At 38.5% G+C, this 177,190-nt stretch carries 167 protein-coding genes, 2 tRNA genes and 1 other annotated feature (1 of these 170 running past the window's edge); of the genes, 52 read left to right on the top strand and 117 right to left on the bottom strand.

Going from position 1 to position 177,190, the window contains the following annotated elements; genetic code table 11:
• The 8 genes from WKH56_RS14225 to WKH56_RS14260 all read right to left on the bottom strand — a co-directional run.
• A protein-coding gene (locus WKH56_RS14225; RefSeq protein WP_028412293.1) for a malonate decarboxylase holo-ACP synthase crosses the window boundary here: on the bottom strand, positions 1-415 show its 5' portion. The gene continues 194 nt to the left of window position 1, outside the view; only the first 415 of its 609 coding nucleotides appear in the window; the start codon lies at positions 413-415; its stop codon lies beyond the left edge, outside the window.
• On the bottom strand, positions 403-2,103 hold the full coding sequence (mdcD, locus tag WKH56_RS14230) for a biotin-independent malonate decarboxylase subunit beta (RefSeq protein ID WP_048020058.1): 1,701 nt from the start codon (positions 2,101-2,103) through the stop codon (positions 403-405). Before mdcD ends, WKH56_RS14225 begins: the two co-directional genes overlap by 13 nt.
• Positions 2,090-2,392 (bottom strand): malonate decarboxylase subunit delta, encoded by a 303-nt coding sequence (locus tag WKH56_RS14235; RefSeq protein WP_028412295.1) that lies wholly within the window; start codon positions 2,390-2,392, stop codon positions 2,090-2,092. The genes mdcD and WKH56_RS14235 overlap by 14 nt, the downstream gene beginning before the upstream one ends.
• A gap of 27 nt (positions 2,393-2,419) precedes the next feature.
• Entirely contained in the window at positions 2,420-3,277 is an 858-nt protein-coding gene (locus WKH56_RS14240; protein ID WP_048020057.1) for a triphosphoribosyl-dephospho-CoA synthase, read from the bottom strand.
• Positions 3,278-3,282: 5 nt separating this feature from the next.
• Positions 3,283-4,935, bottom strand: coding sequence for a malonate decarboxylase subunit alpha (gene mdcA / locus WKH56_RS14245; RefSeq protein ID WP_048020056.1), 1,653 nt, complete (start codon positions 4,933-4,935; stop codon positions 3,283-3,285).
• Positions 4,936-4,972: 37 nt separating this feature from the next.
• Positions 4,973-5,899 carry an ACP S-malonyltransferase gene (locus WKH56_RS14250; protein WP_221833199.1) on the bottom strand — a complete coding sequence of 309 codons (927 nt, stop codon included), beginning with the start codon at positions 5,897-5,899 and terminating at the stop codon, positions 4,973-4,975.
• A 262-nt stretch (positions 5,900-6,161) separates the two neighbouring features.
• Positions 6,162-7,118, bottom strand: coding sequence for an LLM class oxidoreductase (locus WKH56_RS14255; RefSeq protein ID WP_310884205.1), 957 nt, complete (start codon positions 7,116-7,118; stop codon positions 6,162-6,164).
• 56 nt (positions 7,119-7,174) lie between these two features.
• Positions 7,175-8,374 carry an MFS transporter gene (locus WKH56_RS14260; RefSeq protein ID WP_063248126.1) on the bottom strand — a complete coding sequence of 400 codons (1,200 nt, stop codon included), beginning with the start codon at positions 8,372-8,374 and terminating at the stop codon, positions 7,175-7,177.
• A gap of 328 nt (positions 8,375-8,702) precedes the next feature.
• Here WKH56_RS14260 and WKH56_RS14265 point away from each other — a divergent pair, with 328 nt between their 5' ends.
• From WKH56_RS14265 to WKH56_RS14295, 7 genes are all read left to right on the top strand, one after another.
• Positions 8,703-9,071, top strand: a complete 369-nt coding sequence (locus tag WKH56_RS14265) for a winged helix-turn-helix transcriptional regulator (RefSeq protein ID WP_013055500.1) — start codon at positions 8,703-8,705, stop codon at positions 9,069-9,071.
• 84 nt (positions 9,072-9,155) lie between these two features.
• Positions 9,156-9,335 carry a hypothetical protein gene (locus WKH56_RS14270; RefSeq protein ID WP_028412301.1) on the top strand — a complete coding sequence of 60 codons (180 nt, stop codon included), beginning with the start codon at positions 9,156-9,158 and terminating at the stop codon, positions 9,333-9,335.
• The gene (locus tag WKH56_RS14275; RefSeq protein ID WP_013055498.1) at positions 9,335-9,532 is read left to right on the top strand and encodes a YwbE family protein; all 198 of its coding nucleotides are present in this window, start codon (positions 9,335-9,337) and stop codon (positions 9,530-9,532) included. Before WKH56_RS14270 ends, WKH56_RS14275 begins: the two co-directional genes overlap by 1 nt.
• 863 nt (positions 9,533-10,395) lie before the next feature.
• A complete protein-coding gene (locus tag WKH56_RS14280; RefSeq protein WP_080754377.1) occupies positions 10,396-10,560 on the top strand; it encodes an aspartyl-phosphate phosphatase Spo0E family protein in 165 nt (54 codons plus the stop codon).
• A gap of 227 nt (positions 10,561-10,787) precedes the next feature.
• On the top strand, positions 10,788-12,467 hold the full coding sequence (gene alsS / locus WKH56_RS14285) for an acetolactate synthase AlsS (protein ID WP_080968628.1): 1,680 nt from the start codon (positions 10,788-10,790) through the stop codon (positions 12,465-12,467).
• A 16-nt stretch (positions 12,468-12,483) separates the two neighbouring features.
• Entirely contained in the window at positions 12,484-13,197 is a 714-nt protein-coding gene (gene budA, locus WKH56_RS14290; protein ID WP_028412303.1) for an acetolactate decarboxylase, read from the top strand.
• 237 nt (positions 13,198-13,434) lie between these two features.
• The gene (locus WKH56_RS14295) at positions 13,435-14,616 is read left to right on the top strand and encodes an MFS transporter (RefSeq protein WP_048020054.1); all 1,182 of its coding nucleotides are present in this window, start codon (positions 13,435-13,437) and stop codon (positions 14,614-14,616) included.
• Positions 14,617-14,665: 49 nt separating this feature from the next.
• On the opposite strand, the gene nasC is transcribed toward WKH56_RS14295, so the two are convergent.
• Entirely contained in the window at positions 14,666-16,816 is a 2,151-nt protein-coding gene (gene nasC / locus WKH56_RS14300) for an assimilatory nitrate reductase catalytic subunit NasC (protein WP_048020053.1), read from the bottom strand.
• Positions 16,817-16,835: 19 nt separating this feature from the next.
• On the bottom strand, positions 16,836-19,181 hold the full coding sequence (gene nirB / locus WKH56_RS14305; RefSeq protein WP_255899272.1) for a nitrite reductase large subunit NirB: 2,346 nt from the start codon (positions 19,179-19,181) through the stop codon (positions 16,836-16,838).
• 337 nt (positions 19,182-19,518) lie between these two features.
• Here nirB and WKH56_RS14310 point away from each other — a divergent pair, with 337 nt between their 5' ends.
• Positions 19,519-19,953 carry a hypothetical protein gene (locus tag WKH56_RS14310; RefSeq protein ID WP_033578088.1) on the top strand — a complete coding sequence of 145 codons (435 nt, stop codon included), beginning with the start codon at positions 19,519-19,521 and terminating at the stop codon, positions 19,951-19,953.
• Between the two features lie 55 nt (positions 19,954-20,008).
• Here the strand turns inward: WKH56_RS14310 and lrgB are convergent, their stop codons facing one another.
• The 12 genes from lrgB to WKH56_RS14370 all read right to left on the bottom strand — a co-directional run bounded on the left by lrgB (position 20,009) and on the right by WKH56_RS14370 (position 31,575).
• Positions 20,009-20,689: an antiholin-like protein LrgB gene (lrgB, locus tag WKH56_RS14315; RefSeq protein ID WP_305120023.1), complete on the bottom strand. Its 681-nt coding sequence runs from the start codon at positions 20,687-20,689 to the stop codon at positions 20,009-20,011.
• A gap of 33 nt (positions 20,690-20,722) precedes the next feature.
• Positions 20,723-21,157: an antiholin-like murein hydrolase modulator LrgA gene (gene lrgA, locus WKH56_RS14320; protein ID WP_028412310.1), complete on the bottom strand. Its 435-nt coding sequence runs from the start codon at positions 21,155-21,157 to the stop codon at positions 20,723-20,725.
• A gap of 162 nt (positions 21,158-21,319) precedes the next feature.
• Positions 21,320-22,060: a LytR/AlgR family response regulator transcription factor gene (locus WKH56_RS14325; RefSeq protein ID WP_310884204.1), complete on the bottom strand. Its 741-nt coding sequence runs from the start codon at positions 22,058-22,060 to the stop codon at positions 21,320-21,322.
• 1 nt (position 22,061) lies between these two features.
• Positions 22,062-23,813, bottom strand: a complete 1,752-nt coding sequence (locus tag WKH56_RS14330) for a sensor histidine kinase (RefSeq protein WP_310884203.1) — start codon at positions 23,811-23,813, stop codon at positions 22,062-22,064.
• 120 nt (positions 23,814-23,933) lie between these two features.
• Positions 23,934-25,262, bottom strand: coding sequence for a 6-phospho-beta-glucosidase (locus WKH56_RS14335; protein ID WP_310884202.1), 1,329 nt, complete (start codon positions 25,260-25,262; stop codon positions 23,934-23,936).
• Complete coding sequence (locus tag WKH56_RS14340; protein ID WP_028412316.1) at positions 25,259-25,588, bottom strand: PTS lactose/cellobiose transporter subunit IIA; 330 nt, start codon at positions 25,586-25,588, stop codon at positions 25,259-25,261. Before WKH56_RS14340 ends, WKH56_RS14335 begins: the two co-directional genes overlap by 4 nt.
• Before the next feature lie 13 nt (positions 25,589-25,601).
• Positions 25,602-26,960, bottom strand: coding sequence for a PTS cellobiose transporter subunit IIC (gene celB / locus WKH56_RS14345; protein WP_048020047.1), 1,359 nt, complete (start codon positions 26,958-26,960; stop codon positions 25,602-25,604).
• A gap of 13 nt (positions 26,961-26,973) precedes the next feature.
• Positions 26,974-27,279, bottom strand: a complete 306-nt coding sequence (locus WKH56_RS14350; RefSeq protein WP_028412318.1) for a PTS sugar transporter subunit IIB — start codon at positions 27,277-27,279, stop codon at positions 26,974-26,976.
• A gap of 159 nt (positions 27,280-27,438) precedes the next feature.
• Entirely contained in the window at positions 27,439-29,388 is a 1,950-nt protein-coding gene (locus tag WKH56_RS14355; protein ID WP_310884201.1) for a BglG family transcription antiterminator, read from the bottom strand.
• Between the two features lie 259 nt (positions 29,389-29,647).
• Positions 29,648-30,226, bottom strand: coding sequence for a TetR/AcrR family transcriptional regulator (locus WKH56_RS14360; protein WP_033578081.1), 579 nt, complete (start codon positions 30,224-30,226; stop codon positions 29,648-29,650).
• A gap of 4 nt (positions 30,227-30,230) precedes the next feature.
• Entirely contained in the window at positions 30,231-30,953 is a 723-nt protein-coding gene (locus tag WKH56_RS14365; protein ID WP_028412321.1) for an MBL fold metallo-hydrolase, read from the bottom strand.
• Positions 30,954-31,236: 283 nt separating this feature from the next.
• Positions 31,237-31,575: a YflT domain-containing protein gene (locus tag WKH56_RS14370; RefSeq protein WP_048020044.1), complete on the bottom strand. Its 339-nt coding sequence runs from the start codon at positions 31,573-31,575 to the stop codon at positions 31,237-31,239.
• Between the two features lie 446 nt (positions 31,576-32,021).
• Here WKH56_RS14370 and WKH56_RS14375 point away from each other — a divergent pair, with 446 nt between their 5' ends.
• The gene (locus WKH56_RS14375; protein WP_048020043.1) at positions 32,022-33,413 is read left to right on the top strand and encodes an amino acid permease; all 1,392 of its coding nucleotides are present in this window, start codon (positions 32,022-32,024) and stop codon (positions 33,411-33,413) included.
• 250 nt (positions 33,414-33,663) lie between these two features.
• On the opposite strand, the gene WKH56_RS14380 is transcribed toward WKH56_RS14375, so the two are convergent.
• The 3 genes from WKH56_RS14380 to WKH56_RS14390 form a co-directional block, all read right to left on the bottom strand.
• The gene (locus WKH56_RS14380; RefSeq protein ID WP_033578077.1) at positions 33,664-34,293 is read right to left on the bottom strand and encodes a copper homeostasis protein CutC; all 630 of its coding nucleotides are present in this window, start codon (positions 34,291-34,293) and stop codon (positions 33,664-33,666) included.
• Between the two features lie 64 nt (positions 34,294-34,357).
• On the bottom strand, positions 34,358-35,803 hold the full coding sequence (locus tag WKH56_RS14385; RefSeq protein ID WP_033578076.1) for a DEAD/DEAH box helicase: 1,446 nt from the start codon (positions 35,801-35,803) through the stop codon (positions 34,358-34,360).
• 168 nt (positions 35,804-35,971) lie between these two features.
• Positions 35,972-36,043: transfer RNA gene (locus WKH56_RS14390), tRNA-Val, on the bottom strand.
• Positions 36,044-36,377: 334 nt separating this feature from the next.
• Here WKH56_RS14390 and WKH56_RS14395 point away from each other — a divergent pair.
• Positions 36,378-37,133 (top strand): arylamine N-acetyltransferase family protein, encoded by a 756-nt coding sequence (locus WKH56_RS14395; RefSeq protein ID WP_063248130.1) that lies wholly within the window; start codon positions 36,378-36,380, stop codon positions 37,131-37,133.
• Positions 37,134-37,160: 27 nt separating this feature from the next.
• Here the strand turns inward: WKH56_RS14395 and WKH56_RS14400 are convergent, their stop codons facing one another.
• Positions 37,161-37,610, bottom strand: coding sequence for an Lrp/AsnC family transcriptional regulator (locus tag WKH56_RS14400; protein ID WP_034269385.1), 450 nt, complete (start codon positions 37,608-37,610; stop codon positions 37,161-37,163).
• 172 nt (positions 37,611-37,782) lie between these two features.
• On the opposite strand from WKH56_RS14400, the gene WKH56_RS14405 reads away from it, so the two are divergent.
• Positions 37,783-38,403 (top strand): YitT family protein, encoded by a 621-nt coding sequence (locus WKH56_RS14405; RefSeq protein ID WP_063248131.1) that lies wholly within the window; start codon positions 37,783-37,785, stop codon positions 38,401-38,403.
• Positions 38,404-38,441: 38 nt separating this feature from the next.
• Here the strand turns inward: WKH56_RS14405 and WKH56_RS14410 are convergent, their stop codons facing one another.
• From WKH56_RS14410 to gnd, 5 genes are all read right to left on the bottom strand, one after another.
• Positions 38,442-39,053 (bottom strand): DUF1349 domain-containing protein, encoded by a 612-nt coding sequence (locus WKH56_RS14410; protein WP_063248132.1) that lies wholly within the window; start codon positions 39,051-39,053, stop codon positions 38,442-38,444.
• Between the two features lie 154 nt (positions 39,054-39,207).
• A complete protein-coding gene (locus WKH56_RS14415) occupies positions 39,208-40,536 on the bottom strand; it encodes a GntT/GntP/DsdX family permease (RefSeq protein WP_047751641.1) in 1,329 nt (442 codons plus the stop codon).
• Between the two features lie 269 nt (positions 40,537-40,805).
• Complete coding sequence (locus WKH56_RS14420) at positions 40,806-42,332, bottom strand: NCS1 family nucleobase:cation symporter-1 (protein WP_033578068.1); 1,527 nt, start codon at positions 42,330-42,332, stop codon at positions 40,806-40,808.
• 278 nt (positions 42,333-42,610) lie between these two features.
• Positions 42,611-44,152, bottom strand: coding sequence for a gluconokinase (gntK, locus tag WKH56_RS14425; RefSeq protein ID WP_310884200.1), 1,542 nt, complete (start codon positions 44,150-44,152; stop codon positions 42,611-42,613).
• A gap of 25 nt (positions 44,153-44,177) precedes the next feature.
• Positions 44,178-45,077, bottom strand: a complete 900-nt coding sequence (gene gnd / locus WKH56_RS14430; protein ID WP_034269374.1) for a phosphogluconate dehydrogenase (NAD(+)-dependent, decarboxylating) — start codon at positions 45,075-45,077, stop codon at positions 44,178-44,180.
• A gap of 150 nt (positions 45,078-45,227) precedes the next feature.
• On the opposite strand from gnd, the gene WKH56_RS14435 reads away from it, so the two are divergent.
• Both WKH56_RS14435 and WKH56_RS14440 read left to right on the top strand, forming a co-directional pair.
• Positions 45,228-46,073, top strand: coding sequence for a MurR/RpiR family transcriptional regulator (locus tag WKH56_RS14435; RefSeq protein WP_014461544.1), 846 nt, complete (start codon positions 45,228-45,230; stop codon positions 46,071-46,073).
• 169 nt (positions 46,074-46,242) lie between these two features.
• Positions 46,243-46,722 carry a GNAT family N-acetyltransferase gene (locus WKH56_RS14440; RefSeq protein ID WP_028412334.1) on the top strand — a complete coding sequence of 160 codons (480 nt, stop codon included), beginning with the start codon at positions 46,243-46,245 and terminating at the stop codon, positions 46,720-46,722.
• Between the two features lie 125 nt (positions 46,723-46,847).
• Here WKH56_RS14440 and WKH56_RS14445 read toward each other — a convergent pair whose 3' ends face one another.
• Entirely contained in the window at positions 46,848-47,384 is a 537-nt protein-coding gene (locus tag WKH56_RS14445; protein ID WP_028412335.1) for a phosphatidylglycerophosphatase A family protein, read from the bottom strand.
• Between the two features lie 172 nt (positions 47,385-47,556).
• Between WKH56_RS14445 and WKH56_RS14450 the strand changes: the two genes are divergently transcribed.
• The 6 genes from WKH56_RS14450 (at position 47,557) to WKH56_RS14475 (ending at position 50,903) form a co-directional block, all read left to right on the top strand.
• A complete protein-coding gene (locus tag WKH56_RS14450; protein ID WP_048020037.1) occupies positions 47,557-47,943 on the top strand; it encodes a hypothetical protein in 387 nt (128 codons plus the stop codon).
• Positions 47,944-48,037: 94 nt separating this feature from the next.
• Positions 48,038-48,304 (top strand): hypothetical protein, encoded by a 267-nt coding sequence (locus WKH56_RS14455; protein WP_080968680.1) that lies wholly within the window; start codon positions 48,038-48,040, stop codon positions 48,302-48,304.
• Positions 48,305-48,375: 71 nt separating this feature from the next.
• Positions 48,376-49,101, top strand: a complete 726-nt coding sequence (locus tag WKH56_RS14460; protein ID WP_028412337.1) for an alpha/beta hydrolase — start codon at positions 48,376-48,378, stop codon at positions 49,099-49,101.
• Between the two features lie 82 nt (positions 49,102-49,183).
• On the top strand, positions 49,184-49,696 hold the full coding sequence (locus WKH56_RS14465; protein ID WP_013055455.1) for a YjcG family protein: 513 nt from the start codon (positions 49,184-49,186) through the stop codon (positions 49,694-49,696).
• Between the two features lie 5 nt (positions 49,697-49,701).
• Positions 49,702-50,136 carry a GNAT family N-acetyltransferase gene (locus tag WKH56_RS14470; protein WP_048022004.1) on the top strand — a complete coding sequence of 145 codons (435 nt, stop codon included), beginning with the start codon at positions 49,702-49,704 and terminating at the stop codon, positions 50,134-50,136.
• An 89-nt stretch (positions 50,137-50,225) separates the two neighbouring features.
• Positions 50,226-50,903 carry a DUF421 domain-containing protein gene (locus WKH56_RS14475; protein WP_028412339.1) on the top strand — a complete coding sequence of 226 codons (678 nt, stop codon included), beginning with the start codon at positions 50,226-50,228 and terminating at the stop codon, positions 50,901-50,903.
• Between the two features lie 75 nt (positions 50,904-50,978).
• Here WKH56_RS14475 and WKH56_RS14480 read toward each other — a convergent pair whose 3' ends face one another.
• Positions 50,979-51,230 carry a hypothetical protein gene (locus WKH56_RS14480; RefSeq protein ID WP_033578061.1) on the bottom strand — a complete coding sequence of 84 codons (252 nt, stop codon included), beginning with the start codon at positions 51,228-51,230 and terminating at the stop codon, positions 50,979-50,981.
• Between the two features lie 377 nt (positions 51,231-51,607).
• Here WKH56_RS14480 and WKH56_RS14485 point away from each other — a divergent pair, with 377 nt between their 5' ends.
• Both WKH56_RS14485 and WKH56_RS14490 read left to right on the top strand, forming a co-directional pair.
• Positions 51,608-53,926 carry an ATP-dependent helicase gene (locus tag WKH56_RS14485; protein ID WP_048022002.1) on the top strand — a complete coding sequence of 773 codons (2,319 nt, stop codon included), beginning with the start codon at positions 51,608-51,610 and terminating at the stop codon, positions 53,924-53,926.
• A 265-nt stretch (positions 53,927-54,191) separates the two neighbouring features.
• A complete protein-coding gene (locus WKH56_RS14490; protein WP_310884198.1) occupies positions 54,192-54,980 on the top strand; it encodes a M48 family metallopeptidase in 789 nt (262 codons plus the stop codon).
• Between the two features lie 47 nt (positions 54,981-55,027).
• Here the strand turns inward: WKH56_RS14490 and spoVIF are convergent, their stop codons facing one another.
• From spoVIF to WKH56_RS14510, 4 genes are all read right to left on the bottom strand, one after another.
• Positions 55,028-55,285, bottom strand: coding sequence for a sporulation-specific transcription regulator SpoVIF (gene spoVIF, locus WKH56_RS14495; protein ID WP_013055449.1), 258 nt, complete (start codon positions 55,283-55,285; stop codon positions 55,028-55,030).
• Positions 55,286-55,418: 133 nt separating this feature from the next.
• Positions 55,419-55,541 carry a YjcZ family sporulation protein gene (locus WKH56_RS14500; RefSeq protein ID WP_013055448.1) on the bottom strand — a complete coding sequence of 41 codons (123 nt, stop codon included), beginning with the start codon at positions 55,539-55,541 and terminating at the stop codon, positions 55,419-55,421.
• 87 nt (positions 55,542-55,628) lie between these two features.
• Positions 55,629-55,808, bottom strand: coding sequence for a hypothetical protein (locus WKH56_RS14505; RefSeq protein ID WP_014461555.1), 180 nt, complete (start codon positions 55,806-55,808; stop codon positions 55,629-55,631).
• Positions 55,809-56,113: 305 nt separating this feature from the next.
• Positions 56,114-56,500 carry a hypothetical protein gene (locus WKH56_RS14510; protein ID WP_028412343.1) on the bottom strand — a complete coding sequence of 129 codons (387 nt, stop codon included), beginning with the start codon at positions 56,498-56,500 and terminating at the stop codon, positions 56,114-56,116.
• Between the two features lie 261 nt (positions 56,501-56,761).
• Between WKH56_RS14510 and WKH56_RS14515 the strand changes: the two genes are divergently transcribed.
• Together WKH56_RS14515 and WKH56_RS14520 are read left to right on the top strand one after the other, a co-directional pair.
• Positions 56,762-57,499 carry a BMQ_0737 family morphogenetic spore coat protein gene (locus tag WKH56_RS14515; protein ID WP_028412344.1) on the top strand — a complete coding sequence of 246 codons (738 nt, stop codon included), beginning with the start codon at positions 56,762-56,764 and terminating at the stop codon, positions 57,497-57,499.
• 139 nt (positions 57,500-57,638) lie between these two features.
• Positions 57,639-58,472, top strand: a complete 834-nt coding sequence (locus WKH56_RS14520; protein WP_033578058.1) for a hypothetical protein — start codon at positions 57,639-57,641, stop codon at positions 58,470-58,472.
• A gap of 47 nt (positions 58,473-58,519) precedes the next feature.
• Here WKH56_RS14520 and WKH56_RS14525 read toward each other — a convergent pair whose 3' ends face one another.
• From WKH56_RS14525 to mgtE, 5 genes are all read right to left on the bottom strand, one after another.
• Positions 58,520-58,855, bottom strand: a complete 336-nt coding sequence (locus tag WKH56_RS14525; protein WP_048022000.1) for a DUF1360 domain-containing protein — start codon at positions 58,853-58,855, stop codon at positions 58,520-58,522.
• Positions 58,856-58,932: 77 nt separating this feature from the next.
• On the bottom strand, positions 58,933-59,445 hold the full coding sequence (locus tag WKH56_RS14530; RefSeq protein ID WP_033578056.1) for a CotO family spore coat protein: 513 nt from the start codon (positions 59,443-59,445) through the stop codon (positions 58,933-58,935).
• 214 nt (positions 59,446-59,659) lie between these two features.
• The gene (locus WKH56_RS14535; protein WP_260505786.1) at positions 59,660-59,794 is read right to left on the bottom strand and encodes a hypothetical protein; all 135 of its coding nucleotides are present in this window, start codon (positions 59,792-59,794) and stop codon (positions 59,660-59,662) included.
• Positions 59,795-59,965: 171 nt separating this feature from the next.
• Complete coding sequence (locus WKH56_RS14540) at positions 59,966-61,825, bottom strand: monovalent cation:proton antiporter family protein (protein ID WP_028412348.1); 1,860 nt, start codon at positions 61,823-61,825, stop codon at positions 59,966-59,968.
• A gap of 158 nt (positions 61,826-61,983) precedes the next feature.
• Positions 61,984-63,360, bottom strand: a complete 1,377-nt coding sequence (gene mgtE, locus WKH56_RS14545) for a magnesium transporter (RefSeq protein WP_014461563.1) — start codon at positions 63,358-63,360, stop codon at positions 61,984-61,986.
• A gap of 177 nt (positions 63,361-63,537) precedes the next feature.
• On the opposite strand from mgtE, the gene prpE reads away from it, so the two are divergent.
• Entirely contained in the window at positions 63,538-64,278 is a 741-nt protein-coding gene (gene prpE, locus WKH56_RS14550; RefSeq protein ID WP_047751646.1) for a bis(5'-nucleosyl)-tetraphosphatase PrpE, read from the top strand.
• Between the two features lie 33 nt (positions 64,279-64,311).
• Here prpE and WKH56_RS14555 read toward each other — a convergent pair whose 3' ends face one another.
• From WKH56_RS14555 to WKH56_RS14570, 4 genes are all read right to left on the bottom strand, one after another.
• Entirely contained in the window at positions 64,312-65,205 is an 894-nt protein-coding gene (locus WKH56_RS14555; protein ID WP_028412351.1) for an RluA family pseudouridine synthase, read from the bottom strand.
• Between the two features lie 14 nt (positions 65,206-65,219).
• Positions 65,220-66,017, bottom strand: coding sequence for an NAD kinase (locus tag WKH56_RS14560; protein WP_025749877.1), 798 nt, complete (start codon positions 66,015-66,017; stop codon positions 65,220-65,222).
• A 61-nt stretch (positions 66,018-66,078) separates the two neighbouring features.
• Complete coding sequence (gene yjbM / locus WKH56_RS14565) at positions 66,079-66,714, bottom strand: GTP diphosphokinase (RefSeq protein ID WP_014461566.1); 636 nt, start codon at positions 66,712-66,714, stop codon at positions 66,079-66,081.
• A 27-nt stretch (positions 66,715-66,741) separates the two neighbouring features.
• Positions 66,742-67,128 carry a UPF0738 family protein gene (locus WKH56_RS14570; RefSeq protein WP_014461567.1) on the bottom strand — a complete coding sequence of 129 codons (387 nt, stop codon included), beginning with the start codon at positions 67,126-67,128 and terminating at the stop codon, positions 66,742-66,744.
• Between the two features lie 216 nt (positions 67,129-67,344).
• Here WKH56_RS14570 and WKH56_RS14575 point away from each other — a divergent pair, with 216 nt between their 5' ends.
• The 4 genes from WKH56_RS14575 to WKH56_RS14590 all read left to right on the top strand — a co-directional run bounded on the left by WKH56_RS14575 (position 67,345) and on the right by WKH56_RS14590 (position 70,204).
• Positions 67,345-67,935: a CYTH domain-containing protein gene (locus WKH56_RS14575; RefSeq protein WP_047751647.1), complete on the top strand. Its 591-nt coding sequence runs from the start codon at positions 67,345-67,347 to the stop codon at positions 67,933-67,935.
• 4 nt (positions 67,936-67,939) lie between these two features.
• Complete coding sequence (locus WKH56_RS14580; protein ID WP_063248136.1) at positions 67,940-68,629, top strand: lytic transglycosylase domain-containing protein; 690 nt, start codon at positions 67,940-67,942, stop codon at positions 68,627-68,629.
• A gap of 286 nt (positions 68,630-68,915) precedes the next feature.
• Positions 68,916-69,326: a globin domain-containing protein gene (locus WKH56_RS14585; protein ID WP_013055433.1), complete on the top strand. Its 411-nt coding sequence runs from the start codon at positions 68,916-68,918 to the stop codon at positions 69,324-69,326.
• 26 nt (positions 69,327-69,352) lie between these two features.
• Positions 69,353-70,204: a ClpXP adapter SpxH family protein gene (locus WKH56_RS14590; RefSeq protein ID WP_028412354.1), complete on the top strand. Its 852-nt coding sequence runs from the start codon at positions 69,353-69,355 to the stop codon at positions 70,202-70,204.
• A 506-nt stretch (positions 70,205-70,710) separates the two neighbouring features.
• Here the strand turns inward: WKH56_RS14590 and pepF are convergent.
• The 4 genes from pepF to mecA all read right to left on the bottom strand — a co-directional run bounded on the left by pepF (position 70,711) and on the right by mecA (position 76,405).
• Positions 70,711-72,528, bottom strand: a complete 1,818-nt coding sequence (gene pepF / locus WKH56_RS14595; protein WP_048021990.1) for an oligoendopeptidase F — start codon at positions 72,526-72,528, stop codon at positions 70,711-70,713.
• A 163-nt stretch (positions 72,529-72,691) separates the two neighbouring features.
• On the bottom strand, positions 72,692-73,873 hold the full coding sequence (locus WKH56_RS14600; RefSeq protein WP_221833209.1) for a competence protein CoiA: 1,182 nt from the start codon (positions 73,871-73,873) through the stop codon (positions 72,692-72,694).
• Positions 73,874-73,992: 119 nt separating this feature from the next.
• The gene (cls, locus tag WKH56_RS14605; protein ID WP_025749882.1) at positions 73,993-75,510 is read right to left on the bottom strand and encodes a cardiolipin synthase; all 1,518 of its coding nucleotides are present in this window, start codon (positions 75,508-75,510) and stop codon (positions 73,993-73,995) included.
• 214 nt (positions 75,511-75,724) lie between these two features.
• Positions 75,725-76,405 (bottom strand): adaptor protein MecA, encoded by a 681-nt coding sequence (gene mecA, locus WKH56_RS14610; protein WP_013055427.1) that lies wholly within the window; start codon positions 76,403-76,405, stop codon positions 75,725-75,727.
• A 360-nt stretch (positions 76,406-76,765) separates the two neighbouring features.
• Between mecA and WKH56_RS14615 the strand changes: the two genes are divergently transcribed.
• Positions 76,766-77,431 carry a TerC family protein gene (locus tag WKH56_RS14615; protein WP_221833211.1) on the top strand — a complete coding sequence of 222 codons (666 nt, stop codon included), beginning with the start codon at positions 76,766-76,768 and terminating at the stop codon, positions 77,429-77,431.
• A gap of 96 nt (positions 77,432-77,527) precedes the next feature.
• On the opposite strand, the gene madM is transcribed toward WKH56_RS14615, so the two are convergent.
• From madM to WKH56_RS14645, 6 genes are all read right to left on the bottom strand, one after another.
• Positions 77,528-78,289 (bottom strand): malonate transporter subunit MadM, encoded by a 762-nt coding sequence (madM, locus tag WKH56_RS14620; protein WP_028412358.1) that lies wholly within the window; start codon positions 78,287-78,289, stop codon positions 77,528-77,530.
• Positions 78,286-78,699, bottom strand: coding sequence for a malonate transporter subunit MadL (gene madL / locus WKH56_RS14625; protein ID WP_028412359.1), 414 nt, complete (start codon positions 78,697-78,699; stop codon positions 78,286-78,288). The genes madM and madL overlap by 4 nt, the downstream gene beginning before the upstream one ends.
• Positions 78,700-78,894: 195 nt before the next feature.
• Complete coding sequence (locus WKH56_RS14630) at positions 78,895-79,791, bottom strand: LysR family transcriptional regulator (RefSeq protein WP_048021985.1); 897 nt, start codon at positions 79,789-79,791, stop codon at positions 78,895-78,897.
• Positions 79,792-79,992: 201 nt separating this feature from the next.
• Positions 79,993-80,391 (bottom strand): transcriptional regulator SpxA, encoded by a 399-nt coding sequence (spxA, locus tag WKH56_RS14635; RefSeq protein ID WP_013055422.1) that lies wholly within the window; start codon positions 80,389-80,391, stop codon positions 79,993-79,995.
• A gap of 420 nt (positions 80,392-80,811) precedes the next feature.
• Positions 80,812-82,215, bottom strand: coding sequence for an amino acid permease (locus WKH56_RS14640; protein WP_047751651.1), 1,404 nt, complete (start codon positions 82,213-82,215; stop codon positions 80,812-80,814).
• Between the two features lie 487 nt (positions 82,216-82,702).
• Positions 82,703-84,067: an amino acid permease gene (locus tag WKH56_RS14645; RefSeq protein ID WP_028412362.1), complete on the bottom strand. Its 1,365-nt coding sequence runs from the start codon at positions 84,065-84,067 to the stop codon at positions 82,703-82,705.
• Between the two features lie 431 nt (positions 84,068-84,498).
• Here WKH56_RS14645 and WKH56_RS14650 point away from each other — a divergent pair, with 431 nt between their 5' ends.
• A complete protein-coding gene (locus tag WKH56_RS14650) occupies positions 84,499-85,074 on the top strand; it encodes a GNAT family N-acetyltransferase (protein ID WP_310884197.1) in 576 nt (191 codons plus the stop codon).
• Positions 85,075-85,353: 279 nt separating this feature from the next.
• Here WKH56_RS14650 and WKH56_RS14655 read toward each other — a convergent pair whose 3' ends face one another.
• From WKH56_RS14655 to WKH56_RS14680, 6 genes are all read right to left on the bottom strand, one after another.
• The gene (locus WKH56_RS14655) at positions 85,354-86,271 is read right to left on the bottom strand and encodes an ABC transporter ATP-binding protein (RefSeq protein WP_310884196.1); all 918 of its coding nucleotides are present in this window, start codon (positions 86,269-86,271) and stop codon (positions 85,354-85,356) included.
• Between the two features lies 1 nt (position 86,272).
• Positions 86,273-87,343, bottom strand: coding sequence for an ABC transporter ATP-binding protein (locus WKH56_RS14660; protein ID WP_028407470.1), 1,071 nt, complete (start codon positions 87,341-87,343; stop codon positions 86,273-86,275).
• Positions 87,344-87,357: 14 nt separating this feature from the next.
• Positions 87,358-88,284: an ABC transporter permease gene (locus tag WKH56_RS14665; RefSeq protein ID WP_014461585.1), complete on the bottom strand. Its 927-nt coding sequence runs from the start codon at positions 88,282-88,284 to the stop codon at positions 87,358-87,360.
• Between the two features lie 2 nt (positions 88,285-88,286).
• Positions 88,287-89,222 carry an ABC transporter permease gene (locus WKH56_RS14670; RefSeq protein WP_013055415.1) on the bottom strand — a complete coding sequence of 312 codons (936 nt, stop codon included), beginning with the start codon at positions 89,220-89,222 and terminating at the stop codon, positions 88,287-88,289.
• A gap of 97 nt (positions 89,223-89,319) precedes the next feature.
• Positions 89,320-90,966: a peptide ABC transporter substrate-binding protein gene (locus tag WKH56_RS14675; protein ID WP_048021975.1), complete on the bottom strand. Its 1,647-nt coding sequence runs from the start codon at positions 90,964-90,966 to the stop codon at positions 89,320-89,322.
• Positions 90,967-91,434: 468 nt separating this feature from the next.
• Positions 91,435-91,671 carry a hypothetical protein gene (locus WKH56_RS14680; protein ID WP_232217002.1) on the bottom strand — a complete coding sequence of 79 codons (237 nt, stop codon included), beginning with the start codon at positions 91,669-91,671 and terminating at the stop codon, positions 91,435-91,437.
• Positions 91,633-91,837 (top strand) — a binding site (T-box leader). (Overlaps the previous gene by 39 nt.)
• A 76-nt stretch (positions 91,838-91,913) precedes the next feature.
• Here WKH56_RS14680 and trpS point away from each other — a divergent pair.
• Positions 91,914-92,903, top strand: coding sequence for a tryptophan--tRNA ligase (trpS, locus tag WKH56_RS14685; protein ID WP_028412367.1), 990 nt, complete (start codon positions 91,914-91,916; stop codon positions 92,901-92,903).
• Positions 92,904-92,932: 29 nt separating this feature from the next.
• Here trpS and WKH56_RS14690 read toward each other — a convergent pair whose 3' ends face one another.
• From WKH56_RS14690 to WKH56_RS14735, 10 genes are all read right to left on the bottom strand, one after another.
• Positions 92,933-93,682: a YjbA family protein gene (locus tag WKH56_RS14690; RefSeq protein ID WP_028412368.1), complete on the bottom strand. Its 750-nt coding sequence runs from the start codon at positions 93,680-93,682 to the stop codon at positions 92,933-92,935.
• A 28-nt stretch (positions 93,683-93,710) separates the two neighbouring features.
• The gene (locus tag WKH56_RS14695; protein ID WP_155017005.1) at positions 93,711-93,869 is read right to left on the bottom strand and encodes a hypothetical protein; all 159 of its coding nucleotides are present in this window, start codon (positions 93,867-93,869) and stop codon (positions 93,711-93,713) included.
• A 112-nt stretch (positions 93,870-93,981) separates the two neighbouring features.
• Positions 93,982-94,896 (bottom strand): oligopeptide ABC transporter permease, encoded by a 915-nt coding sequence (gene opp4C, locus WKH56_RS14700; RefSeq protein ID WP_013081753.1) that lies wholly within the window; start codon positions 94,894-94,896, stop codon positions 93,982-93,984.
• Positions 94,897-94,907: 11 nt separating this feature from the next.
• Entirely contained in the window at positions 94,908-95,873 is a 966-nt protein-coding gene (gene opp4B / locus WKH56_RS14705; RefSeq protein WP_063248141.1) for an oligopeptide ABC transporter permease, read from the bottom strand.
• A 28-nt stretch (positions 95,874-95,901) separates the two neighbouring features.
• Entirely contained in the window at positions 95,902-97,641 is a 1,740-nt protein-coding gene (opp4A, locus tag WKH56_RS14710; protein WP_034267675.1) for an oligopeptide ABC transporter substrate-binding protein, read from the bottom strand.
• Between the two features lie 43 nt (positions 97,642-97,684).
• On the bottom strand, positions 97,685-98,668 hold the full coding sequence (locus tag WKH56_RS14715) for an ABC transporter ATP-binding protein (RefSeq protein WP_028412371.1): 984 nt from the start codon (positions 98,666-98,668) through the stop codon (positions 97,685-97,687).
• On the bottom strand, positions 98,668-99,690 hold the full coding sequence (locus WKH56_RS14720) for an ABC transporter ATP-binding protein (protein WP_048021969.1): 1,023 nt from the start codon (positions 99,688-99,690) through the stop codon (positions 98,668-98,670). Before WKH56_RS14720 ends, WKH56_RS14715 begins: the two co-directional genes overlap by 1 nt.
• A gap of 226 nt (positions 99,691-99,916) precedes the next feature.
• Positions 99,917-100,690 carry a DUF2268 domain-containing putative Zn-dependent protease gene (locus WKH56_RS14725; RefSeq protein WP_016763040.1) on the bottom strand — a complete coding sequence of 258 codons (774 nt, stop codon included), beginning with the start codon at positions 100,688-100,690 and terminating at the stop codon, positions 99,917-99,919.
• Positions 100,691-100,796: 106 nt separating this feature from the next.
• Positions 100,797-102,038 carry a beta-ketoacyl-ACP synthase II gene (fabF, locus tag WKH56_RS14730; protein ID WP_028412374.1) on the bottom strand — a complete coding sequence of 414 codons (1,242 nt, stop codon included), beginning with the start codon at positions 102,036-102,038 and terminating at the stop codon, positions 100,797-100,799.
• Positions 102,039-102,077: 39 nt separating this feature from the next.
• Complete coding sequence (locus WKH56_RS14735; protein ID WP_013081747.1) at positions 102,078-103,016, bottom strand: beta-ketoacyl-ACP synthase III; 939 nt, start codon at positions 103,014-103,016, stop codon at positions 102,078-102,080.
• 256 nt (positions 103,017-103,272) lie between these two features.
• Here WKH56_RS14735 and WKH56_RS14740 point away from each other — a divergent pair, with 256 nt between their 5' ends.
• Positions 103,273-103,473, top strand: a complete 201-nt coding sequence (locus WKH56_RS14740) for a hypothetical protein (RefSeq protein ID WP_028412375.1) — start codon at positions 103,273-103,275, stop codon at positions 103,471-103,473.
• Positions 103,474-103,501: 28 nt separating this feature from the next.
• On the opposite strand, the gene WKH56_RS14745 is transcribed toward WKH56_RS14740, so the two are convergent.
• The 3 genes from WKH56_RS14745 to WKH56_RS14755 form a co-directional block, all read right to left on the bottom strand.
• A complete protein-coding gene (locus tag WKH56_RS14745) occupies positions 103,502-103,696 on the bottom strand; it encodes a ComZ family protein (protein WP_013081746.1) in 195 nt (64 codons plus the stop codon).
• A 76-nt stretch (positions 103,697-103,772) separates the two neighbouring features.
• Positions 103,773-104,657, bottom strand: a complete 885-nt coding sequence (locus WKH56_RS14750; protein ID WP_275211619.1) for an NAD-dependent epimerase/dehydratase family protein — start codon at positions 104,655-104,657, stop codon at positions 103,773-103,775.
• Positions 104,658-104,838: 181 nt separating this feature from the next.
• Complete coding sequence (locus WKH56_RS14755; RefSeq protein WP_225519197.1) at positions 104,839-105,612, bottom strand: alpha/beta hydrolase; 774 nt, start codon at positions 105,610-105,612, stop codon at positions 104,839-104,841.
• A gap of 176 nt (positions 105,613-105,788) precedes the next feature.
• Here WKH56_RS14755 and WKH56_RS14760 point away from each other — a divergent pair, with 176 nt between their 5' ends.
• Positions 105,789-105,977 carry a YjzD family protein gene (locus WKH56_RS14760; protein WP_028412377.1) on the top strand — a complete coding sequence of 63 codons (189 nt, stop codon included), beginning with the start codon at positions 105,789-105,791 and terminating at the stop codon, positions 105,975-105,977.
• A gap of 203 nt (positions 105,978-106,180) precedes the next feature.
• Positions 106,181-107,065, top strand: a complete 885-nt coding sequence (locus WKH56_RS14765; protein ID WP_033578041.1) for an NAD(P)-dependent oxidoreductase — start codon at positions 106,181-106,183, stop codon at positions 107,063-107,065.
• Between the two features lie 42 nt (positions 107,066-107,107).
• Here the strand turns inward: WKH56_RS14765 and galT are convergent, their stop codons facing one another.
• Both galT and WKH56_RS14775 read right to left on the bottom strand, forming a co-directional pair.
• Positions 107,108-108,631, bottom strand: a complete 1,524-nt coding sequence (gene galT, locus WKH56_RS14770) for a UDP-glucose--hexose-1-phosphate uridylyltransferase (protein ID WP_310884195.1) — start codon at positions 108,629-108,631, stop codon at positions 107,108-107,110.
• Positions 108,632-108,661: 30 nt separating this feature from the next.
• Entirely contained in the window at positions 108,662-109,840 is a 1,179-nt protein-coding gene (locus WKH56_RS14775) for a galactokinase (protein WP_310884194.1), read from the bottom strand.
• A gap of 338 nt (positions 109,841-110,178) precedes the next feature.
• On the opposite strand from WKH56_RS14775, the gene WKH56_RS14780 reads away from it, so the two are divergent.
• Entirely contained in the window at positions 110,179-111,072 is an 894-nt protein-coding gene (locus WKH56_RS14780) for a helix-turn-helix domain-containing protein (RefSeq protein ID WP_013081740.1), read from the top strand.
• A 28-nt stretch (positions 111,073-111,100) separates the two neighbouring features.
• On the opposite strand, the gene WKH56_RS14785 is transcribed toward WKH56_RS14780, so the two are convergent.
• The 11 genes from WKH56_RS14785 to argC form a co-directional block, all read right to left on the bottom strand.
• Positions 111,101-111,352 carry a hypothetical protein gene (locus WKH56_RS14785; protein WP_014461601.1) on the bottom strand — a complete coding sequence of 84 codons (252 nt, stop codon included), beginning with the start codon at positions 111,350-111,352 and terminating at the stop codon, positions 111,101-111,103.
• Between the two features lie 188 nt (positions 111,353-111,540).
• Entirely contained in the window at positions 111,541-114,144 is a 2,604-nt protein-coding gene (gene clpB, locus WKH56_RS14790) for an ATP-dependent chaperone ClpB (RefSeq protein WP_275211623.1), read from the bottom strand.
• A gap of 115 nt (positions 114,145-114,259) precedes the next feature.
• Positions 114,260-114,439 carry a YjzC family protein gene (locus WKH56_RS14795; protein WP_013055394.1) on the bottom strand — a complete coding sequence of 60 codons (180 nt, stop codon included), beginning with the start codon at positions 114,437-114,439 and terminating at the stop codon, positions 114,260-114,262.
• 133 nt (positions 114,440-114,572) lie between these two features.
• Positions 114,573-115,217 carry an SDR family oxidoreductase gene (locus WKH56_RS14800; RefSeq protein ID WP_028412382.1) on the bottom strand — a complete coding sequence of 215 codons (645 nt, stop codon included), beginning with the start codon at positions 115,215-115,217 and terminating at the stop codon, positions 114,573-114,575.
• Between the two features lie 102 nt (positions 115,218-115,319).
• Positions 115,320-116,270, bottom strand: coding sequence for an ornithine carbamoyltransferase (gene argF / locus WKH56_RS14805; RefSeq protein WP_028412383.1), 951 nt, complete (start codon positions 116,268-116,270; stop codon positions 115,320-115,322).
• Positions 116,267-119,377: a carbamoyl phosphate synthase large subunit gene (locus WKH56_RS14810; RefSeq protein WP_310884193.1), complete on the bottom strand. Its 3,111-nt coding sequence runs from the start codon at positions 119,375-119,377 to the stop codon at positions 116,267-116,269. The genes argF and WKH56_RS14810 overlap by 4 nt, the downstream gene beginning before the upstream one ends.
• Positions 119,370-120,443, bottom strand: coding sequence for a carbamoyl phosphate synthase small subunit (locus tag WKH56_RS14815; RefSeq protein WP_028412385.1), 1,074 nt, complete (start codon positions 120,441-120,443; stop codon positions 119,370-119,372). Before WKH56_RS14815 ends, WKH56_RS14810 begins: the two co-directional genes overlap by 8 nt.
• Positions 120,444-120,513: 70 nt before the next feature.
• Entirely contained in the window at positions 120,514-121,668 is a 1,155-nt protein-coding gene (locus tag WKH56_RS14820; RefSeq protein WP_310884192.1) for an acetylornithine transaminase, read from the bottom strand.
• Positions 121,634-122,458, bottom strand: a complete 825-nt coding sequence (argB, locus tag WKH56_RS14825) for an acetylglutamate kinase (protein ID WP_034267696.1) — start codon at positions 122,456-122,458, stop codon at positions 121,634-121,636. The genes WKH56_RS14820 and argB overlap by 35 nt, the downstream gene beginning before the upstream one ends.
• 12 nt (positions 122,459-122,470) lie before the next feature.
• Positions 122,471-123,703: a bifunctional ornithine acetyltransferase/N-acetylglutamate synthase gene (argJ, locus tag WKH56_RS14830; RefSeq protein ID WP_375166603.1), complete on the bottom strand. Its 1,233-nt coding sequence runs from the start codon at positions 123,701-123,703 to the stop codon at positions 122,471-122,473.
• A gap of 48 nt (positions 123,704-123,751) precedes the next feature.
• Positions 123,752-124,795 (bottom strand): N-acetyl-gamma-glutamyl-phosphate reductase, encoded by a 1,044-nt coding sequence (gene argC, locus WKH56_RS14835; RefSeq protein ID WP_048021955.1) that lies wholly within the window; start codon positions 124,793-124,795, stop codon positions 123,752-123,754.
• 352 nt (positions 124,796-125,147) lie between these two features.
• On the opposite strand from argC, the gene WKH56_RS14840 reads away from it, so the two are divergent.
• Entirely contained in the window at positions 125,148-125,846 is a 699-nt protein-coding gene (locus WKH56_RS14840) for a Crp/Fnr family transcriptional regulator (protein ID WP_028412390.1), read from the top strand.
• Positions 125,847-125,877: 31 nt separating this feature from the next.
• On the opposite strand, the gene WKH56_RS14845 is transcribed toward WKH56_RS14840, so the two are convergent.
• Positions 125,878-126,186, bottom strand: a complete 309-nt coding sequence (locus tag WKH56_RS14845; RefSeq protein WP_013055384.1) for a metal-sulfur cluster assembly factor — start codon at positions 126,184-126,186, stop codon at positions 125,878-125,880.
• 235 nt (positions 126,187-126,421) lie between these two features.
• Here WKH56_RS14845 and WKH56_RS14850 point away from each other — a divergent pair, with 235 nt between their 5' ends.
• From WKH56_RS14850 to WKH56_RS14860, 3 genes are all read left to right on the top strand, one after another.
• Entirely contained in the window at positions 126,422-127,234 is an 813-nt protein-coding gene (locus WKH56_RS14850) for a Cof-type HAD-IIB family hydrolase (RefSeq protein ID WP_028412391.1), read from the top strand.
• 121 nt (positions 127,235-127,355) lie between these two features.
• Positions 127,356-127,505, top strand: a complete 150-nt coding sequence (locus tag WKH56_RS14855; protein WP_162200718.1) for a hypothetical protein — start codon at positions 127,356-127,358, stop codon at positions 127,503-127,505.
• A 3-nt stretch (positions 127,506-127,508) separates the two neighbouring features.
• On the top strand, positions 127,509-128,135 hold the full coding sequence (locus WKH56_RS14860; protein ID WP_099330621.1) for a DUF3813 family protein: 627 nt from the start codon (positions 127,509-127,511) through the stop codon (positions 128,133-128,135).
• A 37-nt stretch (positions 128,136-128,172) separates the two neighbouring features.
• On the opposite strand, the gene WKH56_RS14865 is transcribed toward WKH56_RS14860, so the two are convergent.
• Positions 128,173-129,012: a YitT family protein gene (locus WKH56_RS14865; protein WP_025749916.1), complete on the bottom strand. Its 840-nt coding sequence runs from the start codon at positions 129,010-129,012 to the stop codon at positions 128,173-128,175.
• A 230-nt stretch (positions 129,013-129,242) separates the two neighbouring features.
• On the opposite strand from WKH56_RS14865, the gene WKH56_RS14870 reads away from it, so the two are divergent.
• A complete protein-coding gene (locus WKH56_RS14870) occupies positions 129,243-130,103 on the top strand; it encodes a DegV family protein (protein WP_028412393.1) in 861 nt (286 codons plus the stop codon).
• Between the two features lie 52 nt (positions 130,104-130,155).
• Positions 130,156-130,287, top strand: a complete 132-nt coding sequence (locus WKH56_RS14875) for a DUF3941 domain-containing protein (protein ID WP_013055378.1) — start codon at positions 130,156-130,158, stop codon at positions 130,285-130,287.
• Positions 130,288-130,321: 34 nt separating this feature from the next.
• Here WKH56_RS14875 and WKH56_RS14880 read toward each other — a convergent pair whose 3' ends face one another.
• A complete protein-coding gene (locus WKH56_RS14880; RefSeq protein ID WP_310884190.1) occupies positions 130,322-131,185 on the bottom strand; it encodes a CvfB family protein in 864 nt (287 codons plus the stop codon).
• A 255-nt stretch (positions 131,186-131,440) separates the two neighbouring features.
• Here WKH56_RS14880 and WKH56_RS14885 point away from each other — a divergent pair, with 255 nt between their 5' ends.
• The 3 genes from WKH56_RS14885 (at position 131,441) to WKH56_RS14895 (ending at position 134,451) form a co-directional block, all read left to right on the top strand.
• A complete protein-coding gene (locus WKH56_RS14885; RefSeq protein WP_014461618.1) occupies positions 131,441-131,932 on the top strand; it encodes a YajQ family cyclic di-GMP-binding protein in 492 nt (163 codons plus the stop codon).
• 138 nt (positions 131,933-132,070) lie between these two features.
• Complete coding sequence (locus WKH56_RS14890) at positions 132,071-132,934, top strand: SDR family oxidoreductase (protein WP_028412395.1); 864 nt, start codon at positions 132,071-132,073, stop codon at positions 132,932-132,934.
• Between the two features lie 104 nt (positions 132,935-133,038).
• Positions 133,039-134,451: a sigma-54 interaction domain-containing protein gene (locus WKH56_RS14895; RefSeq protein ID WP_034267719.1), complete on the top strand. Its 1,413-nt coding sequence runs from the start codon at positions 133,039-133,041 to the stop codon at positions 134,449-134,451.
• Between the two features lie 27 nt (positions 134,452-134,478).
• On the opposite strand, the gene WKH56_RS14900 is transcribed toward WKH56_RS14895, so the two are convergent.
• The 12 genes from WKH56_RS14900 to asnB form a co-directional block, all read right to left on the bottom strand.
• Positions 134,479-135,897 carry an amino acid permease gene (locus tag WKH56_RS14900; protein ID WP_028412397.1) on the bottom strand — a complete coding sequence of 473 codons (1,419 nt, stop codon included), beginning with the start codon at positions 135,895-135,897 and terminating at the stop codon, positions 134,479-134,481.
• A 23-nt stretch (positions 135,898-135,920) separates the two neighbouring features.
• Positions 135,921-137,600 (bottom strand): M20/M25/M40 family metallo-hydrolase, encoded by a 1,680-nt coding sequence (locus tag WKH56_RS14905; RefSeq protein WP_310884189.1) that lies wholly within the window; start codon positions 137,598-137,600, stop codon positions 135,921-135,923.
• A gap of 103 nt (positions 137,601-137,703) precedes the next feature.
• Positions 137,704-138,909 (bottom strand): ornithine--oxo-acid transaminase, encoded by a 1,206-nt coding sequence (locus tag WKH56_RS14910; RefSeq protein ID WP_028412399.1) that lies wholly within the window; start codon positions 138,907-138,909, stop codon positions 137,704-137,706.
• A 23-nt stretch (positions 138,910-138,932) separates the two neighbouring features.
• Positions 138,933-140,480, bottom strand: a complete 1,548-nt coding sequence (gene pruA, locus WKH56_RS14915) for an L-glutamate gamma-semialdehyde dehydrogenase (RefSeq protein WP_310884188.1) — start codon at positions 140,478-140,480, stop codon at positions 138,933-138,935.
• Between the two features lie 345 nt (positions 140,481-140,825).
• Positions 140,826-141,860, bottom strand: a complete 1,035-nt coding sequence (locus WKH56_RS14920; RefSeq protein ID WP_028412401.1) for a LacI family DNA-binding transcriptional regulator — start codon at positions 141,858-141,860, stop codon at positions 140,826-140,828.
• 57 nt (positions 141,861-141,917) lie between these two features.
• Positions 141,918-143,432: an alpha-amylase family glycosyl hydrolase gene (locus tag WKH56_RS14925; protein ID WP_310884187.1), complete on the bottom strand. Its 1,515-nt coding sequence runs from the start codon at positions 143,430-143,432 to the stop codon at positions 141,918-141,920.
• A gap of 149 nt (positions 143,433-143,581) precedes the next feature.
• Positions 143,582-144,982 carry an ammonium transporter gene (locus tag WKH56_RS14930; protein ID WP_310884186.1) on the bottom strand — a complete coding sequence of 467 codons (1,401 nt, stop codon included), beginning with the start codon at positions 144,980-144,982 and terminating at the stop codon, positions 143,582-143,584.
• Positions 144,983-145,019: 37 nt separating this feature from the next.
• On the bottom strand, positions 145,020-145,361 hold the full coding sequence (locus WKH56_RS14935) for a P-II family nitrogen regulator (protein WP_310884185.1): 342 nt from the start codon (positions 145,359-145,361) through the stop codon (positions 145,020-145,022).
• Positions 145,362-145,546: 185 nt separating this feature from the next.
• Positions 145,547-146,395, bottom strand: a complete 849-nt coding sequence (locus WKH56_RS14940) for a phytoene/squalene synthase family protein (protein WP_034267741.1) — start codon at positions 146,393-146,395, stop codon at positions 145,547-145,549.
• 59 nt (positions 146,396-146,454) lie between these two features.
• Positions 146,455-147,912 carry a phytoene desaturase family protein gene (locus tag WKH56_RS14945; protein WP_028412406.1) on the bottom strand — a complete coding sequence of 486 codons (1,458 nt, stop codon included), beginning with the start codon at positions 147,910-147,912 and terminating at the stop codon, positions 146,455-146,457.
• Positions 147,909-149,441: a phytoene desaturase family protein gene (locus WKH56_RS14950; protein ID WP_310884184.1), complete on the bottom strand. Its 1,533-nt coding sequence runs from the start codon at positions 149,439-149,441 to the stop codon at positions 147,909-147,911. The genes WKH56_RS14945 and WKH56_RS14950 overlap by 4 nt, the downstream gene beginning before the upstream one ends.
• Before the next feature lie 314 nt (positions 149,442-149,755).
• A complete protein-coding gene (gene asnB / locus WKH56_RS14955) occupies positions 149,756-151,603 on the bottom strand; it encodes an asparagine synthase (glutamine-hydrolyzing) (RefSeq protein ID WP_028412408.1) in 1,848 nt (615 codons plus the stop codon).
• Between the two features lie 171 nt (positions 151,604-151,774).
• Between asnB and WKH56_RS14960 the strand changes: the two genes are divergently transcribed.
• On the top strand, positions 151,775-152,335 hold the full coding sequence (locus tag WKH56_RS14960; RefSeq protein WP_033578020.1) for a DUF2777 domain-containing protein: 561 nt from the start codon (positions 151,775-151,777) through the stop codon (positions 152,333-152,335).
• A gap of 85 nt (positions 152,336-152,420) precedes the next feature.
• Here WKH56_RS14960 and WKH56_RS14965 read toward each other — a convergent pair whose 3' ends face one another.
• The 3 genes from WKH56_RS14965 to WKH56_RS14975 form a co-directional block, all read right to left on the bottom strand.
• The gene (locus WKH56_RS14965; protein WP_255293414.1) at positions 152,421-152,555 is read right to left on the bottom strand and encodes a hypothetical protein; all 135 of its coding nucleotides are present in this window, start codon (positions 152,553-152,555) and stop codon (positions 152,421-152,423) included.
• Positions 152,556-152,689: 134 nt separating this feature from the next.
• Positions 152,690-153,037 (bottom strand): DUF1516 family protein, encoded by a 348-nt coding sequence (locus WKH56_RS14970; protein ID WP_013055360.1) that lies wholly within the window; start codon positions 153,035-153,037, stop codon positions 152,690-152,692.
• 78 nt (positions 153,038-153,115) lie between these two features.
• Positions 153,116-154,288 carry a DUF418 domain-containing protein gene (locus WKH56_RS14975; RefSeq protein WP_310884183.1) on the bottom strand — a complete coding sequence of 391 codons (1,173 nt, stop codon included), beginning with the start codon at positions 154,286-154,288 and terminating at the stop codon, positions 153,116-153,118.
• Between the two features lie 198 nt (positions 154,289-154,486).
• On the opposite strand from WKH56_RS14975, the gene WKH56_RS14980 reads away from it, so the two are divergent.
• From WKH56_RS14980 to WKH56_RS15005, 6 genes are all read left to right on the top strand, one after another.
• The gene (locus WKH56_RS14980; RefSeq protein ID WP_013055358.1) at positions 154,487-154,708 is read left to right on the top strand and encodes a spore germination protein; all 222 of its coding nucleotides are present in this window, start codon (positions 154,487-154,489) and stop codon (positions 154,706-154,708) included.
• A 30-nt stretch (positions 154,709-154,738) separates the two neighbouring features.
• Positions 154,739-155,014 carry a spore germination protein GerPB gene (locus WKH56_RS14985; RefSeq protein WP_029324687.1) on the top strand — a complete coding sequence of 92 codons (276 nt, stop codon included), beginning with the start codon at positions 154,739-154,741 and terminating at the stop codon, positions 155,012-155,014.
• Between the two features lie 89 nt (positions 155,015-155,103).
• Entirely contained in the window at positions 155,104-155,820 is a 717-nt protein-coding gene (gerPC, locus tag WKH56_RS14990; RefSeq protein WP_048021936.1) for a spore germination protein GerPC, read from the top strand.
• Positions 155,817-155,993: a hypothetical protein gene (locus WKH56_RS14995; RefSeq protein ID WP_013055355.1), complete on the top strand. Its 177-nt coding sequence runs from the start codon at positions 155,817-155,819 to the stop codon at positions 155,991-155,993. The genes gerPC and WKH56_RS14995 overlap by 4 nt, the downstream gene beginning before the upstream one ends.
• 12 nt (positions 155,994-156,005) lie before the next feature.
• Positions 156,006-156,437 carry a spore germination protein GerPE gene (locus WKH56_RS15000; protein WP_048021934.1) on the top strand — a complete coding sequence of 144 codons (432 nt, stop codon included), beginning with the start codon at positions 156,006-156,008 and terminating at the stop codon, positions 156,435-156,437.
• 60 nt (positions 156,438-156,497) lie between these two features.
• Entirely contained in the window at positions 156,498-156,716 is a 219-nt protein-coding gene (locus WKH56_RS15005) for a spore germination protein (protein ID WP_013055353.1), read from the top strand.
• Positions 156,717-156,763: 47 nt separating this feature from the next.
• Here WKH56_RS15005 and WKH56_RS15010 read toward each other — a convergent pair whose 3' ends face one another.
• The 8 genes from WKH56_RS15010 to WKH56_RS15045 form a co-directional block, all read right to left on the bottom strand.
• Positions 156,764-157,069, bottom strand: coding sequence for an HNH endonuclease (locus WKH56_RS15010; RefSeq protein WP_033578017.1), 306 nt, complete (start codon positions 157,067-157,069; stop codon positions 156,764-156,766).
• Between the two features lie 14 nt (positions 157,070-157,083).
• A complete protein-coding gene (locus WKH56_RS15015; RefSeq protein ID WP_168760343.1) occupies positions 157,084-160,476 on the bottom strand; it encodes an AAA family ATPase in 3,393 nt (1,130 codons plus the stop codon).
• On the bottom strand, positions 160,473-161,657 hold the full coding sequence (locus WKH56_RS15020; RefSeq protein ID WP_048021930.1) for an exonuclease SbcCD subunit D: 1,185 nt from the start codon (positions 161,655-161,657) through the stop codon (positions 160,473-160,475). The genes WKH56_RS15015 and WKH56_RS15020 overlap by 4 nt, the downstream gene beginning before the upstream one ends.
• A gap of 53 nt (positions 161,658-161,710) precedes the next feature.
• A complete protein-coding gene (gene addA / locus WKH56_RS15025; protein WP_310884182.1) occupies positions 161,711-165,448 on the bottom strand; it encodes a helicase-exonuclease AddAB subunit AddA in 3,738 nt (1,245 codons plus the stop codon).
• Positions 165,441-168,941: a helicase-exonuclease AddAB subunit AddB gene (addB, locus tag WKH56_RS15030; protein WP_168760341.1), complete on the bottom strand. Its 3,501-nt coding sequence runs from the start codon at positions 168,939-168,941 to the stop codon at positions 165,441-165,443. Before addB ends, addA begins: the two co-directional genes overlap by 8 nt.
• A gap of 263 nt (positions 168,942-169,204) precedes the next feature.
• Positions 169,205-169,945 carry a 3-oxoacyl-ACP reductase FabG gene (gene fabG, locus WKH56_RS15035; RefSeq protein WP_014461644.1) on the bottom strand — a complete coding sequence of 247 codons (741 nt, stop codon included), beginning with the start codon at positions 169,943-169,945 and terminating at the stop codon, positions 169,205-169,207.
• A 580-nt stretch (positions 169,946-170,525) separates the two neighbouring features.
• Positions 170,526-171,143 carry a TVP38/TMEM64 family protein gene (locus tag WKH56_RS15040; RefSeq protein ID WP_310884180.1) on the bottom strand — a complete coding sequence of 206 codons (618 nt, stop codon included), beginning with the start codon at positions 171,141-171,143 and terminating at the stop codon, positions 170,526-170,528.
• Positions 171,144-171,307: 164 nt separating this feature from the next.
• Positions 171,308-173,287: a S9 family peptidase gene (locus WKH56_RS15045; RefSeq protein WP_342836054.1), complete on the bottom strand. Its 1,980-nt coding sequence runs from the start codon at positions 173,285-173,287 to the stop codon at positions 171,308-171,310.
• Positions 173,288-173,463: 176 nt separating this feature from the next.
• Here WKH56_RS15045 and WKH56_RS15050 point away from each other — a divergent pair, with 176 nt between their 5' ends.
• Complete coding sequence (locus WKH56_RS15050; RefSeq protein ID WP_028412421.1) at positions 173,464-173,700, top strand: IDEAL domain-containing protein; 237 nt, start codon at positions 173,464-173,466, stop codon at positions 173,698-173,700.
• A 195-nt stretch (positions 173,701-173,895) separates the two neighbouring features.
• Here WKH56_RS15050 and aceA read toward each other — a convergent pair whose 3' ends face one another.
• The 3 genes from aceA to WKH56_RS15065 form a co-directional block, all read right to left on the bottom strand.
• On the bottom strand, positions 173,896-175,179 hold the full coding sequence (gene aceA / locus WKH56_RS15055) for an isocitrate lyase (protein ID WP_028412422.1): 1,284 nt from the start codon (positions 175,177-175,179) through the stop codon (positions 173,896-173,898).
• A gap of 392 nt (positions 175,180-175,571) precedes the next feature.
• Positions 175,572-176,831 (bottom strand): M48 family metallopeptidase, encoded by a 1,260-nt coding sequence (locus tag WKH56_RS15060; RefSeq protein ID WP_033578011.1) that lies wholly within the window; start codon positions 176,829-176,831, stop codon positions 175,572-175,574.
• A 209-nt stretch (positions 176,832-177,040) separates the two neighbouring features.
• Positions 177,041-177,112: transfer RNA gene (locus WKH56_RS15065), tRNA-Glu, on the bottom strand.
• Positions 177,113-177,190 lie beyond the last annotated feature (78 nt).

Raw genomic sequence — 177,190 nt, forward strand, 5'->3', positions numbered from 1 at the left:
GGCGAATAAGTACATCTAAATCACTGGTTGTCGTGACAACTTCTTCACCGCTTGCAAGCTCGAACCCTACACTGCCGGTTGGTCCCCACGCAAATTTTTCAAAAATAATAGCCACCTCTTCCAAAGCGCGTATAGCTGGCATGTTTCTAGACTGGGCGTTTTGAAAAAATGAAACGAGATTTTCCGGCCTAATTGTTTGTTTAATGGCCTCCTCAGATAAAAAAGCACCAAAACGCTGATTCCTTCGTTCTCCTCTTACTCCAATAGGTATCAGTTTATCTCGGTGAACAGCACGCCTTACCACTACAAATGGAGCCTTGGCTAATGAATATTCCACCCACTCGGGGATAGGTGTATAACTGATAAGCTTTGCTTCCTCTTTTAACTGAAGCAAATCATGAGCTATATATTCCATTGTTTTTCCAACTCACCTCTTACCCATAAAGAAGCTTTTCGCCCTTCCTTTCTTGCTTGCTCACTGTGCAGCCGGCTGCTTAAATCGTATACACCTTCACAGCGAACATCTTCTACTGCTCCAATTAAAATATCTTGAATCATTTGAACGTCGCGCTCTGTGGGCTGCTCTGCTTGAATACCGCTAACCAGCTCATATAAAGCGCCAAGTGAAGCAAATGATTTAATATCATAAGCCATGGACGGGACTTTCTTTGAAGCTTCCTCAAGTTCTTTTATACTTCTTTTAGTAATGCGCGCTGCCGACTGTTTGGACATGGCGTGAACATTCACTCCTTCGTCTTTTAAAGCCAAAATTCGATTCGATTGGTATCCATGAGCCAAAAATGCTCCTGAAATTGCTTTTCCGACAATTAACGTAATAACCGGATGACCTGCTAAGCGCGCTGCTGTATAAGCATCAGCTGCAGCAGCGCAAGCATAGTGAATACCTAGAAGTTCTTCATGATAGCCATACGCTTGACTCGGTACGTCCACAATGGCAATTATAGGGCGCGGAGATTGATTTCGATCTTCTTGTATTACTTCACGAACGTGCTTAGCAATTGCCCATCCTTCATCTAGTCCTACTTCCCCTTTTCGTGCACGTAAGAAACGATTATAAGGATTAGGTACAACCGATATATATCGGACCTTTTCTCTTCCTAGCAGTGCGTCTTTATAAAGAACGGAAGGAATTTCAAAATCTGCTTCTTCATCATTTATTAAAGCGTTAATCCACACGCGACCGCGGCTGTTAGGCATGCTACCTGGAACTTCGTTCAACGAGTAAGAGACTGCTGAAGGGATATGTTCATTTTTTGTTGCTTTATACAATTCTTGAAATTGATAAGGAGCCATTTTTTCTGAAGGATCAACCTTGCTAAGCAAATGCCTATAAAAATCTACTTGTTCTGTTTTACTAGCTACTTTTTCTTTTTTTTGAAACGTCTCTTGAACCGCTCGTTGAATAGCAGTAACATCATCCTGTGCTAATGTATCTGCAAACCCCGTTTCATAGCGTTGAATACCGCCAATCGTTTTCCAGATTAAGCTTCGGTCTCTTGCATCAAACTCTTCAACCCCCGCTTCTTGTTCGATCACTTCCGGGCCGTTAAGACCAAACCTTGCTTCTTTTGTCATAATGAGATAACTAAAGAGTGAAGCAGTGATAGACATTCCTCCAAAGCAGCCTACATTTCCTGAAATAACTCCGACAACAGGTGTATGCTCACGCAGAGCAACTACCGCTGAGCCAATTTCAGATATCGACAAAAGTCCATAATTCGCTTCTTGCAGCCTTACCCCTCCTGTATCGAATAGAAAAACAGGTCTAACAGGAACACCTTTTTTGTGATTATTAAGAGCTAATTCTAAAGCTCCTGCAATTTTAGCTCCCGATACTTCACCAATGCCTCCCCCTTGAAATCCTCCTTCTATTGAAATGACAACTGCTGGCTCCCCTGCTATTAGCCCACTTGCTATGATGACACCATCATCGCTTTGAGGAACAATATTTTGCTTAGGTAAATGAGGCGACTCGATCCCGTCAAAAGGGCCGAGCAGCTCACGAAATGTACCTTGATCTAAGATTGCCTGCGCTCGTTCTCTTCCATTTAACTCAATAAAGCTTTGATTATTCACTCCCATTTTCACTCACCTCCAAAGCTTGTGCAAGACGCAAAGCGACTACACCGGGCGTAGCACCGAAATCATTAATTACAATTTTCGCTTGAATCATATGAGCACTAAAAAACCGATCTAATACGGCTTTCCAGGTTTCACTAAACCCTTCACTTCCTGTTCGTACTGATACGTGAGCATGTTCTTCATCAGAAGGAACCATTAAGATTTCTAAATCCCCTGAACCAACAACGCCTACATGTGCGCGCTGAGTTAACTTTCGATCGGCTTTGTATTTAAACACTAACGTTTCCATTAGCCACTCACTCCTCCCTGCAGACGTTTATGATTCTTTAAAAAGAGATATTCGATCTAAAAATAATACAGCAGCCAGCAAATCTGCACTTCCACCTGGAGAAGCGTTAGATGATAGAAGAATGTGATCTAACGCTTCCAGCCGCTGTTTTCCTATTGATGTAGATACCCCTCCAACTTCTAACACATTGGATGCCGCCATTTTAACCTCCTCTAACACAACTGGACCAGCACGATGCAAAATACACGTATCATCAAGATTGGCTATTAGTGTTACTAAAGTATCAATCCGCGCTGATGTTTCATGTATGCCTAGCTTGCGAGCCTTATGTAAAGCAGGCAAGCCTATATGAATCACGTGAGGAAATCCTTGCTTCGCCTCTCCAGCCGCTCCTTTTGCTCCATACTTTTTTTTCACACGAAGTCCATTAGATGAATGCAGAGTACAAAAGCGATCTGCATAACGAGCAATTTTCCCTGCAGCTTCTGTGATGGATGCAGGTGATGCTTGAATACCGCAAACCGCTGTTGCAGAAGCAAGGAGACCTAATGCCCAAATAGCTCCCTTGTGTGTATTGACACCATCCGTAGCCGCGTACATAATTTGTTCACCTTCGCGTCCAATTCGAGCAATTTCTTCCCTTAGCATCTGACTTGGCTGCTTTCCTTGACTATATAATGCAATCTGTGAGAAGGTCGGTTGTAAAGCATAAGCAGAGGCTAGCAGCGTCTCAATATTCATATCTTGATGAGATCCAGTTGTTGCTGCATCTACAAGCCCCGGCTTAGGTGTAAGTACCGCTTCATCAACCAAAGCGGTAACTGCCATTTTAGCTATCAGGCATGAAGAAAACACAGTTGTTTTTGGCTCTTCTTGAATACGCATATTTTTTACCAGCTCCTAAATTTAGCAGGCGGATTATATAAACCATCTGACCATTCTACTAAATCTTCTACACTTTTCGCCGCTAACAGCGAACGCTTTGCTTCCGTACGGCGAATCTGTAAATCTTCCGGAAATGCCACTAAGCCATCTCTGCGCATTCTTTCCACTTTATTTTGGTTGTGCCGTAACCCTATAGGCGTTACCCCCGCTACTGCTTCAAGCGCTGCTTTTCTTTCTTCCAAGCTTTGTGCTTTATATAAATAAGCAATTCCTTCTTCAGTCACGACATGTGTCACATCATCCCCGTAAATCATGACAGGAGCAGTAGCTAAGTTTGCTTGTTTAGCTACATTTACCGCATCCAAAGACTCAACGAAAACAGGCTCATTTCCTGATTGAAAGGTTTCAACCATTTGTACAACTAGCTTTCTGCCTCTTGCTAATTCATGCTTATCGTTCATCATATCCAACCAAGCAGGCGTAGAATGCCGTCGGCCTCTAGGGTCATGCCCCATGTTAGGCGCTCCGCCAAACCCTGATAAACGTCCAGATGTGACGGTAGAAGAATTTCCTTCTCCATCTATTTGCAAAGTTGATCCCACGAAAGCATCTACCGCATATTGACCAGCCACTTGACACATCGCACGGTTTGAGCGCAGGCTGCCGTCGCGTCCTGTAAAAAATACATCTGGACGGGCTGCTGTGTATTGTTCCATTCCTACTTCTCCGCCAAAGCAGTGTACGCTCTCAATCCATCCGCTTTCAATAGCCGGAATTAACGTAGGGTGAGGGTTCAGAGCCCAGTTCTTGCATATTTTACCTTTCAGCCCTAACTTTTCTCCATAGGTAGGCAGCAAAAGCTCAATTGCAGCTGTATTAAAGCCAATGCCATGATTTAATGATTGTACGCTGTGGCGCTCATAGATACCTCGAATCGTCATCATAGCCATTAGAATTTGGAGCTCTGTAATATGACGAGGATCTCGGGTAAATAAAGCTTCCAATTGATAAGGCTGATTGGCCACGACGATACAATCAATCCAAGAAGCCGGAATATCAACTCGCGGAAGTTCTTCAACAAGTTCATTTACCTGCACAATGACAATTCCGTCCTTAAACGCTGTTGCTTCGATAATCGTCGGCGTTTCTTCCGTATTTGCTCCTGTATATAAGTTACCTTGTGCATCCGCTTTATCGGCAGCCACTAATGCAATATTGGGAATTAAATCAATGAAAAGGCGTCCGTAAAGCTCTAGATATGTATGAATTTCTCCCATTTTCAACGTGCCATCTTCAATCATTTGAGATACGCGAAGACTTTGAGCACCAGCGTACGAAAAATCAATTTTTTCAGCAATTCCTTTCTCAAATATGTCGAGGTGTTCCGGGCGTGAAATACTAGACATAATCATATGAAGACCGTTTATTTTATCAGCGCTTACTTCATTCAGCGCCTTTGATAAAAAAGATGCTTGCTTTTGATTGTCTCCTTCAAGCACTACTTTATCTCCGGGTGATATAAGCAATTCTAACGCTTCAATAATGTGTTCATTATCCAATAACTTTCCTTTAAGAAGTTGGTCTATTTTCGCAAGGCGAGCTGCTTTTTGATCTCGGCGGGTTGTCCATGATTTTGAAGTTTTTTTTATTCCACTCATGTTCTAGCTCCTTTCTTCTACTCCTAAATTAATGCGCTTACATTTTTTCTTTCTCCATTAAAATTAACACAGATTTCATAGTAGATTCGGCTGCAGAAATAGCCCTTGCTTCCGGAAAGCTCTTAGCAGTCAAATCTGTTAGTACTCTTCCTGGAGCCATTTCAATATATAATCTTGTACCCATTTCATACATAACTTCCGTCATATCATGCCAACGGACGGGCAGGGCAACACTCGCTGCCAGATCTTCCTTAATATCAGCAGCTTTCCATAATTTCCGAGCTTTACAATTACCTATAAAAGGAACGATCGGGTCTTTTCCTTTCACTTCCGTTATTATTTTTCGTAATTCGCTCGAAACTCCTTCCATAAGAGGACAGTGAGAAGGCACCGTTACGTGAAGCATTTTGGTTTTCCTAGCCCCTTTTTTAGATGCTTTTTCAAGAACTTTCTCAATTGCTTTTAAGGTGCCAGAAAGCGTTATTTGATCAGGAGTATTTAGATTCGCTACGTAAACAGGAGCTGCATCGGTGGATATTTCATGTACAATAGAGAGAAGCTGATGTTCGCGCAGTCCCATTACAACCCCCATACCATAACCATCAGGATAGGCATTTTCCATCAGTTCCCCTCTTTTTTCCACAAGAAAAAGAGCTTCTTTAAAAGATAACACTTCAGATATAACTGCTGCTCCAAACGCCCCTATTGAATGCCCTCCTACCACGTCTGGGGAGTAACCTTTGTTTTTAAACGACCTAGCCGTAGCCACTCCTGCAATAAAAAGACATATCTGAACATTTTTATTATATTTTAATTTTTCTGACGAATCTAACGATAATACGTCTTGATTTAAAGCCTCACTTGCTTCTTCAAACGTAGTCGTTAATCCCCATTTATTTTTTATATCATGAAGCATACCAGCATATTGTGCACCTTGTCCTGGAAATAGAAATGCAACACTCATCGTGTTTCCCCTTTCGACTTTATATCACCCAAGGAGATAATGGATACTTTTATTATAAAGAACATAGAATCAATAACTCTAATACATATTTCTTATATATCCTATAACTTGAAATCTATATAAAAAGAGCGTTAGACATAACGAAATCAATGGAATCTGGAATCTAAAGATGAGCGAATTGGATAAATGAAAAAATCCGAACGATTCATTGTTCGGATTTTCCTTTAAGTAAACCGCTTTTGTCTCAGCCTCTTTTTGTTTGCTACATATGAGACGGGAAATGCGGAAGCACTTCTTCACCAAGCTCATTTATGACTTCTTCAGCCGGACGCTTACTATCAAAAAGAGCAAAAAAGAGATGGTTAACTCCTATTTCTTTATAAATAGAAAGAAGCTCAATTAATGTATTACGCCCTGCTCGAAATCCTAAACGAATTGGCGTTGGCATTTCATTTGGATCTTCTGCCAAATCTAGATGCATAGGTTGTGTAAAAGGTTTAAAAACGCCTGGATGATAGATATCAACCAGTTCTCTCCACTGTTTAATGGCTTTTGCTTGAAAATGCGGATGACGAGGATAATACATCCAGCCGTCTCCATGCTGTGCAAACCACTCCATATTTTGCTGGCTGTATCCCGTGATCATCGTTGGAATACGTTTCGTTGGCTTAGGAACAACATTTGCTCCTTGAATGGACCCCAAAGCAGACTGGATAGATGGAAATTCTTTATTTAACGCTTCTTCTAAATAATGAAAAGCCTCTGCAAATCGCTTTCCTCTTTCTTCATGAGGAATACCTAACCCTCGAAAATCTGCTTGACGGTCTCCAGAGGATACGCCCATAATCAAACGCTCAGGAAAAAGCTGATCAATGGTTGCCATTTCTTTAGCTACACGAAGCGGATGACGTAAAGGCAGCACAATAGCAGATGTACTGAGAGCAATTTCTTTTGTTTGACTGGCAAGGTAAGTCAAATAAATAAGCATATCATAAATTTGACCCGTGGCTGGATCGCCAAATGATGGATCTTGAAGAAGGACATCACGGAACCATAAGCTTGTAAATCCATATTGTTCTGCAAGCTGCGTGAGCTCTACTTGTTTCTCCATCGTAGGCGTGGCATACTGATAATTTTCAAGCGGCATATGCAAACCTAACGTTAACTCATTCTCCTTGTACATACGACGATACGCCTTATGATGTTGAAATGCAGTCATTTGCTTCCTCTCCTTTTATAGCTAAGAGATCATCGCAAAAGGCGATGATCTCTGTTTTATTTTACTTTTGCTTCTATTGAGCGGCTCCATGCGGTTAATAAGACCGCTCCTAAAACCATCACTCCTCCAATCCAAGGAGTATGAACAAGACCAATGGAATCAACAATCAGGCCGCCTACAAAAGAACCAATAGCAATTCCAACGTTAAATGCAGCAATATTCAGCGCAGAGGCTACGTTTACTGCTGAAGGAACATACTTTTCAGCTAAGTTCACGACCAGCACTTGCAGTCCAGGTACGTTCATAAATGCCAATAAGCCCATGGCAAAAATCGTAATTGTTCCCGCTACTTTAAACGATGCAGTAAACGATAAAATAACTAAGATAACGGCTTGAATTAAAAACATCCAAAATAATGCTTTTAACGGATTTTTATTCGCAGCTTTTCCTCCAATCGTATTTCCGATGGCTACTGCTACGCCGTATACTAATAGCAAGATACTAACTGCGCTTGGTGCGTATCCTGTTAATTTTTCAAGAATAGGTGCTAAATACGTATAAGCTACAAACGTTCCGCCATAACCTAAAGCAGTAATAGCAAACGATAGTAAAAGCGGCCCGTTTTTCAAAATTTTTAATTGATCACTAAACTTTGCCGGCGGCGCTTCTTTTAAGTTTTTAGGCACTAAAAGAGCACTGGCAATAATGGCAATAACGCCAAGTAACGCTACTCCCCAAAATGTTGCTCTCCAGCCGAAAGCTTGTCCGATAAATGTACCAAGTGGAACACCTGTAACAGTTGCAACTGTCAAACCTGTAAACATTAAAGCAATGGCACTTGCCCGCTTATCTTCCGGCACCAAATCAGCAGCGATAGTCGCACCGATAGAAAAGAAAATCCCGTGTGAAAATGCAGTAATAATTCGTGCTATAAGCAGCAGCCCAAAGCTTGTTGATAAAGCTGCTACTGAGTTTCCTACGATAAAAATAACCATTAATAGCATCAGCAATGATTTTCTGCTCATTTTACTTGTTAATGCTGTTAATACGGGCGCTCCAAATGCAACTCCCATTGCGTACCCTGAAATTAATAACCCTGCTAGTGTAATGGAAATATTTAAATCATCTGCAAGCGATGATAATAAACCTACTGGAACAAACTCTGTTGTCCCGATTCCAAAGGCGCTAATAGCTAGCGCTAATAGCGGCAAAGCACCGCTTTTTTTACTTTGTTGTGTTTGTGAAAGTGTATTCACTTCTTAACGCCTCCTGTTCGTTATAATAACTTTTTATAATAGCTTCTCTTACAGCTGATTAGCTTAGGTACCCTTCATATATTCGCTAACCGGCCATCAACAATTGTTATTATGAGCGATGTAAAACCAAAGAAAAAGTACGCACTTTCAAGTGATATAGGTACCTGGAGGTTACAATAAGCGTAAATACTAAAGTCACGAACTATTGGGTATTCTAAAAAAATGCTTACACCTAGAAAATTCTGCGCTATAGTGGTATGATAAACATCAGAAAAAATGCGAAACCATGCATTTAACCGTTATCTCTAGAACAAGGAGAGTTGTTAACGTGAAAAAATATAATATTCCAGTGGAAGCGGCATTAGAAGTCATTGGAGGCAAGTGGAAAGTCGTTATTCTTTGCCACTTAATTAAAGGGACAAAACGCCCTGGAGAATTAAAAAGAATTATGCCGCGCGTTACACAAAAAGTATTAACGCAGCAGCTTCGTGAGCTTGAAGCAGACGGCATCATTGTTAGAAAAATGTACAATGAAATGCCGCCTCGAGTAGAATATTCTTTAACAGATTACGGATGGTCTTTAAAAAGCATTCTTGATTCACTATGCTCTTGGGGAGAACATCATATTGAAAAAACGTACCCTGATAAAGAAGCTGTACTTATGCAGCCTGTAGAAGAAGTCACTGTTTCTAATTAAAAAAAGCTGACTAGATAGTCAGCTTTTTCATTCCCTTACTTTCTTTGTTTTTTCAGACGATGTACGTATTCAGGAGGAACCTTTATGACAGAACAACTTAAAAAGAAAATTAGCCTTCAAGATGCTATCAAACAGCAGCTTGCTAATAAGAAAAATCAATCTTCAAGTAAAGCTAAGAACGGCAGTACCAATCAAGCAACCAAAAAGCTGACGAGTCAACAAACCAAAAAAACGAATAATCAGCGAAAGAGAACAGGTGTATAATGAACGGACAAAATAGAAAAGACGTAGCCCCTGGAATTGAAGTCGACATTGTTTTAAAAGCAGATCAGCGTTCTGGAAAACTTACACACGGAACGGTCAAAGACATTCTGACCAATTCAAGCTTTCACCCGCACGGTATCAAAGTTCGTTTAACAGATGGACAAGTCGGACGCATAAAAGAAATTTACCCAAATTAAAAAAGCATGTATTTTACATGCTTTTTTAATTTACACTTCAAATAAATCTACTTATCATTTCCTACTTTTGTTAAAATAAAGAAGCACTGTCGTCCCCTTTCTTTCCCTTGGGAACTCACGCAAGGAAAAAAAAGGTGGTGGATAGTCTGAGACGAATCCTCAAGTCATTTTTCCTAGATGCTGAGAATGTTCAGCTCCTAACGGCTTACGTGGAGCTTTTAGGAGCCATAGTCGCTCTTATTTTGCTATTTTTCCAGTAGTAAAATAAGTAATCACCGATAAGTATCGTCTAAAGGGTTCTTCATCCATAAGGCTCGTGTGCTGATTGTCTTTAGGGAATGGTGTTTGGCGGCACTTCCCTATAGTAAAAAGACAGCTTCCTTGCAGAAATGGACAAGGTGTAATCAACTACGGCCGATTATGGGTGCAGGACCTTTTTCTTTATTAGTCTATGTCTTTTTTTTACTTCCCATACACAAAAATAAAAAAACCTCCGAGTTGGCGGTCTCGAAGGTTTTTTCTAGTGAATCGTTTTCGACAAATCTTCATCCGGGCTAACAAGGTTCAGATCTAATAAGATTATGTGATGAATTTCTTCACCTTACAAGTTAAACTTGTCAAAGCTAAGAATTCATTCGCTTGTTAAGAATAACTGAACGTGCGCTCCGGATTGTCATTTTTCCTAGCCTTAGTATATCATATATGTTGAAAATAGGTAAAAAAAGTGTTCGACAAAGCTTGTCAGCAGCTCTTTACCTATTTCATATTTTTCAAAACAAAAAACATTTTACAAATATGAAGGAATTTCATACTATTAGATAAAAGATAGAAGATAGAAGTATTCTGACTTGGAGAGGATTTCAATGAAGCAACCACAGTTAGAAAAAGAAATTCGAGCCTTACAATCAGATATTTACCAATTAGCTAAGAAAACAAGCAGCTATTCTCACGGTGAGATCTTAAAATTAAGTCAAAAGCTAGATCAAAAAATTGTTCGTTACCAAAAGCTTTTTAACCATACCAAATAAGAGCCGCGTAGGACTTTCACTTGCTATCCCCCAAGTACCATAAACCTACAGATAAAACAGATGTGTTTTATTCGCAATAGGTACATCTCTGCTTCCCTAATTAATTAGGGAAGTTTTTTATTTAGAAAATAAAAACCTTCTCCTTTCCTTTGGTTAGTTGTCATACAAATTGGGTATTCAATCAGTAGGCCTTAAAACTTATTTAAGAAACTTAAAGGAGAGAATGCATGATGAGTAATGCTGATACTACCGAAACAAAAAAAGGCGCCGATTTACTAGTAGAAAGTTTAGCAAGTCAGAATGTGCCTTATATTTTTGGCATTCCAGGAGCCAAAATTGATGGCGTATTTGATGTTTTGAAAGAAAAAGGACCGGAAGTAATTGTTTGCCGCCACGAACAAAATGCTGCGTTTATGGCAGCTGCTATGGGAAGATTGACAGGTACGCCGGGCGTTTGCCTTGTCACATCAGGTCCAGGTGCCGCTAATTTAGCCACTGGCCTTGTCACTGCTACTTCTGAAGGTGATCCAGTGGTAGCCCTAGCAGGAGCCGTTCCAAGAGCAGATCGATTAAAAAAGACGCATCAATCAATGGACAATGAAGGACTATTTAAATCTATCGCCAAATTCAGCGTTGAGGTAGAAGATGCTGCAAACGTTCCAGAAGTGATAACAGACGCCTTTCGTGAAGCTGTTTCTTCTCCTTCAGGAGCATCTTTTGTCAGCTTGCCGCAGGATGTAATGGATGGCGAAACATCAGCTTCCACTCTATCCTTTCTAAAAACTCCTACGATTGGCGCTGCTAATTTAGACGCTGTTGCCCAAGCTATACACACTATTCGCACAGCAAAACTACCTGTTTTACTTTTAGGTATGAGAGCAAGTGAATCTAAAGCAGTGGAATCAATCCGTCAACTCGTAGCAGAACATGACCTTCCTGTCGTAGAAACGTTCCAAGGTGCGGGAGCTGTTTCACGAGAGCTTGAAACTCACTTTTTTGGACGAGTAGGTCTTTTTCGCAATCAGCCTGGAGACGTCTTATTGAAGCATGCTGACGTCGTCTTAACAATCGGATATGACCCAATTGAATACCCTCCTTCTCTTTGGAACTCAGAAAGTCAAAGAAGCATTATTCATTTAGATGATGTACAAGCACAAGCTGACCACCATTATCAGCCGGAAATTGAGTTAGTAGGGGATATCCCAAGCACCATCGACATATTAGCGGATAAACTCCCACATTTAATACGTTCAAAAGAAAGTGCTTCTTTTTTAAAAACGCTAAAAAGCAAACTTGAACAACCTGACGATCAGTACGAGTTTTCTAATGACACTCACCTTCATCCCCTACAGTTAATTGAAGCTCTGCAGGACTTTGTTGAAGATGATACTACCATCACATGTGACGTTGGTTCGCATTACATATGGATGGCTCGTTATTTTCGTTCCTATGAACCTCAGCATTTACTATTCAGCAACGGCATGCAAACGTTAGGTGTTGCTTTGCCTTGGGCTATTTCAGCTGCACTCGTTCGCCCCCATAAAAAAGTTCTGTCCATGTCTGGAGACGGCGGGTTTTTATTTTCAGCTATGGAGCTCGAGACAGCCGTTCGGTTAAACTTACCAATTGTTCACATTATCTGGAACGATCAAACCTACGATATGGTTGGCTTTCAACAGCAGATTAAATATGGCCGAAAATCTGCGGTAGAGTTCGGAAGTGTAGACTTTGTTACGCTTGCTGAAAGTTTTGGTGCCAAAGGATTTAGAGTGAACTCACCAGAAGAATTTTCGGACACTCTAGCAAGCGCTTTTCGTGAACAAGGCCCCGTTATCATCGATGTGCCTGTGGATTATAAAGATAATGAAAAATTAAATACACAGCTACTGCCAGATCAAATTAACTGAAAGGACTGAGTAAAGAATGAGCAATAAAGAAAAATTAACGATTCACCAAACTTCCACTATGATTGCTTTATTGGACGGAGTATTTGACGGTGTTGTCACATACAGGGATTTAGCTAAGAAAGGTGATTTCGGCATCGGCACGTTTAATCAGCTGGATGGTGAAATGATTGCCTTTGACGGAGAATTTTATCACATTGCTGATGGGAAAGCCGCACCTATTAGTGAAGATGCAAAAACACCTTTTGCCATTATGACAACCTTTTATGAAGATATCTCTTATCGTGTAGAAGAGGAAATGAACCGTGAACAACTAGAAACCTTAATGAACGAGCTTATTCCCAGTCCGAATTTATTCTATGCAGTTCGCATTGACGGGAAGTTTAAAGAAGTAAAAACTCGCACTGTTGCAAAGCAAGAGAAACCCTATCCTTCCATGGTAGATGCAGCTGCTGATCAGCCTACATTTACATCTTCAGATGTAAATGGAACACTAGCAGGTTTTTACACGCCAGAATATTCTTCAGGCATCGGTGTTCCCGGGTATCACCTGCACTTTATTGATGAATATAAAAAAGAAGGTGGACATGTTTTAGACGTCTCCGTTCAGGATGTTACCATTCAAATTTGCAAAAAAACGAAATTAAATCTCAATTTATCGGAAACAAGTGAATTTCTAAATGCTAATTTAGAAGACCATGATGTAGAAGAAGAAATTGCGACGGCTGAATAAGAAACGATACTTTTACTGATAAAAAAACTCTCATCGCTGCGCATGACGATGAGAGTTTTTTTATGAACACTTCGTGTATCTTTAAGTTTCCTCCCATTTCTATTAGTAATATAGGTCTCCCATAAAACCACGGAAGAAAGCCTAACACAGAATGATACATAAGAAAGAAAGCGTAGTATCATAATTACCATATTGCAACAGCTTTACGCTGTATATAAAAAAGGAGGTTTTTAAGCAATGTTTTCTAAACGGCCCTTATCTGTACTTCTTATCTCGACTTTATCTATGATTATTGCTTTTTCAGTATGGTCTGTCTTCGCGCCTATCGCCGCAGATATTCAAGTGATGTATTCATTAACCAATGCTGAAAAAAGTATCTTAATTGCCACTCCCGTCTTATTAGGTTCACTCATGCGGATTCCGATGGGAATTTTAACAGATCGCTTCGGCGGAAGAAAAGTGTATTCGTTAACAATGCTTGCTCTTTTACTCCCTACCATTTGTGCAGGCTTTACTCATTCTTACTCCATGCTGCTCTTTTGGGCATTTTTTATCGGCATGGCTGGAACAACATTTGCTATTTCCATTACATATGTCTCTAAATGGTATTCACCTCAAAAGCAAGGTTTTATTTTAGGAATTGCCGGGATGGGCAACTTAGGATCAGCGGTAGCAAGCTTTAGTATTCCACTTATCTTTTCTTCTTTTGGCTTGCCTTGGGTATTTTGGAGTTTAGCAATTGCGGTAGCTTTAATGGCTCTTTTATTATGGTTAGGAACTTCAGACCACCCTTCTGCTGCTTCCCCCAAAACGCTGCAGGAATCTCTATCGGTATTAAAATTTAAAGAAACGTGGTTTTTATCTGTTTTCTATTTTTTAACATTTGGTGGATTTGTCACGTTCAGTATCTATCTCCCTACCATTTTGCATGATCAATTTAATGCTTCAACTGTAGACAGCGGGCTGAAAACAGCTATTTTTGTTGTATTAGCAACGTTTGTACGGCCTCTTGGAGGATATTTATCGGATGTATTCGGAGCAAAAAAAGTACTCACCTTTGTCTTTACCGGAATGCTGCTAATAGGATTATTTATCGCCTTTACCATCAGCTCCTTCGCGCTATTCAGCGCAGGTTGCTTACTTGCAGCCATTACCCTTGGTATCGGAAATGGAGCTGTTTTTAAAATGGTTCCATCTGTTTCAACAGGAAATATTGGAGCTGTTACGGGGATCGTAGGAGCATTCGGAGGAGTAGGCGGCTTTTTCCCTCCTATTGTGCTAGGCTTTATAAAAGATACAAGCGGAGATTACGTTGTCGGTTTTTCCTTACTAGCGCTTTTTGCTCTATTCTGTCTCTTACTGAATTATTCTGGATTCAAAAAACAAGATGTACGTATTAAACAAAAGCACCTTGCCTGATTCCACGTAAAAAGCCTCTTTTTGCAAGAGGCTTTTTGCATCAGCATTTTTAATAACTGCTTCTTTTTACAGAAGGGCTAATATTCACGGCACTTACTTTAAAGCCAGGCATCTTACAGGCGGGATCTAATTTCTCAGAAACAAGGTTATTAACATTTTGAGAATCCGCCCAGTGAAAAGGAACAAATACGGTATCTGGCCGAATGCCCTCTGAAAATTTGCTTCTTACCACAATCTTTCCATATGAAGATTCAATTTGTACTAATTCTTGATTCGATATTTCATATTTTTTCGCTGTTGAAGGGTGGATTTCCATAAAAGATTCGAAATTTCTAGCAGATAAAGATGCACTTTTTCGCGTTTGTACACCCGTTAAATAGTGTGACACCACTCTCCCTGTTGTTAAATAGAGAGGATATTTTTTCGTTATTTTTGCTTTAGGAACAATAGCTTGATTCGAGACAGGGACCATCATCGCCTTTCCATCACTATGAGCAAAACGTGTTTCAAACAGGCGCTCGGTTCCTTTATCTGTTAAGCTTCTGCATGGCCATAAAATTCCTTTTTCCGCTCGTAATCGTTCGTACGTAATACCGGAGTAATCCGCGATTCCTCCTTTACTTGCTATTCGCAGTTCATTAAATATTTCTTCAGCTGATGAAAACGAAAAATATTCCTCTTTCCCTAAAACTTTAGCAATTTCACATAGTATTTCCCAGTCGTGTTTGATTTCGCCACGGCGCGGAAAGCTAGCTTCGCGCAATGTAACTCTTCCCTCTACATTTGTCATCGTTCCTTCATCTTCCAAATAAGAGGATGCTGGTAAAATTAAGTTTGCTAATTTTGCCGTTTCTGATTCAAACATATCTGCTACCACTAGAAATTCAAGCTTTTCAAAAGCCTTCTTAACAAAATTAGCGTTTGGATTTGAAACGGTTGGATTTGAACATACCAGAAACAGCCCTTTAATTTCACCGTCATGAATTTTTTCAATCATTTCATATGCAGAAACACCTTTTCTAGGAAGATCTTTCTCCTCTATGTTCCAAACATCTGCTATATACATCCGATGCTCGTGATTTTCGATTGAACGGTAGCCTGGAAGCTGATCTGCTTTTTGACCGTGTTCTCGGGCTCCTTGCCCATTTCCTTGACCAGTAATGGCTCCATATCCGCAGCGGGGTTTACCGATTTTCCCGACAGAAAGTAGAATATTCAAAAAGTTCTGCACAGCAGCACTCCCGTCTGTTTGCTGCTCTACCCCTCTAGCAGTAAAAATCATTCCTGTTTCTCTTTGACCAAACATACGGGCAGCTTGATACATTTTCTCAAGCGGCACTCCCGTTATTTCTTCAATGACACTAAATTCTAGAGACACCACATATTGCATTACCTCTTCAAATCCATTAACACGTTCTTGTAGAAATCGTTCATCTAGATAATTTTCTTCGATAATGACCTTCAAGATTCCATTGGCTAATGCCGCGTCGCTCCCCGGTTTAAGCTTCAGGTGTAAATCAGCTATTTTAGTTGTACCTGTCTCTCTTGGATCAATAGCAATAATAAAAGCTCCGTTTTCTTTTGCTTTTTCAAAATAAGGCATAATCGTTGGCTGGCATTCCGCAATATTTGTTCCAGCTAACATAATACATTCAGTAAACGGAATCTCTTGTAAGCTATTCGTAAATCCTCGGTCCATGCCAAATGTTTTACTAGCAGCAGAAGCAGCAGCTGACATACATAAGCGTCCATTGTAATCAATATACTTTGTTTTTAACGCAACTCGAGCAAATTTCCCTAATAAATAAGCTTCTTCATTTGTAATAGAGGCACTTCCATAAACACCTAGCGCATCTGCTCCATTCTTCTCTTGAATCTCTGTAACGTGCTCTTTAATATAGTCAAGAGCTTCCCTCCAAGAAATCTTTACAAACTCTCCGTTTACTTTTAACAAAGGATATTGAATCCGATCTTTATGCAAAGGATGCTGGTGCGCATTCATTCCTTTAATACATAATCTTCCTTGAGAAGTAGGGTTGTCTCTTCCAATTGTTTTATACGTTTTTCTTTTTACATGTGTTTGTTCAACTAACTGCATTTTGCACTGCATGCTGCAGTAAGGACACTGTGTATTATAGATACGCTCGGTTTCAACTTGCTTTTGCTGCTCACGAAAATATTTCAACAGCATCTCAGTCATCGTAGGTCAACCTTCTTTCCTATAATAAATATGTGATTGCACGAGAGCGTTCTGAGCTGAGCTGCTTCATTAAATACTCTCGATTGTCTGCCTCAAACAAAACTTCTCTGACATGAACAATTCCTACTCGCTCGATCCAGCTGCCGACAGCTTCTAAATAGTTCCCCGTTTCACGGTAATATTGAATCAAAGAACAGCTGATTTCTATCGCTTCTTCGTTCGTTTCGGCCACATAAAACAGCTCCCCGCTTCTGGCTTCTGTGCTGCTTCCGCCAGCATATATTTCCCAACCTCTGTCTATTCTTCTTAATCCTATATCACTTGTTGTGACATCCTCTGTAATGTGAAAACAAGAAGCAATACTGATTTTGATATCGCATGGGGTCTTTACGTATTCAAGCTGTTTGTCTAATTCATTTGATAAAGCAAGAGCAGGTTCATACTGACAAATACACGTTCCTTTTCCTATATAAACAGATACATTTTTAACTGTACGTTCATATAGCTGCTGAAGTCCTCTATCTATTTCCTCACTTATCAACGAAAGATATTCTTTTTTCACTCCAATAAGTTGAATGCGCTGATCACTTGTTAAACGAATATTCGAGATGTTGTACCTTTCAGCTACATTTGCTATGTTCCTTAATTCCTGTACATTTGTCAGACCACCGTGAATTTGCGGTACCACTGCATAAGTACCGTCATGAAGCAAAACGGCCTGTTCATTCTCCGTAGTAAATAAAGAATGTCGGTTATTTTCATAATGAGGATTCATCATATTTAAATAGTAATGAAGACCGCCTTCACATAACGAGCAGCCTTTCATGTCTTTAAACTTTAACATTTCTCTTACTTGCTGAACCGTTTCAAATTGATATTGCTGCATTTCTCTTACCAGCTCATCTTCTGATAGATGTGTACAAGCACAAAAGGTTTTTTGTTCAATGTTTTCATCAAATTCATTGCTTTGAATATACGTTAAAAGATCTGTTACAAGGGGCTTGCATCCTCCGCATGAATCAGAAGCTTTCGTGCAATTTTTTATTTCATCTACTGTCGTTAAATCATTTTTCTGTACTGCTTCAATAATAGCTCCCTTGGTTACACCGTTACAGTTACATACGATACCTGTAAGTGGCATAGAAGCTGCTGCATTTTCCTTTTCATATTGAGAAGGAAATAATTGTACTTTTTCCGCTTGCGACAAATCCTTTTTTTCACTAATCATTTGTGATAGCTTTATAGCCTCACTGGTATCCCCAAAAAGAACGGCTCCCACTATTCTCCCTTCGCGAAAAACTACTTTTTTGTATATACCATCTAACATATTCGAAATCGTAATAGCTTTTGCACCTTGATTTTCCTTAAACTCTCCGACCGAGTAAACGTCTATTCCTGATATTTTTAACTGAGTGGAAAGAACGGACCCGCCATAACCCTCGTTTTTTATTTGGCAAAGGTGTCGCGCTAAGACTTTTCCTTGTTCGTAAAGAGGAGCAACGAGGCCGTATGTCATCCCCCGATGTTCAGCGCATTCACCTACTGCATAGATATCCGGAATGCTCGTTTCTAAATAATCATTTACGATAATTGCTCTATTTGTTGCTATTCCGCTTTTTTTAGCGAGATTCACATTTGGCCTCACTCCTGTAGCCATTACAACTAAATCAGCTGCAACTTTGCTGTTATCGTTAAATCGGACGCCTTCTGCTCGGTTTTCCCCTATAATCTCATCCGTATGTTTGTTTAATAGAAAACTCATGCCTTGCTTTTCCAATTCTTCTCTTAACATAGCAGATGCTGCTCTGTCTAGCTGTCGCTCCATTAAAAAACCCGAATGATGAATAACTTGAACATCCATCCCTAAATTTAATAGTCCTCTAGCAGCTTCCAGCCCTAACAGACCTCCTCCAATAACCGCTGCTTTTTTATACCGTTTAGAAATTCCAATCATTTTTTGACAGTCTTCAATGGTACGAAAACCGAGGACACCTTCTTTTTCAGCACCTTTAACGGGGAGCATATACGGGCTCGAACCAGTAGCAATAATAAGCTTGTCGTACATCGTCTCTCTGTTTTTATCTGTTTTTATTATTTTTCTCTTGGTGTCTATGTGCGTAACACTTTCTCCTTTAAATAAAGTGATATTATTTTCGTTATACCATGCAAACGAATGAATGTTAATATCTTCAAGCTTTGTACTGCCTTGTAAAACGGTTGATAATAAAATTCGATTATAGTTAACGTGAGGCTCACTTCCAAAAACAGTAATATCAAAACAATCTGGAGAATGAATAAGAATTTCTTCAATACAGCGCATTCCGGCCATTCCGTTTCCGATTACTATCAGCTTTTGTTTCGTCATATAAAAACCTCCAACACATAGATTCAGACCGTAAAATATACATTTTTTATTATTTCATAAACTTCTCTAAAAGAAATGAACCTTGTTATAACTTCTAACATTAAAATCTGTTTAAAGCGTATGAATACGCCGATACCTTTCGCTGAAAGCAGGCTTTTATATAGAAGATTAATCTGCTTTAAAAAGGGGTAGAAAAAAGGATGTTGTGCTTGCATTACCTTTCTCTACGCTTTATAAGTACTCTATATAAAATTTTGTTATCTTCTTTTTGCCTACTATTTATTTATTTTGAAATCAATTATGATAAAAGAAAGAGTCTGAATTGGAGGTTTAAAACATGTCAATAACCGTTCACGCCACTCAGTGGATTCATTTTCAAATTAAATTGTATAACCTTCATTCCAAAACGAGATCGCTTAAAGATCAAAAACTAGAATTACCTCTACCAGAATTCCATCAAAACCTGATCATATTTACATCAGCAGCACGTCATGGCCTTACGTTTGGATATCAAGCCATTCAATGGGATACACCCTATACTTCTTCTCCGATTTACATAGAGCATCAGTCTATTCCGTGGTCCACTTTAGAACAACGTTCCCATAAGCGTATAACCGAACATATTACAGCTATTTTCTTAGAGACAATGTTTTATAGACAAAGTCAATTCAAACAATGTCAATTTTGTTTTGAATTTATCATTCCTGAGAGTCTTTTTGACCATACAACCTGCCAAAACTGCGCATCACGACATTTTGGAGTGGTGTATTAATTAACAAACAAAAGCCTGAAGAAGTCAGAGGTTCTCTGACTTCTTCAGGCTTTTGTTACATAACTAGATGAACAAAAAGTGGAATAACGGCAACTGTAACGACGCCTACAATAACAACGGCAATACTTGCCATGGCTGCCTCTACTTCTCCCATTTCAATCCCTATGGCTACCCCTAATGCATGTCCAGAAGTTCCAAGAGCTAACCCTTTCGAAATTGGATTTTTCACCTTGAATACTTTTAAAAATAAAGCGCCAAGCGCATATACGATGACTGCATTAAAAATAACAGCAAAGGATGTAATAGCAGGAATCCCTCCAATATCTTGAGACAACGGAAGCGCAATCGCTGTTGTAGCTGCTTGTGGAAGCATTGATTTCATCACGACTTCGTCCATATGAATACCTTTAGCAATAGCAAAAATAATGGCTACCGAACAAACTGATCCTACTGCAATAGAAGAAAGAATTTGCCACCAGTACTTTTTTAATTTATCGGCTTGCTTATATAAAGGGATGGCAAAAGCAATTGTTGCCGGTTCTAAAAAGAAGCTGATAATTTTTCCGCCGCTACTGTACTCCTCATAAGAAAAGTGACCAAGTTTCAAAAAAGCAATCCCGAGCACCATTGCCACAAATAAAGGAGTAAATAAGAAAAACCCTTTTGACTTTTTAAACAAATACGTTCCAATACCGTACGCAGCTAAAGAAACCACGATTCCAAAATACGGATTCATCTTTCCAACCACCTTGTCTCTTTATAATTGATATTACGCAATGCCCTGTTTTTTTGTTTTTTCACTCATATCTACATCTTTTATTTCTTCTTTTGCTTTATTATCTTTTGTCATGCCAAGTATAAGCTGTGAAAATAAGCCTGTAACGCCTAACAAAATAATCGTTGCCACGATGATAACTAAACAAATTTGAATGCCGTACTGCTGCATAACACCTAATGAATTCATAACAGAAATACCTGCTGGTACAAATAAAAATCCGATCAAAGAAGTTAAAGCCGTTCCCAGTGATTCAACTTGCTCTAGTTTAATAATCTTCAAGCAGAGTGCAAGAAATAACAGCACAAGTCCAATAACTGAAGCTGGCATCGGAAAAGGCAAATGCTCTGCAATAAAATCTGAAATCAACATAATTACGGAAAAAATAAATGCTTGTGTTAAAAAGCCATACACTTTTTTAGCACTCATTTCTTTCACCTCTCTCTGTTTGTTGACTTCATTATATAAAATGAAAACAAGTTAGAAAGCGTTTTCAAATCAAAGAGTCGAATATTTGTGCTCACTTACAAAAATCGAGCCTTGAAATGCAAAAAACAGCCTGCTAAAATGCATACGCAAGCTGTTTCTTACTTAAATTCCTAAACGCTTCTTCAATTCTTTAGCATATGTACGGCTGACAGGAACTCGCTTATCGTTTTTCATCACTAAATTATACGTGGAATTAAACCATGGCTGTACTTCGGAAATATGATGTACGTTGACGATATAACCCCGGTGCACACGAATAAACGACTGAGAAGGGAGCTTTTTTTCTAGCATAGCCAGCGTATCAGCAGTATGATAGGATTCTGTTATGGTCTGAACCGTGACTTCTCCTTCTATCAATCCTGCAAATAAAATATCCTCTATATTCACTAACACAATCGAATCATCTACAGAAATCGCTAACTTTCCAGTTTGTGAAGAAGAATCTCCTATCGATTCTTCTTCTTTGACAGGGTGATGAGGAATACGCATTTTTTTATATTTATGAATGGCCTGCACAACTCTTTCTTCATCGAAAGGCTTCAAAATGTAATCAATTGCATCTACTTCAAAGGCTTGTAAAGCGTACTGATCGTACGCAGTTGCAAATATAATAGCAGGCGGGTTTTTCATTTTTTTAAGCCTTTTCGCAATATCAAAACCGCTGTCATCTGACAATTGTATATCTAAGAATAATAAATCCGGTTTTTCATCCATCATTTTATCCAACGCCTCTTCGATACTTTCAGCTTCTTCAATGAAGTCTACTTCTTTCGTTCGGTGCAATAAGTATTTTAATTCATCTCGCGCTAACATTTCATCGTCTACTATTAGTACTCGCAGCATATTACATACCCTCGCTTTTTAATTCAATTGGTATAACAAACGAAACCGCTGTTCCTTCTGTTACGTCAAACTCCAGCGCTGTTTCTTTTCCAAACAATCCATGTAAACGTTGTTTAATATTGTAAAGAGCCGTCCCCGTTCCTTTTTCTGAAAAAACGGGCTGATTGCCAAGCAGTTCCAATCGTTTTGTGTCTATACCTTGTCCATTGTCTTTTACCTTTACGTATACATATTTATCTTTTGTCTCAATATAAACTTCTACGCGACAGTGTTTTTGTTTGCGCGGAAATGCGTGCCGAATGGCATTTTCCACAAGTACTTGAAGAATAAACGGCGGAAGCAAGACATCATCTAGTCCTTCTTCAATATACATCTCAATTTCATATTTATTAGGGAATCTGGCTTGTTCAAGCGATAAGTACGCGTGAACATGATCGAGCTCTTTTGATAACGGAATCAGCAGCTGCCTTGCACCTTGCAAATTGGAACGAAAATAAATGCTTAGCTGCAGTAGCAGCTTTCTGGCTTTTTCTACGTCCTGTCTGCACAGCGCCGATATCGTATTAATGGCATTAAATAAAAAGTGAGGATTCACCTGTGCCTGTAAAGCTTTAATCTCCGCATCTTTTAGCAATTTACTTCGAAGCTCTGCTTCGCCGAGCTCTAGCTGAGTTGAAAAAAGTTTGGCCAATCCTTCTGCCAGCTCTTCCTCCACCCGGCTTAACCCGCTCGCATCTTTAAAGTACATTTTTAGTGTTCCAATGGTAGTACCGTGAGAAGTAAGCGGCATTACAATTGCGGCATGAAGCGGGCAGTCTTTATGCTGACAATCAATTTGTTCTCTCGATTTTGCTTTCATAATTTTTCCCGTCTTCAGCACTTCGTGAGACAGCCCGGTAATTAAACTGTGCGAAGGAACATGGTGATCAATTCCTTCTCCCACATGAGCTAAAATTTTGTGCGTATCCGTTAACGAAACAGCGTCCGTACCTGTGAAGCGATGAATAATATTTGCAACATTTTCACATGATTCACTAGTGAGACCCTGCCGAAAATGCGGAAGAGTTTGATCCGCGATTAATAATACTTTGTGTGTCTGAAGCGCTCTCATTTGTTCTTCTTGCCGTAAAATGGACTGAATAATAGATAAGAAAATATAGCTTCCCGTACCATTTACAATAATCATTGGAATAGCAATAATACTCACTAGCGTCCATGCCGAATCAAACGGTTTAGCAAATAATAAAATAATCAGCATCTGAAGCGTTTCCATCGCTATGCCTACAAGTGCAGCAAAGCGCGGTGTAATCGTTCGATGTTTTTTCCGGTAGGCATAACCGATATATCCAGTTAACACTCCTGCCAAAACGGATGAAACAGCGCAGCTAAACGCCGTACTCCCACCTAACATAAAGCGATGAACGCCGGCAAGTAGTCCTACTCCTAAACCAACAAAAGGACCGCCAAGCAGACCGCCCATTTCCACACCCATAATTCGCGTATTTGCAATCGAGCTTGATGGATCTACTTTTAATAATAAATCTTCATTTCGAATAATCGTTCCTTGAATTTCAATTCCCGTGTAGTTACTAATAATGCTAAAAAGAGAAAAAATAAAAATAAGTACAGCTTTTCCTTTATAACCTTGCTGTTTACGGAGAAATTGCCGAAAAACTTTTGTATGTGCTAGCAAAAAACCTATAATGACAATAACTCCAACTCGTTCTACCATCATAATTAATAAATGAATCATTTCTAGCCACCCTTTGCTGTCTGTTTCTATTTTATATTGTTACATTGATGGTGGCAGAAATCTAGCTGTATAAACAGAAAAAAGCTGTTCGAATACGTACTGTATTCGAACAGCTTGACTTTAAGCTTGAACCGTTTTAAAAAATTGAGGCAAGTAATCTTTATGAACTTCTAACATCTCATCGACAATTTGTTTAGCTAGTTTATCAGAAGCAACAAGAGGATTAATGGTTAATGCTAAAATAGCTTTGTCATAATCTCCTGTCACTGCTGCTTCAGCTGCAATCCGCTCAAATGACTTAATGGTTTGAACAAGACCGCGGACAGGTACGGGAAGATCGCCTACTGAAATTGGCTTTGGACCATCTTTTGTAATGATACAGCTTACTTCTACAGCAGAATCAGCTGGAATGCTTGCAATAGCGCCATTATTCACTGTGTTTACAGGTTGAATATCGCCTTTATCCGTATAAATGGATGTAATCAATCGAACCGCTGCATCACTATAATAAGCACCTCCGCGCTGTTCTAATTGAGGCGGTTTAATGTCTAGGTTAGGATCTTTGTACAGTTCAAACAGCTCTTTTTCCAACTGTTTCACGACTTCTGCTCTGGTTTCACCTTTTTCATAATTAACAAGCTCTTTTTCTACCATTTCACGCGTTTTGTAATAGTACATGTGATATGGACACGTTAACGCATTTAGCGCTTTTGTGAATTCTGGCTCCCATCCAAGTCCTGCTACATTTTTCACAAAGCTGCTGTTAGTTGGATCACTCAATAAATCAATAACTTGATCTTTGACACTTACCCCATCTACATATACATCTAATCCGTAGACCATGTGATTTAAACCAGCAAAATCAATTCGAATGCGAGAGTGGTCTACATCAAGCAGCTTAGCAATCCCCATTTCCATTCCGATTGGCACATTACAAAGTCCTACAATCTTTTTAATGTTACTATAGCGAAGCACAGCTTCTGTTACCATGCCCGCAGGATTTGTGAAGTTAATCAGCCAAGCTTCTGGACATAACTCTTCAATGTCACGGCAGATATCTAAAATAACGGGAATGGTGCGAAGTCCTTTAAATAATCCTCCCGGTCCGTTTGTTTCTTGACCGAGCACCCCGTATTTAAGCGGGATTCTTTCATCTTTCGCTCGTGCATCTAACAAGCCAACGCGAAATTGAGTTGTTACGAAATCCGCATCTTTTAGTGCTTCTCTTCGATTTAGCGTTAAATGAACCTCGATTGGCAAACCTGATTTTTTCACCATTCTCTTCGCTAAATTTCCAACAATCTCTAATTTTTCTTTTCCTTCTTCCACGTCTACTAGCCACAGTTCTCGAACTGGAAGTTCATCATACCGTTTAATAAACCCTTCTATTAGTTCAGGCGTATAACTTGAACCTCCGCCAATCGTTACAATTTTAATACCTTTTGTCATAATGTAATCCCCCCAGAAATTTTGATTGCTTCATATAAATCTACAAATTCAGTAGCCATTTCTTTTACCGTCATCGCATTCATTAAATGATCTTGAGCATGAATCATGAGCAGAGAAATTTCTGTGCTATCCCCTCTAATTTCTCCTTGAATTAACGACGTTTGGATATGATGAGCAGCATTTAATTCTTCCCCAGCTTGCGTAAGCTTTTCACGCGCTTCTGAAAAATCTCCCTTTTTGGCAGCCGCTATCGCTTCCATTGCTGAACTTCTGCCGTTTCCACCGTGTAAGATTAATTTAAAAATATATTCTTGAACGCTTTCCATTCTTTATCCCTCCTCACACAATATCTTTCTGTGTATCACTTGGTACCCCTTCAACTGCAGGCTGTATACCATGTTCTTCAGTGAATTTTTGTTTATCCCACATTCTAAAGAAAGGATAATAAATGCAAACAGAAATGCCGATGTTAATAGCTTGCATAACTGCACCCGATAATTTTCCTCCTGTGGCCAAATAGCCAGAAATAATCGGAGGCATGGTCCAAGGAACCGCAATACCTGCTGGTTTTGCTACCAGTCCTGTCGACATGGCAATATAGGTTGCTACTACCGTCACAAGAGGGGTAATAATAAACGGAATAAGCATCATTGGATTCATCACCATCGGAAGTCCAAAGATAATCGGCTCATTGATATTAAAAAGAGCTGGCCCTATTCCTAATTTACCAAGCTGCTTCATTTGTTGACTGCGCGCTTTTAAAATCATGGCAACGACTAGAGCTAGTGTCGCTCCGCTGCCTCCGATATTAATCCAAATGTCAAAGAACTGCTGTGTGAAAATATTGGGTAATGCTTCATGGTTAGCAAATGCAACTCTGTTTTCATCCATAGCTCCATACCAAATTGGAGCCATAATTCCACCGACAATATTCGCTCCATGAAGTCCACAAGACCACATGAGCATAATAACAAGCTCGGCAACTAGCGTACCGCCTAAACTGCCGCCTAACACACCTAAAGGCTTTCCAAGCAATTCTCCAACGATATTATGCAGACTTCCAAAATGCGTTTGTTCTACTAACAAACGTAAAATCCAAATAAATGCTATTACCGTGAAGCCAGGAATAAGAGCGGCAAACGATTTTCCAACAGCGGGTGGAACTCCATCAGGCATCTTGATGACAATATCTTTTTGAATAAACCATCTGTAAATTTCCGTAGAGAGAATCGCGACAATCATTGCTACGAAAAGTCCTTTACTTCCCATTAAAGCGGTTGGAATTCCGCCGTCTACTAAAATAGCTTCTTTAGCGCCGCTTGGGAGAAACGACACTTTATACGGAGTAGCAAGTAAAAAGGCAGCAAGTGAAATAGCACCTGCGGACAAAGCATCCACCCCGTATTTTTCAGCTAATCGATAGGCTATTCCGAAACAAGCAAGCAGCGCCATAATATCGAATGTAGCTCCAACTGGATACGCCATTTTTGTGGCCCATTCTTTTCCGAAAATCCCTGCCATAAAGTCGTTGTAACCTGGTATCGGTAAATTCGATAGTATTAAAAATACGGAACCGATAATAATGAGCGGCATTGTTAGAACAATACCGTCTCGAAGTGCTTGTAAATGACGTTGACCTGCCATTTTTCCGGCGATAGGCATTACTTTGCTTTCAAGCATACTATTAAATTTGCTCATGTAGTCCACACTCCTATTTTGAAACTAGTTGAGCTGCAAATTTTAACACTTGTTCTCCATTACACGTTCCGTAGTGAACAGGATTTATAACGTCAACTGGCACTCCTTTTTCTTCACCTAGCTTCTTAAGCTGCGGCAGCAAGTAGCGCACTTGAGGTCCTAATAACAGTACATCTGCTTGATCAATATGGTTGCGAACAGAGTCACCAGGAACTGCCCAAATTTTATACTCCGTGCTTTGGTCCTGAGCACTTTTTTCCATTTTTGTTACTAGTAAACTTGTAGACATTCCAGCTGCACAACATAATAGAATATTCATCTGTCATTCCCCCGTTTTTTTATTTTGCTATCTGTTTTGTTGATAGTTTTATCTTAAAATAAAAGCGCTTACATTTATACACAACCTTTTTCCGTTAGTAACGGAAAAATTATGTTTGAACATTCAGATAAAAGAAGAAGCCCCTCTCTTGGACTTCTTTTATCTAATATTTTTCATAAATACCTCTATAAACTCCTCATAATCCTTGCACTTTACTAAGCGCTGCACGACCTGCTTGTCATCCACAACGCGAACCAACAAACTGTACATCTTCTGCAAATCGCCTTGATTATTCGCTTTTACACTTAAAAGACAAATAAATTGCACAAGATTCCCTTCCCACATAATCGGTTTTTTTAACGTGCAAATGGCCCAAAACGTCGTATCGGTTTGAGGAACCATAGGATGCGGAATCGCAACGAGATTGCCAAAACTTGTTGGGGATGCAGCTTCTCTTTCAAAAACAGATTCTATAAATTGAAAAGGAACTAGTCCTAGATGAGTTAATTTCTCTCCTAAAAAATGAAGCACTTCTTCTCTTGTTTGAAATTCTTGCTGTAAATATACTAATTCTTTTTTCGTGTATTCTAACGAAGACTGCGGTTTATTCTTCATTAAACATTCAATTTTTTTAAAATCATTGTTTCCTAGAATTGTACTTACTTGTACTACAGGAACAGGAAGATCCTCTGGAATTGGAATGGTACTAACAATAAAATCTAAAGAGTGCAGCGACATTTGGTGAAGCTTATAATACTGAGTTGTTCCTAAAATAGTAAGATTTAATCCAAACGTAGCCTGCAGCTTATATGATAATAGCTTGGCACTCCCTACTCCCGATGCGCATACAATCAAACAGCGCTTAGGCTGATTGATAATTTTCCGACGTTCAATGGCCCCTCCAATATGTAAAGCTAAATAGCCAATTTCCGTTTCATGCATGTCAATTTCAAGGCGATTTTTTAAAACCTTCCCGGCAATAATTCCAGCTTCAAAAGCAAGAGGGTAATGACTCTTAATTCCTTCAAGCATCGGGTTTCGCAGATTCATTCCATATTTATAGCGGTTGATAGCCGGTTTCAAATGCAAACTCATGCCAAGAATCAGCTCTGAATCTTCACTAATTCCTAAATGAAGCTCTTTTTCAATTGCTTCTAATATAGCCGCTGTTAATTCATAAATATTTGCAGCAATAAACTGCTTCACTTCTTTGTCTTCATGATTGCTACTGTTGAGCATTTTTGTACCTAGCAAATGAATGGCGATATACGCTGTTTCTGATTTCGGAAAACGAATCTTGAATGCCTTTTCAATTTCCCTCACAATTTCAGCTGCTACTTCATATTCTTTATGCTCCATAATTTCAAGCAAGTCTTCTGAATACAAAGAGATAAAATTTTCTTCTTGTATTCGCTTACAAGCTATTGCTAAATGAATGATTAAATTATTTAATCCAATATCTGAAACCATAATATTGTATCGTTTTATTTGATTTAAAATGTGGGCTTTAATCGTTAAGATTGATTCTTGGGGCAGGATGGATATTTCATTGTATACCATATCTACTTCTTTATCTTTTCGGTTAAATATGTACTCAGATATACAAAATCTCATTTTCATTTCGTCCCCTTTAGCTTTCAAGCCATAGTTAGGACGTTTTTCTAAAAGAATATCATACTTACACAGCTGTTTTTTAACATCTCTTAAATCGTTTTGAACCGTTGATTTGCTAATATATAACTCGTCTGCTAAATCTTCGAGCTTCAAATATTCGTCTGCTAGCAGCAGTCTTTTAATTAAATAATGCACGCGGTCATCAGGAACGGTTGGAATAGAAGTTGAATCAAATAATTGATTAGCCGAAAGTTCTTTTAATAGCTGATGAAATTGTTTTTCATCTAAAACGCTAAGTTCATATCCCGTCCCTCGAGCTGATTTAATTTTGGCCCCGTACTGAGACAAAATGTCATCTAACTGTTTTATATCCGTTCGAATAGTTCGAGAAGATACCTGATTTACTGTTGCTAAATATTCGCTCGTAACGGTTGATAATGTAGACTGTACGGACATTAGTTCTCTTAATATGACGATTATTCTTGAATTAAGCATGTTTGTTTCTCTCCATTCTCAGAAGATTTCCCCTTTATAAAATAAATTAAAAGAGCTGGTTATTTTAAACAAAAGCAAAAAATACCTAAACAGCAACAAACAGAAACTACCTTTTCTGTCCTTGCAGCTTAGGTTTTGCCTGCTTCATCAGTAACAACCCTAAAACAATAGGAATAAATGTCTTTATTTGTAATCTATCATTCTTTCTGTTTTTTTTCAATTTCCATTAAAGCGTTAGGCTTAGTGCCATTAATGAAATTTATGGGGTCTGTTCATACCGGTGTAGCCCCAATACAAACGTACGAATTAAAAAATCTAGTGTCTCATCAGTACTCAACGGCATTCCAAATCCCCCTTTTTGCTCCAAAGAAGAAAATCCATGTAAAATGCTGCGGAGACTTCTAACAGCATGAAGGGCTTCACTTTCTGGAAGATGATACGGTTTTAACACCTCCAGCACTAAAAATACGATGTTATCAGATGCTTTTTGTACTTCTTCATCCTGTATCGTTGGTGCCACCGTTGCCGTTGCTTCGTATATTCCGGGAGACTTTCTTACAAATGAAACGTACGCTTTACTTAGCTGATAAACAGCGTCTTCTGCAGAAGCATGTTCAACAGCACTTTTTAGAAGATAGTGTAGCTGCTGCAGTCCGCTTAAAGCCAGTTCTTTGCGCAGCTCTTCTAACCCTTTTATATGATTATACAAAGACGGAGGGCGAACATCTAATTCTTTGGCTAATGAAGCAATTGTAACAGCATAAAACCCTTCACGATTAGCCAAATTTCCACCTGTTTGAATAACTTTTTTGAAATCTAGTCCTTGTCGTGGCGACATCCTTTCATCTCCTCTTTTCTATTTTCACTTTTGCTTGTTGTATTGCTTTTTCCATCATTTTTAGCGGTTGAGAAAGCATTCTTCCGTGTCCAACAGCAAGAAGTGACGGGTTTAATTCATATAGCTTTTCTGCACTTTTAAGCGCTAGCTCTTTGCTCCACGTTCCAAAAGCAGGAAACGGAAACAGCGGTTTTAACTGACCTGATACGGCAACTCCTCCCCGCACTTGGAAAGAATCTCCCGCAATTAATGCGTTTGTTCTCTGGTCTAAAAAAGACATAGACCCAGGTGTATGTCCAGGTGTAAAAATAGGAGCAAGTGAGCCTATATAAGACTCTTCTTCGATGAAATGATCAATTTTAGTTGAAATCTTTCCTAGTTTTGGTATTCCTCCACGGATTGGGTTTTGAGGTTCTTCAGAATTGAGTGTGAAGTCTCCTGAAAATAATCGATAATCTCTTTGCGACATGTAAACAGAAGCATTCGGCAAACTTTTCTTCACATTATCAATCGCTCCGATGTGATCTTCATGAGTATGAGTAAAAACAATTCGAGTAATCGGTTTTCCAATTTGATCTGCAGCTTTTAAAATACCTGACGCGCTGTAAGGAAGAGCCGCATCAATTAACGTAAGACTGTCTTTCTCTTCGACTAAATAACAATTCACTGGAAAAAATCGAGGCAAAAACGTCAATTGATACAACATTTTCTCACGAACTATTCTCATTTCCTCATCCCCTATTATCAAAATAAAAACTAATGGTATTAGTTTTTATTTTAACTAATACCATTAGTTTTATCAATCATATATTGGAAAAAACAAAAAAAGTGTGAGACATAACGAAATCGAGTGAATTTAAAGACGAACAAATGGAATAAAGAAGCTCGTATAGATCACATGTTACACCGTCCCCACAAAAAAATCCGAACGCGGCTGATTCTTGATAGAGAATCAACCGCGTTCGGATCTTACTTTAACTAAACTACTTTTGCCCTAGCCTCTATTAAAATTAAACGTCTTTTCTTTCTCCCGTAGCAGCCACTACAATCGCACTGCCTTTCTTTAACTCTTCTTCATATTTTTTTGTTTCGTCTTTTGATAAACCTAGCGCAGCCATTTTTGTTCGAAGCTCATCTTCTCTTGTTAAAAATAAACTCGCTGCTGAATGTAAAGGACCTTCTTCAGATAGTCGAATAATATTTGTGTCCGTTACTTCTGTTAAATTTTTAGAATTTTCCTTGTCATAGGTAAACACGTATACTTCATTTTTCTCAAAACCTTTATCTGCAAATTGATTAACTGCTTCGTTAATATTCGCTCCGTTTTCTACTACTTCAACATGTTTCATTATTTATAACCTCCTGTTTCTATCGCACATCTTTCTTTTATACTTAGCAAAAGAATGAACTTCTTACTACTATATATACCCGTTTTCAGAAAGGAAAACCCGCATTTAGCGCTTTACGGAGAGTTTGAATATCATTCCATATTATCCTTTAATCGGATGTATATCTCTTTTGATTAACGTATCTAAAACAATCATTCAGCTTATTTTCAGCTACCATTCATAAAAAATTCATCTGCATTGCTTATTATAATAAAGAAAAAAGGCGCTAATCAGGTACTTTCTACGCATAATGAATGTCTGTGTCAGAGTAAGCCGGATATGAATGCAACCATTCATATCCGGTTTTTTATATGAAAGAACTTCTAACAACATCCTGTCCTTGCACCTTATAACATAATATAATTCTCCATATTAACTAAAAATTCAGATTATATAGGAGGTTACAAATGAACAGCCATCCACACCCACAGTTAAAAAAAGAGTTAAAGATCCGGCATATCACCATGATTTCTCTCGGAGGAATTATTGGCGCTGGATTGTTTATTGGAAGCGGATCACTCATTAACACCGCTGGACCCGGCTCTATTTTTTCGTACGCATTTGCTGGTTTACTCGTTATTTTAGTCATGCGAATGCTTGGAGAAATGTCTACTGCAAATCCTTCCAGCGGTTCGTTTTCCACTTATGCAAAAGAGGCATTAGGCCCTTGGGCCGGCTACACAATTGGCTGGCTCTACTGGTTTTTCTGGGTTATCGTTATTGCTGTTGAAGCCATTGCAGGTGCAAATATTATTCAATACTGGTTCCCGTCTTTACCGTCTTGGGGAGTCAGTCTGGCTCTTACTTTTTTATTAACGATGACCAACCTGTACTCTGTTAAATCTTTCGGAGAATTTGAATATTGGTTTTCTCTCATTAAAGTTGTCAGTATCGTTCTTTTTTTACTTTTAGGTATTGCTATTATTTGTGGATTCATTCCAGGAATTGATTCTCCCGGCACTTCCAATCTTTTGCATAAAGGCGGCTTTTTACCGAATGGAATTAGCTCTGTATTTTTAGGAATCGCCCTTGTCATGTTCTCCTTTATGGGAACAGAAATTGTTGCAACCGCGGCAGGTGAATCTTCTCAACCTGAAAAAGCCATTACCATTGCGACCAATACCGTTATTTATCGTATTTTATTTTTCTATTTAGGATCTATTTTTATTTTAGTAACCGTTCTTCCGTGGAATTCATCAAGCCTAATGAAAAGCCCATTTGTCTCTATTCTTGAATTAGTAAACATACCGGCAGCCGCTCAAATTATGAACTTTATTATTTTAACAGCTGTCCTTTCTTGTCTGAATTCTGGTTTGTATACAAGCTCTCGTATGCTGTTTTCCATGTCTCAAAATGGTAATGCGCCAAAAAGCTTTTCAAAATTAAATAAAAAAGGCGTACCGGTTAGCGCGATATTAGCATGTACAGTTATTTCGTACATCAGCGTCATCTTTAACTATATTTCGCCAGATAAAATCTTTTTGTTCTTAGTGAATGCATCAGGCGGCGTAGCCCTTCTTGTGTACCTCGTTATTGCATTTTCACAAATTAAAATGAGAAAAAAATATGAAAAAGAAAACCCTGAAGCATTAAAAATTAAAATGTGGTTATTTCCTTACTTAACTTACGCTACAATCCTTGCCATCACTAGTATCTTTATTGCCATGGCATTTATTGATTCATTGCGTTCACAGTTCTTTTTAACTCTTTTAATTGCTTTACTCGTCGTAGGTTCGTTTTTCTTTCAGCGTACCAAAATGACGAGCGGCTTAGCAGCAAAAGAAAACACATCAAAATAAAAGAGGTTGAGACATAACGAAATGAATCCAACCTAAAGATGAACAAGGGAGATAGATGAGCTAGACTGCTTATGACACCGCAGTTGATTTCCGTGCAAGGCTTCGCTTTGCCCTTCAATCACCTGCTAGAAGAAACGAAACACATAAAACTATATTTACCATCACAAAAAAACGAACCACCAATCAAACATGTTGATTAGTGGTTCGTTTTTCACTTTGACTAACATACTTTTGTCCCAGCCTCTTTTATTTAATCCGATAAATCTCCTACAATTTTTGTTCCGTGTAATTCAGTTGCCTGTGTGTCTTTTATAACCCGATCTGCGTTGCCTTCATGAATTCCTCCGCCGGGCAAAATAATAAGACGGTCATTGGCGTATGTGATCAGTTCTCGGATCACCTGCAAGTTTTGCAAAGCAGACCCTTTCCCACCTTTGGTCAAAATGCGGTCTGCTCCCATTTCACTAAGTATATCAATGGCTTTGTATTTATCTTTAATCTCATCAAATGCCATATGAAACGTAACGCTTAAAGGACGAGCTTCTGCTATTAATTCTTTAGTCCGTCCGTGATCGATTTCATTTTTTTCTGTTAATATGCCGAATACTACTCCGTTTACTCCAAGGTCTTTACATGCTTTAACGTCTTTTTTCATAATTTGAAATTCTGCTTCGGAATATAAAAAATCACCGCTTCTTGGGCGAATAATCACGTTGATATCTGTATCAAGATGTTCACTTGCATGTTGAATGGTGCCGTAACTTGGCGTAGTGCCTCCTTGACTGAGATTGTCACATAATTCAATGCGGTCTGCTCCTAGCTTTTCCGCTTTTTTTGCCTGCTCATACCCTTCTACACACGCTTCTTTTATGTACTTCATACTTTCAACTCCTTTATTGGCTGTATAAATAAAGCCCATCTTTAAAAAGATGGACTTTCCTTTATTATTTAATCGCTTTATGAACTTTTAATTTCTTTCCTTTAATTGTTTTGTTTTTCATTGCTTGCAACACTTTGGGACCTTTTCCATTCAGAATCTCTACATACGAGACATTTTCTTGAATGGTAATAATTCCAATATCGTCTGCGGTTACTCCGTCTAATTTTGCGATTGTTCCTACAAAATCGACCGCTCGAATTTTCTTTTTCTTTCCGCCGTTAAAGTACAGCTTCATAATGTCTTTATTTAATGACTCGCTTTTATCTTTTTTAACTTCTGGACGCTCATTAATTTTTTCATTAAAAGCGAATGCTGCCTGCTGTACTTCTTCTTTAGAAGGAGGAGTAGATACTGGAATCGAAAAACCAATATATTCTTCAATTTCCGATAGCATTCTCTCTTCATAAGGCGTTACAAATGTGATAGCCTTCCCTTTTTTACCGGCACGTCCCGTTCTTCCCGTACGGTGAACGTAGCTTTCTTTTTCCAACGGAAGGTCATAGTTAATAACGTGCGTGATATTATCAATATCAATTCCTCTCGCAGCTACATCTGTTGCTACTAAATAGCGGAATTTCCCTTTTTTGAAATCATTCATAACCTCAAAACGGTCTTCTTGCACCATTGCCCCATGAATTTTATCACAAGGATATCCAAGATCATCTAAATCATCTAACAGCGTATTTACCTGCTCTTGCGTGCGGCAAAAAATGATGCAGCTGTCCGGATTTTCTACTGTAGTTACGTCTTTCAGCAGTTCAAATTTACCTTCATTTTGTACTGTTATAACAGAATGGTCAATCGTGCTTGTTGTTAATCCGTTCGCTTTGATTTCAACATCAACCGGCTTCTTCATATATTTGCGAGACAGTTCTTCAATATCTTCCGGAAGCGTAGCCGAGAAAAGCATCGTTACACGCTCACTAGGAAGATGTTGAATAATCGCTTCCACTTGGTCAATAAAACCCATATTGAGCATTTCATCTGCTTCATCAATAACCAAATAACGAATTTTCTCTAATGCCAGCGTTTCTTTTTCTATATGATCAAGCACTCGTCCAGGCGTACCTACAACAATATGTGTTTTTTGCTTTAATTCTACTTTTTGCTTGGCAAACGGTGATTTTCCATAAACAGCTGCTGCTTTAATTCGCTTAAAACGGCCGATATTTGTAATATCTTCTTTTACCTGCGCAGCCAGCTCTCGTGTAGGTGTTAACACTAAGGCTTGGGGCTTATTTTCTTCCCAGTTAACTAATTCACACAGTGGAATGCCGAAGGAAGCCGTTTTTCCACTTCCTGTTTGAGACTTCACGACCACATCTCTTTCTTCTAGCGCAATGGGAAGCACCTTACTTTGTACTTCCGTAGGATGATTGTATTGCAGGCTAGAAAGCGCCTTAGCTACCTTGTCACTAAGACCATATTGACTAAAACTTCTTTGATTCATTTTGTACCCTCATTTATTTTAAATTAGTGATTATCTTTATCATGACCTGATGCACTATGTTTCATTATACTTTAATTCTTGTATGCGCGCTCAAGATTTAATATAGCATTGGTTTGTTAAGCCAAAGAGAAAAGCCGCTCTCTTATTAATAAGAAAACGGCTTTGGTATGAGCGATGAGGGATTCGAACCCCCGACCCCATCCCTGTCAAGGATGTATTCTCCCACTGAACTAATCGCTCGTGATATGTATTGACTATATTATAGAAAGAGTTATCCAATTTTGTCAACTATTTTTCCACAGTCCCCAAGTTGGAAGAACCGTCTTTACTTTTGATAAACTAAAAATATGCCATAAAGGAGCATGACGGGATGAAAGCACACGCTGAATTTTATTTTGATTTTGTCTGTCTACTATGTTTTCTAGCCACTAATCCTTTAAGAGAAGTCAGTAAAGAACAAAAAGCTGAGATTGAAAGAATTTGCTTCCAAAGAAACCATTGAAAAAACGCTGTTACATGAATATTCTGCTAAGCTTAAAGACAAAGAGAAATGATTCACTAAGAGGTGTATTTGATGAATATTAATTATTATTTTAGTCGGTTTTTAGCTAAGAAACCGGATAGTCCAACGTATGAAAACTTAGCTACTTTACAGAACAAGCATATGCTTCATGTTCCGTTTGAGAACTTAGACGTTTTGTCTCAAACTCCTATTATCATTGATTTAGAACGGATCTTTCAAAAAGTAATTGTAAATTTGCGCGGAGGATTTTGCTACGAATTAAACGGTTTATTTGGCTGGCTGTTAAAAGAAAGCGGTTATGAAGTCTCGTACGTTTCAGCTACCGTCAAAAAACCCGATGGCACGTGGACCATTGAAGGAAGTCACGCTACAAACCTTGTAACGGTTGAAAATCAGTCTTATATCGTAGACGTTGGATTTGGAGATTCTGTTCGCAAGCCAATGCCTTTAAATGGCGAAGTAGTAAGAGATGTAAGCGGCTCTTATCGTATGACAAACGTTGCTGAGCATATGTATGATTTGCAGCGATGGGAAGATGATGTATGGAAAACGCTGTACCGTGTGTCTACGCTTCCTAAGAAACTGACAGACTTTACTCCCATGTGTGAGTTCAATCAAACGTCAGCTGATTCTCCGTTTGTACACAAACGCCTTGTTACGATCGCAACACCTACAGGGCGAATTACCCTCTCTGGTGAAACACTAACTGTAACAGACAGCGGAAAAAAGACGAAAAGAAACGTTTCAGAAGAAGAAGTTCCTGATATTTTGCAAAATCATTTTTATATTATCAAAGGGTTTTATTAATATGTCCTTACACAAAAAACCGGCCTCTTATGGGGTCGGTTTTTGTATAGGAGTAATCATCCTGTTTTCTACAGGCGACTTTAAAATAATTGAGGTATTCACATTTCCATAAGGAATCAGTTCATCCACGAGCATTCTAAGTCCATCCATTCCAGACACGGCTGCTTTGATAAAATAAGAAACCGGTCCCGTTACGCGATGACATTCAAGCACATCTTCATTTTGCTCAATAAAGTCTTCAAATTCCTCTGGTTTTCTTTTTAATTCGCTTACTTGAATAAACAGCTGTGTATCTCTCCCTAAAGCTTTCGGAGACACCGTAGCGCTGAAACGCTGTATCACTCCTCGTTCCTGAAGGCGCTGCAGCCTTTCTGATACGCTTGGACGGCTAAGAGCCAGCTTTTTTGATAAATCACTAATCGTCATACGCCCGTCTCTTTGCAAAATAGACAATAATTGTGCATCGATTTGATCCATACAAACCTTTCCTTTCAAAATGAATATAATAAATAAAATCTTTATTCAAGTTGATAACAGAACAAGTATTATTTCCTTCATTTATACATGTGTTTTCTTTATTTAATATCCTATCATTAAAGTAGATAATTGAAAATGAAAATTCCGAAAAAACAAACAAAGGGGTTTATTTATGAAAAAAGTTTTATGGATTATTCTTGGATGTACGATTGCAAGTATTGGTGTTCTTATCTTGCGGCACTCTCACGTAGTGACGGGGGGAACAGCTGGTCTGTCTCTTAGCTTGTCATATGCCCTTCCTTTATCGTTTGCGGTGATTTTTTTTCTCATTAATATTCCTTTTTATCTCTTTTCCTTCTTTCAAATGGGATGGAAATTTACCGTCACAACTATAGGATCAGTGTCTTTGCTATCACTTCTCACTTCACTCGATCACTTGCTTCCTGCTTTTACACTTCCCAGCCTGATGGGTGCTGTTACGGGCGGACTAATTGCCGGTCTTGGCTTATCCATTTTATTTATGAACGGAGCTTCTCTTGGGGGTGCTAATATTCTAGCGTTATTCGCGCAGCGAAAATTCGGTTGGGATCCTGGAAAAGTGAATTTTTCATTTGATTTCCTCGTCGTGCTGTCGAGCATGTATTCAATTGGATTTTCAAAAGGAATTTTCTCTGTTATGTCCATTGCGATTACAGGGTTTGTCATCAGCTATTTCAAACAAAAAATTGCTTTACACAATCAATCGACACCCACTGCTGCCACACACCCTTTAGATAATGTACTCTCTAAATAAAAAACACGATTTAGCTGTGACTAAATCGTGTTTTTCGTTTAAAGCTTTTCTACTTTTATAAAATCAAATTGGGCCTCATATCCTTCTCCTTGAGGACTACAAGCGTAAATCCCAACTTGAACAGGTTCTTTGGATGAGTGCAATAAGTGAGCGATTCGGAGCTGAGTCCAGGAATCTCCATCACTTGAATAACAAACGGTGTAATCATCATTTTTGCGCTGAATTTTAAAATAAAGCGCTGATTTGTTTTGAGTAAAATTTTGACTGGACCAATCTGAGAAGCCCTGGTTGGTTACGACTGCTCCTAATTGGTTAGGGCCATCGGGATTGTATTCAACTGACGTTTTGATCCACGTATCTTTTGATACACGAATCATGAGACCTGCTTGATCGTAGCGATTAACTGGATATGTATGCACCTTTGTCATGATTTCAAAGTCGCCTTCTACTTCACGATAAAGAAAGTGTCCATTGTCCGCTTCAAAGCCATAATGAGTACGCTGCCAAAAATCTGTTTTAGCGTCTGTTTTAATCACTAATCGATTCGTTTCCGTATCAATTTGAAATTGAGCTGGTGGACAATACCAAGAAACGTCTGAATCTAATTTTCCTTCTGAAAAGTTTGTGAAAAATACTAGTTGATTACTCACTCTCTGTCATTCCCTTCTTAGAAGCTATTGTTCTTCTATTTCTATTTTGCCATAATTTAAAGAATAAATAAAATATTTTGATTATTTTTCTAGTAAATTCTTTTCTTTCATAAAAAAATAAGACTCTTTTACATAGAGTAAAAGAGTCTTATTTTTAGATTATTGCATTTAGAATAAGTGCTCCTGCAAAAGCAATAAAGGATAGAAGCGTTTCCAGAACAGTCCATGTTTTGAACGTTTCTTTTACTGTTAATCCTAAATACTCCTTCACCATCCAGAATCCAGCATCATTAACGTGAGAGAACATTAGTGAACCCGCGCCCGTAACAATAACCAGAAGTTCTAAATTAACACCAGACATGTGCTCAATGATCGGTGAAACAATACCCGCCGCTGTTGTTAATGCAACTGTTGCTGAACCTGTAGCGATACGGATTAATCCAGCAATTAAAAATGCAAGTACAAGTGGTGATAGAGATAGATGTTCAGACATTTGACCAATCGTTGTACCTACTCCACTATCGATTAATACTTGTTTGAAGCCACCGCCTGCACCAATAATCAAGACAATAGATCCTACAGGAAGCAAGCATTCTTCCGTTAGTTTTTTAATCACATCTTTTGTCATACCTTGACGTTTTCCAAGCAGGTAAAACGCTGCAAAACAAGAAATTAAAAGTGCAATTAATGGACTTCCTATTAATTCTACAAACTTCACTACGCCGCTTGGCAATCCGTTAATAATAGGCGCTATTGCTGCTAAAACCATTAATAAAACAGGAAGTAAAATAACAAAGAATGAAACGCCTGTACCAGGAAGATTTTTAGATGTTGTCGTGATACGAATTAAATCCGGCTCTCCTTCTGGAATTACTCGTTTGTTAACCCATTTTGCAAAAACTGGTCCAGCGATAACTGCTGCTGGAATTGAAATGATTAACGCGTATAAAAGCACTTTCCCCGTATTTGCTCCGTAAATACTAATAGCTGCCATCGCTCCCGGATGAGGAGGAACGAGACCGTGAACAATTGATAATCCTGCAATAACTGGCAGAGCAATCAATAATATATTTTGTTTTGTTGTTTTATGAATCGAAATAACTAAAGGCAGTAAGATTAAAATTCCTACTTCGAAGAAAACAGGAATACCAATAATGAAACCTGCTACTAGCATTGCCCACGGCAATCTTTTCACACCGAATATTCTTACAAAATAATCTGCTACCTGCATGCCAGCGCCTGAATCAGCCATCAGCTTACCTAAAATTGTTCCCAGTGCTAAAATTCCTACTAAGTGTCCTAAAACACCGCCCACTCCCGTTTCGTAAGCGGCAACAATTTTATCCATTGATAACCCAGAAGCAATTGCTAAAAACAAACTCGCAACCGTTAAACTGATAAACGCATGCCATTTAAAAACTGAAACACCTACAATAACAATAACAATTGCGACAACCGTAATAGCTAATAAGTATGCATCCATCTTGCTTTCCACCTTCCCCTTAAGTAAACGCTTTCTTTATGTAGCAAAAAAGCTCTAAACCTGTTAATTTTTTAAAAAATACGTTTTAATTATCGAAATCGTTTACATTAATTAAATCAGAAAACGATTTCATCTTTTTATTACTTAAATTATATGAAAAAAAAATTCTTAAATCAATAAAAAAACTAAAAAAAATTTTATCAATTTTCTTCCATAGAGTTTCAACTCATAAAAAAAACCAATCATGTTAATGATTGGATTTATCTTATTTATTTAGTGATGGTGGGATCAGCGGTTTGACTGTCGATAATTGGTTTTTCGCTTGTTTTTAACGTTATTTCTTCATATTCTCCCGGCGCTAATACACTTTTATCTCCTCTCATGAGATACGTATAGGCGATGATAGAAATGAATAGACCAAATGTCCAGGCATTATCCCATAAAAAGCGCAGTCCAGGAATCAGTAAGCCTAAAACAGGTATGGCCACGCCAATTACTAATGCATAAATACCGTTTTTATTAAAACCAGTTGAATAACTATAGCGACCGTTTACCTCGTATAAATCCTTTAATGCCATCTGTCTCCTTCTTACAAGCCAGTAGTCAGCAATGGCGATGCCGTCTATAGGACCAAGCAGCGCTCCGTATGTTCCAAGCCATCCAAAGATATAATTCCCGAAATTAGACATGATGTACCATGGCTGAAGCAAAATAGCAAAGATACCGGTTACTAGCGCTCCCATCGCAAACGTGATTTTCTTTGGATTCAGATTCTCAATTGCACGGGCCGGCGCCACAATATTTGCTCCCACATTAATCGTTAAAGAAGAAAGCACGATAACGATTGTTCCTAAGAAAATGATAAACGGAGGGAATTTAGCTACTAACGCCACTGGATCCCAAATAGCTTCTCCGAATATAACGATGGTTGCCGAGGTAACAGCAATTCCAATAAATGAAAAAACACTCATCGTCAACGGCAAGGAGAAGGTTTGCGCAACCATTTGGGATTTCTGGCTTCTAGCATATCGACAAAAATCCGGAATGTTCAAAGCGAGCGTCGCCCAAAATGCAATGACTCCGGTTAAAGCAGGGAAAAATACAGCTAGAAATTCTCCGGTGGATGTAAATTTAGAAGGCGTAGATAAAATGGGTCCCCACCCTCCTGAGTTTGTATAAGCCCATATAAAAAGAATAATAGCTGAAATACCAATAACCGGAGCAGCAATCGCTCCTAACACTTTAATTGCTTGCGGTCCTTTATACGCCACTCCTACATTTAAAAGCCAAAAGAGAGCAAATACAATGGCTGTATGACCAGCTAAACCATTCCAAGATGAAAATGAAGCGCTTAGCAGTGTATCAATTGCTTCCGTTCCAATCCATGTATTAATTCCAAACCATCCAGCAGCCACAATAGCCCTAGCCAGTGCTGGGATATGTGCTCCTTTATCTCCAAACCACAGGCGGGCAAATACCGGATAAGGAATGCCAAACTTGGTTCCAGCGTGAGAATTAAGCAAAATAGGAATAAGAACAATTACATTTCCTAAAAAGATTGTACCAATTGCCTGCCACCAGTTCATTCCAAGCGTCATCATTCCGCTCGCCATTGTGTAAGCTGGAATACACAGACACATCCCAATCCAAAGCGTGGCAAAGTTAACTCCTTTCCAAGAATGTTCTTTCATCGTAGTAGGACGTAAATCTTCATTCCAAAGATCGCTGCCGCTCAGCTGATTGTGCGTCTCATCTGTGAGCGTCACAATTCCATCTTGCTCGATTTGTGTTTTCATCCATAAAACCCCTTTTCATAAAATAAGTTCATTTCAAAAAACAAATTTTATTTGAATTTTCTGAAATATAAAGGCGTTTGTGACGATTCCTTCTAGTATGTGATAAATACTAACGTTATTCCTTATTATATTTAATGCGAAACAGGGATACACTGGACAAATTGTAACATTATTTGAGGGAACTTTTATATATTGTGTAGTGTTAACTCTTTTGGTTGTTAGATAACCTAACACACAAAAAATCATCGCCTGAAAGCTTCAAGCGATGATTTTTGAACTTAATGTACGTATTTTTTTTGAAAAGCCGTAATGCTTTCGTATTCTTCTTTAAATAAACGAGCCAAACGAATATAGATAGTCGTTAACTCTTTATATACTTCACTGTTTTCTTTAATTGGATAATGATGATTAGTCGCTCCAACCATATCGGAAACAACGTTTAATGAGTCGACTTCGCCAAGGCTATATAAGCCAAGAATAACTGCTCCTAGACATGAACTTTCAAAGCTTTCCGGCACGGATACTTCTTGGTTAAAAATATCTGCCATCATTTGGCGCCAAAGTGCGGAACGTGCAAATCCGCCTGTTGCCTGAATTTTTGCAGGTTCTCCAATTAACTCTTCAAGTGCCAATAATACCGTATACAAGTTAAAAATAACGCCTTCTAATACGGCGCGAATCATATGTTCTTTTTTATGATGCAAACCTAGGCCAAAGAACGAACCTTTAGCATTTGCATCCCAAAGCGGCGCACGCTCTCCTGACAGGTATGGATGAAACAATAAGCCGTCTGCTCCAGGTTTCACTAAAGCCGCAATATCCGTTAATACTTCATATGGATCTTTTCCAAGACGTTTAGCTGTTTCGACTTCCGACGCTCCAAATTGATCACGAGCCCATCTAAAAATCATGCCTCCGTTATTTACAGGGCCGCCAATTACCCAGTGGTCTTCTGTCAACGCATAACAGAAAATACGACCTTTAGGATCGACTACTGGCTTGTCAGTGACTGCTCGAATAGCTCCGCTTGTCCCAATTGTTACTGCAACAACGCCTGGTTCAATCGCATTTACACCTAAGTTTGATAATACGCCATCGCTTGCACCTACAATAAAGGGCGTATCCGGCAGTAAGTGCATCTCAACTGCAAGCTCTGTGTTTAGCCCTTTCACTTGATGCATAGTTGAAACAGGAGTGGATAGCTGATCTGTCGTCACACCTGCTACTTTTAATGCTTCTTCATCCCACGCAAGATTTTTCAGATTAAATAAACCTGTTGCTGATGCAATCGAATAGTCGATCACATATTCGTTAAACAACTTAAAGAATACATATTCTTTAATTGAAATAAACTTATGTGTTCCCTTCACTAATTCAGGCTGTTCATTAGAAAGCCATGTTAGCTTGGAAAGTGGCGACATCGGGTGAATAGGCGTGCCTGTACGTAAATAAATCTCATGGCCGTTGTATTCATTTTTAATTTTTTCCGTCCATTCTGCACTTCTATTATCGGCCCACGTAATACATTTTGTCAGCGGCTTTCCCTGCTGATCAACGGCAATAACACTGTGCATAGCTGAGCTGAATGAAACGCATAAAATATCCTCAGGTTTTACATCGCTTGTTTTTACAACCGTTTGAATGGTACGTACAACTGCTTGAAAAATTTCTTCAGGATCTTGCTCAGCCATCGCGGGCGTAGGCGAGTATAGTGGATACTCAATCCCATGGTTAGCAATGACTGTACCGTCTACTGAAAATAATACAGACTTTGTACTCGTTGTTCCGATATCTACACCTATTGCATATTTTTTGCTCATGCTGCTGTCCCCCTACTTTACTACTTTACTTATTTACAACACCGTGACCGCCGAATTCATTTCGAAGTGCTGCTACAACTTTTCCTGTAAATGTATCTTCCTCTAATGAACGATAGCGCATCATTAGCGATAAAGCAATAACAGGAGTTGCCGTTTGAAGATCAAGGGCAGTCTCTACGGTCCATTTCCCTTCACCAGAAGACTGCATGACTCCTTTAATACTATCTAGTTTAGGATCTTTTGAAAACGCATTTTCCGTTAGTTCCATTAACCAAGAGCGAACGACAGATCCGTTATTCCAAACGCGCGCTACGGCTTCATAGTCGAAATCAAACTGACTTTTTTCCAGAACTTCAAATCCTTCAGCAATGGATTGCATCATTCCATATTCTACACCATTATGAACCATTTTTAAAAAGTGACCGCTTCCGCTTTTGCCTGCGTACATAAATCCATTTTCTACGCAAATATCACTAAAAATTGGTTCAATTGTACGGAATGCTTCTGCATCTCCGCCAATCATTGTACATGCTCCGTTTCTTGCACCTTCCATTCCGCCGCTTGTCCCTACATCAAAGAAGTAAATACCTTTTTCCTGAAGATCCTGAGCACGTCGAACAGATTCTTTATAATTAGAGTTTCCTCCATCTATTACAATATCTCCTTCTGACAGAAGTTCTTTTAGTTCTGTAATCACATTTTCCGTTACTTCTCCAGCCGGAACCATAACCCATACAACTTTAGGTGAAGCAGGCAGTTCGTTGACTAACTCTTCAATAGTAAAGGCACCAGCTGCTCCTTCATTTGAAAGTTTTTCTACCGCTTCTTTATTCACATCATAAGCTACAACTTCATGATGATTGTCCATTAAATTTAATGATAAATTATATCCCATTTTTCCTAAACCGATTAATCCAATTTTCATTTTACAAACTCCCTTTGAAAAAAAATTTCACATTACCTCCATTATACGAATTATTTTTCATTTTGCAATCGTTTACAAGAAAATTTTTTTCACACATATTTTTGTGCTATACTCTTTTTACTACTAAATTCGTGGAAAGGAACATCAGTTATGACGCAAAATTGTTTAGGAAAAATTCGTTCTCACTATGCTAGATTCAGTGAAAAAGAGAAAAAAATTGCAAATTATATTTTAGAACAGCCGGAACAAATTATTCACAGTACCATTAACGAAGTAGCAGACGATTTAAATGTAGCTGATGCAACAGTCTTTCGTTTTTGCAAACGAATTGGCTTCAAGGGCTATCAGGCGATGAAAATAGCGCTGGCTGCTGAAATTATGACGCCTATTCAGCAAATTCACGAGGAAATTGCTGAAACGGATAATGAAAAAACGATCGCTGAAAAAATCTTTCGCTCCAACGTGCGAACGCTTGAGAATACATTACAAATACTAGAGGGCAATGCTATTGAAAAAGCCGTCAAACTTTTAATGAAGGCCGATAAAGTTCAATTTTATGGCACGGGAGGCTCTTCAGTCGTGGCTATGGATGCTTTTCATAAATTTGTGCGAACAGGAATTAAAACGTTTGCATTTATCGATTCCCATTTCCAGCTTATGTCCGCTTCTCAATTGACGAAACAAGATGTAGCGGTAGTGATTTCTCATTCTGGAACAAATAAAGACACGATGAACATTTTAAATACAGCAAAAGCGAACGGCGCCAAAACGATCGGGATCACGGGTTTTCCTAAATCTCCATTAAGTCAAAACGTTGACGTTTCTCTTTATACAAGTTCAGAAGAAACCGAATATCGATCTGAAGCTCTCGCCTCGAGAATTGGACAGCTAAGCCTCATTGATGCTTTGTATGTTAATGTAATGATTGCAAATAAAGACACCTCTAAACACTCGCTTGAAAAAGTACGCGATGCTATTGCTGAAACTAGAATTTAATGTTTCGCCCTTATATATTCTTCAACTCCAACATCAAACAGAGCATAAAATATATGCTCTGTTTAGTGCGGTTCTTCACTTAAAATTTTCAGGTTTTCATTCTCATTTAACATTTTCTAAGTTGCTACATATGATAAAGCACAACTTTTAAAAAGTAGGTGAAGTGTGTATGGATATTATCTATCGCACTGCAAAACTAGATGATTATACAGAAGTAAATAAAATATTAGGGGAATCACTAGAACTCCACGCAAATGCGCTTCCTTCTATGTTTGATAATCAAATGGCTGTTTTATCTCCAGAACAATATCAAGCTACCCTTTATTATGCAACCATTGATATTCTTGTAGCTCAATATCGAAATCAAATTATTGGAGCGTCTGTTGTTGAATTAAAATATAACCCTCCCACCACGTTAGCTCCGCTTTCCTACACAGCATACATCCAATATTTTGGTGTAAAAAAAGGCTTTCAAAATTATGGGGTAGGAAAAGGTCTTTTTTCTGCTACGAAACAGTGGGCTGTACAAAAAGGAGCAAATGACCTCCAGCTTACCGTATGGGCATTTAACGAAAAAGCACGTGCTTTTTATGAAAGTCTTGGACTGGAAAACTTAAGCTATCTTATGACTACTTCACTACAGCCATAAATCGTTCCATTAACGGAGGCTAGGCACGTATCTCCTACGTGCCTAGCCTCCGTTATTCAAATAAAAGACTAAATCATTTTAACGCGTTAATTTACGCAGCTTATATACATACTAAAAGAAGTTTATTACGTAGCCGGATTGCCTTCTTGCAGCTGTTCTTGTTCATCACGCTGACGGTGAGCCAAACGACTTGCCGCACTAGAAGCTACGCTCGCTACCAAATCATCTAAAAAGGTATTAACTCCTTTTTCTTTTTTACAGTCCAGCTTTTCAATAATACCTACTTTTACTTTATCTAAATAGCCAAAGGTCGTAACAGCGATACTGCCATAGGTTAAAACGGCACCTAAAGCAATCGTTTCGTCAACGCCAAACAACCCTTCGTCTTGTTCTACAATACTTTGAAGAGGTTCTGATAATTTATTTTGCTCAGCTAACTTATCAAGTTCGATTCCAACTAGAAGGGCATGCTGAATTTCTCGCTTTTGCAGTACTCTCTCTACGCTTTCAGCGCATTCCTGAATGGTTAGAGCTGGATGATAAGGAAGCTGTAAATCATACACAATTTCAGCAATATCCAAAACTGTTACGCCACGCTCTTCCAGCAAATTAAATGTTGCCTTTGCTACTTCTTTGCTCGTTGGGATTTTTTTCGCTGTCATGTCTCTCTCTCCTTTTCAAGTTGTTGTCTCTCTTTATACTAAATTCGATGAGAGCCGCTAAAAACCTTTTTTGTTCATCCGCCTGAGTTCATAAACTCGTCACATATCTCTTTAGGCGCTCATTACATTTACTTGCTATAATAAAATTATCGAATCAGGAGGTTTGTCTACTGTGGAAGAAAAACAAAGTAAATTTAGCAGAGGCTTATTATTATTTTTCATTGGCGCAACAGCCCTTTTCTTTATCATCTTAATCGTTCTGTTTCTCATGTCTACTTTTGGAAAAAGCGAAAAAGAAGCTGTGGCTCTGCTCGCAGGAAATCACTATGCTATCGTTAAAGAAGAGAATTCATATACTCTTTATGATCAAAAAGAAAACAAGCCTATTTTGAAAGATGTAAACGGCTATTTCGGTGCTCGCAATATCCGAAGTTATGTAAAAAATGACACAGAATTGGTTTCGATTGATGAAAAAGAAGAGGAATATACGAAAAAACCGCTAAAAAAAGCCACTCAAGCAGAAAAAGATATGTTTAAAAAGATGAAAAAATTAGATTAACAAAAAAACGAATCATCAATCAAGCTGTTTGATTGATGATTCGTTTTTTTGTTAAAGTGGACGCAGGTTTTATCTGTTTCATTCCTTCTAGCAGTTGATTGGAGGGCAAGTCGAAGACTCCTTCGGAAACAGCGGAACAGGTGAGACCCCGCAGGAGCACAAGCGACGAGGAGGCTCACCGGCCGCCCGCGGAAAGCGGAGTCTTGCACGGAAATCAACTGCGGCCGAGCAAGCTGCCCAGATTATATATCCAGATTGTTCATGTTTGGATGAAATTCATTTCGTTACGTCCCAACCTCTTTTTTTAGCAACGCATGCCTCTTTCTCGTCATTCGCTAAAAAATTCGTTACAATAAAATAAAGAACGATTTTCAGAAAATGTGTTACAATAAAGGTAACGCTTTCATTCAAATGCATAGGAGTCGATTATTCATGTCAGAAAGTAAGCGGAAGTTAGAAGAAATTTCTTTTTATAGTGACGCACTGCAAGAAGATGTCACGTTACTAGTCTATTTGCCGTCAAACTATTCTACGCTCTATAAGTATTCTCTACTTATCGCCCAAGACGGAAAAGATTATGTTATGTACGGACGTACACCTCGTTTAATCGATGATTTAATGAACGAGTCAGAAATCGATCGTACTATTTTTGTTGGAATTCCATATAAAAGCGTGGAAGACAGACGCGATAAGTATCATCCAGAAGGAAAGCAGGTAGATGCTTACATTCGCTTTTTAGCACATGAACTTGTGCCATTTTTGGATAAAACATATCCTACATATCAAATGGGAAAATCTCGTGTTCTAATTGGTGATTCGCTTGCTGCTACAGTTTCACTGCTGACGGCCATTGCGTATCCTCACACGTTCGGGAAAGTAATTATGCATTCTCCTTTCGTGAACGATGCTGTATTACAAACGGTCAACTCATTTGCTTCTCCTTCACTTCTGGATTTGTATCATGTTATTGGAACGGAAGAAACGGATGTCAAAACAACACAAGACGGTATATTGAACTTTATTGAGCCTAACCGCCTGTTGCACGAACAAATGAAGCAGCGTGGATATTCTGTTTTCTACGAAGAATTTAATGGAAATCATACGTGGAAATACTGGCAAAAAGACGTAAAGCGGTCGCTTCAATATATGTTGAAGTAGAAAGATATCATATTTTTTGAAAATTTGTTATAATAAGCTCGCTTTATACATATTTTATGATCTTACTTTGGAGGGATTTTTTATGAAATTTGGCGTTGTACTTTTTCCATCTAAAAAATTGCAAGATGTAGCGAATTCTTATCGAAAGCGCTATGATTCTCACTATTCATTAATTCCGCCTCATCTTACATTAAAAGAAGTCTTTGAAGCTACAGAAGACCAAATTGATGAAATTGCGGCTAATTTGCGTAAAATTGCCGAAGAAACAAATCCATTTACATTAAATGTAACGAAAGTAAGCTCATTTTCACCAGCCAATAACGTTATTTACTTAAAAGTGGAACAAAAGCCAGAACTGACGTCACTTTACAATAAACTTCATGAAGGCAATCTCGAACAGCCAACTGAGTATTCATTTATTCCACATATTACAATTGGTCAACGACTTTCAGATGATGAGCACTTAGATGTGTATAGCCAGTTGAAGCTTGTAGATGTCGCTCATGAAGAAACAGTTGATCGCTTTCATTTAATGTACCAGCTTGAAAATGAAACATGGACTGTGTTTGAAACATTTCGTCTTGGAAAGGGATAAGATACGTGAACATCAAAGTACTAACGAACAAACAAGATCCTTCTGATGCTTACTTCGTACGTCAAAAAGTATTTGTAGAAGAACAGCAGGTTGATGTAGAGCAAGAAATCGATGAATACGATTCCGAAGCCCTGCATTTAGTTGTATACAAAGGAACTACACCAATTGGGGCAGGACGCTTCCGTATGGTAGAGGACTATGGAAAAGCTGAACGAATCTGCGTTCTTTCTTCTTATCGAAAAGACGGTGTAGGAAAGCTTTTGATGGATAAGTTAGAAGAGATCGCAGCAGAGCATGAGATTGAAAAGGTTAAGCTGCATGCTCAAACGCATGCGGAAGGATTTTATAAAAAGCTAGGCTACGTAACGGTTTCAGGTGAATTTATGGATGCTGGAATTCCACATGTAGAGATGGTAAAGAAACTAAGTAAAAAACACTAGGAATTGAACCTGGTGTTTTTGCTTTTTTAAAGGATAAGAACCTTTGCTTTGCTTATACTAATACCTAATCATGTGAATTAGGTGAAAATATGGATGAACTTATCGGAATTGCACTAGAACTCTTTATTGGATTTATCTGCTTGTTTATCTTAACTAAATTTTTAGGCAGAGCGACGATCACTCAGCTTACCACTTTTGATTTTATCTCTGCTCTTGTACTAGGAGAGTTAGTAGGAAATGCGTTATATGACTCAGAAGTAGGCATAGGCAAAATTTTATTTGCTGTTATCTTTTGGGGAGCGCTTATTTATGTCACCGAAGTTATTACTCAAAAAAATATTCGCCTGCGCTTGTTTCTAGAAGGACGGCCATCTATTATTATTCGAAAAGGGAAAATTTCGTACAAAGAACTTAGCAAAAATCGATTAGATATCGATCAACTTCTTCATATGCTGCGTTCAAAAGACATATTTTCCATTCGTGAAGTTGAATATGCGATTTTAGAAACAGATGGCTCGCTAAGCGTATTGCCAAAATCTGATTATGCTAAGCCAACAAGAAGCGATCTGCAGCTGCCTCCTTCTGAACCTGTTTTATCTATCGCCTTCGTCAGTGATGGACGTTTGCTTTTGAAAAACTTAATTCAGTCAGGCTTTGATGAAGACTGGCTAAAGAAACAGTTAAAAAAACAGGGATTTACCGATTATAAACAGGTGCTTTATGCTGAATGGCAGCAGGGCCGTACACTTTTTATTGAATCTTACTAAGGTGTTTTTTACTTGTTCATTGCTTTGTTAAAAATCGTGATCGCATTCATTCTGCTGCGTTCACGATTTTTTCTATTATACCCGTGTATTAATCACTAGGCCCTTATTTGTTAGCTTGCTGTATACACGCTCTGCTGCTTGAAGCTTTTTTCGCTTTTGTACGGAACTTGGCGTCAATTCCAATGAGTGAGAACGCGATTCAAACTCTTCGTCAAAGCTTTTTTTCTGGACAGGCCAAATACGATTTGAAAAAGAAGCATTATTTTTTTGAAGGCGATTTGCATATTGAATAGATTGATAAGGTGTGACGGGCAGTATATATCCCATATGAACCCTCCTCTTTTTCAAGATACCTTCTACTCCCAGACCTCAGTATTTTTCGCAAGAAGTATCGACATTGAAACAGCTCACTTACGCCCTCTTCTAGACTTGTTCAAAACAGATAGCACTTTGTATCTATACCGCCTTTTTTTGAACATATGTGATCTCTTACTCAATATATACCCTTTTTTACATCGTATCCCTCCAAAAATATCCGTACTCTTTTTAAAAAAAGATGATTTTGATATGATAGACTTTGATTATAGAATAAAAACTGTGCGTATATACACATCTATATCGATGTAGAACAAGAGCGGCTTCTTGCTTTAACTCCCTCTTATTTACTATTGATTGTTCATGTTTTACAAAGGAGGCCATGTTTTTTGCAACGTGCACTTTATCAAAAACAGATACTTAATCTTGCTATAACGGCTAGAGACCGATTTCAATATTTATATGAAGCTAGTCTCCGAGGAGAAATAACATGTGCTCACTGCGGAGAACCAGTTAAATTATATCTGGGGATTGAACATTCTCCTTACTTTTATCATGCTCAAGTTCCTCATGAAAGAGAAGAGTGTTCAGACACACTATCAGAAACAACAGCTGTACAACAAATAAAAGAAACTCCGGCTGAATACAGAGAAACCAATGGATTTCGTATTCCTAAAGGACGAGCTATTGGTGAGAAAAATTCAACTGTAAAAGAGAAAGCGACATGGAGGTCTTCCGCGCCTTTTTCAAGTATTCCTGCTTTTCGCTCAAAACCACCTGTTCCTAAACACTCTGACTCTCCTTATTTAAATGAGTTTAAAGAGAGCGGTATTGAATTAGATTCGAACCAATGGAAAGCTGTTACACATTCAGAAGGACCTCTTCTTATTCTAGCCGGTGCAGGAAGCGGAAAAACGCGTGTGTTAACAGCTCGCACCGCATATATGATACAAGAAAAACAAATTGATCCAAAATCCATTATGCTGGTGACTTTCACGGCTAAATCAGCTAAAGAAATGAAAGAACGATTGGCTACATATCCAAAGATGTCCGGCTTACATCTTCGTCAAATGCTAGTTGGAACTTTTCACAGCATTTTCTTACGTATGATTGTTCATCACAACCCTCAAGCGTGGCAAATGGATCGCCTGCTGAAATGGGATTGGCAAAAAGAACAGATCGTGAAAGAAGCAGCAAGAGAGCTCCACGTGGATGAAAAAGATTTCCCGTTTGACCAGGCACTTCAGCAAATCGGCTATTGGAAAAACACGCTTGTTGGCGTGAAAGATGTTCGCCCAAAAGACAAATGGGAACAAGATGTGCACTTTTTATATCGTCGCTATGAAGAAGTCAAAAAGCAAAAACAGCTATTCGATTTTGATGACATGCTGTATGGATGTTATGAAATGCTAAAACAAAATCCCGATTTGCTAACTCGTTATCAAAAAAGATTTCGCTATTTTTTAATTGACGAATTTCAAGATATCAATAAAGTTCAATATAAAATTATGAAAATGCTAAGTGAAGACTCTAAAAACTTGTGTGTCGTAGGAGATGATGATCAATCAATTTACGCTTTCCGCGGAAGCGACCCTTCGTTCATCTTAAACTTTGAAAAAGATTTTGCTCATACAACTGTTATTACGTTAAACCAAAATTATCGTTCAGCTCACGCCATCGTTTCTTCCGCTAATAAAGTGATTGCACGAAATACAGCGCGCCGACAAAAAGAAATGGCTGCCCAGTTTGATAATGAGTTGAGACCTACCTTCTTCTTTCCATACGACGAAGAAGAAGAAGCAACAATGATTGTAACGGATATGAAAGAAAAGATTAAGCAAGGAGCTTCTCCAACTGACTTCGCGGTCTTGTACCGAACTCACGCTTCTTCACGCGCCATCTTTGAACGTTTATCGCAGTCAAACCTGCCATTTTCAATCGAACAAGATGCGGATTCGTTTTATAAAAGAAGAATGGTTCGAAGTTTACTTTCATTTCTACGCTTGAGCGTGAATCCAAATGACGCAAGTTCGCTACAAGATTTAGTGAACGCACTCTTTTTAAAGAAAACAGCAGTCAATGACTTAAAAGCAGCAAGTATTCTTCATGACGGTACATTTATTGATGCGCTTGAATATCTTCAAGATTTAAAACCGTTTCAGCAAAAAAAGCTCAAGAAAGTAATTCCTTTATTCAAGTCGCTAAAATCAATGTCTCCTTCTTTGGCACTTGAGACGATTTCTAAAGATATGGGATTCGATGATTTTGTCAAAAAACGCGGAAATGAAGGAAATATGATGGAAAAAGGTTCGGATGACGTGCGGGATTTAAAAGTTGTAGCACGTAAATTCAAAACCGTACCTGAACTGTTAGAGCATGTGGATCATATGATTGCCATGAACACAGAGATGAAAGCTTTAAGCAAGCAATTTAATGAAAGTATTCAGCTAACCACCATTCACCGAGCAAAGGGTCTTGAATATAAGCATGTATACGTACTGAGCAGCGTAGACGGAGGATTGCCTCATGATTATGCACTCGAAGCTTATCGAGGCGGAGATGATGTGCCGCTTCAAGAAGAACGCCGCCTTTTATATGTAGCCATGACGCGTGCACAGAATTCACTTTACTTATCTGTTCCGCAAACTAGAAGAGGTAAAACCGCTTATCCTTCAAGATTTCTGAAGTCTTTTATAAAAAAAGTATAAAGCAAAAAAGGCTGGGACAAAAGTATTTTAGTCAAATTGAAGTACGAACGGTTAATCAAAATTATTGATTAACCGTTCGTACTTTTTATTGTCATGTACATGTAGAGTTAATATATTTAGTTGCTTCTAGCTGTTGATTGGATTGATTTCGCTATGTTTCAACCTCTATTATTAACCAAACATTCCACTAAGAGGTAGATATTCATAAGTAGATGCGTTACACTACGTTATGTACTGCATTACTATATTTTAGGAGGTTCCATTATTGAACGCAAAGCTTATTCATGAAAATGAAAAGATTTTTTTCATTTTGTGTATGGTTATCAGCTTATTAACCTATTTGTTTTTAATTATTTCACTCGTCGGCATTCTCTACATTGCAATCGGTTTTTTCATTACATTTATGCTACACGGTTTCTCTATTGCTCAAATTCGCAATAATGGAGTTAGATTGACAGAGAAGCAGTTCCCGCACACTTATCATCAGGCAAAACATTTATCTTCAGAGCTGGATTTAGAGCTGCCCGATATTTATATTGTTCAATCAGGCGGCTTATTAAACGCGTTTGCTACACGTTTTTTTGGACGTCACTTTGTCGTTTTATACTCCGACATTGTTGAAATGATTGAAGATAATCAAGAAAAAGAACTTTCTTTTATCATTGCCCACGAATTAGTTCATATCAAACGTAAGCACACACTCTACCACTCACTTATTCTACCTGCTCTTTGGGTTCCTTTTTTAGGAAAAGCTTACTCTAGGGCCTGTGAATATACATGTGATCGCACAGCTTCCGTTGCGATTGGTGATGCAAAAGCTGCCACTCAAGCACTAACTATACTTGCGGTTGGTCATTGTCTAAATAAAAAAGTAAATCAGGAAGAATTTGTTCATACGCACTCACAGGAAAAAGGTTTTTTTATGTGGTTGAATCAAGCTACTTCAACTCACCCTCCTATCGCTCATCGTATTAAAGAAATTAATTACTTAGCACAGCATCCCGAACTGTTTGATCTTGATTCTAACGCATTTCAAACAAATGAAATTGCCTAAATGGAAAAAAGCCCTGACACCTCAGGGCTTTATATAAAAATATTAAATTATTTTTTCTCATTTAGCATTTTAGCGATGGTCGCAAAATCAATGGATTGATTATTGTTTGCAATCGCCTTAACAATTTGTTCTTCTTTTTGTTTTGAAATTGGCTTATTCGCAATTTGTGCTACTCGCTTCACAATATTACGCACCGTTTGCTCATCTTTAAAATTAGCATTTTGTACAGAATTCGCAAGTTCAAAAATATCCTTCATATTAACGCCTGTTTTCTTTTCTATATTTTTAAACATATTATTATCCATTTTGCATGACCTCCTTTATTTATACTTCATCGTATGCACCATGTGCCTAGATGGTGCCCTTTACATTTAATAAAAAAATAAAGTGCGAGTGAAACTTCACCCGCACTTTTCGGTGCCTTATTCATAGAAGGGATTAATTGTAAAAACAAACACAACCAACAATAATTAATAGAATGAATAATACAACGATTAACGCAAAACCACCGCCGTAGCCACCACCGTAACCACAACCACCGTAGCCAAATCCGCAGCCCATAATATTACACCCCCTCTGTTTTACTCTCTATACTGTATGTTCAATAATATGATTTTGTATGGGCTTTTCAACTGTGTACATTAAATTTCATTGTCCAAACGGATCTTCAGCATCTTGCTCATCAAGTCTTTTTACATTTTGCTGCAGTTTCCTCTCTTGCTGTTCCATCTGATTTTCTGCTTTTTCTACTTCTTTCATTCTCTTTCGATGTTCTCCCATCATATGCTGTTCAAAAAACCGTTCAAATTCATCAAAAAAATCTGGCATCTCTACACCTCTCTCCACTCCATGTAAAAAAGCATTGTCCGAGTGACAATGCTTCTATTGCTTATCGCTTTGGTAACTTTGAACCGCAGCCGCAACCACCTTGTTTTGGAGAAGGGTACTGGACTGGCTTAGGAATGGCATGCCCTTTCTTCACCGATTGTTTTGTCATTGGTTGTGGATGATAAGGCAGGGGCTGAGGGTATTGATTAGGATTATAATTATAATGATAATACATCATGTTTCCCTCCTTTTCACAGCATCCTATCTATAACATTATATTCAGGACTAAAGAAAGACGTTCTATCTTATTTGTCCATTTTGCGCTGCAGGGACAAAAATAAATCCGTGCTGTTTTTTTGTTTCCTCACTCTCGGTCTTTCTCCTCCCTTTTGCTCTGTCACTTCACGCAGCCGATTTTGCAGTTCTTGAATTGTCCCTTGAGCTTGATGATTGTACTGTACAATAGACTGTTCGGTTTTTGATTTTTGTTCATTGACGCATGCTTTAAGCCAATCTATTTTTTCCTCTAGCTTCTTTTTTTCTTCTTCATGCTTTTGCTGTAATTCCAATAACTCTTCCTTCATATCTTCATATTCAAATTCTTGGTGCTTGAATTTTTGATATTCTTCTTTATAAAAAGCCAACTCCGACTTCAATGAAGCAATATATTGTTTTGTTTTTTCCTCGCTCATGCCCTTCACTCCTCCATTATAAATAACCCACAGCTTCTAAAAAATCAGTTAAAGATGAATAACACTTTTTATTAACATGAATATGCTGTAATTGAGTTTATTATTTCCTTCATTTTTTATGCTCGCTCCAACTAGGATTTATTCCGATAAATTCCGCTTTTACTAAGGAACATAAAAGCAGGTCATTCATACACTATAGTAGTCCGATACCTAGTAACGAAAAGCGTAAAGGAAGGACAATTAAAATTAGGAGGTTTAAAAATGGCAGAACTTTTTGAATCATTATGTATCCGCGTACCTAAAGTGTACGACTGGGTTAGACGTCAAGTTGTTTTACCACAAATCTTTACGAACGACACTTCATTATTTGAAGAAGAAGCACTTAAAGATTTAGGCCATGACGTAGAAGTGGAAATTGTTTTAACAGATAGTGAAGGTCACCCTGTAGATCCTTCAGATGAAGACGCACTTGATAACGTGATTGAGCTTGTGCCGCACGGTGGTCGCAGACCTAAAAAAATTGTGTTACCAGATGGAGAAGTTGTCGTTCTTCATGAAGTAAAATTATCAATTAGCGGCTTTTACCGAGTTAAGTTAATTGAATTGAATGGACATCACAAACACGATGAGGTTGAATCTAGCGTTATTCCTTGGAAAATACATCAAACATTCTATTTATGCGCCCCGGAAGGAACAGAACCTGTTGTCCACCTTGAATCTTTTGAAGGAACTGACGGTTCTCTCAGATTATCAGATTGTCACTTACAGCAATTAAGCTTTGATCTTATGTTATGCCTAAGTGTTCAAATTGAAAAAGATGTTAAAGTTGAAGTAGAAGGAAGCTTCTGCTACCCTCGCCCTGAAATCATTTCTACAAGCAGCTGCTCACCTATTGAATATCCACCTCAATGTGATGCTATTTTCCCTGGAAGACCACATCACGATGATTTTGATGGAGACGATGTAGAGTCAGGCTTCGACCATCACGAATTTGATTAACAAGATAAAAAGCCAGAGGAGAATATTTCTCCTCTTTTTTCATCCTTTACGCGCTTTCTGCATACATATAAATAAAACTGCTATGGGCAGCTCTAACGACCAGATTAATTTATAGCTCAGCAGGAAAGGAGACTACTAGATGAGTCGTAACTCCCCTTCCCCTAAAGATGATCTAACTCAATTAAAACAAAAGCTCATACACTATAAATCAGAAATTCGAAACGTGCAAAACCAACTGAAAAGCTATGAACGAGCTTTAGAGCGAGAAAAAGAAAATACATCGTTTTGGAAAAAGAAACACGCTGAGACGCTTTCTACATCTGAAAAAGAAGTAGAAATTGAAGAATTAGAAAAAGAACTGGATTTACTGAGAAACGAGCTTTCCGAACAAAAAATTATTGCCGAAGCGTTTCGAGAAAAAGCTTCAAGGAAACAGCCCGTTATTGAAGAAAAAATCGTGGAGAAAGTAATTGAAAAGATTGTAGAAAAACCCATAGAAAGGTTCGAAAAAAGCGATATCCTCTGTTTCTTCCAACATTCCATACTGCTGCCAGAACAAGATGAAAGCGAGCTGATGATGTTCGGCAACGTAATTATTCAAAATCAAACGAGCAGTACTTTATACTCTCCAACACTTTGCTTAAAAATGAAGCCTACTGCTTCTGCTATGTTAAGCGGGAAGATCATTGATGAAAAAGATATTGAAGCTTCTAGTGTCCCCTCTTCTTCTTTAGAATGGCGCTACGCTCATCCAAAATGGAACGAAAAAATTCAAAATGACGGTGAATATTGGATTAAACCCATTAAGCAAACAGTATTAAAGCCCAAAGGCAAATTACTATTTGACTCTTTTCAAGTAGTCATTCCTCTCTCCACTGATACAACTTCATTTATCCTAGAAGGCTTTTTCTATAGTGAAGAGTGGCAGGAAGGTATTCCTTTTTTAAATAAAGTTGTGCTAAATTTCCCTTAATCATTAAAAGACATATTGACGATCAATATGTCTTTTAACTCGTCCATTTATTTCATAAAAGATTCTATAATTCCTGCACACCCTGCAATAGCTAAGATTGTAATAACAGGAATAGCAATGTGCGGGACCGCTACATAACTAAAATAAATTCCTACTGCACACCATATGCCTGTACACCAATAGCAGCTGAGCAGTTCTCCAATCCACCTTTGCAGCCCCTTCCCTTTTATCTCCAGGTACGTTACCGTATTTCCTTGTTCATCTTGATCTTCTACAATTTTGTGAAACGGCTTCCGAATAAAAGCCGTAATTTTATCAAAAACAATTAGACGAGTAAGTCGAAACGTTGCAAAGATAAATAGCGTTAGATAAATCCATGTCATCTTCATTCCTCCGTACATTCACAAACTTATGAAAATAAAAGCTAACGTGCTTTTTCACTGTTAGCTTTTAAAATTACTTAAATTTTAACGATAGATATGGTTTGAATATCATGAAATGTCAATACTGTTTTCTCTTTATTAGGAGGAACGCTTACGTATAAACTTCCTTCTTTTAATTCTAAAATTGTTCCTATATATTTTTGATTTTGGCACGTAATTTCACAAATTGGCTGAGACATATGAGGCGGGAAGCTGCATAGAAATTCAACTTTTTCTTTAATCGTCATAGACTGAAACATTTTATTTGGCTTTTTATTCTCTGATTGCGGTATATCCACGGGAACAATTGAACGCTCTTCCTTTTTTTCATTCTTAATCTCTTCCACTTTTTCTACGTCAGGCTCTTTGACTTCTTGAATAGAAGAAAAGCTGGGCTCTTCTTTTAACACGTGCTCTTTCTCTATTCCTTTATTGTCTTGCTGTTTTGAACTAAAATAATATTGCATAGAACGCTGGTTTTGCGTAGCGTTTGGCTGGACAATGTACATTAGCGGCTCATTTTCTTCTGACTTAGATTTTGAGTTAGTCATGAAGCATACCTCCAATTGCTTGTTATCGTTCTTTTAAAAATGTATGCTTGCACACGGAAAAACTTGTTTATTTTTTTGCGGCAGCCTTTTTAGAAATAAAAGCAGCACTATACTTTTTTATATAATTTAGGAAAATACCACAAAAGAAGTTGAGATATAACTAAATTAATTCAATCTAAAGACGCATAAATAGGATACATGAGCTGAACGCTTGTTACACCGCCGTTGATTTCCGTGCAAGACTTCGCTTTCCGCGGGCGGCCAATGAGCCTCCTCGTCGCTTGCGCTCCTGCGGGGTCTCACCCCTTCCACTTTTCCCCCAGGAGTCTTCGTCTTGCCCTCCAATCAACTGCTAGAAAGAGCTAAACAGATGAAACTTATTTTCAAAACAACAAAAAAAAACGAACCACTAATCAAACATGTTGATCAGTGGTTCGTTTTTCACTTGAGCTAAAATACTTTTGTCTCAGTCTCTTCCTCTCATTCAATCAGGTAGAAAACTAAATCCAGCTAAATACCTTTATCTAATTTTATACTCAAGAAGCATACGCAATTCATTCACATACGAACGAGACCCCGTTACAATCAAACGATCATCAAATTCAAGCTCTGTATCGCCATGAGGTACAATAGAATCTTTACCTCTGAAGATTCGAACAAAAATCACATCTCCTGTAAACGGGAACTTACGAAGCTCTACCCCCTCGTATTTAGGGTTACGCATATTAATTTGATAAAGTGCTGTTTCTTGATTCGTTAAGATATTTAAAATATTTGGCGATTCGATTAAAGCTTTTAGCAATGCCGTTGTAGATAACAGCACAGAAAAAACTTCAATGTTATTTTCTTTCATCTTTTCATCTAAGACAGGACTTTCTACGCGGGCAATAACCCGTTCTGTACCATACTCTTTTGCAAATAGAGCAATGTCGCTATTTCTTTCTTCTTCCCCTGTTGTTACAACTAATACATCCGCATCTAAAATTCCCATACTTCTTAACGTTTCCTTACTATATCCATCGATGTCGACGATATTAAAAATGGAATCCGACGTACGGTTTTCAATTTTGTCCTGAGTAGGATGATAAATCGTCACATCATATAAATCAAGATCCATTTCTCGAATAACCGGGAGTGTAAATTGATTTGCACCAAGCATATTAACCTTCAGCTTTCTATCACTGATTTCTGGCTTTGGAAACAGCTTTCTAAAGATAATAGGTGTAATAATACATGTAATAATCGCCACCAAAATCAGCGCACCGGACATTTGTGAATCAATCACACCAATATTTTCACCAACCGTTGCTGCCGCAATAACGAGTGATAAAGTCGATGTTAAAAGAAAACCCGATGCCAAAACGGTTTTCATATCATACCATTTTCTTAAGATTAACGCTGGAACTAGCTTGGATATTAATAATGCAATGAATAATAAAGGCATTAAAATCAGCACTTTTTTATCACTGAACAATGACCAAACGTCAAGCTTCACTCCTACCATCACAAAAAAGATAGGAATTAAAAAACCGTAGCCAAACGAATCTAATTTATGAACTAAGTTTTTATTAGGCGCAAGAAGAGAAACGAGTGATCCCGCTAAAAAAGCGCCTAAAATGTTTTCAACACCAATTGACTCCGAAAGGCCCACTAGAATGATAATGAGTGCAAATACGGCGCGCGTGTCGATTTGAATTGTACCTTTAGACATTGTCTCAAGAAACGATCGGTTTTTAAACTGCTTCCCTATGAAGTATAAAATCACTCCTACTCCAAATAAAATTAAAATCAACCATGTATTGCTATTTCCTGATTTATCATAGACGGAAGCAAATACGGCTAGTAAAATCATCGTGACTAAGTCCGCAATAACCGCAATCAATAAAATGGTTTGTCCAATTGGCTTTTTCATAATCTGTGCATCTTTTAAAGTCGGCACTACTACTCCTAGTGAAATGGTAGAAATAATAAGCGTCATCAAAAAGGCATTATCAATAAAACCGGTCCATACAAAAACATAGGACAAAAATAGTGAAACCGCAAAGATAGCTGCAAACACTAGTATAGAAATGGAAAAAGCATTTGGCACCTTCGCTCCTGATGCCTTTTTGTCTTTTGAATTTCCTCCAGCAAAAGCAGAAAAATCAATTTCCAAACCACTTAAAAACATCAAAAAGATAAAGCCTAAAGTGGAAAGTGTTTCAAGCCACATATCCTGCTCCACAAGGTCAAAACCACTTTTCCCTATAATTAATCCCATAATAATTTCAGCTACGACTACAGGTATAATGTTGAGTTTAAACCGATGCAAAAGTATAGGCGTTAAAAAGGCCAAACTAATGACGATAACAAGTGATGTAAAGGACGCGTGCTGTTCCATTAGATTCCCCTCCTTTTACCTTCGCTATTTATAAAACGAAGACGTTAGTATTCAAAATTAAAGGTTAATCATAAAAGCTTGAAGGTTCTCTGTCAACTATATGAACTGATAATGAAAATCCGACATGATTACTCATGTCGAATTCCAAAGTCCCTTCATTATTTTAAATAACTCATAAACGTTGTGGCTAGACCGAAGTAAATTAAAATACTGATAAGATCATTGATCGTTGTAATAAATGGTCCTGATGCGACTGCAGGGTCAATTTTGAATCTGTGCATGAGAAGCGGGATAAACGCTCCTGCTAGTGTAGCCACAATCAATGTTGAAAATACAGAGACGCCTACCAAAGCGCCTAAAATCAGATCTCCCTGCCAAATATAAACAATTAATACAACTAAAAGTCCACATGATGCGCCCGTAATCATTCCGGTAGCTGCTTCTCGGATTAACAGCTTAAATTTGCTTTCTTCTTCGATTTCTCCCGTCGCCAGTCCGCGAACCGCAACGGCTAGTGCCTGTGTTCCTGTATTACCAGCCATACCGCCAATTAAAGGTATAAATACAGCTAAAATAGCTACTTGATTCAACGTATCTTCAAAACGTCCAATTAAACTCGCTGTCATCATTCCTAAAAACAGCAAAATGATCAGCCAAGGCAGCCTCTTTTTGGCCGCTACTAAGGGATTGTGGTCAATCGTATCATCTACATCACTAATACCGGCTAATTTAGAATAGTCATCCGATGCCTCTTCATCAAGAACATCCATCACATCATCAACCGTAATAATCCCTAGAAGATGCTGCTGAAAATCAACAACTGGAAGCGCAAGAAAGTTGTAATCGCGCATAATGCGCGCAACTTCTTCTTGGTCTTCTGCTACTGACACGGATACAACTCGTTCATTCATAACTTCGCTTATCATCGTATCTTCATCTGCTATAATTAAATCACGAAGAGAAATAACACCTGCTAGATGCTTTTGTTCATCAATAACAAATACATAATAAATCGTTTCCGCTTCTGGAGCTTCCCTGCGTAGAATGTGCATAGCTGAATGTACGGTTTGATTTTCACGAATGGCCACAAACTCAGTCGTCATAATACTTCCAGCGGTATATTCCTCGTAATGAAGCAGCTCTTTAATTTCATCGGCTGCTTCTTCATCCATAATCGTTAAATAGCTCGCCACTTGTTCTTTATCCAATTCATTTAATACGTCAACGGCATCATCCGCCGACATTTCCGACAGCATGTCTGCTGCAAAATTGGGATGCATTTCTGAGAGAATTTCTTGATAATCTTCTTCTCGTATCTCTACATTTTCAAAGATATCCGCCATTTCTTCCGGAGATAACATCTCGTACAGCGCAAACCTAGAAGGCTCATCTAATTCTTCAAAAAATTGAGCTTGGTCATACGTATGCATATGTAAAAATTCTTCACGAAATGCATCGATTTCATTTTTTTCTAGAAGTGATAATAAATGTTCGGCGAACCATGCTTTTTCTTCTTTTTCAATTGAATCTGTCATGTCTTCAACCTCCCTGTCGCACAAAACTCATTTAACTTTATGATGAATTTTGTTTTTTTTCAACTCATAGCTCTTTACTCTTTTCCCAATAATATATAAGTTCTACACATAGTTTGCTCCATATAAGGGTAATTTTATATCGTCAAAGGAAAAACCTTTTAAGGATGTGGATAAAAGATGAAAGTAGATATAATAGGCGATATCCATGGATGTTATAATGAATTAAAAGCGTTAACAGAAAAACTTGGGTATGAGTGGCAAGACGGGATTCCTATCCACTCTGACGGACGGCGCCTTGGATTTGTAGGTGATTTAACAGACCGAGGACCTCATTCACTAAAAGTGATTGAGCTCGTATGGTCACTTGTAATCAAGCATCAGCAAGCTTACTACTGTCCAGGCAATCACTGTAATAAGCTATATCGCTTCTTTTGCGGTAACAAAGTGGAAATTACTCATGGGTTAGAAACGACCGTTGCTGAGTACGAAGCCTTGCCTTCAAGAGAGCAGAAATTCATTAAGAAAAAGTTTATTGAGCTTTATGAGCAATCACCTCTATATGTGCAGCTTGATCAAAATCAATTAATTATTGCTCACGCCGGCCTTAAAGCTGAATACATCGGCAGAACAGATAAAAAAGTTAAAACCTTTGTGCTATACGGAGACATTACGGGTGAAAAACATCTAAACGGTATGCCTGTCCGACGGGATTGGGCCCAACATTATAATGGAAAACCTTTTATCGTGTATGGGCATACACCCGTAGTAAAAGCCAGAAAAATTCATAATACCATTAATATTGATACGGGCGCAGTTTTTGGAGGGGCTTTAACGGCGTTTCAGTATCCTGAAGGGAATATTATATCGGTGCCTTCATCTATGCCTTATGTAGAGGAAAAATTTAATCACTTCGTGTAAAAAGAAAGTCGCTTTTCATTTAAAAAGCGACTTTTATCTTACGATTTGAAGTTTCTGCATATCTGGCGGCAAAGGTGCTGTAAAAGACAACGTTTTTTGTAAAAAAGGATGAAAAAAAGTGAGCTCATAGCTGTGGAGAGCTTGACGAGAAATAAGATGATTCGTTCCGCCATATAGGGTATCTCCAAGCAGTGGATATCCTTTATAAGCCATATGAACACGAATTTGGTGAGTTCTCCCCGTCTCAAGCGAAAGAGCAACTTCTGTAAAAGAAGAATACGGACGAAGCGCCGTATAGTGTGTAATAGCAAACTGCCCATCTTCTCTTACTTCCCGTTCGATGATACTTGACTCTTTTCGGCCAATCGGTGCCTCTATCGTTTCCTTGCCAACAAGCTTACCATGAACAAAAGCTCGGTACACGCGTTTAATTTCATGTTCTTTTTGTGCTTTAGAGAATAAGTAATGAACGTGCCTATGCTTAGCTACAATAAGCAGCCCAGATGTGTCTCGGTCTAACCTGTTCACAAGATGAACAGTCGAGTTAATGTTATTTTTCTCATAATAATAGAGCACAGCATTACTTAGTGACCACGTTAGATGTTCTCGAGAAGGTATACTTGGCATGTTTGGCTGCTTATTCAAAACTAATATATACTCATCTTCGTATACAATATCCAAAGGTATAGCTTTAGGAAGAAGACTTTCACTTGCTTTTTCTGGTGGAAACGCCACCTTGATTTCGTCACCTTTTTGCAGAATATATCGAACCGTTGCATGCTTTCCATTTACTTCAATCGCTCCTCCTCTGAACTTAATGTCCGTCAGCGAAGCTTTGGAAATATCATGTTCTTTTAAAAATTCACGAACCGCTACACCCTCGAAAGAATGATCTACGGTCCAACTCAACGTAAAAACTTGTTTCATTCTCTTCCCTGCCTTTAATCATCACATACAAAAGAGTCTCTGACACGCTGCCAGAAAGGAAACGCGCGAAAGCGAGCAAATCGAATTTTTTCGCTTGCTACCCGAAATTGAATCGACTTTACATCTTTATGTAAAAGAGTTAAATGATCAATGGTAATTTGAAAGTCTGCGTCGTTAACAGGCTTTAACAGCGCTGTATGATGTCCAGGAAGAACCAATGGAGAACCTATCGTACGGAATACTCGATTGTTAATAGAAGCCATTTCAGCAATTTGAATAGCTTGAAGCGAAGGATGTAAAATCGCGCCTCCAAGGGATTTGTTATAAGCTGTACTTCCCGAGGGAGTGGATACGCAAAGGCCGTCTCCTCGGAATGTCTCAAATCGCTGCCCTTTAATTTCCACATCCATTACTAAAGAGCCTTCTACACTTTTCACCGTACATTCATTTAGAGCTAAATATCGAGCTTCGCGTCCACCGTTCGTATAGCGGATAATCACTTCGAGCAGTGGATACTCTACAGTCTGATAGGGTGTCTTTGCAATAGCAATCACCAGCTTCTCAATCTCATCAGGTGTCCAATCTGCGTAAAAGCCTAAATGACCGGTATGAACCCCAATAAAAGCCGTCTTGTCAAGTCGGTTTCGATAGCGGTGAAACGCGTAGAGAAGCGTTCCATCCCCCCCTACTGACACTACAATATCAGGCTGGTTTTCATCATATTCTAAATGAAAATCTAATAAATACGTTTTCATTTTTTGCATAAGCGTATTTGATATTTGGTTGCCTTTTGATGTAATAGCAAATTTTATTTTCTCCACCTAATTCTCTCCCCCTATCCATCCAGTGTACAAAGCTGTTGCTGAGTAATACCTAAGATTCTTCCGCCGATTCTTTTTTTCGTGAGAAAATAGCCTGGGCTTCTTGAATCTCACCTCGTATTTGAGACATTTCTTCATCGAGCTGAGTAGCCGCTTCAGAAGCACGCTGAAGTCGCTTTTTGATATTCTCAGGAAATTTCCCGCTGTACTTATAATTTAAAGAATGCTCAATTGTAGCCCAAAAATTCATAGCCAGTGTACGAATTTGAATTTCCACTAAAATTTTCTTTTCACCTTTAATTGTCTGAACAGGATAACATACGACCACATGATATGAACGATAGCCGCTTTCTTTTTTATGAAGAATATAATCTCTTTCTTCAATCAATTCAAAGTCTGTGCGCTGACGAAGGAGCTCTACGACCGCTTTAATATCGTCCGTAAATTGACACATCATACGGAGTCCTGCAATGTCCTGCATCTCTTCCTCTAAGCGATCGAGAGAAATTCCTTTTCGAGTCGCTTTATCCAAAATACTGGCGATAGGCTTTACTCGTCCCGTCACGAATTCAATAGGTGAATGCGTAGACTTCATATCATACTGTGAACGAATTCCTTTTAATTTCACCTTAAGTTCTTCAACGGCTTGTTTATACGGTGCTAAAAATAAATCCCAATGCCTGATCATTAATAACACCCCCCTTTTTTCTCTCTGTTACTTATTTTCTTTATCTAAAAAAACTTCCTCTACTCTTGCTACCATCTCGTCTCCATAATTCACATTTCCTTCGATGTTACTGATGAGATAAGACAGCTCTTCTTTAACGGCTGATAGCTCAATTACTTCCTTATTAATTTCTAAAAATACTTTCATATCTTTATGTAAGACGTGCTTTAAATTCGCCCAAATATTATCACTAAGGCCAACATACATAAATTGATCATTAATATCTACAACATATACAAATGACATGTTATCTGAGTCAACAAGCATTTGTTTTGTATCTTCCAATTGTTCAATTTCCGTCTCAATAGGGTCTGCTTTTAAATGTAATTCATTTGATTTCATCACACAGGTAGTGATGTCAATTCGATTGTGCATAAATAAACTCCTTCCAACTATACAATTCGTTACTATTTTAACACATTCCAGGAACGTTTAATAAAGGTAAAACCTAAACAATCCGTATTTCTTCATTTTCCAAGTTCCCCATATGGATATTCCTGTTAGGAAATGTAGTTTTACTGTCTCAAAAAGTGTGATAAATTAAGATGGAAAGTGCCTTACCAAAAGACCTAAATTAAAAGGATGATTTCATTGAAACAAGAAATTGAAATTGAATTTAAAAATATAGTAACGAAAGAAGAGTTTGATCGTCTCCGCTCACATTTTCAATTAACTGAAAATCAGTTTATTTCTCAAGAAAACCACTATTTTGATACACCTGCTTTCTCATTGAAAGACTGCGGAGCTGCCCTGCGAATTCGAAGCAAAAAAAATAAATCCGTTCTCACGCTAAAACAGCCTCATCAAGAGGGCCTTTTAGAAACACATGAAGCATTAACAAATGAACAAGCTAAAGAATTGCTAGATGGCAGCGCCAAGATTCCGTCAACAATTCAACAGCTTATTACTGATTTACAAGTCGATAGCCATGCGCTAACTTATTTTGGCACTTTGCGTACAAGTCGAGCAGAAATTCCATATAAGAACGGGTTACTTGTACTCGATCATAGCTTTTATCTAGGTGCTGAGGACTATGAACTCGAATACGAAGTAACCGATGCCAATGAAGGGGCAAAATATTTTGAGCAATTGCTTACGGAGCTTGATATTAAAAAGAAACCAACGGAAAACAAAATTCGACGGTTTTACAAGCGAAAGTATACGTTAATGGATGGAGAATAAATTCATGAGCATGAATATTAACCATTACATGTCTTCCGTTCAATTTCCTGGAACTCAGCCATTTTCAGTTAACAACCAGCTGCCAACAGCTAACGTGATGCTTGGTACAACTTTACTCTCTGTATTTGCTCAGCTTTTTCAAGACTACGTCAATCAAGAGCCTCAAATGAGTGCCAACCTTTACTTGGAGGCAGCGCAGATGTTTCCAGCTACAGCGGTTCAAACGCAATCCCAGCCATCTGTTTCTTCTTCAGATAAGGCAGCCGCTTCAACTGCTGCCTTACCTGCACAAAAAAACGAAACGGCAAAGGCCAGTTCTCATGATGTACAAACGATAATTAATGAAGCAGCTGCACGCTACCAGCTGGATCCTAAACTTATTCGTTCTGTTATTAAACAAGAGTCCAATTTTAATCCCTCTGCCAAAAGTTCTGTCGGAGCGGCTGGGCTTATGCAGCTAATGCCAGCAACCGCTAAAGCTCTTGGTGTAGAAGATCCGTATGACTCCAAGCAAAATGTATTTGGAGGAGCCAAATATCTTCGACAAATGTTAGATAAATACGACGGAAACGTGAAATTAGCGTTGGCAGCCTACAATGCTGGACCAGGTAATGTCGATAAATACGGCGGAGTACCTCCTTTTCAAGAAACGCAAAAATATGTAAATAAAATTATGTCTTCTTATCTCGTGTAAAAGAGTCCAATCATTCGCGACTCGACCATGGAATGACTGTAGTTTGTCGAGGTTACACTATATAAATAGAAGGAAACGTTTGTGAAAGGATTCCTTTGTTTCTCATACTAAGTGATTCGCCACAGCATCATAGACTTTTCTTATGTAAAATTCCACTTTATCTCTTTTCCAGTAGAAGAAGTAAGCGGATAGTTTGAGTTAACGAAATGACACTGCTAAAATTAAGGAAAGTAAAAAACACCAAAGAGTTAAGACGTATATTTCTTATAACAAAGGAGTTATCAACATGAGAGAAAAAATCCACTCCCCTTACGAATTATTAGGCGGTGAACATACGATTTCAAAACTTGTTGATGCTTTTTATACACGCGTTGGACAACATCCTGAGCTCGCGCCAATTTTTCCTGATGATTTAACAGAAACAGCACGAAAGCAAAAGCAATTTCTGACACAATATTTAGGAGGGCCTTCGCTATACACTGAAGAGCATGGTCATCCTATGCTGAGAGCTAGGCATCTTCCTTTTGAAATTACACCGTCAAGAGCCAAAGCCTGGCTGACGTGTATGCATGAAGCAATGGACGAAATTAATTTAGAAGGCCCTGAGAGAGATGAACTTTATCATCGTCTTATTTTAACTGCCCAACACATGATTAATTCACCGGAACAGACAGATGAGAAAGGATTTTCACATTGAGTAATCTAAACAGCCAATACCCATCCTTGCATCAGCTTTGTCAAGGTTCAAATAAAAAACCGCTTGAAATCTATGTATTTGTTGACCCTCTTTGTCCAGAGTGCTGGGCACTCGAGCCTATTCTAAAGAAGTTACAAATAGAATATGGTCAGCTGTTATCCCTCAAGCATGTGCTTGGCGGAAACTTGCAGCAATTAAATATTGGAGCACAGCAGAGATTTGAACATATTGCAAAATCGTGGGAGAAAACTGGAAGCCGCTCCGGCATGTCATGTGACGGCAACCTGTGGCTTGAAAACCCCATCGATACTCCTTACGCTGCATCAATTGCAATTAAAGCGGCCGGGCTGCAAGGAAAGAAACAGGGCATTCGCTTTTTGAGAAGACTTCAAGAAGTAGTATTTTTAGAAAAACAAAATGTTACAGAAGAATCTGTCTTAATACAATGTGCAAAACATGTGGGGCTAGATGTTAATGAATTTGTAAAAGATTTGCATTCAGATTACGCTGCGAAGGCTTTTCAATGTGATTTAAAAATCACATCGGAAATGGATGTCGATGAGATTCCAACTCTTGTGTTCTTTAACGAAAAAGTTGAAGAAGAAGGCATTAAGATATCAGGATACTATTCGTACGAAACATATGTACACATCATTAAAGAGATGTTAGAAATTGACCCAGATCCAGCTTGTCTTCCGCCTCTTCGTTCATTTTTAAGCTATTTTCAATTTGTTGCTTCAAAAGAAGTTGCAGTTGTGTATGGTTTATCATTAGAAGAGGCTGAAAAAGAATTGAAAAAACTTCAGCTTCAGCAGGTTGTTGAAAGAGTTCCTGTCAAATATGGAACCTTTTGGAGAAGTACTGAAAAGAGCTGTTAATTATTAAATGTTGATGCTTATCCTAAGCATCAACTACACAAAAAAGACTTGGCTTTCGCCAAGTCTTTTCGTTTGTCTTAAGACAACAAGGGGATGGGAGAAATTTTTCACGGTCAAACAAAGGGGTATATGTTTGTTTTGTGATAAACTTCACGATTAATACTATAGCAAATTATGTCGACTTTTGGCAACCCCTTTTTTCAATTTTATTCACTTTTTTATAAAAAAACTTCATAAACAGCCAGATTCACTCATATAGTACAACCAATTATGCTTTTAATAGAGGTGTTAACTATGAAAATTGCTGGAATTACTCTAGGGGTTGTGATTCTTTTGTTTTCTTTTTTATTCTATATTTTATCTCTTATGCAGCTTGTTCCTCTCATTATCGCAGGCCCTCTCTTATTTTTAGCTATTCTTATTATTTTTACATTGCTTAACAATCACAACAAATTTCGGGGATTTAAAAAATGAAGCAGGATACAGCTCCTGCTTCATTTTAATTTTTATTGATTTAATAAACGTTCCATTTCCGTTAATTTCTCTTCAAATACGGCTAGCGCTTCTTCGATAGGCTGAGATGTTGTCATGTCCACTCCTGCTTTTTTCAACACTTCAATTGGATAATCAGAGCTTCCTGACTTTAAGAAACCTACATAGCGCTCAACAGCTGCATCTCCTTCTTCAAGGATTTGCTTGCTTAATGCCGCTGCTGCACTGAATCCTGTAGCATATTGATAAACGTAGTAATTGTAGTAGAAATGCGGAATACGAGCCCATTCTAACCCAATCTCTTCGTCAATTACTAAGTTGTCTCCAAAATATTTTTTATTTAAGTCATAATATAATTTTGTTAATAATTCAGGTGTAAGCGGCTCTCCGTTTTGAGCACGCACGTGCACATCGTGCTCAAATTCAGCAAACATCGTTTGACGGAATACCGTACCGCGAAACCCTTCTAAATAATGGTTAAGCAAGTACAAACGCTGCTTTTCATCATCAATCGTTTTTAGTAAATAATCGTTTAGAAGCGCTTCATTACACGTGGAAGCTACTTCTGCCACAAAGATTGAATAATCTCCATAAGGATATGGCTGCGTTTTTCTTGTGTAATAACTGTGTACAGAATGGCCAAATTCATGGGCTAGTGTAAACAAGTTATTTACATTATCCTGCCAGTTCATTAAGATATAAGGATTGGTGCCGTACGTTCCTGAAGAATAAGCACCGCTTCGCTTGCCTTTGTTCTCATGAACATCTACCCAACGATTTTCAAATCCTTCTTTTAACACATTAAGGTAGCCTTCACCTAGTGGTTTCAGACCTTTTAAAATATAATCTTTTGCTTCTTCATACGTTACTTCCATTTTTACGTCTTTTACTAAAGGCGTATAGAGATCATACATATGAAGCTCTTCAATTCCCAATACTTTCTTACGTAAATCAATATATCGATGCAATAAATGCAAATTATCGTTCACTGTTTTAACTAAGTTATCGTATACTTCTTCTGGGATATTATTTGTGCTAAGAGCTGAGTGACGAGCTGAATTATAGTGACGAACGCGGGCGCTAAAATTATCTTTCTTCACCGTGCCGCTTAATGTACTTGCAAACGTATTTTTAAACTTACCGTACGTTTCGTACACCGCTTTAAACGCTTCTTCTCGTACGCGGCGATCGCTGCTTTCTAAAAAACGAATATATCGTCCGTGCGTAATTTCTACTTCTTCTCCATTTTCGTCTTTAATAGAAGGAAATTCTAAGTCCGCGTTGTTTAACATTCCAAACGTGTTGCTTGAAGATCCTAATACTTCAGAAGCCTGAGCGAGAAGCGCTTCTTCGCTTTCTGATAAAATGTGCGGACGCTCGCGAGTAATTTCATCTAATGCATGAGCATATAACTTTAGCTCTTTATGTTCCGCCATGTATTGTTTAATTTTTGATTCTTCAATAGACAAAATTTCTGGTGTTACATAAGATAGTGCACTTGCAATTTGAGTATAAAGTGTTTTGATACGATCATTTAATCCTTGATAAAAAGAATTAGTGGTATCTTGATCGTAGCGCATATGAGCATATGTATAAAGTTTACTAACGCGCATTGTGAGCTCATCTTGCTCTTGAAGAGCGTCGTATAAAGTTTGAGCGGACTCTCCAAGTTTCCCTTTGAATTTTTCCATTTTTGGAATAAGAGCTTTTACTTCTTCAAATTCTTTTTCCCATGCGTCATCTGAAGCAAAAATATCCTCTAGTTTCCACGTATCTTCTACTTTTATCTCGCTTCTACTTGGTAACTTTTTTACTTTTGATTGTTCACTCATGGTCATCCCTCCATCTTTTTCTACCTGTCTATAACTGTTCGCTTTTTCTAAGGCGAATCCTTTTTATTTCTTTCGTTATTGTATGTTGTTTTAAAAGAATTAATCAAAAGTCAGTACGCTTTTGAAAAAAGGATTCTTTCTTAAGCGTACTGATTTTCAGTGGTTATGTCACTTCTTTTGCTTGATTTAACCACTTTTTCATCATCTGTCCATCTTCTAAAAAAGCATCGGATGTTTGCTTTGGAATCGTATAAGGTCTTCTGATTTTGTATAACCCAGAAGTTATAGACGTTAGTATCCCTAACCGGCATAATACCTCTATATACTCAAACAAGGGCTGTTCCACAACAACAGGGGCCATCGGCAAAGACCGAAACACAATATGCCTCTGATGAATTCTGTAGAGCCATAGCCTGCATAACTCTTTTTCTGTAACTAAATCCCCTAGCTGCTTCTGCTGCATTAAATCAAGAAGCAGCCACGTTTGCCATATAGTAGCAGACGTTTCAATCATGTATAAAGAAGGCAGCGGCATGCCCGCTTCTGCTGGAATATGAGAAGGAGGAATATTGTTTTCATAAAGAGCGTGTAAAAAAGGCTGAAGCTTCTGATTAGGATAGAGGATATAATGCGTTCTCCATGCCTTCTTTTTCTTTACCCATGAAGAGAAAAATTGAGGCTGTGTATGTGTAGAAAAAAGATCATGAAAGGTATGCTCGTGAGGAGAGAGCACGACAAGCTGTGCATAACAAATTTGAGATGAAAAAGGCATAAGATGTTCAAGTTTCAACAGCTGATTAGTAGAAGGTGAAAAATAAAGAAGTGTGGGCGTATAATCGGAAAGAGTGAGAAACTGCCACTCTTGAAAAGAAAGTTGATACATATAAGTGGATAAGCGTTTCATTCTTTTTGCCCCCATAATCCAAAGAGGCATATAATTTCCTTTCTCATAATGAATAGAACGTTTGGTTAGCACTGAGGAAGATAAGGACGCACATTGAAATTCGATTGCATATTTTTGCGAAGGGGTATCTATAAGAAGATCTGGACGCTGCATAATGTCAGGAAGGTAACTTTCTAACTCGACTTCAAGATGAGAACTAAACCAGTGAAACAGCTTTCGCTTTCCGTCAAGATGATAATCTGTTTCACCTTCATGCTGAGCGACGCACGTTTTTTTCAGGTGAGCAAAATGAGGGATTTTTTTTGTACCTACCTTTAACTGTACAGGGGATTGACAAGAGGGACAGTAGAACTGCTTTTCTTTTTTCCACAGCTTAAGCTGTTCAAGCGAAAAGCGCTGAGCTAGTGAAATGAGGCCTTCTTCTGTTCGGGCAACTAACAATCGTACATTTCTCCTTCCTATAGTAGCGAGCTATATCCTTGTATTCGACACCTTTCTACTAAACCCTTTTCTTTCAGAAAAAAACCACATTGCAGCATACGCAATGTGGTTTACAGCGATTATAATAGCGGTGAAAGCAAACGAGCTGTTGATTCAAACAGCCGCTGTATAAATGGCCGCTTTTCAAAGTCTTTAAAGTGAAGCTCACTCGTTTCTTCTAAATCTTGCATATATTCATATACGAGCTTTTGGGTACTAGCTGTGCGATATAAAAAAGCATTTACTTCAAAATTCAGATGAAAGCTTCTCATATCCATGTTAGCTGTTCCAATAGAGGCAATTTCTCTATCAACAATCACAATCTTGCTGTGCATAAATCCTTTTTTATACTCGTAAATTTTCACACCTGCTTCTAGCAGCTCAGGAAAATAAGAGCGTGATGCATGAAAAACAATTTTTTTATCGGGCTTCTGAGGTACAAGAAGCCTTACATCTATACCGCTTAAAGCAGCTACTTTGAGAGAAGTAAAAATATCTTCATCAGGTATGAAGTAAGGAGAAGCAATCCAAATGGACTCTTTCGCAGACGTAATCATCGAAAAAAATAAGTGTTTAATAATTTCCCACTCACGGTCTGGTCCGCCGGCAATCATTTGAACACCGCCGCACTTTTCCATATCAATGTCAATTAAATCCGGCGATAGATACGTTTGAGTAAGCATCGTCTGTCCTGTCATATAATACCAGTCTTGCAAGAAAATAAGCTGTAATGAACGGACTGCCTCACCCTTCACCATCAAATGAGTATCTCTCCAAAAGCCAAAATGCCGACTTTTTCCGAGATATTCATCACCAATGTTCAAACCTCCTACAAATCCAATTGTTCCATCAATGACTACAATTTTACGATGATTACGGAAGTTGATTTTATTATTGAGAAATGGAAGTCTCACCGGCAAAAACGGAATCATTTCTACGCCCGCGTTTCTTAACTCATGAATATAATGCGGTGAAAGCTGAAAACTGCCCACGGCATCATACAAGAAACGTACATAAACTCCTTCTTGTACTTTCTGAATTAAAATATCTTTAATTTGTTCTCCTAAGTGATCATGTCGTACGATGTAATACTCTAAATGGATATGATGCCTTGCATGCTTTAAAGATTCCATAATTTCGTGAAATGTCTCTTTTCCATTCGTCAATGCGCGCGTATCTGAAGAAAAAGAAATGGGACTCTTGCCAAGCCTCACGGCTAGTTTCAGCATTTGCTTCCTACTGGTGCCCAACTGTTCAAAGTGATTTTCTAATATACCAGAATCTCTTTCCATCTTTAAAAGCACCTGTTCATCCAGCTTTGCTTTTTTAGCAAATAAACGCCGTTTTCGCGTATTGCGTCCAAATAACAAATAAAAAAAGAACCCTATTACTGGAAAACCGCCTAATACTACGAGCCACGTTAGCGTTTGAGTTGGATGACGGTTTTCTAATGAAATAACAAGACCGATGAAAACAACACTAATCGTAATTAAGATACTTAGCACGCCAATAAATTTACCGTCCCAATACCCTTTTGTAAAATAAAGCAAGGCAATAATACCAACAACAAAAATTAAAAGCTGTAATCTATTTTTCAACTTGTTTTCACCTATCCTAAAACCAATCTTTCATCATTCATAACAGGTCTCTATACTGTTATTATCCTCAAACTTGGTATTTTAACACTACACTTTCCCGTGTAGGAACCAGCCGCCTGCTTTTTCTACCTATACTGTTCGATATGAGCGGAGAGCTTTTCCAAAAAAGAGGACAAAACAAAGACCGATTTCATATACATGAAATCGGCTGCTATTATCGTAAAGGAAAATACTGTTTTACTTGTTCAAGTGCATTTTCACTGATTAATTCTTTTCCATATTCCATTAAACGATGAACTGTTACATTTGATTCATTTGCATATTCTAAAATGATACTTAAAATGTTATCAATTTCAGCTACAAAGTCTTCATCATCTGTAAACTCAACGTATAAATAATATTTCCCTTCAAACACGTACATGCTGTTGATGATATCATCTAACTCTAAATGGTGACTTAAGGAAATTAAATGTTCTAAGTCTTGAAAGCGTGCGACGAACTGTAGCCCTTCGTCTTCTATAATTTCTTCTTCAAAATCAGCTTTTTTATTTTGATTCGCTTGATGATCAAGCAACGCTTCAATTTTTCCATCTACAGGGATATCGATTTTATCATTTTCACCAACAGGTACTTCGAACTTTTGACCGTCTTTTGAAACTTGTGCTCTTGTTACGATAACCTCTAGCCCCTTCTCAAGCGCATGTACTTGAATCCAAAGAGGACCTTCTGCTACAAACTCTTCTTCTTGATGAATTTCGTCCATCATCTCCCAGAATAGCTCTTCACTGCGCTCACGGCTAAACCAAATTTCATTGCGATCAAATCCACGTTCTTCAATATCTACGTAAGTGACAAAGAATTTTACTGTGTTTTCATTAATGCGTTCGATTTCCATTATCATCTCTCCCTTCGGAAAAATCAGTGAAGGTAATCCGGCCATTTCGAACATTACCCCTAAACGATGAAGGGACTATTTTACCCCCGTGTTAAAGCAATATTACATGTACTTTCTCACTTTGTAAAGCATTCTAACTTGGGATATACAAGCATACACTATTTGAGTGAACCTTGTATATCTATTTTATGACAAAATGCGAAAGAAAGGAAATAAAAAATACTCTGACAACTCATAGCCACCTTACACCTTACTTTGTTATATACATAATCTCTTTACCCTATGAACGCTTTTTGTTAAAAATGAACACAGATAAAGCAATATGAGCTACTTATCCTTACATATTGGGAGGGAAGACTATTGGATTTAGAATTAATAACCTCCATTCTTCTTATTATCGGTATCGATATTGTATTAGGTGGAGACAACGCTATTGTTATTGCCTTAGCAAGCCGCAATTTACCTGAACATCAACGAAATAAAGCTATTTTTTTAGGGACTGGCTTAGCTGTGATCGTTCGCATTGTACTTACTATTTTAGCTGTTTATTTACTAACTATTCCTTACTTGCAGCTCATCGGCGGTTTTTTATTAGTGATCATTGCCTTTAAGCTTCTTGTATCAGAAGGTGACGATGCATCTTCAATTCGTGCAGGTTTGACGTTAGGCGCCGCTGTGAGAACAATTGTATTTGCTGATATTGTAATGGGACTAGATAATGTAATAGCTGTGGCAGGCGCAGCTCATGGAAATATTATCTTGGTTGTCACGGGACTACTCGTATCCGTCCCTATTATTGTTTGGGGAAGCAAGCTCATTTTGTATTTGATGGAACGGTTTCCCCTGCTTGTTTACGGCGGAGCAGCTATTTTAGCTTATACTGCTGGAAATATGATTGGACATGAAAAAAACTTACATTCATTCTTTGCAGACCATACATCTCTAGGAACATTTATTCCGTTTATAACAATTGCTGTTGTGCTGATAAGCGGCATGGCTGTTAATAGCTTTCGTTCAACTAAATGATAAAGAAAAGGCCATACTAAACATTTTTATTTAGTATGGCCTTTTCTTTAGTTTAATGAGCACAGCAGTCTTTTATTCATAAAACACTTTGTACACTTAAAAAATAATCTCTGTGAGTAAAAAAAGAATAGATGGTACGAGCAAGCAACCAAGACCTGTATAAAATGTAGCTGTCATGGCTCCGTAAGGTACAAGTTTTACATCTGTCGCCGCTAAACCAGCTGCCACACCGCTCGTCGTCCCCATAACTCCTCCATAGATCATTGCTGTACGAGGGTTGTTTAATTTGATTTTCTTAGCAAATACCGGTGTCAAAATCATAACTGAAATGGATTTAATTAATCCTACAGCTATACTTAACGCGATAATATCAGAAGAGGCTCCAATCGCAGTTCCAGAAACCGGTCCCACAATATAGGTCACAGCCCCTCCTCCGATTGTAGTCAAAGCAACGGGATCTCTATACCCAAAACAAAGAGCAATAATTACACCTAGTACAAAGGAATAGAAAACTCCAAAAAACAAAGCCGTAATCCCGCTGATTCCCGTTTTTTTGACTTCGCTAAAATTGGCGCCGAACGCCGTAGCAATAATGGCAAAATCTCGCAGCATCCCCCCGCCCATTAAACCAATTCCTGAAAATAACTGTATATCAGAAATCCCTTTTTCTCCTCCTGTATTCACTCCACCGATATAAGCAAGAATTAATCCAAACATAATAGCAATAGCAGATCCGTGAACTCTTCCTTTTGTTAATTTATCTGATAAAAAATAAGCAATATACATGACAATTCCAATAATAGCAAATGCCGTAATCAGTCCGTTATTTTCTAATCCTTCTTTAATCATATTCATCATTTTATCTGCTCCTTAGGTAAAATAGAAAGCTCTATTTCTTGTTCCTTCACCTTCGCTTTCTCTCCTATTCTGCTGATAAATGGTATGGATAAAAAGCCTACTACGACTACTACCACCCCTGCAAGAATCGCCATGCCTCCTCCATCAAGAGCAGCTACAACATTTTGCTGTGCAGACATCGCTACCACGATAGGAATATAAATTCCTCCCCAAAAAGCAATGCCTTCTTCGGATTTTACTTGGAGCTTATTTTTCTTCTTTAAATAATCCACCGCTAGTACAAGAAGAAGCATGGATACCCCTACTCCTCCAACGTTGGCTTCTACTCCCATCAGCCCTCCTAATGCGTCCCCTACAATTACCCCTATCAACATGCAAATAGACAGCAGCGCTACACCGAAGATTATCATATTAATTCCTCCCCAACCCATTATTGAAAGCGTTTACTTTATGGTTTAAAAATAGTGTAAAGGAAAAAAGTTGAATAACCTATGCATTTTTAGTTATATACTTATATCAAAAATGACATAATGCAGTTTTTCTCTACTGTTCATTTTAGATTTATTCGAAAAAGAAATAAAAATCATGACATTTAGTCATGATTCTTATATGTATTCATGAGGCATATCGGAGGGTAAATGTTTAAAATAATCAATCACAAACTGTCTGAAGATTTGTTGTAAATCCGTCACGTAGCCTCCATTGTTCCAAGCTAAAAAGATTGTACGTTCAAATGTTTCTTCTTCAATTTTTAGCAGTTTTACATCTTTTCCTGTAGAACCTCCCCACGTCACTTCAGGAATAAAACCTATTCCTTGCTTTGCTCTAATCAAACCTCTCACTGTTGCTGGATCATCGCTTTCAAACGTAATTTGAGGTACAAAATTCTGTTCCTTACAAATCGCATCCGTTATTTTTCTTAGCTCTTTCCCTTTCTTTAGCACAATGAATTTTTCATTTTTAAGTTCATTTAACTTTACACGTGATTGCTTGGCTAAATGATGATCAAGAGGGACTGCAAGCAAAATCGATTCACGAAGTAAAGGAGTATGTTCGATATGACGGGTTGTTAATGGAAAAGCTGAAATACATAAATCAAAATCAGGCTGTGAATAGCTATTAGTCAAATGCTGCATTAGCCGAAAACGCACCTGAGGATATTGCTCACGAAACCTGCTTAATAGCTCTGGAAGTAAATGTGAACTAGCTAACACAACAAGACGAATTTCTTCACATGGATCGTTCGACATATCCTTTAGCTCATGCTTTGCGTCTTCTAATGTTTTTAAAGCACGTTCTACTTTGGAACAGAACGCTTTACCGTACCGATTTAATTTAATGTATTTACCGTTTCGATCAAACAAACGAATGCCTAGCTCTTTTTCCAACTGTGAAATCGTTTTGCTGAGCGCAGGCTGAGATACGTATAGCTCTTCAGCCGCTTTGCTGATATGTTCTAGTCTAGCAACTACTTGGAAATATTTTAGCTGTAAAAGCTCCAATCCGTTCACCACCACTTTTATATGCTTAATTACTCTCTTTCTTTATTAATTACATATATACTTCATTTTCCCTGCTATTTCGACAAAAAATAAGCAGCAGAGGCCATTTGGCTCCCTGCTGCTTATTTTCTATATACCAACTTCAAGCAAACGTTACTTGGTTGGTTTCGTATTTAAATCTTAAACAGACAAATATAAAAATTAACCATTCACAAGTCTTTGAGCTTCGCGAAGTTGGAAAGTACGCACTTTACGTGGTAAGAAACGACGGATCTCGTCTTCATTATAACCAACTTGTAGACGTTTTTCATCAATGATAATCGGACGGCGCAATAAGCCAGGATTTTGCTGAATTAATTCATACAAATCTTGTAAAGGCATAGCGTCTACCTGAACGTCTAGTTTTTGGAAAGTTTTCGAACGTGTTGAAATGATTTCATCTGTTCCATCTTCTGTCATACGTAAAATTTCTTTAATCTCATCGATTGATAACGGCTCTGAAAAGATATTACGCTCTGTATATCCAATATCATTTTCCTCTAACCAAGCTTTCGCTTTACGACAAGATGTACAACTTGGTGATGTATATAATGTAACCATTTACTCCTTCACTCCTTCTATCATAATCGGTCATAACATTCAAAACATGAACTGTAAATCATGTTGTTTTATACAAACTTCAACGAGTGTAAATATTTAATGACTGATAATGAAAATCGATACTACTTTATAATTACTTTTAAAAAATAATATCTATTTGCATTATACTATAAACTTCATCGGAATGATATACTTTTTAAAGTGAACTAGTACATTAGTTCGTTCCTTCACTGTCATTATTTTCATTACCGATTTTCTTCATTATTTATTTACCACACTACTATTACGAATAAACCTGTAGATTAGTTTCATTTTTTTTTATTATTTTTTTCTTTCACAAATTCCTCGAACTTTTCAGTCACTAAAAAAGCCTTGCAGAAGAAATGACGTTTCTGCAAAGCTTTTGAGATAATCTCTTATTTATTTAATAGCTGATGTGCTTTTTCCTCGTCTCATTAAGATAGGATACAGTAAAAGCCCGATTACAAATAAGCCAATACCTAGGAAAAATGTTTTTAAATCAGCTGTCCCTGTCTTAATCACCCATAGCGAATAAATAAGTGCTAACGAAGCAATAATTCCGTCTTTTACTCGCGATCCTTTAATCGTGTCGTACGTCTCACCCGTCACAATAAGCTTTAATTGATAAACTGTCGTCACGAAATAAGGAACTAAATAGGCAAGAGTAGCTACAACGATAGCGAAATTATAGGCTTGCGAAACTGTGCCTGAAATAGTCGCAAACAAAAACAACTGTGTTAAGCCATTTGTTAATGTTAGTGAGCGGGCTGGACTATTGTTCTGATTCGTTTTAGCAAACCACTGTGGAAACAACCCTGATTTTGCTGCTTGATAAGGAACTTCTGCACTAACAACAATCCATCCAACAGTAGAACCTAATAAAGATATAAGTGCTAAAATGGCCATTACGTAAGCACCTTTATGTCCAATAACCATTTCTAACGTATCTACCAAAGGCTTTTGAGACTGCTGAAGCTGAGCTGTCGAAAGAATCCCCATAGCTAGAAGCGTAATCCCCACATAGATAACCATTGAGATTAATAATCCAAGCAGCGTTGCTTTCTTTACTACTTTTTGTGATTTTGCACGATTAGATAACAGTACAGCTGATTCAATTCCGATAAATGCCCACAGCGTAGCAATGGCTGCTCCATTGACCTGACTTCCTAATCCTACATTTATACCCTTTGAATTAACAAATTCTGTACTGACGAGGTTGGATGCGCTAAATAGCGATAGCGCCACAACAATAAATAAACCGAATCCAATAATTTTAGCTGCCGTTGTGATAAAGTTAATATTACCGGCGCTATTGATATCTCGCTGCAAAATAGCTTGAATTCCCCATAATACAACAGAACATACTAAAAACGTAATAAATTTCCCAGCTTCTAATTGAAAATCTCCGACTGAAAATAAAATATCCTTACTCTCCATTACTGGAAAGAACGTTGTTAAATATCCCGCAAACGATATGATGACAGATGCTGTTGCAGCCCAGTTTGCTGCCCAATAACCCCAAGCCATGCTATACCCAGCTACTTTACCTGCTTTAGGCGATGAAAAAAGGTTCGCTGCATAACTTTGAGGCCCTCCTTTTAATTCAGGCTTTCTCATAACTAAGTTCCCGAACACAAGAGCAATCATGAACACGCCAAGACCTGTTGCAATCCAAGCAAGTGTTGAACCAATTGGACTTGATACGTTTGCTAAATTAGAAGGAAGCATAAATACTCCGCCGCCTACCATATTACCAACTACAAAGGCTGTTAAAAACCAAAGTCCCCATTTTTTGTCTTTCATTTGCTGTGTCTCCTTTTGCCTTCTAAAAGCTTAAACTTTTGACATAGAAAGCTCGATGCTAATCTATTAAAACATAGAAATTATTTATTTCTTCATTTGTTTAACAATATAATATATTAGCACACTAAAGCGAAAAGTGAAATAATAAATCCTTCATTTTCTTTTGGAAAAAAATGCGGCTGAGACATAACTCCATTCATCTATAGATGAACAGAAGGGATATATGAGCTCGTGTGGATTGCGCTTGTGACACCGCTGTTCATTTCCATGCAAGACTTCGCTTTCCGCGGGCGGCCGGTGAGCCTGTCTCGCTTTTCCCGCAGAAGTCTTCGCCTTGTCCTCCAATCAACAGCTAGAAGCCCCTACATACAGTAAACCTACGTTCACCCTACAAATAAAAAAATCCGAACGCGTTAGATTCTTAATCAAGAATTCAACGCGTTCGGATTTCCCTTCAACAAAAATAAGTTTGTCTCAGCCTTATTTTTTATCTTTTATGAAAACCTTTTGAATAGTAAATAATAACCAACAAAATAAACCATATCGGACCTACAATAAGGGCTATTCTTGTATCAGAGGAGAAACCCATCACCACTACTACCCCCGCTAAGAAAGCAAGAGCGAGATACGACGTATACGGGAAAAACGGAAGCTTATATTTTAAATCACTTACCTGCTGATCGCTTAATCCTCTGCGGAAGCGAATTTGAGAAAGTAAAATAATGCCCCATGTCCAAATCGCTCCAATAGTCGCGATACTTGTCACCCACGTGAACACCTTATCAGGAACAACATAGTTTAAGCCAACTCCGAGTAGCAGTACAACAGCTGAAGCAATAACCGCTGCACCAGGCACGCCGCCTTTTGTTAAATTGGCATAGCGTTTTGGTGCTTCCCCGTGCTGAGCTAAATTAAATAACATACGGCCTGTACTAAAAATCCCACTGTTACAAGAAGATAAAGCCGCTGTTAACACTACAAAGTTTATAATCCCTGCTGCAGCGGGAATTCCAGCTTTATCAAATGTTAAAACAAATGGGCTTCCTTGTGTTCCGATCTCTGGCCAAGGATAAATAGACATAATAACAAACAAAGCTCCGATGTAAAAAATCAAAATTCTCCACAGTACATTATCAATTGCTTTTGTTAACGTCTTTTCCGGATTTTTCACCTCTCCTGCTGTTACCCCAATCATTTCAATACCAAGGTAAGCAAACATAACCATTTGAAGTGATAGAAGAACACCTTTCATACCATTCGGGAAAAAGCCACCGTGATTCCATAAATTACTGATTCCTGTTGCAATGCCGCCATTTCCAATTCCAAAAATAATCATGCCTAGACCAAGCACAATCATAAGGATAATCGTTACTACTTTAATAAGAGAAAACCAAAACTCTAGTTCACCATATGCTTTTACAGCTAAAAAGTTAACGCCTGTCATGATAACGAGCGCTGCAAGTGCCCATATCCACTGGGGCACACCCGGGAACCAAAAATCCATATATACTCCAACGGCTGTAATTTCAGCCATACATGTAATAATCCACATAAACCAGTAGTTCCAGCCTGTTAAATAACCAGCTAGTGGTCCCAAATAATCGTTAGCATACTTACTAAAAGAACCGGCTACTGGATTTTGTACTGCCATTTCACCTAACGCTCTCATAATAAAAAACATAATAAGACCACTGATTCCATACATGATAAGAATACCAGGACCTGCTAACCGAATAGCGGATGCAGAACCTAAAAACAGTCCAACTCCGATAGCTGCGCCTAAAGACATTAAGCTAATATGTCTTTCCTCAAGTCCACGGCTTAATTCTTTTTCTTGCGTGTTCCCTTGCATAATTCTCTCTCCTAACATGTCCATTTCATTTAATAGCGGCTAATTAACTTATTTTTCAAACAAATAATTCTAGGCAGTGTATGTACTAAAAATCTGATAATGCAAGTTCCACACCTGCATTTTTACCGCTATCACATCTATAAAATACAATATTAAAAAAACTTCACTTTGTTCATTTTATCAAAAATCACAAAAAATGCGATAGTTTTTTGTGATTTTCACAAATAAACTTACAATAAAAATATAATAAAAACCATTTTTCACATTATATGTTCTTATTCTGCTATAATTTTCTAAATATTAAGAATAATAAATCTATTATTTTTCCTTATTTTCAATTATAGATGCTTACTTTTCCCTAAAAAGGGTAAAGATAAGATAACTAAACACTATTATGAACATCATCATGAAAAGATCAGTAGGAGGGTGCTATGAATTGGTATCAAAAACTAAGTCAATATTTTCCCATTGAAGAAATGAAATCAAAGAAGCATATCGAAACGCTTTTACAAGAACGCAGCGATATTTATCATAAGAATGAAGGACCTCATCACGTATTAATGTACGTGGAAACAGACCAATTTATCTTTGTTGATTACCTCTTTGTTTCAAAAGACGCTAGAGGTCAAGGGCTTGGCGGTAAATTAATTGATGAGTTAAAACAACATAACAAACCAATTATCCTAGAAGTAGAGCCTATAGACTATAAAGATTCAGACTCAGCAAAAAGACTGCATTTTTATAAACGTGCAGACTTTAAGCATGCTCAAACAATCGGCTATAACCGCCGCTCATTAGCTACAAATGAAGTTAATCAGATGGAAATTCTATACTGGTCTCCTACCTCTGAAACAGAGGAAAGCATTTTAAATAAAATGAAAAAAACGTACGAGTTAATTCATACTTACAAAGACAAAGAAATATATGGTGCGTCTTATCAGCCGGCAGATCAAGTATTAAAAATTGACAAAAATCGTAAAGACGGCGATATCTTAGCAGATTTATAAAAAGAAGGTAGGCATACGTCTACCTTCTTTTATATTTTTGAATTATTATTCAACACACAACATTATTAATCACTTATATTCCTTTAGTTATAAGGTTTTAACATAGATATTTTGTCTTAAATATAAAATTCTGAAAATTTTAATAGTATTTTCTAATCCTGTATTGTATAATACCTGTAAAGCGCTAATGTCACTTGTTCTTACATGTTTTTTCCAATTTAAAGTTTAGCGTTCTTTGATAACTAAATAAAAAACGACCTCGTTGTGAGATCGTTTTTGTTAGGTTGTATATGCGGCAAACTCTGCTTGAGAACAAGACACGTAGTGACCTGGAGATACTTCTCTAAGCTCCGGTTCTTCACCGTTATAATCATGGATACTTGGATCATAAATTTTGCGCTGACGCGTTTTTTCACTGTCAGGATCGGGAAGCGGAATAGCTGAAAGCAACGCTTTTGTATATGGATGAACAGGGTTTCGATAAAGTTCATCACTTGGTGCAAGCTCTACAATCTTACCTCTGTACATAACGCCGATGCGGTCACTAATGTATTTTACCATTGACAAATCATGGGCGATAAATAAATAGGTTAGTCCACGTTCACGCTGTAACTTCTTCATTAAGTTAACAACTTGAGCTTGTATAGATACATCCAAAGCTGAGATTGGTTCATCTGCGATGATAAAATCAGGTTCTACTGCCAGTGCTCTTGCGATACCGATACGCTGACGCTGGCCGCCACTAAACTCATGTGGATAGCGATTTGCATGTTCTTTGTTGAGCCCCACTGTTTCAAGAAGCTCGTGAACCTTTGCCATACGCTCTTTTCTCGTCTTAGCTAAACCATGGATGTCAATGCCTTCTGCTATGATATCTGCTACGGTCATACGAGGGTTAAGTGACGCATATGGATCTTGGAAAATCATTTGCATTTTACGATTGAATTTTTTAAGCTCCGAGCGAGATTTGCGACCATGTACATTTTCGCCATCAAATAGCACTTCACCGCTAGTAGCGTCATATAAACGAATAATCGTTCTGCCTGTCGTTGACTTTCCGCAACCAGATTCACCTACAAGACCTAACGTCTCTCCGCGGAAGATGTCAAACGACAGACCATCAACCGCTTTAATTGTTCCTTTACTTGTGAAAAAATGTTGCTTTAAGCCTTTAATCTCTAATAATTTATCTGTCATGTTATTCACCATCCTTCGCTACGAGTACAGGTGTACTGTATACATTATCAACTTTACGCATGCGGCGCTGAACTGAAGCAGGCGGCTCTACTTTTGGTGCATCCGGATGTAAGAGCCATGTTTTTGCATAGTGCGTATCCGATATTTTGAACATTGGAGGTTCTTGCTCAAAATCAATTTTCATTGCGTACGGATTTCGCGCTGCAAATGCATCTCCCTTTGGAGGATTCGTTAAATCTGGCGGCGTTCCAGGAATAGCAGCCAGCTCTTCTTCCGCCTCGTTATCTAAGCTTGGCATAGAAGCTAAAAGTCCCCACGTATACGGATGTTTTGGGTCGTAAAACACTTCATCCACTGTGCCCGTTTCAACAATTTGACCAGCGTACATAACGGCTACTCGATCTGCTACATTTGCTACTACACCAAGATCATGGGTGATAAAGATAATAGATGTATCCGTTTTTTTCTGAATGTCTTTCATCAACTCTAAAATTTGAGCTTGAATTGTTACATCAAGCGCCGTTGTTGGTTCATCAGCAATCAGTAATTTCGGATTAGAAGCAAGAGCCATCGCAATGACAACACGCTGTCTCATCCCTCCGCTGAATTCATGCGGATATTGATTCACACGCTGTTCTGGAAAAGGAATGCCTACAAGCGTTAATAACTCGACTGCACGTTTTTTCGCTTCCGCTTTAGATACTTTGGAATGCTTGATTACGACTTCACCAATTTGAGCTCCAACCTTCATTGTTGGATTTAAAGAAGTCATCGGATCTTGGAAAATCATACCGATATCCTTACCGCGAATAGCTTCCATTTCTTTATCCGTTTTCTTTGCTAAATCAATGCCGTCAAACAGCATTTCACCGCTTTTAATTCGGCCAGGAGGCATCGGGATAAGGCGCATGATTGTTTGTGAAGTTACACTTTTACCAGATCCTGACTCACCAACAATTGCTAGCGTTTCACCTTTATTTAAGTGGAAGTTAACGCCGCGAACAGCTTGAACTTCTCCGCCATATGTTTTAAATGATACAGCTAAATTTTTTACTTCTAATAAACGTGACATATGAGTTCACTTCCTTACTTACGTAGTTTTGGATCTAACGCATCTCGTAATCCATCACCAATTACGTTGAACGCTAAGATTGTTAAACAGATAAACAAACCTGGGAAAAATAAGCGCCAAGGATAGTATTCCAAAGCAGGTAAGCCTTCTGAAGCCATTGTTCCCCAGCTTGCAAGCGGTGCCGGAACGCCTAGTCCCAAGTAGCTTAAAAATGCTTCTGTAAAGATTGCTGAAGGAATCGTTAGTGTCATTGTTACTAAAATTGGACCTGTTGCATTCGGAATAAGATGTTTAAATAAAATACGCTTTGTTGTTGCTCCTAATGTTTGTGAAGCCATTACGTACTCTTGGTTTTTCAACTGCAATACTTGTCCACGTACAATACGAGCCATGTTAATCCAGCCGGTAATGGTCATCGCCAAGATCATCGTACCTAACCCTTGGCCAAGCATAACCATTAAAATAATAACCAGTAAAAGGTAAGGAACACCATATAAGATATCCGCAACACGCATCATTGTTTCATCCGTACGGCCGCCGCGGTATCCAGAGATGCTTCCCCAAACTACGCCGATGAATAAATCAATTAAAGCTGCTGCTAACCCGATAAATAATGAAATACGAGCGCCTTCCCACGTACGAGCAAAAACATCACGCCCTAATTCATCTGTACCGAACCAGTGCTCAGAAGATGGAGCCTGATTAGCATTCAGCAAATCATTGGTTGCATAATCATATTTCACCATCAATGGACCAAATATAGCCATAAAAACAAGGAGAACCATTAGTACTACACCAAACATAGCAAGCTTATTTTTGCGAAAACGAATAAAAACATCTTGCCAGAATGAAAGACTCGGTTTTTCAATCTTTTCTGCCTGAGCGTGGTCAATCCCTGCTGTTTCAAACATTTCTTTAGGAATTTTCGGAAGTTGCTGCATAGTTACTCTCCTTTCTTAGCACCTGTAAGTTTAATTCGAGGGTCAATGAAGCCGTATGCAATATCTACAAGCAAGATACAAAAAAGTAGTAAAATACTGTAGAACACCGTTACGCCCATAATCGTTGTATAATCTCGGTTTGAGATACTGAGTACAAAGTGTGAACCTAATCCCGGGATACCAAATATTTTTTCAATAACAAAGCTACCCGTTAAAATCCCTGCTACTAAAGGTCCCATATAGGATACGACTGGAAGCATCGCATTTCGCATGGCGTGCTTAACTGTAATAACGCCTCTGCTTAAACCTTTTGCTTTCGCTGTACGAATATAATCATTGCTTAATACTTCAAGCATACTCGACCGAGTTAATCGTGCGATAAACGCCATAGGGGTTGAAGCAAGCGCGAGAGCTGGTAACACCGTGTGTGCCCAAGATTCCCAGCGTGCAACCGGAAAAATTTGTAGTTTCATAGCCAGAACGTATTGTAATACCGCTGCCATGATAAAACTTGGAACTGAGATTCCTAGAACTGCAATAACCATCGCCGTGTAATCTTGCCACTTATTATGTTTTAAAGCAGCAATAACGCCTAGTACTACGCCAATAGCAATCGCTATTAAAATAGCTTCCATCCCTAGCATGAATGAAACAGGGAATCCGCCGTTAATCAAATCATTTACCGTTTGGCCTTTATATTTGAAAGATGGACCAAAATCCCACTTTAAAATTGATGTTAAGTAATCAAAGTACTGATGGTACCAAGGCTGATCTAAACCGTAATACTGATTTAGATTTTTTTGAATTTCAGGGGGAAGCTGCTTTTCTGATGTGAATGGACCTCCTGGAACAGCACGCATTAAGAAAAAGGTCGCTGTTACGATCAGCCATAATGATAGAAACATATAAATAAGTCGTTTTCCTATATATTTGAACACCCTGACACACCTCCATATTTTTACAAAATTCGCGCACAAGAAAGAAAAGTATATGGAGCACCAGGCCCCATATACCCTTTGTCATAATTGATGTTACTTACTCAAAATGAGCCCACTTAATCTGAATGTCTCCAAGACCAGACATCACAACATCTTTCAGCTGCTTGTCTTGTACCCAAGCATTTGTGTAGAAGTAGATTGGTGCCACTGGCATTTCATCCATGAAGATACCTTCTGCTTTTTTCAACATTGCCTGACGTTTTTTAGGGTCTGTTTCTTTTTGAGAGTCAATTAATAACTTTTTATATTCTGGATTTTCCCAGTTTGTATCATTGTTTCCGCCTTTTTTGTCACGGAATAACTCTAGGAAGTTGATTGGATCGTTAAAGTCTCCTAACCAGCCCATACGCCCAACTTGATAATCTCCTTGGTGTAACTTTTCAATGTAAACAGCCCACTCAGAGTTGTCTAACTGTACTTTAATACCAAGGTTTTTCTTCCACATATCTTGAACAGCTTGTGCAATTTTTGCATGTTTTTCATCCGTGTTGTATGAAACCTTAATTGCTGGTAGTTCTGAAGCATCTTTAAGGCCCATTTCTTTCAAGCCTTTTTCTAAATATTCTTTTGCTTTTTTCACATCATTGTCTTTGAAGTAGCCTTTTTTGTTATCTTCAAACATTGTTGGTGGTACAGCCGCCATCGCTGGAACTGAACCGTCTTTTGTAATTTGTTCTGTAATACCTTTACGATCAATTGCATAAGCTAATGCTTTACGAATATTCACATTGTCTAAAGGTTTTTGTTCTGTATTAAACTTGTACCAGTAAGTACCTGCAATCTCTTGAATGTTTAATGAACCGTCTTTCTTTAATTCAGGAAGTGCATCAGCTGGTAATTGACCGGTAGGCATACCCGCCCAGTCTAATTCACCGTTTTTGAACATTGAAAGCTCAGTGTTGTTATCATTGATCATGTACATTTCAACTTTTTTAAGTTTTACAGCATCTTTATCCCAATAGTTTTCATTAGGAACTAACTCAATTTTGTCATTATGTTTCCAAGCTTTAAGCTTGAAAGGACCGTTTGACGTATAGTTTTCGCCTGCATTTGTGTACCATTTTTCATTTGATTCAGCAATTTTCGTATTCACTGGGAAGTACGTATAGAAAGCTGTTAATTCTAAGAAATATGGCGTTGGGTTTTCTAATGTTACCTCAAGCGTTTTATCATCTGTTGCTTTAACCGCAACGTCATCTAATGAACCTTTTCCTTCATTAGCAGCCTGTGCATTTTTAACATAGTATAATTGATATGCATATTGAGATTCGTTTTTAGGATCTAACGCCCATTTCCATGCATATTCGAAATCTTTTGCTGTTACAGGGTCACCGTTTGACCATTTTGCATCGTCGCGAATCGTAAACGTATATTTAGTTTGATCATCGCTGACCTTTACATCTTTCGCCATGGCATTTTCAGGTTTTCCATCTTTACCAATACGAGTTAAACCTTCAAATGTTTGTAATAATACGTTTGATGACGTTGAATCATTAGCTAAGCCTGGGTTCAGTGAGAAAGGCTCAGTTTTAATGTTTACGCGAAGCTCTTGCTCTTTTTTCTTGTCGCCGCCATCACTGCTAGCATTTTCACTGCCACCAGATTCTTTGTTAAATCCACATGCAGCTAAAAACAAGCTCATGACAAGCAGCAAACTGAAAAGAATTGACAACCTTTTCTTCATTGCGTGTTACCCCCTATTAAATTTTGTTTGTGTGGCAACCATATTTTTTTGATATACACTAATTTCTTAATCCTCTTTCAATACAAAATAATCAGTTATTTTTTCACGTAGTAGAGCGTTAAAGACCTCACTGCAAAATTATTCTTCTACCCTATGAAACTGTCATCAATTGTTTACATGCTGTAAATCCAATGTATGCGCTTAATATGTAGAAGACTCATTCATTACAAAATTCGCTAATTGAAACAAAACATTGGCTATTTTGTTTTTTCTGAAAAATTAAGAAATTGTAATACCTTTGTAAAAAATATGTTTGTTACGCCTATTATAAATATTTTAAAAATTTATTGCAATACTATTATTTAATGGTATTTTTTTGTTATGAGGGAAAAAACCTTATCTTATAAGGATTGTGCCTACTTGTCAGACGTCTAAAATCTTTTTTGTAGTATAGGTATTACAATAGTATTACAAAGGCATTAGAAATACTAAATAAAAGATTTTTACCAAATCCTCCACCAAATTTTCATCAAGAAATGCTTTAATTAAAAGGTTCTTGTCTTTTTTTGCCGAAGAAAAATTCCAGTAAATTGTCTTATAAAACTTTTTAGCGATAAGATGTTTAAATTCCTGCTTTTTCGCGTTATAATAACGAATAACTATATAATTAAAGCTGTGAAAAAGAGTAGTATGCAGAATTTTCATTTTTAGAGAGTTTGTGGCTGGTGAGAACAAACATTGAAACCTGCAGAATGGACTTTGGAGCTTTCAAGTGCAAAGCTTGAACGTTGATCTCAACGTTACATGAATAAAGATAGTTCACAATAATGTGTGCTAATTAGGGTGGCAACGCGGTCCATTCGCCCCTAGCTTATGCTAGGAGCGGATGGGCCTTTTTATGTTGTATACGTAAACTAGCATCATATATGTGCAGATGAAAGGAAGATTTGATGAAAACAATTTTTTCAGGTATTCAACCAAGCGGTACAATCACTTTAGGTAACTACATTGGAGCGATGAAGCAATTTGTTGAACTTCAACATGACTATAACTGTCATTTTTGTATTGTAGATCAGCATGCAATTACAGCGCCTCAAGACCGTTTAGCACTTCGTAAAAACATTCGCAGCCTTGCTGCTCTGTATGTAGCAGTAGGAATTGATCCAGCAAAATCAACTTTATTTATTCAATCAGAAGTGCCCGCCCACACGGAAGCAGGATGGATGTTACAGTGCGTAGCGTATATCGGTGAACTTGAGCGTATGACTCAGTTTAAAGATAAGTCCGCTGGAAAAGAAGCAGTATCAGCAGGATTATTAACTTATCCTCCACTAATGGCAGCTGATATTCTTTTATACAACACCGATTTGGTTCCAGTTGGTGAAGATCAAAAGCAGCATTTAGAATTAACGCGTGACTTAGCTGAGCGCTTTAACAAAAAATACAATGATATCTTCACTATTCCTGAAGTACGTATTCCAAAAGTGGGCGCACGCGTCATGTCTCTTCAAGATCCTACGAAAAAAATGAGCAAGTCCGATCCAAACCAAAAAGCTTTTATTACGCTCTTGGATGACGCTAAAACGATTGAAAAGAAAATCAAAAGTGCCGTAACGGATTCAGAAGGTATTGTTCGCTACGATAAAGAAAATAAGCCAGGTATTTCAAACTTATTAAGCATTTATTCAATCCTAGCAAATAAATCAATCGAAGACATTGAAGCAATGTACGAAGGCAAAGGTTATGGTGACTTTAAAGCTGACACAGCTAAAGTAGTAGCTGAAGCACTTGCTCCAATTCAAGAAAGATATTATGAATTAGTTGATTCTAGCGAGTTAGATGATATTTTAGATCAAGGTGCCGATAAAGCAAATGCAACGGCTAATAAAATGCTTCGCAAAATGCGAAACGCAATGGGAATTGGCCGTAAACGTTAAAAAAAAACGACTGCTATGCAGTCGTTTTTTTAATTCACTTTTGGCTCTTGTTCAATTTCCCAAAGTTTTTCAAAGAAAGGTTGTCCTTTTACTAAGCGCTCGCATAATAATTTATGTTTCGGTGACCACCCTGACTTCGTTTCATCGTATAGCTGATTCCATACGTCTTGAAACGGCATCTCTTGAATGTCTTCGTATTTCGTTGGATTCCACTCTGTGTACCAGTAGCGGATTTGAGCTGTATTTTTTGTTGTATGTAGCTGATCAAGTGCCATAAATAACAGCTGTTTTAGCTGACGTTCTTTACGTGTTAGCCCTCTCATCGTTTCAGGAGACGGCGAAAGAATATGATGCTCTTTTTTAGTTAGCTCGTCTTCACTGAACTTATATTCTAGCTCTTCTTGATCCGCAATCATCTCATAAACTAACTGTTCTTGTCTTGGAATTAAGCGGCTTTTTCGAATTGGGATATGATAGCCCATCGTATCAATTGCTAAAATATTCGTTCCATCTGTAACAATAAAACAATATTCAACCTGCGTGCGCTCATGATTTTTCCGAATGTATGCTTTCTGATAGACATCTTGTAGTAGTTGTTGAGGTAGCTCGGAAAGATCATTTTCAATGTAATGAAATAAAAGCGGATTTACTTTTAATAACGGTGCTTGATCGAGCAGTTCTACACAATCGTCTTTTCTCCACTCATGGAAATGACACACATTATAACCGTTTTCTTCGCCTTCAAACCAATTAACCCATACATCATGAAGATATAGCATAATTTACCCCTCACTTACTATCTGTTTGTTATCCATCAGTATAGGCAGAGAAAGGAATTTTTATTCCAAATGATGTTATTTTTCTAAAAATTAATTGTAAAATACCTTCGTTTTTGGTTATTATGCAAATGCACTTATTTCGAAGCTCAGACATAACGCCAGTGCTAATGATTGCTACAGGCTTCATGAACTATATCCACCCCTATAAGCAGAAAAAATCCGAGTTTCTTCTATAATAATAGGTTTGTCAGGAGGTCTGACAAACCTAAAAAAATCTATCACACTTTTGTGATAGATTTTTAACGAAGAGATTTTGGATTTAAAGCATCTTTTAATCCTTCACCAATGAAGTTGATAGCCAGGATCGTAAATGTAATAGCTAAACCTGGCGGAACCCACATCCAAGGCTTATTCTGCAGCACATCTGATTCCCTTGCTTCTGTCAGCATATTCCCCCAGCTCGGCGTATCAGCCGGCACGCCAAAACCGATAAAGCTAATCGCTGACTCAAACACGATAAGGATGGCCATCTGCAAACTGGCTTGAACCACAATCGTTGAAAACACATTTGGCAGCAAATGTTTGAAGATGATTTTAAACGGGCTGCACCCAATGGAAACAGCTGAAAGCACATATTCATTTTCTTTTTCAGCCAAGACTTTGCTTCGCACCAGCCGGGCCGTACTTCCCCAGCTTAGGAAACTAACAACTAGGATGAGCGTCCAAACGCCTGAGATTTTTCCAATTAGAATTGTATTTAACACTACAACAAAAACAATGAGCGGAAAGTTTAAGACAAAGTCTGTAAAACGCATTAAGAATTGGTCCACTTTGCCTCCGTAATAACCCGCAATCGAACCAATAAGAGTTCCGATTAAAATAACGAGTGTTGTACAAGCAACTCCAATCAGTAACGAAGTTCTTCCTCCATACAATGTACGTGCAAATACGTCTCGACCATTTGTATCCGTTCCAAACCAATGCTCACTGGAAGGCGCTGCATTCATCGCCATATAGTCGATACGTGTAATATCTGCTTTTGTAAGCAGAGGTGCAAAAATAGCAAGAAGCGTAATCACAATCATGAAAGCCAAACTTATCATGGCTAGTTTATTTTTTACAAACTTCTTTCGCGCAATCGCCCATGGAGAAAGGTTTTTAGGAGCTTTCATATTCACTTCTGGCTGTACATCTTTTTTCGTTACAATTTCCATACTTTCTCCTCCTAATCCAAACGAATACGCGGATCTGCTACGCCGTATAACAAATCAGCAACCAGATTCCCAACTAGTGTTAAAATTGAAAACAGCATTGTAAGCGACATCATAACTGAGTAGTCACGAGTTGCTACAGAGTCAACAAACAACTTTCCGATTCCTGGATACGTAAAGATTGTCTCTGTAATGATAGAACCGCTAATGATTGTTACAAGATCAAACCCTAAAAACGTAATAAGCGGAATCATTGAGTTGCGTAAGATATGAACATTATAAATTTTAGATTCTTTTGTTCCTTTTGCTCTAGCTGTGCGCACAAAATCTTTGCGACTGTTTTCAATAATATCATTGCGCAAAAATTGGGTATACTGCGCGGTCGACATCAAGCCAAGAATCAGTGCAGGTAATATAACGTGATGAATTCTACTTTGAATAAATTCCCATGATCCCTCTTTTAATCCTACTTCAACAGAACCGCTAAACGGAAACCAGCCTAACTGAAAGGAAAATAAATAAATGCCTACGATCCCTGCGATAAACGATGGAACCGCTAATGCAAAGTAATTATATCCTGCAATAAAGTTATCTGCTAAGGTATACGGTTTTCTTCCTGCATACATACCTAAAATAAATGCAAACACATACGTAATCAAAAGCGAAGTCAAAGCTAAAAAGATCGTATTAGGCATACGCTCTAAAATAATATCTAATGTCGGTAACTTATGAGTTGTTGACTTTCCTAAATCTCCTTGTGCCACTCCCTTTACCCAGTTCCAATATTGAACGTAGATAGGATCGTTATATCCTAGCTTATCACGCATTGCCTCAATGTATTTTGGATCTGTATTACTGGGGTTGATTTCTCCCCCAAAAGGGTCCCCTGGCATCATTTTTGCCAGGGAAAACACAACAAAGGAGATCAGAATCAACATTGGAATCATCCCTAAAATACGTCTTAGTGAGTATTGCAGCATCGTTGACTCTCCTTTACATGTAAAATACTTATTCCGTTACAGACCATTTCTCCGGATCTACAACTACCGTTGATGGATCTAGAGTTACGTTTTTCACACGCTTATTCACAGCATAAATATTGATATTTTCCCATAAAGGAAGTGCTGGCAGCTGCTCGTTAAAGAATTTTTGCCATTTTACATATACATCTTTACGGTGTTTATCATCAAATGATTTTTCACTCAAACCGTCTTTAAGCATTTCATCAGATTCCTTATTTACCCAACGGCCATAGTTCCATTCAGCATTAGAGCTCCATAATCCTGTAGGATCTGGATCTGAACCAGTGTCCCAAGAACCGAAGAACGCTTCTAACGCCTTATCGTCGTTATCTTTCATTTCATTGTACAAGTTAAATTCAACAAGTGAACCCGTTGCTAATTTTGTTTTAATACCAATATCATTCCATGCTTGCATAATAGCCTTCGCACGACCCTCGAAGTTGGCTGGACCAGCATAGTGACCAAATGAGATCGTAAATGGTTTTCCGTTTGGATCTTCTACAAAACCGTCATTATTCTTATCTTTATAACCAGCTTCAGCTAACAATTTCTTAGCTTTTTCTGGACTATACTTGTACTTTGTTAAATCTTTTTGGTCAGCAGCAATCCAGAATACAGACGGAATAACTGTGTTAGAAACAACCGCTTTGTCGTTCATAAATGCTTTTACCATTGCTTTTCTATCTATTGCGTAAAGCAATGCTTGACGAAGTTTTAGATCTTTGAACTTATCATAATCATCTACGTTTTTACCAGCGTTTTTATCACGATGTCCAAATCGTAGACCAATATACGAATAACTAGTTGATTTCCCTTCCAAAAAGTCTAAGTTTTCTGCTTTTTCAACTTGCCCTAAATCAGCTGGGCGAACATCCATAATGTCGACATCGCCTTTTTTCAATGCTCCGGCGGAAACAGATGGATCCAGTACTTTTACAACAACGCCATCAAGATGAGGCTTACCTTTCCAATAGTCATCATTGCGTTCCATCTGAACATATTCACTTGCTACCACTTTTTTCACTTTAAATGGTCCAACACCAATAGGCTCTTTACGAACTTGTTTGGACTCTGCAAGATCTTTTACAGCAATTCCTTCATAGTACTTTTTCGGCATTGGATACGGCCATAGATTGTCTAAGTTATTTACACGAACTTCTTTAAACGTTACTTTAAATGTTTGCGGATCTACCACTTCAACTCCGGAAATAGAATCCGCTTTGCCGTCATGATATTCTTGAGCGCCTTTAATATGCTCAACGTTTACATAGCGTGGACCTGTATAGTCTTTATCAGCAATCGTTTCATACGTATATTTAAAATCATCTGCAGTTAATGGATCTCCGTTATGCCACTTAATCCCCTTTTTTAATTTAAACGTGTAAGTTAGTTTATCACCACTCACGTCCCAAGTAGCTAAGTCAGATTTAATTTTTAATTTCTTATCATAAGTAAAAAGACCTTCATTGATAAATTCTAAGATTTGGCTATCATACGCACTACCATACAATGCGTACTCAAAAAGCCCTTCCGGCGCTCCGTCAATCCCATACGTAATCGTTCCGCCATCTTTTGGCTTGTCTGTTTTTGCACCTTCAGTTTTTGCTTCTCCGCCTTCTTTATTACTAGAAGATGAAGAACTGCTTCCACCGCTGCATGCCGCTAGAAAAAGCGATAGCACAAGCAAAATGGAAACAAGTGATAAAAACGATTTCTTTTTCATCATGACGTTCCCCCTATTTAACTAATAATCTGTTCGTATGTAGCTTTTACGAGTTATATAAATGGCAAGCTACTTGATGGCCAGGTCTCACCTCCTTTAAGGCAGGTTTCGTTTGGCTGCACTCTGCCATGGCATGTATACAGCGAGGATGAAACGCACAGCCTTTTGGCGGATCAATTGGACTTGGCACATCTCCCTGTAAAATAATACGCTGTTTTTTCTTCCGTGGATCTGGTTCAGGTATAGCCGATACAAGCGCTTGCGTATAAGGGTGCAATGGCTCTGCGTATAGGCTTTTCTTATCAGCAATTTCCACTAAACCGCCTAGGTACATAACACCGATACGGTCACTCATATGTTTAACAACACTCAAATCATGGGCAATAAATAAAAAGGTTAGGTCGAATTCTTGTTGAAGTTCTTTAAGAAGGTTTAAAACTTGTGATTGGACAGAAACGTCAAGTGCCGACACCGGTTCATCAGCAATAATAAGTTTTGGACGAAGTGCAAGTGCACGTGCAATTCCAATACGCTGACGCTGTCCACCGGAAAATTCGTGAGGATATTTATAGTATGCATCTTCCGGTAACCCTACTTTTGTAAGTAGATTCATAACTTCTGATTTTAATTGATTGGTTGATTTTCCTGTAAAATTCCGAATTGGTTCAGAAATAACATCTCCAACCATTTGCATTGGATTGAGGGAAGCATAGGGATCTTGAAAAACCATTTGGAAATCTTGTCTAATTTTACGGAGAGAAGTTCCTCTTGCTTCTGTGATATCTTTACCATCGAAAATAATTTTTCCGCTAGTTGGTTCCAACAGTCTTAGAATCGTCCTTCCTGCCGTGGATTTTCCACAGCCAGATTCTCCTACCAGACCGAGCGTTTCTCCTTTTCGAATCGCAAAGGAAATACCGTCAACTGCTTTTACATCACCAATTTTCTTTCGAAAAAATCCCCCGTGAATAGGATAGTAGGTTTTTAAATGCTGAACTTCTAGCAATACATCTTTCACTGCTTTAGTCATTAGCTTGTCTTCACTCCTTTTGACGGATAGCTGTTTTCATACAGCAGACATGCGACGTCATGCCCCTGTGAATCCTCGCGAAGAACAGGCGTAACGGAACTGCAGTCTTCCATTGCATGAGGACATCGGTTAACGAAACGACAGCCTGTCCTCGGCATGTTTACAAGAGAAGGCACAATTCCTTTGATCGTATTTAATACTTCTACATCATCTTCCATGCGTGGAATTGAGTGAAGAAGAGCTTTCGTGTACGGATGTTTTGGGGCATAAAATAACGTATCAACATCTGTATGCTCAACAATTTTCCCGCCATACATGACAATCACTTCATCACACATCTCAGCAACGACTCCTAAATCATGAGTAATCATAATAATAGACATATCATTGCTTTCTTGAATTTCTTTTAACAATTCTAAAATTTGAGCTTGAACCGTAACATCCAGGGCGGTTGTCGGCTCATCCGCAATTAAAAGTTTAGGCTGACAAGCTACCGCCATGGCAATCATGACGCGCTGTCTCATTCCTCCCGACAGCTGATGCGGATATTCATCGATGAGCTTTTCGGATCTCGAAATACCAACGCTTTTTAAAAGCGCAATGCTTTTTTCACGCGCTTCCGCTTTCGATATATTCATATGGTTAAACAATACTTCCTGCAGCTGATACCCAATGGTTAAAACAGGATTGAGAGATGTCATCGGTTCTTGGAAAATCATTGAGATGTCTTTTCCCCGAACATCATTCATCTCATCTTCTGATAAGTGCGTAAGACTCTTTCCGTTAAATACAACGCTTCCGCTTCTAATTTGACTATTTACTTTAGGTAATAGCCCAATAACGGATAAAGACAATACGCTTTTTCCACAGCCAGATTCTCCTACAACTCCTACAATTCGCTTTCGTCCGACTTGAAACGACACGTCGTCCACAGCATTATGCCAGGAATCATTAATGGAAAAAGCAGTTTGTAAATTTTTCACTTCTAGTAAAGGTGTTGATTCGACAGGCTTTTTATCCATTTATAGTGCACACCTCATTTTTCTAAAAATTGTTATATTTGAATAAGATATTATTACAATTTCATTACAAAATCAATATATTTTGAAAATTAATTATATTTTTTATTTTTAAAATAATGATTTTTGAATATCTCTTCAGCACTTTAACGCATAAACCTCCTAATTTTTTGTTGAAAACAGGATAAAATTTACTATTTTTTGTTTTAGGTATATAGAACTTATTTTTTTACAGTTGGAACGCAGATTTTTTTAAGATAGTATTGGTACTAAGAGGAAGCAGCTGGGTAGTAGTTAAAGTGTGAGGCTTCATACATGAAGTAACAAGATGATAACCGATATTGTAGCCCATCATTTCTGGATACCAATTTTGGCCGAATAACAGTTGATCATATTTTTTTTCGTCAGCGCGCAGATTGTAATAAGGTTTAACATGCTTTTCCCACATTTTTTTAGCTTCTTCAATGGTATAATAATTTGTCCAAGGGGCTAAATATTTTTTACCACAATATTCCTCAACTGCTCTTTCAGCTAACCCTTCCATCATCATAGCGTCTAACAAAGTAATCGTTTCATCAGATTTGTTAATGGCTTTTAGCCTGCAAACGTGATGATATTCATGGGTAAGCACCGCTAACATTTCTTCATCGGATGTATGACTTGTCATAAACACAAATAATTTATCGGTAAAAGCGACACCTGCTCTTCCGTTAAATTCACGCTGCATTTTTCGATTTCGAGGATTGCTTGGAAGCACTAGCACCGCTACATCCGGCCCATTCCATGCTTTTTTAAGCTTTTCATAATGTGCTTTTACTTTCTTCCAAACCTGCCTTTTCTTCATTTCTTCTAATTCTTTTATAAACATTAAAGAAGGCGGACACATTCCATAGTTAAAAAGTAATTCCATATATTCTTTTTCTTTTAATTTCTTAAAATAGCGCGCAAGATAACGGCTTATTTCTTTCGGCTCCGTCCAAGTAGAAGTTGAAACAATCGGCATGTTTTCCCCTCTCTTTCTTCATCCTTTTGCTTCATGATATGTTCACAGCTACTCTTTTGGTTATTAAAAATAAAAAAAATTCTAGGCGTCAGCCTAGAATTTTTCATTATGCTTCGTATTTTTTAAAGATGATTGTTGCATTGTGACCGCCAAATCCAAGTGAGTTGCTTAGCACCGCTTTTACTTCTTGCTTACGCGCTTTGTTTGGAATGTAGTCTAAATCGCACTCTTCATCGGGTGTTTGATAGTTAATTGTTGGAGGAAGAATACCGTCTTGAATTGCTTTCACACTAAAAATAGCTTCTACTCCACCAGCAGCTCCTAGCAAGTGGCCAGTCATTGACTTTGTTGAACTAATTGCTACTTTTTGAGCGTGGTCACCAAATACTTCTTTAATAGCCATCGTTTCAAATTTATCGTTGTACCCTGTACTTGTACCGTGAGCATTGATGTAATCAATATCACTTGGCTGTAGACCTGCATCTTCAATCGCATGACGCATTGCACGAACGCCGCCTTCTCCTCCTGGAGCTGGCGCTGTGATATGATGAGCATCTCCTGTTGAACCATAGCCCACAATTTCAGCATAAATACGTGCGCCGCGTGCTAATGCATGTTCAAGCTCTTCAAGCACAATAACACCCGCACCTTCTCCCATAACGAAGCCGTCGCGGTCTTTATCAAACGGACGAGATGCTGTTGCAGGATCTGGATTTGTAGAAAGTGCTTTATTCGCACAGAAACCAGCAATAGATAAACGCGTGATTGGTGCTTCCGTACCGCCCGTCACCATCACGTCTGCATCTCCGCGTTGAATGACTTTAAATGCATCACCAATAGAGTTTGTACCTGTTGCACACGCCGTTACCGTACAAGAGTTCACGCCTTTCGCCCCTAAAGCAATAGAAACTTGTCCTGTTGCCATATCAGGAATCATCATCGGAATAAAGAATGGACTTACACGGCGGGCACCTTTTTCTAATAACGTTGAATATTGATTTTCAAACGTTTCCATACCGCCAATTCCAGATCCAATCCAAACCCCGACGTTTGGAGCAATCTCTTCCGTAATAGTCAAATTCGCATCTTTAACAGCCGCCAATGCAGCTACCATCGCATATTGAGTAAAGCGATCCATCTTACGAGCCTCTTTGCGGTCAATAAAATCTTCCACGTTAAAATCTTTTACTTCAGCCGCTACTTTAGCAGGAAATTCATCTGCATCTAGTCTTGTTAAAGGACCAACGCCAGACACGCCTGCTACTGCGTTTTTCCAAGCTGTTTCTACGTCATTTCCAATTGGTGTAAGCCCACCAAGTCCTGTTACAACTACACGTTTTTTATTCATCGTACATTCATCTCCTTCAGTTGCTTTAAAAATGTAGTGTTATTTTCCCCATCTAATGGCAATAGCTCCCCATGTTAAGCCGCCTCCGAAGCCAACCATTACAATTAAATCATCGTCTTGAATTTTCCCTGCTTCAAGCTCATGAACAATTGAAATTGGAATCGATGCTGCTGATGTATTGCCGTAGTATTGGATTGTTTTAGACATTTTTTCTTCAGGCAAGTCTAATCGCTGTCTTGCAGCTTCCATAATACGAATATTCGCTTGATGAGGTACAAGAAAATCAACATCCTCTTTTGTTAAACCTGCTTTTTCAATTACATTAACAGCAGATTCCCCCATTTGTCGAACAGCAAACTTAAATACTTCACGTCCGTTCATGACAATATGATCAAGCTCGTTTTGATACAAGTGCTTGCCTCCTGTACCGTCGGATCCTAGTTCAAAGGATAAAATACCTCGTCCTTCTGACACAGGTCCCATTACAACTGCACCTGCTCCGTCTCCGAATAAAACAGCCGTGTTACGGTCGTCCCAATCTGTAATCTTAGAAAGCTTTTCTACACCGACCACTAATATATGCTTGTAAGCATTAGTTTCAATAAATTGCTTAGCTGTAATCATGCCGTACATAAATCCTGCACATGCTGCACTCACATCGTAAGAAGCTGCTTTTTTTGCTCCCAATTTTTCTTGCAGCATACATGATACTGTAGGAAACGGTTGATCTGGCGTTACCGTAGCAACAATGATCATGTCAATATCTTCTGCCTCGACGTTAGCTTTATGTAAAGCTTCAACTGCTGCTTTATAAGCTAAATCAGATGTGTCCTCGTTATCGGCTGCAATTCGGCGCTCTTGAATACCTGTGCGCGTACGAATCCACTCATCTGATGTATCCATTACTTTTTCAAGATCTAAATTTGTTACAACTTTCTCTGGTACATAACGTCCAATTCCTAGAACACCAGCGTTCATATCAACCTCTCCTTTAAATAAAAGGCTTATATTCCTATAAAACCTATATCTGTCATTTCATTTACCGATTATATAATCAATTATTATGAGTTGGTACTAATTTTACTTCATTTTTTATTTTTTGTCTATATGGGTGTTCGTCCTACTCAGGTATCTATCATGCTACATATAGTAATCATACGGGTCCCTCTTACTCTAGTATGGGACATTAGGTAAGAACTTACCCACCATTAAAATAGTGAAAGGAATGAGTATCATGGCAAGAAGACAAAGAAATGAAGCTTTTTCTGATTTTATGTTTGGAGCTGGGCGCAGAAAATCAAGAGAAGAAAGAGAGCGAGAGGAGTGGGAAAGATTATTCAAACAAATCGATGAAATTGTACTCGCCGTTGAAGAACTAGCTCCTCTTCTTAAACAGTTTGCCCCTTTAGTCGATTTATTTTACAAACAAAAATAACAGCTCGGATTCTACCGAGCTGTTTTCTTTAGTTGTTTTCATTTTCAGCTAATGCATCTTGCTTGCCAAGCTCATAGGCGTCGTTCATTACTTTTGTCAGTAATGTCAATACCGGCTGTACGTGTTCCATTGATAACTCAACGCCTGTTTCATCTAAAATCTGCTTTGCTTCTGGCAAGTACTTCATTGCAATTTGCATGAATTGCATATTTTGCTCTTCCATAGTGAAATCTCCTTTATTAAAAACATTTATTCCTCCTTATATTAGCGAATCTATTCTATAAGTACAACTTTCTCCTTTAATGAAGAGGTAAAAAGAATGTTCTCATATGTTTTTTTTGTAGGTAAATGCCTTCTTTAGCCGTTACTTTGGAAGAAAAATGTAGCAGTTCTTTCGCTTTCCTGCTGATTTCATATTTTTCTTGAGCCGCTTCTTCCTTCATCTCCATATGAGTAATGTTTGCTCCAGCGCTCCAAGGCTGTAATTTTTCTTCAACTAAATGAACCACTTCATATGAATATGCACCAGTTTTACAGCGTCTGAGTGCACTGACGGCGTCTTCAATATAAATAATAAAATCCGTGCCTTCCATAATGGTGAAATCTTCCTCGTACCCGGCAATATTTTTAGAATAGCACATTGACAAAGGCTGCCAAGGTCCGTAAAGAGTGGGCGTTCTGACAATCATAATGGGCCATCCATCATCTTTATATTTTTCTATCATTCGCTCAAAATGAACGTATAGCCTTCCTTCACTACTGTCCGGTTCTGGAATCGTTGTTTCTTCAATCTTTCGCTGCTGGTCTCCAAATACGCGCATGGTAGAAACAAACACAAATCGAATGTTGAATTGACGGCATTTATTAAGTGCTTGAATGAGTACTTGCTGCGCTTTTTGCATTTCTTGTCTTAAAAAATCAGGATGATAAAAATCTCCTCCATCGAAATACGTGAAGTAGACAATATCCGTTTCTGATGTAATCATATCTAATGAATCGCCTACTTCAGTCGATACATAATTAGCGTTTCGCCCTAAGAAAAATTTCATCTCTTCCTGCAAATCATCTTCTTCTTTATGAGCAGAATGTGTATATCCTTTTACTTCTGTACCTTCGTCTAAAAAAGTCATACATAAATGAAAACCAATAAAGCGGTTTGCCCCTATTACTACTACATTTCCCATATCGCTTCCTCCAATTCTTCATTCATCATTTATTAAACAAAAGCTTAAAGCCCTATAGTTATAGAGAGTACTCATTCCTTATTTCAAAGTAGTTCATCCGTAAAAACATCATGAACTCTCTTTTTCCTTTTATCTCTTATACAAAAAGCCCCTATGATATGTATAATCATAGAAGCTTTGCTTATAACACTTTTTCATGCTGTTTATAAAATTGGAGAAGGGACCGTTCAAATAAATAGTTTTTTTCAGGCAAATAAAGTGAAAGCATAATCGGAGAGTGAAGTTCTTCACGATGTAGCTCATATTTTTTACTGTGTGCAATTGGATAATGAGTAGAGGCATTAGGCGCGGTCCATATCTTCACGGGCAGCGTTGATTTTAATTCCGTAACGGAAGGGTACTCCTTAATTAGCTTTGATACTTGCTTCCGCTCCACTTTATAAGCTTGAGTCAAGTCCTTCGTGAATTGTTTATAAAAGAATTTATTGTTTTTTTCATGTTCTGCATGCGTATGAAGATCAATACACGGATTTAGTAAACCAGCTGATCGAATGAACGTATTCCCGTCATTTTCCATTAGCTGCAGCGCTAACAGAGCCCCCATTCCTTCAGCTAAAATATGAATTCGTTTATTTAAAATTTCTTGTTTCATTACTAAATGATAAAGTTGTTTTGCAAGGTGATATGCTTCAGGAGACCCCCAATGCCGGCCATATAAATTGGAATAAAATACTGTGTATCCTTCATCTTGTAAACATTGCAACAGCTGTGACCTTCCGCCGTGCTGAATCCATAAGCTAGTTGAACTTTCAACAAAATGATCTTTATCACCCAATACTAACACACCGAAACCATTCGGTCGTTCAGGGACATGTACGACATTCCATTGCGTATCTAAGCTAAAAAAGCGTCGATGTATCATAGCTCTTCCTCCGTAACTTACTAGTTGTTCCATACAGTGTATGATAGAACCATAAAAAAGCGCACTAGAATAATGCCTATTTCTGACTTATTGCTCTTTTGTTTCTAGATGGGAACACGCCCCTTATTTATTCATAAAAAATTCAATTTCTTATTTGACTGCTATATGCTAAAATGAAATCAAACTGTACTGCAAACGAGGTGAATAGAATGCGTGTCGTAATGGCTTTTGTTTGGGGCTTTTTACTAATGAATATGGCAGTGTACGTAATCTCTGCAATGACGGGCGGTACTTACAGTTTCGCAACCGCTTCCATCCTTGGAGTAGTTTTCACGCTAGTTGTAATTTTGATTGGAGAACTGGGTGTACCGAATAAACCAGCAAATAATCAACACTAAAAAGTGTTGGCTGTAAAGCCAGCGCTTTTTTTATTTTTTGGCATAGGTTCTTCTCAGTACTTTCTTTCCTTACCTCGTATTCAAGACATAGGACTGAGAGTGCTTTTCTCTATCTATATATAGTCGGAATCATTGATTATCCCAAACTTTAACTATATAATTTTAGAATAATCAAACTATTAACTTTAGGAGTGAATACTGCTGTGACTAAAGAAAAAATTGGTTTTATCGGAACAGGCGTTATGGGTCAAAGCATGGCCGGGCATTTAATTGACGCAGGATATGAAGTCCTTGTTTATACACGAACAAAAACTCGTGCTCAAGCACTACTTGAAAAAGGGGCCAAATGGAAAGAAACCGTTCAAGAAGTGGCCGAACAATCTGATGTTATTATCACCATGGTGGGCTATCCTCACGATGTAAAAGAGATTTATTTAGGAAAAGACGGCATTATACATAATGCAAAGAAAGGCTGCTATACAATTGATATGACGACATCAAGCCCTATACTTGCTCGTGAGATTTATCAAGCAGCAAAAGAGAAGCACATTCATGCGCTTGACGCTCCTGTTTCAGGAGGAGATATTGGGGCTCAGAAAGCAACCTTAGCGATTATGGTAGGAGGCGATTCTGAAGCATTCTCTGCCGTTACGCCTATTCTTGAAAAAATGGGGACAAATATCGTTCTTCAAGGAAGCGCCGGTGCTGGTCAACATACAAAAATGTGCAATCAAATTGCTATTGCCTCTAATATGATGGGTGTCTGCGAAGCGATACTTTATGCTGAAAAAGCCGGATTAGATCCGAATACCGTTCTAAAAAGTATTGAAACAGGCGCAGCGGGAAGCTGGTCGTTAAGCAATTTAGCTCCTCGCATGATTAAAGGAGACTTCGAACCAGGCTTTTATATTAAACACTTCATTAAAGATATGAAGATTGCCATTGAATCAGCTGAAGAAATGGAGCTGTATACACCCGGGCTAAAATTAGCAAAATCGCTTTATGAACAGCTCGAAAAACAAGGCCAGGATAATAAAGGAACACAGGCTCTGTATACCCTTTTAAAACAGCATGCCCTAACTGTATAAAGACAGGCAGCTCATTACGAGCTGCCTGTTTTTATTAATGATTTACGCTTCATTTAACGAATTCATAAAACGACTGAATGCGAGCTGCCCTTCAGCAGTTTGTTTAAACACACCTGCATGCTCTAAAATAGTCGCAAAGATCAAACCGAGCTCTTGTTGGAGAATCTCTTGAACATTTTCCACTTCAATATGCGGATATTTTTTCTTGATGTGTTCAGCCCACTTCACGTGTTTTTTCACTTGATCATGCCTGCTGGCTAATTCACTCAGGTTATTCTGAACTAACCCTTTGGCCACTAGACTCATTTCGTCTTTCAAACGACCGGGTAAAACCGCAAGCCCCATTACTTCAATTAAACCTATGTTCTCTTTTTTGATATGATGAACTTCTGCATGCGGATGATAAATGCCATCTGGATGCTTGCTGTTTGTTCGATTGTTTCGCAGTACTAAATCTAATTCGTACAAATCCCCTCTTTTCCTAGCAATAGGCGTGACCGTATTGTGAGGAGTTTGATCTGTAAAAGCTAAAATACCAGCACTTTGATCACTATATGATTTCCATTTCTTCAAAATGAAATCCGCTGCTTCCACTAATGGTGCAAGGTGCGAACTTTGAAGACGAACGACCGACATTGGCCAATGAACAATTCCAGCTTTCACGTTTGGATGCGCTTCAAGAGAGAACGATTTATTTATTCTTGCTTTAGCCATAGGAAACTCATGATAGCCTCCTTGAAAGTGATCATGCGTTAAAATAGATCCTCCTACGATGGGTAAATCTGCATTTGACCCTAAAAAATAATGTGGGAATTGTTCAACGAAGGCAAGCAGCCGCTTAAACGTTTGCTTTGAAATATGCATAGGTGTATGCTCACTCGCAAAAACAATGGCATGTTCATTATAATAAACGTAAGGTGAAAACTGCATGTACCACAGCTCTTCCTGCAATTCCACAGGGATAATCCGGTGATTTTGGCGAGCTGGGTGGTTAATGCGGCCTGCATAGCCAGCATTTTCTTTACAGAGCAGGCATAGCGGGTAGTTGCTTTCTTTCAGTGATTTGCTTGCTGCAATTGCTTTTGGATCTTTTTCCGGCTTAGATAAGTTGATAGTAATTTCAAGTTCTCCAAAGTCAGTGTTTGTTACCCATCTTTCGTTTTTAGCAATTCGATCTCTGCGAATATAGTGAATGTCTTTTGACAGCTTATAATAATAGCTTGTGGCTTTTTGAGGGTTTTGCTGATAGTGATCGTAAAAGGTTCGATTAACCTCTGAAGGCATGCTTGCAAAGCATCCCATTATTTTGGTATCGAATAAATCTCTATATGTGATAGAATTATCGGCGATTCGATTGTTTTCGGCAGCCCAATCAAGCATGTTATCTAAAATATCAGCTGGATGTTCCAAACGTTCTTCTTTAACTTCTACCGTAATACATTCGTCGAGTTCTAACACTTCCAGCAGTTTATTTCTCACCACATCTATATCCCATTTTGTTACTAGATTCTTTTGTAAACCATATTGAATAAGTCGGGTGATTTCTTCATGAATGTTGACTGACATACACTCGTTCCTTTCTCTATCTGTTTTCTCTTATACTGCTTCTAATGTGAGTTCACGCGCTCCTTCTCCAACCGTAACCACATAAAATTCAGCTTCTAAACTCGTTTGCTTATAATAAGCGTCTTTTACTTCCTCAATAAATCTATCAACCTGTGCTCTTTTTACGATACTGATTGTACAGCCGCCAAAGCCTGCACCCGTCATGCGTGATCCAATCACACCTTCTTGCAACCAGGCTGCTTCTACAAGAGCATCTAATTCTTTTCCACTTACTTCATAGTCATCTCGCAGCGAACAGTGCGACTCATTCATCAATTGACCAAATCCTTTTAAATCGCCGTTTTGCAATTTAGCAACCGCTTCTTTTGTGCGTTCATTTTCATATACCGCATGTTTAGCGCGCTTACAATCTACTTCGTTTTGTATTAAAGATTTGTGCTTTTCAAATTGTTCTTTCGTTAAATCACCAAGCGAATCAATGGAAAGTGAAGTTTGCAAATCTGATAGTGCTCTTTCACACTCCATACGGCGCTCATTATATTTTGAATCTGCCAGCCCTCTTCGCTTATTTGTGTTAGAAATAACGAGCACAGCATCTGTTAACTGCAGCGGGCTATACTGGTATTCAAGAGTCTGGCAGTTTAACAATACGGCTTGATTTTCTTTTCCCATTCCAATTGCAAACTGATCCATAATCCCGCAGCTTACGCCGATAAATTCATTTTCAGCTTGCTGCGCCATTTTTACAAGGTCCATCATATCAATATTCAATTCAAGAATTTTATTTAAAAGTACGCATGTGACTAACTCAATTGATGCCGACGATGAAAGCCCTGCTCCGTTAGGAATGTTGCCGAAAAACAAGATATCAAAACCAAAAGGAAGATCATATCCGTGCTTTTTAAAGGTGTCTATTACTCCTTTTGGATAATTAGCCCAATCATCCTCGGTTTTGTACGTTAATTGCTCTAAAGAGGATTCAATAACGCCTGCTTCAGAGAAGTTTTTAGAGTACATACGTATTTTTCGATCATGACGTTTTTGTACTACCGCATACGTTCCTATACTCAATGAACAAGGAAAAACATGCCCTCCATTATAATCAGTATGTTCTCCAATTAAATTGACACGCCCTGGTGCAAAAAAGCAGCGAATAGCTTCTGACGAATGAAATATTTGTTTGAACTCTTCGATTAATTTTTCCAGCATTTATTATCACCTATTTTAAGTAGTTTTTTGGAAACGGATTCATATGTACATTGTAAAGTCCAATTTTCCTTGCCTCAATGGTAAAATTCCTATCGATAATCGGTACTTTTTTGCTTATCACTTTAAAAATGATTCTTTTAAATTGATGATGAACTGCTCTTGCGCCAAAAAGGTGTTATCTTCATGGGAGCCTTGACTTGCAAATTATAAGAAAATAATAGATTTAGAGACATTCACTAAAAATAATCATGATATTTTCAAAAAATTATAGAAAAATGAAAGCGATTACGTTAAAGTAAGAATTAAGTACTACTTTATTTCAAAAAGAAGGTGAAAATTTGCTCTCACATTTCCAAGCTCAAGAATATTCAACGTACGCATACAGGTTTTTAGAATCCCGCACAAACGAAGTTGCGCAGCTCTGGTCGGTTGGATGGGATGAAGTTTTCTCGCCCCTTTATAACTGGAGCGGAAATCAGCGAAAAGATGTAGGAAAATATATTTTTCAATACACGGTTTCTGGGTACGGGATGATTGAAATAGATGGACAAGAATATAAAGTGGATGCTGGAAAAGCATTCATCGTCAATATACCTGGAAATTATCGCTATTACTTACCAAAGGAAAGTGAAAACTGGGAGTTTATTTTTCTTACATTATACGGAGATGAAGTACAAAAATGCTGGGATTATATTCAGTCAACCCACTCCCCTGTAATCCGATTTCACCCTGAATCAGCACCTGTTCAGCTGCTTGCTCAGATATATAAGAGGGCAAGTGAAAAACATATAGCAGATCCATTTCATGCCTCAAGCTTATCTTACCGCTTTGTAATGGAGCTGTATCAATATATTAAAAGCATGGACAGTTTTACAGAGGATTGGCCTGAAAGTATCATTAGCTCTATTTTATTTGCCCGCAATCATTATCATGAAGAAATCGGTCCGGATGAAATGGCAGATGCAGCTCATTTATCTCGCTATCATTTTAGCCGGTTATTCAAACAAACAACAGGAATTACGCCGATTCAATATTTAACGAAGCTTCGCATTCAAAAAGCGGCCGAGCTATTGCATCAAACCAAGTATTCAATCGAAGAAATTGCTGAAAACGTCGGCTATGCAAATGCCAATTATTTAACAAAAGTATTTCGCAAAACAACCAATATGACACCCGGGCAGTATCGAAAAAGTGATGCATCCATTGATGAACACTTTGCATTACCAAAATAAAAACGACTTCCATAAAAGGAAGTCGTTTTTATTTTTTATCGGGAATTTCTACTACCACAGAACCTTTTTCGTAAATAAAAGTCAATTTTTTACCCGGGATAATCATATTTTCTAAAATATCTCGTGCAGCTTGAAGTGCAAACTCTGTCCGTTCTGCCTTTTCCTGCACTTCTTCATTTTCAGCTTGAAGATCATTTTTATCCAGCGCTCTTATTTTAGTTAATGCCTGATCTATAAAATCGTATGCTTCGTCATATATAAGCTCTATACGGTCCTTCATGTGCTCATTCATGCTCCTTTGCCCATTTTGTATTATCATAAATGAATTAGATATATTCTACAACCTAAAACTGAATAAGTTTTTACGCTTAGCTCTCACGTATTTTTTTTATTTATTTTAAAAGGGATGCTGCTCTTAATAGCAAAAAAAGACCATTCAAATTATCATGAATGGCCTTTTGAGAAAACTTATACGCTGACAACAAACTCATCATCTTTTACATCAACTGTCACTTGACTATAATCTTCAATTTGCCCTGCAATTAATTCTCTGGCAATTTTTGTTTCAATATATTTTTGAATAAACCTTTTTAAAGGGCGCGCTCCGTATACCGGATCAAACCCGGAGGCCGCAATATGATTTTTTGCTTCTTCTGTTAACATTAACGAAATATGACGATCGGATAAACGCTTTTCAAGCTGAAGCAATAGCTTATCAATAATTCCCTTTACTTCATGAACAGTTAGCGGTTTGAATAAAATCGTGTCGTCTACTCGATTTAAAAATTCTGGGCGAAAATGCTGTCTTAATTGAGCCATCACTTGCTCTCTGGCTTTTTCAGTAATCTCGCCTTCACTTGTTAAACCATCTAATAAAAATTGAGAACCAATATTTGACGTCATAATAATGACTGTATTTTTAAAATCAATGACTTTTCCTTTTGAATCTGTTGCTCTTCCATCATCTAGTATTTGAAGGAGCACGTTAAATACTTCAGGATGAGCTTTTTCAATTTCATCTAATAAAACGACTGAATAAGGCTTGCGTCTCACCGCTTCCGTTAGCTGTCCGCCTTCTTCATACCCTACATAGCCAGGAGGCGCTCCTATAAGCCTAGAGACCGCATGCTTTTCCATGTATTCAGACATATCAATACGAACCATTTGTTCTTCACTGTCAAATAACGAATGTGCCAACGTTTTGGCTAGCTCCGTTTTTCCTACTCCGGTAGGTCCTAGGAAAATAAATGATCCAATTGGGCGGTTCGGGTCTTTAATGCCTGCCCTTGCGCGAATCACAGCATCTGTAACTAAGGATACGGCTTCGTCCTGTCCAATCACACGCTTCTGTAAAATTGACTCAAGCTTCAACAGCTTTTCTCTTTCTCCTTCAACTAGTTTCGACACCGGAATTCCCGTCCATCTTCCTACAATTTCAGCAATTTCTTCTTCTGTTACTTCTTCTCTTAACAAACGGTTTTCTTGTGCTTTTTCAGCTGCTGTTTCTTCCAGCTGTTTTAGTTCTTTTTCAAGAGCTGGAATGCGTCCGTGGCGAAGTTCGGCTGCTTTATTTAAATCATATTTCCCTTCAGCTTCTTCTAGGTCTCGCTTCGCTTTTTCAAGCTGCTCCCGGACATCTTGCACTGTTTGAATCGACTGCTTTTCTTTTTCCCACTGCAGCTTCATTATATCTGCACGTTCTTTTAAATCAGAGACTTCTTTTCGAATTGCCTCTAACCTTGTGATGCTTGCTTGATCTGTTTCTTTACTTAATGCCGCTTCTTCAATTTCAAGCTGCATGACACGTCGCGTTACTTCATCTAATTCTGATGGCATCGAATCAATTTCTGTTCGAATAGTTGCGCATGCTTCATCAATTAAATCAATTGCTTTATCAGGTAAAAAGCGATCTGAGATATAACGATCCGACATAACCGCTGCTGAAACAATCGCCCGGTCATGAATATTTACACCGTGATGAATTTCAAATCGTTCTTTTAAACCACGTAAGATAGAGATTGTATCTTCTACTGAAGGTTCTTCAACCAGCACCTGTTGAAAGCGTCTTTCAAGAGCTGGATCTTTTTCAATATACTGACGATACTCATCAAGAGTTGTAGCTCCTATACAGTGAAGTTCTCCTCTAGCAAGCATTGGTTTTAAAATATTCCCTGCATCCATCGCTCCGTCCGTACGACCTGCTCCAACGATTGTATGAAGTTCGTCAATAAATAAAAGAATTTGACCGTTGCTTTTCTTAACTTCTTGAAGAACAGCTTTTAAGCGCTCTTCAAATTCGCCTCTGAACTTCGCTCCTGCTACTAAAGCTCCCATATCTAATGAGAAGATGGTTTTATCTTTTAATCCTTCAGGCACATCTCTACGAACAATGCGCTGTGCTAGACCTTCAACAATCGCTGTTTTACCAACGCCAGGTTCTCCAATCAAAACTGGATTGTTTTTTGTTTTTCGCGATAAAATGCGGATAACGCGGCGAATTTCTCCGTCTCGTCCAATGACTGGATCAATGTTCCCTGCTCGTACTTCTGCCACTAAGTCTCTTCCATATTTAGCTAACGCTTCATATGTAACTTCCGGATTTTGACTTGTAATTCGCTGATTTCCTCGAAGGCTAGTAAGCACATCTTGCAAAGCTTTTTTTGTTATACCGTGACTTGAAAATAACTTGCCATATTCACTAGAAGACGGTTCCTGTGCTAAGGCTAAAAAGATGTGCTCAACTGAAACATAATCATCTTGCAGGCGAGATGCTTCTTCTTGAGCTTTGACAAACAGCTGCTGGAGTTTATTTGTAATATAAACTTTCCCTGCTTCAGCTCCACTTCCTGTAACAGCAGGTTTTTTCGCAAGCAGTTGATTTACCTGCTGCTGAAAAGATTGATGATCTATATGTAAATGATCTAATATGCGAGGAGCAATACCATCTTGCTGATGAATAAGCGTATAAAGCAAATGAGCAATATCCACTTCCTGCTGATTTCGTTTAATAGCTTCGGACTGCGCTTCCATCACGCCTTCTTGCAATTTTTGGGTCATTTTATTTATGTCCATTGAACATCCTCCTTCGATACATTTGACCTTTATTGACCTTTATTTCATTATACCCAGCAATGGGAAAACAAGTAAAGCCATTCAATTTAGAATGGCTTCTTTATTTTTTTACTATTTAAGGCTTGCGCATGTATGTCCAGTGGCGATCATCGTTTGCCGTCTCTGGAAAACGCTCTCCTGCTTTTAATTTAACCTTTTGAGGATTATTTACGTTGCTTCCTGTTTCACCAATTTCAATATACACTCCGTTATTAGGAGCTTTTTGACCCGGTGTGAAATGACGATTTTGTCCCATTGTCCTGCCTCCTCATTCCTGAAATGAAATGTTCTCCTATACTATTCCCTTAAGATTTCCGTTTCATAATGGAGATGTTTTCATATTAGGAACAGAACAGAAAAGAGCAGACCTTTAGATCTGCCCTTTTGTATCAATGAGTAAATTTAATAGCTTGTTCAATTTCAGTTTCTCCGGCTAACATTTCAAACGTTTTTCCTATCGTAGCTTCTTCGTTTAGGCATTCTACAAGCACGGTTGCTACATCTGCTCGAGGAATCGTCTGAGATTTATCTTCAATATCATTATTGATATCAATTTTTCCAGTAGCTGAATCATTCGATAAAGTTCCTGGTCGTACAATTGTATATTGCAGATTAGACTGCTTTAAGTATTCATCCGCTATCGCTTTAGCACGCAGGTAAAGTTGTAAGCCTTCTGGTCCTTGTTCAGGTGCATCTGTTCCCATTGAACTTAACATAACAAAGCGCTTCACACCTTGATTTTTTGCTTCATCAATGATATTTTTAGCACCGTTTTGATCCACAGCGATTGTTTTTTCGTCTCCCGTATGTCCTCCAGAACCTGCTGCAAATATGACAGCATCCATACCTCTTAAAGCATCTGAAACATCTTGCTCCAAGTCACCAAGTACAACGTTAGCGCCCAGCTTTTTTAAAGCGTCTGCTTGTTTTTCGTCGCGAATCATCGCATAAGCTTCATGCTGCTTGCTGTTTGCGACTTTTTCTACCACTTGTTTTCCCGTTGTTCCGTTTGCTCCAACAACTAATACTTTCATCATAAATCACCTTTCGTTCTGTTTAGTATACAACTGGTGTTCCCACAATTAATTCCCTTTAAACAAAAAAACCTTTCTGATATTCTCAGAAAGGTTTTTTTCTTAGCCTAAAATTGCTTGAAGCAAGGCCTTTTGTACATGCATACGATTTCCAGCCTGCTGGAAAACAACCGAATTTGGTCCGTCAATAATGCTTGCTGTCACTTCTTCTTCACGATGCGCAGGCAAGCAGTGGAGAAATAAATAGTCTGACTTCGCATGGGCAGCTAGCTCTTCATTGACTTGATAAGGAGCAAATATTTTCAAGCGCTGCTGTGCTTCTTCTTCCTGTCCCATACTTGTCCACACGTCTGCATAAATAGCATCGGCATTTTTTACAGCCTCTACAGGATCTTTTGTAATCGTAACCTTCGCACCCGTTTTAGCAGCTACTTCATTAACATAAGCTGTTACAAAGTCTTTTGGCTCATATCCGTCAGGGCATCCAATTGAAATATCTATTCCCATTTTTGCACATGCAATCATTAAGGAATGCGCTACATTATTTCCGTCTCCAACATAAGCTACTTTTAGCCCATCAAATGATTTCTTGTGCTCGTAAATCGTTAATAAATCAGCTAGAGCCTGACAAGGATGATAATCATCTGTCAAACCATTAATAACGGGAATGGATGCGTAATCTGCAAGCTCTTCGATCTTGCTATGTTCAAACGTACGAATCATGATAGCATCGATGAATTCAGATAGTACGCGTGCTGTATCAGCAATCGTTTCTCCGCGTCCAATTTGTAAATCCTGGCTGCTTAAAAAGAGGGCGTTTCCTCCAAGCTGCATCATTCCCGCTTCAAATGAGACTCTTGTTCTTGTTGAAGATTTTTCAAAAATGAGCCCCAGCGTTTTTCCTTTTAACGATGTGACGATTTCACCATTTTTATGCTTTTCTTTCAGCTCAATGGCGCTTTCTAAAAGTGACATAATATCGTCTGATGATAAATCTTTAAGCGTAAGCAAATCTTTTCCCTTTAAATTCGTATTTACCGATACTGTACTCATGATACTGTCACTTCCTTTTTAGTTTTTTGAAACCATTCTTGCAGTGATGAAACGTGATATTCATCGAATTGGAACGATTGGAAAAATAGCGAAGCCGTTTCTGCCTCCGTCATAACCATTAAACCGTGTTTTAATGCTGACATACGGCTTTCTTTATCTTCAGGCTGTAAACTTACATATAATAAAGCTTCTTTCGTTTTTACCCATTCACTAACTTCTTTATCTTTAACAAGAGTTAACCCCGCGCTTTGCGCAAGTTCTTCAAGGCCCTGTGCTTCTCCGTTAATATACACTTCTGCAGCACCTTTTTTACTTAACACATACTGATGGAATACTTTTTTTGCTGCTTCTTCAACCGTTGAAGAAATCGCAATTCCTTCACCAGTTGACTTCATTTCTGGTCCAACAAGCGGATCAACTCCTGATAATTTACTTGTCGAAAACACTGGAAACTTAATAGTTGTATAAGCCGGATCCGGCAATAAACCTAGCTTCTCGCTAATTTCCGACAATGATTTCCCAAGCAATATTTGAGTTGATAGCGAAACAAGCGGCGTGTTGCACACTTTGCTTACTACAGGCACTGTACGGCTGGCACGCGGATTAACTTCCAGCATGTAGACTTCATCGTTGTAAATAACATATTGGATATTCATAATCCCTTTATATTGAAGTTTGTTTACAATTTTTTGAGCGTAGCTCACCATTTTTTCTTTATGTGCTGCTTCTACTGTTTTTGCTGGTAAAAGCGCATAGCTGTCTCCTGAATGAATGCCGGCTTTTTCAATATGTTCAACGATTGTCGGAACCAACACATCTTTTCCGTCTGCTACAACATCAATTTCTGCTTCTTTTCCAGGGAAGTAAGCATCAATAAGCATTGGGAAATGAGACGCTTTAATAGCTGGTAAACAAGCCTGCAGCTCCGTTTCATTTTGAATTGTCAGCATTCCTTTTCCGCCAATGACGTAAGAAGGACGAATAAGTAATGGGAATCCCATAGCTTTTGCTTTTTGTACAAGTTCTTGCTCATCTTTCGCCATTTCACCTGGGATATGCGGAATATCACAGTCGTCTAAGAGCTTATAAAACAGGTCGCGATCTTCAAGTGCATCAATAACATCATTTGTAATCCCTAGTAAATTGACGCCAGCTTCTTCTAGCCCTTTAACAAGCGAAATAGCCGTTTGACCTCCGTATTGAACAATTACATCCGTCACATTTTCAGCATCAAGAACGTTTAGCACATCTTCTACTGTTACAGGTTCAAAATATAAGCGGTCTGCTACTTCAAAATCCGTACTTACCGTTTCTGGATTGTTGTTAATTAAAATTGTTTCGTATCCTTCTTTTTCAAGAGCTAACACACCGTGTACAGAGCTGTAGTCGAATTCTACTCCTTGGCCGATACGAATCGGTCCAGAACCGATAATCGCAACTTTTTTATTCGTTGATGGTTCAATCTCACTCTCGCCATAATAACTAGAGTAGAAATAAGCCGTAGAGGATTCGAACTCCGCTGCACATGTATCTACCATTTTGTAGCTTGGCGTAATATGTAGTGCTTTACGTTTCGCTCTTACGTCAAGCTCTGGCACGTTCCATACGCTTGCTAGATACGCATCTGTAAAACCATGCTCCTTCACTTGCTTGAAGTGTTCAGCTGTAATGGAATCAAAACGTACTTCCTTCAAAGAGGCTTCCATTTTAATCAGCTGCGTAAAGTGTGTTAAATAGAAATAATCAATTTGCGTTACTTCATGGATATACTCAGGCGTTGTACCGCGACGTAAAAGCTCAAGGATAACAAAAATACGCTCATCGCTTTGTTCGCCAAGCTTGCTTTTTAATTCATCCGTTGAAAGTTCTTGCAGTTCTTCTACTTCCAATCCTTGTAAATCAATTTCTAAAGAAGACAGTGCCTTTTGGAAGCTACGTGTAAAGTTACGGTCAATAGCCATTACTTCTCCAGTTGCTTTCATTTGCGTGCCAAGCGTTCTCTCCGCGTAGAAAAACTTGTCAAACGGCCATCTTGGAAATTTCACTACTACATAGTCAAGAGCTGGTTCGAAGCTTGCATATGTGTCTCCTGTTACAGGATTTAATAACTCATGAAGCGTGTAGCCTACTGATAGTTTTGCAGCAATTTTAGCAATCGGATAGCCCGTTGCTTTTGATGCAAGAGCAGACGAACGGCTCACACGCGGATTTACTTCAATTAAATAGTACTGCTTGCTTTTTGGATCAAGCGCAAACTGAATGTTGCAACCTCCAATAATACCAAGCGATGAAATAATTTTAACTGAAGCCGAACGAAGCATTTGATATTCCACGTCGGTTAACGTTTGAGAAGGAGCAACAACTACCGAATCTCCAGTATGAACACCCACGGGATCAATATTTTCCATGTTACAAATTGTAATGCACGTATTGTTCACGTCACGCATAACCTCGTACTCAACCTCTTTAAATCCAGCGATGCTTTTTTCAATTAAGCATTGAGTAATAGCACTTTCACGTAAACCTGACGCTGAAAGTTTTTCAAGTTCTTCCATAGAATGAGCAATTCCTCCGCCCGTTCCGCCTAACGTATAAGCAGGACGTACAATAACAGGAAAACCAATTTTCTCGGCAAAAGCTAATGCTTCTTCTACTTTTGTGACAACTTCACTTTCCGGCACCGGTTCATTTAGTTCATTCATTAATGCACGGAACTCTTCACGGCTTTCACCTTTTTTGATTGATTCAATCGGTGTTCCTAAAAGTTTCACATCGTATTTTGGCAAAATATTTTGTTCATGAAGCTCAAGGGCTAAGTTTAAACCCGTCTGTCCGCCTAATGTAGCTAACAAACCATCCGGCTTTTCTTTTGCAATAATTTTCTCTACGCAGTCTACTGTTAATGGTTCAAAATAGATTCGATCTGCTACGTGAGTGTCCGTCATAATCGTAGCTGGATTATTATTGATTAAGATAACTTCATAACCTTCTTCTTTTAATGACAAGCATGCCTGAGTTCCTGAATAATCAAATTCTGCTGCTTGCCCAATTACGATTGGTCCTGATCCGATTACTAAAATCTTTTTTAATGTTTGGTCTTTAGGCATATACTTTTCCGCTCCCTACTTGCTGTACTTTCGTCATAAATTCATCAAAGATATACGTGCTGTCACTTGGTCCAGGATGTGCTTCTGGATGATATTGAACCGAAATAACAGGAAGGTCTTTATGCATTAAACCTTCAACCGATCCGTCATTCACATTTTTAAATCGAACGCTTAATGGCGTAGACGTAATCGTCTGTTCATCTACGACATAGCTATGGTTTTGAGACGTCATACACACTTTGTTAGTCGTTAAATCAATTACAGGCTGATTAGCTCCTCGGTGACCGAACGCCAGCTTTTTGGTTTCTGCCCCAAAAGCAAGCCCAATTAACTGATGTCCAAAGCAAATTCCCAAAGTTGGATACGCTGAAATAATTTCTTTTAATTCATCCAGCTGACTGCTTACTTGAGTTGGATCTCCAGGTCCGTTTGATAAGACAATGCCATCCGGCTGCAGCTCTTTTACTTTTGAAGAGCTTGTAGAATAAGGAACAACCGTTACTTTGCACTCTCGATTTAGCAGCTCTTGTAAAATTGATTTTTTATAGCCAAAGTCCATTAATACAACGTGTTTTTCACCGTTTCCGTAAGTAACAGGCTCTTTTGTTGACACTTCTTTTACTACATATCCATCGCATTCAGCAGTAAATGCTGGCGGCTCAGCAGATGCCGAAAAGGCAGATTGCATCGTACCTTCTTTTCGAATTCGTTTTACGACCGCTCTCGTATCCACATGTGTAATAAGCGGAATGTTCCATTTCTTTAAATATTGTTTGAAGCTGTACATCGCTTCGTAATGGAACCCTTCATCTGAACATTCGTATACGACAACGCCTGCTACGTGAGGCTTTTTGCTTTCATAATCTTTCTCATTGATACCATAGTTCCCAATCAAAGGGTACGTAAAGACGATAATTTGATCTTTGTAAGATGGATCAGTCACAACTTCTTGATAACCAGTCATTCCAGTAAAGAAAACAATTTCTCCTTCTGCCTGGTGCGTTGCTGTATGTTCAATGTGTCCGGCGAACGAATCGCCGTTTGCTAAGTGTAAATATCCGTTCATTGTGCATCCCTCTTCGAATAATTATTTATAAAACAGAATTTTTATACAAATATATTCAAAAAAATTTGTATTATGAAGTAATTTTTGTTTGGCTAAATGCTTCTTCAATGATATGAATCGCTTGGTCTAACTCTTCTTTTGTTACAGTTAAAGGCGGCAGCAATCGTACTACATGCGGTCCTGCTCCCAGTGCTAGCAATCCTTTTTCACGCATTGCTGCAAGCAATGCCGACTGATGTTCTCCGCATTCAATTCCAATCATAAAACCTTTTCCGCGAACATCTTTTACAAATGAATAATCTGCTACGCTATTTTTCAAAGCGTTGGTAAAATAAAGGCTTTTTTCTGCAACCTCTGCTAAAAATGCTTCGTTAAAAATAATGTTTAAAGTTGCTTTGGCTGAAGCTAATGCAATTGGATTTCCTCCAAAGGTTGTTCCGTGAGTACCAGGTCCAAACGCTTCTTTGAGATAGCCTTTTCCAATCATCGCACCAACCGGCATTCCGCTTCCTAACCCTTTAGCTGCTGTAATAATATCTGGTGACACATTAAAATGCTGATAGGCAAATGGTTTTCCTGTTCTGCCGATTCCAGTTTGCACTTCATCGACTATAAACAGTGCTTCGTGCTTTTTACACAGCTCTTGAATAGTTAATAAAAATGCTTCGGTTCCTGGAACAACTCCGCCTTCTCCTTGAATGACTTCAACCATAATTGCTGCTACGCTGTCGTCCATTTCCTGTTTTAATGCTTCTTCATCATTGTATGGCACGTAAACAAACTCATTAACAAGAGGACCGAAGCCATCATGAATTTTTGCCTGCCCTGTAGCTGTCATGGTAGCAAATGTACGTCCATGAAATGATTTTGTAAAGGTAATGATTCTATGTTTTTGCGTGTACTTGCGCGCTAATTTAATCGCCGCTTCGTTGGCTTCTGCACCGCTGTTACAGAAGAATACTACATCACCGTTTGAATGTTCCACAAGCTTACCTGCTACATCTTCTTGAATCGATTGATGAAATAAATTTGACACGTGCCACACTTTATTTAACTGCTCTTCGATCGCTTTTTGAACATCAGGATGACGATGGCCTACGTTACAGACAGCGATACCTGAAATAAAATCTAAATACTCATTTCCTTTGTTATCTATTAATTTTGTTCCTTGCGCCTCTTCCACATGGATATCAAACCGTTGATATGTTGGAAACAATGAACTCATCGCTATCTTCTCCACCTTTTCCACTATATTTAATTGCTGTACCAATCAGCTTTCCTTCCTTATCTAAAAATCCATCAGTTCCGCTAATAATATGAACTTCTTCAAGTAAAGGAGATAACGCATTTACCGCTGATGTCACTTTTGGAATCATTCCGCCGTAAATTACTTTTTCTTCAATAAGTGCATCAATCTCTGACTTTGTAAGCTCAGGAAGCAATGCTCCATCCTTTAATACACCTTTTACATCCGTCACAAACATCAGCTTTTCAGCATTTACTGCTTGTGCAACGGCTCCGGCTGCCACGTCAGCATTAATATTATAGCTATTACCTTCTTCATCGGCTCCAATGGAAGAAATAACCGGAATGTACTGACTGTCAGTTAGTTGTTTTAATAATGTATCGTTTACGCCTCTTACTTCTCCAACGTAACCTAGACGTTCAACATCGATAGCCTCTGCTTTAAGCAAAGATCCATCAATTCCTGATAGTCCTACTGCTTTTAAGTTCGCTTTTTGTAGTTCTTTTACAAGATGCTTATTAACTTTGCCTGCTAATACCATCGTCACAACTTCTAATGCTTCTTTGGACGTTTTTCGAAGCCCATCTACAAATTCCGTTTCAATGTGAAGCTTGGTAAGCGTATCTTGAATATCAGGCCCGCCTCCGTGCACAACAATGATCTGATATCCACTCGCTTTTAACTGCTGAATACTTTCAAAAAAAGCGCTTGTTAACTGATTGATAATGCTGCCTCCGCATTTTACAACGACGATTTTTTCACTGCTCATTTCACTCTCTCCTTACGTTCGATAACTGGCATTGATTTTCACATAATCGTAAGTCAAATCGCAGCCCCACGCCTTGCCAATTCCATTTCCCTGCTGCAAGTCAACATAGACTTCAACCGTATCATTTTCTAAATAAGCTTTTGCTTCTTCTTCACTAAATGAAACAGGCTGGCTGTTTTTTAGCATGTGGATATCACCTAACGAAACGTTCACTGCTTCTGGATTAAGCGCTACGCCGCTGTAGCCAACTGAACAAATAATTCGTCCCCAATTGGCATCGGCTCCATACATGGCCGTTTTCACTAAGTTCGAGCCTACAATTTGTTTAGCAATCACATTTGCCTCTTCGTTTGTATGGGCACCAGATACGTTTACTTCAATTAGTTTTGTTGCTCCTTCACCGTCGCGTGCAATTTGTTTGGCTAAATCTTCACACGTCAAGCGCAGTGCTTCATAAAATGACGTCCATTCAGGATGATCTGGTGTAAGCGACTGGTGATCAGCTTTTCCATTTGCTAAAACAACAACCATATCATTCGTAGACGTATCACCATCTACTGTAATTTGATTAAAGCTTTTATTTGTAATAGAACCCAGCGCATCTTGTAGTACTGAAGCTTCAACTTTAGCATCCGTTGTGATAAAGCTAAGCATCGTAGCCATATTCGGGTGAATCATACCTGATCCTTTCGCTGTGCCGCCAATCGTAACCGTTTTGCCGTCAATGGCTGTTTGATAGCAAGCTAACTTCATTACGGTATCTGTTGTTAAAATAGCCGTTTGAAATTCTTCTGCTTTTTCTTTGTTCGACGAAGGACTTAATAACCCAATGCCCTTCACGATTTTTTCCATATCTAGAAGCTCTCCAATTACCCCTGTAGAAGCTACCGCTACATGATGAGGTAGAATATTAAGCTTTTCTGCACATGTATTTCGCATTTGGTATGCATCTTTTAATCCTTGTTCTCCAGTACATGCATTTGCACATGCGCTGTTCACAACGATCGCTTGCAGCTTCTGCTCTACTGCTACACTTTCTTTTGTAACAGCTAAAGGCGCTGCTTGGAAAGCATTAAGCGTGTAAACAGCTGCGCAATTAGCTGGCACATCACTTACAATAACTCCTAAATCTTTTTTAGCATAACGTAAACCAGCGTGAACGCCATCTGCTGAAAAACCTAGCGGCGTTACAATTGTACCGTTCTCTATTTTCTTTATCTTTTCTTTCGTTTGTTTAACCGTAATCACTATACGTTCCCTCCTGCTTTTATCGTGATTAGTGATGCTGTGCTTTTATGGGAAGACAGGCAGTAGTCCAATACCCGTTTGCTGTTCAAATCCCATCATGATATTGGCATTTTGAATGGCCTGACCGGCTGCCCCTTTAACTAAGTTATCAATGACAGAAACAATCGTGACACGCTTTGTTCGTTCGTCAAATGCAATACCAATATCGCAATAATTTGATGCACTTACTTCTTTAGTAGACGGAAATTCACCAGCTTTTCGAACGCGAACGAACGGGGAGTTTTGATATGTATCTACATATAGCTGATGAAGCTCTTGTACTGAGCTCTCTTCAGAAAGTTCAGCGTATATCGTACTCATAATCCCTCGCGTCATTGGAACTAAGTGCGTACTGAACGTAACATGGCCAATTTCCTCATCCCACTTTTCTAAAATAGATTCAATTTCTGGGATATGCTGATGCTGATTAACTTTGTATATTTTCATATTTTCATTGATTTCAGCATAATGAACCATTTGCGAAAGACCACGTCCTGCTCCTGAAATTCCGGACTTTGCATCAATGATAATAGAGTTTGATTTCACCATTTGTTTACTAACGAGAGGAGCTAGCCCAAGCAGTGTAGCTGTTGGATAACAACCCGGGTTCGCAACGAACGTACTGCTTTCAACTTCTTCTGCAAACCATTCCGCTAACCCATACACGGACTGTTGTAAAAACGCTTCGGCTGCAGCAGGCTTTTTGTACCACTTTTCATAAAGAGCTTCTGTTTTTAATCTAAAATCTCCAGATAGATCTACCACTTTTATTCCTTCTTCTATTAATTGAGGTACAAGTTTGCTAGAAACACCGGACGGAGTTGCTGTAAACACTAAGTCTAATTCTTTGGCCATGTTCTTAGGGTTTATATCTTGCAGTGTATATACAGTATTAGAAAGGTGAGGATAAACTTCTGCTAGTTCCATCCCATCCTGAGAGGATGAATAAACTGCATAAACATGAAAATGCGGGTGATTCGCTAACAAACGAATCAGTTCTACTCCTCCATACCCTGTTGCTCCAACAATTCCTACCTTGTATTCTTTCATTTTAAAACTCCTTTTTCCACGTATCTATTTGAATTATTTATCATTATAATACCGTATAAAAATAAAATCAAATGAATATTTAAAAAAACCAACACTTTATTCTATATTTTTAAACATTTTTATTTATTCATAAGTTTTTATTTTTATAACTATCTTTCTATTTTTGTTTAGAAATTGTTCACAGATAGTTTTGGAAAACACTGGTTGTTTTTGTGTATAATAAGAGTATCGATAAAAATCATCCGTATGACATTTCTTCATACGGCTAGTGGACGTACAGGATATACAGACTGTTCTAACTTAATAGATTAATAAGTAACAGTCGCAAAAATTTTGAGTAAAAGGTGATAACATGATGAACATCACAACGGATTCTTTTTCAAATGAGCTGCAGCAATTTTTTATGGACTTTGATCATAAAATTTCGTTTAAAAAAGGTGACTTTCTCTTTCAAGAAGGTTCACCTTCAACTCATTTATTTTTTATTACTTCTGGAGCTGTACAAGTAAGTAAAGTGACGCCGGAAGGACGCGAACTGACGCTTCAGCTGGCAAGTTCAGGAGACTTAATCGGGGAAGTTATGTTGTTTTGCGGATCTACTCCCCATATGCTTCAAGCAAAAGCCATTGAACCTTGTACAGCGATCAGCATTCAAAAACGGGTGTTAGAAAACGAACTAGCACAATACCCTGCTCTTTCCATGGAGTACATGAAGTGGATGGGACTTCAAATTAAGCGAATGCAGACAAAGTTTAGAGACTTAATTCTAAATGGAAAAAAAGGAGCTCTCTATTCTACTCTGATTCGCATGTCCAATAGTTTTGGGATAATGAAGCCAAATGGTATTTTATTAAACGTAACGTTGACAAATCAAGAGATCGCTAATCTATGCGGGACATCCCGAGAAGTGGTCAATCGTATGCTCGCTGAGTTGCGAAAAAATGAAGTAATCTCAATGACAGATGGAAAAATTATCATTCATAAGCTCTCTTTTTTAAAGAAAGAAATAGACTGTGAAGACTGCCCTGTGGAATTGTGCAGAATTGAATAAGAAAAAAAGCCATCGTTGATGGCTTTTTTTCTTATTGAACACCTAATGCAATTTTAGCGTAGCGCGTCATGCGATCTTTATCCCATGGCGGGTTAAATGTGATATTCACTTCTACATTTTCTACTTCTTCAAGAGAAATTAATTGTTTTTTCACTTGTTCGCCAATCACACCCGCTAGCGGGCAGCCAATAGAAGTTAACGTCATCGTCACGATAACCGTGTTGTTTTCTTCCATTTCCACCCCGTAAACTAAGCCTAAATTTACGATATCAACGCCAAGCTCTGGATCAATTACTTCTTCTAGTGATTCCATGATTTTATCTTCTAACTGTTTATCCATATTCATTCTCCTTTCTTTTACTTCCGTAATTATCTTCACGTATTAAATATACCCTTAAACAATTTATCGTAAGCAATCAATAACTATGTCTTACACCGTAACAAGACAACTTTTGCATGTCAATCGTTCTGCTTTGCTCATAAGGAAAAGTTGTGTAAAATATGGGAATACAAGCATGAATACTAGTAGAATTCAATATAATCGTATAACTACTTCAATTTAAAAGGAGCCCTATATGAGAAACGATCAACACTTAATCGCCTTAGATCTGGATGGAACATTGTTAACGAATGAAAAAACCATTTCACCTAAAACAAAACGGGTGTTAGAAAAAGCCAAACAAGATGGACATATTGTAATGATTGCAACTGGAAGACCTTATCGTTCCAGTGCTATGTATTACAGCGAATTAGATTTATCCACGCCTATCGTAAACTTTAACGGAGCGCTTGTCCATCATCCCCTTCAGCCTGATTTTGGCACGCATCACGAACCTTTAAATCGCCGAACTGTTCATGACATTGTGACAGCTATGCAAGACTATCGCATCAACAATATCATGGCAGAAGTACAAGATGATGTGTATCTTCATTTTGAAGATCGAAAATTAATGGATGTACTCAGCCTAGGGGATCCTAAATTACAAACGGGTGATTTGCGTCATACGCTGCAGCACGATCCAACGTCTATTTTAATTCACGCAGATGAAGAACATGTACAAGATATACGCTCTCACCTTTCAGATGTTCATGCAGAAGTACTAGAACATAGACGCTGGGGAGCACCTTGGCATGTCGTTGAAATTGTAAAAAAAGGACTTAATAAAGCTGTAGGTCTTGAGCGCGTAGCTAATCATTATCAAATTCCTCGCGAACGAATTATTGCATTTGGAGATGAAGACAATGATTTTGAAATGATTAAATTTGCAGGACACGGTATCGCCATGGAAAATGGTATTAGCGAATTAAAGCAACTAGCGCGTGAAGTAACAAAATCGAATGAAAATGATGGTATTGCTTATTATTTGGAAAAAACGTTAAATTTATAACTTAGCTTTTTTTGAAAAGCAAGGTAAATTTTTATCGCTATCATTTTTTTTATTTAGCACACACTATAACCGACACTTCTTAAGGTGTCGGTTTTATTTATATTACGAGGAGGAATTTATGATGGGCAGAGGCAATCGATCAAAACGTTTTGTGAAACAAGGTGCAGACGCAGTTCAAAAACATGATGAACGAATTCCTTATCATATGACTATGGCGGAGGCAGAAGCATTTCAAGCTCACCAGCGCCAAACTCCTCATGGAGGACAGTAACTTATGAAAAATTCACTTTTTGGTCAAGTAAAAGATGCGATTCGAAACGCAGTATCCGGTCATTCAGAAGATCAGCTTCATCGTCAAAAGCACGGCAACGGTGAACTTGATATTTCAGAAGGCGTATTAAATAGTATTGCTTCTAACGCTTCTCCTGAGGAGCAAGAGCAGCTGAAGCAATTCCAAAACTCATTGCATCAAGCGTATGATACAGATGGAGAATCACATTCAAAAGAGAAAAGCGCAGACATTACGTCCGATACGCTGTCTCATATCGTTCAGAATGCTTCTTCCGAAGAGAAGGCACAGCTTGAACAGCTTCAAAGCACTTTAGAAGGCGGTCAGTCTCACGCTCACGGTGAAGCTCACACGTCTAGTGAAAACGTGGCAGCTGATATGCTGTCTCATGCACAGCAAAGCGCTTCTCCTGAAGAACAAGCTCAGCTTCAACAGCTTCAGAATACATTGGGAGCTGCTGGTCAAAATCATCAAACGTCTCAGGCTCATACGTCTGCAGCTTCTGATGAAAACATTGCAGCTGATATGCTGTCTCATGCGCAGCAAAATGCTTCTCCTGAAGAACAAGCTCAGCTTCAAGAACTTTCTAATGACTTAAAAGGCACACATTAATAAAAAAGAGTCCAGGTAATGAATACCTGGACTCTTTTTAATCTTTGCGAAACAAACCAAAGATTCCCGTTGTTTGAACTATATTAGTAAATGCCTTAGGATCCACCTCTTTAATTACTCGTTCCAAGTCAAATAATTCATACCTAGTTAAAACAATCATTAGCATTTCTTTATCTTCGTTTGTGAAGCCTCCTTTAGCCGGTACCGCCGTAATCCCTCGCACGAGTTTGGCATGAATCGCCTTTCTTAGCTCCACTCCTTTTTTCGTTACGATCATCGCCGTGAGTTTGACATGACGCGTATGAATAACATCAATGACGCGAGTGGTCGTATAAAGCGTCACAAGAGTATAAAGTGACTTCTCAGCACCATATAAAAGACCTGCTAGCACGATAATAATTGCATTTAATATGAACATATAAGTGCCAATTGGTCGGTCTTTTACTCGGGACAAAATCAGGGCAATGATATCGAGCCCACCAGTTGAAGCTCCAAATTTTAACGTAATTCCTACCCCTACCGCTAAAATAACGCCTCCAAAAACTGCATTAAGGATGATGTCCTTAGAAAGTGCTTGAATAGGAATAATTCCAAGAAACAAAGTTGTTGCAGCAACGCTGATAAAACTGTAAACAGTAAATGACTTCCCCACTTTTTTCCACCCTAAAATAGTTACAGGAATATTTAACAACAACAGCAGCACTCCAGTGGAAATAGTAAAAGGAGTGTAATCTGTCACGATACTCGAAACAAGCTGTGCTACTCCCGTAAAGCCGCTCGAATATACATTAGCAGGTATCAAAAACAAGTTGAGCGCAAGCGCATTCAATAATGCTCCTACTAAGACGACTATCGCTTTTTTTGTTTCAAGCCACATATTCAAATGACCGACCTCCGCTTTTTAAAACTTCTTACTTCCTTATACCCATTTATAAAATGAATAAAGTCAGCATCTTTAAAATAGTTAGTACATATAGTATGTACGATTTGGCAGAATTAAAAAAACTTATTCAAAAATTGTATTTTCCTCCAAGTGCTTATACACTAATACTATGTCGTATATAACGCTTTTCAATGTTTATAAATGCAATTAGGAAGGTGACATTTATGTCAATTAAACTTTTAACCGATAGTGCAAGCGATTTGCCTTTATCCTTTTTTCAAGAAAATAACGTTGGCTTTTTACCGCTTCGCGTAAGCTTGGATAATCAAGAATTTTTAGATCTACAAACGATTGAACCAGCTTCTGTCTACGAAGCCATCCGTAAAGGCAAGATGCCGAAAACGTCTCAAGCGGCTCCAACTACTATGTATGAAGTCTTTGAGAACATAGCTAAATCAGGTGATTCGTGCATTTATTTAGCTTTTTCTTCGGAATTGTCCGGTACATATCAAACAGCAATGATGATTCGAGAAGAACTCCTAGAAAAGTATCCCGATTTCCAATTAGAAATAATCGATACGAAATGTGCATCTCTTGGCCAGGGAGTAGTTACTTATTATGCAGCACAATTATTACACCAAAACCTCTCGCTAGTAGAAATGACAGAAAAAATAAAGCAATACGCTCTGCATATGGAGCATATTTTTACGGTTGATGACTTGGATTTTCTTGCTCAAGGAGGCCGCGTGAGCAAAGCTTCTGCTTTTGTAGGAGGTCTGCTTAATATTAAGCCGCTGCTTCATGTGGAAGATGGAAAATTGATTCCAATCGAAAAAATCCGCGGCCGTAAAAAAGTATTTAAACGCATGCTTGACGTGATGGAAGAGCGAGGAAAAAATCTCTCTTCTCAAACCATTGGAATTAGCCATGGAGATGATTTAGAAACAGCTCTTCAGCTGAAAGAGATGATCCAAGAACGTTTTGGCACCAAACATTTTATTATTAATATTATTGGTGCAGCCATAGGTTCTCATTCTGGCCCAGGGACGATTGCAGTCTTCTTTTTGAACGAAACCATCGAATAATTTAAAGAGGTCAGGGCATTCTAAAGGTACGATCAAAAAGGGGTGTATCACAATGCCAAAAACGAGCGATAACGATAAAAAAGCAAAAGATAATAACGCAAAGCTTCACGAAAAGAATCTGCAAGCTAAGCACAACCGTGAGCTTGGAAAACATTCATTTTCTAAAAAAACTGATCACTTATAAAAAGAAGCCGCTGAATTTTCAGCGGCTTCTCCTTTTAGTTTTCTTCTTTTTTAAAATATGTCCATCCTTCTTCTTGATAAACTTTTCCTTCTTTCATCAATTTACCAAGCGCACGTTTGAACGCAGCTTTACTCATATTAAAGCGCTCACGAATATCTTCTGGATAGCTTTTATCCCAAAATGGCATAACGCCACCGCGGCTTTCCATGTAATCGTATAGTACTTGTGCATCTTCATCCATGCTTTCTTGTTTGCGCGGAAGAAGCGATACGTTTAGCGTTCCATCTTCTTTTACATTAATGACGCGGCCAGTTACATGCGTACCAAGCTTCGGTTCTTTACGTCTCTCGCTTTCGTGAATAAATCCAACATATCCTTCATCTGTCATAATAAATGAACCTACGCGCAGGACACGGTAGATATATCCGCTCACTTCACGATTAAAAAGTTCAGGTGGAGCATCTAAGGCCATTGCTTTCATCACATCGTCTGTAGCAATTTTCCCGTACATTTTACCGCGCTTTGAAATCTTCATCGTACAGTAAACTTTGTTTCCAACTTCTGGCCACAGCTCTTCTAGCGCAGGTAAATCTGTTGAACCAATTAACATATCTTTGTTCATGCCGATATTTACAAACACGCCTAAACCCGGATTAACATCTACGACTTCAACCCACTCATAGACACCTTCTTCAACAAGAGGTAAGTGCATCGTTGCCGTTAAGCGGTCGTGCTGATCAAGGTATAGAAAAACTTCTACTTCTTCTCCTTCAGCAAGTTCTCTTGTTGTTTCATTTTTATGTAGCAAAATTTCTTCTTCACCTTCTGCTAACATATAACCAATCGGCGTTTCCCGGTTTACTGTTAAATACGCTCTCATCCCAGCTTCTACATTCATCGTTCTATCCATCCTTTATATAAATTAGTAGTGATTGTTCCTTCACCACATACCTTCTCACTTTGCATCAAACAGCATTTCAAATTTCAAATCAACTAAAATGCATGCATTGTTTAAAAAAGCTGCTTCTATAGCTTACAACAAAAAGCATAACTTGTATTGTATCAATTACCGGCTCTCTATTCAATATCAGTTGTATACAGTTTGTGTTTTATTTATAATAAAAGAACAAACTCTTTACATATGGAGGTTATTATGGCTAAAGATAGTTCATTTGACGTTGTGTCACAAGTTGATTTATCAGAGGTAACAAACGGCATTACCATGGCAACAAAGGAAATTAAAACCCGCTATGATTTTAAAGGCAGTAAAAGCGAAATCTCGCTCGAAAACGAAGAGCTTGTTCTTATTTCTGATGATGAATTTAAGCTTGAACAGTTAAAAGACGTACTGATTTCTAAGCTCATCAAACGCGGCGTACCTACACGCAATATCTCCTACGGTAAAATCGAAAATGCTTCTGGAGGAACGGTTAGACAGCGCGCTAAGTTAATTCAAGGTATCGACAAAGACAACGCTAAAAAGCTAAATACAATTATTAAAAATACCGGTTTAAAAGTAAAAAGCCAAATTCAAGATGATCAGCTTCGCGTAAGCGGTAAAAATCGTGATGACCTGCAGCAAATTATTTCAGCTATTCGCAGCGCTGATTTACCTATTGACGTACAATTTATTAATTACCGCTAAAAATGGATGCCCCCGGCATTCATTTTTTCTTTTAAAGCCTTTTTTATCCGTTTAGGCTTATCCCTATGCATAGATACACTCTCTTAACAAATACTAGTATACGCTTACATACTCATATTAATTAAGGAGTGTATACTAATGAATCAAAATCAAAAACAAAACTTCCCTCCTCAGCATCAGCAAACTCAGCCAGGTATTGAGAAAGATATGCATCCAGTCCCTACCTCTATCGCTCCAGACTATAAGGCAAGCGGAAAATTACAGAATAAAGTAGCCGTTATCACCGGAGGAGACAGCGGAATTGGACGTTCTGTCGCTTATCATTACGCGAAAGAAGGCGCAAATGTTGTCGTAACCTATCTGAATGAACATGATGATGCAAATGAAACTAAAAAACAAGTTGAACGAATGGGGGCTTCTTGTTTGTTGCTTGCTGGTGACATAGGAGATGAGCATTTTTGTCAAGAAGTCGTCTCAAAGGCCATTCAGACTTTCGGAAAAATAGACATTTTAGTCAATAATGCAGCTGAACAGCATCCTCAAAAAAGCATTACGGATATCACCACTGAACAGCTTACCCGTACGTTTCAAACGAATATTTTTTCAATTTTTCATTTAACCAAAGCTGCATTGCCTCATTTAAAACAAGGAAGCGCGATTATTAACACAACTTCTGTGACAGCTTATCATGGGCATGACCAATTAATTGATTACTCTTCAACCAAGGGTGCTATCGTGGCTTTCACACGTTCTTTGTCAGCTTCACTCGCAACAAAAGGCATTCGCGTAAACGGCGTAGCTCCAGGACCTATTTGGACACCTCTTATTCCGTCTACGTTCGACGAACAGCAAGTTGCAACATTTGGGTCTAACACACCTATGAAACGAGCAGGACAGCCTTCTGAGCTCGGAGCGGCCTATGTATATTTGGCAAGCTCTGATTCTTCTTATATGTCCGGGCAAGTCCTTCACATTAATGGAGGATCCATTGTAAACGGATAACATTTCTCTTCGGTCATTCATTTATTTTTCTATGGAAACACTATCAGAATTCAGCTATTTTTGTTTAAATAGAGATATGAACACCGCTAAAGGAGAGTATTTGAATGACCGATACATTAAGCACTCTTAAACATATATATGAAACCATTTTAAATAAAGTCGATGCCGGTATCCATGCGGTCGACGAAACAGGAAAAACCATTATTTACAATGAAAAGATGACAAAGATGGAGCTGATGGATGAACAAGACGTTTTACATAAAAACTTGTTAGATGTATTTATGTTCAAAGAAAATCAGCAAAGCACGCTTGTACAGGCGCTGCAAAAAGGAAAAGAAACGGTTAACGTCAAGCAAACGTATTTCAACAATCAAGGACAAGAAATCACGACGATTAATAATACCTTCCCTATTTTAAAAAACGGGGCCATTCAAGGAGCGGTTGAAATTGCTCAAGACGTGACGAAACTAGAGCGTCTAATCCGGCAAAACATTAGGCAAAAAGGAAACACACGCTTTACGTTTGATAGCATCATCGGAAGCAGTCAAGCCGTTCACGATGTTATTGAAGACGCTAAGCGCGCCACTAGAACTCCTTCTTATGTCTTAATTATTGGAGAAACAGGCACGGGGAAAGAACTGTTTGCCCAAAGCATACATAATGGCAGCAGCCGCTCTTCCGCTCCTTTTATTTCACAAAACTGCGCTGCGCTACCGGATAATTTAATTGAAAGCCTTTTGTTCGGTACGAAACGCGGAGCTTTTACAGGTGCAATGGATAATCCTGGTCTTTTCGAACAAGCGCAAGGAGGCACATTACTGCTAGATGAAATCAACTCGTTGAATCCAAATCTGCAGGCTAAGCTTCTTCGAGTACTGCAAGAAAAAACCGTACGAAGAATTGGGGATACAGTAGACAAACCGGTGAACGTTCGAGTCATCGCGAACATGAATGAAGACCCAATCGATGCGATTGCAGAAAATCGATTACGTAAAGACTTATATTATCGACTTGGCGTCGTGACGCTTTTTATTCCTCCTCTTCGTGAACGAAAAGAAGATATTATTGAATTAACAAAGTTTTTCATCAAAAAATACAATGATTTGTTTCAGATGAATGTAAAAACCGTAGATCACCAAGTCATGTCTTCTTTTCTCTCTTATGACTGGCCAGGAAACGTACGGGAATTAGAACACATTATTGAAGGTGCAATGAACTTGGTAATGGATGAAGATGTTATTCACTATTCTCACCTTCCTTTTCAATACAGAACAAAGTTCCAGCTAAAGCAGCATGAACATTTTGAAGATAAAACAAGCGGTGAAGCACCCTCTTATCCAAGCGCTTTTCACCCTCCTCTTCCTTTAAAGGAACAGCTGTTAGCGTTTGAAGCAGAATGTATTAAACAAACGCTTGAACAACACAACCACAACATCTCAAAAAGCGCTAAGATACTAGGGCTGACTAGACAAAGCTTGCAGTATCGTATGAAACGATTAAGCATCCGATCTAAATAAAAAAGAAGTGCACTGTGCACTTCTTTTTTATTTTGCTTTATAAACCGGTGAATCCGATTGTTTTTGATTAATATTTTTCTTGATTCCTATGTGATAATACACGTAGAGTACAACAATTAAAGGAACCCCGCAGTAAAGACCAATTCGTTGATCTGGGATAAAAATTAAGCTGATTAATACAAGTCCATACAAACAAAAACCTAGAATAGGCACAAACGGATAAAGCGGCGTTTTAAATTTAAGCTCCTTTACGTCTCCTCCTTCCGCTAAAAAACGACGGCGGAACATAAATTGAGAGGCACAAATGGACATCCAAACAATAATGGTCACCATTCCTGAAATCGAAATAAACCAAAGATATACGGTTTCGGCAGCCACGACGCTTGTAATCAGCGAGCACCCTGAAATAATCATCGTTACAATTAATGCGTTAATTGGAACACCTTTTGAAGACAACTTCTTCAAAGGTTTTGGTCCCATATTATTGTTTGACAGTGACCAAAGCATACGAGAAGCAGCGTAGACCCCGGAGTTCGCCACGGATAACACAGCTGTTAAAATGACAAAGTTCATGATATCCGCTGCATATGGAATGCCAATTTGATCTAATACGGCCACAAACGGACTTTCAATAACTCCCGCTGTTTTATATGGAAGAATAGAGACTAACACAAACATAGCTAACACAAAGAAAAACAGCGTTCTCCAAATGACGTTTCGAATGGATCTCGGCAACGTTTTCTCAGGGCTTTCACTTTCTCCTGCTGCAATGCCGACAAGCTCCGTTCCTTGAAACGAAAAGTTAACCGTTACTAAAGTTAATAGAACTGCCAGTATCCCATTTGGAAAAAGACCTGCGCCTTGGGTAAAATGCGAAAGAAACGGTGCGGATTCTCCTCCTTTAAAGTCGATAAAACCAAAAACAGCAGCTCCTCCAATTAAAATAAATAGAATGATAGCGGTAACTTTAATGCTCGAAAACCAAAATTCAGTTTCAGCATAGCTTCGAGCGGAAAGAGCGTTAATTAAAAACGTAATGACGCCAAAAATTAAGCACCATGACCATACAGGTACATCAGGAAACCACCTTTGCATTAAAATTCCTGCTGACGTAAATTCAAGCCCTGTCGTATTTGCCCAGCTAAACCAGTATAGCCATCCAATCATAAAGCCAGTAGAAGGTCCTAAAAATCTTGTAGCGTATTCTTGAAAGGAGCCTGAAACCGGCATGGCTACGGCTAGCTCTCCTAAACAAAGCATAACTAAGTACATGAGAAAGCCGCCTATTATATAAGCAAGAATGGCTCCTCCAGGGCCTGCCTGGCTAATAGTAAAACCCGAACCTAAAAATAGTCCTGTCCCAATCACGCCTCCTAACGCAATCATAAATAAATGTCTGCTTTTCATTGTTCTCTGTAATTGGTTTTGTTCTGTATGTCTATTCATCGGTACCTCCATTCTTCATTTTCTTATATGGTGTTTGTACAAGCATGACCACTTTTTAATATATGAAGAGTTGTTTCTTGAATCAGCTTAGGAAGGACGCCGAACGAATAAGGCTTGTACACTCGCTCTGTCCACTTATGGCCGTCTTTTCCATATACCCCCATATTAATGGACGGAATATTTAACTCTCGAATTTCACGGAAAGGAATCGCACCTGCAATACCCCACCCCGGAAAGTTACGTGTAAAAGCATCAATTTCCTCATCTGTCTCGTGAAGAGATAAAAAACTGCCATCCGCTAGATAGGGGAAGAATTTTTTAAATTGAAACGTCTCTCCCGTCTGGTTTCCAACCTTCTCCACCGCCGCTTGTAAGGTATAAAGAAGCTGCTGATCTCTGCTTTCGTCTTTCTTCAAGTGATTATGAGGCAAGTAAGGCGGTGCAAAAAAGACAATTACACGCGGACTTTGATGCGGATCTAGCTTTTGAAGTTCTTCGATTACTTTAAAGCATCTTGTTCTAAGTTCTAAATGCGCATACTGTTCGAAAGCTCGTTCAATACAACCATGAGTATTTATTCCTTTTTGATCTAATTCTTCCAGGTAATCTTCCAAACTCACAACATCCACTTTCCAAGACAAGTTTCGCTTTGGTAAATTCGTTCTTCGAACAAAAAGTTCGTAATAATCAGAAAGTTTTTTCTCTACTTTTTCACATGCTTCGATTGATAATCCAATTAATTGACTCATCACTTCTTTTGCCGTTCGTTCATAGATGAAATAGTTAAAATACAAATGACTGCTTACAGCGGTTTGCACATTATAAGCCTCTTTATTATCTCGTTGATACAGACAGGAAGGTGGCAGTACCAGCTCTCCTTCAATATTTTCAGCTAGATTAATATTGTTATGGATGCTTCCCGTAATCTCAGATGCAATCAAATTAGGATCTATACCAGCAAGCGTATCTCCTACGTGTACCTCCCTTCCGTAAATATAAAAACATGGAAGCAGTTTCCCAGCAGCTCCTGTATAAATATAGCGCGTGGAATCTCCATCGTAAAGAGGTGTAATAAAGTCGGTATTAATCGCTGCTACATATGAAAGATTTTTCTCTTTTTTCAAACGGTTCAGTTCAGAAACAGCAGAAATAATTCCAGCATGCTGACTTTCCTCATCTGGGTTGACCATAAAAAGGACGTTTCCTTCTAATTGATTTGGATGCTTAGTAAAATGCAGCACATTGGCTAAGTGTACAGCAATTCCACTCTGCATATCAACGCTTCCTCTTCCGAACATCCATTCACCTGATTGAGCATCTCGCTGTACATCTTCATTAATGTTATGCATAGAGAAATAGCGCTGAAGCGCTTCTGGATCTAACGCTATATCTTTTAATGAACCAAAATCTTCAATGCCAACCGTATCTAAGTGAGCGTGATAAATAATTGTTTGAGCATTTTTTTTGCTGCCTTGAATAAAAGCAAATACATTTTTTCTGCCTAGCGTATCGCCATTAATTTTCTGTTCCCAGACGTGAAGCGGATTGTCTTTGAAATAAGGAAAACTTTGAAGCGTATTTTTAATAAAATCAGCAATCTTTACTTCGCCGCTTGTCCCATTGATACTTTTGATTTTCACTAACGCTTGTGTTAAACATTCAACTTGCTCTTCAATGCTTAGCCGTGAGAGTTGGGTATACACTTCTATTCCTCCTGCCTATCAAATAAAAACTTCATTTAGCTGCATATGAATAAAAGTAGTACGATATATACATATCGTACTACTTTTATTTATTTTAAACCGATTACTCAGCAAATACTTTTTCAATTCGTTCAATTGCCCAGTCTAACTCTTCTTTTGAAATCGTTAACGGCGGAGCAAAACGAATAACCGTACTGTGCGTTTCTTTACAAAGCAAACCTTGGTCTTTTAATTTTTCACAATAAGGACGAGCCTCTTCGTGTAATTCTACCCCGATGAATAGACCGCGGCCGCGCACTTCTTTCACAACTGGATTGCTTAAGCTTTGGAGCTTCTGTTTGAAATAAGAACCTAATTCTAATGAACGCGCTGGAAGTTCCTCGTCTTCAATTACTTCCAAAGCAGCTAATGATACGGCACAAGCAAGCGGGTTTCCGCCAAACGTTGAACCATGAGAACCAGGGTTAAAGACACTTAAAATGTCTTCGTTAGCAACTACGCAAGAGATAGGGAAAACTCCTCCTCCAAGCGCTTTACCTAAAATCAGCATATCTGGTTCTACGCCTTCCCAATCACAAGCAAACATTTTGCCTGTACGCGCTAAGCCGACTTGGATTTCGTCCGCAATAAATAACACATTATGTTCTTTACATAAGTCAGCTGCAGCTTTTAAGAAGCCTTCTGGAGGTAAAACGATACCTGCTTCGCCTTGAATTGGCTCAATTAAAAATGCGGCCGTATTTGGTGTAATAGCGGCTTTTAACGCTTCTAAATCACCGTAAGGAATCGTTTGAAGCCCTGGAAGCATCGGTCCAAAACCACGTTGATATTCTGCTTCGGATGATAATGAAACAGCTGTCATTGTACGACCGTGGAAGTTGCCCACACATGCGATGATTTGTGCTTGATTTTCAGCAACACCTTTCACATCGTAAGCCCAGCGGCGTGCAGCTTTAATGGCTGTTTCAACCGCTTCTGCTCCCGTATTCATTGGAAGAGCCATATTTTTATTTGTTAATTTACAAATCTTTTCATACCATGGACCAAGCTGATCATTATGAAACGCTCGTGACGTTAACGTTACTTTATCAGCTTGACGTTTTAATGCTTCAATAATTTTCGGATGACGATGTCCTTGGTTAACAGCGGAATACGCGCTTAGCATATCCATATATTTATTATTTTCTGGATCGTGTACCCATACGCCTTCTGCTTTTTCAATTACAATCGGCAGCGGATGATAGTTATGTGCCCCAAACTTTTCTGTTTGCTCAATAATTTTCACCGTTTTTTGTGTTTCAGTTGTCATATTTATTCCTCCTTATTTTCCAATTAGAATGTTTCAGATGTTGTTTTTGCTTGCATGTGAAGAACTAGATAATCCGGTCCCCCTGCTTTTGAATCCGTTCCTGACATATTAAATCCGCCAAAAGGCTGGTACCCTACAATCGCTCCTGTACATCCTCTGTTAAAATACAGGTTTCCAACATGGAACTCTTCACGGGCGCGTTCAATATGCTCGCGGTTATTTGATAATAAAGCGCCTGTTAATGCATATTCTGTATTGTTTGCAATCTCCATCATATGATCAAAATCTCGTGCTTTAGAGAATGCTACTACCGGACCAAAAATTTCTTCTTGCATGAGACGAGCTTTTTCATCTACATCCGCAAAAATAGTTGGCTGAATAAAGTATCCAGTTGAATTGTCTGCTTCTCCTCCCGCAACGAGACGCCCTTCTTCTTTTCCAATTTCAATATACGACAATACTTTATTGTACGAAGCCTCGTGAATAACAGGTCCCATATAAGTCGAAACTTCTTCCGGGTTGCCAACAGTTAATGTTTTTGTTAGCGCAACTGCTTTTTCAAGCACTTCATCATATACATCTTGATGCACAACAGCACGAGAACCTGCGGAGCACTTTTGCCCTGCAAAACCAAATGCAGAATATACGATTGAAGAAGCTGCTAAATCAAGATCAGCATCTTTGTCTACAACCACCGTGTCTTTTCCGCCCATTTCAGCTATAACACGTTTTAGCCATTTTTGCCCCGGCTGTACTTTTGCTGCTCTTTCGTAAATGCGGCAACCCACTGCACGCGAGCCGGTAAATGAAACAAAGCGTGTTTTTGGATGTTCCACTAAGTAGTCACCAATTTCAGGTGTAGCACCAGGAATAAAGTTTAATACGCCTTTTGGTAATCCTGCTTCTTCCATTACTTCTACAAATTTCGCTGCTACTACAGGAGTGGCATCAGCTGGTTTTAATAAAATCGTATTTCCGGTTACAATAGCTGCTACTGCGGTTCCAGCCATAATAGCTAACGGGAAGTTAAATGGTGAAATAATAATACCTACGCCAAGCGGAATATAATTGTACTGATTATACTCACCGTCTCGGCTCTGTACTGGGGAACCGTCTTTTAATGTCAGGACTTGACGTGCATAGTACTCTAAAAAATCAATTGCTTCTGCTGTATCAGCATCTGCTTCGTTCCAAGGCTTTCCTGCTTCTTTTACAAGATAACTAGAAAATTCATGCTTTCTTCGACGAATGATGGCCGCTGCGCGGAAAAGAATTTCTGCTCGGTGTTCTACTTTCCACTTTTTCCACGTTTCAAAAGCTTTTAGAGCTGACTGCATTGCTTGCTCTGCTAGATCTCTATTTACTGTAGATACATATCCAATTACTTCTTTTATGTTTGCTGGGTTAACAGACGTAATTTTCTCTTCGGTCTCCACTTTTTCACCGTTGATTACAAGTGGATACGTCTTGCCAAGCTGTGTATTCACATATGTTAATGCTTCTTGAAATGCCTGTTTATTGTTTTCGTCCTTAAAATTTGTAAATGGTTCATGAGAATAAGAAACTACCATGATATATGCCTCCTAGTATGCAAATCTTTGTTTACTTTATAGTTATGCAAATAGCGTGCCAACTTTTAATAAAACTTTACAGCCTCTTTATCATCAAGGCTTTCACTACTTATATCATTCTTTCTTTTTGATAAAAGAAAAAATAATTGGCATATGTATATTTTTTTGGCGCTTAAAATGCCAATTTTTTTTGCGCAAAGAGGATGTTGTGACATACCTAAATCAATTCAATCTAAAAACGAAAAAATCCGAACGAGTTTGATTCTCCATCAAGAATCAAACTCGTTCGGATCTTCCTTCAACTACACTACTTTTGTCTCAGCCTCTTTCCATTTGTGTATTACGTTATCTTTTCGTCATTTGAATGGTTTTGCAGGACTGTCTTTTAATCATTTTGTGAGGAACGCGCACTTGTTCTGCAACAGCATATGGCGTTTCAATCTGCTTAATCAAGCAGCTTACAGCCTGATAACCAAGTTCAAAAATATTAATATCAATTGATGTAAGAGCTGGTCTAGCCATTTCAGCGATTAAGACATTATTAAAACTGACAATAGAGATGTCTTCAGGAACCGAAATTCCCATTTCATCCAATGTATTTAAAACACCTAATGCCATTAAGTCATCTGCTACTACTAGAGCCGTTGGACGTTCTTTTAGAGATAAAAGTTCGCAAACAGCTTCTTTTCCTCCCTTCTGTAGAAATTCTTCATGAATCACATACTCATCCCGGTAAGGAATGTTTGCTTTTTGAATCGCTTTATCATAGCCTGTTAAACGGTCAATGGTAACGACTAATTCAAGACTTCCACCAATAAAAGCAATACGCTCATGACCAGATTCAATTAAATATTCCGTCGCTTCTTTTCCAGCTTTAAAATTGTCGTTATCAACAAACGTGATGCTTTCACTATGCTTAAACGGCTTTCCAATAACTACAAACGGAACGCTCTGTTCTTGCAAATAAGAAAGCACTTGATCATCAACTTTGGAGTACAGCAAAATTAATCCATCCACTCGTCTTCCCTGTACCATTTGAACAACTTCTGCAAAAATCTCTTCTTCCGTTTCTCCAGTTGACATATAAATCGCTCTTTTGTTTTCGTGAGCTCCGGTGCTGATTCCTCTTAGCACTTCTGGGAAGAATGGATTTTGAAACACCTTGTCTGCTGAGCTCGGCATCACTAGGCCGACTGCCTCTGTCGTTTGATTTGCTAGACTTCGCGCAATAATATTTGGGTGATAACCAAGTTCTTTCATAGCCGATCGCACGCGCTGTTTTGTTTTTTCACTAATTCTTGAGCTGTCTGCAATGACGCGAGATACCGTCGAAGGGGCTACATTTGCTAAATTTGCCACATCTTTTATTGTTACACCCATAATTCCACCTCTTAATTATGTTTTCTTCATTACTACTTATCCAATATAGTTTGACAACTACGACGCGCTGTCCTTTTTATGAGATTGAGAAATTTTCTTTTCTTTTCTTCTTTTTGACGATGCTTTGTACAAAAAGATGCCAAATCCCGTATAAACAGCGGCAACCGCTGCGATATATCCTATATTGAGCCCTGACTTTTTCACTACTTTATATACATTTGTCGTCTCAGGCTCCAATGAAATGTTGTATGCATCGTCAACTGGTCGTATAATTCCTTCCGTTATTAACCCTCTTAGTTCATTTTCTTTTCCAACTTTTTTAAGCGGGACATTAATGGCTGACGTTTCCTTTGTATTATTAATCACCACAAACGTCGTTTCGTCCTTATACCTTCTCTTGTATACGGCCACACCTTTTTGCTCAGACACAATGGTAAAGCTTCCTTTTCGAAGAGAAGGCGATTTCGCTCTAAGTTCAGCCAGTTTTTTTAAATGATCTATAATATCGGGATTAGCTAAAAAATTCATCATGCCATAATTTTCTGCTCCCTTTCCCCCATTCAGCGCAATTTCTGTTCCATAAAAAACGATTGGTACACTCGGCGAAGTATAAAGGTAGGAAAGCCCTTGCTTTGTTCGGGCTCCAGGATGGTTTTCACTCTTTAATGCTTTTGCTGTAAAACGTGTGCTATGAACATCATCTAAAAAATTGGCTAAAGGCAAATTACTTCCTTTTTCCCACTTGTCATACAACATTTTCTGCGGACGATTAGTACCGCTAAACGTAGCAGCAGTGGCTTCGGCTAGCGTTCTATCTACAAGCAAATCCATTCCTAATGAATCAGCCAGCTCACTTTTTTTTAATGAATGCCCGTTTATTTCTCCTATTAATAGAAAGGAAGGATCCATGCTTTTTAACGTCTGAGAAAAAGATGAAATAAATGCAGAAGGAGCTTGATCGATATCTTTAACGTAATATCCGTCAATATCTGTTTGTTTGCTCCACCAGGCAGCATTTTTAATAAGGTATTTCTGCACGGCGCTTTCTTTTAAGTTAAGGTGAGGCAATGCTTTAATTACTTCGTTATCCGTACCGGATTCATTACTTACCCATGTTTGTTTTCCTTTATCTGCTATCCAGGTATGATTGTTACTGATTGTCAAAGGAAATTCGACCATAATTTTTATATTGCGCTCATGTGCTTTTTTCACAAGATTTCGTAAGTCTTTTAACGTTCCAAAATGATCGTCTATTTTATAATGGTCGGTCACCGCATATCCATGATAGCCTGTCTCATCATTTTCCATAAAAGGAGTCAATAAAACAGCGGTAAATCCCATCTCTTGAATATAGTCTAACTTTTGTGCTACTCCCTGTAAATCGCCTCCATAATAGGCATCTGAGCGTTCATAGTTAACATTTCGATCATTCTGTTCACTTCCGTTATAAAAACGGTTAATCATCAATGAGTATATCACCTCATCACGTATATCTTTATGATCTTGCGCTGAGGCGCTGCTTCCAAAAAGCAATAATAGTATAAGTAGCATACTTGTCCTTTTCCATTTCATCTATTCCCCTCCTATAGACGAACTGTTTCAAACTCACTTTTGTTTCCATTATAACGTTAACGCTTACATTATTGTTAAATAAGTTGATAAAAACAAAAAAAGTGATTAAAAGTTTTTACTTTTAATCACTTTTTTCTATCTATATACTGCTATATCGTCTCATTTACGTTCGATATATGAGGTTTAGCCGATACTTTACCCACTTTATTTAATCGATCAATCAATCCAACACCAAATTCAGGATGAAGATTGCCGTCTCCTGTCGCTACAAAACTTTCACGAAATTCGTATGCGGATGAACCGTGTTCAGCAAAATCTAAACCAGCAATTTCTTCTTCGCTTGATACTCGAATGGAAGAAAAACGCGTGAGAACAAATAAGAATAACCCAACCGTTCCAATTGTCCAACCCATCACAGCTATAATTCCAAGAGCTTGAATACCTAATAGCTGTACGCCGCCACCATAAAATAAACCGTTAGCTGTATCAAACAGCCCCACTGCTAACGTCCCCCAAATACCGCAAATTCCATGAACAGTAATAGCGCCAACTGGATCGTCTAACTTCATTTTGCTATCGATAAAATGCACAGCTTCTACTAGAAAAATTCCTGCAATCAGCCCAATGACGATCGCACCCGGGATCGATACGTTTGCTGTTCCAGCTGTAATCCCTACAAGTCCAGCTAAGGCACCGTTTAATGTTAAGCTAGCGTCAATACGTTTGTAGCGAAACTTTGTGTATAAAGCAGAAGACAGGACTCCGCATGACCCAGACATTAATGTTGTTGCAATGATTCCCGAGACAAGAGCAGGATCGGCTGCTAATGTACTTCCTCCATTAAATCCAAACCAGCCAAACCAGAGGATAAATACACCTAATGCGCCAAGCGGAATGTTATGCCCTTGAATAGCATTGACTTTTCCATCGCTTCCATACTTTCCTAGACGTGCTCCCAGAAAAGTAACTGCTACAGCCGCACCAAGAGCCCCAGTCAAATGAACAACTGTCGATCCTGCAAAATCTACGAAGCCTAGTTTGGACAACCACCCTCCTCCCCATATCCAGTGACCTACAACTGGATAAATCACAGCTACCATCGCAATCGTGAGCATCATATAGCTGGATAGTTTCATACGTTCCGCTACCGCTCCTGAAATAATCGTAGCGCACGTTGCTGCGAAAACAATTTGGAAGACAAAAAAGCTCATTTGATCGCTTTCTCCATTTAAAAAGAAACCGCTTGAACCGATAAACCCTCCTTTTGAATTTCCAAACATAAGGGCAAAACCAATCACAAAATACAATACGGAAGATACAGCTACCGTTAGCATATTTTTCATTAAGATATTAAGCGAATTTTTCGAACGAGTGAAGCCTGTTTCAACCATCGCAAACCCTGCGTGCATTAAAAACACAAGCACTGCCCCAAACATTACCCACATCATGTCAATTGATGCACTGACTGATTCGACAGTTGGATCAGCTGCATTAATGCGTGTTGCCGCCAACAAACTAATAAACAAAACCGCACTAATTTTCTTTTTCAACGCTTAACTCCCCCTCTATTAAAATAACACTCTCTTTTTATAAAATAGCCTCTACACCTGCTTCTCCTGTTCTAATTCGTACAGCATTCTCTACCGGATAGACAAAAACTTTTCCGTCGCCTATTTGGTTCGTAGAACAAATTGATTGAATGATCTTAATGACTTCATCAACTTGTTCTGCTTCTAAAATCATTTCTACCTTGACTTTAGGTACTAGTTTGATTTCAAAACTTTGTCCCCTGAACAGTCCCTGCTCTCCTTTTTGCTGACCGCAGCCTGCCACTTCTGAGACTGTTAATCCGTTTATTCCTACTTCCTCTAATTTTACGCGCAGTGCTTGAAATTTTTCTGGACGAATGATAGCTTCCACTTTTTTCATTGTAACCCCTCTTTCGTGTTAGTTTTATTAACATTTAATGTTATATATATTATCATATAGATAATTTTCTGAATATCCAAGTTAATATGTGATAAAAATGAGACTTTTTTCTTATTTACATAATAGTTAACGCTTTCGTATCTCTTCAAAAAAAAGTAACGCAAAGGAAAAGTAGCTCCTTTGCGTTACCCCGTAGAAATAGATGTCATAATTTGCTTTTTTACTTGACTTGTGACAAAATGCTTTTCTGTAAATACTTCATAATGTTCTTTTCGAATTTTATCAAGAATTGCTCGGTATAAATGCGCCGCTCCTGTAAGAGGTAAACGAGAAGCCACGGGATATTTATGAATCGACTGAAGCCCTTTTATATAATACATTTCTGCTTCTTTGGCCAGGTGCTCCCACATTTCTATAAATTCAGAAGTGACCCACCGGTTCTCTAATAGCGTGCGCGTATATCCGTAAGAATTCATAAGGTCTTTCGGTAAATAAATGCGCCCTCGCTCTAAGTCTTCCCCCACGTCTCTTAAAATGTTGGTCAGCTGCATCGCAATGCCTAACGCAACTGCTTCTTCTTCTAATTCTTTATGAGTAGTTGGAGCTAAAATCGGTAAAAGCATTAACCCTACCGTACTCGCTACATGATAGGAGTATGTTTTCACTTCATCAAGCGTATCGTATTCTTTTTTTACTAAATCCATTCGCTGACCGGTAATCATATCGTCAAATGCTTGAACATTCATTTCATATTGTTCAAATACATTGCGCAGAGCTACCCACATGGCGCTTTCGTTTAATAGTTCTCCATTTTTAAACCGAGCAAATTCTCCTTCGAATTGCTGCAGCTCTATTTCAGGATTACTTCCTTCATCTACAATATCATCGACTTGACGGCAAAATGCATATACCGCCCATACTGCCTTTCTTTGTTTTGACGGCAGCATGGAAAAAGCTTTGTAAAACGTTTTTGAGTTTTCTTTAATAATTTCTTCACACTGAGTGTACGCTTTGTCTAACGAAATGTTCATCATATAGGACCCCTTTCTCTATTAAAGGATAAACCATCATTTCCTTATGGCTTCACAAGATCTTAAGAGAGCTTTGCAACCGTTTGAATAGACGATTGTTCAATAAGATGATCAGCCAACATTTTTGCTCCTTGCATAACAATTGGCACGCCTCCGCCTGGATGTATAGATGCTCCCACCGCAAAAACATTTTTATATTCGTACGGCTGGTACTGAGGTCTGAATACGCCTGACTGAAACAGCTCAGGAGCAATACCAAAGCTTCCGCCTTCGTAAAGTCCAAATGCTTGAGCATCATTTGGCGTGCGTACTTTTACCCATTCTATTTCTTTACGCAGCTCCCCAAACCCTTTTTCTTCCAAAGTTCGAATGATTCCATCAACAAAATCTTGCTGATTGCTCCAATCAATGTGGCCACCTGATGGAACCGGTACAAGTGCATATAGCACACTTTTTCCTTCGGGAGCTAGGGATGGATCAATAACAGAGGGATTAAATGTATAAATAGCGGGATCTTCAGGAATCGTTTTATGCTTAAACACTGCTTCCATATGTTTAGCCAAATCATTGCCCATAAAGTATTGATGCACATTGTGATGATCATATTTTCTCTTCAAACCAAGATAAAGCAGCAGACAGCTGGACGAAGGCACATACTTCTTTTCTTTTTTTTGAGCAATTTTCGCCATATTAGGAAAGTCGCCATTTAAAATCACTTGATCAAATGGGTGAAGTTTTTCGTCAACAATAACCCCTTCTGTCTTGTCTCCTGATATAGAAAGCTCTTGAACCACCTTATTCAAATGAATGCTTACACCTTGCTCTATCAGCGCCTTTTCAAGAAGTGGCACAAGACTTGCGTATCCCCCTTTTACGTAATAGATGCCATGAGCATGCTCACTGTAAGGAACAAGGGAATAAATAGCTGGTGCCGAATAAGGATTCCCTCCAATATAGAGAGATTGCAGCGAGTAGGCATCTACTAGACGTTCATCATGGAAATACGTTGAAACAAATTTTCTCATTGATTTATTTGCATTCATTTTTTTTAATGCCTTAATGTTTTGCCATGTCCAAAAATCTCGTTTATTTACAAATGTTTTTTCCAAAAATGCATTACTTCCTAATTCAAATCGCTTTTTTAATTCAGTCATAAAACGCCGGTAGTTTTGCTCTTCGCCTGGAAACAAACGGCTAATCTCCTCTAACTGATCTTTTTCAGTCGCTTTTTTTGTATAGGTCGTACCGTCTGGAAAATGAATATCATAAAGTGGATCACAGCGTATTAGTTCATATTGAGAAGCAGAAATGCCCGCTTCATCTAAAATACGTTCAAGCATTAAAGGCAGCAAGACAATCGTGGGACCTTCATCAATTTTATAACCGTCTTTTTCTACAAACGCCAGCCGGCCGCCCAGCTTGTTTTCTTTTTCGAAAATATCAACAGAAAAACCTCGTTTGCTTAATAACAAAGCGGTAATTAAACCGCCTATGCCGCCTCCAACAATTGCTGTTCTCATAATGCACTCTCCATTTCCTTCATGGTTTTAAACGGCTCATTCAGTAATTGTCCGTCTCTTTTTAAGATGAGCTTTGTCGTAATGCGGGATGATTCTAGAATAGTTGGTAGACCGCTCCCTGGATGAGTTCCTCCTCCAACTAGCCAGCAATTTTCTAATTCTTCAAATTTATTATGCGGACGCAGTACCATCATTTGAGTGAGCTGATGTCCAAGGTTAAATGTCGCTCCTTTATAGACCAGCACGTCTTCTTCCCACTGCTTTGGTGAAATGATTTTTTCAACTTCAATATGACTCTCTAAATCTTTGAAACCCGTTTTCTTTTCTACAATTTTTAATACTGCATCTCGAAAAGCTTTTTGTTTTTCATCCCAGTTTACACCGCTGAAATTATTTGGAACCGGCGCTAAAATATAAAGAGCAGACTTTCCTTCTGGTGCTAAAGTTGGGTCTGTTACACTTGGGTTTTGAATGTAGATGGAAGGGTCTTCTGAAAGAGCTAACGTTTTTGTGATCTCTTCTACATTTTTTTTATAATCTTCAGCGAACACAATCGTGTGATGAGGCAGATCTTTGTACTGTTTGTCTATGCCTAGATAAATCATAAAAGTGGAACAAGAGTATTTTTTCTTTTCAAGTTTTTTAACTGTATATTTTTTAAGCGTACCTTCATCTATTAAATTCGTCATGGCATGAGCAAAATCTCCATTGATAATGACGTCGTCTGCCCCTATTCGCTCTCCATTTTCTAGAATAATTCCTTTTACTCTCTTATTTTCAATCCATAGTTTTTGAACACCTTGGTTTAAGTGGATGTGCCCTTGATGTTCTTCCACTACTTTTGCCATTGCTTGAGATAGCTGATTTACTCCTCCTATCGGATGGAAGATACCGTAGGCATGTTCCATAAACGATAAAATAGAAAAGGCTCCTGGACATTCCCAAGGGGACATTCCCAAGTACTTCGATTGAAAAGTAAAAGCTAATTTCAATTTCTCATCAGTGAAATACTTGCCAAGTACATCATAGAGCGTTTTACCTAAGGATAAATGCGGCAGTGCTCGAATTGCTTCAGGCTTTAAATAGTGATGAAAACGATCCATCTGCCCTTGCAATAAAGGCAGCAAAGCCGCCATCTTTGCTTCGGTGTCTTTCATAAAGCGCTCATAGCCTTCCCCGTTTCCTGGGTATAAACGTTCGATTTCTTCTTTCATCTTTTTATGGTTATCCGTCATCTGAATCTGTGCATCATCAAAGATAAGCTCATACATGAGATTTAGACGTTTTAAGTCCATATAGTCATGCGCATTGCGATTAGCAGCTTGAAATAATTCTTCAAAAATCTGTGGCATGCTCAAAAATGTAGGGCCCATATCAAACGTATAACCTGACATTTTAATCGCTGAATTTCGCCCGCCCACGTATCCTTGCTTTTCATATACATCTACTTTATAGCCATGACTTGCTAGCAGCATTGCTGCCGCTAGTCCTCCTGGACCTGCTCCAATCACGATTACGTTTTTTTGCATACATACACTCCTAATCCTATACAATAGTTATACAAACATTATACAAAGCTTTATTATTAAACACAACGATAAACTGCTTGTCTTTATTCGAATCATAAAATTACCAATAACTAAACCATGAAAATATGACGTTTGTACCATTTTTCCAGGGTTTCAGTACACTTTCCCTTTATTCGGTGCTTTCAAGCTTTTATTTTATATCTATGTAAAGTTATACAAAAATAGACTGCGGTCTTCTTCTCTACTTAAACGTATAAAAAAGAGAAATGGATGACTGATTTCATAAAAAAACCCTCTGTACTGAGAGGGTCCTGTCATTCAACAATTTGAATATTATTGTGAGTAAACCAGACGTGAATTTGAGCTAGATGAGCTAGCAGCTGAGGCCCTGTCATTAATTGACCAAACCACGGCGCTTTAAATCCTTCTCCGCCTGTATCAATAATATGCTTTAACTGCTGCTTATCAAAAAATTCATAAAGAGGTGACTGTTTATCTTGTAAAAGAGATTGAAGCCATACAGTTACAGCTTTTGTATAAGCTGGGTTATGCGTTTTAGGGTAAGGGCTTTTCTTGCGATAAAGAACGTCATGAGGCAAAATTCCTTCAAGCGCTTTGCGTAAAATCCCCTTCTCTTTATTGCCCGTCATTTTCATCTCCCATGGAATATTCCATGCATATTCCACAAGGCGATGATCTGCAAAAGGTACGCGTACTTCTAAGCTCGCTCCCATGCTCATACGATCTTTACGATCTAATAAAGTTGTCATAAACCAAACCTGATTTAAATAAAACAGCTTTCTCCGCTGCGCATCTTCTAACGATTCACCTTCTAATTCAGGCACTTCCTTTAACGTTTCTTCATATCTTGCACGTACATAATCTTCTAACTGTAATTTCTTTCTCCATGAACTTTGCAGCAAATCAATTCGAGCATCTAATGAGCGCATCCACGGGAAAGTATCCGAAGACAAATCGTGTTTTCGGTGAAACCACGGATATCCTCCAAAAATTTCATCTGCACATTCTCCTGATAAGCTCACGACAAAATCTTGTTTGATTTCACGGCAAAACCAAAGCAACGATGAATCTACATCAGCCATTCCAGGAAGATCTCTCACCTCTACAGCCTCTGTTAAATGCTGCACAAGGTCCTCCGTTGAAATAATGCAGCGATGATGATTTGTTTGAAACGTATCGGACATGAGCTTGATATAAGTTCCATCAGAATTTGGCTGAAACTCATTTGCTTTAAAAAATTTATCATTGTCTTCATAGTCGATAGAATACGTATGAAGGGAGCCCTTGCCGCTTTCTTTGAACGCATTTGCAGCAATTGCTGTAATGGCGCTTGAGTCCACTCCACCTGATAAAAATGTACAAACCGGGACATCCGACACTAGCTGTCTTACAATCGCGTCTTGCACTAAAAATTTAACTTTTTCTGTTGTTTCAGCTAAATTATCTGTATGCTGCTCACTTTTTACGTTCCAGTATCGCCAAATCTTCAATCCGTTACGCGTAAGCGTGAGCGCGTGAGCCGGGCGTAATTCATTTATGTTTTTAAATACGCCGTGGCCGGGAGATCGAGAAGGTCCTAAGCCAAACACTTCTGCTAATCCATCTAATCCTACTTCTGCTTTTACCTCAGGATGAGCTAATATCGCCTTTAATTCCGATGCAAATTGAATTCCACCTTCATAAGATCGATAGAATAAGGGCTTCACTCCCATTCTGTCGCGTGCTATAAATAACTTTTCATTGGCTTCATCCCAGATCGAAAAAGCAAAGATACCGTTAAAATGATCTACGCATGATTCTTTCCATTCTATATAAGATGTTAGAAGTACTTCCGTATCTGAATGTCCCTGAAATTGATAACCTCTTTTTAGTAATTCTTTCCGAATATCTTCCGTGTTGTAAAGCTCTCCATTATAGCAAAGCGTGTAGAGCTGTTCATTTTTTTCTCGCGTCATCGGCTGTCTTCCGCCTTGAGGATCTACTACAACTAAGCGTTTGTGCCCAAAAGCAACATGCTGCTGTGTCCATACGTTGGTGTCATCAGGACCTCTTTTCGATAAAGTGTCAGCCATTTTTGTTATTGTTGCTGTTTCATTTAAAAGCGATCGCTTTAAATCGACCCAACCCGTTATACCACACATCGTTTATCATCCTTTCTTTCACGCTCTTGTTTATGAATGAAATAATGCCATTGTATGCACGCAGTAGTTACAGTTGAATTGTCCTTATATTTTATTTTTACTTTTCAGTTATAAAGAGAGCTTTTTTAGGCAATAAAAAAATATGGATAAATTTCACACGGAGGTTTGATTATGAATCATTATTCTAAACAACAAGCTATGAACAATCAGCCGCGTTCCTTCGTGATTGGTACGGTTGAATGTGTTGATTCACAGTGGATTTTCTTTGAAGATGAAAGTGACGAAGCTTCCATGCTTCATGAAGTAATGGATGAGACATTAGAACTTCTTATTGATACACGCTGGGAAAAAGCCATTATGGTTGATGACCGTCAAATAAAGCTTCACGATGGAACGTATTTATTGCGAAATGGGGATAAGCTAAGACTGACTAAAAAGCTACCTTATGCATACGAACAGCTTCTTCAATCACTACCGAAAGAGACCTTTTTATCATTCACTCAGCACTTAAATTCATTAAAATTCTCTCTTTATGATTGTATTTACTGTCACAACACATTATGTTTTTTACCGACAGACGGTGATACAAAAGGTGCTAATTTTATCATTTATGACAATGAGGAAAAAATTTGTGCCGTTCAGCATTTATTCGAACGAGGCACGCATTACCTAGACCGATTTGAATATACCGTTAACGATGGAGAACGTTCAATGAATCTTTTTTTAGATTAAAGCAAAAGAAAAGAGTTTGAGACATAACTTCATCAACCTAATCTAAAAAGAAAAAATTGGATATATGAGTTCGTATTGATTGCTTTTAAACCGCTATTGGTTTCCGTGCAAGGCTTCGCTTTCCGCGGGCGGCCGATGAGCCTCCTCGTCGCTTACGCTCCTGCGGGGTCTCACCTGTGCCACTTTTCCCGCAGGAGTCTTCGCCTTGCCCTCCAATCAACAGCTAGAAGCACCTACACGCATTAAATTTACTTTCACCATGACAACGAAAAAAAAAACCGAAGTATTAATCAAAATTCTGATTAATACTTCGGTTTTTTTTGAACTAAAATACTCTTGCCCTATCCTCTTTTCTTATCCTAGTACGACATATCCGTAATAGAATACTAAGATAAGCGCAATTACAAGAACTGCCCAAGCAACGCCTGTACGTTTTCTTTTTTCAGTACGAACAAGGACCATTTCCATTCCCACAAGCACTAACACTCCGGCAATTCCTTTAATGAGCGCTGCGCCTTGAAAATGGTACCAAGCTGCTAACATATGCAGACCTGATACTAATACTAATAAGTATAGAAGTCTCGCCACCATATGTAGGATTTTTTGACCTTTAGCTTTACCTGCTCGATGTAAAATCAACGAAACCACAAACGAGATAATCAATAATGTCCAAAGCGTTACATGAATATGTAGTGGAGCCATTCATCTCACGTCCTTTCTGAAAATATCATATCATGAAAACCTTTCCTTCACCAATAATATAAGGAAGGAAAAGGATTTTTAGCGGCTGCGTCCATATGTAGCATACCGAATGAGTTTTTCAAGCGGTCCATCTGAAAATAGGCTCATCCATATCCAGCTTCCCAGCAGTTGAATAAAAATGATAATCCCCGCAATAGCCAATCCTTCTACAATTGAAATATGTCCGTAGTATCCTAACCCATATGAGTAAAAAAGGAATGTACATACAATGGACTGGACAATATAGTTAGTTAAAATCATTCTCCCCAAAAAGGCAAATGGCTGCATGATTTTTCGAATAGATACACTTCGCATAGCCAATGTGACCAACGTTACAACAAAAATTGCTCCTGCCGTTCCTCCGATTGTATCGTGGATATAGGATGTAGCTACATTGTGATCTAAAGCATACGGCAGTACGGATGATACTGTATACGCGATAAATGAAATAAGGCAAAGCCACTTTGTCTCCACTATATATTCTTCTATTCCTTCGAACCAATCGCTTTTCGCCATAAAACCGCCTAATAAAAACAGTGGAAATAGCGATAAAAACAGAAAAGGAACCGTATTTAAATTATAAGCGTAGTACCAATCCAGCAAGCGCTGATGAAATATTGACGCAAAACTTCCGTGTCCATATACTTGAAGAGCTTGGTCAATAATAGGCTGGTGAATTCCCGCTGCTGTCTCTCCTTCATTAGCAAAAGCCGCTACCGTTAAAATAACAATCATAATCACAGCGTAAATACTAAATATTCCAGTTCCCCATGCTAATAACACTTCTTTCTTTGCTTCTTGGAAAAACAGCATAATCAAAGCAAAGAAGCTGTATATCACAATCATATCACCGTGCCAAATAAATACAGCATGAATAGCTCCCACGAGAAGCAAAGCTGTCATTCTTCGTACATAAAAAGGAGTAAAGCTTACTTGCCTTTCGTATGTACGCTGAAACATTTTCATAAAACCAAATCCAAACAAAATAGCAAGCAGCGCGTACCCTGTCTGCCCTACTACTATATCAACTAATCCATTAGCAACATAACTCATTCTTGAACCATTCATCAAATTATTGTCGTAATAGGCAGCAGGCGAATAAAAATCGGGCATGTTCATCAGCAAAATACCAATAAGCGCAATTCCTTTTAATATATCCGCTGCTTCAATACGCTGTTCTTTATCAATCGCGTTCATTTTGAAACGTTTCATTCTTTCACACCTTACATGCTTTCATTATTGCTTTCACATTATATCGAACATAAAAGTTTTTCTTCAATGTTTACTATTTCCATTCCTCTCTTTAATGTTTTACTTACTCTTTGCATATAGATAAGGAAAAAGCATTAATCACCTTTTTGTCTAGGCTTCATATGCTGTTACTAGACTAAATTAAAAGGGTGTTTGCCTATGCCTGCCATTGTTGGTGTTGTTAATCTTAACAGTGTTGGTTCAGCCAGCGTCTTTCATATTGGAGATGTTTATACAATAGCCCCTATTTCTACTGCTAAAACATTTGCTGGCGCAGGTTCGTTTAATACAGGCGACGGATTATATGTTGTGAATCAGCAGAGCTCAACGAATACGTCGGACAATGACGTAAATGATCAAAATGTCGCTGGAAATCTCTAATAGAAATGAAGCTCATACAGGAGGATGCTTATGAACTTTTATGTAAATCAAAGTATCTGTATTCAAAGTATGAAAATCAGTGCCGTAAGTAACTCTTCGGTACTTCAAATTGGAAGCGTAGGTGTTATTAAACCGAACTCAAATCTCTTTAATACAGGAGGGTTTACAGGCGCTGCACCTACTGAAACAAAAAAAGGCATTCTTGGATCTGTTTCTCCCTCTACCTTTACTCCCGGAACCGGTGCTGGCACTGCACCCGCTCCTTTTTCACAGTCGTTAACTCCCCCAGCTCGAGACAACGACTGACATGTTACAACCTTCATCGCCATATGTATATATATAACTATTTTCTTTATCGGGAGATAAGGGAATCGAGGTGATTGAAGGTGGATAACATGGACTATATTCAGCAGGTATATCAGTATGTTCAGCAAATGTCTTCGTATATTCAGCAGCAAGAAGGACGCATTGCTCAGCTTGAAAAAAACGTACAAGAACTTCAGAAAAAAATAAAAGAGTTAGGTGAACAGCCACCTATTAAAATTGATAAAATTGAATATAAATTTGAACAGTTAAAAATTGATTCTTTAGATGGAACATTAAATATTGGATTGAACCCTCTTACACCCGATAATTTAGAAGATATCATTATTAATGAGAAACCAGAAGTAACGTTTCCGCAAGGAGCTCAGCCACAAGGTCAGCCGCCTCAAGGTGAGCAGCCGGGACAACCCGGAGGTCCTGGACCGCAAAATCCCAGCTTAAAACCATTGGATCGCCAGCTAGAAAAGCAGTGGGTCTCTGATATTCATGAAACGATTTTAAATGAGCTTAATCAATATGGCTTTTCTATGGTTCAACATGTGCTTGATGAGCGCTCGATGATGATTGATGAATCGTACTACGAGTTTATTTTAGAAGATATTAAAAAGCAGCTGCAGCAGCGGATTACTTTTTATATACAGCAAGTTCAGCCGGAGGAAATGGAACGGAATTTTGAACAAATTAAACCGCAAATTATCGGTAAACTTTATGAAGATATGAAAAAAGGAATTGACGCATTTTTAACGTATTTACCTGAATCCTTAAAGAAAGGTGGACCCCCTTCATGAACTTTAACGTTGTAAACCGTGAATTGCTTGTTGGAGACGTTAGTATTACAGGCGTATCTTCTTCTTCTCTTTTTTTAATTGGTGATGCAAATTATATCTCTCTATCTTCAACATTTGATACGCCAGCGGAATCTTTGATTATCGGTCCTTATGTTCCACTATCGTTATCATAAAGGAGCTTATGTATGCTTTCACGCACATCTTCTGTTAATTATATAGAAATTAATTCCTTGTCAGCGAGCTCTTTTTGCCAAATTGGAGATTCAACAGAAATTCACCTACTTAATAAAGCGTTAGCTGATCGGAGACAGTATCCGTTTTTCTACGGCAGAGAAGGCAATTTTGATGATTATGCTATCTTTAGTGAGCCTATTCCCCATGGCGACTACGAACCTATTCCCGTTCAAACATGGAATGAAATACCTTTGATACGCGTTAACAGAATTGATATAAAAGGATGTTCATTTTCATCAGTTATTCATGTGGGCTCAACGTGCAATGTGTATGCAGAAGCTCGCATTAAGCATATTCGTGAACTAATCAACGATGAACCTTCACAGGAAGCTGAAGCCGGAACATCGAAAAAAGCTGCCTCAGCACCTAGCGGCAGTGAGTGAACCTTTTAAGAAGCTGCTCATATACTAAACTAATATCACGAAAAAAAGGGTGTGAACCTCATGCCAGCAATAATTGGACCCGTTAGTATCACGAGCGTCGGAGGCGGTGTCGTAACGTTTGGAGATACGTTTTATGTTTCTCCAAAAAGCGCTGCTAAAACAGCCTCAGGCTCCGGTTCTTTAAATACAGGTAACTTTGTTAATACCAATAACGGCATTTCAGGAACAAATACGTTAGATCCAGATTTATTCGATCAAAATATAGCGGCAAACGCTTAAAAAAACCCCTTATCTTTGCTATTAAAGCGGATAAGGGGTTTTTTTATTCACCTGGATTTTCGGCTGTTTGATTTTTTGGTTTTAGGTAATTTAGAAGAAGGCTGTTTACGAATCCATTTAATAAAGGAGCTAATTTTAGAATCAGCTTGTAATAAAGAAATCGTATTAAGACGAATGGCTAATTCATCATTTGTGTATAACGCATGAATTTGTTTATGACACGGAATACATAAGTTTGCCGTCGGTTCAAACGCTCCGCCCATTTCCTTTGGCGTTAAATGATGTACGGTCGTCAAGACATCCTGCCTTCCGCATAATTCGCATGTTCCTATTCGCCTGTCTTTTTTCTTCATATAGATTTCCTTCCCTATAAAGTTTCTACTCTTACACTAGTTCCTTTGCCAGAAGGCTCGGACGGCTCAACAATCAAACGTTTTGGCAGACGAGCACGAAGTTCTTGTACGTGACTGATGACTCCAATTGATAAATTATTGGACTGAAGCTTTTCAAGCGCCGTAACCACGGTATCAAGAAGCTCTCCATCAAGCGTTCCAAATCCTTCATCTAAAAAGAAAAACTGCAGTGGATATTCTCCTCTTAGCTGTATTTGTGCAGATAATGAAAGGGCCAGAGCGAGGGAAGTTAAAAATGTTTCCCCTCCCGATAAAGTTGAAACCGGACGTTTTACGCCTCCATTTGCATCATCTCTCATGATAAAGCCGCCTTGTGAATCAACTTCAATCGCATAGCGCTGACGTGTTAATATACCCAGACGCTCTGAAGCATCTCGGCTAACGGACATCAGCTGTTCTTCAGCAATATATTCGACGAAAGCATTTCCTTTAAATACTGTTTGAAGCTTTTGATACTGTTCAAATAACGCTTGTTTTTCTTCACGGTCCTGTTCAAGCACTAAAAATCGCTCATGCCGTTCTTTGACGCTTTTTAACGTTTGCTCAGCTGCTCCCTTGAGCTGAACGGCTTCTTTTACAGCGGCTTTTATATCATGAAGCAGCTGCTGAGTTTCTTCAAATTGCTGCTCTTCTATGGACTGGTGATTCAGCTGGATATTTAACTGTTCAATTGATGACTTCATCTGTTTTATGTTGTCCCAATAAGCCTGAACAGTTTCATCCAACAATTTCATCTCATCATGTGATAACAAAGCTTGCTGAACTTCTTTTTCTTCGCTGAATAAAGAATTCCCTATCGCTTCTTCCCATTTTCCAGCTGCTTTTTTATACTGGATATGAGCTGTTTCTAGAGATTCGCTCGCTGCTTTTTCATCCATTTGCAGCGTTTGATACGCTTTTTGAACAGTTTGCCAATGTTGATACGCCTGCTGTTCATTCGTCTCTAACTCCGCAAGTAAGTGAACTGTTTTTTGCAGCGCTTGTTCAATATCTTCTTGATCTGTAAGCGTACGCAAGCGTTCAATTTGCGAGTGAACAAGAGATTGTTTATGAGACAGCATTGCTTTTAATTCTGTAAATTCTTTTTCGCCCGCATATTTTTCTTCTTTTAGACGTTCGATTTTCTTTTGCTGATTTTCAAAAAATACGCTGCTTTTTTCAATTCGAGCCTTTATTGTCTGCTCTTCTTTTTCTCGCTCGTTTAGCTGTTCATTAATTTTTTCCATCTCTTCAAATACAAAGGAAGGATAATCTTGTTGAAAAGCTTCTCTTCCTGCTTGTAACGCTTGTTTTTGCTGAGTGACTTTTCTTTCCAATTCAGCTTGTTCTTTTTGATAATGAGCAAGCTCTAATTCAATCTTTTCAAGACTTTGCTGGACCTTTTGTACCTGCCCGAGAATTGCATGCTGTTTTTCGCCTACCTGCAAATAATCCTGCTCAAGAGATTTAATTTCAACTTCTATTTTCTTAGCATACTGACCAAAGGCATCTGTACCCATTTCTCCTAAAGCAGGAACTTGGCCAGCTTCATTCATAAACCCAGCTAAATCAGGTATTTTTTCAACAAGAGGTTTAGCAAGCTGTTCAAGCTGCATTTTAAGCGACGAATAGCTAAATCGCTGTTCACGCAACTGATTGACTTGATCTTCGAACTGATCCGCTGATTCTACTGTACCATCTTCTTCTTTTTGGTTTAACACGGGGTTAGGATGATGCTCAGAGCCACAAACTGGACAAGGCTCTCCTTTAGTCAGCTGCTCAGCTAATTGATGAGCCAGACGATGTGACCATTCTTTTTCCTTGCGTCTTTTTAGATCACTCATTAAATGATCCGCTTGTTGAAAAAGCTGCTGAAACTCTTTTTCCCGCTCACATACAGTGTGATACAAGCCTTGAATATCCGAAAATAACTCTTTACTTCGTTCTATTGTTTGCTGATATCTCTCTTGGTGTGTTTGTTTTTGTGTATGCAAATGTTGAAGCTGTTCCGCTTTTTCTTTATACGTTTTTTGGCCTTCATCTAGATTTTTTTTATCATTATTCCATACTTGATAACGGTAGAATGCTTGCTGAACAGCCTGCCGATAATCAGGTTGAATCTCCACTTTTGTTAATGCTTCTTTTAACTCTTTTTGAAGGTTCAGACCCTGCTGATACCGCTTATCCGCTTCTATTAATTCATCATTTTTCGTTTGAAGTGCCTGCTGCTTTTGCTGAAGAGAAACTTCCGCTTCTTTTACTTCTTGCTGCCCATCTTTAATTTGTTTTTGAAGATCAGAAGCTTGTTGAAGCTGTTCTTTTTGAACAACTAATTTGGGCTGCTGTTCATTTTTTTGTAAGCGAGCCTGCTCATATAAGCTATTCGATCGCTTATATTCCTCACTTTGCTGAACAATTTGCACTTTTAATTTTTCTACTTTATCTTTATAAAGCTTCTGCTGTTTTTCAGCTTGTTCAAATGTTTCTAAATAAGGAAAAAGACGCTCTGCCTGCTGCGCTTTCGTCAGCAAATCTTGCTTTTGTTTAATCTCCTCTTCCTGCTTAGAAGCATGCACTAGTTTTTCTTCTAACAGTGTTTTTTCCTGCTGCGCTTTCCAAAGAGACGCCTGCTGATCGTATCGTTCCTGCAAATCAGCCGCTTCTTTTTCTCGTTTTTCCAAAAGTACAATGCTATCACTTACAAGCTGCTCGGCTTCTGTTACTTTCTCTGTTGAAGCTTCACCTAATCCCGTTTGTTCTGCCGTGATTTTATCTAGGTCTGTTTTTAGCTGCTGAACTTGATAGCGTATTTTCTTACTAAGCTGATCTCCGTACTGCTCGAGATTAAAAAGACGCTGAAGCATTTGACGGCGTTCCGTCCCTTTTAACGATAAAAACTCTGCAAATTTTCCTTGTGGTAATACAACAGCTCTTGTAAAATCATCAATTGTTAAACCAAGAAGTTCCTGTACCTGCTGGTTTACATCATTTGTTTTATCCGCTAATACGTACGTTTCATCTTCGATTTCAATCAATCGACTGGAAGCTGATTTCACACGCAGCTCATCTGTCCGTTTAAAGCTTCGTTCAACAGTATAGCGTTTTTTATGACTCGCGTTTTCCAGCTCGAACGTAAACGATACTTTCAGTTCATTTTCCCCGTGATTTAAAATTCCTTGTGTATTATTGGCTGCACGCTCTACTTTTCCGTATAAAGCTAGTGTAATGGCATCCAAAATGGAGGATTTCCCGCTTCCAGTAGGACCAAATATTCCAAACACACCGCCTGAACACAGCGCTTCAAAGTCGACAGTTTGTTTTTCTCTAAAACTGTGAAGCCCCGAAACGGTCAAGTTAATAGGTTTCATTTTTCATCCTCCTTTCCCGATACTTCTTCATCGTTAATCAAGGTTAAAAACAGTTTGACTAACTCATCATCAGGTGCCCCTCCGCCGGTTTGCCTGCTGTAGAACTTTGTAAACAGTTCTTCGATCGGCACTTCGCGCTGTGAACGTGTTTCATGTGCTAGTTCTTCTGCTTTGAATACCGGACGAATATGAATAAAGCCTGGATGAAGCTTGCGAAGTCGATGGATTTCTTCTAGTGAAAGTGCATCTTCTACGTGAACTTCTAAATCAACCCATGCCTGCGTATCTTTTTGCTCATCAAGCCACGTATATACTTCTGCCAATCCGTTTTTTGCTTTCCAACGTGTCAAAGGCTTTCCGCTAGATAATGGAATTTCCGTCATTTCAACCTCTTTTCCTGGCTGAGCATCTAAAATGGTCACGGACTTTGCGTACCCTGACTCTGAAAAGCTATAGGCAAGAGGTGACCCAGAATATCTTGCAAGGGTGTTGGCGCGATTGATCATTTGCGGGCGATGCAAATGTCCTAGAGCTACATATTGAGCATTAGCAGGCAAACTAGTTGCCGCCACCGTATAAGCTCCTCCTACTTCAATTGGACGTTCTGAGTCCGTTGAACTTCCGCCTGCTACGTAAATATGACTCATGGCAATATTAACGGTATCTGTTGTGAACTGCTCACTCATTTTATCAAAAATACCTTTTACTCTGGCATCATATGAGTTTCGAAGAGCCAGCTCATCATTTTCTTCTGCTAACAGTTCCTTTAACCTTGATTCAGATGGGTAAGGAAGAGCCGCAACCTTTAATATTTCATCTGATGTAGGAATGTGAATGCTTTCTACATCGGTAGTAGGCAAACCAAGAAGCGTAATATTTTGATGAACAGCTAATGGAGAAGCCGCCGACAGCCGATCTGGGTTGTCATGATTACCTGCAATAACAATAATCGGACGTTTTCCATTGTTGCTCAACCTAGACATACTTTCGTAAAAAAGCTGCTCTGCCGCTGCTGGAGGGTTAACCGTATCAAAGGCATCTCCCGCCATGAGAATAGCATCTATCTTTTCTTCTTCCACAATGTCTGCCAGTTCATCTAAAAACTGTGCTTGCTCAGCTAGACGGCTTCGACCTTCTAACGTTCGCCCCAAATGCCAATCCGCTGTATGTAATAAACGCATGTTACTCTCTCCTTATTGGTGAAAAAGAAGAAGACTATCGCCTTCTTCTTTTTTTATATTTCAACAGCATGTCCACCATCTAAAAAGTACAGATAGCGATGCTGAACAGGTTGTTTTACAATCCGCTCAATGGCCTTTGCGTAAAGCTCTAGCTGAATGCGGTATCTGTCAATTAGAAATGGTTTTGCTCGTTCAAAATCCCCTTGAAAACGATCCGAAATATTATCTGTTTTAAAATCAAGTAAAACGAGGCCTTCTTCCGTTTCATATAAACAATCAATAATACCTTGTACTAAAATCGTTTCATCTTCCTGCTCCCAATGATCATAGATTTCTTTAGCGGAGACACCTAAACTAAAAGGCATCTCTCTATAAACCGTGCGAGCCGTTCGAATACCTTGTGCAATGTCACTGTCTAAAAAATCTGCTACATCATTTGCATCAACGGCATCCGCTTGCTGTTGCGTCAACAATTCTTTGGTAACCATTGATTGAATAAAGTCTTGAACCATTTCGAGGGTATAAGCTTTATTTAATGGAAGCTGCTGCATAACGGCATGTGTAGCTGTTCCTCTTTCAGCTCCTGTGAGAGATTTCTCTTGAAGAAACAGCGGACGATTTTCAAGAGGTGCTTTAGCTCCCCGAACAAGATCACTGCTTGCACCTGCATCCGTCAGCTGCTGCTGCCTTTTTAGTTCAGAAACAGATTGCTTTGAACGATGAACGGAAGCTACACGATAATCATAAGACCAATTTAAGCGTCTATACACTTCCTCTTTATAATCGCTGGATTCTGTAACTGGCTCATGCTTTTGAAGAGCGTTCAAAAGCTCTTCATGATGCTGCTGCTCTTCAAGAGGCTGTTCGGCTAAATCACCTGCTAATAACGTTGAAAGCTTCCAGCTTGAAGCATGCTGATAAATCATCTCGGCCGGCTGGACCTCTCCTTCAACCATATGACTAACATTTTTGTGACGAATTAAAGAAGGTCCAATCCAGTCTAAATAACATTTTGCATCTCTTCTCACGTGAGCTGGAAGCGTCCAATCTTCGTGTCCCATAACGGAGCTCCATTGTCTGAGCTTTTCTGATGCGTCTTTTACTGTTCCAACTAAAATAAGTTTTTCTTTCGCACGCGTCAAAGCTACGTATAATACCCGCATTTCCTCTGCCATGCTTTCTTTTTTCATTTTTTTCTTCATGGTCTGCTGAAGAAGAGTCGGGTACGTAATACGCAGTTTCGGATCAATATATTTAGATCCAAAACCTAGTTCTTTATCGAGTAAATAAGCTTTATTCAAGTCCATTAAGTTAAACTGACGAGCAAGACCAGCTACGAAAACAACAGGAAATTCAAGACCTTTACTGCTGTGGATCGTCATCAAACGCACCACATCTTCTTGTTCTCCCAGCGCTCGAGCAGCTCCTAAATCGTTCCCTCGATCCTGCATCCGTTCAATAAAGCGTAAAAAGCGGAACAGACCTCTAAATGAAGTCGCCTCATACTGGCGAGCGCGATCGTAAAGAGCACGTAAATTGGCTTGACGCTGTTTCCCGCCAGGAAGTCCGCCAACAAATTCAAAGAAACCCGTGTCGCGGTAAATTTGCCATACTAGTTCTGACAAAGAGCTTTGTCTAGCTTGTGTTCTCCATGCTTTTAACTGCTCATAGAAATATTTCACTTTATCGCGAAGTTCTTCATCATCTGAAACCGCTAAGTACGTTTTCAACGCATCATAATACGTTCCTTTCTTTTGCTCTGCTCTCAGTGTAGCCAACTCTTCATCTGAAAGCCCTACTACCGGTGAGCGAAGAACAGAAGCTAACGGAATGTCTTGATGCGGGTTATCTACTACTTTTAATAAAGACATCATAATCATCACTTCAGTAGCATCAAAATAGCCTGTTGATAAATCCGCATAAATCGGCACGCCTTCTTGTTTAAATTCATCCATAATCTGCGCAGCCCAAGGCATGGAACGAAGCAAAATAACAAAGTCACGATACGTTACGTTTCTCATGATATCGAGCTTGCGATCATATATTTGAAAACGGTTTTGAACGAGTTCTTTGATTTTGCGCGCCATTGCTCTTGCCTCTAACTGAGCCGTTTCAAGCTCTGCTTCTGAAAACGCGACGAGAGAAGAATCCGATTCTTCTTCCGCTCCTTCTTCTGCATTTTCTTTTGCAATCAGCAGAAGCTCCGTTTCCATTCCTTCCACTTTTGGATACGATGCTCCTAATTTTAAAGAAGCATCATCGTCATATGCAATTTCTCCTACTTCTTCATCCATCAGCTGGTTAAAAATAAAGTTTGTGGCGTCAAGCACTTGAGAACGACTTCGGAAGTTTTTATTTAAGTCAATACGTTTTCCAAATTGTCGTCCATCTTGCGTAAATCGCTTGTACTTCGTCAAAAACAAAAATGGCTCCGCTAAACGAAAGCGGTAAATGGATTGTTTTACATCTCCAACCATAAATAAATTCCCTTGTTCTTCACTATCTCTCGTCACTAATTTAATTAGTGTTTCTTGAACCATATTTGTATCTTGATATTCGTCAACAAGCACCTCTTCAAACTGAGTGCGATATTTTTGAGCAATGGACGAAGGCTTAAGCACCCCGTCTTCTTTTACACTCAAGATTTGCAGGCAATAATGCTCTAAATCAGAAAAGTCCACTAACCCTTTCTCTTTTTTGATGTGTTCATATCGTTCACCGAAGCGCTGAACTAAAAAGATTAGCGTTTCAATAACGGGCTTCATTTTTTCAAAATCAGCCATGTAGCCGTGCAAAGGCCTAGAAAACAAATCAGCATGAAGCTTCTCAAGGCTTGTTTTCGCTTTTTTGCGAAGCTCTCCAAAATCATCTAAAAGCTGCGAGTCGTACGCATCTCCTTTACATGGCTTTAAACGAGTAAAATTCAAATTCTGCATTTCCTCATGCAAATCAGCAAAAGAATGCTTAGAAGCGCTGAGCAGCCGATGAATTTGAGCCAGGTCTTCCTCTGCATTAACGGCGCGAGGAGCAGGCCCTCCCGGCAGCTTTGTTAGCTCTAAGCCCTGTTTTAAAATCGACTCAATGCCCATGAGCTGCGTTGTTACTTCTTGTAAAAGAAAAGACAGAAACGGAAGTGAATCAATAGAAGAGTCCTCTGTGACATCATATTGACTCACAATCATTTTAAGCCAGCCGTTTGGGTCGGGGTTAGATCTTGCAAAGTCATATAGCTTTCTTACCATAAGCTGAATATCTAAGTCATTTCTGTCGCTTGTATAACGATCAATTAAATCAAAGAATCGCTCGTTCTGTTCAATACTGTACTGCTCTTCAAACAATTCTTCTAATACTTCTTCACGCAGAAGATCCGCTTCCGTATCATCTGCAATTCGAAAACCAGGGTCTACATCGATCAAATAATAATACGTTCGAATGACTTCTAAACAAAAAGAATGGAGCGTAGAAATCGACGCACGGTTTAATAAATTAAGCTGTCTGCGCAAGTGTAAAGAAGATGGATTCTTTTTTAACTCTTTTTCCAATGCTTCTCCAATTCGATTTCTCATTTCGGCTGCAGAAGCATTTGTAAACGTAGCAACTAGTAATCTATCAACATCGATTGGCTCCTCGCCCATCGTAATCTTTTTAATAATACGTTCGACTAAAACCGCTGTTTTTCCTGAGCCAGCCGCCGCGGCTACTAATATATCTTGACCGGATGAAACAATGGCGTTCCACTGATCATCCGTCCACTGGGAGTCGGCCGGTTTTACGTGTATATCTTCACTCATCTCGTTTGGCCTCCTCTCGAATTTTATCTAAAATAACATTTTGACTCTCTGTACTAAGCTGACGATATTCGTTGTTTTCCATTGATTCATCGAACTGACAGATTGAGCGGTATTCACAAAACGCACATGGTGTTTTATCTTTTAGCTTATAAGGCGAAATATCAATTTTTCCATTTGTAATCTCAGTACCTGCCTCTACAAACTTACCTCGCACATACTGACGGAGATGTGTAAAATCTTCTTCGCTCGCAACCGAAGAATTGGAATAAAAGCCCCCTGTCTTTTTAATACCCGCCGATATAACCTGTGAGTGCCCTGATTCTAACGTTTTGTCCATTAATTGGACTGCTTCCTCGTCCCCTAAAAGCAGTCCTTTCATTTTAAACTTCTTGAAGATTTCAGCTTCAATTTGATCGGGTTGTAATGCTTTAGTACTGTTGATCATTGGATTATGAACGTGGAAATAAAGAACGCCAGCAGGCAATGCTCCTCTATTATCATGAAGAAGCTGTTCAGCATACGTCACGACTATGTCTAAATAAGCTAAAATTTGAAGAGATAAACCATAGTACACTTCCACTAAGTTTAATGCTTTATCGCTTGATTTATAGTCGACAATACGCAGTAAAAGTCCCTTGGAGCTTTCCGCTTTATCCACTCTGTCAATTCGGCCAACAAGTTCCATCGTATGGCCATTTGGCAGTGTAAACTGCATAGAAGGCAGCTCCGCGCTAGGACCAAACCCTAATTCCAATCCAACAGGAACAAACCCGCTCACCTTAGCGTGCTCACTTAACACAAGCGACGCACGTTCAATAATTTGCTGCAGCTTATGTGTTAAATAGTGGTGGCGATTAGAGCTCAATAAAATTTCATTTTGTAAGCGCGGAGCAAGTTCGTGCACCGCAGCCGTAGAAAGCTGCTGACAGTCTTTTCTCGTTAAGTTCTTCCATTCTTTTTGACCGCCCCGTAGCTCGTCTGAAATCATCTTCAGCGCCGCGTGAAATAACTCGCCTATGTCAGGAGCTGCTAATTTGAAAACTTTTCGTTCTTTAAGCTTAAGCCCGTGAGAAGCAAAATGAGCGTACGGACAGGCTTCAAATTTCTCCATTCTCGATACGCTTGCTTGAATATGCTTTCCATACAGACGCTGACTCGTTTTCTTTGTTAACCTTTTTGCTTCGTTTTTATAAAATAAACTGCTTAGTACTTTCTCGCTGTATGAGTTCCAATCTGAATTTTCTACATAAAAATTATATACATCCCACCAAGCGGAACTCATCGGATAATGGCGTTTCCACCCTTGCAGCTGGCTGGCTAAATGCGCGATGCTCGTTAAGGGATTTGTTATATAATCAACTTGCTTTTCTTCTTCTAAATCCGTAGGCTCCGTCATTAACAGCTTTTCCTGCAGGAGCGGAAATAGCTCTTTTAATCGATTAATAACGAGTGAAGGCAACAGAGTCTTCCCTTCCTCATTGGCAAGAGGATACGAAACATAAAGTTTTTCAGAAGAGCTGGAAAGTGCTAAATAAATAAGAAATTGTTCGTCAAACAGCTTTTGCCTTCCAGTTGGCGCAAGTAATAAGCCTGATTCAAGCAGCTGCTCTCTCTCTTTCTCAGATAACAGGCCATCGCTTTTTGGTTTAGCTGGAATCACACCGTCATTTACGCCTAGCACAAAGCTTGCTTTGATATCGGATAAACGCGAACGCTCAAAACTTGCCACAACCACTTGATCCAGTGCAGGCGGAACAAGTGCAAACTGCATGCTGTCAAGCCCTGTCTCAAATAGATCCGCGAACAAAGAAATCGATACTTTCTCTTCTCCCATCATTTCAACAAACTGATCAAATAAGTGAAGAATTGCTTTCCATACCTGCTCGTGCTCTCTTGCTTCTTGAAGCTTACCTTCTTCTTCACATCGATTGCGCAGCGCTTCTATCTTTTGTGGAATATCTAAGTTCGTTAAAAAATGATAGAGTGCTTCTGCTTTTTCTTTTCCTATTTTCGCTTGTTTTAATTTTTGCTGAAGCGAATAAATAGGAGGAACAATCATATTTTTTAATTCATTTATTTTTTGCTCAAAAGCAAGCTCTTCGTCAGTTTTCCCAAGGTTCATGTCTTCAAGCGAACGATATTTTCTGTAGGTAAATGGCTCCTTACTCGTCCACTTAGATCCTTGAATACCGTAAGCAAGTACGTAATTTTCTAATTCATCCATCTCTTCGCGAAGCTGGTGCACATCAGATGACAAAGGAAATAAAAGGTCTGTTTTCACTGCCCGAAAGATGGTTTCGTATCGCCATGACCCGCTTACCACCTCTAAGACTGAGCGAATAAATTCAACGAGTGGATGGTGAAACATCGCTCGCTTTTGGTCAATAAAGTACGGAATTTCATAATCTCGAAAAATGGTTTGAAGCAAGTCATGATAGTCTTCTGCATTTCTAACAATCAAGGCAATATCACGATAGCGATAACCGTGATCACGCACAAGCGACAGCACTTCTCTTGCAATCCCTTCTACCTCTGCTCTTCGGCTAACAGCAGGCAGCAGCTGAATGTGCTCGGGCTCTGACTGAAATTCCGGCGTTGGCCGTTCATCATAATATAGTTCTAAATAGGCAAGCTCTGGACTGTTTTGATGCCTTTTTTGTTCATTAAATACGTTTGGCTCTTGAATCTCTATCCCGTTTTCAGCCGCCAGGCCCATTATTTCTTGATACGTTTCGCTCGTTAATCGAAACAAGTGCAGGTCATTTGGAATAAAATCTTGATATGAATAATCAGAAGTAACCGCTATTTTCACTTCTCTACAAACTTTCATCAGCTCTACTAATACCGTTAATTCTTGAGGAGTATAGTGATGAAATCCATCTACATAAATCGTTGCTTGAGCAAGGTACGCAGAAGAGACTACTTTTTCACTCAGCAGCTTTAAATAATCTTCTCCATCTACATATTTTGTCATCAGCTGTTTTTCTAATTCTCCGTAAATGAGATGTAAATCATGTAATTTATCAGCAAGGACTTTCTCATCTTCTGCTTGAAGTTTTTGCTTCATCTCTTCGAGAGACGGTGCATTTACCGTGTACTGTTTAAATTCTTTAACCATTTTTTCTAGTTCTTCAATAAACCCTGCTTGTTCTGAAGAATTCGCAAACAATCGAAGCTCTTTTTTTTGATGCTCGATAATTTTTTTAAGCATCATATGAATACCTGTTTGATCCACATGATAGCGGCTAATACCTCCGACTTCTTGCAGGATACGCCACGCAAGACGTGTAAAACTATAAACTTGAGCACGCATCATGCCTTCTAACCCAGGTGTTTGAACAAGCGCATACTCCGACTGAAATGTCATCTGTTCAGGTACAATATAAATAAGTGGATGCCCAAGCGGAGCATTTAACAGCTCTTGGCGCATGCTATTTAAAAGATATTCCGTTTTCCCGCTTCCTGAACGTCCTAATAAAAACTGTAGCCCCACGTTTTCACCCCTTCATTTTTCTTCTCTATATTTTTAGTTGTTTAAGTGCAAAATGGATAAACGCCACGCAAACACGTGACGCAGTCGTCAAAATTTTATAGTGATAATCAGCTAAATCTCTCTATCTCTCTCCTTATTATTTTACTGAACTTGCAGACAAAATTCCACTTTGCACATATGTGAAATGCTGGATGCAACAAAAAAACTTTTCAGTAGCCAAATGACCACTGAAAAGTTTTAGAAAAGCGAGTTATTTTCTACTTTTACATCATGATTCCACCATCTACATGCAGTGTTGTGCCGTTAATATAGTTGGACTCATCAGAGGCTAAATAAAGATAAGCATAACCAATGTCAGAAGGCTGACCTAACCTTTGTAAAGGAATAGTAGATTTCATTTGATCAATGATTTTGTCCGGCATCGCCTTCACCATATCCGTCTCAATAAAACCGGGAGCTACAGCGTTTACATTAATTCCTTTTCGCCCAAGCTCTTTAGCCCATGTTTTTGTCATTCCCACTACGCCGGCTTTTGTCGCCGCATAATTTGTTTGACCAACATTTCCATATACGCCGGATACCGAAGATGTGCTGATAATTTTCCCTTTACCTTGAGCAATCATATGCGGTACAACGGCTTGCGTACAGTGAAAAACGCCTGTAAGGTTTACGTTAATGACCGCTTGAAAATTTTCAACTGATAATTTAGTTAGCATTCCATCTCTGGTAATACCTGCATTATTAATTAAAATATCTATTTTAGAGAAGCGTTTCACGACTTCTTCTACCATTGCATCTACACTGTCTCGATCCGCTACGTTTACTTGAAAGAATGCTACATCTCCGCCTTCTTCTTTTAGCTGAGCTGCTCGTTCTTCTCCTACTTTTGCATCGTAGTCAACCATAGCGACCTTTGCACCCTCTTGTGCGAAAATTCGAGAAGCTTCGAACCCTAACCCATTTGCTGCACCCGTAATAATTGCCACTTTATCTTTTAATCTCATGTCACCCGCGCTATAAGACGCTTACTAACAACGATTAATCAGCAAGTCGCTTGAATCTTAGTAGCGCATTCCCCTCCTCAAAACGACGCCAAGCACGTCTTAATGATCATTCGGTGCTTTTCTAGTAATGATCCCTCTACTTACATCTTAGTAGTCAAGCTCAAAAATCATTCATATAATTTTTAAGAAAACGTTTTGAAATACATGAGGTGATAATACATGTTGAGAAAAAACATGTATATCTCTAGAAAACAAAGGGTTCATTACTTAGGTGCAACTAGGAATAGACGTCTAATTTATTCCCAGTTTTTTCTTTTATTTTAGCATATTTTTCACAATTGATAAACAAAAAACTTGTTCATTACTAGACAGATACTCTGTATGTGCATTGTTCTACCAACCGAATAAACAGACAAATAACTTCTTTAAGAAAAAGGCAAAAAACCTTTCAAAAATGCTGCTGTATTCCTATAAGAAAAGGCTTTTCCATAGTTTACAATACCCTCTTCTGCTGTATGTATAACAAAAGACTGCCTATTAAAAAGCAGTCTTTCATCACTATTTGTTATATATAAACAAACTATTTGTCATACTGTTTCACTTTAGATTTTTCATTTAATTTTCGTTCAATTTGCTTTCCAACAAGCCATAGGACAAAAATGATCACTAAAACAAGTACTGCTTTTAAAGGCTGTTTCACAAATGAAACAAAATCGGCCCCAATAAAGCTCATCATAAATATCATGACCATTTTACCCGCTAATACAGCAAGCATAAACTGAGCCATACTGACACGTGATAGTCCAGCTACTACATTAATCGCTGAAGACGGCGTAAAAGGGAAACAAAGCATAATAAACAGCGGTCCAAAACCGTGTCTTTCCACCCAAATCATAATCTTTCGAATTTGCGCATGGCGGCTGATAAAATGTAAAAACCTCGCCTGTCCGTATTTTCTAAAAATCAAAAAGACAAGCAGTGATCCAACGCAGCTCCCGATCCATGAAATTAAAAAGCCTAACCATAAGCCAAAGGCAGCAGCATTAGCCATTACAAACGCAAAAAGCGGCAAGATAGGGATAAACGCTTCTAAAATAGGCAACAGCAGTCCGGGAATGATCCCAAATGATTGATATTGTTTTAATAACTCGAGGACGCCGTCTAATGTCAAATAATGCTTTAATGTTTCAAAATCCATCGAATGTTCTCCTTATTTAAACAACTGTGCTACTTTTCACTTATTGTACTACTTTCCTTTACCAAACAAAAGTTTTACAGCGTTTTATCTTTTCTGCCCTGTTGCGCTTGCCATATAGCCAGCCCTTACTTACACGAACAGAACCTCTAGAACAACATGTGCTTTTACTTAGACTGCTGCAAATAACGTTTAAACCAGCTGGTTAAATATTTTAGTCTCGCCGTTCGTAAATTAGGCTTACCGCTTCTAGAAAGTTCATGGTTAGACTGAGGAAAACGAATAAATTCTACTTCTTTATCTTTTCTTTTTAGTGCCACATAAAGCTGTTCAGCTTGTTCAATTGGACATCTATAATCCTGTTCGCTATGCAAGATTAACAGCGGTGTTTTCACGTTCTCCGCTAAACGAAGCGGCGAGTGGTTCCAAAGTTTTTCCGGCTTCTCATAAATATCAGCTTTCAATTCCCATTCGGTAAAATAATAGCCAATATCACTAACGCCGTAAAAACTCGTCCAATTTGAAATAGACCGTTGCGTCACCGCTGCTTTAAACCGATTTGTACTTCCTACAATCCAGTTTGTCATAAATCCTCCGTAGCTTCCTCCTGTTACGCCAAGTTTATCTTCATTAATATAAGAGTAGCGGTTAATTGCTTCGTCGGTTACTGCCATCAAATCCATATAATCCATGCCTCCGTAATCTCCTCGAACGGCATCTGTAAAGGCTTGACCATATCCTCTTCCGCCTCTTGGATTAGAAAAGAGGATATTGAACCCTTTTGATGCAAGCACTTGAAATTCAAACATAAATGTATGACCATACATAAGATGCGGACCTCCGTGAATTTCTAAAATGGTTGGAGATACATCGTTGGCAGCAGCCGCTTTTACGACCCAACTGTGGATATGTATACCGTCCGTGGCAGTCGCGCAAAAAGATTCTGCTTCCGTTAACTGCACATGCTTTAAAAATGAATCATTAACGTTTGTCAGCTTCACTAGTTCCTCTGTTTTTAAATTTAAAGAATAAAGATCTCCAGGATGTGTAAATGTACTGATTGCTACGATAGCTTCCTCACCGTTGGGAAGAACAGATACCCCGTATACGTGAGCATTATCCATAAGCACAGAGTCTAACTTTCCATTTACATTTCCTTTATATATGCCTACAGAACCCTTTTCACTTACGACAAAATAAAATTCTTCCTTACTGCTCCACATAATTCCCGCTGCGGTTCTTCCAAAGTGAAAATCTCCTGCTACCATATCTCCTATTTCTAAGTCTATACCTGCAGTGATACAAGCTGTTTTTTGATTGGAGACCTGATAAATATATATGTCATTCATTGAAGCCGATCCGTATGTACGTTCATTTCCAATGTAAGCTATGTATGACCCATCTGGTGACCACGAAACTTGATGAAAATATCCTGTTTCTGCTGTAATAGATGTTAACTTTTTAGTATCACGATGCAAAATAAACACGTCCATGGTTAACGATAAATCCGGATTCTCTCCTCGGCTACTGCAAAACACAATTGAATTTGCATCAGGGGCCCAGCATCCTACAGAGTGATGATAAGGTCCATCCGTTAAAAACGTCACTTCTTTATTTTTAAGTTTAACGACCGCAACTTGCATATATTCACCTTTTAAATAGCCGCTAGCATCGGATTTATACAACAAACGTTCCACTTCGTATGGCTGAGGATGCTCATGATTTTGTTCAACTCTTACAGCTTTTTCTTCTACTTTTGTAGAAAACATAATTTCATCACTATAAGGAGACCATACGGGATTACTAACGCCTTTTTCACAATCTGTGAGTGCTTCTGCTTCCCCGCCTGTCGCTGCTAATAGATAGAGCTGAACGGTTTGACTGCGATCTGATAAAAAAGCAATCCACCTGCCGTCAGGAGACCAGGCGGGAGAATGATTATTTCCTTTATAATACGTCAATTGCTTTGTTTTTTTTGTTTCAAGATCTAACATAAACAGCTGCGTCTCATAACCGTTTTCTATTTTTTTCGTTTCTCGAACCGTATAAACTACACTTTTTCCATCTGGAGAAATCTGAGGGTTATACACAGACTTCAATTCATACAAATCCTCTACCGTTACCGTACGCTTTTTTAAATGATTCAATTTCTTCGCCCCCAAGGATTCATTTTTAAACCAAATAGCCAATCGATAAAAACGAAAGTAGCGTTTCCCTCTTACTTTATCATTTCTAAAAATAAAAATCTAAAAATTTAGAAAATTAGTTGTTTTTTCTTCTTTTAATCTATATAATAATAAAAAGGGTGCAGAGGTGATGAGGTATGAACAATGAAAAATCGTACACGGAAATGATGAAGTCCCTCGCTCGCAAGAAAAAAGTAATTGATACTGTGAGTATGTTGGATGTTTATATCGAAATGGTAATTGATGAATCGCTTTTTAAGCGTCAAAAAGAACTGTTAGAAACAAACATTAACACGGCATTAGATCAACGTGATGAAACTGCTTTTTATGAGCTATCAGCACAGTACCAATCCTTACTTCAAACATCTACTTAATATTTCAAGAAGTTCATTCATGTTAATGATTTATATGTACGTTTAACAGGCAGAACCTTTCTTCTCAGGAAGAACAGCTGTCTGTTAAATCGTGTTTACTACATAAAAAAAGATTCTTACAGATGTAAGAATCTTTTTTGTTAGGATTTTTTCTATGAGTGGAAGTAAACAACCGTTCCACTCATAGATTTTTTGTTATTTATGCGCCTGAAACTGCTCTTCTTCTGTTGAACCTTTTAAAGCTGTTGTAGAGGAAGTCCCACCGGAAACTACTTGCGCCACTTCATCAAAATAACCCGTTCCTACTTCACGCTGATGTCTTGTAGCAGTATATCCATTTATTTCACTAGCAAACTCTCTTTCTTGTAACTCTGAATAAGCTGCCATTCCTCTTGTTTTATATCCTCGTGCCAGTTCAAACATGCTGTGATTTAAAGCGTGGAAGCCAGCAAGCGTAACGAATTGGAATTTGTAGCCCATTTTTGCGATTTCTCTTTGAAACTTTTCAATCGTTTTCTTATCTAATTTTTTCTTCCAGTTGAAAGATGGTGAACAGTTATAAGCAAGCATTTTACCTGGGAATTTTTCATGAATAGCATCTGCAAATTTTTGTGCCTGTTCCAAGTTTGGTTCAGACGTCTCACACCATACTAGATCAGCATATGGCGCATATGCTAAGCCACGAGCGATAGCTTGATCGATTCCGGCTCTCGTGCGATAAAAACCTTCAGCGGTGCGTTCACCTGTAATAAACTGGCGATCTACAGGATCAACATCACTTGTAATTAAATCAGCGGCATCAGCATCGGTACGAGCAATCAGAAGTGTTGGAACACCCATTACATCAGCAGCTAAACGAGCAGCAATCAAGTTTTTCACAGCTGTCTGAGTTGGAAGCAATACCTTGCCGCCAAGATGACCACACTTTTTCTCAGATGACAATTGATCTTCGAAGTGTACCGCAGATGCTCCTGACTCAATCATTCCTTTCATTAATTCAAATACGTTCAACTGTCCTCCGAACCCTGCTTCTGCATCTGCTACAATTGGAGCAAAGTAATCAATGTCCCCTTCTCCTTCTAAATGCTGAATTTGATCGGCACGCTGCAGCGCTTGATTGATTCGTTTCACAACATGCGGCACGCTGTTTGCTGGATATAGACTTTGATCAGGATACATATTTCCTGAAAGGTTTGCATCTGCAGCTACTTGCCATCCACTGAGATAAATGGCTTTTAACCCTGCTTTTACCTGTTGTACTGCTTGATTTCCTGTTAAAGCTCCTAATGCATGAACGTATGGCTCTGTTTTTAATAAGTTCCAGAACTTTTCGGCCCCTCTTCTAGCAAGCGTGTGTTCAATATCAATGGATCCTCTCAGTCCAATGACTTTTTCTGCAGAATATGGACGTTCAATTCCTTTCCAACGCTCATCGCTTTTCCAGTTCTCTTCAAGGTTTTTTACACGAATCTCTTTCATTCTTTATACCCCCTAATGAATTTAAAATTCTATATTCATAAAAATATAAAACGCAGCAGTGAGAATATGTCTGTTTCATGATGAAGTAAATTAGCAGTTTGCCATAGCTTTAGTAAGAACGTAGATGAAATAAGTAAATAGTTGAAGGACATGTAGTAAGACTTTGTTGAGGTGAATATACGCTGATAAGTTTGCCTGCTATCTTTTCAATCACAAATAACTATTCCTCCCCATTGTTATAAAACAGTTTTTATTTTACATACGTTATTATATAACAGTACTTTCGAAAATGAAACCTCCTTTTAGAATTTTTTTCCTACTCGCAAGGAGGCTTTTCTATTAATACCTACGTATAAAAGGCTTCATATATCCTTTACTTTTTCTTATATCACTTATTCATTTCTTTCATACTTCTCAACAAATGAAATTCTTTCCAATATTGTTGGATGACCATATCGAAAAATTTTCACTAAATACGGCGGATTCACCTGGGACAGTCCTGATTTTGTTAAATCCTGAAATGTTTTAATAGCAGCTTGTTTATCTCCTGTTAAGTCCATGGCGTACGTGTCAGATTGAAGTTCATGATGACGCGACTGCATATTTGTTAAAGGACTTACAGCAAATGTGAGCACAGAAAAAATAAGTAGAATAAGCGGTAATGAATTTAAATCACTAAGAGAAGTGATTTTTAATGCTTTCCCCCATCTCTTAATCACAAAGCTAGCTAAATGTTTCGTTAGCCATAAACCTACAATCGATAAAACTAAGGCTGAAGCAATCCCTACATAAATATGTTTCTTCACATAGTGACCCATTTCGTGCGCCATGATAAACAAAATTTCACGTTCCGTCAATTTATTAAGAGTAGTATCCCATAACACAATTCTTGAATTAGAACCTATTCCCGTTACATATGCATTGAGAGAGTTCGTTTTTTCAGACATGTTTACTTCATATACATGCTTAGCAGGTATATGAGCTTCATCTGCTAAATGCAAAATTTTCGTCTCCAGCTCTTTATTCTTTAATGGATAAAAATCGTTATATAACGGATCGATAACCACTGGTTGAATAAACGTCAAAAATAGCGTAAATGGAATAGATACTAGCCACGCATACAGCCACCATCTTTTTGAAAACTTACGAATGAATGCATATAACACAGCAATCACTAAAAACATCGTGGCATAGTTCACCCAAAAATCTGTAAAAAGATCTTTCATCCATCCTTGGAAAGGTTGCGTCGTAATATGGTAAGCCGTTGAAAGCTTATAGCTAATCCAGTCCATAGGAAAAGAGTAGATCAGCAGCAGAACAGATAACCAAAATACATAAATAGCAGTTTGGAGAAGACTGAAACGGCTGACGTCTTTAGACCACTTATTCACTTTCTTAGACACACCTAACACTAAAATTAAAATAAACCCTAACCACTCATATGGAATTCGGATAAAAAAGAGCGCATCTCTAATCTTTGAATATTTTTCGGTTAACATAAGTTCTCTTGCATTCATAAACGTAGCCGGATCCACGCTGGTACCTTTTAATGATTGTGGAATAGAGGTGTCACTTATATAAAATAAATACACCCATATACAAGCTGCATATACAAGAAAAACTCCGATGGACCACAAAACAATTTTTTTCACGCATTCCCCTCCTTTTGTACAAACAGTATTCTGTTATTACTATTGTAGGTTTTTTTTCGAAATTTAGAACAAGCGTTTAGAGATGTGCTATAGGAAATGCAAATTGTGAAGAGAAAATCATAGAAAAACGAAAAACAGAGTTTATTCTTTTGTCTAAACTCTGTTTACAAACAAAAAAAGCAGTTTGCATATGCAAACTGCTTTTGAGATGACCCGTACGGGATTCGAACCCGTGTTACCGCCGTGAAAGGGCGGTGTCTTAACCGCTTGACCAACGGGCCAGTATGGCTCCACAGGTAGGACTCGAACCTACGACCGATCGGTTAACAGCCGATAGCTCTACCACTGAGCTACTGTGG

This window comes from Priestia sp. SB1 (assembly GCF_038898415.1).

Excerpts from the sequence above, each read along its gene's own strand:
- WKH56_RS14465 (WP_013055455.1), top strand. The coding sequence starts at position 49,184 with ATGAAATTTGGCGTTGTACTTTTTCCATCTAAAAAATTGCAAGATGTA.
- gnd (WP_034269374.1), bottom strand. The coding sequence starts at position 45,077 with ATGAAAATTGGATTAATCGGTTTAGGAAAAATGGGATATAATTTATCA.
- opp4A (WP_034267675.1), bottom strand. The coding sequence starts at position 97,641 with ATGATGAAAAAGAAATCGTTTTTATCACTTGTTTCCATTTTGCTTGTG.
- WKH56_RS14850 (WP_028412391.1), top strand. The coding sequence starts at position 126,422 with ATGAGAAACGATCAACACTTAATCGCCTTAGATCTGGATGGAACATTG.
- WKH56_RS14845 (WP_013055384.1), bottom strand. The coding sequence starts at position 126,186 with ATGGATAAACAGTTAGAAGATAAAATCATGGAATCACTAGAAGAAGTA.
- spoVIF (WP_013055449.1), bottom strand. The coding sequence starts at position 55,285 with ATGGATAATAATATGTTTAAAAATATAGAAAAGAAAACAGGCGTTAAT.
- WKH56_RS14820 (WP_310884192.1), bottom strand. The coding sequence starts at position 121,668 with ATGAGTTCATTGTTTCCAACATATCAACGGTTTGATATCCATGTGGAA.
- WKH56_RS14975 (WP_310884183.1), bottom strand. The coding sequence starts at position 154,288 with ATGAAACGTTTCAAAATGAACGCGATTGATAAAGAACAGCGTATTGAA.
- WKH56_RS14475 (WP_028412339.1), top strand. The coding sequence starts at position 50,226 with ATGGATGAACTTATCGGAATTGCACTAGAACTCTTTATTGGATTTATC.
- alsS (WP_080968628.1), top strand. The coding sequence starts at position 10,788 with ATGATGAGTAATGCTGATACTACCGAAACAAAAAAAGGCGCCGATTTA.
- WKH56_RS14950 (WP_310884184.1), bottom strand. The coding sequence starts at position 149,441 with ATGCAAAAAAACGTAATCGTGATTGGAGCAGGTCCAGGAGGACTAGCG.
- WKH56_RS14365 (WP_028412321.1), bottom strand. The coding sequence starts at position 30,953 with ATGAGAATAGTTCGTGAGAAAATGTTGTATCAATTGACGTTTTTGCCT.
- WKH56_RS14815 (WP_028412385.1), bottom strand. The coding sequence starts at position 120,443 with ATGAACGGATATTTACACTTAGCAAACGGCGATTCGTTCGCCGGACAC.
- WKH56_RS14420 (WP_033578068.1), bottom strand. The coding sequence starts at position 42,332 with ATGAAAACACAAATCGAGCAAGATGGAATTGTGACGCTCACAGATGAG.
- WKH56_RS14505 (WP_014461555.1), bottom strand. The coding sequence starts at position 55,808 with ATGCCAGATTTTTTTGATGAATTTGAACGGTTTTTTGAACAGCATATG.
- WKH56_RS14860 (WP_099330621.1), top strand. The coding sequence starts at position 127,509 with ATGAAAAATTCACTTTTTGGTCAAGTAAAAGATGCGATTCGAAACGCA.
- WKH56_RS14500 (WP_013055448.1), bottom strand. The coding sequence starts at position 55,541 with ATGGGCTGCGGATTTGGCTACGGTGGTTGTGGTTACGGTGGTGGCTAC.
- WKH56_RS14435 (WP_014461544.1), top strand. The coding sequence starts at position 45,228 with ATGACGCAAAATTGTTTAGGAAAAATTCGTTCTCACTATGCTAGATTC.
- WKH56_RS14665 (WP_014461585.1), bottom strand. The coding sequence starts at position 88,284 with ATGCAGCAACTTCCGAAAATTCCTAAAGAAATGTTTGAAACAGCAGGG.
- madM (WP_028412358.1), bottom strand. The coding sequence starts at position 78,289 with ATGATGAATATGATTAAAGAAGGATTAGAAAATAACGGACTGATTACG.
- WKH56_RS14525 (WP_048022000.1), bottom strand. The coding sequence starts at position 58,855 with ATGACATGGATTTATCTAACGCTATTTATCTTTGCAACGTTTCGACTT.
- WKH56_RS14340 (WP_028412316.1), bottom strand. The coding sequence starts at position 25,588 with ATGGAAAGCGTTCAAGAATATATTTTTAAATTAATCTTACACGGTGGA.
- WKH56_RS14370 (WP_048020044.1), bottom strand. The coding sequence starts at position 31,575 with ATGAAACATGTTGAAGTAGTAGAAAACGGAGCGAATATTAACGAAGCA.
- opp4B (WP_063248141.1), bottom strand. The coding sequence starts at position 95,873 with ATGCTGCAATACTCACTAAGACGTATTTTAGGGATGATTCCAATGTTG.
- WKH56_RS14855 (WP_162200718.1), top strand. The coding sequence starts at position 127,356 with ATGGGCAGAGGCAATCGATCAAAACGTTTTGTGAAACAAGGTGCAGAC.
- WKH56_RS14360 (WP_033578081.1), bottom strand. The coding sequence starts at position 30,226 with ATGTCGCCACGACAAGGACTAGATTTCAAAAAAGTTATTCAAACAGGT.
- WKH56_RS15040 (WP_310884180.1), bottom strand. The coding sequence starts at position 171,143 with ATGGATTTTGAAACATTAAAGCATTATTTGACATTAGACGGCGTCCTC.
- addA (WP_310884182.1), bottom strand. The coding sequence starts at position 165,448 with ATGAGTGAAGATATACACGTAAAACCGGCCGACTCCCAGTGGACGGAT.
- WKH56_RS14235 (WP_028412295.1), bottom strand. The coding sequence starts at position 2,392 with ATGGAAACGTTAGTGTTTAAATACAAAGCCGATCGAAAGTTAACTCAG.
- WKH56_RS14875 (WP_013055378.1), top strand. The coding sequence starts at position 130,156 with ATGCCAAAAACGAGCGATAACGATAAAAAAGCAAAAGATAATAACGCA.
- WKH56_RS14330 (WP_310884203.1), bottom strand. The coding sequence starts at position 23,813 with ATGATTCATTTATTAATTATGATGGTAGAACGAGTTGGAGTTATTGTC.
- clpB (WP_275211623.1), bottom strand. The coding sequence starts at position 114,144 with ATGGACATAAATAAAATGACCCAAAAATTGCAAGAAGGCGTGATGGAA.
- WKH56_RS14325 (WP_310884204.1), bottom strand. The coding sequence starts at position 22,060 with ATGCTGCGAGTACTAATAGTAGACGATGAAATGTTAGCGCGAGATGAA.
- WKH56_RS14380 (WP_033578077.1), bottom strand. The coding sequence starts at position 34,293 with ATGAAGTACATAAAAGAAGCGTGTGTAGAAGGGTATGAGCAGGCAAAA.
- WKH56_RS14645 (WP_028412362.1), bottom strand. The coding sequence starts at position 84,067 with ATGCAAGGGAACACGCAAGAAAAAGAATTAAGCCGTGGACTTGAGGAA.
- gerPC (WP_048021936.1), top strand. The coding sequence starts at position 155,104 with ATGGACTATATTCAGCAGGTATATCAGTATGTTCAGCAAATGTCTTCG.
- WKH56_RS14745 (WP_013081746.1), bottom strand. The coding sequence starts at position 103,696 with ATGGAAGAGCAAAATATGCAATTCATGCAAATTGCAATGAAGTACTTG.
- lrgB (WP_305120023.1), bottom strand. The coding sequence starts at position 20,689 with ATGAATCCGTATTTTGGAATCGTGGTTTCTTTAGCTGCGTACGGTATT.
- WKH56_RS14680 (WP_232217002.1), bottom strand. The coding sequence starts at position 91,671 with ATGAAAATTCTGCATACTACTCTTTTTCACAGCTTTAATTATATAGTT.
- mgtE (WP_014461563.1), bottom strand. The coding sequence starts at position 63,360 with ATGACAGATTCAATTGAAAAAGAAGAAAAAGCATGGTTCGCCGAACAT.
- budA (WP_028412303.1), top strand. The coding sequence starts at position 12,484 with ATGAGCAATAAAGAAAAATTAACGATTCACCAAACTTCCACTATGATT.
- WKH56_RS14750 (WP_275211619.1), bottom strand. The coding sequence starts at position 104,657 with ATGGGAAATGTAGTAGTAATAGGGGCAAACCGCTTTATTGGTTTTCAT.
- WKH56_RS14400 (WP_034269385.1), bottom strand. The coding sequence starts at position 37,610 with ATGGATCAAATCGATGCACAATTATTGTCTATTTTGCAAAGAGACGGG.
- WKH56_RS14555 (WP_028412351.1), bottom strand. The coding sequence starts at position 65,205 with ATGAAACAAGTTTTTACGTTGAGTTGGACCGTAGATCATTCTTTCGAG.
- WKH56_RS14920 (WP_028412401.1), bottom strand. The coding sequence starts at position 141,860 with ATGGGTGTAACAATAAAAGATGTGGCAAATTTAGCAAATGTAGCCCCT.
- WKH56_RS14275 (WP_013055498.1), top strand. The coding sequence starts at position 9,335 with ATGAACGGACAAAATAGAAAAGACGTAGCCCCTGGAATTGAAGTCGAC.
- fabG (WP_014461644.1), bottom strand. The coding sequence starts at position 169,945 with ATGAGATTAAAAGATAAAGTGGCAATTATTACGGGTGCAGCAAATGGG.
- WKH56_RS14675 (WP_048021975.1), bottom strand. The coding sequence starts at position 90,966 with ATGAAGAAAAGGTTGTCAATTCTTTTCAGTTTGCTGCTTGTCATGAGC.
- WKH56_RS14725 (WP_016763040.1), bottom strand. The coding sequence starts at position 100,690 with ATGCCGATTGTTTCAACTTCTACTTGGACGGAGCCGAAAGAAATAAGC.
- WKH56_RS14740 (WP_028412375.1), top strand. The coding sequence starts at position 103,273 with ATGGCAAGAAGACAAAGAAATGAAGCTTTTTCTGATTTTATGTTTGGA.
- WKH56_RS14800 (WP_028412382.1), bottom strand. The coding sequence starts at position 115,217 with ATGAAAGTATTAGTTGTTGGAGCAAACGGAACAACGGGAAAACAAGTG.
- WKH56_RS14240 (WP_048020057.1), bottom strand. The coding sequence starts at position 3,277 with ATGCGTATTCAAGAAGAGCCAAAAACAACTGTGTTTTCTTCATGCCTG.
- madL (WP_028412359.1), bottom strand. The coding sequence starts at position 78,699 with ATGATAATCTTCGGTGTAGCGCTGCTGTCTATTTGCATGTTGATAGGG.
- WKH56_RS14510 (WP_028412343.1), bottom strand. The coding sequence starts at position 56,500 with ATGAGCGAGGAAAAAACAAAACAATATATTGCTTCATTGAAGTCGGAG.
- galT (WP_310884195.1), bottom strand. The coding sequence starts at position 108,631 with ATGTCAGTCAACATTCATGAAGAAATCACCCGACTTATTCAATATGGT.
- WKH56_RS14655 (WP_310884196.1), bottom strand. The coding sequence starts at position 86,271 with ATGACAGATAAATTATTAGAGATTAAAGGCTTAAAGCAACATTTTTTC.
- mdcD (WP_048020058.1), bottom strand. The coding sequence starts at position 2,103 with ATGGGAGTGAATAATCAAAGCTTTATTGAGTTAAATGGAAGAGAACGA.
- WKH56_RS14690 (WP_028412368.1), bottom strand. The coding sequence starts at position 93,682 with ATGCTATATCTTCATGATGTATGGGTTAATTGGTTTGAAGGCGAAGAA.
- WKH56_RS14720 (WP_048021969.1), bottom strand. The coding sequence starts at position 99,690 with ATGGATAAAAAGCCTGTCGAATCAACACCTTTACTAGAAGTGAAAAAT.
- pruA (WP_310884188.1), bottom strand. The coding sequence starts at position 140,480 with ATGGTAGTTTCTTATTCTCATGAACCATTTACAAATTTTAAGGACGAA.
- WKH56_RS14445 (WP_028412335.1), bottom strand. The coding sequence starts at position 47,384 with ATGACAGCGAAAAAAATCCCAACGAGCAAAGAAGTAGCAAAGGCAACA.
- gntK (WP_310884200.1), bottom strand. The coding sequence starts at position 44,152 with ATGAGCAAAAAATATGCAATAGGTGTAGATATCGGAACAACGAGTACA.
- WKH56_RS14985 (WP_029324687.1), top strand. The coding sequence starts at position 154,739 with ATGAACTTTTATGTAAATCAAAGTATCTGTATTCAAAGTATGAAAATC.
- prpE (WP_047751646.1), top strand. The coding sequence starts at position 63,538 with ATGAAAGTAGATATAATAGGCGATATCCATGGATGTTATAATGAATTA.
- argF (WP_028412383.1), bottom strand. The coding sequence starts at position 116,270 with ATGAGTACAGTATCGGTAAATACGAATTTAAAGGGAAAAGATTTGCTT.
- WKH56_RS14775 (WP_310884194.1), bottom strand. The coding sequence starts at position 109,840 with ATGCTGGAAAAATTAATCGAAGAGTTCAAACAAATATTTCATTCGTCA.
- WKH56_RS15015 (WP_168760343.1), bottom strand. The coding sequence starts at position 160,476 with ATGAAACCTATTAACTTGACCGTTTCGGGGCTTCACAGTTTTAGAGAA.
- WKH56_RS14755 (WP_225519197.1), bottom strand. The coding sequence starts at position 105,612 with ATGGAACAACTAGTAAGTTACGGAGGAAGAGCTATGATACATCGACGC.
- WKH56_RS14335 (WP_310884202.1), bottom strand. The coding sequence starts at position 25,262 with ATGACAAAAGGTATTAAAATTGTAACGATTGGCGGAGGTTCAAGTTAT.
- WKH56_RS14695 (WP_155017005.1), bottom strand. The coding sequence starts at position 93,869 with ATGAAGCCTGTAGCAATCATTAGCACTGGCGTTATGTCTGAGCTTCGA.
- WKH56_RS14885 (WP_014461618.1), top strand. The coding sequence starts at position 131,441 with ATGGCTAAAGATAGTTCATTTGACGTTGTGTCACAAGTTGATTTATCA.
- WKH56_RS14870 (WP_028412393.1), top strand. The coding sequence starts at position 129,243 with ATGTCAATTAAACTTTTAACCGATAGTGCAAGCGATTTGCCTTTATCC.
- WKH56_RS14580 (WP_063248136.1), top strand. The coding sequence starts at position 67,940 with ATGAGCATGAATATTAACCATTACATGTCTTCCGTTCAATTTCCTGGA.
- WKH56_RS15005 (WP_013055353.1), top strand. The coding sequence starts at position 156,498 with ATGCCAGCAATAATTGGACCCGTTAGTATCACGAGCGTCGGAGGCGGT.
- WKH56_RS14520 (WP_033578058.1), top strand. The coding sequence starts at position 57,639 with ATGAGTCGTAACTCCCCTTCCCCTAAAGATGATCTAACTCAATTAAAA.
- WKH56_RS14995 (WP_013055355.1), top strand. The coding sequence starts at position 155,817 with ATGAACTTTAACGTTGTAAACCGTGAATTGCTTGTTGGAGACGTTAGT.
- WKH56_RS14945 (WP_028412406.1), bottom strand. The coding sequence starts at position 147,912 with ATGAGAACAGCAATTGTTGGAGGCGGCATAGGCGGTTTAATTACCGCT.
- WKH56_RS14810 (WP_310884193.1), bottom strand. The coding sequence starts at position 119,377 with ATGCCTAAAGACCAAACATTAAAAAAGATTTTAGTAATCGGATCAGGA.
- nirB (WP_255899272.1), bottom strand. The coding sequence starts at position 19,181 with ATGACGAAACAAAAGCTGATAGTAATCGGAAACGGAATGGCCGGAATG.
- WKH56_RS14960 (WP_033578020.1), top strand. The coding sequence starts at position 151,775 with ATGAATCATTATTCTAAACAACAAGCTATGAACAATCAGCCGCGTTCC.
- WKH56_RS14515 (WP_028412344.1), top strand. The coding sequence starts at position 56,762 with ATGGCAGAACTTTTTGAATCATTATGTATCCGCGTACCTAAAGTGTAC.
- WKH56_RS14385 (WP_033578076.1), bottom strand. The coding sequence starts at position 35,803 with ATGAATCAAAGAAGTTTTAGTCAATATGGTCTTAGTGACAAGGTAGCT.
- mecA (WP_013055427.1), bottom strand. The coding sequence starts at position 76,405 with ATGGAAATCGAACGCATTAATGAAAACACAGTAAAATTCTTTGTCACT.
- WKH56_RS14250 (WP_221833199.1), bottom strand. The coding sequence starts at position 5,899 with ATGAGTGTTGCATTTCTATTTCCAGGACAAGGTGCACAATATGCTGGT.
- WKH56_RS14900 (WP_028412397.1), bottom strand. The coding sequence starts at position 135,897 with ATGAATAGACATACAGAACAAAACCAATTACAGAGAACAATGAAAAGC.
- WKH56_RS14570 (WP_014461567.1), bottom strand. The coding sequence starts at position 67,128 with ATGCACAATCGAATTGACATCACTACCTGTGTGATGAAATCAAATGAA.
- WKH56_RS14785 (WP_014461601.1), bottom strand. The coding sequence starts at position 111,352 with ATGAAGGACCGTATAGAGCTTATATATGACGAAGCATACGATTTTATA.
- WKH56_RS14935 (WP_310884185.1), bottom strand. The coding sequence starts at position 145,361 with ATGAAAAAAGTGGAAGCTATCATTCGTCCAGAAAAATTTCAAGCACTG.
- fabF (WP_028412374.1), bottom strand. The coding sequence starts at position 102,038 with ATGAATAAAAAACGTGTAGTTGTAACAGGACTTGGTGGGCTTACACCA.
- WKH56_RS14280 (WP_080754377.1), top strand. The coding sequence starts at position 10,396 with ATGAAGCAACCACAGTTAGAAAAAGAAATTCGAGCCTTACAATCAGAT.
- asnB (WP_028412408.1), bottom strand. The coding sequence starts at position 151,603 with ATGTGTGGTATAACGGGTTGGGTCGATTTAAAGCGATCGCTTTTAAAT.
- WKH56_RS14255 (WP_310884205.1), bottom strand. The coding sequence starts at position 7,118 with ATGACTGCATTTCAACATCATAAGGCGTATCGTCGTATGTACAAGGAG.
- WKH56_RS14660 (WP_028407470.1), bottom strand. The coding sequence starts at position 87,343 with ATGTCACGTTTATTAGAAGTAAAAAATTTAGCTGTATCATTTAAAACA.
- WKH56_RS14890 (WP_028412395.1), top strand. The coding sequence starts at position 132,071 with ATGAATCAAAATCAAAAACAAAACTTCCCTCCTCAGCATCAGCAAACT.
- WKH56_RS14970 (WP_013055360.1), bottom strand. The coding sequence starts at position 153,037 with ATGGCTCCACTACATATTCATGTAACGCTTTGGACATTATTGATTATC.
- WKH56_RS14395 (WP_063248130.1), top strand. The coding sequence starts at position 36,378 with ATGAATATTAATTATTATTTTAGTCGGTTTTTAGCTAAGAAACCGGAT.
- celB (WP_048020047.1), bottom strand. The coding sequence starts at position 26,960 with ATGAGCAAATTTAATAGTATGCTTGAAAGCAAAGTAATGCCTATCGCC.
- WKH56_RS15010 (WP_033578017.1), bottom strand. The coding sequence starts at position 157,069 with ATGAAGAAAAAAGACAGGCGAATAGGAACATGCGAATTATGCGGAAGG.
- WKH56_RS15020 (WP_048021930.1), bottom strand. The coding sequence starts at position 161,657 with ATGCGTTTATTACATACAGCGGATTGGCATTTGGGGCGAACGTTAGAA.
- argC (WP_048021955.1), bottom strand. The coding sequence starts at position 124,795 with ATGAAAGAATACAAGGTAGGAATTGTTGGAGCAACAGGGTATGGAGGA.
- spxA (WP_013055422.1), bottom strand. The coding sequence starts at position 80,391 with ATGGTTACATTATATACATCACCAAGTTGTACATCTTGTCGTAAAGCG.
- WKH56_RS14350 (WP_028412318.1), bottom strand. The coding sequence starts at position 27,279 with ATGAATATTCTATTATGTTGTGCAGCTGGAATGTCTACAAGTTTACTA.
- WKH56_RS14640 (WP_047751651.1), bottom strand. The coding sequence starts at position 82,215 with ATGAAAGACAAAAAATGGGGACTTTGGTTTTTAACAGCCTTTGTAGTT.
- mdcA (WP_048020056.1), bottom strand. The coding sequence starts at position 4,935 with ATGAGTGGAATAAAAAAAACTTCAAAATCATGGACAACCCGCCGAGAT.
- WKH56_RS14840 (WP_028412390.1), top strand. The coding sequence starts at position 125,148 with ATGATGAACATCACAACGGATTCTTTTTCAAATGAGCTGCAGCAATTT.
- WKH56_RS14405 (WP_063248131.1), top strand. The coding sequence starts at position 37,783 with ATGAAAAAAGTTTTATGGATTATTCTTGGATGTACGATTGCAAGTATT.
- WKH56_RS14480 (WP_033578061.1), bottom strand. The coding sequence starts at position 51,230 with ATGGGATATATACTGCCCGTCACACCTTATCAATCTATTCAATATGCA.
- WKH56_RS14440 (WP_028412334.1), top strand. The coding sequence starts at position 46,243 with ATGGATATTATCTATCGCACTGCAAAACTAGATGATTATACAGAAGTA.
- WKH56_RS14530 (WP_033578056.1), bottom strand. The coding sequence starts at position 59,445 with ATGACTAACTCAAAATCTAAGTCAGAAGAAAATGAGCCGCTAATGTAC.
- WKH56_RS14940 (WP_034267741.1), bottom strand. The coding sequence starts at position 146,395 with ATGATGAACATTTCGTTAGACAAAGCGTACACTCAGTGTGAAGAAATT.
- aceA (WP_028412422.1), bottom strand. The coding sequence starts at position 175,179 with ATGAAAGAGATTCGTGTAAAAAACCTTGAAGAGAACTGGAAAAGCGAT.
- WKH56_RS14880 (WP_310884190.1), bottom strand. The coding sequence starts at position 131,185 with ATGAATGTAGAAGCTGGGATGAGAGCGTATTTAACAGTAAACCGGGAA.
- opp4C (WP_013081753.1), bottom strand. The coding sequence starts at position 94,896 with ATGGAAATTGTAACGAAAAAAGATGTACAGCCAGAAGTGAATATGAAA.
- yjbM (WP_014461566.1), bottom strand. The coding sequence starts at position 66,714 with ATGATCAGGCATTGGGATTTATTTTTAGCACCGTATAAACAAGCCGTT.
- WKH56_RS14355 (WP_310884201.1), bottom strand. The coding sequence starts at position 29,388 with ATGCTTAATTCAAGAATAATCGTCATATTAAGAGAACTAATGTCCGTA.
- WKH56_RS14650 (WP_310884197.1), top strand. The coding sequence starts at position 84,499 with ATGAATTGGTATCAAAAACTAAGTCAATATTTTCCCATTGAAGAAATG.
- WKH56_RS14715 (WP_028412371.1), bottom strand. The coding sequence starts at position 98,668 with ATGACTAAAGCAGTGAAAGATGTATTGCTAGAAGTTCAGCATTTAAAA.
- WKH56_RS14415 (WP_047751641.1), bottom strand. The coding sequence starts at position 40,536 with ATGGATGCATACTTATTAGCTATTACGGTTGTCGCAATTGTTATTGTT.
- WKH56_RS14460 (WP_028412337.1), top strand. The coding sequence starts at position 48,376 with ATGTCAGAAAGTAAGCGGAAGTTAGAAGAAATTTCTTTTTATAGTGAC.
- WKH56_RS14980 (WP_013055358.1), top strand. The coding sequence starts at position 154,487 with ATGCCTGCCATTGTTGGTGTTGTTAATCTTAACAGTGTTGGTTCAGCC.
- pepF (WP_048021990.1), bottom strand. The coding sequence starts at position 72,528 with ATGAGTGAACAATCAAAAGTAAAAAAGTTACCAAGTAGAAGCGAGATA.
- WKH56_RS14865 (WP_025749916.1), bottom strand. The coding sequence starts at position 129,012 with ATGTGGCTTGAAACAAAAAAAGCGATAGTCGTCTTAGTAGGAGCATTA.
- WKH56_RS15050 (WP_028412421.1), top strand. The coding sequence starts at position 173,464 with ATGAACAATGAAAAATCGTACACGGAAATGATGAAGTCCCTCGCTCGC.
- nasC (WP_048020053.1), bottom strand. The coding sequence starts at position 16,816 with ATGACTGAGATGCTGTTGAAATATTTTCGTGAGCAGCAAAAGCAAGTT.
- WKH56_RS14795 (WP_013055394.1), bottom strand. The coding sequence starts at position 114,439 with ATGGGACAAAATCGTCATTTCACACCGGGTCAAAAAGCTCCTAATAAC.
- WKH56_RS14295 (WP_048020054.1), top strand. The coding sequence starts at position 13,435 with ATGTTTTCTAAACGGCCCTTATCTGTACTTCTTATCTCGACTTTATCT.
- WKH56_RS14895 (WP_034267719.1), top strand. The coding sequence starts at position 133,039 with ATGACCGATACATTAAGCACTCTTAAACATATATATGAAACCATTTTA.
- WKH56_RS15000 (WP_048021934.1), top strand. The coding sequence starts at position 156,006 with ATGCTTTCACGCACATCTTCTGTTAATTATATAGAAATTAATTCCTTG.
- WKH56_RS14735 (WP_013081747.1), bottom strand. The coding sequence starts at position 103,016 with ATGAACGCTGGTGTTCTAGGAATTGGACGTTATGTACCAGAGAAAGTT.
- WKH56_RS14585 (WP_013055433.1), top strand. The coding sequence starts at position 68,916 with ATGAGAGAAAAAATCCACTCCCCTTACGAATTATTAGGCGGTGAACAT.
- WKH56_RS14270 (WP_028412301.1), top strand. The coding sequence starts at position 9,156 with ATGACAGAACAACTTAAAAAGAAAATTAGCCTTCAAGATGCTATCAAA.
- WKH56_RS14910 (WP_028412399.1), bottom strand. The coding sequence starts at position 138,909 with ATGACAACTGAAACACAAAAAACGGTGAAAATTATTGAGCAAACAGAA.
- lrgA (WP_028412310.1), bottom strand. The coding sequence starts at position 21,157 with ATGAGTGCTAAAAAAGTGTATGGCTTTTTAACACAAGCATTTATTTTT.
- WKH56_RS14760 (WP_028412377.1), top strand. The coding sequence starts at position 105,789 with ATGCGTGTCGTAATGGCTTTTGTTTGGGGCTTTTTACTAATGAATATG.
- WKH56_RS14310 (WP_033578088.1), top strand. The coding sequence starts at position 19,519 with ATGTCAATAACCGTTCACGCCACTCAGTGGATTCATTTTCAAATTAAA.
- WKH56_RS14375 (WP_048020043.1), top strand. The coding sequence starts at position 32,022 with ATGAACAGCCATCCACACCCACAGTTAAAAAAAGAGTTAAAGATCCGG.
- argB (WP_034267696.1), bottom strand. The coding sequence starts at position 122,458 with ATGAGCAGTGAAAAAATCGTCGTTGTAAAATGCGGAGGCAGCATTATC.
- WKH56_RS14540 (WP_028412348.1), bottom strand. The coding sequence starts at position 61,825 with ATGGAACAGCACGCGTCCTTTACATCACTTGTTATCGTCATTAGTTTG.
- WKH56_RS14925 (WP_310884187.1), bottom strand. The coding sequence starts at position 143,432 with ATGAAATGGAAAAGGACAAGTATGCTACTTATACTATTATTGCTTTTT.